This window comes from Lysinibacillus sp. NPDC097287, assembly GCF_044761695.1.
In the GTDB taxonomy this organism is placed as follows: domain Bacteria; phylum Bacillota; class Bacilli; order Bacillales_A; family Planococcaceae; genus Lysinibacillus.
Genome location: NZ_JBIWCX010000001.1, coordinates 230,687 through 461,372, shown reverse-complemented (window position 1 = coordinate 461,372; position 230,686 = coordinate 230,687). Strand labels below are relative to the sequence as shown.

Below are 230,686 nucleotides of genomic sequence, written 5' to 3'. Positions count from 1 at the left end.
TTCCAGACAAATATGCCGTCACGTTTCGAAGTGCCAAAAACTGGACGCGATGTGTTAAGTGGTTTCTTTGTGGAAATTGACGATAAAACAGGGAAAGCAATTCGCTGCGAACGTGTATACATTAATGAAGATTATCCGTTCCGAGGGTAATGAGACGAGCTACTTTGCAATATATATTGTAAGGTAGCTTTTTCTTTGTCAGGAGAAATTAAAGTGTATTTTTATGGATAATTATAGAATAATGATATAAAATTTTACTGTATAGATCTTTGTTGTTGATTATGATTATAGAGAACAATGAAGGCTATATAATAAGTGATTTGCAATGTGATTCAGGGTGTTTAATGTGATGGATGAGTAATGCCGCATCTCCATTTTTGTTTGAGTGTGATAATAGTTTAAAGAAAGATTTAATCCTTTCATTCTATTTCCAACATGCAAAGCATAAAATGACCTACGGACAATAACTTGACGTCCAATTAAGGCTCATACAGTTGTTGAGCGTAAAAACACTATTCGCGAAACGGGGAGGAATAATTGTGGATTCATTAAAAGTATCATCACGCTCTAATCCAAATTCAGTTGCAGGTGCATTAGTCGCGGTAATCAGGGAAAAAGGGCAAGCAGAAATGCAGGCAGTCGGGGCAGGTGCACTTAACCAAGCCGTGAAAGCAGTAGCCATCGCACGCGGATTTGTAGCGCCAAGTGGCACAGATTTAATTTGTGCACCGGCGTTTGCGGATATTATTATCGCTGGCGAGGAACGCACAGCCTTAAAGTTGCTGGTGGAAAAACGAGTTCGTTAATAAAATGTAAATGAAGTGAAATGCCTTGCACTCGTTGCAAGGCATTTTTTGTATGTTCGAAAGGGAACGCTCAGGTAGTGGGGATTCCGCTCAGGTAGGTGGAGATACCGTTCGGTTAGCGAGTAGGAAAGCTCAGGTAGGTGAAGATACCGCTCGGGTAGGGAGTAGGAAAGCTCAGGTAGGTGGAGATACCGCTCGGGTAGGGAGTAGGAACGCTCAGGTAGGTGGAGATACCGCTCGGGTAGAGAGGAGGAACGCTCAGGTAGAGAGGAGGAACGCTCAGGTAGGTGGAGATACCGCCGGGTAGAGAGTAGGAAAGCTCAGGTCGGTGGAGATAGCGCTCGGGTAGAGAGGAGGAAAGCTCAGGTAGGTGGAGATACCGCTCGGGTAGAGAGGAGGAAAGCTCAGGTAGGTGGAGATAGCGCTCGGGTAGGGAGGGGGAACGCTCAGGTAGGTGGAGATTCCGCTCAGGTAGAGAGGCGCCACGCTCAGGTCGGTGGAGATTCCGCTCGGGTAGGGAGGCGCCACGCTCAGGTCAGGTCAGGCGGATTAGTGCTTGATGTCCTAATAGAATGGCTCACTGGATTCAATGAAAATATTCTTTGGATCCAGTGAGTTAATTTTCTGTGCTTGATTGGTCTGAAAATTACAAAATATTGAACCTGATTTTCGGTCAAAGGTCTGAATTTCACTTAAATCTTGGAATAACAATAGTCCAGACTGTTTCTTCGTGTTAAACTGATGAAGGAAAAAATAATAGTACACATTGGATTTAAGGAGTTGTTGACATGTTACATCAGCTTTCATGGAAAGTCGGTGGGCAACAAGGTGAAGGGATTGAGAGTACAGGTGAAATCTTCTCAATGGCAATGAATCGTCTAGGGTATTTCCTATACGGTTATCGTCACTTCTCTTCTCGAATTAAGGGTGGCCATACGAATAATAAAATTACAGTTCGTCCAACAGAGGTACGTTCAATAGCGGATGATTTAGATATTTTAGTAGCATTTGATCAAGAAACGATCGATGTTAACTATAAAGAACTAACAGAAAACGGCATTATTTTAGCGGATGCTAAATTTGAGCCAGTAAAACCAGAAGATTCAAAGGCACCTTTATTTGCAGTGCCATTCACTGAAATTGCTGCAGAGTTAGGCACAACACTGATGAAGAACATGGTAGCGATTGGTGCAACAGCTGCGCTACTAAACTTAGAAAATGCTGTTTTCCAAAGCGTTGTTGATGAAATATTCGGCAAAAAAGGTGAGGAAGTCGTACAGAAAAACTTGGATGCGATTGCACGTGGACGTGAAATGATGCATGAGCTTCTAGGCGATCGTGTAGGCGAGTGGGAGTTAGCACCTGCTGACGGTAAACGTCGCATGTTCATGATTGGTAATGATGCCATCGCTCTTGGTGCTCTAGCAGCGGGTGTACGCTTCATGGCGGCATATCCAATTACACCAGCTTCAGAAATCATGGAATATCTAATTAAAAAATTACCGAAATTCGGTGGTGCGGTAATCCAAACTGAAGATGAAATTGCCGCTGCAACAATGGCAATTGGTGCAAACTTCGGTGGAGTTCGATCGTTCACAGCATCAGCTGGTCCTGGTCTATCACTAATGATGGAAGCAATCGGCCTTTCAGGAATGACAGAGCAACCACTAGTCGTAATCGATACACAACGTGGTGGCCCATCAACAGGTCTACCAACAAAACAAGAGCAATCAGATTTAATGGCGATGCTTTATGGTACGCACGGTGAAATTCCGAAAGTCGTGATTGCACCTTCTACAATGGATGAAGCATTCTTTGATACGATTCAAGCGTTTAATATTGCAGAAGAATTACAAGTACCGGTTATTTTAATTACAGACTTACAATTATCACTTGGTAAACAAACTGTTGAGGCATTTGATTATAGTAAAATTGATATTCGTCGCGGGAAAATTGTGACGGAAGATTTAGAAGAAGCGGCAGATAAAGCTTACTTCAAACGTTTCGAAAATACAGAAGACGGCGTTTCACCACGTGTATTACCTGGTCATTTAAATGGTATTCACCATGTAACAGGTGTTGAGCACGACGAAACTGGGAAGCCATCAGAAGCTACAGGTAACCGTCGCACGCAAATGGACAAACGTTTCCGTAAACTTGCAGCACTTAATTTCGATACACCAGTGTACAAAAACACGCCACATGAAGAAGCAGACGTTTTACTTGTCGGCTTTAACTCAACACGTGGTGCACTTGAAGAAGTACAAGAGCGATTAAATGAGCAGGGCGTAAAAGTTAACCATGCGCATATGCGTTTAATCCATCCATTCCCATCTGCGGAGATGGCACCACTTGTAGCGCAAGCGAAAAAAGTGATCGTAGTGGAAAATAACTACACAGGTCAATTAGCAAATATCATGAAAATGAATATTGGTGGCCACGATAAGATCGAGACAATCACGAAGTATGACGGTACGCCGTTTTTACCAGGTGAATTAGAAAATAAAGTGAAGGAGCTGCTTTCATAATGGCAACATTTAAGGATTTTCGTAACTCAGTGAAACCGAACTGGTGCCCAGGTTGTGGCGACTTCTCTGTACAAGCCGCTATTCAACGTGCAGCAGCAAACGTTGGTATCGAGCCAAATGAGCTAGCTGTTATTTCAGGGATTGGCTGTTCGGGTCGTATTTCAGGCTACATCAACTCATATGGTTTCCACGGGATTCATGGCCGTGCTTTACCAATTGCACAAGGTTTAAAAATGGCAAACCGTGATTTAAACGTTATCGCTTCAGGTGGTGACGGTGACGGCTTTGCGATCGGAATGGGTCATACGATTCATGCCATCCGTCGTAACATCGATATCACGTATGTTGTTATGGATAACCAAATTTACGGTCTAACAAAAGGGCAAACATCTCCACGTTCTGCAGCTGGTTTTATTACAAAATCAACGCCAGGTGGTGCGATTGAGCCGTCTTTAAAACCGTTAGAAGTAGCACTTACAAGTGGCGCTACATTTGTTGCGCAAGGTTTCTCAACAGATATTAAAGAATTAACGGCTATTATTGAAGCTGGCATTAACCATAAAGGCTTCTCTTTCATTAACGTTTTCTCACCTTGTGTGACATACAACAAAGTGAACACATACGATTGGTTCAAAGAGAACTTAACGAAGCTTTCTGATATTGAAGGCTATGATAATTCAGACCGTGGCATGGCGATGCGCACTGTAATGGAAAACGAAGGATTAGTTACAGGTATTATTTATCAAGATACAGAAACGACTTCTTATCAAGAAAAAGTACCAGACTACTCTGAACTACCACTTACGGATATCGACATTAAAATGAGTGAAACTGATTTTGATGCACTTGTAAAAGAATTTATGTAATAAGTAACAAAGAAAGCGACTATCTTTTAGTAGATAGTCGTTTTTCTTTTTTGCACTAATAGGTAGATTACGGGAAAAATGGATGACAAGTGTATTTACAGTTGCTAACATTAAGCTAATTTGAAAGGGGGATTTTGCTTGAAAAGGTTTTTTAGTGAGTGGACGATATTTGAAAAGATTTGGTTAATTGTGTTTACAGCTGTAAATATTTGGTTGTTCTTTGCGTGGGATGATACGACACTTGGACTGATTAGTTCAATAACTGGGATGCTTTGTGTAATTCTAGTGGCGAAAGGGAAAATATCAAACTTCTTCTTCGGGATGATTCAAACGTCTACTTATGCGTATATTTCGTATACATACGGCTTATACGGAGAAGCAATGCTAAACGGCTTGTTCTATTTCCCGATGCAATTTATTGGCTTGTATATGTGGAATAAAAACAAAGCGCAACAAAAGGTTAAAGACGAAGATATTATTATTAAACGTCTGACGAAAAAGGGTTGGGGTATTTTAGGCGTATCAGTCGTTATCGGTGCATTCGTTTATATGGAGCTACTATTTTATTTAAATGCCCAACAAGTACGTATCGATTCGTTTGCAGTTGTCATGAGCGTAGCGGCGCAAATTTTAATGACGTTACGTTTTGCCGAACAGTGGATTATGTGGGTGCTTGTGAATTTGTTGTCGATTGTCTTGTGGATTGTTACACTTACGCAAAGTGGCGGCAATGACTATACCATGCTTGTCATGTGGACAGCGTTCTTAGTGAACTCGATTTATGGTTGGTACAATTGGGAGAAGCTTGCCAAACAATCACAGACACTGGAGAAAGAGTAAGACTGCTATAATTGAAGGTACTGAAAAACTAATGTTTTTATTATCGTAAATCTTTTTTAGATAACAATAAGGTACTTCTTGATCAATTTTGAACAGGAAGTGCATTATTTCTTTTTTATACTCAATATTTTCCTTTTCAGAGTAAATTACGTATAATTTGCTTGTTTATTTTTTTCAATTAATACTTGTAGATGTATTAGTCAAAATAAACAGGCGAATTATGCGGCGATAAATCATCGAATAATTCACAATGTGAACCGATATGGACTTTTTTGAGTGCTCTCCTAAAGTTATCAGTCTTTTTTTGTGTAGAGAATTGAACAGAGTGCTACAATAAAAAGAAAAAAGAAGAGGCGATGCACGTGGATAACGTCATTGATTTTATTGCGAAAAAGAAGGAACGAGAAGCGCTTAAACGTGAGAAAGAGTTAGAGCATTACGTAGCGTTGCATTGTACGATGGACCAACCGGAAAATATCGATGCACTTGTTGCTAGTAAAGAACTAGAAGTAAAGGATCATACATTGTTTTTAGGTTTTTTATCGATTTTAAAGGACGAGCAAATTGAACCGGTCAATATTTTTCAAGATGTCTTTACGTTAGAGCCAGTGCATTTTGAAACTGCCTACAATATGAAGTGGTGGTCTGTCGTGCAGCTTGCCTTTACGTTTTTATCGATTTTAAAAGAGAATGAGCCTCATACATATCATGAATTTCTAGGGTTATAGCTCAGTCAATATGTCGAATAACGTACATTTCACGTTCTTTTGTTGTTCTTCTACATTGTCATTCGTTATAATAGTAAAATGGGAATTCGAATGCACGGATTTCGTTTGAAAGGAGTCACTTGATTGCAATGAATGAAGAACAACGATTAGCCAGTCAACAAGTCAATCAACCTAAAACTGAAAATAAACCTGATAAGGATTATAGTAAATATTTTGAGAAGGTGTTTACCGCGCCTTCATTAAAAGATGCGAAAAAACGTGGGAAAGAAGAAATCAAGTACCATAAAGATTTTGACATTGCTGAGGAATTTGCAGGAATGGGCGAAGGACGCACTTTCTATATCCGTACATACGGCTGCCAAATGAACGAACATGATACAGAAGTAATGGCTGGGATTTTCATGCAGCTTGGTTATACTTCTACGGATATCATTGAAGAAGCAGATATTGTACTATTAAATACTTGTGCGATTCGTGAAAATGCCGAAAATAAAGTATTTGGGGAGCTCGGCTTCCTTTTAAAATACAAACGTAAAAACCCAGAGATGCTAATTGGCGTTTGTGGTTGTATGTCACAAGAAGAATCTGTTGTGAACAAGATTTTAAAAACGTATCCACACGTCGATATGGTGTTTGGTACACATAATATTCACCGCTTGCCAAACATTTTAAAAGAGGCATATATGTCTAAAGAAATGGTTATTGAAGTTTGGTCGAAAGAGGGTGACGTGATTGAAAACTTACCAAAATCACGTAACGGTTCGATTAAAGCTTGGGTGAACATTATGTACGGTTGCGATAAGTTCTGCACGTACTGTATCGTTCCATATACACGTGGCAAAGAGCGTAGTCGACGTCCTGAGGAAATTATTCAAGAAGTACGTGAGCTAGCAGCAGCTGGCTATAAAGAAATTATGTTGCTAGGGCAAAATGTAAACGCCTACGGAAAAGATTTCGAGGATATAAACTACCGACTGGGCGACCTAATGGATGAATTGCGAAAAATTGATATTCCGCGTATTCGCTTTACAACAAGCCATCCACGTGACTTCGACGATCACTTAATCGAAGTACTTGCTAAAGGTGGCAACCTTGTTGAGCATATTCACTTGCCTGTACAATCCGGTTCAAATGAAGTGTTGAAAATTATGGCACGCAAATATACACGTGAGCATTTCTTAGGGCTTGTCGATAAAATCAAAGCGGCAATTCCAAATGTGACACTGACGACAGATATTATCGTCGGCTATCCAAATGAAACTGAAGAACAATTTGAAGAAACATTGTCTTTATACCGTGAAGTTGGCTTTGATATGGCATTCACTTATATTTATTCACCTCGTGAAGGTACACCGGCTGCAAAAATGGTCGATAATGTACCAGATGATGTGAAGAAAGAACGACTACATCGTTTGAATGCGGTCGTACAAGAGTATTCTAGAAAAGCTTTAGCAGGGCTTGAGGGTGAGATTGTGGAAGTGTTAGTCGAAGGGACAAGTAAGCGTCGTGATGACGTGCTTGCAGGCTACACACGTAAAAATCGTCTTGTGAACTTCCAAGCACCAAAAGAATTAATTGGTCAGCTAGTGAAAGTAAAAGTAGTAGAGGCCACTTCGTATTCATTACGTGGTGAATTCATAGAAGTAGTAAAAAATGAAAAGGTGGAAACAAAATGACACAAGTACTATTTACAAAAGACGATTTAATCAAGAAATCACATGAAATTGCACACATGATCGCCAACACACCAGAAGTAGAGTTTTTCAAAAAAGCAGAAGCTCAAATTAACGAAAATCAATTAGTACGTGAGCGTATTGCAAGCCTGAAGAGCTTACAAAAACAAGCAGTAAACTTCCAACACTTAGGTAAAGAAAAAGCACTTAAAATGATTGAAAGTAAGATTGAGAAAATTGAAGAAGAAATTAATTCAATTCCAGTCGTACAACAATTTAAAGAATCTCAAGTTGATGTAAACCACTTATTACAATTAGTATCAAATACAATTGCAAATAACGTAACAAACGAAATCGTACGCTCTACTGGTGGCGATTTACTACGTGGTGAAACTGGCTCACAAGTAGCAAACTCACAACCTGGAAGCTGCTCATAATATAAAACTGCTCGCACATTTGTGTGAGCAGTTTTCACTTTGTTGAATAACAATTACGTCAATCTATTCTTTGTGAACAAATATGAGAGTTTGTTCAAGGAACCAGTTGATTTCCGTTCCAGGCGGACGCGTTTCAGGTGGAGAACCTTGAGTCACTTGGGGCAACTGGGTGTTGGTCATGAAGGCGTGTGCTGCTGTCGCTTCGCTTTCGCGCAGATAAATTGTCACAGGACGTGACGTTTTTATCCTTCGTTCACCTTGCTCCTGCAGGGTCCCGGTTGCTCGCTGATCCCCTAGGAGTCGCCGCCTGTAACGAAGCTCAACTAGAATTTTCTTTTCAACAGTTTTTTCGCATTTCATTTAAAGTTCTCCAAAACTTTTACACATCTTAATTTAAAGCATTCTTTTACTGGAACTAAATACGTTCACCCAATAGGCGCCTCTTGCATATGATGGAATGAGACAAAGCGAAGGAGGAATTGCGCTGAAACGTTTACGACAGATCGTGACGAAAGCCGTAGTTGCCAAAGGGAAAAAACGGACAGAAGAGTCAGTAACTTTATGTCCAACAAATAAACCAACAAGTATTCTTGGATGCTGGGTGATCAATCATACTTGTTCTGCGAAAAAAGTTGGTAAGTTTGTAGAAGTGTCGGGGAAATTTGATGTCAATGTGTGGTATGCCTATAGTAATCATTCGAAAACAGCGGTGTTTTCGGAAACAGTGCACTATAAAGATAAAGTAAAATTACATTTTAGAGATGATGAAGTAACTGTAGGCGATGATGTGCATGTACGTGTACTACAAGAGCCGAACTGTATGGAAGCTGTCATCTCACCATGTGGTACGAAATTTGAGATTGTAGTAGAACGTGAAATCTTAGTTGAAGTAATGGGTGAAACAACAATTTGTATTAGCGTACATCCATTAGATTTTGAAGAGGAATGGCATTTTAATGATGAAAGTTCATCTTCATCAAGCTCAAGTTCAAGCTCTAGTTCAAGTTCAAGCTCAAGCTCTAGCTCGGATGGGAAATTCGTCCTAGAATCTTCGTCATTTCCAGATGGACGATCAAGATAATAAACAGAATATAATTTTTTGATACATGCGAAATGCTTGCATCTTTACGAAAGATGAAAAAGGCGTTTCGCATGTATCTTTTGTTATAATAAAATTAACTAAGGCAAGAGCGAGGGAATAAAGAATGACAACATACACACCAATGATGCAACAATATTTGCAGGTAAAAGAAGATTACAAGGATGCCTTTTTGTTTTTTAGACTAGGCGACTTTTATGAAATGTTTTTTGAGGATGCGATTAATGCCTCTCAAATCTTAGAAATTACGTTAACAAGCCGTGATGCTGGCGCGAAAGAACGCATTCCGATGTGTGGCGTACCGCATCATTCAGCGAAAAATTATATTGAAACACTTGTGCAAAAAGGCTACAAAGTCGCAATTTGTGAGCAAACGGAAGATCCGAAGCAAGCAAAAGGCGTAGTACGACGTGAAGTAGTACAACTTATTACACCAGGTACGATTATGGAGGGCAAGGCTCTTGACGGTAAAACAAATCACTTTATCGGAGCGGTGGAACAGCTAGATGGCAAAACATTTGGTTATGCCTACCTAGATTTGTCTACTGGTGAGGCGGTTGCTTCTTCGATTGATGGGGACGAGAAGGCGCTACTGATGCAAATGCAGGCTTATGGAATTCGCGAGCTTGTTGTAACGGAAGAATTACAACAGTTGTTAGCTGAACATGCAATGAATTTAGGCATTGTTTTGTCTGTAGAAGCGGATGTAATGGCAATGGACAAGGTAGCAGCGTATTTAGAAGCTGTGCCGTCAAACATACAAAATGCATGCCGTCGATTACTTGCGTATATTGACAGAACACAAATGCGTTCACTATCGCATATTCAGGCATTTTCGTTCAATGAAATGAAAAATTATTTACGCATTGATTCAAGTTCAAAACGAAATTTAGAGCTCATTCAATCGATTCGTGGTGGCGATCAAAAAGGAACGCTACTGTGGTTATTAGATGATACGGTAACTGCTATGGGTGGGCGTAAACTAAAGCAATGGCTTCATCAACCACTTGCATCGCGCAAGGCGATTGAAGAGAGACTTGAGATTGTAACGGATTTATTGGAAGAATATTTTGTTCGTACAGAATTACAAACTTCTCTTAAACAAGTATATGATTTAGAACGCTTAGCGGGTCGTGTGGCATTTGGGAATGTTGGTGGGCGAGATCTAGCGCAACTTCGTGATTCACTTCGTCAAGTACCGATTATTCAGCATCAATTAGTAAATTCCAGTAAAGAAACGTTACAAAAGCTAGGGACTGCACTCGATATTTGTGCAGATGTAGAGGCACTTTTAGCCAATGCAATTACAGACAATCCACCGATTACGATTAAAGAGGGTAATGTCATTCGTGACGGCTACAATGCACGTTTAGACGAGCTTCGTTATGCGTCTCGTAACGGCAAGGACTGGATTGCACAACTGGAGCAAGAGGAACGTGTGAAAACGGGCATTAAAAATCTAAAGATTGGCTATAACCGTATTTTTGGTTATTATATTGAAATTACAAAATCTAATATTCATTTAGCAGATTTAACGCGTTATGAACGCAAACAAACACTGGCTAATGCTGAGCGCTACATCACGCAGGAATTAAAGGAAAAAGAAGCACTCATTTTGAATGCTGAAGAAGAAAGCTTAACATTAGAGTATGACTTATTCGTAGAAATTCGTGAAGAGTTGAAGGCGTATATTCCACGTGTACAAGCACTGGCAGCAAGTATTAGTGAACTGGATGTATTACTCAGCTTTGCGAGTGTATCTGAGAAGTATCGCTTTACAAAACCGGAATTCCATACTGGCCGTGCACTAAAAATAACAGAAGGTCGTCACCCGGTTGTCGAAAAAATGCTCAATAAGCAAATGTACGTTCCGAATGACTGTGTCCTTGAAGAAGATCGTAATATGATGCTTATTACTGGACCTAACATGTCCGGTAAAAGTACGTATATGCGTCAAGTTGCACTTATTGTAGTGATGGCACAAATGGGTTGCTATGTACCGGCTGAAAAAGCGGTACTGCCAATCACAGACCAAATTTTCACACGTATCGGAGCTGCAGATGATTTAGCGGCAGGACAGTCGACATTTATGGTGGAGATGTTGGAATCACAGCATGCAATTGCCAATGCAACGCAAAATAGTTTATTATTGTTCGATGAAATTGGGCGTGGAACTTCTACGTATGATGGCATGAGCCTTGCACAATCAATGATGGAATATATTCATGATAAAATTGGCGCAAACACTCTTTTTTCAACGCACTATCATGAATTAACAGCGCTTGAAAATGATCTAACACGCCTACAAAATGTCCATGTCTCTGCAACAGAAAAAAATGGCGCAGTCGTATTTTTACACAAAGTGAAAAAAGGTGCGGCGGATAAATCTTACGGGATTCATGTGGCACAGCTTGCACAATTACCAGAGGAGATTTTAGAACGTGCACGTGTACTGCTAGCAAACTTCGAAGCAGGAAAAGAAGCACCGGCTATAGCTCCTGCACCACAAGTTGTAGAAGAACAACCATTACAGATGAGCTTCTTTGTAGAGGAAGAGCTGAAGCCAACTGTATCTGCTGCTGAACAAGATGTATTAGATAACTTGGAGAAAGTCAATATTATGGGCACATCTCCAATGCAGGCTATGAATATTTTATATGAGTTACAGCAGCAATTATTAAATACGAAAAAATAGAGGAGTGAAGCGCCATGGGAAAAATTCAAATTATGGACGAATGGCTGTCCAATAAAATTGCGGCAGGGGAAGTGGTTGAAAGACCAGCTTCTGTTGTTAAAGAACTTGTCGAAAATGCCATTGATGCAGGCAGTACGTCCATTGATGTTTTTCTGCTAGAAGCGGGGCTCACTTCGATTCAAGTCATTGATAATGGAAGTGGAATGGATGAGGAGGATGCACTCATTTCCTTCTCGCGCCATGCCACAAGTAAAATTCATCAGGAACATGATTTATTCCGTATTCGTACGCTTGGTTTCCGTGGTGAGGCACTAGCGTCGATTGCGTCCGTATCCAAAATGACGCTGATTACCTCAAATGGCGAGTCAGGGACTTATTTAGAGCTTGAAGGCGGGCACGTGGTCTCACAAAAGCCAGGACCACTTCGCAAAGGTACGGATATTACAATAGCACAATTATTTTTCAATACACCCGCACGTTTAAAATATATGAAAACAATTCAAACAGAGCTTGGACATACAATCGACCTTATGAATCGTCTTGCACTCGGTAATCCGCATATTGCATTTAGATTACTTCATAATGGGCAGCAACTATTGCATACGAATGGACGAGGAGATGTCCAGCAGGTGTTAGCAGCAATTTACGGTGTGCATAATGCGAAGAAGATGGTTCCATTTTCTGGTGAGTCACATGATTATAAAGTATCTGGTTACGTTTCGTTACCAGAAGTGACACGTGCTTCGAAAAACTATATGTCGTTGTTTGTTAATGGACGATGGGTTAAGCATTATCTAGTGCAAAAGGCGATTGTCGATGCGTATCATACGTATTTACCGATTGAGCGTTTCCCTGTGGTCGCGCTTTACATTGAAGGAGATCCGTATTTAACGGACGTCAATGTCCATCCAGCGAAGCACCAAATTCGACTGAGTAAAGAGCCAGAGTTATTGAAGCTAGTAGAGGAAACGATTCGAGAGACGATTCGTGGTGTCATACGAGTGCCACAAATGGAGAAGAAGGAAAAGGTTATCAAAGCCGAAACCGAGCAACTCAACATTTGGAAACCTGCACCAAAGCTCGATGTTGGTAAAATGAATGCCATCGTAGAGAAATTATATGATGTGCAAACTGTGCAGGAGTCGAACACGCTACAAGTAGAAACACCTAAAGCGACAGCAATTGAAGAGAATTGGCATACGGTGCCAGAAGTGTCGACTAATAGAATAGAAGAATCTCCTGTAAAACCTAAAGAGTTACTGCAAACTGAACCACATGAAGAAACACAAGAAGTACCGGAAAAAGAGCCGTTTCCTGCACTTGAAGTAGTCGGGCAAATTCATGGTACGTACATTGTGGCGCAAATGGAGGACGGCTTTTATTTAATCGACCAACACGCAGCGCAAGAGCGTATTAAATACGAGTTTTTCCGCGAAAAAGTTGGGCAAGTAGATCCAAATGAGCGTCAAGCATTACTATTGCCACTAACGTTCCATTATGCCGCAGATGAAGCCCTCATTTTAAGAGAGAATAAGCATGAGCTTGAAGCAGTAGGTGTTTTCTTAGAGGAGTTTGGACAGTCGTCGTTTGTTGTGCGCGAGCATCCCAGCTGGTTCCCAAAAGGTGAGGAACAAGAGATTATTGAGGATTTAATAGAGCAAGTGCTGACGACGAAAAAAGCTGATGTGAAAAAATTACGTGAAGATGCGGCTATTATGATGAGCTGTAAAAAGTCGATTAAGGCCAATCACTATTTAACAAAAGAGCAGATGGACGTGCTATTAAGTGACTTGCGTAAGGCAGATAATCCGTTTACCTGCCCGCATGGTCGTCCGGTATTAATCCATTTCACGACGTATGAAGTGGAAAAAATGTTTAAGCGAGTAATGTAGAGAGAAGCGCCCTCGAGCGTGAATATATAGATAGAAATATTGAAGGGGGTAACTGGATGGGTGAATTTATATTAGCACTCGATCAAGGAACGACGAGTTCACGTGCAATTTTGTTTAATAAAAAGGGTGAAATTGTCCATGAAGCACAAAAGGAATTTCAGCAGTTTTTCCCGAAGGCTGGCTGGGTTGAACATGATGCCACAGAAATTTGGGGTTCAATACTTGCGGTAATCGCTACGGTAATGACAGAAAGTGAACATGAAGCGAGCGAGGTACACGCCATTGGTATTACCAATCAGCGTGAAACAACGGTTGTGTGGGATAAAAATACTGGGCAACCTATTTACAATGCGATTGTTTGGCAGTCACGTCAAACGCAGGATATTGTCAATGATTTAAAGGAGCGAGGGCTTGAGAAAACATTCCAGCAAAAAACAGGTCTACGTCTTGATGCTTATTTCTCCGCAACAAAAATAAAATGGATTTTAGATAATGTTGAAGGTGCCCGTGAAAAGGCTGAAAATGGAGAATTATTATTTGGCACGATTGATTCGTGGATTGTGTGGCGATTATCTAAAGGAAAGGCTCACGTTACGGATTACTCCAATGCAGCTAGGACACTTATTTATAATATCCATGACTTGAAGTGGGACGAAGAGCTATGTGCTATTTTAGATATTCCAATGTCTTTGCTACCTGAGGTGAAAAACTCGTCGGAGATTTATACGACTACAGCGAAGAGTATTTTCTTTGGTGAAGAAATACCGATTGCTGGGATTGCCGGTGACCAACAAGCTGCGCTATTCGGTCAAACCTGCTTTGATAAAGGGATGGCAAAAAATACGTACGGCACTGGTTGCTTTATGCTCCTCAATACAGGTGAAGAGGCGGTTCAGTCTGAAAATGGCTTACTCACAACAATTGCATGGGGTCTAGATGGGAAGGTAACGTATGCATTAGAAGGTAGCGTTTTTGTCGCTGGTTCAGCCGTACAGTGGTTACGTGATGGACTTCGTATGATAAAGACTGCAGCTGACTCTGAAAGTTACGCGGAAAAGGTTGTAGATACAGACGGTGTCTATGTTGTGCCGGCGTTTGTTGGCTTAGGAACACCATATTGGGATACAGATGCGAGAGGGGCTATTTTTGGCTTAACACGCGGTACATCAAAAGAACATTTCATCCGTGCAACACTCGAATCATTAGCGTATCAAACGAAAGATGTACTTAATGCAATGGAAGAAGCAGTTGGTGCACCGATACATGTTTTACGAGTAGATGGTGGAGCAGTGGCTAACGGTCTTTTAATGCAATTTCAAAGTGATATGTTGCAACTGGAAGTGGAGCTTGCCAAACTGAACGAGTCCACTGCGCTTGGTGCAGCATTTTTAGCAGGGATAGCAACGGGCTTTTGGCAAGATGAAGATGAACTCTCTGGACTTTGGGAGAGCGGTAAAACATATTCACCAAAAATAGATATTAGTCGGGCACAGACACTTTACACAGGATGGCAAAAGGCAGTGGAAGCAACACGCATTTTCAAATCGTAATTTATGGGGGAAATCATATGTTTTCATTTAAGCATCGTCCTAAAATAATAGATTATCTTGAACAATATAGTTTTGATGTGTTAGTAATTGGAGGGGGCATTACGGGTGCTGGTATTGCACTCGATGCTGCTTCGCGTGGTCTTTCGGTAGCACTTGTCGAAATGCAAGATTTTGCTGCCGGTACTTCTAGTCGCTCAACAAAATTGATACATGGTGGTTTGCGATATTTAAAGCAGTTTGAAGTTGGGGTTGTAGCAGAGGTTGGTCGTGAACGAGAAATTGTGTTTGATAATGCTGTTCATGTGACGACACCTGAAAAAATGTTGTTGCCACTTTATAAAAAAGGCTCACTTAGCCCATTCACTACATCTTTAGCGTTAAAAGTTTACGATCGTTTGGCTGGTGTGAAGAAACAAGAACGCCGTACGATGCTGAGTGTGAAGGAAACGCTGGAACTTGAGCCATTGTTAGAGCAAGATGGGCTAGTAGGTGGCGGCTATTATGTAGAATATCGTACGGATGACGCACGCTTAACAATTGAGGTGCTCAAAAAAGCAGTAGAGTACGGTGCACTTTGCTTAAACTATGCTGAAGTAACAGAATTTCTGTACGACAAGAAAAAAGTAGTGGGCGCAAAAGTTGTAGACACGCTCACTGGTCAATCGATTGATGTACATGCCGCGCAAATTGTTAATGCCACAGGACCTTGGGTAGATGATGTGCGTCATAAAGATCAAGTGTCGAATAAGAAGCAACTTCGCCTAACAAAAGGTGTGCATATTGTCCTCGACCAAAAGCATTTCCCATTACAGCAGTCTGTGTATTTTGATATTCCAGATGGTCGGATGGCGTTTGCGATTCCACGAGAAGGTAAAGCCTATATCGGGACAACAGATACAGTGTATGAGGGTAATCCAAAGCATCCAGTTGCTACGAAGGAAGATGTCGAATATTTAATCGCAGCGGCAAAATCCGTGTTCCCAAGCGCGGATATTACAACTGAGACGATTGAATCTTCTTGGGCAGGAGTACGCCCCCTTATTTATGAAAAAGGTAAAGATCCTTCAGAAATTTCACGTAAAGATGAAGTGTGGATTGCACCAAGTGGACTGATGAGTATTGCAGGCGGTAAATTAACCGGCTATCGTCAAATGGCAGAAACAGTTGTCGATAAAATTTTGGCTACACATAAATTTAAACATGCAGCTAAGTGCTCGACACGTGAAATGTCACTATCTGGTGCGAGGGGCATTAACGCCCTCAATTTTCCAGACTATATTAGCTATAAAGCCAAAGAAGGTGTGCAGTATGGCTTGACTTATGATGAAGCCAAGCAACTTGTACAAAAGTACGGTACTAATGTGGATGCATTATTTGATCAAGTGAAATATTTGCATGCACATGGGAGCACGATGCCACTTGCTTTACATGCGATGTTGTTGTACGGCATGGAAGCAGAAATGGTGTATACGCCAAGTGATTTCTTCATTCGACGAACAGGATTATTGTATTTTGATATAGAAGCCGTGAAGTGTTATAAACAGCAAGTATTAAACGTGATGCAACAGCATCTTGGTTATACAGAAAAGCAACGAGTGGAATACTTGGCACAGCTAGATGAAGCCATTGAAGAAGCAACGAATTTTGCAAACTAGAGGAGGAAATCAGGTGGAGCAACTACTGCAAATGTCGGATGGACATGTGATATTTACAAATCAGTTTGATCCTGTCGGGATGTGTATTGGGCATATTCATATTTTACATGGCATGGCGGAGCATAGTGGGCGCTATGAGAAATTTGCTCGTGAGCTGAGTGCTGTCGGCTATGTTGTGACGATGCACGATCACAGGGGGCATGGTAAAACTGCACTGCGCAATGGCAAGCTAGGTTTTTTCGCAGAGCAGGATGGCTTTGCTCGTGTTGTAGAAGATGTGCATGAAATTGTGAGCAGGATGCATGCGCCATATACGGATGTACCGCTGATTTTGTTTGGTCATAGTATGGGATCATTCATTACGAGACGATATATTCAATTGTATGGTGAGACGGTGGATCGTGTTATTTTATGTGGCGCTGGGGCTGTTTCGACTTTACATAAAGTTGGTCATTATGTGGCACTTGCCTTAGCGAAGCAATATGGGAAAGATGTAGAGAGCCCGCTATTAAACGAATTAAGTTTCGGTAGCTTCAATAAGCAATTCCTTTCGCCTAAAACGGCATATGATTGGCTGTGTTCTGTAGATTCTGAGGTGCAAAAGTATATCGATGATCCATATTGCGGTTTTATACCGACAAATCAGTTTTTTGCCGACTTGACAGAAGGATTTATGGTGCTGAATCGAAAAAAAGAGATTGAAAAAATTAAGAAAAACTTACCGATTTTAATGATTAGTGGCAGTATGGACCCTGTTGGAGAGCAAGGTGCTGGTGTATACCGTGTGGCTAAGCAATATCATGCAGCTGGGTTAGAAGATGTTACAGTTTATTTGTTTGAAGACAAGAGACATGAAATTTTAAACGAAGATAATCGACAAGCGGTTTATCAAGTTATATTACGGTGGTTAAATAAATATGATACATGACAAAATAACACAAGCCGAAGTTGTAGCGATAGTTGGTCCTACAGCTTCCGGCAAAACTGCACTTAGCATTGAGTTAGCCAAACAGTATAATGGTGAAATTATTAATGGGGATTCAATGCAGATTTACAAAGGTTTGGATATTGGTACTGCCAAAATAACGGAAGAAGAGATGGAAGGTGTGCCGCACCATTTACTTAGTTTCCTAGAGCCGACAGATTCATTTTCTGTTGCAGACTATCAAAAACTAGTGCGGGCAAAAATAAAAGAAATTCAATCGCATGGGAAATTACCAATCCTTGTAGGTGGCACTGGTCTTTACGTACAAGCTGTTTTATATGATTTTCAATTTACGGATGAACAAGTAGACGAGGAGGCACGTAAAGCCTACTATGCAGAGCTTGAGAAATTGGGACCGGAGGCGATGCATGCAAAACTCGCATCACTTGATCCGAAAACAGCAGAGACGATACATCCAAATAATACGCGTCGTGTTATTCGAGCTTTAGAAATGATCGAATTGAGTGGAGTTTCAAAAGCATCTGAGGCTCAAAATCGTGGAGAGATTCCGCTTTATCAACATTTGATCATCGGACTTGGACAAAATATAGATCGCGAAGAATTATATGATCGCATTAACCGACGAGTAGATATTATGATGGAAAAAGGGCTATTGGAAGAGGTAAAGGGTTTATGGCAGCAAAATATCCGTGGAGTCCAGGCCATTCAGGCGATCGGCTACAAGGAATTGTACGAGTATTTAGATGGTAAATGTTCTCTTGAAGAGGCAATAGAAAACCTTAAGCAAAACTCACGTCGTTATGCTAAGCGTCAGCTTACCTATTTCCGCAATAAAATGGACGTACAATTTTTATAAAAATTTAATTGCTAATTTGGTAATTTATGCTAGTATAGGGTGGATATCTAGAAAGATAGGTCGAGGAGGAGCATTCAATGAAAACTATTAATTTGCAAGATACGTTTTTAAATCAGTTACGTAAAAACAATATTTTTGTTACAGTATTCCTTTTAAATGGATTCCAGCTAAAAGGGAATGTGAAATCCTATGATAACTTCACCGTACTGCTTGTAGATGCTGATGGTAAACAACATCTTATTTACAAACATGCCATTTCAACTTTTGCTCCAACAAAGCCAGTTGAGCTAACGGAATAAGTTACGCCTAAGCTTTAAATTTTACGGCTAGTGTTCTACACTAGCCGTTTTTTTTTGTTCACGTTATAATAGGGCGAGATGGAAATATTGGAGGAATATACACATGAAATCAATGGAAGTACCAGCACTATTAGATTTACTAGATACAAACGAAGATTTATACATTATTGACGTGCGCGAAGATGATGAAGTGGCACAGGGCATGATCCCAGGTGCTAAACATATCGCACTTGGCACAATCCCAGATCGCTTAGAAGAATTAGATGCATCAAAGCCATACATCGTAGTATGTAAAGCGGGCGGACGCTCTGCCAATGCATGTGCTATCTTAGAAGCTCAAGGCTTTGACGTAACAAACCTTGAAGGCGGCATGCTTGCTTATGATGGCGAGTTAGAATTTAAATAATTATTTTAGAGCCCTCGCGTTGTGCGGGGGCATTTTTGTTTGTAAGGAGATGCCTGTATATTTGCGAGTTTATAAGACGATGTATGATATTAGCTATCTTGATTTAATTTTCGTAAAGGTAAGCGCCATTTGTAAGTGAATGATAAGATACGTAGCGCTGTAATGATAGCAAATAATACATATAAAAAGATATCGCCTGATAATAATTCGAGTCCAATGACTAGTCCTGCAATGGCTGCCCAAACACCGTAAATTTCATCACGAAGGACAAGAGGCTTTCGTCCTGCTAATAAATCGCGTACAATTCCCCCGCCTGAGCCTGTCAATACTGCTGCTACGATAACTGCACTAAGCGGCATATCGAGCTTTACTGCATATAGTGCACCTTGTATTGCGAAAGCCGAAAGTCCAATAGCATCGGTAAAATTGCCCCACCGATGCCAATGCTGAATGAGTCGATGTGGGAATAAGAAAAACAGCGTAACGGCAGCAATAGCAATTTGGAACATCATATCCTGTCCCCACAACGTTGTCACGGGTAGTCCAATCAGCAAATTCCGAATGGCCCCTCCACCGAAAGCGGTTACAATACCAAGTATGTAAACACCAAATAAATCGTATTCTTCTTCCATCGCAATTATTGCCCCGGAAATAGCGAAGGCAATTGTACCAATGATGCTAAAAAACTCCCAAGCCATTACATCCACCCCTATTTGAGAATAATAATGCATAAGTATGCATTTAGATTAGCGCATCTAGCAAACAGAAACAATAGCAAGTTTTGCAGGCTCGCCAACAAATTGATAAGATAAGGAGGAACTAATCGAAACGGAGACGAACATAATGACTTTTACAACAAATTTAACAGAAGAAACGTTGGCTCTTGCCGCACAAATAGAAGAGAAGGTACGACTATTTCATGCGGAAGTGGAGGAAATGGCATTTTATAATCAACAAAAAGTACTAGCGGCTTTCAAAAAGCATCAGGTGAGTGATTATCATCTGCACCCATCAAATGGCTATGGCTACGATGACGAGGGGCGTGACAATCTAGAGCGCGTCTATGCAGAAGTTTTCGGAGCGGAGGCGGCAATTGTACGTCCGCAAATTATCTCTGGCACACATGCAATCACACTTAGTCTTTTCGGTGTTTTGCGCCCAGGAGATGAGCTACTGTACATTACAGGGAAGCCGTATGATACACTGCAATCTATTGTCGATGGTGGTGACAAGGATACAGGTTCATTAAAAGATTATAAAATCGGCTATAGTCATGTAGATTTAATCGATAATCAGGAGATTAACTGGGAAGGTGTAGAGGCTGCGATTACGCCGAACACAAAAATGATTGCGATTCAGCGTTCAAAAGGCTATGCAACTCGACCTTCATTCACAATTGCTCAGATAGAAGAAATGTGTGCAAAGATTCGAGCTCTTGCACCTGAGGCGATTATTTTTGTGGACAACTGCTATGGTGAATTTGTTGAGGCACAGGAACCGACAGAAGTTGGAGCTGATTTAATTGCGGGCTCACTTATAAAAAATCCAGGTGGTGGATTAGCGAAAATTGGTGGGTATATTGCAGGTCGTGCAGATTTAGTGGAAAAATGTGCGTATCGTATGACATCACCAGGTATCGGTGCTGAAGCAGGTGCAACCTTAAATACATTGGGCGATTTCTATCAAGGATTCTTCCTAGCACCACATGTTGTGTCACAGGCGTTAAAAGGTGCTATTTTTACATCAGCCATGCTAGAGGAAATTGGTATGAGTACGTCACCAAACTATGCTGCGCACCGGACAGATTTAATCCAATCGGTTTCATTCCAAACAGCGGATCAGATGATTGCATTTTGTCGTGAAATTCAGGCAAATTCTCCGATTAATGCGCACTATGCGCCGGAGCCTGCATACATGCCGGGTTATGAGGATGACGTTATTATGGCAGCGGGTACGTTTATCCAGGGCTCTAGCATTGAGTTAACAGCAGATGGTCCGATTCGTCCGCCATTTACAGCGTTTATTCAAGGCGGATTAACGTACGAACATGTTAAATTTGCAATTTGTAGTGCAGTACAAAAAATAAAAAAATAGGTATGAAAAAACTGTCCGAAGCGTAAATTTGGACAGTTTTTTTCATAGTATTGTCTAACATAAAAAAATTCTGGAAAAAGCATGTTAGGAAACCTTACATCTCCGTTGACAGTGAAATTATTTCGTTGTATGATAAGCGGGTATTGGAGGGGACTTAAATGAGTCGTGAAATTAGACGAAATATGCCGTTATTATCCATGAGTATCGTGATGCAATTGACCGAGCTTTCTGCGCGACAAATTCGTTATTATGAAGAACACCATTTAATTGAGCCGCACCGAACAGAAGGCAATCGTCGTATGTTTTCTTTAAATGACGTTGATATCCTTCTTGAAATTAAAGATTACTTGGAACAGGGAATGAATATAGCGAAAATTAAGAAGATTTTTGCGAAAAAGCAAGATCCTGTTGTAGTTGAAGAAACAAATTTAAGTGACACTGAACTACGTCGTGTTATGCGTGAAGAGATGCGTCAAGCACAGCGCATGCAAAAATCGTCCATCCGACAAGGTGATTTATCTCGATTCTATTAATGTCTAGGTAAAAGTGCCATACCCTCGAGGTCGCTTCAATTCTTTACTAAGTGTGCTAGCACACTTGTTAGGAATCTCCAGCGTTTGTCGGGTATGAACAGGCACCTCTTCGCTTTACTTAATAGATTCGGGTAATGATATAAGCTAGACAATTTATAGGAGTGTGGAAAACTGTGGGTAAATACACAAAAGAGGACATTAAGCGTCTAATCGAAGAAAAACATGTTAATTTTATTCGTCTACAATTTACAGATATTCTTGGCACAATTAAAAACGTTGAAATTCCTGTAAGCCAACTAGACAAAGCACTAGACAACAAAATGATGTTTGACGGCTCATCAATTGAAGGTTTCGTTCGTATCGAAGAATCAGATATGTATCTATTTCCAGATTTAGATTCTTTCGTAGTGTTCCCTTGGACTTCTGAAAAAGGGAAAGTAGCGCGTTTTATCTGTGACGTCTACACTGCAAAAGGCGAACCATTCGCAGGTGACCCACGTAATAACTTAAAACGTATCTTAAAGAAAATGGAAGATATGGGCTTCACAAGCTTCAACTTAGGGCCTGAGCCAGAGTTCTTCCTATTCAAATTAGATGAAAAAGGCGAGCCAACTTTAGAAGTTAACGATCACGGTGGTTACTTCGACTTAGCACCAACTGACCTTGGTGAAAACTGCCGTCGCGATATCGTGTTAGAGCTAGAAGAAATGGGCTTTGAAATTGAAGCATCTCACCATGAAGTAGCACCTGGCCAACATGAAATCGACTTTAAGTATGCAGATGCAATCACAGCTTGTGATAACATCCAAACATTCAAATTAGTTGTCAAAACTATTGCTCGTAAACATGGCTTACATGCAACGTTCATGCCAAAACCATTATTCGGCGAAGCTGGCTCTGGTATGCACTTCAACGTTTCTTTATTTAATGGCAAAGAAAATGCATTTTATGATGAATCAACAGAACTTGGCCTTTCTGAAACAGCTATGCAATTCATGGCGGGTGTACTTACACACGTTCAAGGCTTCACAGCTGTTACAAACCCAACAGTTAACTCTTATAAACGCTTAGTACCTGGTTATGAAGCTCCATGTTACGTGGCATGGTCGGCTCAAAACCGTTCACCACTTATCCGTATCCCATCTGCACGTGGTCTTTCAACTCGTGTTGAGGTACGTTCAGTGGACCCAGCAGCAAACCCATACCTAGCAATGGCTGTTATTTTAGAAGCGGGCCTTGAAGGGATCCGTAAAAGATTAACACCACCAGCTGCAATTAACCGCAATATCTATGTAATGTCTGAAGAAGAGCGCCAAGCAAATGGTATCGAAAATTTACCACCTGCACTTGATGACGCTTTAGCATTACTTGCAAAAGACAAAGTGGCGCAAGAAGCTCTAGGCGAGCACATCTACGCGAACTTCAAAGAAGCAAAAGAAATCGAGTTCGACATGTACCGTACAACAGTACACCAATGGGAACGCGACCAATATTTAAAAATGTATTAATCAAAAGCGTTGGGGCTATAGGCTCCAACGCTTTTCTTTTTTGAATTAATTTGTGTATGCCGTTAAATTGATAGAAGAGGAGAACCAATAATTTACTGCTTACATACTATAAGGATATGTATTTAGAGTGAGGAGGATATCTTTTTGGTCAATCAAATGCCTTCATATAGTCAACGAATTTCTCTCCAACAAGCAATGCAAATCGCACAACAAAGGGTACCAGGTCAAATCATACATTATGGAATGGATATGGAAAATGGTGTTTTAGTGTATGAAATCTTTATTTTGACATCCCAAAACAGGATATATGAAGTAGAGGTAAATGCGAAAACAGGAATGATTCGTAAAATTGAAGAGGAAAATGATTTTGATTGAAGCATGATTAAAACACCCTACAAGCAACTTTTGTCCTGACCTAAGTTTCTATTAAATATATAAGAATAGAAATCGTATAGCCGTACACCACTTGGAATGCGATAAATATTTAATAACGAATTAATCAAAAAAGGTTGTCTTAGAAAGTTATTACGGACTTTCAGAGACAACCCTTTTGTTCTATTTGTTCACTATACTTAAATGCCGAAATGTTTAATACGTAGTATATCAGAAAGATGTATAGCTATTATTATGCATACTTCATTTTTATTTTCACCGATTTTGAGAAACATTTCGTAATGGTTTTAATCTGCATATGCCTCTGAAGCATGAATATGAGAAGCGCTTCATTACCAAAAGGAATCGTATTCATATGGATAAAGGAGAGCGCTTTAACAAAATTCTTTTAATCGTTTCTTTTTGTTGCTTTATGCAGGAGGATAGAAAATCAAGGTAGCAACGACGTGTTTGCATGATGGCTGAAAACATGTAAAAGAGGAAATTCAGGTGTTTCGAGAAGCAAATAATGCTTTGTTAGATAGGGGCGTTCAAGGGAGTGCTCGATTCGGAACTATCCTCAAAATTTAACCAATTAACTATGAACGTATTGTTGAAAGTTAATAAGCTCGTTTTTGCACTAGACAAATATGATTATTTATTATATAATAAATGTAATAAGATCGTTTACAAGAAACAATGAATTCACATATTACAAAGAGTAATCATGTATTGTTCGATACTTTTTGTAATGTGTGAATTTTTTCTTTTGAAGAAATATGATATTATTTAATACAATTAATGGAGGTCATTTAAATGACACAACAAGGTACAGTAAAATGGTTTAACGCAGAAAAAGGTTTCGGTTTCATCGAAGTAGAAGGCGGAAACGACGTATTCGCTCACTTCTCAGCTATCCAAGGTGAAGGTTTCAAATCACTTGACGAAGGTCAAAAAGTTGAATTTTCAGTAGAAGATGGTCAACGTGGACCACAAGCTACAAACATCGTAAAACTTTAATTTTAATGATGTAACTATAAAAGAGGTATCCTTTCATTAGGATGCCTCTTTTTTGTATAAGAACAAAGTCGAATCTAAAAGAACATAGATTCAATTTTGTTTTTTATCTAAATTACCAATGTTAAAAAGTCTTTTTAACTAGTTAATGTTGTGAATAGATTTACGTTAATTTACGACCATTTGATTATTTTCACTCCACTTTTCCATTTCTCGCTCCACCGCTCGATTTTGCCACTCAAATCAAATGCCCGAACATTCACTGCAATGGATATCTACCCCACTATTTTTATATAAATTATTCTAAATTTTAAAGTATGGCTCACCTGATGTTAGAAATAAATTGTATCCCATTAAGTTAAGTTGAATTATTCACATACGATTAGCCGAAGTTCTCATTAAACCACTTATTCTTTAATGCTTTTCATCATCCTTAATGACATATTTTTCGCTGTGCTAGCTTTGCTTCTGTTTTACAATATTTCAACCTGTATATTATCTGTTTTGTTAATAAATCTAAAACCAATCCCTTGAAATACTATTCTGATATGTTCGATATTTCACAAGCGTTTTGTTTGAAACTCAGTTTTAACAACTATATACTGTCGTTAACTAGTGAAGTATAACTTTACTAAAATAATTAATAGAGGTGTTAACTTCATGAAAACAGATAAGGCAAATATTATAGATTCACAGTACAAATTATATATTAATGGAGAATGGACTGAAGGTTCTGAAGGGAAAACAATTGCTGCTTACAATCCAAGTAATGGTGAAAAGCTAGCTGATTTCATCGACGCGAGTTATGCAGATGTAGATGCAGCCGTTGAAGCTGCTCAAAATGCCTTTAAAACGTGGAAGCACGTGAGTATTGAAGAGCGTAGCAAGTTACTTATTAAAATTGCGGACTTAATCGATGAAAATCGTGAGCATCTTGCAATGGTTGAAACATTAGACAACGGAAAACCTCTACGTGAGACGATGAATGCCGACGTGCCACTAAGTGCAGATCACTTCCGTTACTTCGCTGGTGTTATCCGATCTGAAGAAGGTACTGCTCAACAATTAGACGACAATAACTTAACATTAACATTGAAAGAACCAATTGGTGTTGTTGGTCAAATTATTCCTTGGAATTTCCCACTACTTATGGCGGCGTGGAAAATTGCACCAGCTATTGCAGCAGGGAACACAGTTGTTATCTCTCCATCATCAACAACTTCACTGAGCATTTTAGAACTAGCGAAAATCTTAGACCAAGTTTTACCGGCAGGTGTTGTAAACGTTGTAACTGGTCGTGGATCACACTCTGGTGACTACATGCTACATCACGAAGGCTTTGCTAAATTAGCATTTACAGGCTCAACAGATATTGGTTACTTAGTTGCCAAAGCTGCAGCTGATCGCTTAATCCCTGCAACATTAGAGCTTGGTGGAAAATCAGCAAACATCTTCTTCAACGATGCAAACTGGGAACGTGCGGTTGAAGGGGCAACAAACGGTATTTTATTCAACCAAGGACAAGTATGTTCAGCAGGTTCTCGTATCTTCGTACAAGCTGGAATTTACGATAAATTTTTAACAGCATTAAAAGAGAAATTCGAAAGCGTAAAAGTTGGTTTACCATGGGAAGATGGCACACAAATGGGCGCACAAATTAACCAACGCCAATTAGAAAAGATTTTAGAATACGTGAAAATCGGTCAAGAAGAAGGGGCAACACTTGTAACTGGTGGTTACCAATTACAAGATCAAGGTCTTGAGAATGGTGTATTCATGGCGCCAACAATTTTAGCAGGTACAAATGATTTACGCATCGCACAAGAAGAAATCTTTGGACCTGTAGCAACAGTCATCAAATTTGAAACTGAGGAAGAAGTAATCGCAATGGCGAATGATTCTGAATTTGGTCTTGGTGGCGGAGTTTGGACAAGTAACATAAACACAGCTCTACGTGTAGCTCGTAGTGTTGAAACAGGTCGTATGTGGGTAAATCAATATTCAAATTTCTCTGCGGGTGCTCCATTTGGCGGTTATAAAAAATCAGGTATCGGTCGTGAAACTTACAAATCAATATTAGATGCATACACACAAACAAAAAACATCTTCATTAACACTAAAGAAGATGCAGATGGATTATACTAATAAATAGAATAGATATGTCCTATAGGTTCATAAATAATAGGGGTGTAGAAAAAACAACTCCTTATTCTTAGGCCGCCGAAAAAAACATTTCTTAAAATAAGCGCTCCTTCCATCGTTGATTACATCAATGATGAAAGGAGCGCTGTTATTATTTATCAGGTGGGGATTAGCTGCCATGAAATAACGATAGGAAATAAAAATCAAGAGACAAACTTTACTTTTTCGAAGTTGAAAAAGTAAAGTTTTTTCAATTCGTGAGAGTTGTTATAAAGAAGAAGTGGAGAGAAAAAAGCTATTAAGTCTCGATTAAATCGACAGAACTAAGGAAACTAGAAGCGTTATATTAAACAGAAGAAATGACCTACGCCAGCACCACTTCTACTTTTTCAATATTTTTTTAGAGATAATAAAGGTAAATGGAATCGCTGCAAAAGATGCAATTAAAGGTGAAATTGTTTCATTCAATTTTAATATATCAACTAGAACGTAAACTCCTAACGTTGTTACAGTAATGTTAACGACATATGTCATTGGGAATTGCATAAATTTTTTCCACGTTGGTTTCGTACGATAGGTAAAATATGAATTCAAAAAGAATGAACCTACCATGCTAATTAAAAACGCTAATATATGTGAAATCATATAATTGAAATGACATACATGTAAAAATAACAAATACAAAATGTAGTAATTAGCAGTATTCATAACCCCAACAACAATAAATCGTAGTATTTCTAAATTAAAAAACTTCTTCAACATACGTTTATTCCTCACTATCGTTCATTTCAGAAGTTTTTTTGACAATATAATGTGGTCGTTGCTTTACTTCGTAGTAGATACGACCAATATATTCACCGACAATGCCCATGAAAAATAATTGTAGTCCACCGATTAGTAAGATGGCAGCGATTGTCGTAAAGTAACCGGGTACATCTACCCCTAACATAATAATTCGCACTAGCATAAAAAGTACATATAAAATATCAAAAAAGGTTACGATTAATCCCAAATAAATTGCGATTCGTAGTGGTTTATTATTAAAAGAAATGACCCCATCAATACCGTAATTCAGTAGATGCGTAAAAGCCCATTTGCTGTCTCCATCTTCACGCACAACATTGTCATATTCAATAATATATTCATTAAAACCAATCCAAGAAAATAAGCCTTTTGAAAAACGATTAAATTCTTTTAGTTGTAGCAAGCTATCTACTGCTTTTCTGCTCAATAGCCTAAAATCTCCTATACCATCCGTCAGTTCCACATCAACAAGAGAATTGATAATTTTGTAATACATTCTCGTGAAAAGTGAGCGTGAAAAAGCTTCTCCGTGGCGATTCCTTTTGGCAATAACTTGATCGTAGCCAAGTTTGGCCTTTTCAACCATTTCAGGAATTAATGACGGTGGATGCTGTAAATCTGCATCCATGAGTATAACATTATCACCCTTTGCATAAGTCATACCTGCAAGCATAGCAGCCTCTTTGCCAAAATTTTTACTAAATGACACGAAACGAACTCGGCTATCTTTGCTTGCTAAGCTATCCATTATTTGTTGCGTCTTATCTTTACTACCATCATTAATGAGCAATAATTCGAAAGAAAAATCGCAATAACGTAGCGTTTCTTGAACTTTCATATAAAATTTTTCTAATGTTTTTTCCTCATTATAGCAAGGAACAACAATTGACAGCTTCATAACGCACCCACCTATATAAATAGATATCCATTTTTATCACAAATAGAGAACGTTTTATACTAGCAACTTTCTTAACCATACAAGAATAAAAATCACACTAGTACTACTACTGTGATTATCACCATCATACATTCAAAGAATTCAATTGTGTCTAATGTTTTCTGTGCAAGCTAGCTGTACATAAGTTACCAGCCGGAACGGAAATCAGCCCCAAGTTCTGGCGATGGACTAATTAAAAGGTACCTAAGTATTGCACTTAGGTACCTTTTCAAATCTGCTTAATGAAATTTAATCATCACAATATCATCAAAGACTCGTATCGAATCTTTTGCTGGCCATAAGCCCATTTCCTCAAACTCTTTCGTCTGATAAATCGCCTGCATCTCTTCTTCTGATGCCGCATCAATACGATAGCCAAGAAAATTTTCTAACATCGATTTGTAATGATATGGAGCCGTTAAAACGGTATCCCCCATTGCACCAGTCATAACAGGAATACTTTGAGGCAATATCTCAAAGGCAAGCTTGGTTTTCATCGGAACTCTTCCTGAAACAGCAATTTTTTTAATATCTCCATAATCATCTAATTGTTCAATGCGAGTTAATATTCGAGAACCTAGATTTAATGATTTTTCAAAACGTAACTCCATATTGAAATAAGAAATATTGGCAATTAAACTAAAATTAAAAATCGATAAACTTAATACGAGGACTATCATCCAAGCCATAGCTTTTTCAAACATAGCTGGTTTTAGCTCGTCTAATGCTTCGTAATAAAGAACTAAAAATATATAGGTTGTGCTGATGCTAAACACCATCAGCATATGATAACCAACATCAGGTGAGATGAAAAATAAAACATAATAGCTAATTGGCAAGGTACATGTGAGAATTACCAAAGCAACCATTTGACTTATTTTTTTATATAATTGTTTTTTTAATATCCATATAGGTAAAAAAATTGCGATTAAGATGAAAATGATGGCATTTAATATCTCAAAAAAATTAAATTGTTGGGATGTTGTATAACTATAGAAGAAGAAACCCTTTAGTTGTTGAAATATAATAGGGAGCTTACCTGGGAAATCGCTAAGAGAAACTGCTCCAACCTTATCTAAACCTTGGTAGTTTGTGATTGCACCCCCGAGCACATTTGTATAGAGTTTGTACACCACAAAATAAAAACCCATACCAACTGTACCCATCAGACCAAAACGACCAACTAGTTGCCACAAGTGCTTGTTTTGAATTGAGGTAAATAAAATACAATAAACGAGATATAAAGTGATGAATGCCATTGCAATCGACAAATTCGCTTGGTAAATACCAACCGCTAGTCCTAGTAGAATAGCCCCTACTAAAAATCCAAATTTATACGCTCGAGTTAATACAATAGCTAGCATCGTAAATAAAATACCAAGCATATAACCATCAGCTGTATATAAATATGCGAATGTCGAAGAAACACTAGGGAATGCTACTATTATCCCAGCCACAATAATGATTGAAAGCTTCTTTTTTAAGTTAAATAAAATGACCACACAAACAGCGGACAATGCTAAAAAAAGAATCGATAATAACCCGATCACCCAAGGTAAATCAAAAAATGTACTCATGCCACTTGCAGGGCCTAAGAAAAATCGACCCGAGACTAATTTTGCTTGTGTATTATAAATATTTATCATGCCATCATGATTGGGTAATCTATTTAAAAATACATAAGCATGTGTCAAAAATCCAATGATAATCGCGGAGAAAAACGCTAACCACCACTCTGGCTTAATGTTATTTTTCATTTTTGTTAAAAACTGTTCTGGCATTTTGTCCTCCCAAAAAAAATTCTCATTCATTTTATAAAAATATACAAAATTATATCAATAATGGCCCTAGACTAAGTTCAGTACTTGACAGCACATTCCACTACAGGCGGACGCTTTCCAGGGGGCGAGCCTTGAGCCGCTTCGTCGCTGTGCTCCTGCAGGGTCTCAAGCTGCTCGCTAATCCTCTAGGAGTCGCCGCCTTTCGTTCCATGTGCTTACTTATAGCAATGTTTACTCTAAATCAAGCACATATTATGACGATGATCCACAATAATATTACAAAAAATATTAAAAGGTGGGTAATTTGAATCTCAGTTGGCATTGTATCTTCTTTTAGTATAGACTTTGTAATTTACTACAAACCCATGTATTCAAAAATAACTTAGCGCTAGTAACTTAAGTCCGATTCGACTTTTCTACAATTTAGTTTGAATAACCTTTTTTTAGCTGATTACGCAAACATGCTGACTCTTCCATTTAATGGGGTATTTAGTTTTTGTAAAAAGTGAATTTACATAAAAACAGTTTGTTTGTATGTAAATTACGAATGGTGGTAATATTTTCATAAATCTTATGGTTAGGAAGGGCTGATTCAAATCGTGAAAAATTATATTGTATTTGGAGCTAGTAAAGGTCTAGGAGACGCATTTGTTAAAGGTTTACCGAATGTTGGAGATCAGGTGTGGATTGTCTCTAGAAGCAGACCTAATAGCTTAGACATAAATGATGGCGTTCAGCGGATATGGTTGGAAGCCGATTTATCACAACCAAGTAATAGATACATAATTACAGAAGCTCTTCAAAATGAAAGAATAGATGTACTCATTTATAATGTCGGGGTTTGGGAAAAGGAAGGGTTTGAAGACCATTACAATTTTGAACTAGACGAGCTAGAAGATATTGCTTCGATCATTAATATAAATCTTACATCTACAATAACTTATATCCAAGCCTTGTTGCCAAATCTAAGAAGGTCTAATAGTGGAAAGATCATCTTGATTGGATCAACTGCAGGGTTAGATCATACTAATAGTTCTCAAGTGTCTTTCGTAACTTCGAAATTTGGATTACGTGGGATTACAAATGCCCTGCGCGAACATGTTAGGAAAGATAAAATTGCTGTTACTTGCATTAATCCAGGTGAACTAGCAGCTGAAATACCGTTTGAAGAAGGTGCTGAAAAAGCCATTTCTGAATATAACGGTACGCGTATACCGGTCCAAGATATTGTCTCTCTCGTCAAATGTGTTGTAAATTTATCAAATGTTGCATGCGTCAAAGAAATTAATGTACCAGCCATTACAGACCTAAACGCATGATGATTTAAAAAGTGCTGAAAGTTAGGCAGAATCTCTGCTAACTGTCAGCACTTTTATTGCTATATAAGCACTTAAATAGTGGGTGGTGTCATCCTAAAAAAGTGCAATGATTTTATCAAGTATGCCTGTAATATCAAGGAATACGATGATAATAACTAGAGGTATAATATACTTCATAATGAAGAACCAAATATTAAAGGCAGTGGCTCCTAGACGAGAATGCTGTAAAAGTTCCTCTTGCAAAGTGCTTTTCTTAATCTTCAGTGTTACGAAAATAGAGATTAAGAATACACCAAGTGGCATTAAAATATTACTAACTAAATAATCGGCTGAGTCAAAAATATTCTTCGAGAAGATTAAAATATCAGCCAATACACTATAAGATAATGCAGAAGGAACGCCTACTGCGAAGATTAAAGCACCAACAATATAGGCATATTTTGTACGTTGTTCTTCTTTTCCTTTAACAAGAGATGCAACAATAATCTCTAACATCGAAAAGGCAGAAGTTAATGTGGCAAATAAAAATAATGCTAAAAATCCTAGTAAGAAAGCTTCGCCAAAAATAATTTGATCGAATACAGCAGGTAAGACAACAAACAGTAAACCAGGTCCTTCAGCTGGTTCTAAACCTAGAGAAAAGACAGCTGGGAAGATGGCTAATCCTGCTAATAAAGCAATGAATAAATTCATAGAAACGATCGAAATCGCTGGTTGAATTAGGCTTTCTTTTTTCGATAGATATGAACTATACGTTACCATTACTGATACACCGATACTTAATGAGAAGAAGGCTTGCCCCATCGCAAACAGAATACTTTGTGATGTGATGCTTGAGAAATCGGGTGCTAGAAAGAATTTCACACCTTCCATCGCGTTATCGAGTGTAAGTGAGCGAATGATTAGAACAAAAAATAGGATAAATAATGCAGGCATCAAAATTTTACTAGCTTTTTCAATACCATTTTGAATCCCTTTTGCTACAACTAAAACTGTAAAAGCTAAAAATGCAAATTGAGCTACAATAACCAAGGTAGGATTTCCAATCGTTGCGTTAAAGACCGAACCATAATCTGCACCTTCACTAATTATTCCACCAACCAATCCTTTAGCAAAATAAATAACGATCCAACCGCCGATTACGCTATAGAAAGATAGTAATAGGAAGCAAGTAAATACCCCTAACTTTCCAATCCAATGCCAATTCGTATTTGGAGCTAAAGTACGATAAGCACTAATGGCTTCTTTTTGCGTGCTTCTACCAATAATAAATTCTGCTAATAACAGCGGAAAACCAATAAATAGTGAGAATAAAATAAATAGCAGGAAGAATGCCCCGCCTCCACTTACGCCAGTTACATAGGGTAGTTTCCAAATTGCGCCTACTCCTATGGCTGATCCAGCAGCAGATAAAATAAAACCAATCTTCGATGACCATTGCTGTGATGTTTGAATGCTAATCAATCCAATCTATTTTTGTATTTCGTGTCTTCTAAAAAATTTAGGCATTTTTTCAAAATAAGTACTTGAACACACATTCCACTAAGGGCGGTCGCGTTTCGCGGGCGTGGGCTGAGCCTCCTCATCGCTCGTACCTCGCTCTTGCGGGGTCTCAGCGCTCACGCTTATCCCGCTGGAGTCGCCGCCCTCCGTTCCATGTGCTTTACCTCGATATAAAATGATTCAAGAACAGATTTTGGTGTTGAGCCAAAATTAAAAGACAAAAAACCACGTCTCTATCTGTAACGATAGGGACGTGGCTGTTCACGCGGTACCACCCTAATTGGAAACAAAATCTGTTTCCCACTTGTTAAAGTAACGGTTTAATCCGTTTTTATACCACTTGTTCTAAGATGTAGTATAAAAAAAGCTCGAAGAATGAAATTCACACAGATCTTTGTATCAGTTTCCACCAACCACTGATTCTCTGCCAACAGGGAGATCTGGCTTAATATGTTCTTGTCATCGCTCATTTGATATTTAGAATAATAATCGAAATTATAGTATGATAATACCTCGAGGTCAAGTCCTTTTTCAGAATTTATTATTATTTGACAGAGTTGCCACGATTAGTTTCCTGCATACGCCAGATTTTGAGCCGGTTTAAATCCATTGATTATGGATAAGGAAAACTGTCAAATAACTGAACATTATTTTACTTTATAATGCAGCTGTACAAACTGTCCATAACGTTTTGTATCGACTAATTCTAAATCTATTTGTGGATTCTTTTCTTTAAATAATGGAATTCCAGAACCTAATATATGGGGTGTGACTGTAATAATGTATTCATCAATTAAATTTTCTTTTACAAAAGCATCGAGTATACCAGAGCCACCAACCATCCATATTTTAGAGCCTTGTTGTCCTTTTAACTTTTTGGTAAATGCTACGACATCTTCATTCACAAAATCCACGTATTCTGTTGAGCCTTGTTCAGAAGTTGTAAAGACATAGTTTTTCTTATCAGGATAAGGAAAAGCATCAGCATGTTCCATAACGTAGTCATATGTTCTTTTCCCCATAATCGTGGTATCGATCGAGTCATACATCTCTGTATAGCCATTGTCACCTTCACCCTCAGTTTCTTCTAACCACTGCAGGCCATCGTCTTCTTTCGCAATAAATCCATCTAAACTAACGCCAATATATAAAATAACTCCACGTGACATAATAAGTCCTCCTCAATATTATGAATATGTCCCTTATTGATAAAATTATAAGGTATACACTATACTAACTCTAAAACATGACAAGTAATGGCATGTTTAAAAGGTAAGGTGAAAAAAGTTGTCAAAAGCAAAACGTTTGTTAGATATTCTGATGTTTGTAAATGCGAAAAAGAAGTTTACAGCACAGGAAATAGCGGATGAATTTAAAATATCGATCCGTACAGTTCATCGATATATTTTGGATTTAAGTGAGATGGGTTTACCAATATACGCGGAGCAAGGTCGAAACGGGGGATATACAGTATTACCTAACAGACTGCTGCCGCCTATTTTATTTACAGAAGAAGAAGCGGTCGCCATCTTTTTTGCATTCCAATCACTTGGTTTTTATCGAAACTTACCTTTTGATGCTGAAACTAGTTCAGTTGCCCAAAAATTATATAGTTCACTACCAAGTGACACCAAAATAAAAATTGATAAAATGCGTTCCTATGTTGCCTTTTGGAGCCCTAAAAGATCCATTGAGACACCGTTATTGAAAGAAGTTTTAGAAGCGGCTATTGAAACAACAAATTTACGCATTCAATATGAATCACAATCAGGGGTGACCACAAAACATATTCGACCAATTGGTGTCTATGCCCATGATGGATTATGGTATTTACCTGCATATGATTATCGTAAGCAAAAAATTTTACTGTATCGTGTAGATCGCATTCATTCCATTCTATCAAAGGAAACAAATGATGACGGATTCATAAATTTAGAGCAATGGTTTGATTCGAATGAAGCACAAAAGCCAATTCGGTTGCACGTTCAGCTGACAATGGAAGGGGTACGTCAATGTAAAAGTGTACCTAGTTTTGAGGGGCTTGTTGTGACAAATGAAGATGGAACTGGATACATCGATTCAGATATTGATGAAGGGGAGATTAGTTTTATCACGCCATTATTTTATAGATTGGGCATGCATGCACGCATTTTAGAACCACAGGCATTAATAGATGGTTTGCGTACACACGCAGAAGAAATTTTAGCAATGTATCAAGATGAGTAGATTTAACTGAAAGTTGACATGTCTATCGTGTTGAAGTAATCACAAAATAAAATGGGCTATCCTAAAAGAAAAGATAGTATGCTGAACTTTTAGTATGCTTTTTTTGATATACAGGTAAAAATCCGCGTAGACTCCTGCGGGAATAGCACAAGAAGTAAGACGCAACAAACCGCACATAGCGAGGGTTGCGACTTACGCTGTGCCCGCGGAAAGCGAAGCGGATTTTTACCATATAGAAAGGTAGTTGTTCTGCTTAAAGGGACTTATTGGACATCCCCTGGGAAATCTAAATCAATCTGTTCTTAAGCGTGAGTACATATTGATGTCGATAAAGTTTCCTTTAGCTTTTTCATATTGTCTAAGTGTGCCTTCAAATGTGAAATTTAATTTGTGTAAAACTTTAATTGAGTTCACGTTTTCAGGCTCGACTTTTGCTTCAATTCGATTGAGCTCTAAAGTCTGGAAAGCATAATCTAATAAGGCGTTGATGCTTTCAGGAGCATAGCCTTTGCCCCAATATGCTTTAGCAATGTCATAACCAATTTCAGCTTTTTCACTTTCAAAGTCAATTGAATTAAACCCGCAACTTCCAATGATTTCGTTCGATTGTCGTTCAATTATCGTAAAGCGAATAGCTTTTTGATCCTGCGCTAATTCATCAAGAATCTCAATGATCTCTATAGCTTGATCTTCATGGGTAAAGCTCTCGATATTCATGAATTTCGTAACATCAGGATCAGACCAAATTTTATACAAATTTGGAGAATCAGCTAAGTTCATTTTTCGTAAATGTAATCTTTCTGTGTGTAGTTCTGTAATCAATACTTTTCCCTCCAATTTTTATAGACAGTTGGATAAAAAATATTGCTATCTGCGCATAGTTCAGTCCCTTCAAGTGTATGTAATAAACGTGGACGTTTATAGGAAAAGAAAGTTTCAAACATAGTTTATCATAACTTTATCTTAACTGACTGTGAAAAACTTGGGGAAAATAACGTAGAAATTAACTCGATAATAGCAGTCATACAAAAAGGCCAGGCATTAGCCTGGCGTATCAATGTGGTTTTTTTAAAAAAAGAAGGTAGTTGTAGAACGAGTCTGATTAAGAGAATGCGGCTTATTCTCTTGGCTATTTATCACATTTATGGTGGTGTGGTGTTTCGCACAGCGTATGATTTTCACAGCATTCATTTACAACGGATTCTGTTACTGGGAAATGGTGCTGATGATCGATGATGTGTTTGTTAACTGTTGTAACATGTGCTGGATGAACATGTGGAACAACTGTGTGCATGACATTTGTGCGAACGAATTGCTCTTGCGGTGAAAACTGAGTTGGAGCGACCTGAGTTGGCATCATTTGCGTTGAAAGCGGAGTTGCGCCAAACTGACCTGGACCAAATTGACCTGGACCAAATTGACCAGGCATCATTTGCGGTGAAAGCTGAGATGGACCATACTGACCAGGCATCATTTGCGGTGAAAGTTGAGATGGACCATACTGACCAGGCATCATTTGTGGTGAAAACTGAGATGCACCATATGGAGTTGGCATCATGTGAGATGGACAGCATTGAGGATTTCTTCCGTGGCAACCATGTGATTGGTGACGATTGCGTTTATTCATTTTTATAACCTCCTGTTTTGATTAGTTATGATTCTTAGTTAATATATGAGGTGTATGACTAATTGAACTATTTGTATGCCTATTCATAGCTAGGTGAATCTCTCAGTTTCTGTACTTTTCTAAAAAAGAGCCTGGAAAAGTGGTTTTATGCAATAGCTAAATCTGAAAGTTTAATATTGAAAATAACGTTTGGAAAATGAATTGCATTGTATTAAAATGTAGGCATTTTCATTATCTAAGGAAGCAGATTGTTAGGTTAGGAAAAGGCATGTTGGGCAACAATGATTTGTTTTTATTCCCAATTAATGTACGATGATAGCTAGGAGATGAGGGGGTATAGCATGAAAAAAGTAAATGTATTTATTACGGTAGCTTTATTAATGGCAGTTGGCGTATTGTATTATCTTTTTTCTGATTCCCGGTATGAGTTGGCAGAGGAAATGTATGATTTTCCTGTTCCAATAGGGGCAAAGCTCATAGCCAAAGAGGAAACCGAGTTTAGAAAAACATACGATTGGTCACCGGCTTCAGGTGATAATGGTATTCCACTTAGTTATAAATTGATTATCAAGAAAAATGGATGGAAACAAGGGCAGATAGATGGTACAAACGTTATTTATTCAAAAGGCAGTCATCAAATTAACCTCAACACTTCAACAAATTATTTATGTATGATTAAGGTCGAGTAGGAGGTAGATATGTGTTGCAATTGAAAATCAGTTTGCTTATGTGACACAGAGGATGCAGGTCGAGGCCAGTTGAAAATTTTATTGAAAATGTAGTGACTGAAGGAGGGGCAGAATGTATTTACTATTATCAATATTTTTGAGTATGGTTTTAGCCGTTATTCTATTGATGATGGGACCGCTGATAGGTGGGGTTATTACTTTTGGAATTATAGCTGGCTGCATATTTAGAGGCTTATATTTATTGAATGATATACATAAAAAAGTGGTGCCTTTATCGACTAAAAAAGATAAGGTCAAGGAAGCATATGAAGATTATTTAAAAGAACGTGATCAATGATTAAAACGAGCGATTGATAGGAAGGAATATATGATATAAAGGAAAAAGCGTCGGCCTGTGTGGCTCCGGCGCTTTTTCTATGCTGAAAATTAGTTTAGTTTGATTCACATGCCCAAGCATCATTATCGCGATCCATCTTAGGTGTATAGGCTGGATGCCCTTTTTGAACACCATTCGGATAATACTCTTTTAGAGCTGTACAGTTTTCAAAGGATGTTGGTGCGCCTGGAATAACGTAAGTGCCTGAGTCCAAGTCGGGTTGAGGTGCAGGACTTGGTGTTGGCTTTGGAGCTGGTGTTGGTGCAGGTTTTGACGCAGGTGTAGGAATTGCCACACCTGTTTCTTGGTAACGAATCGCACGTGCTAGAAATGCTGAAATATGTGCGCGTGTTAAGTTGTTTTGTGGTTTGAATGTACCATCAGAATAGCCTGTTGTGATGTTCGCAGCGGCTAGTTGTTTAACTGCGTCAAATGCAGTGTGTTTACTTGGCACGTCAGTGAATGTTTTGCTACCTGCAGGTAAGTCAAATGCACGTGCAATAAATGCCGCCATATGCCCTCGTGTTACTTGATCAGTCGGTTTAAATAGCCCCTTATCATAGCCATTGATAATACCAGCTTCAGCAGCAGATTGAATGTAGCCACTATTTTTGTTGGAAGATGGGACATCGTTAAATTTCGTTTCACGTGGTTTACCGTCAAGTTGTAATGCCTTGGCGATCATAACAGCCACATCTTCACGCGTGACGATAGTTGTTACACCAAAAGTAGACGATTCCTCGATTACTCCTTTTTCAAGCAGATACATGATATCGTCATAGTTTGTATGGGTTGTGGGCACATCTGAAAATCCAGCAGCAATTGGACTTTTTGCTGGAAGTAATAGTGAAAATGAAAGCAGAAAAACTAAAAACATAGCAATTTTTTTATTCATATTATTATTCTCCTCTAATATTTTATGAGTTTTACCTACTAATTCTAGGTATAATGTATATAGTTGTCAATAAAGGGTTGTAGGTGGAAATCAATTAGAGTTAGTGAGTGAAGAATAAGATGAATATTTCAGAACTAATTCCTAAATAAAAATGGAACTATTTAGAAGATGATTTGTAGTGAATAGTAAGGGGAAATGATAGATGAAATTAATAAGGTATTCATCGCAGCAACGATGCATGGAGTTTCAGGTTAGAAGATCTATTGAATTATTTTAGCGAATATGTTGTCCGAGTTGTGATAGTTGTACGTTAAGGAATATATCTAACTTCTAAATTTGGAGGTGTCAATCATATCAGATAAATTTCTGCATCAAGAGCAGATTGAAAAATTGCTTGCTATGAAAAAAACAGCGTGCCGTGAAACGACAATGAATGATATAGACCTTATTAGACAGAACCTAAAGCTTTTGATTGAGCATCATCGTAACAATGGTTTGGAAGTGGCATTAAGAGAGAGCTTGATGTTGCAAGAGCGTTTAGATGAGATGGAGATTATTGTTGAAAAAGAAACGGAACAACAAATTTTTTATACATTTAAACTGCCTCTGATTGCTAGGAAGAACTTAATCATACAGGATTCAGGCTTTATGACTGTCTATAAAAATAGCGTTAAATAGGTGATAAATGGAGATATTATAGGCTAGCTAACAGAGATTTTGGATTCATTTTTTTTTAGTTACCATTATTCTTTCGAGCGTAAAGTAATTAAAGACAAAAGAATCCATCATTATCTTTATTACCACGCTAATCATTGCATTTTTGCTTCTGATTATGGACTTATATTCATTAATCCATTGGAGTTCACCTTAAATCCAAATTGATAAAAATCTTAAAGTAGGGGGTGGTTATTTGATGTATAAAGCAACTACGCAAAAGCTGCTATTTGTATTTTTACTAGGAGTGGATTTAATACTTTTCTTCGGAAGCTTGGGAGATACAGGTTTTATGGTACTTACAATATTTTTGTCCCTTATTTGTGTGCTGATGTTTTTTGTGAAGTATGAGTTTCAAATAAATGAACAGACGCTGCTCTATCGCATCCAACTTTTCACTTTTGCGATTTATGTGAAACAAGCGAATGCAAAGGATGTTCAGATGATCCATTTTAAACGAGTTAGTTGGAATACGAGGATAGCCATCGTGAAATTATATAAAGGCTGGAATATGCGCATTGCGTTGTTTAGTCCAGACGCTGTTTTTGAAGAATTGGAGCGGTATGCTGAAAGAAATAACATCGCGATTAATAAAACTAAAGATTATAAGATTCTAAAGAAAATGGCTTAGCAGTATTTAGATGTTCTATATTTGAAAGGATAGGAGGAGTAATTATGGAAAATTTAAGTTTATTTGGCGCGGCAAACTGGATGGGCATTCTTTCAACAATTTGTATCGTACTTTGCCTTTATTGTATATTAACTTTCTTTCAACATTTGAAAAACAATGATGAGCGATTAATTAAACAAGCTAAGTTAGCTGCTGTATTTTGTCTAGCAGTTGCGCTACTAGTGCCAGCTTTTTATAACTTATACATATACAGTGAAATGATGAGATAAATTTTACGTTGCTCAATGAGAAGTGTAGTGATTGGATAGAAAAGGCTGTAGCAATCTCAATTGTTATTACTTTTGATAATGACCTGAGAAGTGAATTATTTATTGGAGGATTTAGTAAGTTTTAATAGAGATAGCACTATACAACAGTTTGAAAAGCTTATTAATATATCAAAACAATTGTTTAGTGGAAAATATTGTTTATTTCATTGTGGTATCTAAGGTCTTCCACTGTTGTAATAAGATAATTTTATATTTATAGATGAAAACTGAAGGTGGTAATAAACGTTGAGAAAAGTACTTTGGTGCATGCTGCTTGTGACGGTATTAGTGGCTTGCAATCAAGAAGACGTAGAGGAAACTCGTGAGAATACAATTAGAAATGCTCAAATGGATGCGCGTGAAGAAAATTTGTTGAGAGCTGCCGCAGGCGAGACATTGTTTATCTATGATGTTTCAGTGGACGAACGAGGTGGAGAGCTGGAAGTATGGCTTGAAAAATATGAATATGGGCAACTGTCGGACGAAAAGATTGGTGGTATGAGGACTGGAATTTTCGATGCTGGGCAAATCCTTTTCACTGTTCGGGAAATTCTAGATACACCCAATGCACTTGTTAGAATGGTCATTGTCAGTGAATCAGGTTCTGATTCAACGGAAAGTCTTATTGAACTGCCAACTATCAGCAGATACGGAAAGAGCTCGCTTCTTGAAGATGTTACGCCGTTAACGGACAATATGGCAATCGGACAAATAATTTATTCTGAAGAAGAGTCACTTATCATTAAATCGAGCTGGGGGGAGATTGGCAACGATCCAACTGCAATAGCGACCGAATTAAAGGATAAGCCTGTTGTGTATTTGGTACGCTGCTCGTTTAAAGAAGGGTCGGCTAAAGTGGAGTGAAATTAATGGTATCTTGTTTTTCAAAGTGATTTATTAGGAGGACGGAAATTGTTTAAATATGTGTTACAACTAATCGTTGGATTCCTAGGTTTATTGGGATCAATGGCTGTTGCTTGGTATGAGGGAAGTGGCATTATTGATAACTCTTTGGAATGGAAGTACTCAACACCATTTTCGAAAATATTTAATATCGAGATAACGAATGGACGTGATATTAGTCAGCTTGATTACTTTGTCTACGCAGCTAAATATCAACCACTATTTCCAACGATCATGGTAATTAGTGGTCTTTATATTGTTATTGTAATGGCTTTTTTCATTCACAAACATAATCGTCAGTTTGCAATTTACTTATCTGGTATTACAAGTTGTTTACTCATGGTTACTAGCAGTTTATTAATTAATGCTTCAACAGTTGGTGGTAGGATTTTCTTTGTGATTACAGCAGGTAGTGCATTATTCTTTATCTGTATTGCAGTAAGTGCCTGGTTTAGAAGTAATAAACTGCAATTGGTGAATCAACAAACCTGAATAAAGATAGTTCATATGAATGATGTATTGGTAATGTTAAGTGCTGTTGCTGATTCAGAAAGAAGGACAACTATATTGTTTCGTGTTCAGTTGTTCTCAAACAGACAGATTTAACATTTGATGATGAATCAATAAATAATGTTGTTACGAGTACTATTTCTACATAAGACGACATCAAAGCAATGATCAGTAGCGAGGATATTATCATTACTAATGGTAATAATGATGTGCTTCACTAATATATAAGATTAATAACTATTATTGGTGGAAGAAAGATGTAAGCTAATTCGAAATGAAGTAGGTGTAGATAAAATGATGCGTGGTGAGGATTTAAATAAGAATCACTTAACTATACGAAGTAGTGCCCCATACTCTTTAAACTATTTAGTGTTTATACAAAATATTTTTGAAAACAGCCAAAATGTAGACAATCAACGACCGTTATTTCCATATGTGGACAGCTCGCAATGGGGGCTATTACAGGGTGTAGAATTTAAAATAACATTTAAAGAACTATGGAATGAAGCAGTAAATAAAAATATGAAAAATAGTTTATATGATCATAATGGCATTTTTGAACTTGAACCCGAGTTCTATCAACGACTGTTTGAAGACGATGACAATGGACGTTTTGGCTATTCCGAAAGTGTAAAATTATTTTTATCTTGGTGGGGTGGCATCTATGGACAGATGGCTGTTGAGAGAGTATGTGTGGATCATATTCAAAATATCTATTGGAAGCTTTCTGAATCCATTAAGCCGATAGATGATATGACACTCAACCGTCAATTGATTCTAAATATCGTTTATGAAAAGCCATTGTACGGTGGCACGATGTTTGGTTCGAGGTATGCGGTGCTACATACTGAGGAAGTTTTTATTAACTGGCGTGAAATAGCAACAAGGTTGTTGGATTGTTGTGAGGACCAATAACCGGATGTTGGTTATAAAGGGAATAAAAGTATTTATATATGTGGTGTAGTTCCGATATTTAATAAAGAGCCATAGTTTTTAAATACTTAAAATAGAAGGTGAAAACATGAAAATTAATTCTATTAGTCCATTTTAATCAGTTACTTACTCCCCTCAACTAGATACTACCAAAGATTTTGCTACAGCACTTTTATCATCGATTAGTCAATCGACAGATAATGCACAACAAGTAAATAACCAACCGAAAAATACTACTAATATTTATGAAAAACTTTCGAATAAGTATGATGTACGCAATGCTACTTTTGAAGATATCGTCGAAATATCAAAAGCACTGCACGCAACGGGGGAAATTTCTACAAAGGAAGTTATTACCTTAACGTTTGATTATGAGAGGGCGACGAGATACATAAAACAAAATGCGCCAAGTCCAATTGTAGAAAATTTTAGTATGTTTGAGACGGATGCAAATGATCAAGGTCAACGTGATTGGATTGCTGAGTTTGTGGCAAGAACAAAGAAAGATATTAATTATGGGGACATGATAGGTCATCAAAATAAACAAAAGATAGTTGATATTTTGAAGAAATTAGAACAGTAAGCCGTGTATATTAAACGATTGTTTCATTAAATAGCCAAAACGGAAATACTTGATGCTACTAGTATATAGAGCCAAGTATTTTTTTGTTTAGATAGCATTGTGTATCCAATAAATATTCTTTGCAGCGAGGGGAAATTGCTTGAAAATAATCAATAGTAATTAGTTTGATAAAATATTTTTGATCATATGTTAGTTACTATTATTATGGTTTATTTTATTACTTGAAACGATTAAGCTGTATGTAAGGGGTGATTTTATGAAGATTTTTGATGCGCATTTTCATATTATTGATTTTGATTTTCCGATACAGGAGAATCAGGGGTACATACCGCCGAGTTATGTGGTGGCGGATTATTTACGTGAAACAGCTAATTTCAATGTAGCGGGTGGAGCAATTGTTTCGGGTTCTTTTCAAGGCTTTGACCAAGGGTACTTAGTGCAGGCACTTGCACAAATGGGCCCGTCGTTTTATGGCGTAACGCAATTGCCTTACACTGTTACAGATGAAGAAATCTTGGCCCTGCATGACAAGGGTGTAAGGGCCTTACGTTTTAATATCAAGCGTGGTGGTTCAGAGGATATATCGAAGCTCGATTATTTTGCAAGACGTGTGTTTGATTTGGTTGGTTGGCATAGTGAGCTGTATATCGACGCGCAGGAATTGCCGGAAATTGCGCCTATTCTTCAGTGTTTACCGGCGATTTCAATTGATCATTTAGGATTATCGGAAGCGGGTTTACCGCATTTAGTTAAGCTCGTGGAGCGGGGGGTTCGTGTGAAAGCGACTGGCTTTGGACGTGTTGAGCTCAATGTCGAACAGGCCTTGAAGGAAATTTACAAAGCAAATCCCGATGCCTTACTATTTGGTACAGATTTACCGTCTACCCGTGCAAAGCGACCTTTCCAGGCTACTGACATCGCACTCATTCAAGAAGTATTCGATGCAAAAGTAGCTGAGAAAATACTATTTTCAAACGCTCACAATTGGTATACAAAAGCAAATAGCTAGGTAGGGGCATGTTTAAAAGATGAGAGAAGTACTTCTTTAATAGCCCATTAATTTTAGTTTGGCATTTTGTTACTTAATGTTTGTTGAACCTTATTGTCACTTCAATCTTTGCAATAGGAAAAATTCTTCAATGACTTTGTATAAGCTTATAATGTTTAGCTAAGTAAATCTTACAAATAAAAATAACAATGCCAAGTGCCTGATTGAACGGTCTTGGCATTATTTGATATTTACTATGTTAGCCTTAGAAGCTTCACTTTTTTCTTCACTCGTCTCCACAAGAAAATCGTGTATACAAATAATACGAAAATAATGATAGTTGCTGACATCATAGAACTTTCTTCATTGCCCATAAAGTTGAAAAAGTTATTGAAGCCGTGGAATAGAATTGTCATAATAATGGATTGACCATCTATTATTAGCAACGAAAGAACAAGACCTACAAGCAGCGCATATGCAATTTGTAAAACCGTGTCCTCAACCGATTGACCACCAAAAAGCTGTAAGGAATGTGTCACGCCGAAAAGTATACTAGTAATCCAAATGGCTGTAAATGTCCCTTTCGCTAACAGCATCCGAAGCATGATCCCCCTAAAAACTGTTTCCTCAATAAATGCTACGATGAACATCTGCATCAAAAACATGAATAGTAAATCCGTGAATGATTCAATATTCAAGCCTTTTGTGCTAAATAAAATGATACATAAAACAAGAAGAAGTGGTGAGATTATTAAAATACTACTATTATTGATATTTCTAAAGAAGTAATGGTCCCACTTCTTTTTGATAGCAATATATATAAAGAGTCCTATTGCTAGTGGTATTAGCATGGCAAACTGAAAGAATGGGCTAGAAGGCTGCACAATTGATACATAGGCTCCATTTAATACATAGAAAAACATCAGAAGTAATTCCAAACCAATGATTTTAAGGATGACCTTTTTGTTCATTCAGATGATTCCCTTCGTGACAAATTTTCTTATAACCATACATCTTATGGTTAGGATTCATGTCTTAGATGTTTTTATATATATTTTGTAAAGGGAAAATCACTATGCAGGAATTGCAGATGCGTTTCGTAATGCACCTGTAATCAATGTGTAGAGCAAAAGAATCATAAGTAGAAAACTGCTTAGTATAGCGATAAACGAAGCTTTTGACAGCATTTCAAATAGTGGCGTATACCATTGAAATGTAATCATGACGATTGGAATCAAAGCAAGAGCACCAATAAAGCTGTAGCCACCAATTGTCCCGAAGCGATAAAAGACTACATTTAGTAACAGCCCAGAGATTAGGCAGAACAGCAGTAATACAAAGTCAAAAGCAACTATTAGCAAAAATGGTTGGGTAGTATCGAAAAGTAAAATGGGGTGAATGATGATAATATCTTTTACATCTAACAGTTTGGAAAAGAATGTGATGATTTCATGCGTACAAGCAATAATGACAGCACCGGCAATGCTCCAAGTAAGAAAGAATAGTCCAATATGCAACACATACTGGATGCGGCTTAAGCCTAGCTTTAAAAAGTAAGGCATTGTTCTATTTAAAATCTTAGAAGCCATTGTGCTGTAAAAGATATAAACAGGAATGGAGATAGTTATAGCAAAAGAAATATACTTACCGAAAAATGAATCTAAGAAAAATGATAGAAAGACAATTGAAAACAAAATGATCCAGAATATAATATTTTGTTTTTTATAGCTTTGAAAAAAGACATATAAGCTACCTTTTAATAAATTCATCTACTTGACCCCGCCTTCTGTTGTTTGCTTAAATACACCAACATGTCTTGCAACGACACACTTCCAAGCGTAATATTTTCGGACGCAATTGTTTTGCCATTCGCATAAACTATTGCTGTCATTTCATTCATAAAGGACTGTTTGTAAATCATCTCAAGGCCATTAATTGCCTGTTCCACGTCATGTGGTAGACCCTTTACCGCAACGACATGTTGACGCCATTTATCACTATCCTTTTGTAGCAGCAATTTGCCTTCATGTAGAATTAGAATTTCTTCGAATAGCTCACTCGCTTCATCAATTAAATGCGTTGATAATATGAATAATCTTGGATTTTCAGTCTGTTGTTCAATCAATAAATTATAAAATGTATTTCTCCCAGCTACATCTAGCCCGATATAGGGTTCATCAAAAATCGTGATGGCGGTATTACTTGCGAAGCCTGTAATAATACCAAGTGCAGATACCATACCCTTTGATAGGCTTTTCACTTTATCTTTTGGATTGACGGCAAATACTTGAAGCAACTCCCTGGCAAGGTCATCATCCCATTTCGGATAGAAGAAGCTATTTGCCTTTAGGCTTTGGGAGATGGTCATTTCGTCTTGAAAGTTTCCACTTTCTGCAACAAAACAAATATTACTTAAAACGTGGGAAGCATTGAAGACATTTTCACCGTTGACGCAAATTTCTCCACCAGTTGTTGAAGTAAGCCCAGCTAACAGATTTAAAAAAGTTGTTTTGCCAGCACCATTATGACCTAAAAAACCAATGATTTTCGGACCTTCAATTTTGAAGGTTACATTTTCTAATGCCTGCTTATGTTTAAACGATTTACTAACATTTCTCGCCTCGATGATCATACGTTAACCCCTTTGTAACATATTTTGTAATTCTTCATCTGAAATGCCTAATCTAGTTGCTTCTTTTTTCAATGGTTCAATATGTTGCGTAAAAAAGTTATCCTTACGTTCCTCAATTAAAATCGTCCGCGCTTCGCTACTAACAAACATACCGACGCCACGTTTTTTATAAATAACCCCTTTATCCACTAATTCGTTCACGCCCTTTCCAGCAGTAGCTGGATTGATTTGATATTCCTTCGCAAATTCATTTGTTGATGGAATGCGATCTTCAGGCTGTAACATACCATCGAGAATAGCATCTTCAATGCGTTCGCGAATTTGTAGGAAAATAGGTTTTTCGTTATTTAATGATTGCTTCACAATCCACCTCCAGGTCAGTTGGTTAATTACTTGTGTAACCAACCATATAACAGAAAGAATATTCTGTCAATTTATTTTCGAAAAAGAAACAATTGTAGAGAACTAATAAAGTTGGAATCTATGGATAAGTTTCCAACTTATTTTCAAGTAATTATCAAAAGGTGTTTTAAATAAAATGAATTTCATAATTATAAATCCTTACGAGATATAAAGTTGTTTAACAAATATTATTAAAGTACAATTTGTAATATGTATAACTGAAAGCGAGTGATTAAAATGATAGATAGCTTCAAAGCATTGGTAGTAAATAAGAATGATAATTTTACTGTGAAAGTTAGTGAACTTACGCTGAAAGATCTACCAGAAGGCGATGTTTTAGTGAAAGTAACTTATTCATCGATTAATTATAAAGATAGTCTCGCTACTATTCCAAATGGTAACATCGTCAATAGCTATCCATTTGTACCAGGGATTGATTTAGCAGGAGTTGTCGTATCGTCAAGTGATGCTCGCTTTAAAGAAGGAGACGAAGTTATTGCGACTAGCTATGAAATTGGTGTTTCCCATTTCGGTGGCTATAGTGAGTATGCTCGTATTCCTGCACAATGGATTGTTCCCCTTCCAAAAGGTCTTACATTAAAAGAAGCAATGATTATCGGAACAGCTGGTTTTACTGCCGCATTGTCCGTTCAACGACTAGAAGAAAACGGTGTTTCTCCAGAAAAGGGCAAGGTGCTTGTCACAGGTGCAACTGGTGGCGTTGGTAGTTTTGCTGTCTCTATTCTCTCAACTCTCGGTTATCAAGTTGAAGCAAGTACGGGGAAAGAATCTGAACAAGCGTATTTGAAAAACCTTGGGGCTACTTCAATTGTTTCACGTGATGAGGTATTTGATGGGAAAATTAAAGCATTAGGAAAGCAAAAATGGGCGGCTGCAGTTGACTCAGTAGGCGGTGAACCACTAGCATCTCTACTAAGTCAAATTCAATATGGCGGTTCAGTTGCTATCAGTGGATTAACAGCGGGGACAAAACTTCCAACAACAGTCTTCCCATTTATTTTAAGAGGGGTAAATTTACTTGGAATTGATTCTGTTTATTGTCCAATGGATATTCGATTGAAAGTATGGGAACGTTTAGCGACAGACTTTAAACCAGCAGACCTAAATGAATTCATTCAGCAAGAAGTAACACTTGAGCAACTTCCAGAAGTTTTACCTATGTTACTAAAAGGTCAAGCAAGAGGAAGAACACTTGTGAAATTATAATGAAAAAGTGACGAGTTAAAAAAATACTCGTCACTTTTTTTATGTTAGCTAATTATAATTCTACCTCTAAGCCCTTAATACCAAGGACAAATTGTAAACAAAAAGCTTCTTATTCCACTAACGGAGGCGGTTGTTCATTAAGAGCTGTCGCTTCTTGTGCTAACGGACCAGATTAGTTCAATAAGCAAATGGGACTTTTGTTTACATGTGAAAATTCGTTTCATCTGTATTCAAGCAAAAGAAGCAGAACTTTATAGTGAACGGTAACGTCTATCTAGGTTAAACGGGGGGGAGAAATTATGGGCTTTTGGTATTTCTTAATATTATTTGTAGGTTTATTTTGGTAGTTAAGGGACTTATTAGGGACAGAAAGATTAGTTTGGTATTTGTTGGACTATTATGTATTTCGTTCTCAATATTTATGTTTTATCCAGGAAGTGTTGAAATCATTTCGAAATTATTCAATTTGAATTAAGGTGTAGAATAGATTTTAAACTGATCATTTATAGGTGTTTTCACTAACGGGTCAAGAGTTTAAGAACCAGCTGCCAAAGTCGAAGGCAGCTTTTCTTATTATGTAACGGGGCAGTTTATTCTAATAATATATTGGTTTTTTTGTGGTAATATGATAACGAGATGTTATCCAATAAGAGCAGTATAAAAGGAGAGGGAAAAAATTAAAGAGACCTTTAATCTTAAATTAAATGTTTATTTACTACTTTTAATTATACCGTTATCCGTTCTTGGCAATTATTTTGCAGTAAACAATGAATCATTGTTTTTCGTATACGAATGGCTGCTTGCTGCATTAGTTATAATTTTAATATTATTATCGATTAAAAATATAGTATTAATTAAAAATAATCTGAAGTGGGTCGCTATCTCTAACTTAGCTTTTTTAATTCAATTTTCGGTACTAGGATTATTTTTGGGACCACTAACATATTATCAAATGTTTTATCTTTATTATGTTTTCACAATAGTATCTTTTGTTATCTTTATAATAACAATAAGAAAAAATGAAGCTTTAAGAATTATCCCGATAATCTTTACTATAATAACAGCAATATTCACGTTATATATTGTGTTATTAAACGGTTTGTGGGGAACTGATTTAAGTTAATAAACCTATACCGTATAAATAATTTAAACAGTTTGAATTAAGAAGTAGGGAAATCACATTTTCTTATTTCACAAACGCGGACTTTGGTTGAAGAATATTGAGCTGCTTAGACGGCTCTTTTTTCTAATTGTGCTGACGGAGCAGGTTAATTCAATAAGGAGAAATATCCAATTTATGCTAATGTAATAAGTGAGGTGAAGAAATGAATATTGAGAAAGAAATCGGAAAATTAAAATATCAAATCAAACTACTTAAATCTATGGTTAATGACGATGATTTTCCCTTTTTTATGTATGCTTTAGACTTTGAATTCGAGGAAAATCAAGTCAAAGCTTTATTAAAGATAATATCAGCTTTTGATTACCGTCTAAACAATAACTACCATAATTATCACGGAATAAACAAAGATGACGAAGCATTAAAAACGTTGTTAAAAACCTATCATATTGACACCTACGAGATATACAAAACTGAATTACCAACTATCGCAGAGTTCAAATATTACTTGAACTGTATCTTTGCTGATAAAGAAATAAATGCAAAACACATTATCTCGAGTTTAAAAGGACAATCAATATATAAGGATCTATGTGATTATCTATTGAACCAATTAGAAGGACTTTAGTGGAATAGGGAGAATTAAAATAATCAATCTTTTTTATAAAAAACAGTTATTAAAAATAAAAGAAAGCTGTCATTTTGATCAACCTTTATTCAAAATGACAGCTTTTTATATACAGTTAAATCAAGGATTTAAAGTGATTTATAATCAAAATTTATTCTAAACGGGGTAGCATCAGAAAAATTCGGATTTACAACTTTAAGCTCTTAATGTTACCAAAGGACGCTTTGGTAACTTTGTTTAAGGGTTTCTATAAAAACACAGTTCCATAAAAAAAATCCCGTATCTGATTTACTTAATAATACGGGATTTTCGTTTTTATTTTTTTACACAGTAGTATCTTCTATTTCTGCCTTTAATTCTTTAAACCATTTTAAGTTCACTAAATGGTGAGAACGAGAATTTTCGTTCATGCGACGGAAATAATCTAATTTACCAGATAATTTATTTGTGAGTGCTAAATATTCATCAAGAAGTGCAATTCGTGCTTCAGTTTGGTCAATCTGAGATTGAATTAATTCTAATAGTTTGTTTTTATCGAATTCATTTGCAAAGAGTAATGCCCCATAAAATTGTAAGTTTACATACTCCGATTTAGTGCCATATTTGTACATTAATTTTTCGAATTCTTCCATTCCTGAGTCGGTGATTTTAAAAGAATTCACTTCTCGACCATTGCTAGGGCGTGTTTCATTTGTTTGTTCAATCAAACCTTTTTCTTCAAGTTGTTGCAAATTGTAATAAAAAGATCCCTTAGTAAAGTTAATGATATATTTATAATGTCGTTTTTCCATTAAACTTAATAGTTCATATCCATGAGCGCCAGGGTTTTGAATCAATAAACCAAGGATAAGTAAAGGAATCAAGGCTGCATCACCTTTGCCATTTGTGCTTCAAATTCAGCGTATGTGATTTTACCAAGAGCCAAATTCATACTGTGAATATAGATTAGTTCAGTTTTCGAATAGTTATTGTTTATTTTTAGTGATTGATCTTCATCCGCAAGAGGCTCTAATATATGACCCTTTTTCGAAAATGCTTCAAAGTAGCGATATCCGAATTTACGTTGAGAAACGGCATTTAAATGAATACCATCTGGATTGGCTGTTAACCCTTCCGCTGTTACAAAATAACAATTTTGCTGTTCATCAGCGAATTTTCGTAATTGTTCATTGATTTCTTGAAACTCGGTTGAATACTTTCCGAAGCCTGTTTTCCCTAAAAAGTCTCCAAGTCCACCAATGATTAATGGAACATCTTCCAGGTTTAATTCTTTTCTTAAAGTTTCAATGATAACAGATAATTTCTCATAATACGTTTCATGGAGAGCATTATTACTATCACTTTCCCCTTGATGCCAAAGGATGCCACAGATTTCGCTAGATTCAAGTGCAAAACGAGCTTGAGATATTGCATGTTGAAAAAGAGTACCTTGTGGATGCCAATCGTTTAAAGAACTACCACCTTCTGCACAAGGAATCAAACCAATTTCATCATCTGGATTGGCTTTCGACCATGCCTCAGCAAATGATGCTGCTAAACTAACTCCAGCAACAGGGCGGTCATAATTAATCGGCTCTGTCATCATTTGCCACTGACCATTACGAAGCATTTTTATTTTTTCATTATAAATTGGGTCTACTTCATGCAAGAAGCCACGACCTGCCATATTTGATTGCCCTAACATTAAAAAAGATTTTACCATATAAATTTCATTCCTTTACTCAATAGTCTAATTAGACTTATTTATTTTAGAGTCTAATTAGACTATTGTCAACTCGCTCACGTGATTGTAGAAGATGGACTTATAAAGTATCCAAACTAATTGTAAATAACGTTCCCAAATGAAAGTTTGGAAACAGACTTAAAGGCCACGAATGTTGTGGAAAATCAACGTTTCGTGGTTTTACTTATGAACATTATTTATGCGTTGTTTTATGCACTTTTGGCAAAAGTCAGTCATTGCAAAGGTTTTGAAGCATTTGAAGTAATGTTGCACCATCGTCTTTGATGAATAAAATCGTGTATAAAAAATGAAGTCTTATCGTTGTAAATCCGCATAAATCTGACTAGAGCCATTATTGTACTAACAGAGGCATTACTTGAAGTTCGTAGAGCTGCTTAAAGAGCTCTTGTTTCTTATTGAGCTAACGCAGTAGGTTAGTTTAATAAGCATTGCTATGGTATTTGTGTTATTTTTTTACACATACTATATAATTAAAATGAGAATATTTAACTTTGAGTATTTCTAAAGAATTATATAGGGAGGGGAAAATTTGTTATATTTAGCTTTATTTATTGGTATAGTTTCAATTGTAATTATGGATAAGCTTACTCAAACTTTTAAATTATCAATCATTTGGGGAATGCTTGGTCAAATCTGTGCGTCACTTGTAATAATATTGGTCGGCAAACTCGAGGTTAGTCATATTTATCTAGGTAATCACTTTGAATTAGGATATTTGACGATTCCATTTACTTTATTACTTCTTGTAGGTTTTACAAATGTAATGAATATAGAAAAAGTGCAAAATCCTTCAATATTGCTGTTGCCATTCGTTTCTTTAGTTTGTTTCTCAATAGCAGCTTTCTTTATAGGCCATTCATTTGTTTTAATAACGGGGATTTGTTCTAGTTTAACGATTATGTTTATTCTGCTATACGACTATTTTACTGGTAAAGTATTTGTAGGAAGAACGCTTACTACGTCAATAGGTTTCATAATAGCCGTGCTTTCAATATCTCTCATTGAAACATCTATTGTAACAATTTATATTCCGTTATTTACTTTAGCACTACCATTCACTTTATATTATTTAATTCAAGATAAAATTACGAATGTACAATCAATTACAGTTAGCTTTTTAACAGCTATTTTATTTGGTGTATTAATGTACATAGTTCCTTTTAATATAATATGGTATCTAGTTGTTGGGTTAACGAGTATTTTGGTTATCACGCAATTTTCACGTAAATACCGCTTTATCTAGAAATAAAAGTTCTTATTCAAATCCCATGAAAGAACGTGAAAATTTTTCATTTTCTGTGGTGTAGTGTTGGTTTTGCGCTACAGGGGTGGCTAACGGGGCAGTATAGTGCAATAAGGTATGGTTTTCGTTAAAGTTTAAATGGTAAGTAATATTATGGGAAATATACAAGGGGCTAACATAATGCACACTAATTTTGGAAAATGCAATATACCACCTACACTACAAAAGTTAATTGACTTACAAAATGTTCTTGTTGACCCTGAACAAATGTATCTTGGTCTTAATTTTTATCTTTCTCTTGAGGACTTTAGATATTTTAACACACCTAGTGATGTGATCGTATTTGGAAATATTGGTGTAGACGGTATTCATTATGGGTTCCTTACTGATTATGGTTCTGTAACTGATCTTGAGTTAGCACCAATTGTTTGCGTTTGTCCTATGGATTTTGACCGACCAACTCGTATAGTTGCAAAGAATCTACGAGAATTTTTAAGCGTAAATATGACTGACAGTGAATTGTTCTATAACCAGTTCGATAGTGAAGAAAATTATTTAGCAGTTAGAGAACGCTGGGGTGAAGAGGCTGCATATCAACCATCTGCAAACGACAAATTAGTACGGGAGAGAGTCATAAAGTTTCTCCAGATACCTATTATTGATAAACCGTATGTGTATGTTCAAAGGGTCGAACTGGATAGGCAAAGAAATGTAAGTATCCAAACACAGGATGGACTGGGCGTTACTACTCCACTTCTTCAAGGTGAAAAGCATATACTATTCCCGATTCAAAAGCACACAGATCCTGATTTGGAGCTGTTGCAGGAATACCTTTATTCCACACCTGTTGCCTCACGACTTGCATTATTTAGGGACATTCAGTTTAATTATGTCTTGCAAGATCACCAAGAATTGAATGAAATAGTAATTGAGGCAATGATTAATATGGAACTTATCGATGAAGCCAAACGATTATCTGAAGATGTTTAAAACAGCCGTCTTGCAATTGACGGTTTTTTTGTATCAATTTATTTTTTTAACTGAAAGAGCAACATTCCTGTAATAAATGAAATGTGAAAAAGAACAAGTTTATGAAGACGTGTACTTAAACAAACGGGGTACTTTAAAGAAGGATTGTTGAGCTGTTCAGTCGGCTCTTTTTTCTTATTCAACTAAGCAGCTCGGAGCTTGCCCAAGTAAAACGGGCATCCTGTAGCGGAAATCAACTTCCCACTCTAATAGATATGTAAAAAAATGCTTAATTAACTCACCTACTGTAGCATATATCTATTTATATGAAGATGTGGACTAAAATAAATCTCCTATATTCTATTGGAATATAAAATTTCACAAAAACTAAGGAAATTATTTGTGGAATTTAACCTAATTTTAACCTTCGTCTAGTAGAGTAAATTACTACAACTATAATTGTGAGAGATTATGAAAGAAGCAAATGATGATTAAAAAAAGAGCAGTTATTAAGCAATTGTAAGCTACATTTTCCGTCGATAACTTTTGGATAAAGTATGTAAAAAAGGAGAAATCATTGATGCTTATAAAAGACTTGTATAATTCACATGCCCCTGCCTTTTTTCAACAGTTAGAAGTTTCTTACCATAGCTTTAATTTAAACCGTTGTGATGAGAAAACATTTTATATTTCCGTTGAGCTCTGCTATAAAGCTAAAAAAGTATTATGTGATTTGATTTATATTATCGATCATCCCGATAAGTACGGAGCTATTTCCATCAATAAACATTATCTTCCGGCCAAACATTTTATCGAACAACATTTCCATCATTCTTTAATGTACTCTGATGAAATACAACTTGCATATAACTTCGCTAAAACTAATTCCTATCACCAGAACATCCAGCAATTCGCGAAAAAATACCCGAAATACATGAGAAATAACTTGATAGTATAGTAGAACTTACAGTGATTAAGTTTAACTTACAATATTTTTGTGAGAAGTGTGAGATGTAATACTGAAGATTTATTTTTATTAAAATATCGAGTTATACAGGCAGTCTCAATTCGTGAGGTTGCTTTTTTTGTTGCTCTTATTCTAGAAGAGAAATGCCGTTCCAATTACTTTTAACAGTTCCATCTTTGCATAAGCTCACCTCTCACCACCGCATATAATGTCATGAGGAGGGAGGAGGTGAGTTTGTATGAGAATTAACTGGAAAGTGCGTTTTATGCATAAGCCGTTTTTATTGGCGATATTTTCTTTAGTGTTTTTACTTGCACAACAAGTGGGAGCTGTTTTTGGCTATGATTTAACAAATATGATGGGTGAGCAACTAACATCCATTTTAAATACAGTTTTATCAATTCTCGTATTAATGGGTGTCGTTGTCGATCCCACAACAAGCGGTATGAGCGATAGTGAACGTGCACGGATGTACAGAAGACCGAGATAAATTTTATGGTTCATCATTAAAGTGGAGGCTGAATCGAAGGTCATAGAATATTTCAGCACCCACAGCGACAATTCAGCGTTCGGCGGAGAAATTCAGCACCCGGCAAAAAATTTAATTGTAAGTGTGTTGAGTAGATTGTGATTCCCGTCACCCTAAAATTATATGATAATATAGTTGGTAAGAAAATAAAGGTAAAAATAACAAATAATAAAAGTGTGATTTAATATTTTAAGTAACCATGGTACTTTGAGAGAAGAAGTAAAAAGTAAGGAGGATGGTCGAATGTCAGCGGAAATGGAGCAACGAATCGCGAAGTTAGAGCAAGAAGTTGTGGATTTGCGACAGGAAGTCAATGCATTGAAGCAACACCGGCAAAAAGAGCAAAGTCCTAAAAATATTATGAGTAAGCCTATCATCTTAGATCCATCGATAGCACAAAAACCAAAGGCAAAACCAAAGCCTGAGCCAGACATTGAAAAAGTAATGAAACCAACGCGCTCATTAGAGGAACGTATTATGTGGGCATTGCCGAAAGTGTTTATGGTTATTTTGGTACTTGGCGTATTATGGGGACTCAAATTAGTGAGCGATTACGGCTATTTATCCAACGAGGTAAAAATCATCCTCGCTTACGTATTGTCTGTGGCTTTAGCGGTTACAGCATACGTGTTAGAGAACAAGAAGCTCGGCTCAGAGGCCATTACGATTTCACTCTATGGTGGCGCATTTATCATCGGGATTTTAACGACAGCTGCAGGTGCAATTATGTATGAGGTCTTGGGATTGTATGTGGCACTTATGATTGCACTATTTTATATCGGATATGGCATAGCTATAAGCTTTTTCAAGAAAAACGAGGTTCTCACAACATTTGTTGCCTTTACATCACTGCTGTTACCGTACTTACTCGAATATATGGAATTTAGTCCAGTTATTATTTTAGGCTTTATCGTGGTGTTATTTGGCGCACTGCAATTTGTCATCATTCAACACCAGCAAAAGATTGCGCTATACGTAGCAACCTTTTTCTCAGTGTTCGCTATTAGCATTTTGTCGCTAATAAATGGTGATAATAAAACTGTTTTTGCTTTAACATTGCTAGGTGTATTAGCCATGTTTTTCATGAGCTGGTGTCGTATGGATATCGTAGAGCTAGTATGGAAGAGGGTACATGCTGGTCTGCTATTTAGTGTAAGTGGCATTAGTTTATTACTGATGAATTTACTTGTAAGTAGTCTTGCCTACAGTGAAGTGCTACTGCTAATTATGTTTGGTTTGTTTATAGGGATGACATTTTATGGACATCAACATAAGCTTCAAGAAGCGTTTGATGTTGCAGGAACGCTTGCGATTTTGACTTTACTTAATGTACTTCTTGTAATGAATTTACCGGACGATGTTGATCGATTGCTACTACCGTTTAGTGCGTTCGTCGGTGTGATGATTGCATTGCGACTAAGGGCAAGTGTGATGAAGGTTATTAATTCATTTATTTTTATGATTACAGTTCTTTTAAGCTACTTCATACATGAGCCAGTGCCGTTTTTTAGTATTGGACATATTAGTTTAGTGTTACCACTTGTGTACCTGATTGTGATTTATGTGTATGCGAAGCGTCCGAAAGAGACACTGAATTTATTCGAGAAATTAATGAAGGATATTTATGCAGTTGATTTTTTAGCCGTAATCACGTGTTCCTACTTCTTGGCTTATATCGGAAAAATTGATGCAGCCTATTTTGCGGGTGTTACTGATCTTCCACACTGGATGTGTATTGTGCTCGCTGTTCTTTTTGCTGGATCACTTATCGTGCCAGACAAGTATATAGGGCGAGTAGTAACGCCGATCCTAGGGGCGTTTTTCATGCTAATTACAATGTCGCTTACTTTGATTCCCTACAATATGCAAGGCATAGAATGGCTTAATATTGTAACAAGGCTCGTGTATATGGCTGTAATTGTGGCTATTATCGTGGATATTTATATGAATGGGCGCATTGCTCAAAAGTATCATAAGTTAATGGAGAAATTTACAGACCATTCTATAAGCACTGGAGTTGTGCTTGTGATGGTTAGCGTATGGGGTCTCCTTTATCAGCTAGCTTATAATCAGCTACTTGATTGGACGATTCGTATTGCATTGACGACAATTACGCTCTTTATGTTCGCAAGCATTTCGCTATGGCTTAGCTCAGTGAGAAGCTTGAGAATTCTAAGATTAACTGGCTTTACGATTTTAGCTTTCGCCATAGTGAAACTAGTATTCTTTGATTTATCAGCACTAGATTTACTGATTCGTGCATTACTATTTATGACAATTGGTGGGCTAGGCTTATTCTTATCGAATCGCTTATTAAAAAATTAATTTGTGGAGAGGTTCCAAAAGTCAAGTTGGAATCTCTTTTTTCATTTACTAAAAAACGACATTTTTCTACAAAAAAACAGTTATTTCGTTGTGTTTTTATTATTGTTACGGCTTGTTTGGAGTGTTATCATTATTAATATAGTGAAAATTCTGTGAACAAAGGGGTGTTTGAATGATAACGTTTTTAGTTTGTATTGTGTTATTGATTGTAGGTTATTTCACTTATGGAAAGTATGTAGAAAAGGTATTTGGAGAGAAAGAGGAACGACCAACACCAGCGTATGTGAATGCTGATGGGGTTGACTATGTACCAATGTCAACGCCGAAAAATTCACTTATTCAGCTACTAAACATTGCAGGGGTTGGACCAGTATTTGGACCGATTGCAGGGGCACTTTATGGGCCAGTAGCATTTATCTGGATTGTTGTAGGTTGTATCTTTGCTGGTGCAGTCCATGACTATTTAACAGGGATGATTTCGATCCGTAACCGTGGTGCTCATTTACCCGAGCTAGCTTCGAAGTTTTTAGGTAAATACATGCGCCATATTGTAAATGTTTTCGCGCTATTATTATTGATACTCGTAGGGACAGTATTTGTATCATCACCAGCAATGCTTTTATACAATTTAATGGATGCGAAATTTAGTATTGCCATTATCACATTTGTAATTTTTGCTTATTATATTTTAGCGACATTATTACCGGTAGATAAAATTATCGGTCGTTTTTATCCGTTCTTTGGTGCACTATTAGTGATTTCAGCGGTAGGTGTAGGTATTGGCCTTGTTGTAACAGGTTCACCAATTCCTGAATTATCTCTGAAAAATATGCACCCAGCTGCTTTACCGATTTTCCCACTGATTTTCTTTACGATTACATGTGGTGCATTATCAGGCTTCCATGCAACGCAATCACCAATCATTTCGCGTACGACGAAGAATGAAAAAGAAGGTCGTAAAATCTTCTACGGGATGATGATTACAGAAGGTATTATTGCTATGATTTGGGCAGCTGCAGCTATGAGTCTATTTGGTGGTTACGGTGGTCTAAATGAAATGATCGCTGCAGGCGGACCAGCGGCAGTTGTAAGTGAAGCTTCTATTCTAATGCTTGGATCAATTGGTGGTACGTTAGCAATTTTAGGCGTTATTATTTTACCGATAACATCAGGTGATACGGCGTTTCGTGCAGCACGTATGATTATTGCTGATTACTTCAAATTTGCACAAGTGAAGATGCTAAGCCGAATCTGGATTGCGATACCATTATTCGTTATTTCTTACGGCTTAACGAAGATTGATTTTAATATTTTATGGCGCTATTTCTCATGGGCAAACCAGGTAACAGCGGTTATAGCGTTATGGGTAGGGGCTATGTATCTATTCCTATCTTTCAAGAATCACTGGATTGCAACGGTACCAGCAATTTTCATGACAAGCATGGTATTTGTCTACATTCTATTTGAGCCAACAATGGGCTTCGGCTTGCCGTTAAGAGCTTCCTATGTAGGTGGTGCGGTAGGGGCGATGGTGATTACGGCATTATTCTTTACTCATGCTAACAAGCAACGAGGTACTGGGTTTGTGTTGGATGAGGATGTTTCGACTTATAAGATTAATGCTTAATCAGTCAGATAAGATGTCCACTTAAAAACAATAAAACGCCTACAATTTTGTTCATCCGAATTGTAGGCGTTTTTTGATGTTGTTAACATGGTTGATTTCTAAAGTGAGCCTAATTGCGAAGAAGAATAATATAGATTAATTCCGAAAGGAGAATTGTGCCAAAAGCCCCTCGTTCAACTTAACTATATGAAGTAAATAGTTCTGCATCAAAATATTTACTTGCTAGCACATTCTACTACAGGCTGACGCTTTTCCAAACAAAAACTTATTAACATAATTCTTTAATAAAGGGGCTGCTATTTAAGTGGTTTTCCCGATGATTTGGAACCTGGGAACACTTAAAGTAAGTCAGTTAATGATGTAGCAAATGAGGTATATGAATTTTTTATAGAAACAACAGAATAGTATTATTCATATGCAAATAATGCAATAATTCTAGGATTTGTAAAGTCAAATGAATATAAATAAATAGATGAGGTAGAAGTTCTATACGTCACGGTATCCGACCAAACGAAAAATTTCAAAGCGTTAGAAAATCAAGAATAGGAGACCAGATACACCCCCAATTTCTTTTGCTGATTAGACGACTATAGAAATGCAAAGGAATGACGATCGAGTGGATTTAAGAAGTTACCGTGAAGATAGATTTATTGGTAGATAGTTATTTATCTATCTATACAGTGATTAGAAATAAACCGCCTCTTATAGGATTTATTAACACTAAAAGGCGGTTATTTATATAGTAGTCAGGAAAGGTGGAGAGTTAAATTTCCTTTTGTGGTTGAGGGTCTAGGAAACCACCTTCTGATGAATAGCTTGGCTTTTTTGATGGTGCGAATAAATCTAAATTCAGTTTAGATTTATCATATTTATGAGTTGTATTCGAACCAACAGCGTCAACCTTATTTCCAATTATTGTTCCGTATATGCTAGAACTACCGGAGAATTTAAGAGTTGAATTAGGAACTAATATTACAATATGTTCTTTCTCGTCACCAAACTTTGTATTTCCAGATATATTAATTGTTTGATTGCCTCCAACTATTAAATTTCCAGAAACATGCCCATCTCCACTTATATTCACATTGCTATTATTTGTATATAAGCTACTTTCTAATTTCTTCTTAATTTCTACAGGAGTAGGGCCTTCGTAATAAATAGTTGTATCAAAAGGGCTTCTTTCATTACTTGAAAGGAAGTTAACAAAGGATAAACTATTTCGAACAAGAATATTTAATTTACCCGTCCCCTTAATTTGAATATGGCCATTACCAGCTGTTAATCTATCAACTACAAGTGTTTGATCTTGTTCTCCTACATCAATTGTTAGCGTAGCATTACTGTTAATGGAAATATTTTTAATATATCCATCATTCATGAGCGAAAGTGTATTATTTGAACCTATAGAGATATCGGACATCATTGTTAAAAGAGAATCATCAACAATGCTTAAAAATTTTGGTGCTGTTGGAATTTGAGCATTTACAAATGATTGAACGCCGCATTCACCGTTATTACCAGGTGTTTCATGTATATTTTTTAGTTTATTTAATGGTTCCAAGTAGTCGTTTAAATTTACGTTTTCATTGATTAAAAATTGATTAAATTCCGCTTCGTTTTTTGCTCGAATATTTGTTTTAGTATCCCCTTTACTATAAATAATATCCCCCATTGAATACCTTTTACTTCCTAAACCACTATTCCAATCTAATAATGATTTAATACTTTGTTTACCAAAAATGGATCCTTTAACATTGTTACTAACGTTAGTAGTAATGTTTCTGTTTGAGTAGATAAAATTGGGATTAATACTTTTTTCAATTAAAATATCATTCATAGCAAAAATATTGCCCGGAGAGGAAACACTACCATTTGTTGTTTTAAAGTAAATACCACCATTCGAAATAATATCTCTTTTATAAGATCCTCCACCATTAATGTAAATATCGGACAATGCAACTAGATTACCATTAACTTTAGGATCATTTGTAAATGTCATTGATCCCTTAGAGTAAATATTGTTATAGGTTGTTCCATTTGTAGATTTGAAATTTCCAAATGTAATAATGTCTCCTTTAACAGTAGCGGTATTAGTAATAGTAAGGGCACCTTTGGCATAAATATTCTTTTCAAAAGTACCTGTATTATTTATTGTTAAATCATTTAGTGAAACTACGTCAGAATCTGTATTATATGTGTTTGTTGTCGTAAATGAGTTGGCTAGAACACCGAAACAGAAATTATAGTCAGTTGGTGTTTCGTCACCTGGTTCTGTTAGAATATCAGGTAATTTAATTGAAAAAGTTTGCGATATTGTTCTTGTAATACCATCAATGTCTGCTGTCGATTCTAAAGTATAGGAATTGGATTCTGGACCTTCTAGTAGTTTTACTTGTGAAGAGGGCTCATGTCCGTTCTGATGTTCGTAACTTTTCACTTCTGCATATTCATATTCTTTTTTACTAGTTATAGGATTAAAATCGAGTTTGCTGTTTAAACGAGTGACTGCAGCAGTAAGGTAATCCTCGTTAATTTTTTCAAGATCCAGTACTTTGTCTTTATAACTATCTAAGATGGCTTGGAAAATACCTTCTAATTCAGAGTTGATGTCTGCTCGTTTGATATTTAGGTCAGCTTCTGCAATATAAAAAACAGCTTGGTCTGTTCGTTCATGTTTGGTTATTTGTAACGTGTTACCTGTCAACGTTATTAAAGCAATACTAATAATGGAAATGAATACAATGAGTAAAAGTGCAATGATAAAAACAGAGCCGCGTTCGTTCGCGTATACAGTATTTTTCCTCAATATGGACTCCCCTTTCTTAAATATAATTCAGTAGAGTATGTTCGTCCTTGTAAATTTGTTATTTGTATAGAAATTAAGTTAGAGTTTGGCGAACTAGCATTATTTTGAGTGTCAGCTAACTCTTCTAATGTGATGTTACTAACTAGAAAATCGTTAATACCTGTAGATAAAATCTGACCATTTCGTTCAATTATTTTCTGTTCTTTATTAAAGACAAAACGGATTTCTGGTTCAGTAGCAGGTTCTATCTTCAACTCAGTGTCAGAAGGTAGAGTTACATTTCCAGGATGTTTACGTATATCTTTTGTAATGACCTTGAGGGCATAAGCTGCATCCTTAATTTCTGTATTGGCTGTGGTTTGTTTTTGATGGGTATTGGAACTTTGGCTAATTATAGAATAAAGAAGTAGTAAGACAATGCTTGCGATAACTGTAACGGCTAATGTTTCGATAAGTGTTAAACCTGACTCTTTATTTAAATGCATTACCTTGCCCTCCATTCAAAGATGTTTTCCATTTGCGCTTTTGGAGTTGTTCGTTCGGTATCGTCTTTGTCATATACAAAAATCACAAAACGCGTTAAATTTTTACTGTGATCATAGAAGTTAAATTTGAGCTCATAATAAAATTTGTTATTCGGGTCTAAAGTTGTATCTCCTTCTTTAAAAAATATATGAGGGTTATTTACACTTTTTTTATAATTTTTTTTAGCCGAAATAGCTATGATAGCATCTTCGACAATTTGAATTTTGGTAGTATTATCGGCCTTTTTCGGAACCACGATATTTTGAGAAAGGCTATAGAGTTTCTCCATTTCTTGTTGTGCATAGTATGTTGCGTCGAGAATTTTACTGGATGTTTTTGTCGTTTTTGCTGTGCTTATAAAGAGTGAAAAAAAGCTTATAAGAATGATTGAAATAATGACAATTGCTGCGACAACTTCGACTAACGATAGTCCTGATTCGTTAAGTCGGTGTTTTAAAGTAGGTATTTCCATTTAGAACCTCCCTCTTTCTATGCAGGAATAAGTTACGAGAAATTTGTTGTTTTATAAGGAAATCAGTGGATCTGTATATTAGGAACAATATAAAACAAATTTACAAGAATCCAGAAAAATAGTTTTAGGATGCGACTTATCGGTAAATAAGCACAGAGAATGGATGTATGTAGCTTTTTTATTGAAATAGCGCTTATTTATTATTTATGTCGTATATCGATTTGGTGTATTTTCATTTTGAATAAATGAAAAGAAGCGTTTCCCGCAACAAACAGTAAATATACATAGGGTCTGAATATTCGATATTACTAAAAATAGGGTTAGTAAAGTAGTGAACCCTTTAAGAAAAAAATTAAATTTCCTTCCGTCTTTATGTCCCCCTGAATCTCCACTCTATCATGAATATATCTTCTTCCATCATTCATAGAAACGGCATATCTCAATTGGTTGGGAATTGTATCTGTTCGGATTTGAGATTTATCATGAAAAACACCTCCGTTTACAGAAAATAATACATTTATAATGGGTATATATGTACCATGATACGGCAAATTCACATATTTGTCGTTTATTTTTGGGAAAAAATGTGTTTAACTTGTAATATAAGAGGAATTTTTTTGTTAATTATATGAATCTTTTAATCTATATATATATGTTTGTGTTGTGTGTAATGACTTATAAATTTCGTTCTTTTTCTATCTGAAATTCATGTATTAGGTAAAATGTGGTGGTAGAACCATGCTTTTATATAGTATCCTATGTATGTGAGATTATTAAATTAAAAATAGTAGATTTTATATAAAAGTGTTAAGTGGGAAGGGGATGTGAGCATGGGAAGACGCTTAAAAATAATGACGTTACTAACAATAATCGCCATACTAACTGCGATGTGGATACCGAATATTGTGTTGAATTCTACTACGTTTGCGAAGGAAGTGTCGAAAGCTTCTACCATTGGTGGTGTGGAGGTAGCCGATTTGAAAGTAGAAGAGATCGAAGCAGCGGTACAAGCGGCAGTGACGGAGTGGTTGGCTACCCCTGTGATGGTTACTGGTGATGGTATGACATCGACAATTGACCCAAGTCAATTTGTTTTTGATGTAGCATCTTCAGTCGCGGAATACGAACGTATGACAGATAAGTCTTGGTATGCGTTTTGGGAAGGCGATCAAACTGTACATATTCCATTGAAAGTATTGCTGAATGAAGAAGTTCAAGCACAGCTGCAGGCAGTCGGCGATTGGGATGTAGAGAATACGTTAAATTCAGTTGTGGGACAAGCTTCTTATTTGAAAGAACATGAAGTGGAAGCGACTGTTGTAGATACGACTTTACTTGAAGCGGAAAGATTAGCATTAGCAATTGAAGAAATTCCTGTAAATACATTAGGCATTGTAGAGGTAGGAACCATTTTAAATGATTTCGTTATTGCGCCCGGCGAAAATATTTCTCTATTAACGATATTAGGTGAGAATACTGAACTTGCCAATCAAGATGGCTTAGATTTCGTTGCATCTATGCTTTATAACGCGGTGCTACAAACAGATTATGAGATTTTAGAGCGTCACGCGCAAAATGAAAAGCCATCTTACCTTCAACAAGGCACAGAGGCATCTATCAATCAGACGTTAGAAAAAGACCTGCAGTTTGTCAATCTTTCAGAACAGCCAGGTAAGATTAAAGTCACGACAGAAGGTAAATCTCTTAAAGTAGAAATCTTTTCACAGACAAAAGAAAAGGACATAAAGATACGAGTAGATAAAGATCGTATTGTGGATCCACGAATTATTTATCGTTACTCAGATGAGTTAGCAGTGGGACAAGAAAAGACGGTACAAGAGGGGAAAGAGGGCATTCGTGTCGAAGTGTATCGTTCGATTGTCGAAAATGGTGTTTCTTCCGAAGTGTTAGTAAGCCGTGATTATTACGCACCTGTCAATCGCATCGTCGTACGCTCTACAAAACAGCATGTTACGGCAACTGGCGGTAGTGAAACAAATCCACCTTCAACTAACTCAAAAGACCCTGATTTACAGCTAGATTTAGATGGCAATGGTTTAGCGGATACACCAAGTGAACCAGGCGAAACTTCTACAAATAATGCGAATAAAGAACAGTCAAATAATCCGGATATTGTTTATGGTTACTACGATAAGGGTGGGAATTTTGTACAGACAAGCCCTTAATGGAAGGAGTGTACTGAAATGGCGATAAACACTGGACGTAAACGTTTAGGAGACTTGCTTGTCAGTGCAGGCGTTATACAGCAAGAACAACTAGATTATGCACTTAAGACAAAATCACGGGATGAAAAACTTGGAGATTTTCTGATTAAAGAGAATATTTTAACAGAGCAACAATTGATTGAAGTATTAGAATTTCAGCTGGGAATCCCACATATTCATTTGAATCAATATTCGATTAGTCCTGAGCTACTTCAATTGATTCCAGTAGAATTGGCAAAACGCGCAAATATTATGCCGATTCGAAAGGAAAAAAATAAGCTTTTCATTGCCATGGCTGATCCAATGGACTACTTCGCTATTGAAGAGGTTCGTATGGCGACAGGCTGCCAAATTGAAACGAGTATTGCTGCGAAGGACGATTTATACCGAACAATTACAAAATATTACGATTTACAAGAGTCGATGGAAGCGGCACTTTCTGATTTGGGGGCAATTGGTAGTGAGGCACAAGAGGAAATTGAAAAAGAAGATTCGCCGATTGTACGTCTTGTGAACCAAATAATTGCCAATGGTGTAGCCCAAAGAGCAAGTGACATCCATTTTGACCCCCAGGAAACTGAATTACGCGTGCGTTACCGTGTAGATGGTGTGTTACGAACAGAGCGTTCACTGCCGAAGCATATGCAAAATATTGTAATAGCTCGTATCAAAATTATGGGGAATTTAAATATCACCGAAAATCGTATTCCACAGGACGGTCGTATTAAAACAAATGTGAACTTTAAACCTGTCGATATTCGTTTATCGACGTTACCAACTGTTTACGGTGAAAAAGTTGTAATGCGTATTTTGGATTTAAGTACTGCTGCAAACGATATTGACAAGCTTGGCTTTACCGAAAAAAATGAGGCACTTTTCCGTAAAATGATCGCGCATCCGAATGGTATCATGCTGATTACGGGCCCGACAGGTTCTGGTAAATCATCTACTTTATATGCAGCACTTAGTAATCTAAATGAAGAGGGCGTCAATATTATTACGGTAGAAGATCCTGTTGAGTATCAACTTGATGGCATTAACCAGATTCAAGTAAAGGACGAAGTAGGTCTTACATTTGCAGCTGGTTTACGTTCTATTTTACGTCAAGATCCGGATATTGTGATGATCGGGGAAATTCGTGACTTAGAAACAGCGCAAATCGCTGTGCGAGCTTCTCTAACTGGGCATTTAGTGTTAAGTACATTACACACAAATAGTGCAGTAGAATCGATTTCGCGCTTGCAGGATATGGGGATTGAACCCTTCTTATTATCCTCATCATTAGTGGGGATTATGGCACAGCGTTTAGTGCGTCGTGTTTGTCGAGACTGTACTGAGGTGTATGCATTTACAAATAGAGAACTAGAAATTCTGAAAGCAAATGGTATTGAAGGAGCGACGCACGGGAAACGTGGTCGTGGCTGCCCATCTTGCAATCAGACAGGCTATCGTGGTCGTTTAGCGATACATGAAATTTTACCGATTAATCGTAAAATAAAGGATTATATTTTAAGTCGTAGTGGCGATAATGTCATTCGCGATTACATGAAGCAAGAGGGCTACAATACTTTAGTAGTGGACGGTTTACTAAAAGTAATAGATGGGCAAACAACAACGTCCGAAGTACTTCGTGTAGCCAACGCAGATTAGGATGTGATGACTATGGGGCAAACAATATCGATTATCGATTTACTTGAAAGAGCCTATACAGAAAAAAACTCGGATTTACATTTAACAGTGGGCATTCCGCCGGTATATCGTATCCATGGGCAGCTCGAGCAATACGGTGATTTTACGTTAACTTCTGAAAATCTAAAAACAATGATTCATGAGATTTTGCCAGATTACAAGGTGAAAGAATTCGAAGAGAAGGGTGAAACCGACTTTAATTATTCATTAGAAGGGAAATGCCGTTTTCGTGTGAATGCGTATCATCAGCGAAACGAAGTAACGATTGCAGCCCGATTAATCGATTCGAAGATTCCTTCTATTGAATCACTGAATATGCCAGAAGTTCTTTACAAGCTTGCGGAAAAACCACAAGGGCTTATTTTAGTAACAGGTCCAACAGGCTCTGGTAAATCAACAACACTTGCGGCAATGATTGACTATATTAATGCGAATAAAGCGAAGCATATTATTACACTTGAAGATCCAATTGAATATTTACACACCCATAAAAAATCAGTGATTAATCAGCGCGAGGTTGGCGTTGATACGATGAGCTTTGCCAATGGTTTACGTGCAGCGCTCCGTCAAGACCCGGACATTATTCTCGTGGGAGAAATGCGTGATCTTGAAACGATTTCTACAGCGGTAACAGCGGCAGAAACAGGTCACTTAGTGATGGCGACATTACATACAAGTAGTGCTGCGACAACAATTGACCGAATTATTGATATCTTCCCACCGCATCAGCAAAGTCAAATTCGAGTACAGCTAGCAAATGTGCTTGTCGGTATCGTGTCACAGCGTTTATTCATTCGAAAGGATGCGAAGGGCCGTATCGCCGCAACTGAAATTTTAGTACAAGCACCTTCAATATCAAATCTTATTCGTAATGAAAAGATTCACCAAATTCCAAGTGTTATGCAAACGAGTAGGGCACTCGGCATGCACACATTAGAATCATCTATGCAGCAGCTCATTGCGTCAGGAAAAATTTCCTTAGAGGATGCAAGACCGTTCATGAATGCGGGTGATTATAGTTGACCGTTTTTCGTTACAGTGGACGCTCAAAAACTGGTGCGCTAAAAAAAGGAATTATCGACGCGACGAATAAGAAAGTAGCTATCGAGAAATTACGTGAACAGGGCATTAATGCACGTGAACTAGAAGAATCAAAAAGTATTTTGTACAAGGACTTATCGATTGGTGGAAAAGTCAAACACCAAGATTTCGTCATTTACTGTCGACAATACGCAACCCTTATTCGAGCAGGTGTCTCAATTGTTGAGGCGACGCGTATTTTAGGTACTCAATCAAAGAGTAAAGCGCTGAAAAAGTCACTTGGACAGGTGGAGGAAGACATTCGTGGAGGGCTATCCTTTTCTGACGCTGCTTCAAAGCATCCGAAAGTATTCCCACCTTTGTTCATCAATATGATGCGCTCGGGTGAAGCTACCGGCAATATTGACAATACATTAGAGCGTTTAGCGATGACGTTTGAAAAGTCCTATAACATTAAGAAAAAGGTACAGTCTACGCTGACTTACCCTGCAGTATTAATGGTTATTACCATTGCCGTAACATTATTCCTGATGATTTTTATCGTGCCAACGTTTGTTGGGATGTTTGAAGATCTTGGCGGTGAAATGCCAGCCTTGACGCTATTCATCTTAAAGATTAGTGACTTCTTAATAGCGTATTGGTGGCTACTATTAGCTGTCCTCATCGCTGCTATTGTTGGATTTAGAATGGCGTACAAAGGAAATAAACAATTTAACTACTCAGTAAATCTATTGTTACTGCGTATACCTGTATTTGGACCGTTGTTACAGAAGAACGTTATTGCCCGAATGACGCGGACATTATCTTCACTATTTAGTAGTGCTGTGCCGATTTTACAAGCATTGACGATTGTAGAAAAGGTAGTTGGGAATCCAGTAGTTGGAGAGGTTGTGCTTGAAGCGAGAGAGAGTTTAGAATCGGGTAGCACATTATCCGCACCACTTGAAAAAAGCTGGATATTCCCGCCGCTTGTCACGCAAATGACAGCAATTGGAGAACAAACAGGCTCGCTCGATTATATGTTGGAAAAAATTGCAGACTTTTATGAGGATGAAGTTGACCGAACAGTCGATACATTGAAATCACTTATAGAGCCTTTAATGATAGTCTTTCTTGCAGCAGTTGTTGGGACAATCGTTATGGCAATTATGATGCCAATGTTTGCAATGTATGAGAGTATGTAATGTTTTTACTATTTTGAAAGGGGGGATGCAAAAAAGAGTTGCTGAAAATTTGGGTGTTCGTGTTTTGCACTAATATATAATACTAAGGAGGAACAAACATGTTCAAAAAATTACTGAACAAAAAAATGTTAAAAAATGAAAAAGGTTTAACGCTTATTGAGTTACTAGCTGTAATTGTCATCTTAGCGATTGTAGCAGCAATTGCTATCCCAGCAATTGGTAATATTATTGATAATAGCCGTGGTAAAGCCTTAAAATCTGATGTAGTTAATGTAATGAACGCTGCAAATATCTACTTTACAGATAATCCAGCAACAGCAGCAGCGAACACTGTAAATTTAGATGGATTAAGTGATGGAGGTTATTTAGAATCTCCAGGAGGATTAACAGAAGCTACAATAACTTATGAAGCAGGTGGAAATACTGTGTCCGCAGAAGGAGTAAATGGTTCAGTATCAATAGTAGTTACAGCAGGTACAACGTTAGTACAAATTAATGCACATGATGGAAAACCAATAGATAAAGTAGTTACTATTCCAAACGTAACAACACCAGCTCCACAACCTTAACTCCCCCAACTCACTCAGAGGCGTAGATTAGTCTATGCTTCTGGTTGGGAAATGGATGGTTAATGATCCCGAAATTGATTAGTAAAAGGAGGCGTCTTTTCGCATGTTCAACAAAAAAAAGAAGTCACATATTTCAATAGAACTAAAGGATTATGTATTGCGTGCGATTGTAGCGAAGGGGCCTGATAGTTCGCTATGGAAAGGCTATGAGCTTCCGTTAGAGCGCGGCATCGTAGAGGGTGCTGTCATTACAGATGAGATGGCGCTATATGAAATTATAAAAGAGCATGTTACAAAATGGGCAGGTAAGAAGCAAAATGTGCGATTGTTCGTGCCAGATACATCGGTGCTATTAAAAAACTTTGACCATCCAAGTGATGTAGAGCCTCATCAGTTAAAGGGGTATGTGGAGATGGAGCTTGGACAGTCGATTCATTTACCGTTCCATGAACCATTAATTGATGTTTATGATCCAAAACCGGGTGACGGACAGGCAATGTTGTACGCGGCCCCTTCTGAAGAAGTCAACAAGATGATGGGGATGTTTTTAGATGCCTCCTTAGAACCGCAAGCTGCTGATATTCGGGGCTTATGTAATATTCGATTATTGGAACATATGCAGTTAATAGATGCGCATAAGACGTATTTAATTGCCGATTGGTCCATTAATGAGCTGTCGATTAGTATTTTTTCAAAAGGCAATGTAGAGTTTTTGCGCTACCAATCGATTGAGACGAATTTAGCAGATTGGAAGGCTGAGGAAATCGCTGAAAATAGCTATTCATTTGAGCATATAGGTGGAGAAGATGAGTATCGCATGGTTGTGACAGATCAGGTACTTGAAATCGACCGTATGATGAACTTCTTTAAATTCTCTTTACATAAAGGTGAAAAATCAGTCGATGAAATTATTATATTGGGAGATAATCCGATATTACAGACCATTGCCGATTCTTTAAGTAATAACTTTGATACCCCAATAAAAGTTTTAAACAATGCAATCATACAAAAGCAGTTCCCAGAGTTTTCGGAGTCATTTGCAACTTTACTTGGACTTGCGTTAAAGGAGGTTAACTGATGGTACCTGAGATTAACCTCTTACCCAATTTAGAGAAAAAGAAAGCTTCACCAACGTTACTTTATGCGGTGATAATAGCGATTACAGCAATTGCGTTAGCCTATATGATTTTCTTATACTTTGGGGCAAAAAGTGATATCAGCACTTTATCAAAGCAGGAGCAAAATTTAACAACGCAACGTGGGGAGCTTCAACAGAAGCTTGATGCAACGAATAATGTTAATGCAGGGTCACTTGCGCAATCTGTGAAGTTTGTAGAGAACGTATCCTATCCTGTCACTCCGTTAATAGCTGAAACGCAAGTACTACTACCTGAGCATACATATGTACGTGGGTATACTTTTGATGATGAAAGTGTAACCGTAACGATTGATTTTGAGACGATGAATGATATTTCAAAATATGTAGAAAAACTAGGAGCAAGTAATTATTTCAGAGATACCCAAGTAGACACGATTGAAAATTTTGATGTAGCACTTGGGGAACAAACGGACGACAAGAGGCTGGAAGATAAATTCAAAGAAATACCACGCTATACCGTAACAACTAAGTTGTTTATCGACTATTCTTATTTAGCTAGAGGGGGAGAAGGATGAATTCTATAACAAGTAATAAAAATTCAGCCATCCTTCTTTTGACCGCTCTCATTGCTGCCCTCTTGTTTGCGGTGTATTACTATGTGTTAACACCAAAGCTAGATGATGTGAAGGCGAAGGAAAGTACGGTCAGCACCATAAATCAAGAGATTACGAGTTTACAAGAGCAAATAGCTATAGTGGAGGAGACGCAACAATCTTCTACGAGCGAAAATTTAACACTCCGTAAAAAAGTACCACAAACGCGCGCAATTGAAAAAGTACTTTTGGATATAGCGGAAATTGAAGCCGTAACGGGTACGCTAGTGGAATCGATTAGCTTCAATAACTATGATTCACTTGTCTTAGATTCAACGATTACGGATCCGAACGCACCAGTAGTAGATGAGGGAGCAGTACAAGATGTACCTGCAACAGGCGGAGATGGAACAGATAATCAGCCAACAGAAGAAGAGACAGAGGGCACAACTGATGAGCTACCCGTTTCAACTATCGCGAAGGAATCTTTGCCAGCTGCATTAAAATTGGTCACGTTTAGTATCGATATTGCTGCACTTGATATGAAATCATTAAATAGTTACTTAGAAGAAATTGAAAAAATTGAACGTATCATGAAAATTGATGCGTTAGATATTTCTTTACCTGGGGAAGAAGATAAATTCCAAGAGGATGCAGATCCAACAGTGACAGCAACCATACAGGTGACGACGTTCTATTATGAAGGGGAAAAATAGTGGGTAGGCGCGCATACTTAATTGTATGGGCGTCTATTGGTTTAGGAGGATATACATAGTGGAAATCGCTTATACAATAACGGTTTTTGTCTTTGGGCTTGTCTTTGGTTCGTTTTTTAATGTGGTCGGTTTACGTGTGCCAATGAAGGAGTCGATTGTGTCACCACCTTCACATTGTACGACGTGTCAACGCCAGCTGACGGTGCTCGACTTAGTGCCAGTGTTGTCGTTTTTATTTTTAGGTGGGAAGTGTCGAGGTTGTGGGCAAAAAATATCGTGGATTTATCCGTTTATGGAACTTATAACAGGTACTTTATTTGCCTTTGCTTATTGGCAGCTCGGATTTAGTGCGGAGTTTGCTGTAGCGATTTTATTTATATCATTATTAGTGATCATCGTCGTGTCAGATTTTGCATATATGCTCATTCCTAATAAGGTACTCCTTTTCTTTTTGCCGTTACTCATCATAGGGCGCTTCATGTCGCCATTAACGCCTTGGTGGGATAGTTTACTAGGAGCGGTTGTTGGGTTTGGCATATTATATAGTATTGCTGTGTTGTCGAGGGGTGGCATGGGCGGCGGTGATATTAAATTATTCTTTTTAATTGGGCTTGTGCTCGGTACATTGGGTTCGTTATTGACATTGTTTTTAGCGGCGGTTATTGGAATGATCGTCGGCATTATGGTATTACGTGTACGAGGACAGGGAAGAAAAACGCCTGTACCATTTGGGCCGTCGATTGCACTAGCTGCGATCATTGTCTATTTTTATGGTGATGTCATGACAAATTGGTACTTAGGGCTATGGTAGAAAGTAAATAAAGTGGGGAATGTTGTTTTGATGCCGATAATTGCTGTACGGAAGATGATTAATCTTCGCTTTTAAATACGGCTTAGACTAGAAATCAGCGAAAACCTATGACTCTATCCTTTGATGTTGTTCAAGTAGTTAAGGGGAACTCAAGCATATCTTTCGTTGGATAATTCTGACCGAATTTTGGTGATGCCTCTGCACAAGATTTTCATAAAAAGTGCTTCTTCCGGTACTGAAAGAAGCACTTTTTTAGAATTGATTATTTGTTATTGTTCTACAATGGGGTCATTTTTTATAGGTGAAGATTGTTCGATCGAAATGGAGTCGTCGAAATCATTACTTCCTTTACCAATAATAGATGCACCGCCTTCTAAGTATAAATTATCACATATAATAAATCCCTTGACGGTTGAACCTCCTGCCATCTTAAAACTATAGTTTGGTACAATAAAGTTAACAGATTCATTAAATGTCCCACCAGTTAGCGTGATTTTTCCGACACCGTTTGAATAGAGTGAACCACTGAATCCGCCGCCGCCTTGATAGTGTATATCGGCTTGTTTCATATACATGTTGGTATTAAGAAAAGTATTATTCGTAATATTCAACTTTGAATTTCCTGCATAATAAATTTCTAATTTATTTGGGGAGGCATTTTGATTTAAATAGGTGTTATTAAATTCCATACTATCTTCTACAAATATAGTCAATTTCCCAGCCCCCCTAATATTTATATGCCCATTTAGTTTTAATTTATTTACATAAAGGATTTTATCAGAATCCCCGACATCAATATTAAATGTTATGCCGCCATTGTTTATAGAAAAAGTAGATAGTTTTAGATTGTTTGATAATAATAGAGTTTTATTGTTGAATTTCTCCCATTCACCATTTTCTATTAAACTATTGTTGGCGATTAAATCCGAATCATTTGGATAATAGCTAGCATTTTTAAAATCATCAATGGGAAAATCTAATTGTTCACGGTATTTAGTATTTAGTAAAGTGTCGAAATTGACTGGGTCGTGTATTAACGGGATTTGAGGTCCAGGCGAGATCACATGATCATAAGTTGCGGATGCAATATTTCCTACTACACTATCTTTTATACCGTGGTAGGCGTACTCAATTTTGTTTCTTGCATATACAGCATAATTTCCTTTAGAAGTATTACCATCAAAGGAAGCACTATTTAGATCAACGCTGACTTTTTGAGTAATTACCCGTGAGGCAGTATCTAAGTCACCTAGGATTCCTGTAGATGTTATCGTGTAAATCATTTTAGTATCTTGTTCTTCTTGCTCAATAGTGACTTCGGCTTTAGGTTCTTTGGAAAAATGTTTTTCGAAATTATTATAAGTAGCACCTGCTAAAGAAACATTTGCTAAGAGAATTGGTTTGAATATATTTTTGAAACTTATGACTTCTTGTTCAGAAGGGTCTTTCTTTGAGTTTTCAATTAATTGCTTTTTATATTCATCCACTGCTGCGGAATAGGCATTGTTAATTTCAATAGTTAGCGAAGCTTTTCTTTCTACTAAACCTGCTTCTGCAATGTAAAATACTGCTTGGTCAGTCCGTTCATTTGTAGATACCTTCAACGTGTTAGTGGTCATCGTTACCAGGCTCAACCCTAAAATTGTGATTAACACTAGTACAAATAAAGTAATTATTAATGTATTGCCGTTTTCATTTTTAGAATAAGATTTCTGCCAACTAGATTTTAGCATTTAAGTGCCACTCCTTATGACAATTTCGGTATTGATGCTTTCATTGGTACTCGTAATAGATATTTTATATTTTTTACTTGTAATCGGTTCAAACGTAAAGTCTGTTATAGGTTGTGCAAGTATTGTACTATTTCTAGTAATGCATTTAGCTAAAGCATCAAAAACGTATTCTTCAGAACCAATTGTAAAGGTATTTCCATTGATTACAGGGGCATTACCAGATTTTCTAATGTCCTTTGTAATCACTTTTAGCGTGTAAGAAATATCTGTGAGTTGGTTATTTTTTTCTGTCTGATTAATATATTGCTCTTTACTATTTAATTGGATACCGTAAATAATCATGAGAATAACTGAAGTAATTGCGATTACTGCTACTATTTCAATAAGTGTCAGACCATTTTGATTTAATAGTTTTCTCATGCCACTTCAATCCCCCCACGATAAAATTGTTTCCAGTTGTGATTTTAGTATACTCGTTTCTGCATCGTATACTTCGATAATAATTTTCGTTAAATGAACGTATTTGGTAGGTTCGTGCATTTTAATCTTTAATAAAACATCGACATTTTCTTCAATAATCGTTTTTTTGAAAATGGTATAGCCATTTTTCTCCTCTAAAAATGTATATCCTAAACTAGGAATATCATTTTTTATATCCTCCCATTTTTCAGAAGTAGATAAGGCGCTTTTTTCATAAGCATTTTCCATCTCTTTTTGTGCAAGATACGTATAATCAACAATTGATTCAGATGTTTTAGTTGTTTTTGCTGAGTTTATTAATAAAGTAAAAAAACTTAGCAAAATAATAGTTATAAGAATAATAGAAGCTATGACTTCTATTAAAGAGTAACCAGACTCGTTTAGTCGAATTTTATTAGTTGGTATTTTCAACATGGCACCGTCTTTCTTAATAAGGATTGATAGAAGAAGGATTCGTTATTTCTCCATTTAGAGATATATGATTTGTCGAATTTTTGATACGGATATAAGTGAAGAATTAATTGTTTTATAGTAATTTTCACTTAAAATAATAAATTACTAAAGGTCCTGGGGGTATATCTCACTATTGGTTACTTGTTTATATAGCTAGATTGCGGTGAGATAGCTATTACGGGATCATGTAGGTTATACAATGAATATATCATAAAAGTATTAAATATCTCTAAGTTTTTTGTATAAATGCAAAAAAATAATAAATAAATGGGTTAATAGTCTTGAATAATATTTTGGTTTTGTAGTATTCTATTTTGGATGTGAGCATGGTATTGATGTTTATGAAATATAGCAATATGGAATTAATTTGGAGGAGGACAGGCTGATGAAAAGAGCCTTTCAATTAGGATCATTGGTAGTAATCATCCTACTATGTATAGCGGTCTTTCTACCAAATGCATTGTTAAATGACACCGTTTTTGCAAAAGGTGATTCTGAGGGCTCTACAATCGGAGGTATCGAAGTCACGAAAGTGAAGAAGTCGGCATTAGAGTCGACTTTGCAAACAGCCATTAATGAATGGGTGAAGACTGCTGTTGTAGTTAGTGATGGTGAGAATACGATAACGATTGATGGGAGCGAGTTATCATTCGACATACAAACGGCGATTTCGCAATTTGAAACGATGACAAAAAAGCCTTGGTATGCGATTTGGCAGAAAAATAGTATCGTTCATATTCCGATTCCCGTAACTGTAAATGAGGCAGCTATTGAGCAAATCAAAGAATTAGCCACATGGGAATCTGATAAAACTTTAAGTAATGTAATGATGCAAGCGAGCTATTTAGATAATCATGAAGTTGAAGCGGTCGTAAACGATTTGGATATGCAAATGGAAGAGAGAATAGGATTTCAAGTTGAAGAAATTCCGACTGGAGCGCTTGGTATTACAGATGTCATTGCTTCATTAAATGATGTGGTTCTTGTGCCAAATAATCCAGTGTCATTGTTAACGTTATTAGGTGAGCAAGCAGAGGTAGTGAATACGATAGGTTTAGATTTTCTAGCATCGATGATTTATAGTACAGTTCTACAAACAGATTATGAGATTTTAGAGCGTCATTCGCAAAAAGAAACTCCGACTTACCTTCAGCAAGGTATCGAGGCGTCTATTAATAAATCATTAAATAAAGATTTGCAGTTTATTAATCTGTCGGAGCAACCAGGTAAATTAAAAGTTACGACTAAAGGAAAATCGCTAAAAGTAGAGATGTTTTCAACGTCAAAAGAAAAGGATATAAATATACGAGTGGAAAAAGATCGAATTGTCAATCCGAGAACCATTTATCGCTATTCAGATGAGATAGCTATAGGACAAGAAGAGGTTGTTCAAGAGGGTAAAGTAGGGGTTCGGGTTGAAGTGTATCGTTCGATTGTCGAAAATGGTGTTTCCTCTGAAGTGTTAGTGAGTCGTGACTACTATGCACCCATTAACCAGATTGTCGTTCGCTCATCAAAGCAACCTGCTACAGATGCTGGTGATAGTGAGACGACTAATTTGAATGATCCTGATTTACAACTAGATTTAGATGGCAATGGTTTAGCGGATCCACCAAAGCAACCTTCTACAAATACTGGAAATAAACAACCCTCAAATGATCCGGATATTGTATACGGCTATTACGATAAAGGTGGCAATTTTGTACAGACGAGCCCTTAATGGAAGGAGTGTACTGAAATGGCGATAAACACTGGACGTAAACGTTTAGGAGACTTGCTTGTCAGTGCAGGCGTTATACAGCAAGAACAATTAGATTATGCACTCGAGACAAAATCGAGGGATGATAAACTCGGAGATTTTCTTATTAAAGAAAATATTATAACGGAGCAACAATTGATTGAAGTGTTAGAGTTCCAGCTAGGAATCCCGCATATTCATTTGAATCAGTATGTGATTAGCCCAGAGCTCCTTCAATTGATTCCGGTCGAATTGGCAAAACGAGCAAATATTATGCCGATTCGAAAGGAAAAAAATAAGCTTTTTATCGCAATGGCCGATCCAATGGACTACTTTGCGATTGAAGAAGTCCGTATGGTAACAGGTTGCCAAATTGAAACGAGTATTGCCGCAAAGGACGATTTATATCGAACAATAACAAAATATTATGATTTGCAAGAGTCGGTGGAAGCGGCACTTTCTGATTTAGGTGCATCGGCTAATGAGGCTCAAGTAGAAATTGAAAAAGAAGATTCGTCAATCATGCGGTTGGTGAATCAAATTATTGCCAATGGTGTCGCCCAAAGAGCGAGTGATATACACTTTGACCCTCAGGAAACTGAATTACGCGTGCGCTATCGTGTAGATGGCGTGTTACGAACAGAGCGTTCACTACCGAAGCATATGCAGAATGTTGTGATAGCGCGTATTAAAATTATGGGGAATTTAAATATTACCGAAAATCGTATTCCACAAGATGGTCGTATTAAAACGAATATAAACTTTAAACCTGTTGATATTCGTTTATCGACGTTACCAACAGTTTATGGCGAAAAAGTCGTAATGCGTATTTTGGATTTAAGTACTGCTGCAAACGATATTGATAAGCTTGGTTTTAGTGAAAAAAATGAGGCGCTATTCCGCAAAATGATTGCGCAACCGAATGGCATCATGCTCATTACCGGGCCGACTGGTTCTGGTAAATCTTCTACCTTATATGCAGCACTTAGCCATCTAAATGAAGATGGCGTCAATATTATTACAGTAGAAGATCCGGTTGAGTATCAGCTCGATGGTATTAATCAGATTCAAGTAAAAGAAGAGGTTGGTCTTACATTTGCAGCTGGTTTACGTTCAATTTTACGTCAAGACCCGGATATTGTCATGATTGGGGAAATTCGCGACTTAGAAACAGCGCAAATCGCGGTGCGAGCGTCTTTAACGGGGCACTTAGTGTTAAGTACATTGCATACGAATAGCGCAGTAGAATCGATTTCGCGTTTGCAGGATATGGGGATTGAACCCTTCTTATTATCCTCCTCATTAGTGGGGATTATGGCACAGCGTTTAGTGCGTCGTGTCTGTCGAGACTGTACGGAAGTGTATGCATTTACCAATCGGGAACTTGAAATCCTACAAGAAAATGGCATTGAAGGAGCGACACACGGGAAACGTGGCCGTGGTTGCCCATCCTGCAATCAGACGGGCTATCGTGGTCGTTTAGCGATACATGAAATTTTACCGATAGATCGTAAAATAAAGGATTATATATTAAGTCGCAGTGGCGATAATGCCATTCGCGATTACATGAAGCAAGATGGCTACAATACATTATTAATGGACGGTTTACTAAAGGTAATTGATGGACAAACCACAACGTCGGAAGTACTTCGAGTAGCAAATGCAGATTAGGATGTGATGACGATGAGACCGATATTATCGATGATCGATTTACTCGAAAGAGCCTATACAGAAAAAAATTCAGAAACCATCGGCATTCCACCTGTAAATCGTATGCATGGACAGCTCGAGCAATATGGTGATGTGCCTATACTCTTTGAAAATTTTAAGAAAATGATTCATGAAATTTTGCCAGACTACAAGATGAAAGAATTCGAGGAGAAGGAGGAAACCGACTTTGATTTTTCGTTAGCCGAAAAATGTCGTTTCCGTGTGAATGTCTATCATCGACCTAATGAAGTAACAATCGCAGCACTCCGACAAGACTTGGACAGTATTCTTGTGGGGGAAATGCGTGACCTCGAAATAATTACTACAGCGGTAACAGCCGCAGAGACAGGGCATTTAGTGATGGCGACATTACCAACTAATAGTGCTGCCACAACAATTAACCGTATTATTGATATTCTCCCACCACCTTTGCAAAGCCAAATCCCAAGTGTCATGCAAACGAGTAGTGCGCTTGGCATGCACACGTTAGTATCGTCTATGCAGCAACTCATTGCTTCAGGAAAAATATCCGTAGAGTGTACAAGCCCATTCATGAATGCAGGTGATTATAGTTGACTGTATTTCGTTATAGTGGACGCACAAAAACAGGTGCGCTAAAAAAGGGCATTATCAATGCGAAGAATAAAAAAGCAGCCATCGATAAATTACGTGCACAAGGCATTAATGCACGTGAAATTGAGGAATCAAAAAGCATATTGCACAAGGATTTAGCGATTGGTGGTAAGGTCAAACACCAGGATTTCGTCATTTACTGTCGACAATATGCAACCCTTGTTCGAGCGGGTGTCTCGATTGTTGAGTCGACGAGTATTTTAGGGAGCCAAACAAAAAGTAAACCGCTGCGAAAAGCACTAGAGGAGGTAGAGGAAGACATTCGTGGTGGATTGTCATTTTCTGATGCAGCGGCGAAGCATCACAAAGTATTTCCTCCATTGTTCATCAATATGATGCGCTCAGGTGAAGCAACGGGCAATATTGACAACACATTAGAGCGTTTAGCGATGACGTTTGAAAAATCTTACAACATTAAGAAAAAGGTACAGTCGACCTTAACTTATCCAGCAGTATTAATGGTACTTACCATTGCCGTTACATTGTTCTTGATGATTTTCATTGTACCAACATTTGTGGAGATGTTTAAAGACCTTGGTAGCGAAATGCCTGCTTTGACACTATTCATCTTGAAGATTAGTAATTTCTTAATAGCGTATTGGTGGCTACTATTCGCCGTCCTCATCGCTGCTATTGTTGGGTTTAGAATGGCGTACAAAAGTAATAAACAATTTTACTACTCTGTCAATCTATTGATACTTCGATTACCTGTATTCGGACCACTATTACAGAAGAATGTTATTGCACGGATGATGCGGACATTATCTTCACTATTTAGTAGCGCTGTTCCGATTTTGCAGGCTTTGACGATTGTCGAAAAAGTTGTTGGAAATCCTGTAATAGGCAAGGTCGTGATAGAAGCGAGGGAGAGTTTAGAATCGGGAAGCACCTTATCAGCACCACTTGAAAAAAGTTGGATTTTCCCTCCGCTGGTCACGCAAATGACAGCGATCGGAGAACAAACGGGTTCACTTGAATATATGCTTGAAAAAATAGCAGACTTTTATGAAGACGAAGTTGATCGTGCAGTAGATACATTGAAATCACTTATTGAGCCGTTAATGATCGTTTTTTTAGCAGTCATTGTCGGAACAATAGTCATAGCAATTATGATGCCGATGTTCGCGATGTATGAAAATATGTAACGCTCTGACTTATTGAAAGGGGTGATGCAAAAAAAGAAAAACAAAAAAATTAGGGTGTTCGTGTTAGGCACAAATATAAAAAAAACTAAGGAGGAACATATATGTTCAAAAAATTACTGAACAAAAAAGTGTTAAAAAATGAAAAAGGTTTAACACTAATCGAACTACTAGCGGTAATCGTAATTTTAGCGATTATTGCAGCAATTGCTGTTCCAGCGATTGGGAATATTATTGAAAATTCACGTTATAATGCGGCGAAAGCTGATGCGATCAATGTCATTAATGCAGCTAATCTTTACTTTACTGATGAAGGCTCAGTAGATGGAGATGATGTTACTGTTGCAGAATTAAAAAGAGATGGTTATTTAGATAATGCTGGTTTATTTGAAGTGACAGCAGGCGGAGGCGCAAACCCAGGTGCTTTAGTTATTAAAGCAGAAGGTGGAAATGCATTAACTGGAGAGGTAATATACTCCGGAGAAAAGAAAGCTACCTTTACAGGAGCAACTATTGTTGGTATTAATGCTGATAAGCAAAAAGGTAGTGGAACACCAGAAGCAATTGCAAAATAATATTTGGCTCTTTTAAGAACATCCAATATATTATTGGATGTTCGACTAAGGAACTAAGTATCAATATATGATTCCAAGCGTGTTGATTAAAGAAGTATGGGATGGCTTTATCGTCTTTCATTAGGCTTCTCATAATAATTCACCGTATATATAGGGCTATTTTTATAGATTTCTGCTACGGGTTACTCGACCCTCACCCGATGCGGAAATTAACTTTTTCTATCAATAGGACTGAATAAAATTAGTTCACAACACGCCTGAAATTATTATCCTTTAAAAATAGCAAAGGAGGCGTCTTTTCGCATGTTCAACAAAAAGAAGAAGTCACATGTTTCAATAGAAATAAAAGATTATGTATTGCGTGCGATTGTGGCTAAAGGGCTTGATGCTTCGCTTTGGAAAGGTTATGAGGTTCCTTTAGCGCAAGGTATTGTAGAGAATGCAGTCATTATAGATGAGATGGCACTTTACGGGATTATTAAAGAACATGTCACAAAATGGGCGGGTAAAAAGCAAAATGTTCGCTTGTTTGTACCAGATACATTGGTGCTTCTAAAAAACTTTAGCCATCCAAGTGATGTTGAACCACAACAGTTAAAGGGATATGTGGAGATGGAGCTTGGCTTGTCTATTCATCTGCCGTTCAATGAGCCATTAATTGACGTTCATGATCCAAAATCAGGCGATGGACAGGCGATGTTGTTTGCTGTCCCTTCTGAAGAAGTTAATAAAATGTTGGGGATCTTTTTGGATGCCAGCTTTAAGCCGCAAGCTGCCGATATTCGGGCTTTATGTAATATTCGATTATTGGAACATATGCAGTTAATAGATTCGCATAAGACGTATTTAATTGCCGATTGGTCCATCAATGAACTGTCGATTTGTATTTTTTCACATGGCAATGTAGAGTTTTTGCGCTACCAATCGATTGAGACAAATTTAGCAGATTGGAAGGCAGAGCAAGTAGATGAAAATTGCTATTCATTTGAGCATGTAGTTGGAGAAGAGGAGTATCGCATGGTCGTGACAGATCAGGTACTGGAAATTGAACGTATGATGAATTTCTTTAAATTCTCTTTGCATAAAGGTGAAAAAGCAGTCGATGAAATAATTACATTAGGAGATAATCCTATTTTACAGTCGATTGCTGATTTATTAAGTAATAATTTTGATACGCCTTTAAAAGTTGTCAACAATGGGAGTATTCAAAAGCACTTCCCAGCATTTTCGGAGTCATTTGCGACATTACTTGGACTTGCGTTAAAGGAGGTTAACTGATGGTACCTGACATTAACCTTTTGCCCAATATAGAAAAGGAAAATGCTTCACCTACATTGCTATATGCTGTGTTAATAGCGATTACAGCGATTGTGCTAGCGTCTATGATTGTCATATATTTTGGGGCAAAAAGTGATATCACCACTTTATCAAAGCAGGAGTTAGAGCTAACAACGCAACGTAATGCACTTCAACAGGAGTTTGATACAAAGAATAATATTAACGCAGGGTCGCTTGCGCAATCAGTTAAATTTGTAGAGAATGTATCTTATCCCGTCACACCATTAATAAATGAAACGTTGGTATTTTTACCGGGGAATACATTTTTACGTGGGTATACGTTTGGGGAAGAAAATGTGACAGTAACAATTGATTTTGAGACGATGAATGCTATTTCAAGCTATATAGAAAAACTAGGAACAAGTGATTATTTTAGAGATATTCAAGTAGACACAATTGAAAACTTTAAAGTAGCACTTGGAGAACAAACGGAAGACAAGAAATTAGAAGATAAACTCAAAGAAATACCACGCTATTCGGTTACGATTAAGATGTTTATCGATTATGCATATTTAGCTAAAGGGGGAGAAGGATGAATTCAATAACAAGTAGTAAAAATTCAGCCATTCTTCTTTTGACAGCTTTAATTGCTGCGATTTTGTTCGCAGTGTATTCCTATGTGCTATCACCAAAGTTAGATGAAGTGAACGCAATGGAAAGTACGCTCAGTACCTTAAATCAAGAGATTAAAAGCTTGCAAGAGCAAATTACATTCATAGATGAGACACAACAAACTTCTCTATCAAATAGTTTAACATTACGACAAAAAGTACCACAAACGAGAGAAATAGAAAAAGTACTTTTAGCTATAGCGGAAATTGAAGCAGTAACGGGTACGTTGGTAGAATCGATTAGTTTCAATAACTATGATTCACTGGTTGTAGATTCCACAATTACGGATCCCAACGCACCTGTAATGGATGAGGAAGTAGCTCAGGGTGCATCTGCAACAGACGGAAATACAACTGATACTCAGCAAACAGGGGGAGAGACAGTGGCCACAACTGATGAGCTACCTGTTTCGACTATCGCAAAGGAATCTTTGCCAGAGCAATTAAAGCTTGTCACGTTTAGTATTGATATCGCAGCACTTGATCTGCAAGCTTTACAAGATTTCTTACAAGAAATAGAGCAAATTGAACGTATTATGAAAATTGATACGTTAAGTATCTCTTCACCAGGAGAAGAAGAGCAACTCCAAGAGGGTGCAGATCCTACAGTGAAGGCAAATGTACAAATAACGACCTTCTATTATGAAGGAGAAAAATGAAGAGTAGGCGCGCATACGTAAATGGTATGGGCGCCTCTTAGTTTAGGGGGAAGATATCGTGGAAATTGTTTATACAAGTATGGTTTTTGTGTTTGGGCTTGTGTTTGGGTCATTTTTTAACTTGGTGGGTTTACGTGTGCCTATGAAGGAGTCGATTGTGGCGCCAACTTCACATTGCATGACGTGTCAACGACAACTAAAAGTGCTCGATTTAGTCCCAGTGCTATCGTTTTTATGTTTAGCTGGGAAGTGTCGAGGTTGTGGGCAAAAGATTTCGTGGATTTATCCGTTTATGGAGCTTGTGACAGGCGTGTTGTTTGCGTTTGCTTATTGGCAGTTAGGGTTTAGTGCAGAGTTTGCTGTGGCCATTTTATTTATTTCATTATTAGTTATTATTGTTGTGTCGGATGTAGCATATATGCTGATTCCTGATAAGGTGCTGCTTTTCTTTTTACCATTGCTGGTAATTGGACGTATGGTGTCACCGTTAACGCCTTGGTGGGATAGTTTACTAGGGGCATTCGTATTGTTTGGCATATTATATAGTATTGCTGTGTTATCGCGAGGTGGCATGGGCGGTGGGGATATCAAGTTGTTCTTTTTAATCGGGCTCGTACTCGGCACACTCGGCTCGTTACTGACGTTGTTTTTAGCGGCAGTTATTGGTATGATTGTCGGCATCGTGGTCTTACGTTCACGAGGACAGGGGAGAAAAACGCCTGTGCCATTTGGGCCGTCGATTGCACTAGCGGCGATCATTGTTTATTTTTATGGTGATGTAATGACAAATTGGTACTTAGGGCTTTGGTAGAAATTAAACTTAATGGGGGAATGTTGTTTTGAAACCGATTATTGCAATTACTGCTTGTGCGGAGGATGATTTATCTTCGCGCTTAAATGCGGCATATAGTAAGAGTGTACTAGAAGCGGGCGGAATTCCGATGATACTACCTTTTGGTGTAGAGGCGGACGTCGCACAAATTTTATCTATATCTGACGGGTTATTACTATCTGGTGGTCACGATGTACATCCATTTCATTTTGGCGCAGAGCCGTCGCCAAAATTAGGGCAGATTTACCCGGAAAGAGATACAGTTGAGCTTACCCTGACAAACGCTGCGATTGCGAGACAAATGCCGATTTTCGGGATATGTCGTGGTATTCAATTGCTTAATGTCGCACTAGGTGGCACGCTTTATCAAGATATTGATTCGGAATATCATAGTAGTAAACTGCTAAAGCATACACAACAAGCAGCACGTGGTGTGGCAACGCATTATGTAAATATCGAGCAAGATAATGTATTAATGCAAATTGTTGAGCGAGAGCAAATTGCGGTCAATTCATATCATCACCAGGCGATTAATGTGGTGGGTGAGACATTAAAAGTTGTGGCGAAGTCGAATGATGGGATCATCGAAGCCGTATCACATCAATCATTGCCATTTTGTTTAGCTGTTCAGTGGCATCCAGAAGAACAAGCACTTGCTGGAGATGAAGTCGCAAAAAAACTATTTAACGCATTCGTAGAAGCTAGTTTGAAATATAAGAGAGAAGCATAACACAAATAAAGCTGTCCTATTCAGTCAAGTCCTGACTAATGGGACAGCTTTGTCTTTTATTAGTGTACGCGACGATATAGACCAACTACTTGTCCTAAAATCGAAACTTGGTTCACGATAATCGGTTCCATTGTTGCATTTTCAGGCTGAAGGCGGAAATGTGTTTTTTCTTTATAGAAGCGTTTGACTGTTGCTTCGTCTTCTTCTGTCATTGCTACAACAATATCCCCGTTATTCGCAGTTGATTTTTGCTTTACAATGACTAAATCTCCGTCCAAAATACCTGCTTCAATCATTGACTCACCCATAATTTCTAGCATGAATAACTGATCTTCACTAGTACCATATGTGTCTGGTAATGGGAAGTATTCCTCAATGTTTTCAATCGCTGTAATCGGTGAACCTGCTGTTACTTTACCAACTAATGGTACATGAATGACGCTTTGCTTTTGGATTGTATCTTCAGGCTCTAGGATCTCGATAGCGCGTGGTTTTGTCGGGTCACGGCGAATTAAGCCTTTTTGCTCTAAACGTGCTAAATGACCGTGCACAGTCGAGCTAGAAGCAAGTCCTACAGCTTCTCCAATCTCGCGTACAGATGGTGGATAACCTTTAGCGCGAACCTCTTCTTTGATGAATGCCAAAATGTCCTCTTGCCTTTTCGAAACTTTTTTCATAATGCTCACCTCTTTAACTTTTATGTACTCGTTTTCCTTATTAAATAGTATAGCAGAATGCGAACATGTATGCAAACATAGGTTCGAAAAGTGTTTGACAAAAACATTTGTTCGTTTTATTATGAGAACATACATTCCGAACAAACATTCGAAAAGGGGAAATTGGTAATGAGTTGGATGAAAAAGAACGTACATATTTCAATTTTACTAGGAGCTTGCGTGTTATTTGCGGGATATCTCCTAATAACCGATCCTGGAGATATTACATATACAGAGATTCATATCAAACACGGCGATAGCTTATGGTCGTTAGGCGAACAACATCGTGGTAAAATGTCTACAGATGAGTGGATACAAATCGTTAAGCTAAAAAATGAATTAACAGATGCAAAAATCGTGGCAGGAAAGTTATTAGTTATTCCAGTAGTTGGCGATCAAGCTAGGCCCATCAATACAATAGAAATTGCGAGAAATGAACAATGATGAATGAAAAACAATCGGCTGTCGTCTATTGCCGTGTTAGTACAGAAAAGGAGACGCAAAGCTCATCACTCGAGCGACAAGAAGATGAACTTGTGAGCTATGCAAAAAAGCAAGACTACAATGTAAAAGGTGTCTTCAAAGACAAGCATAGTGGCTATGATGTTGAGCGAGAAGGACTCCTTGAAATGTTAGATTTTATTAAAGAAGAAGGCGTGAATGCTCTGTTCGTTCAAGATGAAACACGTTTAGGTCGTGGTAATGCTCGTATGGCGGTTCTTCATTTATTGCAAAAAACGGAAACAGATGTTTTTTCGATGCAAGATTCAGGACCGGTACAGTTAAATGAAATGGATACGATGTTGTTAGAAATTTTAGCAATTGTAGAAGAGTATCAGCGCAAAATTCATAATGCAAAAATTCGTCGTGGTATGAGACGAGCTGTTGAAAACGGCTATCGCCCTGAGAAAAATCTAACGAACCGTGGGAACGTACAAGGGCAAGAGCGAAAAGAAGTCCCAATCGAAGAAATTATCCAGCTACGTAACAAAGGTTTTACTTTCCAAGAAATTGCTACAACACTTAGAGGCTTGGGCTTTAATGTTAGTAAAGCAACCGTACATCGTAGATATCAAGAACACCAAGAAAGATTAGAAGGCAAATAATTTGCGCTTCTAATCTTTTTTGCATATTTTTGTAGTAGTATAAGTACGAAAGAGGTGTGGAATAATGTTATCGAAAGAAAAAATTAATCGTATCAATGAATTATCTGCAAAGGCAAAAGCAGGAAAACTAACAGAAGCAGAAGCAAAGGAACGTACAGCACTTCGCCAAGAATACTTAGACACGTTCCGTGCAACTATGCGTGATACGATTGAAAATGTGAAAATTGTGGATACAGAAGGAAATGATGTAACGCCAGAAAAGGTAAAGCAAGCCAAAAAGAATAAATTCTTGAATTAATGTGACATTTTTTTGATCTAGTATTTCATAAATCTCACGTAGTATTACAAAAGCATTGTTTTCTTATGCAATCTTGACTAAACTGTAAAGGTACAATATCTAGGACGAGAAAGGATGTCACAATATCATGACTCAACATGCGGATCAACTAGCGATTAATGCTATCCGAACATTGTCAATCGATGCAATTGAAAAAGCAAATTCAGGTCACCCAGGTTTACCAATGGGGGCTGCACCAATGGCTTACACGCTTTGGACGAAACAACTTCGCCACAATCCAGCAAATCCAAAATGGACTAACCGCGACCGTTTCGTACTTTCAGCAGGTCATGGCTCAATGCTTTTATACAGCTTACTTCACCTTGGTGGCTATGGCTTACCAATGGAAGAAATTAAGAACTTCCGTCAATGGGATTCATTAACTCCAGGACATCCTGAGTACGGTCATACAGTTGGGGTTGAAGCCACTACTGGTCCTTTAGGTCAAGGGATTGCTATGTCAGTTGGTATGGCTATGGCTGAACGTCATTTAGCGGCAACTTATAACAAACCAGGATATGACATTGTAGATCACTACACATACGCACTTTGCGGTGACGGTGACTTAATGGAAGGTGTAGCAGCTGAGGCAATTTCTTTAGCTGGTCACTTAAAATTAGAAAAATTAATCGTTCTTTACGATTCAAATGATATCTCTTTAGATGGTGATTTAGAAAAGTCATTCTCTGAAAACATTCAAAAACGCTTCGAGTCTTACGGCTGGAACTACTTAAAAGTAGCAGATGGTAATGATACAGCTGCAATTAACGCTGCTATCGAAGAAGCGAAAAAATCTACAGGTAAACCAACTCTGATCGAAGTAAAAACAGTAATCGGTTTTGGTTCACCAAACAAATCTGGTAAATCGGATTCTCATGGTGCTCCACTTGGTTCAGACGAAGTATTATTAACAAAAGCAGCTTATGAGTGGCCACACGAGCCATTCCAAATTCCTGCAGAAGTGTATGACACATATAAAGCAGCAGCAGAAGAGCAAGGTGCTCAACCTGAAGCGGCGTGGAACGAATTATTCGCAGCATATAAAGCTGAATTCCCAGAATTAGCAGCACAATTCGAAAACGCAATGAACGGTAAATTACCAGAAGATTTCGCTTCAGAATTACCTGTATATGAAGTAGGTAAATCTGTTGCAACTCGTAATTCTTCAGGTGAAGCAATCAATGCAATCGCTAAGAAAACACCTTCATTCTTCGGTGGTAGTGCGGACCTTGCTGGTTCAAACAAAACAACAATGAAGGACGCTGGCGATTTCTCTGCAGACGACTATGCAGGTCGCAATATTTGGTTTGGTGTTCGTGAATTTGCAATGGGCGCAGCGATGAACGGTATGGCACTTCATGGTGGCGTAAACGTATTCGGTGGTACATTCTTCGTATTCTCTGACTATGTTCGTCCAGCTGTACGTCTTTCTGCATTAATGGGTCTACCTGTTACTTATGTATTCACACATGACTCAATCGCTGTTGGGGAAGATGGCCCTACACACGAACCAGTTGAACATTTAGCTTCATTACGTGCAATGCCTAACCTTTCTGTAATTCGTCCAGCTGATGCAAACGAATCTTCAGTAGCTTGGGAGCTAGCTGTATCTTCTGAAAAAACACCAACTGTTTTAGTATTATCTCGTCAAAACTTACCAGTACTTGACGCGCCAATCGAAACAGTACGTGAAGGTGTTAAAAAAGGAGCTTACACAGTATCACCTGCTTCTAAAGAAGTCGCTGATGCACTAATCATTGCAGCTGGTTCTGAAGTTTCACTAGCTGTAGAAGCACAAAAAGCATTAAAAGCTGAAGGTATCGACGTAGCAGTAGTATCTATGCCTGCAATGGATCGCTTCGAGCAACAAGACGTAGCTTATAAAGAATCAGTTCTTCCAAAAGCTGTAACAAAACGTCTTGCTATTGAAATGGGATCTTCATTCGGTTGGCATAAATACACTGGTTTCGAAGGTGATGTACTTGCGATCGACAAGTTCGGCGCATCTGCACCAGGCGAATTAGTAATGGAAAAATACGGCTTCACAGTTGAAAATGTTGTAGCAAAAGTGAAGGCTCTATAATTTTTAATATAAATACCGCAATGCTCTAATAAGGGCGTTGCGGTATTTTTTCGTTTTTTATTGATTTTAAAAAGGATATTGAAACATATAAGCATTGTGTAATGATAGTGCCTATGAAAAAATAAAAGCACTTACCGTTACCGTTAAGTGCTAGTTCATCGACAATAATGCCACCAAACTAAAATAATTGCCCAGAGACAATCACTGTATAACTGGTGTTTGCCCTTGAAAAAAATCTAGCAATGTAAAGAGGTTATTGAATAGAGTGCAGAAGATATTTCTATCTCGTATAACTTAATCGATGCAGAAACAGAAGATAGTAGCAAAAGGAGGTGTCTAAAATTTGGGACATCTCTTTTCTTATATTATAGACGTGCTAAAATCATTTGATTTTAATATAGTTAGTAGCTTTATATATATGATAGTTAAAATATGACCTCGTAAAGGAAACCATTTTTGGTAAATTGCGTTATATTTGATGGTGCGAAACCAAAGTTTGTTATATATTGATAAAAAGCACATGGAACGAAAGTCGCGACGACTCTAGCGGTCCTAGCTTATGCCCGAAATGGGATGATTGGTCAAATACATATTTTGAAAAAGAGCTAATTATATTAAGAAATACTCTAGGGGAGGGCTATTTATATGGATAATAATTTAACGCGAACCGCGAAGAGAAAAAAATCAATAAAGAAAAAAAGGATTTTATTGGGCGTATTATTTGTTGTATTTATCGGAATAGCATGGGCAGGTACAAATTATTATTCTTTTAAAAAGGCATTGGTAAAGATGAATGGGTCTGAAGTAATAAAGGGAGCAACTAATATGGCAACCTCAGATCAAACACTTCATTTGGAGCCGTTTTCTGTGTTACTTCTAGGGATTGATGAACGGGAAAATGATAATGGGAGAACCGATACAATGATAGTGGCGACAGTAAATCCTGATTTAGGTACCATTAAGATGCTAAGTATTCCGAGAGATTCACGTGTCGATATTATCGGTAATGATTCGGTAGAAAAAATTAACCATGCTTATACGCGTGGAGGTGTTTCTATGACCATTAATACAGTAGAGCATCTACTATCTATTCCTATTCATTACTATGTTGCGGTGAATATGGAGGGCTTTTTATCGATAATTGACGTCGTGAATGGCATTGAGATCAACAATGATTTGGATTTAGCTCACGGTAAATTTAGTTTTCCAAAAGGTGAAATTACGATAAACGGGGAAGAAGCGCTGGTGTTTTCAAGAATTCGATATGGAGATCCCCGAGGTGATTTTGGCAGACAGGTGAGACAAAAACAATTGCTAGAAGCCTTACTATCTGAAGCGAAAAACCCAAAAATATTATTGCAACTAAATGATATATTTAAGGTGTTTGGAGAAAACGTCAAAATGAATTTTACCGCGTCTCAACTGAGGGACTTACAAAAATTATATGGTAAGTTGGATGGTAAGATCGAACAATTGCAATTTGAGAATGGTGTTGGGCAAACAATAGGTAAGTATTGGTACTACATATTAGATGAAGAAGAAGTTAAGAAGGTTAGTGAAGAGCTAGGACAGCATTTAGGTGTTTAGCGAAAAGAGGACTGTATTCTTCTAGAATATGCAGTCCTCTTTTCGCTGATAGAATGATAAATATCGCCGATAACAACGTCAAAATAGCCGATAGATTCCGCATAATCGCTGATACACTTCCCGTTACTTAGCAAGGCCATTCTGAAACGCATAAACAACTGCTTGTGTACGGTCTTGAACTTCAAGTTTTGCTAAGATATTACTAACATGTGTTTTCACAGTTTTTAAGGCAATGTATAGATCATCGGCAATTTCCTGATTAGCCTTACCTTTCGCCATCAATAATAGTACTTCCATTTCACGATCTGTAAGCTGCTCATATAACGGTGTACTAGAGCCATAACGCATGCGGTGCATCATTTTGGATGTTACTTCGGGCTCTAATACTGTTTCGCCGCCAATTGTTTTACGAATGGCATCTGCAATTTGCTTAGCATTGGAAGTTTTTAAAATATAACTAATCGCACCTGCCTCTAAAGCAGGATATACTTTGTCGTCATCAAGAAAGCTTGTAACCATCATAATTTTCGCCTCAGGCCATTTCGCTAAAATTTCTACAGTGGCTTCTGGGCCTGTCATGATGGGCATGACATTGTCCATTAAAATAATATCTGGGCGAAGTGCAAGTGCAAGCTCTACCGCTTGTTTGCCGTTTTCAGCCTCGCCAACGACTGTGATATCAGATTGCGCTGATAAATAGGCAGAAACACCGATGCGCACCATTTCATGGTCATCCACGATCAGTACTTGAATCATCTAAATCGACCTCCTTTTGCAATGGAACTTTTACTTCAACAATCGTACCTTCGTCTGGTACAGAAACAATTTTATACGTACATCCGATTTCAACAGCACGTTCCGCAATATTTTGTAGCCCGTAAGATGTAGATTTATCGGCTTCAATGTTAAAGCCAAGACCATTATCTTGAATGCGTAAAATCGCTAAGCCATCACGTGCGACAAGGAGTAATTCGACTTCACTCGCTTTTGCGTGACGCAGCGTGTTTGATAATGCTTCTTGTGCGATTCGGAATAAATGATCTTCCTCGGCTTTTGTTAACGACATTTCCTCGAGTTCGTATTCTATATGGAAATATACTTTTTGTTGTAGTTCAATAATAAGTTCCTCTAAACCTTGTGCAAGGGTTTTATTGTGAAGCGCAACAGGACGTAAATGAAGGAGTAATGCACGCATTTCAAGCTGTGCCTGTTGGACAACTTTCTCCACTTGCTTTAATCCTTCTGGGTTTTCATTGCTTTCTGTTAGGGCCGACAATAGCATAGAAGCCGCAAATAATTGCTGAGAAACGGAGTCGTGCAGTTCGCGCGCTAGCCGCTGACGTTCTGCAATAATACGTTCTTGAATCACTTTGTCATGTGCTTCAGCACGTTCATTTGAGAGACGTTGTAAGCTTTTACGTTGTGTGTCAATCAGTTCGCTTGTTTGGGTTAGTGCTTTTTTTAGTGGTTTTGGCAATGCCTGTTTTTTCGGTATTACGAAATCGGGTTCTATTAACTGTTTGACAAAGCGAGTAGCCTGAGCTTCGCGGGTTCTAGCTGTGGTACCAATCCAACCTGCAATTACGATACTTAACACAAATAGGCTCATGACAATAACGCCACCGAGTGGAATAGTATCATAGGTTTGTTGCCATAATGGTTGCCATGCTTTTTCATTTGGTTGCCCCCATACTAAAAAGAGTAAACCAAAAGTAGCACCTACAAATAAGAAGAACAATGTAAATAATCTTGAAATGAAAGCAATCATTTACGCGTCACCTCCAAATCACCAAGCCATGTCGCCACGTGAATAATGAGCTTACGTTTTGCATCTTCAGGCTCGCCATCTGCAAACGTTACACTTTCATTGATTAAACGTTGCGGACCAAAATCTAAGCATTTAATGTCACCAAATAGCGTTGTATATTGAACGCGGAACGGAATTTCGTAAGGGACATGGATATGTACTTTACCAATCCCTTGGCGAATCGAAATTAGGCTAGTACCGGCAGGCAAAATAGTTTGCGTCGTATCAATGGTAATATCACCAGCGAGGCGCTGTATTTGGACGTCTTGCCATTTAAAAGCTTCAATAGGGGCAGGCGTCATACCGAATAGTTCATTTTTTGTCGCAGGTAGTTTTTCAAAAAGCGCATGACCAATAACTTTTGGCTCGTTTTCTTTTTGTAAGTAGTTATAAAGCATATATAAGAGCAGAAATACGATAAATAAGCGCAAACTCCACATTGTAAAGAGCGCAATGGCAAGAAAGAAAATACCGAGCCATTTAAAAGATGGACTGTTTTTTGAATAACTTAAATAAAGTAGTCCGGCACCAATTAATAATGAAAAAGCACCGCCAGTATTGAAAATCGTCAACTCAATAAAGAGAAGTAAAAAGAAGCAGATTACCCAAAAAGAGAGTTTATTCGTGTTAAAGTTTTGCAAAGGGGAGCACCTTCTTTCTACTAAAATATGTGAGAGAAGAAGATGCTTCTCTCGAACGAGATAAAAATGCGCCTCAGATGTGGCGCATTTTTTCTCTATTATAACATTTTATTTGTTTTCAATTAGTAGTGGTGATTCAGGAGTTGTTGCATTTTTTTCTAGCTCTGCAAGACGTGCTTCGAACGTAGTGACTTCATGATCTTTGTCGATTTGGTAAGCTAATTTATCGATATAAGATTCTAAGTCCTCGAAATTTGTTTGATTGTTTTTAGCAAGCATTCCATCCATTTGGTGATGAGCACGTGTTACGTTTTCTTTGCCCATTAACTGTAATTGACGCACTTTCATATCTTTAATTTTATGTTTCATTGTTTCAAACTTACGTTCAAGTTCGAAATATTCGCGTGTACTTGCTTCAATACTTGCTTGTAATGTATTGTTGCGTGATGAATAAGCTGCTACTTCATCCGTTGCAAAGTCGATTAAATCTTGTTCTCCGCTAGCAGAAGCAAGTTTTAATTGTGTTTCACGCTTAGCCAGTAACTCCGCGTTTTCTTTGAATTCAATTTCTAACTTTTCTTTTAGTTGACCTTGTCGCTCAAGTAATTTACCTGTTTGTTCTGTTTGTTTTTCTGCTTCGCGGATGTATTGATTTAACATTGCGATAGGATTTTTTTGTTCTTTTTTATCCAATACTTGATGTAAATCAGCCTCTAGCGTGTATTTAAAACGTTGTAATAAATTCATTTTGTTTCGCTCCTTTTTTTATCTAGGTTAAAGCGCCACACCTTTGATGGCGCTTTAGCATTATTATTTTGTTAAGTTTGACCATTCTTTTTCGAAGTTTGTGAATGGATCTGCTTCTTCTTTTGCTTTAATTGTAGGGATTTCTACGATTTCGCCATTCCATTTTTTATAGATGACATAGATGATAGCGATCGCTGCTAAACCTACCATTGCTGGAATGTTAGATACGGCTGATAATACACCGATTAAACCTACTGTGAACCAAATGATTTTAGAGAATGTAGATTGGCTTGCGATGTAGAAGTGCATACCTAGTGCTACAAGGACACCTGAAAATAGTAGACCTGCTATAGGTCCGACTAGGGCTAGTGCAACAAGTGCTGCGATAAAGCCTCCTGATAATAATAGAAATTTTCTCATGTTTGTTTGCTCCTTTCGTTTGTACTTTTATATTACCTGTCAGGAGAGTTTACTAAAACGGACTAGGAATTGATTTTCATCTAGGTCTTGAGGCTGAGGGGAGCCAGAAAGGAAGCAATATAGAAACTTTTCGACAAAAATAGATGATTAACGCTTCCTCCGTTTGACAAACAAACGAAAAGGAATTCGATATACTAACGGAAATGAAACTGAACGAAAGGGGATTTCTTATGAGAACCTATTCCATTTATAAAATAAAAGAAGAACACTTAACGTTTATTTTTGGTAGAGAGCGAAAGTTACTTGAAATGATGCAAGGTTGTGAAGATGCAAATGAGAAATCCTTGAAAGAATTATCATACATTTGCGATTCAGTCCGTTTTGAAGATGTTGCAGATATCTTAGCAGCTCAACTAGATTCAAAATACACACATTTAGAAAGAACGCGTAATGCGCTATTTTTGGAGCATCCTATTAAAGGCAAGATGGCGATTTATTTGGTGGAGCGTAAAATTTGTATATACTGTGAGGGTTCTCGCATGTTAGATTTAGATTTGTTTCAAATGTTGGCTAAAATGAGTGATCGTTTTATCGCTTTTAATAAGCAGGAGAACGAGTGTGGCTGGCTCAAACCGAGGAAGTATCATATGCACTAGGAAATTTCATTGCAATATATAGTAACACGCAAGCATTTCGTGTATAATCTAGCGTGGAGAGTTTATCTCGGTATATTGTAGTGGAGGAGGTTGGCAAGATGGCAACATGGATTTGGATTATTATCGTAATTATCGCATTAGCAGCAGGTACTGCGCTTGGTTTCTATTTCGCACGTCAAGCTATGATGAAACATTTAAAAGAAAACCCACCAATCAACGAACAAATGATTCGTATGATGATGGCACAAATGGGTCGTACTCCGTCTGAAAAGCAAGTACGTCAAATGATGGCACAAATGAATAAATTCCAAAAATAATTTGGATTTTTAAGAGCAACTCGTCGATAATGGACAAGTTGCTTTTTTTTATGGCTCTACACCAAAGTCTGTACTTGACAGCACATTCCACTACAGGCGGACGCTTTGCCGCTTTGCCGCTGACGCTTCGCTTTCGCGCAGAGCAAGAGCTTCCTGGGGGCGAACATTGAGCCTCCTCGTCGCTAATGCTCCTGCGGGGTCTCAAGTTGTTCGCTGATCCCCAAGGAGTCGCCGCCTTCCGTTCCATGTGCTTACACTGTTTTTAAGTCAAGAACATGTTTTGGTGTAGATCCTTTTTATATCCTAAAATTTTATATGTGAGGTTTTTATACGTATTCTATATTTGAACAGACTTAATGTTAGATGATTCTTAAAAGTTGCACTTTTCTAACAAAAACTCGTTATAATAGATTTAGATAGATAAAAGGAGTTGTTCGTGTTGGAAAAGGAAAAAACAAATGTCGAGAGTTTTGATTTGGATCATACGAAAGTAAAGGCACCTTACGTTCGTTTGGCTGGTGTGAAAACGGGTAAAAGCGGGGATGAAGTTTATAAATATGATATTCGCTTGAAACAACCAAACAAAGAGCATATGGACATGCCTGCACTACATTCATTAGAGCATTTATCGGCAGATATTATCCGCAATTACTCAGATAATATCGTGGATTTTAGTCCAATGGGTTGCCAAACAGGTTTTTATGTATCACTAATTAACCATAACGATTACGAGGATTTACTCGATATTTTAGAAAAAACATTTACAGATGTCACAAAAGCAACTGCAGTGCCTGCATGTAACGAAGTACAATGTGGGTGGGCAGCAAGCCATAGCCTAGAAGGTGCTCAAGAGTTGGCTAAGGAATTTTTAGCAAAACGCGATGAATGGCATATCGTTTTCGCGGAATAATAAATGAAACCTTGCATAGTTTTTAGCTATGCAAGGTTTTTCTATTTGATCGGCAGATTCGCCGGCAATAAAGTTTTATTTAGAGGCAAATGGAATGACATTGGATGAAGAGGAATCGTTGTGTATTTTTTTGTAAATAAAAGTTTCTAAAAATTCATGTATGAGATCCTCATATTCAGCCATATTTTCATTAAAGGACTGTGCATGTGCACCAGTTTCAAAAAGCTTTAATTTTTTTGGACCACTTTTTTTGTTGTATAAGTCCAACGACATCGAAGCTGGAATGAACGTGTCCGTTAAGCTATGGATAAATAATACAGGCTTTTCGATATGGGTTACTGCTTCTGCGGGAGTCACACTTTTAAACGAGTATCCATCACGCAAGCGAATGAAAAAATCTGCAAAACGGATTGGAATAATCGAGCCAAATCTTAGTTCGGTTTTCGCTAATTGCTTTAGGAGTATCGAGAAATCAGAAAACGCACAATCTGAAATATAAAAATCAGCACCATCATCAACAGTACCTGCATATAGGAGCATTGTTGCAGCGCCCATTGATTCACCGTGAATGCCAATAATTGCGCCGTCGCCAACCATTGCTTTCACCGTTTTGACAACTGCATCCAAGTCTAATTTTTCATAGTGTCCATAACTGGTCGTTTTTCCACCTGAATCGCCGTGACGTCGGTGGTCAAAGATTACTGAATTGTAGCCAAGTCGTTCAAAAAGTCGTGCATAGCGTACGGAGTTAATTTTATTTTCTGTCACACCATGGCAAATAATAATTGTATTATTCGTTTGTAGCGGTTGGAACAGGATGCCACGAATCGAGTAGCCGTTAGGAGAGTCGATATTTAATTCGCATTTGAAATGTTGGTTGTACCAAACTTCGTCGAAACGTTTGGCTGTTGTTTCACGTTCTCGCACAAATTCAGGATCCTTTTGCTGAATGTACATCAATTTATTCGAAAGTGCGAAGCCGAAAAAACCGGTTGCAGCTGCAGCGAGAGTCGTTGTAATACTAGAAAGTAAAAGCATTTTCTTCTTCATGTTGAGCACCTCCTCATAACTGTTTCTTTACATTGTAATGTTCCCAACTGAGATTGATTAAAACACGACAACATTTTACAATATCTAAACAACAAGCAAAGACGCTTTCTTTGTCGAAAATCGTCAAAATATTTGTTAAAATATAGATATCTGCTAGTAGTTTATGCAGGAAGTGTCGTTTTTTGAACGGGGAAAAGGGGAGAATGGTTTTGACAAAAGAGGTAGTGATTGTCAGTGCTGTGCGTACAGCAATTGGTGCATTTCAAGGGACTTTAAAAGATGTCCCTGCAACTGCACTTGGCGCCATCGTCATCAAAGAAGCATTAACGCGAGCTGGCATTACGGGGGGAAACGTAGATGAAGTAATTATGGGGAATGTATTGAGTGCAGGGTTAGGACAGAACCCTGCAAGACAAGCATCGATTGCGGCAGGTCTACCGTATGCTGTTTCAGCGTTAACAATCAATAAAGTATGTGGATCGGGCTTAAAAGCTGTGCATTTAGCAACACAAGCGATCATAGCAGGAGATGCAGATATCATTGTAGCAGGTGGCTTTGAAAATATGAGCCAAGCGCCGTATGTATTAAAAAATGCGCGTGAAGGGTTCCATATGGGTAACCAAAAGGTTGTCGATACGATGATTCATGACGGTTTATGGTGTGCATTTAATGATTATCATATGGGTGTTACGGCTGAAAATCTGTGTGATGCGTATGAAATTTCACGCGAGGAACAAGATGCTTTTGCTGCACGTTCCCAACAGCGAGCAGAAGCTGCGATGGTAGCAGGTAAATTTAATGACGAAATCGTATCTATCGAAATCCCGCAACGAAATGGGGAGTCATTTATTTTTGCTAACGATGAATTCCCGCGTGTTGGCGTAACGGAAGAGTCATTATCGAAGCTACGTCCAGCATTTAAAAAGGATGGTTCGGTAACAGCAGCGAATGCATCGGGCATTAATGACGGCGCAGCAGCGGTCGTTGTGATGTCAAAAGAAAAAGCTGTTGAGTTAGGTTTAACACCAATGGCGCAAATTACAGCCAATGCTAGCTCTGGTGTAGATCCAGCCATTATGGGAACTGGTCCTGTAAAAGCCGTGAAAAAAGTGCTAGCAAAAGCAAATGTAACGCTTGAAGATGTAGATTTAATTGAGGCAAATGAGGCGTTTGCGGCACAATCGATTGCTGTTGATCGCGAACTTGGCTTTAATCATGATAAACTAAATGTAAATGGGGGAGCAATTGCCCTTGGTCACCCAATTGGTGCAAGTGGTGCACGTATTCTAGTGACACTTTTACACGAGATGCAAAAGCGTGATGTGAAAACAGGTCTTGCAACTCTTTGCATTGGTGGTGGACAAGGCGTAGCAACAATTGTACAACGTCCCTAAAGTTAAAGTCTCTGACGAATATCGTAGATTTTGAATTGTGCTCGTACGACTCAAAATCTGGACGTAATTACACAGAGGCGTAATTGATATAGAGGGTGAAATGAATGGGAAAGAAAAGAAAACAACAACAGCGTGTAGAGAATAGTGCAACAGCGGGGATGCCAAAGCAAGAAGCAATGACACTTGCCGATCAGCTTGGTGGCGATGTCTTAGCGAAATTAAAAGCAGCTAAGCAAGATCTAACTGCAAAAGAACAAGCAGCAGAAGAAGAGCGCCAAGCCAAACTAGCTTTCGAACGTAAACAACGTGAGAAAAACAAATCATTTGAAGAATTATTGAATGAATATGGTGACAAAGGCTCGAAGTTTTAATGTTAGGCTTAGTCTAGAAAAAACAGTGAATCCATTTTTTGTGGGTTCACTGTTTTTATGTAATTTCCGATAGTAAAATCAAGTGAAAGTAACAAAAAGAAACTTAACGCTTTCTATAATTTGAAATATTTAGATGTCATTTTGACAAGGATTGTTGTCAAAATGGAAATTATTGTGTACAATACGGAAGAGGTGATGAAATGAGAAGTCGACTCAAGGAATTACGTGCAAGAAATGGTTTGAATCAAACAGAATTAGCTAAGCGTTCAAAAGTTTCTAGACAAACAATAAGTTTAATCGAGCGAGAGGAATATATGCCCTCATTACTTATTGCAGCACGTATAGCGAAAGTATTTAATGAATCAATTGAAGATGTATTTCTATTTTCTGAGGAGGAACTATCATGAAGAAAATTGCTTTGCCTTTCATTTTGTTGAGTATTTTCCTTTATTCACTTATTAATTGGATTGGAGAGATTTACGAACAAACAGTCACGTATAACCTACTAGTTTTGTCGAATTTTATTTGTTTACTTTGTTTAATCATAGCAAGTGCTTACGGTATGCTAGCACAAAGTATTGGAGAGAAAAAGGTTGATTTTGAAGAAGAAGATGAGCGACAGCTTTCAATAGAAAGAAAAGCCTATGATACTGTTTTGTGGACACAGGCAGCTTTAACTATTTCATTTGTATCTATCATCGCAGGTTTTATGCTTGTGCGTGATTCGCACCCCAAAATTGTTGGTTATGCTATATTATTATCTATTTTATCGTTCGTTGGATTGGGGATGGTCTATTATTTAAATCGCTACACAAATCCTGAGTTTAAGTTGCCAGATCCAAAATCACCTACATATCAGCAAGAACTTTTTGACAGCTATGATGATGGTGAAAAACATTTAATGTTAAAGGGGCTATATAAGCTCTATTACTGGATTATTGGATTAATGGTTTTCTTAAGTTTTGGATTAATGTTTTATTCTATTTTTACAAAACAATCACAATTAATAAGTATTGTTGGAATTGGATGTATCCTACTATTTATCCAAACTTACTATGCACTAAGTTTGAAACCTAAAAAATCGGTTATTTAAAGAGAATAGTTCCCATTTCACCGGTTCCATATCTATATTTTATTTTGGCATCTCATTTAGCAGCAAATTCTTCGTTTAGCTTGTCGTTCGGGTTATTGTTATTACTGTAGGTATCATCGTTATCTAAACTAAAGTTTGCTGAAAAAGACGCTAAGCTATGATTTGCTTAGCGTCTTTTCTTTTATCTCTTGTTAATCCATTCAAACAATGTGCTATCAAACAACTGAGGCTCTTCAAACATTGGGTTATGCCCACTTTGCTCGAAAATTACTTTCGTTACGTTTGTATATGTGTCGTCAACAGAATCCCACAGAGAAACGGGTGAAACCAAATAATCATATCGCCCTAAACCTAAAAATACTTGTTTGTTAACGTTTTTCAATGATTGTATTAGGTCCAGTTTTCCAAATGCTTCTCCCCATAGGTGATCAATGATGGGCAAATTTGTATAGACGCCATCCCACATATACGCAGCGTTAAATGTATAATCATAAAAACTATGAGCACCCATACGAATGCACATGTGAACAAACCGTCTTGTGGGATCTTTTTGGATATCACTTTCCAACAATGCAATATCTTTTTCGAACTGTTTTTTTCTTTCGAGCTCCGCAGTTTCATTAAAGAATGAAAAACTTTGTTGCTGTCTTTCTTCACTATTCGTAGGCGCAGAATTTAAAAGAATCACCTTCTGAACATGTCTAGGATATTTTCTTGCATATTCCAAAGCCATAAATGCATGTCCAGAATGTCCTAGTATGATAAAATCTTCAAGGTTGAGCGATTGTCGTGCGATTTCTATATCATCTAATACTTTATCTAGTGTATAGTCTTCTGGTGTTAAAGCACGAGGTGGCGCTACAAATCCTCTATGATCCAAAAATATAAACTGGAACTTTTTATATAAGTTTTCTGAGAACAATCGAGAGTAATAAACACTGCTGCCCACCACTAATATTGGTGTTCCTTGTCCTTTTATACAGTAATTTAACTCAAATCCATCACTAATTACACTTTGATTTTTGTTCATTTTAATAGTCCTCTTTTCTACTTTTTATTTAGAAGAGCTATTCAAAAATGAAGCTCTTCTTTAAACCACTCCCTTTCCTTTATTTAAATCCCATGTATTCTCCATTGAACGTTCTAACATTCAAATCACCTCTATTAATTTATCTTAGGTTCTTCGTATTTTCTTCACCAACACGACAACGCCAACAAACACAATAGCTCCAGCTGTATCCACTAACACATCCTGTCCATTCATCATGCGACCAGGTGTAAAGCTTTGACGAAACTCGTCGATTCCAGCGATAAGTGCTGTCCCGAAGATTGCAACGACAGCAGGATTTCGCCTCTTACCCCAGGCAAAGTAGAGTCCAAGTGCAATGCAGCCAAACCCTACAAAGTGCGTAAGTTTACGGATTAAAAACTCAACAAATTCAAAATAGCCACGTTCTTCTATGGAGACAACCGTATCCCAGTAAGGAATTTTTAATACGGATAACTGCTTTTCAAAAGGCTTACTCGCAAGCACATCCTCAAGTGCTGGAATAATCGTCTGTTCTTCATATGTCATGCTAGAAGAGATTGCCAGTACCACTAAAAATGCGAGTAAAACAAGCCATTTTTTCATCGATGGTCAGTATATTGTTCATTTTTTGTCAGCTCTTTAGCAATTTGCAAATCCGTAATCGATGCAGCTTTTTCATAGGCTACAAGTGTTTCTTCAAGTTGCTGGGGTGAGCTAGCACCAATTACAGTTGAAGCAATCGCAGACTCTTTTAAATTGAATGCTAACGCAAGAGCATGTAAATCGTCATAATGGTCGGCTAGCTTTGCTAGGGTTGTATGTAATTCCTCTGCTGTATATCCGTTATAGCCATTTGAACGACGCACTCGTTCTGCCCACTCGTTTGTAAGTAAGCCTTTCGCAACAGTACCACGTGTTACAACAGAAGCACCTTCACTTGCTACAAAATCAAGCCATTCCTCAGGACGACGATCGAGCGCACTATACTGCATCATGACATTTTTTGCCGAACTAGCTGGTAAGAAACGTTTCAACACATTTGGTCGAATTGAAGAAATACCATACTCTCGGATTAGTCCCTCTTTTTTCAAGCCTTCAAATGTATCGATAATTCCATCCCAATCATCTTCAATCGTACCACCGTGTAGTTGATAGACATCAATATAATCTGTTCCAAGTCGCTTTAAGCTAGCACGAACAGCCTCTTTTATATAAGAAGGCGAAGCGTCCCAATGCCAGCCATCCACGCCTTCTGTAAAGCGGTTACCTACTTTTGTCGCTAGCACAATATCCTGACGGCGTTTACCTAAAATCGATCCAATTATCTCTTCATTAACCCCAAAATCATATAAATCGGCTGTATCAATAGTATTTATACCTGCATCAAGTGCCATATCGACAATATTTGCTGCGTTGTCTTTATCTGTCGAAAGAGACATGCCCCCTAAACTTATTTCAGAAATGAACAAATCACTCGAGCCGAGCTGTCTTTTTTTCATTCTTTTATCCTCCTTCGAATTCGCTACTTGTAATGGTACAATGAACATATCCGAAGAACAAGCGAGGTCTTTGCAAATGAAAAAATTTGAAGAGAAAACAACGCACACAACACCCATTTTCGATGGGAAAATCGTGAAGCTACAAGTCGATGAGGTCATTTTGCCAAATGGCAAGACGGCAAAACGTGAAATTATTAAACATCCTGGTGCAGTTGCAGTCATTGCTGTTACGAATGAAGGTAAACTAGTTTTAGTAGAACAGTATCGAAAAGCTTTAGAGCGTTCCATTATTGAAATTCCAGCTGGGAAGCTAGAGCCGGGAGAAGAGCCAATTGTTACAGCTCGCCGTGAGTTAGAAGAGGAAACGGGCTATGGCGCACATAAATTGACGTTTTTACAAGCCTTTGCAACATCACCAGGCTTTGCAGATGAGATCATTCATATTTATGTGGCAAAAAATTTATATCAAATTGAAGAAAAGGCAGATTTAGATGAAGATGAATTTGTCGAATTACTAGAAGTTTCGTTGGAGGAAGCACAAGAGATGGTCGCAGATGAGCGTATTTATGACGCCAAAACAGCGTTTGCAGTCATTTGGTTCGCTATGCAACAAACAAAATAATCACAAGGACAACCTTGCATAATAGTAGAAGTCGAGCATAAGCTGTAACAACCTTTACAAGAAAAGGAGAATGCTAATGTCTCGTACGGTCTCTATTTTTTATCACGCGTCTATCTTAGCAGTGAGCTTTGTTTGTGGCGTTATCTGCTTTCATATTATTGGTAGTGCGAATGCGGAGTCTTTTATATTGTATATTGAACCACGGTTAGCAGGGGACAAGCAGTCAATTTTTCGCTTAGTGCTGCCCGTAATCGTATCTGTCGGTATTATCCTCTTATTAGCAACTCATAACTTTTTGAAAATATTTATCCGTGTAACTGTGGCGATGCGCGCAACTTTTTTTGGTTTTAGTTCGGTGTTTTTATTGCAAAAACTAGAAGCATTCTGGCTTTACACAATTTGGTGGTTCCCATTTCAACTTATCTATTGTATATTGTTGCTAGTTCTTTGTAATTTACTCGTACCAGCCTGGGCTAAGCGAAGAATGGGGAAACAAGTACCCACTCAATCAATTATGTTGAATTTTATCGCATTTTTTATCATAATGGTGGCAGAGTTTATTGTAATATCGTATATATTGCCTTGATTTAGCTCTATTAAATCAGTGTAATCCCTTTGGTGAATGTCATAGATTTTACTCGCAAATTTCAAAATCTAGACGTAATTCCGCCGTAGGGAATTGAAATTAAATCGCTATCTTGTAATAGGATTAACTCCTTTGGTATAATGGAATGAGTTTAGGGGGGCGTCACATGGAGGGCCGTATTGATCGTATTAAAAAGCAGTTGCATAGTGCTAGTTACAAGCTGACGCCGCAGCGAGAGGCAACAGTTGCTGTATTGCTTGAGCATGAAGAAGACCATTTAAGCGCAGAGGATGTTTATCTTTTAGTAAAAGATAAAGCACCTGAAATCGGTCTTGCTACTGTCTATAGAACATTAGAGTTACTAACAGAACTCAAAATTGTCGACAAAATCAACTTTGGCGATGGCGTATCACGCTATGATTTACGCCAAGAGGGAGCCGCGCATTTCCATCATCACCTTGTGTGTATCGAGTGTGGAGCAGTCGATGAAATCCAAGAAGACTTACTCGAAGATGTGGAAGCCGTTGTAGAAAAGCGTTGGAACTTTATCATTAAGGACCACCGACTTACATTCCACGGTATTTGCTGGCGTTGTCATGATAAGAACGACGAAACTGAAGAATAACAACATGAAGCTGTCTTATGAAATCTTTACTATAGATTTCGTAAGGCAGCTTTTTGTTTTATCCTCTGACAAGGAAAGAGCGACAATTTTTTAGGAATTAAGAACGGATTAACGAACAAACTATATAAAGGCGTTGTCAAATTCAAGGAAGAATATTAGTTCTTCACCAAATTATGAGGTTGACATTTAAAATGCAGCATTAGTTGATTGTAGTGGAGCCAGCGTAACTCCTTGGGGATTAGCGTCACAGGTAAGACCCTGGAGCGAGCGTAGCGAGTGAAGCGGCTTACCGAACGCCCCCAGGAAAGCACGCTGGCGGAACGGAAATCAACCCCTAGTTTTGGTGATGAGCCAGAATATTGTCAATTAGCGATAAAAGGGAGCTTTACCACTTTTCCTTGTGTACGTGCTAGAATAGAGAATAATTGACAGTAAGGGGGCGACTTCGCGATGAATGAATTCCAATATGCAATAGAAGATTATATTCATTTTATCCAAGTAGAGCGGCAGTTATCCGCAAATACACTAGCATCTTATCGCAGAGATTTAGAGAATTATGTACAGTTTTTGCAGGAAGCTGAAGGAATGGCCGATTTTCGCCGAGTGGAACGAACAACCATTTTACGCCATTTAGAGCAATTGCGTATGCAAGGGAAAACGAGTCGTACAATAGCTCGTCATATTTCTTCGATTCGTAGTTTTCATCAGTTCTTACTTCGTGAAAAGCGTGCAGAAACAGATCCTACTGTGCATTTAGAAATGCCAACAATTGAACAAAAATTACCGAATGTCTTATCAATTGAGGAAATTGAGGCAATACTTATAGCACCAAATCGTAGTAAGCCACAAGGTAAGCGTGATGTGGCAATGCTTGAATTACTATATGGCTCTGGAATGCGCATTAGTGAGCTAATTGCCCTTGATTTAGCAGATATCCATCTAACCATGGGATTTGTACGTGTTTTCGGAAAGGGCGGTAAGGAGCGCATAGTGCCATTAGGTAAAAGTGCATTAGCGGCGTTAAGTGCCTATTTAGATGGAGCGCGTGGACAACTTCAGGGGAAATACCCGAAAACAGAGGCTTTTTTTATAAATCAAAGAGGAAAACGTTTAACAAGGCAAGGTTGTTGGAAGTTAATGAAGGAACATGCATTGAAAGCGGGTATACAACACGAACTAACTCCACATACTTTACGTCATTCGTTTGCAACACATTTAGTCGAAAATGGAGCGGATTTACGTGCTGTTCAAGAAATGCTAGGTCATGCTGATATTTCTACAACGCAAATTTATACGCATATTAGTAAAACAAGACTTTCGGAAGTGTACAAGCAGTTCCATCCACGTGCATAAAAATTTCATAGAACTGTCAGATGTCTGACCTTTATTTTTTGATTTTTTTTGGGTAGAATAAAGAAGTTGAAAGAAATAGGAGGTTACATCTATGAATAAACAATTTAAAAAAATACATGTAGTTGTCTTAGACTCAGTTGGAATTGGTGAAGCACCAGACGCAGCAAACTTTGGAGATGTTGGAGCGCATACATTAGGCCACATCGCTGAAAAAATGAATGGGCTTACAATGCCACATATGGAGTCATTCGGCTTAGCTAACATCGAACCTCTAAAAGGTGTAAACGCTGTAGATAAGCCAAAAGCCTACTACGGAAAAATGCAAGAAGCTTCAGTTGGTAAAGATACAATGACAGGTCACTGGGAGATCATGGGGTTAAATATTGATAAACCATTTAAAGTATATCCAGATGGCTTCCCTGCTGAGTTGATTGCTGAGCTTGAAGCGCGTACAGGGCGTAAAGTACTTTGCAATAAACCAGCAAGTGGAACACAAGTTATTGATGACTTTGGGCCAGAGCATATGGAAACAGGCGCATTAATCGTATACACATCTGCTGACCCAGTATTACAAATTGCAGCACATGAAGAAATTATTCCTCTTGATGAGTTATATAAAATTTGCGAAATTGCACGTGAGTTAACGTTAGAGCCGGAGTATTTAGTTGGCCGTGTTATTGCACGTCCATTCATCGGTACACCAGGTAACTTTACACGTACTTCTAATCGCCATGACTATGCGTTAACGCCATTTGGACGTACAACGATGAATACAATGAAAGATGCAGGTCTAGATGTAATTGCTATTGGTAAAATCTCTGACATTTTCAATGGTTCAGGTGTAACAGATGCCGTACGTACGAAAAACAATATGGACGGTATGGACAAATTTGCAGAAGTTGTTCGTCGTGATTTCCACGGTATGAGCTTCTTAAACTTAGTTGATTTCGATGCAAACTTCGGTCATCGTCGTGATCCAATCGGTTATGGACATGCACTGCAAGAATTTGACGCTCGTTTACCAGAAATTTTAGAAGCGATTACTGAAGATGATTTACTAATTATTACGGCTGACCATGGTAATGATCCTACTTTCCCAGGAACAGATCATACGCGTGAATATGTACCACTTTTCGTATACTCACCACGTTTCAAAGAATGTGGCGAAATAGCGCTTCGTGAGACATTTGCAGATATCGCAGCAACAGTTGCTGAAAACTTTGGCGTAGAAGCACCACCATTCGGAAAAAGTTTCTTAAACGACCTAAAATAAGGGGGATCTTATCATGAATATGGCGCAGCTATTTGAAAAGAAAAAGCATGGCAAAGAGCTTTCACAAGAAGAAATAAATTACTTTGTAGAAGGCTACACGACCGGTTCAATTCCAGATTACCAAGCGAGTTCTTTACTTATGGCTATTCGTTTGATGGGCATGACGGATGAGGAAACATTCTATCTAACGAAAGCGATGATCGAATCCGGCGATGTCATTGATTTAACGGCGATTGAAGGCTTTAAAATCGACAAGCATTCAACAGGTGGTGTTGGTGATAAGGTGACATTAGTCGTGACACCTATTATCGCAGCTTTAGGTATCCCCGTTGCTAAATTCAGTGGTAAAGGTCTTGGCATTACAGGTGGTACCATTGACAAAATGGAATCAATTCGCGGAATGAGAACAGAGCTTTCATCTCAAGAATTTATCGATAATGTCAATAAACATAAAATCGCAGTAGCAGGGCAAACGGGCAATCTTGTACCGGCCGATAAAAAAATATATGCACTGCGTGACGTAACAGGCACAGTCGATTCAATTCCATTAATTGCGGCGTCGATTATGAGTAAAAAAATTGCCAGTGGAGCAGATGGCATCGTACTTGATGTAAAATGTGGTTCTGGAGCTTTCATGAAAACGGAAGAAGAAGCTAAAAAACTTGCTGATGCTATGACAGCTATCGGTGAAAAACTTGGTCGTAAAGTAGTTGCACATATTAGTGATATGGACAACCCACTGGGTAGAATGATTGGTAACAAGCTTGAAGTCGTAGAAGCGCATGCACTTTTAAGTGGGCGTATGGAAGAAACACACGCAGATTTACTAGATGAGTGTGTCATAATTTCTTCATTAATGTATCAAGTTGCGGCTGGTGCAGATGAACAAACGGCAACGGCGGCAGTTAAACGCGTACTAGAAGACGGTTCTGCACTTGCGAAGTTTGAAGAATTCATCGTAGCGCAAGGCGGAGACGTAGCAGATATCGTACAAAATGAAACAGCTCACAAAGTGGCAGTAAAAGCACAACATGATGGAACTGTTGGTACGATTAATGCGCTTTTAGTTGGTGAAGCGAGTGTAGCTTTAGGTGCGGGTCGCTTAACGAAGGAATCGGCACTCGATTATGATGCAGGTATTCAACTTGTCGCTAAAAAAGGTGACAAGGTAGCGACTGGCGATACGATTGCTTACTTATATTCAAATAGTGAAATTACTCCGGAAACGGTAAATAAAGTACAGTCAGCATATACAATCGCATAATTACATCCAATTAGCGGGAATTCTCTTACATTAAGAGGATTCCCGCTTTTTTTTATTGAAAAAGTATCTAACGTGGGGTTAATTTCCGTTCCGGCTGGGCGCTTTCCGGGGGGCGTCCGATGAGCCACTTCACTCGCTATGCTCGCTCCAGGGTCTCATCTGGGACGCTAATCCCCAGGAAGCTTTGCTCTGTAGCGAAAGGCGAATGCCGTCAGCTACACTCGCCCAGCCTCCACTCCAATCAACCAGCAATCTAAACTTAATATGTACTTTCATCGAATGCTATCCTTCGCTTGGGATGATGAATATAAATGATTTAAGTAATTCCATCAGCTCAACACAAGAGAACCATCTACACAGTAGTCTTATTATCTTCATGCAAAATTAGATTGGTCCACCTTCTTTTACTATTTCGACAAGAAAATTCTAGTTGATTGGAGTGTAAGGCGGCGACTCCTAGGGGAACAGCGAGTAACTTGAGACCCTGCAGGAGCAGTGTGTTTTGCGACGAAAGCAAAGCGACAGGAGCACTGCGACGAAGCGGCTCAAGGCTCGCCCCCCTGGAACGCGTCCGCCTGGAACGGAAATCAACGGGTCCCTTGAACAAACCCTCATAAACGTTCACAAAGATTTCTTTGCTTTAAATGGTTCTTCAACAATTTAAAGTAAGGGTTGTATTAATTTCAAGAGTATTCTCGCTTCTTTTCGCAAGTAATATACGCTCGTTTCGCGTGTATTTCACATCGCTTCACGGGGAAATTAACCTTTAGCGCGAGTATAGTACTTGGCATCATGGAAACTCATCTAAAAAGTTTGCATCAGGTTTAAAACATCATCGTTTTTCCTATACTGAAGCCATAAGTATGTCGAATTGACACTATTTCGGAAATATATGAACTAGTTTTGTCAGTTACAAGGAATCACCACATCGGATGTGGAATTGCACAGAAGGAGGCGATGTTCATGCAATTTCAAATGGAAATGGTTTCAAGAGATACAGTTGTTGTACGTTTATATGGAGAGTTAGATCACCATGCGGTGGAGCAAATTCGATCGAAAATTTCTGCAGCGATATTTCAAGGTGCAGTATCGACAGTTATATGGAATTTAGGAGGGCTCTCTTTTATGGATAGCTCAGGTGTAGGTTTAGTACTTGGTCGTATGCGAGAACTCGAGGCTGTGGCTGGCCGGACAATACTATTAAATCCGTCGCCGACGATGCGAAAAGTGTTCCAGTTTTCGGGGTTAGGTCCTTGGATGTTAGATGCTACAGAAGAAGAAGCGATTGAACGCGTAAGGGGGATTGTAAATGGATAACGAAATGACATTAACATTTTTAGCAATAAGTGAAAACGAGGGCTTGGCACGTGTAGCTGTGACAGGCTTTATCGCACAATTAGATCCGACGATTGATGAACTATCGGAATTTAAAACGGTTGTATCTGAGGCAGTATCGAACGCAATTATCCATGGCTATGAAGAAGATGGACGTGGCGTTATTACTGTTCGTGCACAACGCGTTGACGATGTTGTAACCGTATCTGTCATGGATAAGGGCGTAGGTATTGAAGATGTTAGTCAGGCTATGGAGCCGCTATTTACGACAAAGAGTGAGATGGAACGCTCTGGCATGGGCTTTACAATCATGGATAGTTTCTCTGATCAGTTAACAGTGATGTCCAAGTGGCAGGAAGGGACGACTGTCACATTCTCCAAGAAGTTTTATTCGGTTCGCACGGCGGTCATGTGAGGGTGCTATCGTGAAGCCACTAGAACAGTCGTCCGAAAAGCTATTGTCTCAGGCGGAAATGCGAGAGTTAATCGCACTTTCACAACAGGGCGATCAGGAAGCACGAAAGCGAATGATTGAAGGCAATACGCGACTTGTGTGGTCCATCGTCCAACGTTTTTCAACACGTGGAGTTGAGCTCGAAGATTTATTTCAAATTGGTTGTATCGGGCTGATGAAATCGGTCGATAAATTTGATTTATCTTATGAGGTGAAGTTTTCAACTTATGCTGTGCCAATGATTATTGGAGAAATTCAGCGCTTCCTTAGGGATGACGGTATGGTAAAGGTCAGTCGTTCAATTCGAGAGTTGAATTTTAAAATTCGCCATGCGACTGACGAATTTATCAAACAAAATGAGCACCCACCTACGATTCAAGAATTAGCTGAAGTGCTAGGTGTCACGGCGGAGGAAATTGTGACTGCGTCTGATGCATTAAGGGACCCAGCTTCTTTACATGAGCAATTGTTTGAAAGTGAAGGGGATTCCATTACATTAATGGATCAAATGAAGGATGAAAAATCCGAACAACCATTTGAGTATATTCCGTTGAAAGAAGTGCTAGCACGTTTAGATCAAAGAGAGCAGTCGATTATCTATTTGCGCTATTTTTCAGATTGTACGCAGTCTGAAATTGCCAATAGACTTGGGATTTCACAAGTTCAAGTGTCACGTTTAGAGAAGAAGATACTTGCACAGCTAAAAAGCTGGATGGCAACTAGCACGAAGGTAGATCAGGAAGTAAAAAACGACATCTAAGAAAATGGTGACACCATGACAAATAAGTTATTTAACAGCTTAGAAGAAGCGGAAAGTTTTTTAAAAGAACAATTCGGCGATGGTGAATCCTTTGATGTTTGCATAAAGCATATGTTTATCAAGGATTTACCTGTACTTTGTGCCTATATTAGTGGACTTGTGGATGGGGCAATCCTAACGCAAATGACGTCGAATGTATTACCGGATGAAGACATTGATATTGAAGATGAAAAGGAATACTTTGAGGCTTATTTCAATTTTTATGGTCGTTCCGAGGAGACAGAGCGGAAGGCTTACTTACTTGCTATTTTAAGTGGTCAAGTAACTTTCATAACAAAGAGTGGTTTCTGTTACGTTGCAGAGCTTCGTAATTATCCTGGACGTTCGCCGGAGGAACCGGATAACGAGAAGGTTATTCGTGGTTCACGGGACGGATTTACGGAAGGGATTATGTTTAATACAGCACTTATTCGTCGCCGTATTCGTAATAGTAATTTACGATTTGAGCTGCATAAAGTGTCAAAGGATGGTCAAACAGATGTGTCATTCGTTTATATGAAAGATCTCGTGAATGAAGAAATGCTCGATAAAATACGGCAACGACTTTCACAAATCAATCATGACGGATTGACAATGGCGGACAAGTCTTTAGAAGAATGGTTATTCAAGCAGAAATTTCATCCTGTTCCATTTGTACGATATACCGAACGTCCTGATATTGCAGCAGCACATTTGCTCGAAGGGCATATTGCCATTATTGTAGACACGTCACCATCAGTTATGTTAGTACCTGTGACAGTTTTCCATTTACTGCAACATGCTGAAGAATATAGGCAGGCTCCTGCAGTCGGGACTTTTATTCGATTTATGCGTTATTTTGGCACGGTGATGGGCTTAGTACTATTACCGATTTGGTATGTATTTGTGACGCAGGAATCTTTATTACCTGAGGGACTGTCATTTTTAGGTTCTGAGGAAAAATCCAATGTGCCGTTATTACTACAAATAATCATAGCTGATATCGGCATTGAATTCTTGCGGATGGCCGCCATTCATACCCCGACGCCTTTATCCACTGCGATGGGCTTAGTTGCTGGGGTTATTATTGGACAAATTGCGATTGATGTCGGACTATTTTCATCCGAGGTTGTATTGTATACAGCTGTGGCAGCGATTTTCTTATTTGTAGTTCCATCTTATGAGTTGAGTATTTCTATTAAGCTATTTAGATTTGGCTTGTTACTGATAACTGGGTTATGGGGAGTAAACGGACTATTCGTGGGTTTATTTTTATTATTCACGTATTTATGTTCACTGCGTCCTTTGCAGGCGCCATATTTATGGCCACTTGTACCATTCTTTCCAAAGGCAATGCTCCGTGTTTTAATACGATTCCCGATGACTGATGATGCACTACGGCCTTATATAGTCGCTTCCAAGCAGCGAAAAAGGTCATAGATGCCATTGCACTCATATTTTGCATGTGATAAAGTTCTCCTATAGTATTTTGTGATTTTTCTAAAAAATATCACAAGATTGAATGATGTGAAAAAGGGAGAGATGCACATGCATTTATATGGGACACAAGCAATTTCTGAAGACGGTCATTTAACAATCGGACAAGTAGATACGCTAGAGCTTGCAAAACAATACGGTACACCACTATTTGTTTACGATACAGCACTTATTCGTAAGCGTGCTCGCGGTTTTATTGATACATTTAACAAACTTGGTGTAAAAGCTGAAGTAGCATACGCTTCAAAAGCATTTGCATGTGTAGCGGTGTATCAATTGGCTGCGGAGGAAAACCTATCACTGGATGTTGTTTCTGGTGGAGAGTTGTTTACTGCATTGAAAGCGGGATTCCCAGCAGAGCGTATTCATTTCCATGGGAACAACAAAAGCATTGCAGAACTAGAGCAAGCTTTTGACGCTAAAGTTGGCTGTATTGTTGTTGATAATTTCTATGAAATTGAGCTGTTAAAAGAGATTTCAGAGCGTCGTAAGCAACAAATGCGAATTTTATTACGTGTAACACCAGGTGTGGAAGCACATACACATGATTTCATTACAACTGGACAAGCGGATTCTAAGTTTGGCTTTGATTTACATAATGGTCAAGCGGATGAAGCGTTCAAACAAACATTCAACCATGAATATTTAGAGCTATTAGGATTACACTGCCATATTGGCTCTCAAATTTTTGATACAGCCGGATTTGGTTTAGCAGGGGAAAAATTAATCGACAAAATTTCTGAGTGGAATAAGGCTCACGATTTTACATGTACTGTGTTAAACTTGGGTGGGGGCTTCGGTATTCGTTACACAGAAGAAGATGCGCCGCTTGAGCCACAAGTATATGTAGAAGATATGATTACAGTTGTGAAGAATAAAGCAACTGTACTTGGCCTTACAATGCCAGAAATTTGGATTGAACCAGGTCGTTCACTTGTTGGTGATGCAGGAACCTCACTTTATACAATCGGATCACAAAAAACAGTACCAGATGTACGCAAATATATTGCCGTTGATGGTGGGATGAGCGATAATATTCGCCCAGCGTTATACGATGCGAAATATGAAGCGGTCATTGCAAGTAAAGCAAATGCGCCGAAAGAAGAAACGTACACGGTAGCTGGTAAACTATGTGAATCAGGTGATAAATTGATCATTGATGCAAAACTTCAAGAAGCAGCTTCTGGTGATGTATTAGCCATCTTCTGTACAGGTGCTTATGGCTACTCAATGGCGAGCAACTATAACCGCGTACCACGTCCAGCTGTTGTGTTTGTAGAAAATGGCGAACATCAATTAGCTGTTAAACGTGAAAGTTATGAAGATCTTGTACAAAATGACCTCCCTCTAACGTTAAAAAAGGGTGAATAAATTTGAGAAAAAATAAATGGGTATTATTAGCATCTATGACGGCGTTTACTTTGTTGTGGGGCGTTGTCTACTGGGTATTAGCTTCTAAAGGAATTCTGGGTCCTGGTTCGTAAGGAAGAAACTCTACTTGCGGTAAAAGTACAAATCGTGTAGGATAGTCAAAGATTATGTACAGCTAGAAAAAGAGGGAATACAGCCTATGTTAATTCGATATAAAAAAGCTTTCGAGAAAATAGCGATGGGGCTACTCTCGTTTATGCCTAACGAAAAAGACATAAAAAAGCTAACAGAGACAATCCAATCCTATGAAACGGATGAAAATTGGATTTTATATTTATGGAAAAAGAATGATGAATATGTAGGTATTGTCGGTCTTGTGTTGGACAATGATACAGCCACAATTCAGCATGTTTCCGTTGTCCCTTCTTACAGAGGTGAGGGTGTGGCAACGGAGATGGTACAGGAAGTGGTTGAACTTGGTCAATATGACAACGTACTTGCTACCGATGAAACAAGAGGATTCGTTCAAAAGTGTATTGATTGCACAGATGAAAATGAAGAAAAAGCAGACGAACTTTAACGTCTGCTTTTTCTTTGTTTGCTTTCTAGCCGTTCAGCTAGAATATGTGAGCGGTCACGTAGCATATGTTTATGAAGAAGATATTCGCTACTGCTAGTTGGTAAAGTATTTATACGGGCTGTAACAAATTGTTCAAGGTCATGCGTAATGGGTAACTTGAAAGCATAAAATTCATTATTATGTTTAGTGCCTTTGATGGCTAATTTTGTTTGAACGAGTAATGTCTCGTAATCAAGAAACTCATAAAATACACTGCCGTTGTTGAATTCAAAGTTTTTGAGTGCCTTTAGTAAAATGCGTGAGGCACCGGTTTGGTTTCCTCGACGCCAGTGATAAAGTCCAGTTGCTAATTGTATCAAGCCGACAAGTGGATGATTTTTATCACCAGGTGCAATATCTTTCCAATATTCCTCTAGTACTTCATGACATTCGAAAAAATCTTCATTGCCGTTAAAATATGCACAGTAATCGATAAACAAAGTATGGTGCTGTGGATGCATTTTGGGCTCCTTTCCTCTATACTAAAACATGGACTTAACTTTATTCAGGAGAAATCCATCTCTATTATAGGTGGTGAGATAAACGTAGTATTTGCTTCTTTTACACGAGTTCTCGATGCTAGCCGAATAAAGTTTGAGCCTCTGAAGGATTTCATAGGTTTTGAAGGGAGTCAAGCCATTCGAAATCTAGACGTAATCGTGTCGAGGCATAATTGATTGATGTCAGGGTGGGTACAACATGTCTTACGAAGTTAAATTAGAAGCCTTTTCCGGGCCTCTCGATTTATTATTGCATTTAATTCACAGATTGGAAATCGATATATATGATATTCCAATGGCTGAAATTACACAACAATATATCGACCATATACATGCTATGCAAGTGCTTGAGTTAAATGAAGCAAGTGAGTACTTAGTGATGGCAGCCACACTACTTGCTATTAAAAGCCGTATGCTATTGCCTATCCATGAGGGAGAACTGGAGGAGACAGAATTCGAAGTCGATGGTCCTGACCCTCGTGACGAGCTTGTACAAAGATTAGTAGAATACAAAAAGTACAAAGAAGCGGCAAGTAATTTACAAGAACTTGAAGCGGAACGTGCGCAAGTATTTACACGCCCGCCGACAGATTTATCAGCATTAGCACCAGAAGAACAGATGGCGTTATTTGATTTAAATATCAATATTTACGATATGCTAGGGGCGTTTCAAAAACTTATGCGCCGCAAGAAATTGAAAAAACCATTGAAGACGACCATTGCGAGGCAAGAGCGATCAGTGAAAGATCAAATGCGCTCCGTTGTCGATTCTTTACGTCTGACTGGTGGACGTGCATCATTTTTCGAGCTGTTTCCCTACGAGGATAAGCCAACGCTTATTCTAACGTTTTTATCACTGCTGGAGCTTATGAAGCGCCAAGTAGTCGTAGTGGAGCAAGGAGGAAACTTTGAAGAACTAACCGTCACATTACAGAAGGAGGATTGGAATGATGACGAAACCATTGAATTTGCACAGTAGAATAGAAGCATTATTATTTGTCGTAGGTGATGATGGCTTAACGATTCAGCAATTAGCAAATTTACTGACCGAACGCGATGAACTTGTAGCAGAGGCTATTGAGGAGCTATCTACAGCATATCAGGACGATTTAACAAAAGGCATCATGCTCAAAGAAATTGCTGGTGTTTATCAGCTCACAACAAAGCCTGAGCTTGCAGAGACAATTCAAAGATTAGTAGAAAATCCTACCGCACAGTCATTATCACAGGCGTCGCTTGAGGTGCTAGCGATCGTTGCGTACAAACAGCCTATTACGCGTGTGGCGATAGAAGATTTACGTGGTGTGAAGTGCGAACGACCATTGCAAACACTAGCCTCTCGTGGACTTATTAAAGAAGTAGGCCGTTCAGAAGGAACAGGTCGTGCGATTTTATATGGCACAACAAAAGAGTTCTTAAACTATTTTGGATTAAATAGTATAGAAGAAATGCCATTATTACCAGAGAGTGAGCAAGGCGAGACAGAGCAAGAAACAGATTTATTTTTAACGAAGTTCCAAGAAACTTTTAGTGAGGCGAAGTAATTTAAATTTTCCTAAATAAGGAGTGGCTTGTTGCAACGGCAATTTAAGTGGGTTTTGTGTATTGTATTGTTCATATGTTTGGCATTCCCAAGTAGTGGTTTTGCAAGAGGTGGAAGCGGACATGTTGTTATTGACGGTGAAACAGGCCGGATACTATCAGGCGTTAATGAAGATAGTAGACTGCCGATTGCAAGCTTAACGAAAATTTGGACGGCACTTGTAGCAATTGAAAATAGCGCACTAGACGAAGAAGTTGTCATATCAGCGAAAGCTGCAACAGCAGAAGGCTCGTCGATTTATTTGCAAGCAGGTGAGACAGTGACGGTTGAAACGCTTTTGTATGGCCTAATGTTACGCTCCGGTAATGATGCAGCAACTGCTCTAGCCGAGCATGTAGGAGGGTCAGTAGACGGTTTCGTGCGTCTTATGAATGACCGAGCTGTCGTCGCTGGACTTACGAAGACTGTGTTTATGAATCCATCTGGCTTGCATCATGATGAGCATTTATCGTCGGCGAAAGATACAGCAGAAATGCTGCGAATAGCCCTACAGAATAAAAAATTCGAAAAAATCGCTTCAACAGTTTTATACCGTGCGGATACGACGAATGGTATGCTATGGGAAAACAAGCATCGTCTAGTACGAGAAAGCTCGGGGCCAGTTAGTGAATCAGAAGATGAGGATGAACAACCAGTCACATCATTAAAAACATCAACAGGCTCAGCTTATGCTGGCAAGACGGGCTATACGAAAGTGGCAGGTCGTACGCTTGCGACAGCTTTTCAAAAGGACGGGCAAACGTGCATTGTCGTGACCTTGAACGAGTCAGATGATTGGCAAGTACATCGCAGTCTGGCAAACGGAATTTGGCAAAATTATAACCTTGAGACAGTTGTGAAAAAAGGGAAGTACAAAGTGAATAAAAAGTTTTCCATTCGCTTAGAGGAACCGATTCAGTTACAGCTAAACAAGGAAGAGAAGTCAAAGGTGCGGCAAGTGCTGCATATTTCAAGAAAGCGCAAAGAAGCAGTATTGTCTATTTTTGTTGATGAGGAGCGTATTTACGCAAAGAGTGTAAACGTTGAATCAGTGGATCGCAAGTAGCGATCCACTGATTTATTCGTTCAATTGTCGAAAATAAAATTATTTAGAATTATCACGCTACTTATATATAATTAGTTTCCCTTTAATATTGTGCGAAAGTATGACATAATTTTCACAGATTAACGGGAAATATAACTTTATTCCGAAGGCATTCAAACGCTTATCAAATAAAGTTAAAGCCTCTGGCAAAAGCCAAGGCAAATTTGAACTAGAGGTGAAGTTATGGAAAGATTACAAAAGGTCATTGCGTACGCTGGAGTAGCATCAAGACGTAAGGCAGAGCAATTGATAGTAGAAGGTAAAGTAAAAGTGAATGGTGTTGTAGTGAAGGAGCTTGGTACAAAGGTTTCAAATTCTGACACAATAGAGGTAGAAGGCGTAAAACTTGAAAAAGAAAATAAAGTTTATTTCCTATTATATAAACCACGTGCCACGATTTCTGCGGTAACGGATGATAAAGGACGCAAAACTGTCACAGATTTATTTAAGCATATTCCGGAACGTATTTTCCCTGTAGGACGTCTTGATTATGATACATCTGGGTTATTACTTTTGACAAATGATGGTGAGTTTTCCTATATGCTGACACACCCGAAATTTAAAATCGATAAAACGTATATCGCTCGTGTGAAAGGTGTGCCAACGGTCGAAGGCTTAAAAAAACTTCAGCGTGGTATTAAGCTCGAAGATGGCAAAACAGCACCTGCAAAAGTGAGCATGACGTCTTATGACGAGGAAGCGGGCAAGGCGATTTGTGAAATTACGATCCACGAGGGCCGTAACCGTCAAGTACGTCGTATGTTCGAAGCAATTGGTACACCTGTTGTTAAACTAAAACGTGAACGCTTTGCTTTCTTAGATTTATACGGCTTAGCACCAGGTGAATACCGCCAATTATCGAAGCATGAAGTCAAACAACTTCGTGTGCTTGCAGAAACAGGACAAATCGGTAACTAAGTAGGTTGTGCAAAGAAAGTGGACATATCACTAAATGTATAGTGTTGTTTTCACTTTCTTTGTGATGAAAACGTTCATAAATCATTCATAATTAATAACTAAGAGAAATTGTATCATTTTGCTATAATAGGTGAGAATAGCACACCTTGGTATAAGGAGGGTTTATTAACTTGGAAAAAAAGAAAAAACGTCTTGTAACACGCACTATTATTTTAGTCATTTTAGCACTAGCGATTGGTTATACGGTATATGGCACAGCAACAAAGGATAAAGTAGAGTTAGTAAAAGTTGGCTCTGAAGCACCAGATTTCACGTTAGTAGATTTAAATGGAGAGAAACATAAACTTTCTGATTATAAAGGTCAAGGGGTATTTTTAAACTTCTGGGGTACTTGGTGTAAGCCTTGTGAAAAAGAAATGCCAGCAATGGACAGGCAATACCAATCTTTTAAAGACCAGGGAGTACAAACATTGGCGGTGAATATTGCACAAACAGATTTTGAAGTGCAAAGCTTTGTCGATAAATATGATTTGTCTTTCCCAGTAGTAATCGACAAAACAAAAAGTGTTATGACTGCTTATAACGTTGGGAACCTACCTGCTACCGTGATGATTGACCCTGACGGTAAAGTAGCAAAAATCATTACAGGTGAAATGTCAGAAGCGGACATCGCTTCGTATATGGAATTAGTTAAGCCTGAATAAGGAGATAATGACGATGGAAAATATCACTTGTGCTTGTGGTCATAGTAATCCATACGGTACGAAGCTATGTGAAAAATGTGGTCGTCCCTTAACAGAAGAAGAGAAACAAAATAAAGTTGTCGATATGCGCTATGACGGTACAGCAATCCGTTCAAAAACGTATAATAAATCTATTATCGATAAAATTTGGAATTTCTTCTCGAGTGTAAAGGTGGGAATATCACTAATCATTATTACGTTAGTTACAGCGTCAATCGGAACAATACTACCACAAGAAATTTATGTAAATGCTCCTGAGGTTAGTAAACCAGCTTATTATGAGCAAGTGTATGGTTGGTTTGGTAAAGTATATAACCAATTAGGACTGTCAGATTTATATAGCACTTGGTGGTTCCAAATTTTAGTTGGGATGCTGGCTGTATCAATTATCATTGCCAGTCTTGACCGAGGAATACCTCTTTATAAATCATTGAAAAATCAACGTGTCAAACGTCATGAAAGTTTCATGAAACGTCAACGCATCGTTGCAGAAGGACAAGTTAATGCAAGTCCAGAGGAAACACTCGATAAAGTCGAGAAGAAAATGAAAGAGATGAAATATAACGTACGTCGTGATGGTAGTGCGTTGCTAGCAGAACGTGGACGTTTCTCTAGATTTGGTCCGTACATAAATCATGTTGGTCTTATTATCTTTTTAGCAGGTGTTATGTTGCGGTTAGTGCCAGGTTTTTATATTGATGAATCAATATGGGTGCGTGAAGGTGATATACGTGCGATACCTGGTATGGATGGTTACTTCATTGAGAGTCGTGATTTTATTTTAGAAACTCATGATAATAAACCTCAAGGTGAGCAAATAAGACAAGATGTTAATGTTGTTGCTAAGAATTTCCAAACGGATATCACGTTATATAAACAGCCGGAAGACGCCATTGCGGGGGATACTTCAAACCTTGAAAAAGTAAAGGATTATTCGATCCGTGTAAACCATCCATTAAAAGAAGAAGGCTTTGCTCTTTATCAAATGGCTTATCGTCTAGATGAATTGAAGCAAATGAATTTCAGCTTAAAGAATAAAGCAACTGGCGAATCACTAGGTGAGGTAAAAATCGATTTAACAAACCCTGAAAAAGAATACGATTTAGGCAATGGTGTATCGGTAAAGCTACTTGTTTACACACCAGATTTCTCAGGTTTTGATGACAATGGTGCGCCTCAGACCGCAACATCAGCACCAAATAATCCAGCATTTCTATTTAAAATGACAACACCAGAGACACCAGATGGCGAAACAAGCTTCGTTGCGATACAACAAACATTAGAGCCACTTGGTGAAAACCAATATGCAATGAAATTTGCTGGTGTGGAAACACGCGATACGTCTAACTTTACAGTTCGTAAAGACCGTACAATTCCGATTTTATTTGTAGGTGGTATTATCTTCATGATTGGTGTAGCAATCGGTTCTTATTGGAATCACCGACGTCTATGGTTGCATGTAGAACCAGATGGTCGAGTTGTTATGGCTGCCCACGTCAATAAAAATATGTTTAGCATGAAAAAAGACTTAGATGCAGTCACAGCATATGCCGGTCTACCGCAATATACTGATCAGCTCGATACTATAGCGGAAGACGAAGAGTCTACAAACAGTGGCAATAAAGAAAAGGAAGGTAACACCTTATGAGTTTAATTGATTTAAGTGGGAATTTGCTATATGTAGCATTCGTAGCCTATTTAATCGCGACATTACTTTTCGGTGGTGCGATTAAACAATCTAATGCTACTGGCAAAAACACTGACAAATGGGGCAAGGTAGCCATTATTGTAACGATTATCGGTTTCATTGCTCAATTAGGTTATTTTATTACACGTTGGATTCATACGGGACATGCGCCTGTTAGTAATATGTTCGAATTTACGACCGCTTTTGGGATGTTCATCGTGGCATCATTCATATTAATATTCTTTATTTATCGTATGACGGCTCTTGGTTTGGTAGCATTGCCTGTAGCATTGTTAATCATTGCCTATGCAGCAATGTTCCCAACTGAAGTGAGCCCGTTAGTACCGTCACTACAAAGTCACTGGTTAACAATTCACGTTATTACAGCAGCGCTTGGTCAATCGATTTTAGCGATTAGTGCTGTAGCGGGGTTAATCTATTTATTAAAAGTTGTCGACGTATCAAAAAAATCGAAGCAACGTTTCTGGTTAGAAGCAATAATGTACTGTTTAGTAGTTGTTATCGGTTTCGTTGTCATCACATCGACATTCAATGCGATGGATTATGAATCAAAATACACGTATGTTGATAAAGAAGAAAATGTACGTCAAATCATTTACAATATGCCACCAATCTTTGGTATGAATCAATATGAAGTAGTAGAAGAACATGGCATGTCACCATTAGTAGAAATGCCTGGAATAATCAATGCGAAAAAATTAACTACAGTTGTTTGGTCATTATTAGTGGGTACAATTTTATACTGGGCAATTCGCTTAATTGCAAGACGTCGTATTAGTGCGATTTTCCAACCGCTTGTAAAACGCGTAAACTTACAATTGCTTGATGAAATTGGCTATCGTTCTGTCCTTATCGGTTTTCCGGTATTTACTTTAGGTGCGTTAATCTTTGCGATGATTTGGGCACAAATCGCGTGGAGTCGCTTCTGGGGCTGGGATCCCAAAGAAGTATGGGCACTTATTACATGGTTATTCTATGCTGCATTCCTTCACCTTCGTCTATCGAAAGGCTGGGAAGGTGAACGTTCAGCATGGTTAGCATTAATTGGTTTCGGTATTATCTTATTCAACCTTATTGCTGTTAATTTAATCCTTGCTGGTTTACACTCATACGCATAAGCGTAGATTGTTTGCAAGAGAAATTTCATCCAAGTTTCACAACAAACACCTATCTTGGAATTTTTGCGTTGTGAATGGAGAAAGAAAAGCCTTCTTGCTGTGGCAAGAAGGCTTTCTTTTCTTTTCAATATGACTTGTACAATGTACAATAGAGGTAGAGATAGATTGGAAAAGAGGGATCGTGAAAGTGTCAGAAAATATTTCAGTATTAGTTGTAGATGACGAGGATCGTATTCGCCGCCTATTAAAAATGTACCTTGAACGTGAAGGGTATCAAGTTGACGAAGCAGAGAATGGTAACGAAGCGATCGAGAAATCTTTAGAAAAAGAATATCACTGTATTTTACTTGATATTATGATGCCCGAAAAAGATGGGCTTGAAGTATGTGGAGAAATCCGCGAACGAACAGCAACACCAATTATTCTACTAACTGCTAAAGGCGAGGAAGCGAACCGTGTACAAGGGTTCGAGCTTGGCGCAGATGATTATATTGTTAAACCATTTAGTCCGCGTGAAGTAGTGCTACGTGTGAAGGCAATTTTACGTCGCTCACAAGCATTTTCACCAACGACAAATCCATCTACTTCAAAAGATTTAGTCGTGTTCCAACATTTAATGATTGACCATGATGCACACCGTGTAACAGCAGAAGGCATCGAAGTGAACTTAACGCCAAAAGAGTATGAGTTACTCTACTTCCTAGCGAAATCACCAGACAAAGTATTTGACCGTGAACAACTACTAAAAGAAGTTTGGCATTATGATTTCTTTGGAGATTTACGTACAGTGGATACACATGTAAAACGTTTACGTGAAAAGCTAAATCGTGTATCTGAAAACGCTGCGAAAATGATTGTCACTGTTTGGGGCGTTGGATACAAATTTGAGGTTGTTAATGAATAGAATATGGAATAGTGTTGTCGGGAAGCTATGGGTAACCATATTGCTTCTCGTTTCATTTGTATTGTTTGTTTTCACGGTTTTAATGCTTGAGTTTCTCCAAAACTATCATATGCAACAGGCAGAAAGCTCACTGCGTCAAACGGCTGCGACGGTCGCTAGTATACTTGATGACAACGAAACAGCCGAAAAAACTTCAGAATTATTATCAGATATTTTGCCTGAAAGCACGAATGCACTAATTGCGTTAAGTGATCAAGAAGTGTTGTTTGGCATGCAAGAGGGCGTTAATAAACGAGAAATACAAGATATGATACTAGCAAACAAAGCATTTCATGAGATTTTCAAATCTGATGAGCCAGTCATTAAAGAGATGATGATGCCGTCCTCAACAGATGAAGGGAAAATGGATTCATATGTAGTTCTAGGGTTCCCGTTGAATGTGGAAAATGAAGTACACGGAGCGGTGTTTATTTATCAAAGTCCAGATGCACTACATAAAACATCTAAGGAAACGACGAAAATTGTCTTTTTAGCAGCATTCATTGCTTTTGTGTTAACGACGTTTTTTGCATTCTTCTTATCTTCCCGAATTACATCGCCGTTGCGTAAAATGCGTGAATTGGCTTTTGAAATTGCCAAAGGGAACTTCGAGGCGAAATTGCCAACGACACAAAGTGATGAAATCGGACAACTAGCTGTCGCATTTAATCAAATGGGTCGTCAATTAAAGCATAATTTAGAAGTCATCAATCAGGAAAACGAACAGCTGTCGAATATATTAACGTCCATGACGGATGCGGTTATTACATTTAACCGTGATCGCACAATTTTACTGAGCAATCCGCCAGCAGAACGTTTAATGCAAAAATGGTTTGTCAATAAAGGCTCACAAAGTACAAAGCCGATTCCTCCAGAGCTGTATCATATGCTTGATCACGTCTTAATGTTTGAAGATAAGCTAGAAGAGGAAATTGAAATGGACGGCAATTATTATACATTTACGATAAGTCCTCTTTATAGCGGGGAATTAATTCGAGGTGCTGTTGCGGTTATTCGTGATATGACAGAGCAACATCGCTTAGAGAAGCTCCGTTCTGACTTTATCGCTAATGTATCTCATGAGCTTCGCACGCCAATTTCGATGCTACAAGGCTACTCTGAAGCACTTATGGATGACTTTATCCAAGATCCAGAGGAACGTAACGAAATTACAAAAATTATTTATGATGAGTCTAAACGTATGGGTCGTCTAGTGACAGACTTGCTTGATCTTGCGCGGATGGAAGCGGGTCATATGACGCTCTATAAAGATGAGTTACCGATTAATTCAACGTTCGAGCGTATTACACAAAAATTCGCACAAGTAGCTAAAGAAAAGCATGTACAGCTTGTGTTTGATAGTGAATTTGATGCAGATGCCGTCATTAGTATTGATGAGGACCGTATTGAGCAGGTATTAACGAATTTAGTAGATAATGCACTTCGTCATACCGATGCAGGCTCTGTTACAGTAAAAGTCGAGCAAGAGCCAACATTCGCAAAAATTTCGGTACAAGATACCGGACATGGTATTCCTCAAGAAGATTTGCCGTATGTTTTTGAACGTTTCTATAAGGCAGATAAGGCACGTACCCGCTCAAAAGGTGGTACAGGTCTTGGTCTTGCTATTGCTCGAAATATTGTTAAAGCGCACTCAGGCAATATTATGGTCGATAGTGTAGTTGAGGAAGGCACGACCTTTACGTTCTATTTACCTTTTGAATAAAGTATGTAACTTATATGGATGTTAGACGACAAATACTATGAGAACGGAGGTGGAGTGCTGTGAATGACTCCGTGTTCCATCGGTTATACGATGCTTACCACCAAGATGTATTCCAGTTCCTTATTTATCTAGTGAAAAACCGCTCGCTTGCCGAAGATTTATCGCATGAAGTATATGTCCGTGTGCTACGCTCTTACGATCAATTTACGGGAAAAAGTAGTGAGAAAACATGGCTTTTTGCCATCGCGAAAAACGTAGCCATAGACCATTTCAGAAAGCAAGCGGTACGACAAAAACATTCACTAGATTATTTTGACTGGGAAACAGAACAGTTACGTTCATCCACTCCATCACCAGAAGAAACCCTATTACTAAGTGATGAATTTCAACAATTGGAGGCAGCACTAGAAAATTGTACTGGGGATCAAAAAATGGTCATTGTGATGCGCTTTTTCCAAGAGTTATCGATTTCAGAAACTGCACAAATACTTGACTGGACCGAGGCGAAAGTGAAAACGACCCAATATCGTGCAATTAAGGTTTTACGAGAACAGCTACAACATGAAAAAATAAAGGAGGCGAAGTGGCAATGACTCAAAAAGATTTCGATGGTGACCAACTAGAAAATTTATTGAACAACGCCCCGAAGCTTCCCGATTACCGTTCTAAAGAAGATGTGCTAAACCGCTTGCTGGCAGATGCTCGTTTGCAAGATAACCCGCATTTACACGCAGCAATAGACGAATCAATAGATACTGTAGAAATACCATTAGAGCAACGTCAGCAGACTACTTCCAAACAAGAGGAGAGATCTGTTATGGCGAAAAGAAAGCGCAAGAATAGTAAAATACCTATTTTTATCAGTGTTGCTTCTGTTTTTGTGCTCACACTGCTTGTTGGTATGATGATGAATAATGATTCAGCAGGAGACAAGGCAAGTATTAAAGCAGAAAGTGCTTCAACAGTGCAAGCTGATGAAGCAGAAGGCGTAGAAAAAGCAAATGCTATGATGGACACTGGTGTTGTAGCTGGTCATACACGCATGATGTCACTGCGTACATCTGTTTACGAAGAAGATTTAACAGAAGCTACAGCCCTACGCATTGGTTTAGCCGGTAGTGCTGCTGAAAGTGTACCGATTACCTATGTTATCCCTAATGAGCGTGTCGCTGCTGATTTTGGTGACGAAAAGCCAACTACACTACAACTGTATGAAAAATACGCACCACAAATTGACGAAGAGGCAATGGGGTTTGCAGAGTATCATCCGTATAAGGGAGTGCTAAAAGAGCAGGGAGAGACGCTTGTACACGTATTACCGGAGAAAAATGAGTATGATGGAGCTTCAGCAACTGTGAGCATGTATACAGGCTCACTAAAAGATACATTCTCTGATTATAAAGAAGTTGCGATTCAAAATATTGAGGGTAAAGCATATGAGTTTTCGCAGGCAGGTGAGCCGAGTGAACCGATAAAAATGACAGGGACAGTCAATCACTACAATTATTATCTGTTCAGAGAAACGAACGGTGTAGAATATTTATCGCCAGATTTTCGTCAAACGTTTGAAACCGTGACAGAAGCGCTTCAGGCTATGCGACATAAAAATGATGATGTATATGTGTCGGTTGTACCAGAAGGTGTGACATATGCTGTAACGGAGGTAGAAGACTGTGTCGTCGTGACGTTTGATGCCCCTCTGGATTTAACGAAACTCGATGCAGTTCATGCGACACAACTTCTTGAAGCAATGATGCTGACAGCCGCAAGCTTTGATAAACAATTGCGTCTTGAAAATCTTGTGCAAGATAGCTGGGAAGGCTTTAATTTTAACGAATATTTGCCAATGCCAGTAGGCGCCAATAAACAATATTTGCCGTAGTATAGAGGTTGTTCTAAAATTAAAAATAGCATGCAGAAGAGTTTCTTCTAGCATGCTATTTTTTTGGTGTGCGAATAAAAATTCCGCAGTCTCCTGCGAATTGTATTTGGAAGGCACTGATAAACTCTAAACTAAGATTATTTTATAGTATTTTTTGCATGGGTATTATTTTACTATGCAAGGATTTTGCGCGGCAGCATGAGACTCCAGCAGGAACAGCACGAGACGTAAGACGCAACAAACCGCGCGTAGCGAGGGTTGCGGCTTACGCTGTGCCTGCGGAAAGCGAATGCTAGAGCGTAAAATCCTTTAGGTTATATTTTTATTAGAGAATTTATTAAAAAACACTTTTTCAGTGGCCTCTTGTATTTGGGACGAAACGTAGCTTATTTTTACAAAATAGAAAACTATACTTAATGCCAAGAAAACAAATCGGAATAATTCTTAAGCAGAAGTATTTACTTTTGTATCATATTTTATTATAGTAAGTTTGTAAGATAAAATAATATTGATTCATCTTCGGGGCAGGGTGAAAATCCCGACCGGCGGTAATAGAGTCGTAAATTGCTTGTGTAGTCTAAAACTACGCAAACTCGAAAATTTACAATACTACTCTTCAGCCCGCGACCTGTGCAATTTTTTTTGCATGGCTGACTTGGTGTGATTCCAAGGCCGACAGTTACAGTCTGGATGGGAGAAGATGGAGGTACGATCGTCATTCGTTGTTACGAATTATAGCTATGTGTGGACGTTTTTTTAAGTGTATCTTTTTACACAGTTTACGCAAAAAAAATAGCTATAAATGGCGTTTTTTAATCATGCCTATTCTCCCTTATGCTTTTAGCATAGGGGTTTTTTCGTTAACAGGAATCGATAGCGTCGTGGCCTCTCTTCTTGTGAGATCGAATCAGCAAAGAGGAGAGAGTTTTACAATGAAGAAAAATCTTAAACTACAATCGTTTATTACGATTGGCATGCTCAGCAGTATTTCATTTTTACTAATGCTTTTCAATTTCCCAATTCCACCGTTTCCAGCGTTTTTAGAAGTGGATTTCAGTGACATGCCTGCACTTATCGCGGCAATCACAATGGGACCTGTAGCAGGTATTTTAGTAGAATTATTTAAAAATGTGCTAGATTGGCTTTTCTCAGGCACACCAACAGGGGTACCGGTTGGCCATATCGCAAACTTCGCGACAGGGATTTTATTTATTTTACCAGTAACATTTGTTTTTAATCGTTTTAAAACAATGACGGGTCTTGTGAGTGGTTTAGTCTTAGGTACAGTAACGATGGCTATTGGTATGAGTTTCTTAAATTATGTTTTAATTTTACCGATGTATACGTACTTTTTAGGAATGGAGCCGGTTGTTGGAGATTCATTATCTACAATGATCGTCGCAGGTATTTTACCATTTAACCTTGTAAAAGGTGTGTTGATAACGTTCATTATGGCATTTCTATTTACAACAATGCGTAAGTGGGTTGACCAACAACGTGCGATGTATTTATCGAAATAACATGATAATCCCTGGGTACACTCGTACTCAGGGGTTTTTTTGTTGTATTTTTTCATGTAGAATGAAAGTGAGTATAGAGAGTTGAGGAGTTTGATTAGATGAGTGAGAAAAACGGACAGTGGTCCAGTAAATTAGGATTTATTTTAGCTTCAGCCGGAGCAGCGATTGGGCTTGGTGCGATTTGGAAGCTACCTTATGTCACGGGACAAAGTGGGGGCGGGGCATTTTTCCTGATCTTCGTATTGTTCACGCTATTAATAGGCTTGCCAATGTTGTTGTCTGAATATATTTTAGGGCGTGGTACACAGTCAGAGGCAGTGACGGCATATAAAAAAGCTGCGCCAGATAAACCGACGTGGGCTTGGATTGGCCGTATGGGTGTCTTAGGTTGTTTCCTGCTACTAACTTTTTATAGTGTTGTAGGCGGTTGGATTTTTATATATAGTGGTCTCGGTGTGGTGGGTAGTATTATTGACCCTGCTGTTGACCCGAGTGCGTTGTTCGGTAAAATAATTGGCACACCATCGATTACATTAGCTGGACTAGCAATATTCACGCTTGCGAATGTCATAGTGATTTCGCTTGGTGTACAGAATGGTATTGAAAAGGCAAGCAAGTGGATGATGCCATTATTATTTATCATTTTTATCGTGCTAGTTGTACGTGCGCTTACACTAGATGGTGCGATGGAAGGCGTAAAATTCTTTTTATGGCCTGACTTTACCCATATTACAGGTCGAGCAATACTAGAGGCGTTAGGGCAATCGTTTTTCGGTTTAGCGGTTGGATTCTCGTGTTTAGTAACGTATAGCTCATACTTAAAAAAAGATGTGAGTTTGGTGAATTCGGCGGGCTCTGTGGTGCTATTAACGGTACTAGTGTCGTTTTTAGCAGGACTAGCGATTTTCCCGGTTGTGTTTGCTTTTGAATTAGAACCAAGCGCTGGACCTGGTTTACTCTTTATGGTGTTACCGGCTGCATTTAGCCAGATGCCATTTGGGGAATTGTTCTTGGCTTTATTTTTACTACTATTTTTATTTGCGACACTAACATCGTCGTTTAGTTTGTATGAAATTATTGTGGCTGCATTTATTAAAAAGTGGAACATGTCACGTGCAAAGTTAACGATGCTGCTAGGTGTTGTGGTATTTATCGCGGCTATTCCGGCGGCATTATCATCGAGTGTGTTAGCGGATGTGTCGATTTTCGGAAGAACGATTTTTGATGCGACGGACTTCTTAGTGTCGAATCTAATGTTGCCGCTAGGTAATCTACTTATTTCGTTTTTCATCATTCATGTCGTGAATAAAGAATTTGTGAAAACAGAATTATTGATGGGTAGCAAAATGGGGCATGGTTATTATGTAACATATCGTGGACTCATGACATTCGTTGTGCCATTCGTAATTATAGCTGTGCTATTAAATATGGTATTACAATATTAAAAAAGCAGTGCGTATTAGATTTCTAATGCGCACTGCTTCTTTTAAAAGATTCATAGTCTATTCGGATTTTTATTTTTAAGACAGTTCCTACTTAATTAAAAGATTAGAATTCCAAAGGTAGAGCCATTCTATTAAAGAAAGTTGTTATAAATATAATTAATAATCACTTAATGATAATTCCCCAGACCAATCGCCTATTATGACTTGTTTTGCATCTTCCTCGTTTGTCATAATCGGAAATACTTTATCGCATTGCGAAATGGCAAATAAATTTCGAATGAAATCATCGACAACAATAATGACAATCTTTTTCCCTTTAACAGATACTTTTTTTGCGAAATTGACAATCATGCCAAAGCCGGTACTATCAATATTCGTTACTCTCTGCATATCGATAATAAACCCGTGCTCTGTTTCGAAACTTTGAGCTTGTAGTTCTTTTTTTACATCTTCAATAATTCCGTACTCTAAATCACCAGTAAAAGCTATTGAAATATAGTTTGATTTTGTTTCAATTTTTACCGCAATTTTCTTATGATCCATCTTATATTGTCCCCCCATTTTTCATTCGTAATATAAAATAACCTTTCGCTAACCGTTTAGAACTGGAATTTATTCACTTCAGTGCGCAAGTTATCGGCAATCATCGCCAATTCATCGGAACTTTCTGTAATTTCTGCAACCGTGGCATACTGTTCTTCAGAGGTTGCGGCTATTTCTTCGGTAGCAGCTGCAGAATCTTCGATAATGCGTGAAATGTCATGAATTGCCTGTTGAACATTCAATGAATTTACATTTACATTCGTGAATGCAGATTTCATTTGCTCAACACCTTCTTCTGTTTCAATTACTTTTGCTACAATTTCTTTTAATGCAGAGCCGCCTTTATTAATAATCGTAACCTGTTCTTCTACAGCAAGTAAGTTACTTTCCATCGTGCGAACAGTAACAGATGTTTCTGCTTGGATATCATTTATGAGATTCGTAATTTGTCCAGAAGCTAGGCTAGATTGCTCAGCCAATTGGCGTACCTCTGATGCTACAACTGCAAATCCTTTACCTTGATCGCCTGCTCTAGCTGCTTCGATTGCGGCATTTAGGGCGAGTAGATTAGTTTGGTCGGCGATGCCGGTAATAACTGTAATGATGCCGCCGATTTCTTCAGAGCGTTTTCCTAACTTTTGAATCGAGTCTGTAGCATAAGAGACCGTTTGTGTGACGGTACTTAAATGTTTAATTGCTTCATTAATTGCCTCTTCACCTTTGCGTGCAATGTGAGTTGAATCTACAGCGTTCTTTAAAGTTTCCTCTGCTTTTTTCAAACTATGAGTTACTTCTTCAATCGTTTGTTGCATCATTGTTACAATTCGTTCAGATTGATCGGATTGAGTCGTTGTACCAACAGCTACATCGTTCATCGTTAAAGCAATTTGGTTTGCTGATTCACTCGTTTGATGAGAGGACTCAGCTAACGATTTTGAAGAATTCGCGATTTGATTGGAGCTACCGGCTACCATTGTCATGGTCTCCGTCAAACGGTCTTTCATGTCTTTAAATGCATGGGCCAAATCAGCAATTTCGTCGCTTCCTTTGGCATTTAATAACTTTGTATTAAGGTTTAGATTGGCCAATTCTTTTGCGTTAGTTTTTAGAATATTGATAGGTGCAATAATTTGTCGTTGCAAGAAGATGCTTATGCAAACGATAATTAAAATGGCAATCCCTAATGAAATCGCGATATTTTCTATTGCGGACTTTGTAGCAATGTTTATGTAAGGTACTGTTGGAACCGCTGTGGCCCATACACCGATGACTTCGCCTTGGCTATTTAAAATAGGGTCATAGGCTGCTTGATGCAATTCTCCTAAAACATTTGCCGAACCAATAAAACGCTTTTTTTCCTCCAATACAACCTTGGCTACCTCATCTGATACTTTTGTATTCATTGCTCGGTCGCCGTTTTCGATTATATTCGTACTGATTCTTGTATCATTTTGAAAAATAGATACTGCATTGCCATTTGTTAGCTCACCGACCGTATCAGCAATGTCAAAATTCTCAACCATTCTAACTTCGCCTTTGAACAATTGATCATCAACGATTTTCCATTCACCAGGTATTTTTGAATCTAAATACTGGTAACTTAATTGTATGTCGGATAATAATTTAGTATCAGCACTTTCTAATAGATTCTTTTTAGCTACATAAAAATTAATGCCAGCTAGAAGAGAAGTTAGAAGCAAAATACAACTCAATATAAGAAGGTTCATCTTTTTGCGGATTGTCCACTTCATCATAATTCCTCCAATTCGAATATACATTACAAATCTATTTTTTTAGAAACACCAACTAAAAATTTATTGTCTGATACATTTTCAAACCAAATTTCATCGACCATACTTTTTACGAAAAATAAGCCCCGCCCACGATCTGAAAAAGTGGGGTCATCTAGATTAAATTGAAGTAATTTGTCCCAATCCTTCTCAGGTATACCTTCTGCTTGGTCAATCACAGTGACTTTGACTGCCTCAACGTCCTGAGAAACATGTACTTGGATTTTTGATTCTGCGTTTAATTTCGTATTTTTCATAGCTTCTATGGCATTGATGACTAATTCATGAACGACAAAGCATAATTCCCTTTTGCTAGGGAGATCATATAAATTTGTATAGCTAACCATTGTCTCGTCAACAAATGAGATGGCTTGCTGATTAGGGGATAAATTGAGCGTGAAATCCATAGCGTATCACCTACCTTATAATGTAATTGTAATTGAAACTACTGTTATATCATCGGTGTAATTGTTTTCATATAAATCATATTTTTGAGAAAATTTTTGCAATGCATAGGCATTGTCTTGAGATGCGTAAGAATGAAAATAGTTGATATCAATCGTTTTATTTTCAGTCAATGACAGCATACCGTCAGTATAAAGGATAATACGATGCCAGCCAGATAGTTGTATCGTTTTTTTGTTTATTTGAATAGTAGGAAATAATCCTAATATAGGTGTATTCGGTGGAAGTAACACCGTTTCTCCATATTTTCCATACAAAAGCCCGGCAGGATGTGATGCATTGACATAATGTAATGTTCCGTTTTTTGTATCGATTAGTATATAGATCGCCGTGACTAAAAAACGGTCTATATCTTCATCTGTAAACAACTCATAAATTCTACGATTAAGCTCATTTATAACGCATACGGGATCAATTAATCTCGTAATCAAGCCTCGTAATAAGGAACGTATCGACATAGTGACGAGTGACGCAGCTATCCCGTGCCCCATCACGTCGTACAATAAAACCGCTGTCAAATCGTCATTGATTTTAAACCAGCAATACATGTCGCCACCTAATGTATTAGAAGTCACATACACGCCATCAAATTCGATATGCTCTAGTCTTAGTGGAGGAGTAAATGCACTCTTTTGCACTTTTTTAGCAGTAGCTAAATCCTTTAGCCAGCTACTTTCCTGTTGCACCCTCAATTTTGCTTCTTTTCGATATTTTAAGGCTACATGAACCCGGGTCTTAAATTGGGTAAAATCAAATGGCTTTAGGATAAAATCGAATATGCCCGCCTCAAAAACTCTATCGATTATAATCGTTTTTTCGTAAGTGGTAGAAAGAAGAATGGGAACTTGAATCCAATTATTTAATAAATCGATTTGCTGACAGATTTCCTCGCAGTTTGTTAGTGTCAATTTCACATCAAATATAATTAAATCAAGGTCTTCTTTAAAATTTTCGGCTACATAATTCATCACCGTCTCGACTGTTGAAAAGCTATGAACATCCGTAATGCCTATTCGATTGAAATACTTTTGTGTTCGTAATACATCATTACTTACGTTACCAATAATCAACACTGACATGCTTTCTAAACCACCGCCTTATTTGTAACATAACAAAAGTTGCCTACAGGATGACTAATCAGCCTTTTCTAATCATCTGTTCTCTATTATTTTAGCTATATTTTACGTACGCTCTATATATTCAACTATCATGTCAAACTAACTAATTCTATTATATTGTAAAATGACATAAATTTGCCACTAAATATTTTTTGAGACAAGACTATTGTATGAGGTGTGAATACTAATACATTGGTGTTGCAATATTAGTGGGAAAAATATCCTTTAAATGAGATTGTTCATTTGAAAAAATTTTTTTGTTTTTTTTATGTATCTAAAATAAGGATAAAACCATTCGAAAAAAAGTATGTAATAAAACCTGACATACTTATTGTTTTTTTATTTTAATTTAGTGTATTTTATAATTAATACATCATATTATGTAAATAAAAATGACATATTGGAGTGGTGAAGAATGAAACATTATACAAAAGAAGATATTATCCGCCTAGTGGGGGAGCAGAATGTGAAATTTATTCGCCTTCAATTTACAGATATATTGGGAACGATTAAAAATGTGGAAGTGCCAGTAAGCCAATTACAAAAGGCTTTAGAAAATAAGGTGATGTTTGATGGTTCTTCGATTGAAGGGTTTGTCAGAATTGAAGAATCAGATATGTATTTACGCCCTGATATAGATACATTTGTAATTTTCCCTTGGACAGCTGAAAAGGGGAAGGTTGCTCGATTTATTTGTGATATTGCACGACCAGACGGTACACCATTTGAAGGGGATCCACGTTCGAACTTAAAGCGTGTGTTAAAGGACATGGAGGAGCTTGGCTTTACATCTTTTAACTTAGGTCCCGAGCCAGAATTTTTCCTATTCAAGCTTGACGACAAGGGGAAACCGACACTAGAGCTAAATGATAGTGGAGGATATTTTGATTTAGCTCCAACGGATTTAGGGGAAAACTGTCGTCGTGATATCGTACTAGAGTTAGAGGAAATGGGTTTTGAAATTGAAGCGTCACACCATGAGGTCGCACCTGGTCAACACGAAATCGATTTTAAATATGCAAACGCTATTGAAGCCTGCGATAACATCCAAACTTTTAAACTTGTCGTGAAAACTGTGGCAGCACAACATGGTCTGCACGCAACTTTCATGCCGAAGCCATTATTCGGTGTCAACGGCTCAGGGATGCACTTTAACTTATCGCTGTTTGAAGGTGACAAAAATGCCTTCTTCGATGAACATGCTGATTTACAATTAAGTCATACAGCGAGAAGTTTTATGGCAGGGATTATGAAGCATGTTCATGGCTTTACAGCTGTGACCAATCCGCTTGTGAACTCATACAAACGTTTAGTACCGGGATACGAGGCACCATGCTATGTCGCGTGGTCAGCACAAAATCGTTCGCCACTGATTCGAATCCCTGCAGCCCGAGGTCTCTCAACGCGTATTGAATTGCGGTCTGTAGATCCAGCGGCAAATCCATATCTAGCGATGGCTGTTATTTTAGCATCTGGACTTGACGGCATTCGAAAAGATTTAACACCGCCAGATGCAGTGGACCGTAATATTTACCAAATGACACGTACTGAACGTGAAGTAAGTGGCATCGATAGCCTTCCAGCATCCCTCGAATATGCACTGATAGAGTTGGAAATGGATAGCATTGTACGCGATGCACTAGGCGAGCATATTTTCGAGAAGTTTTCTGAAGCGAAGGAAATTGAATGGGATAAATATCGTACACGTGTCCACGACTGGGAACGTGATGAATATATGAAGATGTACTAGAAAAGAAGTGTTGGGGCTGTAAGGCTCCGACACTTCTTTGTTTTTTTGCCCACATGGCTTTATTTTATTATTGTTGTTCCACATATTTGTTGAAGCTGTCGATGGAATTTAGTTTATCTTAAGAACAATCCCAGTTATACCAAACATGTTCGAAGTTCATTCGTCTTAAATCATCTGGATGAATGAAGAAATTACCGATACCACAATCTCCCCACATAATTTCTATCCCTTCACCGTAGCTAGAATCCAGTTGGAACAGCAGTATATCTTGTTGTAAATCTTTATTGTGAATACGTGGATCTTCCTGAGTGAAACTTGGAAAACCACCTATTTTACCGTCGCCATCATTAGCTGACACAAAATCATAAATTTCATCCAAAATATCATCTGTAGCATCATTAAAATGCTCTTCGATTAATTCATAAATGTTCTTACCGTAATATTGCTCAAATTCAAAACAATCTTGAAGCAATAGGGTTTCTCGGATTTCACCCGTTAATTTGTACTCGCCTTCTACAACTACATATTCAGGTTCTTCGGTATAAAAATCAGCCTGCTCCTCTTTTGAATATGAATTTTCTGATGGGTTTTCAAAATAATGAACGGCATAACCTGATCGGTTTTTATAGTTTTCTAAATCCATTCCGATCAAATCATCGTATAAATCTACATAAAAAGCCAAAATACCAGATGTAGGATAACTCGGCAACGGTGGCAATTCTGAAAAATTTAGCTGCGCTAATAAATATAAAGGTTGGCCATCTGAATTTGTAGGAAATGCTTTGCTTTTAGGAAAGTAACCATAACCACCAGATTTAGATGCAGTTAAAGGTAATTCCCCGCTTTTTTCGACATTTAATGCAATAAATGACTTGGAGGATTTCATGATTTGCTTTCCTAAATGAGTAGGAAATTTTTCTAAAATCTGTAGAGACATTGTCAGCACCCCTTAAATAAGACTGTACTACCATTTTAGAGTAGTATTCAATAAAAATAAAGGAAGAATTTAACATCCGTATCCTATTCTCTTTTGTTTTACATTTATAGCGAAAAAGGAATATGGAGTGGATGCTCAGTCCATTGTTTTCTAAAGGTACCAAACATTCTATAAGATTGTTTTGACAATTTGTATACGTTTGTATACTATTAATAAATAAAGTGTGCATTTGTATACAAAGGAGGATTTTTAATGAGAAATGAGAGGTTAAAAGAATTTAGAAAAGATGGGCATCATCGTGGTGAAGGCTACAAAGGAAAAGATGGGTCAAAGCACCGTGGAGCAAAAACCTTTCGTCGAGGAAGAGCGATTGCTTTTTTAGAGATGATGAACCTTAAACGTGCAACGATTAAGCAACAGCTAGATCAACCAGAGTTTCAATCTATCCACCAACTTTTAGTCGGAGAATTAAAGGCAATTGATATGGTTATTAACGAATTTACGCAATTATTCGAGATACATGAAGATGAAACGAGTGACATTTCTGACAAACAAAATGAAGAAACAGTAACAACGGAGATGGCTAATGTAGAGTCTTTAGATAGTGAAGAGAAGGGGATTGAAGGAAATGATACAAATTAACAGTTATATTGATGCAGTGTTTCATAAGGATGATGTTCTTTTAGATGAAGTCATTGCGTCCATTGAAGAAAACGGCATGCCTTCGATCTCAGTATCTCCTTCTTCAGGAAAACTATTAACCATGCTTATCTCAATTTCGGGAGCTAAAAATGTTTTGGAGATTGGTGCTCTTGGAGGATATAGTGGCATTTGTCTTGCTAAAGGATTTGGCAAAGAGGGAAAATTAACTTCACTTGAATTAGAGGAGAAATATGCAAAATTAGCATACAGCAATCTATCTAAAGCTGGCTTTGGTGAACAAGTATCATATATTACTGGCTCTGCGTTGCAAAGCCTTGAAAAACTTGTTGAGGATAATAAGCGATTTGACTTTTTCTTTATCGATGCTGACAAAGAAAACTATGAAAACTATTTAAATTATTGCATTGAACTAGCGGATGAGGGTGCGTTAATCGTTACAGATAATGTACTTGCTAACGGTAGTGTTGCAGATCATAGTGTTAAACCAAAGCGATATACGGAACTAATGAAAAAATTTAATGAGACTGTAGCAAATCATCCTCAATTAGAATCTGTTCTTATGCCAATAGGAGATGGGATGACGATTTCAAAAGTGAAAAAATAAAGATTGTATGTACCTAAAATAGAAATATAGGGGCACTAGCAGACAGGGGAAACTTGTCTTGTTGGTGTCTTTTTATTTTTGTGGATGAGGTATAGGGGGGAAGTTAATTTTTTCGATGTACTATATACGACTCCAATTTAGTGAAATTTCAGCATATTAATTATCAGATAATTTGAAATAATACATTGACAACCGGAATACTATGTTTTAGAATTCTAGACAGAACACGTAAAACATATTGGTTTACTAAGTTTTAATTATGTAGATAAATGAAGGAGAGGTAAGTATATGAATTTTAAAAAATGGGGAATTCTTGTTTCGGTCTTATTGTTAACATTTGTACTTGCGGCATGTAGCAATAAGGATGGCGAAAAAGAAGAAGGTTCAAATGATAAGTCAGGTGGAACAGAACAAAAGCAATATAAAGATACGCTGAATATAGCAGTTACGGCACAGCCACCAGGATTAGATTCTTCGCTAACAGTATCAACAGTGGCACTAGGTATTTCACTGAATATTTTCGAACAATTATATACGTTGAACGCTAGTTATGAACCAACGCCAATGTTAGCTGAATCAGTTGAGCAAAGTGAGGACGGCTTAACTTATACATTTAAATTACGTGAAGGTGTAAAGTTCCATAATGGCAAAGAAATGACTGCCGAGGACGTTGAGGCATCTATGAATCGTTGGTTAGCTACGTCATCTCGTGCAAAAGTATTATTAGAAGGTGCGAAATTTGAAACGGTTGACAAGTATAATGTGAAATTGACTGTTGCAAAACCGACTTCTGATGTCATGATTTTAATCTCATCAAGAGCGCAATATGCATCAATTATGCCGAAAGAAATTGTTGAGGCTGCACCAGCAGATGGCATAAAAGAGTTTGTAGGAACAGGTCCTTATGAATTCAAAGAGTGGAAGCAAGATCAATATATCCACTTAGTGAAAAATGAAGATTATCAAGGTGTAGATGGCGAGCCAAGTGGATATGCAGGTCGCAAAGAAGCACCGACAGCTAACCTTTACTATCATTTTGTGACAGATCATTCAACTCGTATTGCGGGTATTCAAACAGGCAAATATGATATCGCTGATAGTATTCCTATAGAAAACTACGATCAATTAGATGCCGATAAAAACATACAGCTTAGTACGTTCCCAGGGGGCGCACTTACAGCGTTCTTAAACACAAATGAAGGTTTACTTGCTAATCAGAAATACCGTGAAGCGATTTTAGCTGCGTTAAACAATGAAGAAATTATGCTAGCAAGCTTCGCAAAACCTGAATTATATTCATTAGCGCCAAGTTACTTAAATGAAAACCAAGTGCAATGGTCTAATGATGCTGGTAAAGATTATTACAACCAAGCTAACCCTGAAAAAGCGAAAAAACTTTTAGAAGAAGCAGGTTATAAAGGCGAAGAAATTACATTATTAACAACAAAAGACTACGCAGAAATGTATGCTGCAACATTAGTTATTCAAGAACAACTACGCCAGATTGGTATGAATGTGAAAGTCGATAGCTATGATTTCCCAACATTCCTTGAAACGAAAAATGATTCAAGTAAATGGGATTTATTCGTCGCAAGTACAGGTTACCAATCGACGCCACCTCAGATTTTAGCTGTAACGCCTGATTGGGCCGGCTTAAACAATGATCAAGTAAAAAATTCTTTAACAGCAATTCGAAGTGCGGCTACACCAGAAGATGCGAAAAAAGAATGGGCAAAATTACAAGGATTCTTATATGAATTTGGCTCATCTACTGTTATTGGTCACTACAATGAGGTTGTAGCGACAACGAACAAAATTGAGGATTACGAGCAATTTGAAACATCCGTTGTTTGGAATGTAAAAGTAAGCGAATAATTGAAGCGAGCTGAGGGTTATGCTGTTGTTTTTATGTCAGCAATACCCTCGCTTTTTATCATTCTGGCTAAAAAAATGAGGGATTTTAGTGTTTGCATATATTATCAAAAGGTTGCTATCGCTCATACCGGTCCTACTTGTCGTAACCATTACCATATTTTTAATTATACATATTACACCGGGGGACCCAGCGGCAACGATATTAGGCTTAGAGGCGACAGAAGAACAAATTGAAGCATTGAATGAAGAGTTAGGGTTAAATCGCCCGCTTACTGAGCAATACATAAGCTGGGTGGGGGATTTACTAAAAGGTGATTTAGGTGACTCCATCTTCATGCATCAGGCAGTTACACAGGCGATAGCAGAGCATATGGGACCCACTATTTCACTGGCAATTTTGGCTCAAATTATTGCGCTTATTTTAGCAATTCCATTCGGCATTATCGCAGCATATAAACGAGGGAGTATTGTCGATGTTTCTTTAATGGGTATGTCACTATTTGGGATGGCGATTCCTAGTTTCTTACTAGGGTTGTTATTAATGCTAGTTGTGGGTGTGCAATTGCAATGGTTACCGGTAGCGGGATATGAACCACTTGAAAATGGAATTTGGGCGCATGTTCAATATTTAATATTACCGGGAATATCACTCGGTGCAATACAGGCAGCTTTAATTACACGTATGACACGTGCTTCCATGCTAGAAGTGTTGAATTTGAATTATGTAAAAACAGCACGGTCGAAAGGGCTGAAAGAGTTTTCTGTTCTGTTAAAACATGCTTTCCGTAATGCATTTTTACCGATTTTAACTGTCATTGGTCAAACGTTTGGTACGCTCATTACAGGGGCTGTTGTAGTAGAGTCGATTTTTAATATTCCGGGGCTTGGTCAGCTGATCATGAATTCAATTGAACGTCGTGATTTTGCTGTTATTCAAGGCGTTGTGTTTGTAGCAACACTTATGTATGTCAGCATCAATTTAATCATTGATTTATTGTATGGTGTCATTGATCCGCGAGTACGTTTAGATCGTAAATAAGGAGGGCTCGTATGGTTTCGTTACAGGAAAAAGAAGAGATTCGTAACATCAGTAAAAAACTAAAAAAAGAACAACGTGCATTACAGCGACAACGATTAAAATCCAATTACGGCCTACTAATTGGCGGTACTATTTTTATACTACTCGTGTTGTTGGCCCTTGTTGGACCGTATCTTACACCTTATGACCCGTATAAAATGGTTGTTGTCGATAGATTACTAGCACCTTCTTCTACACATTTACTAGGGACAGACGAATTTGGAAGAGATTTATTGACTCGTATTTTGTATGGGGCTCGTGTTTCGATTGGTGTGGGCTTAGCGGTAGCAGTACTATCATCAGTCCTTGGCTTGATCATTGGTTTATATGCGAGCGTTTATAAAGCATTAGACCATGTGCTAATGCGCATTTGTGATGGTCTAGTAGCGATTCCTGGTATTTTATTGGCCATTGCATTGATGGCAGCATTAGGTGCATCTGCGACAAATGTAATTATTTCATTAACAATTGTGTTTACGCCAAATATTGCACGTATTGTACGGTCATCTGCACTTGTTATCCGCGAGCAAACTTACATTGAGGCGATGCAGGCACAAGGAGCTAGTAAGACACGTATTATTTGGTTACATATTGCACCGAACACTTTATCGCCACTCCTCGTGCAAGCAACATTTATCTTTGCAGAGGCCATTATTTCTGAAGCGGCATTAAGTTTTCTAGGGGCAGGAATTCCAGCACCAGAGCCGAGTTGGGGTAATATATTGCAAGCTGGGAAGTTAGTCATTTATAAAGCTTGGTGGATGGTGATTTGTCCGGCAACCATGGTGGTACTAACTGTACTGAGTCTAAACTTGCTAGGTGATGGGTTACGTGATTTCTTAGATCCACGCACAAAACAAAAGCAGAAAAAGTAAATGGAGGTATCATCATGAAGAATACTCCTCTATTAGAAGTGAAAAATTTAAAAACACATTTTCAAACAGAGCGAGGCAGAGTTACTGCTGTGAATGGTGTTAGTTTTTCTATACAGCAAGGTGAAATTATCGGGATCGTTGGGGAGTCGGGCTGTGGGAAAAGTGTGATGTCACAATCGATTTTGAGATTGCTAGAACATACAGATGCAGTGAGCTATGATGGCGAGGTACTATTTGAAGATAGAAATTTACTGGATTTATCGTTAAAAGAATTGAGAACTGTTCGTGGTAATGATATCTCGATTATTTTCCAAGATCCATTAACTTCATTGAATCCAGTTTATACGATTGGCAATCAAATAACAGAAGTGCTACGTCTACACCAAAAGCTCTCCAAAAAAGAAGCCAAGCAAAAAGCTATTGAGCTCTTACGTTTAACAGGAATCTCTGCACCAGAACAACGTGTGAATGATTTCCCACACGAGCTATCAGGGGGCATGCAACAGCGTGCTAGTATTGCGATGGCACTTGCTTGTGAACCGAAGCTTTTAATTGCCGATGAACCAACAACTGCATTAGACGTTACGATCCAAGCACAAATCATTGAATTAATTACAGAACTAAATGAAAAATTAAATATGGCTGTACTTTTCATAACACATGACTTAGGTGTTGTTTCAGAAATTTGTACGGGTGTCAAAGTGATGTATTTAGGGCAAATCGTGGAGGAAGCAACAACAGACCAGCTATTTACCATGCCTCTTCATCCATATACACAAGGATTGATTGAATCGATTCCTCGAATGGACAGTAATCGTGAAGAAAAATTGCATGTTATTAATGGGGTGGTGCCACCACTTTCAAATGTCCCACAAGGCTGTGGTTTTTCAACGCGTTGCCCATATGCAGACGATCAATGCCGTCAGCAACCGCCTCCACTTGAAACATTTGAAGAAGGGCATAAAGTAAAGTGCTGGCATTTTAAAGAAATATCAAGAGAAAGAGAGGCGTTATAGAATGGAAAGAACCACGAAAACAGAACCGATTTTAACGGTTAAATCATTAGAAAAGAAATTTCCAGTCTATAGCGCATTCGGAAAGTTATTTGGCACAACAGCACATGTCCATGCAGTCAGAGATGTCTCCTTTCAATTGTATGAGGGAGAAACTTACGGACTCGTAGGAGAATCTGGTTCAGGGAAAAGTACAACTGGTCGTACAATTCTTGGCTTAACGCCTGCGACAAATGGGCAAGTGCTCTATCAATATCAAGATTTAACGAAGATGTCGGAAACGGAATTACGACATTTCCGTAAAGATTTACAAATGGTCTTCCAAGATCCTTTTTCTTCATTAAATCCACGAAAGAAAATCGGTACCATATTAGAGGAACCATTAATTATTCATAAACTTGGTAATCGTGAGGAACGAGAAGCGAAAGTATTTGAGGTGCTGAAATTAGTAGGTCTTCAAGCTGAACATTATTTTCGGTACCCACATGAGTTTTCTGGCGGTCAACGTCAACGTCTAGGGATTGCGCGTGCATTGATTATGAATCCGAAAGTGATCATTTGTGATGAGCCTGTTTCAGCACTCGATGTATCGATTCAATCACAAATATTAAATATTTTAAAAGAGTTACAAAAAAGTTTAGGGTTAACGCTGCTATTTATTACGCATGATATTAGTGTTGTGCGTTATATTTCAGACCGGATCGGCATTATGTATTTAGGGTCTATTGTGGAAGAAGCGCCAACAGAAGATTTATTTGCGGAGCCACTTCATCCGTATACAAAGGCTCTTTTTTCAGCGGTACCTGACTTTACAAGTAAACGGTTAAAGGACCGGGTTGTATTAAAGGGTGAAATACCTTCACCACTAGCGCCACCTTCGGGCTGTGCGTTTCATACACGTTGCCCATTTGCGACAGCCATCTGTAAACAAGAAACACCTATATTAAAAGAGATCAAGCCAGCACATTATGTCGCTTGTCATCTAGTAGAGGAGAAAAAATAATGACAACTATTCAAGTGGAAAATGGACAAAATAAAGTACGAAACGAAGCGGGCTTCCAAGTAGTCGGAAGCACAGCGCCAAATCAAGAAGGGCTATCGCCTAAAGAATTGCTAGAAGCGGCATTAGGGCTTTGTATTTCTATCTCACTACAAAAAGTATTAGCGCGTGATGAGGTGGAAGTGAATGTCGATGAAATTGAAATTCAAGTAACGACATCTAAAGATGAAGGTGTCACAAATCGCTTTGGACGTTTTGATGTTACTGTAAAATTCCCATCACAATTAGAGGATACATATAAAGAAAAACTAATTGCTGTTATTGAACGTGCTTGCACAATCGGCAACACGTTAAAAAATGATGTGGTAATCAATACGGTAGAAAAGGTTTAATCAATTCCAACGGGATCTTAAACTTCAACCGCTAATTGTTTGGAAATCCATCGAAAAATGAATAGAACTCCCATATATATAAGATAAAAGGTAAAAAGTATTTATCCAATCATTTGTCGGTATTGTACCGGGGAACGATAGGGTGAATGCTTTTTTTTAGGTCTTCCCTCCTGGTGGTAGTCTTGTAGGGCTTAGACACTTATTAATTTTCTTACCTTAGTGATATGTATTAATAAAGTACAACGCTCTTGAAATTCGGAATAAAAAAGTAAAGTATTGGCTGATTGAATAATCAAATATATAACAAAAATTACATATAAAGAATATTTATTTCCATATGGAAAATACACCTGTAATTTCTAGGTTTACAGGTAATATTTGAGTATGTTAGTATATCAATATTCAAATAAGAATTATTGTATTCTAATGATTTATCTGAATATTTAATTTTATCACGATATTAGTTTATAGATTCTAATTCTATTGCAATTAGAATCTTTTATGTATTCTTTCTTTAGGAGATGAATGGTTATGGATATCAAAAAAACATCAAATTCATTACAGTCTACTTATATAGTAGAGCAAACAATTGGGATATATGAAGAAGCTGTGAGATTAAGAAGAATGATTCATGAAAATCCTGAGCTTGGATTTGAAGAGCATAAAACGGCTGAAATTATTGCGAATTATTTACAGGATCTTGGCATTGAGGTAACTACAGGAGTCGCGAAGACAGGTGTTGTTGGTATTCTTCATGGTGAGACAGAGGGGCCAGTGCTAGCTTTTCGAGCTGATATTGATGCCTTACCTATTCAGGAAAATACCGATGTAAGTTACAAATCAAAAAATCCAGGGGTTATGCATGCTTGCGGACACGATATGCATACCGCCATGTTACTGTCTGCTGCTAAAGTTTTATCTCAAAATAAACAGCATATCTCAGGTACGATTAAATTCATTTTTCAGCCTGCTGAAGAGATGAAGGGCGGAGGAATCATGATGGTTGAAGAAGGCGTTTTAACTAACCCTACCGTTGACCACATTTTTGCTTTTCATGTTTGGCCTGAGTTAGCAACAGGCAAATATGGTTTTAGAAATGGTGCCATTATGGCAAGTATGGATACGTTTGATGTTGTTTTAAAAGGTAAGCAAGGTCATGGGGCTGCACCACATCAAGGTGTAGATGCAATTGTAGGTGCTGCTCATGTTGTCACAGCGCTCCAAACTATTGTTAGTAGAGAAACAGACCCATTAGATTCGGCCGTAATTACAATCGGCACAATTGAAGCGGGGGATGGTTATAATATCATTCCAGAGAAAGCTAGATTTAGAGGAACTGTACGTACATTAAATGCCAATACACGTAAAGAAGTGGCGATAAGTATTCAACGCATTATTGAAGGTGTAGCTTCTGCACTTAAATTAGAAGTTGAAATAAACTTTAACTACACTGCAGGATATCCTGTTACAATGAATGATCCAAAATTTAATGAACATGCAGCTACAATTGCTACTGATTTATTTGGAGAAGATTCAGTACAGTGGTTGAGTAAACCAAGTATGGCTAGCGAAGATTTTTCATTCTATTTAGATCAAGTTCCTGGCACATTTGTCTTCCTAGGTGTTGGAGAAAATCCAGAAGATCCAATGAAGTTACATAGTGATGTATTTTTACCAGATGAAAAAGCGATGATTCAAGGAATTTCACTAATCGTTGGTCTGGCAATAAATACTACAGGGAAAATTCAATAGGTAAAAAATGGATTTTTACCATAATCTGTACCTGACTCTAATAGAAGTATTGTTTGGAGCAGACGAATCCCGCGATACTCCTGCGGGAAAGCAAGTCTGGCAAGACCCCACAGCGAGGTGGCTTGCGACTTGCCCGCGGAAAGGAATTGGGATTCGTCTGCAAGGGCATATTTTGGTATAGAGGCAAAAAATATAAGATAGAATCGTGCAGTTTTCTTTTTAGTAACTGCATGATTTATAGAATAGGAGTAACAAAAGTGCAAGAAAAATCTTTGCGTAGTTGGAAAATTCATTTATTTGTGTTGGTATTAGTCTGTCTCACAGAATTTATCGGCATAAAAACATTTGACATAGGAATTGGAGCAATTGCATTATTTCCAATGTTATATGCATTAATTATCGGTGCAATTATTAGTTTACCGTCATTAAAAGTCTTAAAAATGAAAGAAATGAATGTTGCAGCCAATATTTTGGGCATTTCATTCATGCTGTTTGTAGCCAAATTAGCTATGTTAATGGGTCCATCTTTACCGCAAATTTTTGAAGCGGGACTTTCTTTAGGTTTACAAGAAGTAGGGCATTTCGCAGGAACAATTGTATTAGGATTACCAATCGCTTTGCTACTTGGGATGAAACGAGAAGCAATTGGTGCGACTTTTTCCATTGATAGAGAACCTAACTTAGCTATTATTGCTGAAAAATATGGCTCTGATTCACCTGAGGGACGAGGAGCACTAGGTGTATATGTTTGTGGTACGTTGTTTGGAGCTTTATATCTGTCGGTGTTAGCGAGTTTTATGGCTCAAACTGGTTGGTTCCATCCGATTTCACTAGCCATGGGTGCTGGTGTAGGTTCGGGTAGTATGATGGCGGCAATGGTTGGTGCATTATCAGTTATATTCCCGGATTCTGCAACGGATATCGCAGTGTTTGCTGGTGCCGCTAACTTAATTACAACTATTTTAGGAACGTATATTTGTGTATTCTTTTCTTTACCGGTTACAAATTACTTATACAACAAATTCGAGCCTATTTTGGGCAGAAGATCAAAAAAAGACCAAGCGAAAAATATTAGGGCATAGGATATAAAGAGGAGATTTTAAATGAAAGATAAAATATTAACGTTTGCAATTATTGGAATAATTGCCCTTATGGGAAACTGGATTGGATACGATGTTTCACCAATTGATGCCTTACCAGGTATGATGATTATTGTTGCGGTTACGGTATTAGGCTTTATTTTTGCCAAAATCATCCCTATTAAACTACCAGTTGTTATTTGGATATCTATATTAGCATTAGTAATTACAACTCCAATATTCCCTGGGAACGAAATAGTCATTAAATTAACAGAAAAAGTGAATTTTATGGCTCTAGCAACACCAATCTTGGCATATGCAGGTCTTTCTTTCGGGAAAGATTTGCAAGAGTTTAAAAAATTGGGTTGGCGAATTGTTGTAGTTTCACTTGTTGTATATACAGGAACATTTGTATTGTCAACACTAGTAGCGGAAATTGGTTTTAGAATTACTGGTAAATTCCATTAATTTTTTGTGAGCGTATTATTCTTTTATAAAAAAGCGAGAGAAATACATAGTTATTTCTCTCGCTACAGTCTTAAAGAACAACATTTTTTGTTGTTCTTTTTTAATTTTAAAATTGTCAGTCATTCCAACCCTTACATACATCTATCCATTCCTTGTAAGGTGTATAAGTTTCAAGCTCGTCTATCGTAAGCTCGATTGCGGAGTTACTACTACCACACGCAGGGAATACAGTTGTAAAGCGTTTAAGCGATTCGTCTAAGTAAATTGCCACGCCTTCGTTCACACCAAACGGGCAAACTCCACCGATATCGTGCCCAATAAGCTCATTCACATCTTCTTTTGCAATCATTTTTGCCTTTGTACCAAAAGTGGCTTTGTATTTAGCATTGTCGATTTTAGCATCACCTGCTGCAACGATTAAAATCGCTCCATCGTTGACTATAAAAGATAAGGTTTTTGCAATGCGTTCAGGCTCACAGCCAAGTGCCTGTGCCGCCATTTCAACAGTTGCAGAGCTTTCATTAAGTTCTTGTATTTTTTGTTGTAGATCCCATTTTGCGAAGTGTTCGCGTACTTTTTCAATTGCCATATGTAAGGCCTCCTTGCAGTTATGCCTCTATGTTAGCATAATTTTCAGAAAATGTTGTTGCTATTTGCTTAGGAGTGGTTTATTATGAAATAAATAGTGTAAAATTACACCTTTGTATAAGGGGGAAGAGCTATGAAAATTATTCAATCGATTTTTGTGTTTATGGGTCTGCTATTTTTAACAGGTATTATAGGATTTTTTGTTTTGCTAAGTGGTGGGATGCACTACATTAGTCTCCTTGTTGTCGTACCAATTTGCTTATTTTTATTATACGTGGGTCATTCATTTGGTTGGCTAACGACTAGGAAGCGGAAAGGATGGTTTGCAGGGATAGTTGGTACAGCGCTCATTTTTGCTTCGATTGCACCGATTCAGTACCATTATAAAATGAGTATACCAACTGTTGATGCAGAGGTAGCAATCTATGAATATGAGCCGTTTGCTGTTGATAATAAAGTAATAACACCTGATACAGAAGTGTCCTTGAAAATGACTGAACCGTTGCCACGCTTGGACGGAGCAACAGCCATGTATCCATTGTACTCGGCGTTTGTACAAGCGACCTATCCTAAAAAAACATATTTTCCATATGATAGCGAAGTCATGGTGAACAAAACACCAGAAGCTTACTATAATTTAATTGGTGGAAAGGCAGATCTAATTTTTGCAGCAGCTCCGTCTCATTCCCAGGAAAAAAGTGCAGAGATCAAGGGGCTGACGTTGGATATGACACCAATTGGACGCGAAGCATTTGTATTTTTCGTGCACCATAAAAATAGCGTGGATAATTTAACACTTGAGCAGGTGAAGCAAATTTACGCGGGCAAGATTACGAATTGGCGCGAAGTTGGTGGCGATAATGATGCGATTCGTGCATTCCAGCGACCGGCTGATAGTGGTAGTCAGTCAACGTTAGAGAAAATTATGAGCGATACCCCGATTATGGAGGCACCTGCAGAGGATATAGCAACAGGCATGGGCGGTATTATTCATGAAGTATCGCAGTATCGTAATTATAAAAATGCGATTGGCTATACATTCCGATATTATTCGACCGAAATGGTGGGCAATGAGGAAATCAAATTGCTGTCCATAGACGGTGTAGCACCGACAAAAGAAAATATCCGCAATGGTACATATCCACTAACATCGGAATTTTATGCAGTTACAGCTGGAACAGAAAATCCGAACGTGCAAGCATTCATCGATTGGATCGTTTCACCCGAAGGACAGGCTTTAGTTGAAAAAGTCGGATATGTACCGGTGGAAAATAACTGAGTTGTTTGCTATACTAAAATGACAATTAGATATGCAAGTTTTCTAGGGTTCCGTAGCTATTGCTAGTCTGGACCGAGAGAAAACCACAAACTTGTTTTGTGACACGGAAGGATAAAAGCCTGGGAGATACTGTTTTTACAGTGTTTCGGCAGGCTTTTTTTGTTTGCCTGTGTGGAACAGAGGTCCGATTTACCGGGGGTGATCGGTTGTGAGGAAAAGTGGTCCGTTGTGCTGAGGAAAGCTCCGTTGTTGTGAGAAGTGATCCGTTGTGCTAAGGTATGCTCCGTTGGTGAGAGAAGTGATCCGTTATGCTGAGGAATGCTCTGTTGATGTGAGAAGTGATCCGTTATGCGAAGGAATGCTCCGAAGGCTGTGAGAAGTAATACACACTAGCAAGATGGAAATCCGAAATTGTAAAAGCGTAATATTAGGAGGAGATTTAGATGAATAAACAATGGTTAAGTATTTTTGTTGCTGCATTTTTTGAGGTTGGCTGGGTAATTGGTTTGAAACATGCTAATAGTGTGCTGGAATGGCTTGGCACAGTAATTGCAATTATTATTAGCTTTTATTTATTAATTAAAGCTGGTGAAAGTTTACCTGTTGGGACTGTGTATGCAGTGTTCGTTGGTTTAGGGACAGCTGGGACGGTATTGGCTGATAGTCTATTATTTGGAGAGCCTTGGAAGTTGGCGAAAATTGCAAGTATCGCCGTTTTATTAGCGGGTGTTATTGGGTTGAAACTTCTCACTGGTGAACCAGTAGATAAAGAGGTGAAAGAATAATGGCATGGATTGCTTTAGTTGTTGCGGGTCTTTGTGAAATGATGGGTGTTTTTATGATTAGTAAATATAATGACAAGAAAAATGCACAAAATTTAGTGCTATTGATTGTAGCATTTGCCTCGAGCTTTGCAGGATTAGCCTACGCAATGTTAACTTTACCAATGGGCACAGCGTATGCTATTTGGACAGGAATCGGAGCTGCTGGTGGTGCATTACTTGGTATGCTATTTTTCAATGAATCGAAGGACTGGCGCCGAGTAGTTTGCATCGTACTTGTACTTGGGTCGGCAGTTTGTTTAAAACTAATATCGTGATGAATAAGGTGTAATTTAAAAAATGGAGCAGTAGATTGTTTTAATAACAGTCTGCTGCTATTGGTTTTTAAACGATAAGAAAAGCTAACTAAAATGTTTTAGTAGCTTTTCTTTTTATATAATAATATGATACTTTAATAGAACGAATTATTTGTTAATTCTGATTAAAACAAAATGGAAGGAATAAGTTTGGTAGATATAGTAAATGTACATAAAGGGTCCCTTATGAATCCAAATTAGACAATCTGTAGATAGAAGCATAATAAAATATTATAAAACGGAGGATACAACGATGTTAGACATAAAAAAAGAGTTAACAACGAACCCAAAAGAAAAACCAGCAGTAGATGAACTAGGTTTTGGACAATTTTTTACAGATCATATGTTTATGGTCGACTACACAGAAGGAAAGGGGTGGCATGATCCACGTATTATTCCGTATCAGCCATTATCTTTAGATCCTTCGGCAATGGTTTTCCACTATAGTCAAACTGTATTTGAAGGTTTAAAAGCATATGTAACAGTGGATAACGAGGTACTATTATTCCGTCCTGACCGTAATTTCAAGCGTTTAAATAACTCAAATGAGCGAATCGTCATTCCTGCGATTGATGAAGAGCTTGCATTAGAAGCGTTAAAGCAATTAGTGACAGTGGATCGTGAGTGGATTCCGAATACACCAGGGACATCGCTCTATATCCGTCCATTTATTATTGCAACGGACCAAAGCTTAGGTGTGCATCCTTCGAAGACTTATAAGTTTATCATCATTATGTCTCCTTCTGGTTCTTACTATAAAGAAGGAATTAATCCAGTGAAAATTATGGTGGAACAACAATATGTCAGAGCAGTTGCAGGTGGTACAGGAGAAGCTAAAACGGGTGGTAACTATGCGAGTAGTTTAAAAAGTCAAGAAATTGCGCATCAGGAAGGCTATTCTCAAACTTTATGGTTAGACGGGAAAGAAAATCGTTATATAGAAGAGGTAGGTAGCATGAATATCTTCTTCAAAATTAACGGAACAGTTATAACACCAGCGTTGAATGGTAGTATCTTACCTGGTATTACACGTGATTCAATGCTTCAAGTATTAAAAATGAAAAATATTCCAGTACAGGAGCGTCGAATTTCAATCGATGAAGTGGTAGAAGCATATCATAACGGAACATTAGAAGAGGCATTTGGTACGGGAACGGCAGCGGTAATTTCACCTGTTGGGGAATTAAAATGGCGAGATGAAAAAATAATCATTAATAACGGCGAGATTGGTGAAATTTCGCAAATGCTATATGATACATTAACAGGTATTCAAAATGGTACTCTTGAAGATTTATTTGGGTGGACTATTAAACTATAACAGAAGAAATAGGAGGAGCGTTTCGGAAATAATAGAAACGCTCCTATTAAAGCATGCAAACATGGGGCTGTTCTAAAAGTAAAAATAGTATGCCGAGAGTATTTTAATATGATGTTTTCTTTGATATACAGGTAAAAATCCACGTAGACTCCTGCGGGAACAGCACAAGACGTAAGACGCAACAAACCGCGCGGAGCGAGGGTTGCGACTTACGCTGTGCCCGCGGAAAGCGAAGTGAATTTTTACCATATAGAAAGCGGTTGTTGTGCTTAAAGGGACTTATTGGACATCCCCATGTTTATTTAAATATATGAGAGCGATTAATAGTACTCAAATAATAAATGAAAGAATGGCTTAGTCAAGTACATGTTTTAGTCACGCCCCGCTATTTAAGATGACATGAAAGCAAGTTCCGTTACTTTCATTGTCGGAAACGGTAATCGTACCGTTATGCTTTTTGATAATGCTGTCAACAGTGGAAAGACCTAAGCCTGTACCGCCCAGTTGACGGGAGCGTGATTTGTCCACACGATAAAAAGGTTCGAATATTTTCTTTTTGTATTCGTCTGCAATACCGATGCCTGTATCTATAATTTTGATTGAAACCTGTTCCTTATTTAATCTGTTTACAAGTACTTCAACTTTGCCACCTTCAATATTGTACTTAATGCCGTTTTCCACAAGGTTGTAAAAAGCACGATACAATAGGTCGGTGTTTCCAAAAACAACGCTACTATCACAATCTAAGGTCATGGTCACATTCTTGTCTTTAGTGATATGTGAAAGCTCGGAAATAATATCCTCAAAAATATCCTTTACGAAAAAGCTGCTTTGCTCAACACTATCGTCCATATTCGTCATATCTAAAAGGCTAGCGACGAGTCCTCTCAAGCGTTTTGTCTGCTTTTCAATAACGTTAATAAGCGCATCATATTCCTCGGTTGTATGTATTTTTTTCTTTTTAAATACATCAACTTTTGTTTGTAACACAGCAAGAGGTGTTCTAAGCTCGTGGGCGGCACTTGCAGAAAATCGTCGTTGCATCATAAAAGAATCATTCAATTTATCCGTCATTTCATTAAATGTACCAGTAAGCTCTGCAATTTCATCTTTTGTAGGTGGCACGGATAATGTTTCAGATAAATTATGCACATTTATGTTTTTTACTTGATCATTTAGCGTATCAAGAGGCTTTAATGCCTTTCCCGAAAGATAGTAGGTTAAAAACCCTCCGCTAATAATAACTAAAAACATATAAATAATACTTTCAATTCTAAAATCTATTTTTGCTTTATGAGAAGCCTCTGATGAAACGGGAGGGGCCATGCCGCTCGATGCTGCTGGAGTGCTTTCCTCCATCCATCTTTCTTCGCCGACCTCTTGTGCTGGTATTATAACAGTCGCATCAATCCTTGTAGCCATTCTATTAGCAGAAAAATTTAGTATTAAGGTAAGTCCTACACAACAGACAGTTAAAAGAGCAACAGTCATAACAGTAAGGCGTAATCGAATTGGCATATTTTTAAGCATTTTCATTACCACTCTTTTCTGATAAAAAGTAACCTTCCCCAATTTTCGTTCCAATAGGGTCATAGTTTAAAACTGCTTTTAGCTTCTTTCGGAGAGTTGCAATATGAACCCGAATAGCACCACTAAAGCTATCTGCATGCTGATCCCAAACATGTTCAATTAGTTCTTCTTGGCTAACAACTCTGTCTTTGTGAAGTAAAAGATATTCTAACAATGCAAATTCTTTTTTTGTAAGTGCAATTTCATTGTCGTTAACAACTGCAATACGTTTTGATAAATCCACCTTAATTTCATCGAATGAAAGCATACTACTTTCTTGTACAAACTTTCGCCTTAACAAATTTCGTATTCTTGCCTCTAACTCGGCAAAATCAAATGGCTTCGCCAAATAATCATTTGCTCCTATATCTAAGCCCATCACTTTGTCATGAACACTACTTCTTGCACTGAGAATAAGTACCTTTAATTCAGGCTTTTCACCTCGTATCTTTTCTAAAACCTCTAGCCCATCCATTTTCGGAAGGTTTAAGTCAAGTACAACCAAATCGTAATTTACTTCATATAAAAGCTCGTAAGCAACTTCGCCGTTGTCACAAGTATCAACTGCATAACCATCTATTCTAAGCCCATCTGCAATCGCTTCCTGCAAATCAAGCTCGTCTTCTACAACCAGTATTCTCATTTCAGAATCACCTCTTTATCTATTGTACTGTAAGTATGCGTTAAATCTCTGTTAAGCATTTAATTCAATACAAAGAAATTTACTTAACAGAGGTTTAACATCGTTTTTTATACAATAGTGACACAAGTTAAGGAGGAACAAAAATGTATATTCTTAAAAACGCAATTAAAAACATAAAAAGAAACAAAGGAAGAAACATTTTAGTTGGTATTGTATCAGTCATTATCGCTATCACTTGTGTCATTTCATTGGTCATTAACAGTGCTACAAGTAGTATCATAACCGATTATAAAAATCAATTTGGTAGTGAAATAAATGTCGAGCTTGATTTTGCAAAACTTTATGAAGATGGAATGACAACCGATTTTCCCGAAGTAACCATTGATCAGCTTAAAAATTACGCAGATTCCGAATATGTAAAAGACTACTACTTTTATTTAGAAGCTCCTGCAGTATCAAAAATCAATGCGATAAATCAACAGGAGGATATAGCACTGCAAGGTACCGTAAGTGCTGAAGGTGGTGGTCCTGATATTGGCCCTCCAAATTTAAAAGTAATTGGAAGCTCGTCTTATGAGTTGTTTGAAGAATTCAAAAAAGGCGAACGCAAAATAATAGACGGAAAAATATTTGAAAAAGAAGATGAAATTGTTATCAGTGAAAATTTGGCACAGCAAAATGGCTTAAAAGTGGGCGATGCCATTACCGTTCGTTCTATGGCGGATGCGAATAAAGACGTTAGCCTTACGATAACAGGTATTTATAAAGATCTAACAAAGGACAATATGGGCGACTATGCTTACAAAGATCCTTATATGACAAGAGAAAATGAAGTTTTAACTACTTACGAAACAGCTACAGAGCTTGTAGGAAAAGAAGCAAGTACAATGTCACGTATTAAGTATTTCTTAAACTCTCCCGATGATTTAGATGCTTTTATTAAGGAAGCTCAAGGAAAAGGTCTTAGTGAGTACTACTCGTTGACAAATAATGCATATCTGTACAAACAGATTGCAGGGCCAGTTGAAAGTGTGCAAAAGATAAGCACGGTTTTCTTAATCGTAGTACTTATTCTAGGTGGTATTATTCTTATTCTACTTAATCTTATTGCTCTTAGAGAACGTAAATATGAAATTGGTGTTTTAAGAGCTATAGGAATGAAAAAATTCCAGGTTATTAAAACCTTATTATATGAATCAATTCTTGTAACAATGGTTGCGGTTACTATTGGACTTGGAGTAGGGAGTCTTACAGCACAGCCTATCTCAGATCAACTTCTTGCCGACCAAATTGAGCAAAGACAAGAACAATTGGAAAATATGGGTGGTAATTTAGGCGGCTCCGCTGCAGCTATGCCTAATACAGATGAAATCATTAACTCATTAAATGTTCAATTAGATGCGAGCGTTATTTTAGGGATGCTCCTTATTGGCGGATTACTTGTCATCATCTCAAGCTCAATGTCACTTGTGTATATCACGAAATATGAGCCTATAAAAATTCTGTCGGAAAGAAATTAAGGAGGAAATGAAGATGAGTGTATTAGCAGTAAATAACCTGTCTTATGTTTATGACGGAACTAAAAAGAAAGTTCTCAATAATATTAATATCGAATTTGAGTCTAAAAGAACATATGCAATCGTCGGCAAGTCGGGCTCTGGTAAAACGACACTTTTAGCTTTGCTTTCGGGGCTTGACCTTTGTAAAGATGGGGAAATTCTTTATAACGGTGAGAATATAAAAACGATTGACCGTGATAACTACCGTTCAAATAAAATCGGTGTTATTTTTCAAAGCTATAATTTGCTCACCAATGCCACAGCCATTGAAAATATTATGCTTTCAATGGACATTAGTGGCATCAAAGTAGCTAATAAAAAAGAATATGCTTATTCCTTATTGCAAAGTGTGGGTATTGATAAGGAAACTGCTGATCGAAAGGTCTTAAAGTTAAGCGGTGGTGAACAACAGCGAGTTGGTATTGCAAGAGCTTTATCTCACAATCCTGACATCATTATTGCAGACGAGCCAACGGGAAACTTAGATACCGAAACCGAAGAAAGTATTATGAAAATACTTACTAGACTTTCCCAAGAGGAAAATAAATGTGTAATCATTGTCACACACTCTAAAAAGGTTGCAAATTATGCAAATGAAATTTGGGCTATCTCAGACGGAAAAATTTCGATAGTGAAAAAAGACTAAAATAGGAGGTAGGAGAAAACAAATGTTTGAACTTAAGAATATATCTAAACAATATAACGGCGAATTCGCTTTGAATAATATTTCCTTCACAATGGGGAAAGGAATGAATTTTATAGTTGGTGCTTCGGGTAGTGGTAAAACGACTCTACTAAAAATCATCAGCGGTATGGAACAAGATTTTGATGGCGAGGTTACCTATTGCGGAAAGAATATTAAAAAATTAACCTCTAATGAAAAAAGCTATTTTTACAACAATACCTTTGGATTTGTTTGGCAGGATTTTAATTTGCTCGAAGATTTATCGGTTTTAGACAACGTGTTGTTACCACAGTATTTAAAAAATAAACAAAATCATAAGAACGCGGAAAAGGTTTTAAAAGAACTCAAAATATTTGACCTTGCACAGCGAAAAGTGAACTCTCTTTCGGGCGGTCAAAAACAGCGTGTTGCCATCGCAAGAGAGCTCATGAAAAACCCACAGGTTATTATCGCTGACGAGCCAACAAGTGCATTAGATGAAAAAAACTCAGAAACAACAATGGATATTCTGAAAGCTATTTCTAAAAACAGGACAGTTATCGTTGTAACCCACGATGTCAACTTAATTGACAGTAACTCAAACGTTATAGATTTAGATGAGGGGGAATTTGTTGCATTACCACAAAAAAATGCAACGAAAACAGAAAACCTCACATATGGTGAAAGTCATCGTTTATCGCTTAAAAGCGCTTTTGCAATGACCAAATCGAATGTTAAAAGTAAAATTGGCCGATTTTTAGTATCCGCCCTTTCTCTAATGATTGCAGGTATTCTTTTGCTCACAACTACAAGTGGGACAATCGAGAGCAGTAGTCAAGGTGATTTTGACAAACTAATTGATACTTATGGCGAAGGACTAAAAGATATTAGTATAGTTGGCAGCTTTATCAGTGCAGGAGGTACAGGCGATAATCAGGAAGAAGAACCGAACGCTGATGTAACACAGGATATTGGTGGCTTATATGATCAATATGTAGGTGATGAGCGCGTTGATTTTACTGCTTTTATACAAGCATTTGATAATATAAAAGTAACTGTTAGCGGGAAAGAATATCAAATACAAGGAACAGGTACTGTTCCGTCAATCAATAAGTTGGTAGCAGGAAAAATGCCGATAGGTAAAGACAATGAGATTGTTGTTCCAGAAAGTTTTGTTAAAACATTGGGCATATCAAACGAGCAAGCAATAGGCAAAGAAATTGATTTTAGCAGCGCTATTTACAATTGGGACACGGGTGAGCCTGTATTAAAAGACGCATTCATTACTGCAACAATAGTAGGTGTTGCAGATAATACTGTCTATTATGAATATGAAGGGGAAATGACAGAGTTTACCGTTGACGACTCTTTCTTCTTCAGCAAAACTGCACTTGATGATTTGAGAAGACAAGCAGGAATTGAAAATAAGGAAACGAATTTTCTTATTCGAGCAAAGACGCCAGCTGATATGATTGCCATTAAAGATGAGCTTAATGAAAAAGGCATTGTACCTCTTGGCAGGTTTGAACTTGTCGAGGACATTGTTAGATTAAATGAGCAAACAACCGAACAATCAGGCTCAGCAAGTATGTTCATAGGAATTTTGGCTGTCGTTATGGTTATGGCTATTTCCCTGATCACAGGTTTTATGAGAAAAAGAGAATTTGCAATTTACAAAGTCAGCGGCTTTAATAATGCTCATTTTAGTCTGCTTAACTTGACGGAAAAGCTAACAGAAATCATGGCAGCAATTCTGTTAATGCTTGTTACATCACCCCTTATCAATATAGTTACTAAAGACTTGTTCAGCGCAAGTATTTTAAATTCTAAGATGTTGATTTTGGGCGTGCTATTCATTGCTTTAGTAGGTGTTGCGGCTTACGTCACAACGGCTATTGCCTTCATAATGACCAAGATAACAACAGCTTTAAAGACAGGTGACCGATAGTGATACAGATAAATAACCTTACAAAACGCTATGATCATTCACTTATTTTGGATGATACAAGTTTTCACTTTCCAAGCCAAGGACTTGTTTGCCTTCTAGGTGCATCGGGTTCCGGTAAAAGTACTTTGCTTAATATGGTTGCAGGTTTCGACAGTGAATACAGTGGTGATATTACGGTTTGTGGTACTTCTATCAGCAAGATGCATGCCGATGAATTGTGTGCGTATCGCAGAGAAAATATCGGGTTTATTTTTCAAAACTATCATCTTTTAAGTGGATATACCGTTCTTGAAAACATCTTGCTTGCTTGTGAGCTAAATACTGCAAGTGAAGAAGAAAATAGAGAAAATGCCAAAGAGCTGCTAACTAAACTAGGATTATCACAAAAGACTGATGAAAAAATCGAAAATCTTTCGGGCGGTCAAAAGCAACGAGTTGCTATTGCAAGGGCGTTGATTAGTAATCCTCGTATTATTTTGGCGGATGAGCCGACAGGAGCATTAGACCGTAAGAACTCTAATGAAATTATGGAGCTTTTAAAAGAAATTTCAAAAGACCGTTTGGTGATTGTGATTACGCATGACCAAAAGATTTGTAGCTTTGCAGATGAAGTCGTTCATATTGAGAAAGGAAAGATTGTTGCAAAAGATACCGAGACCCATACAGAAATTGCTAGTGATTATAAGCTCAGTTTAAATAACGCGATCAAAATATCTGCGTTCAAGCGAGGGCTTAAGAACTTCAAAGTAAATATTACACGCTATATGGCTGTCAGTTTGGCAATTTCCATCGGTATTCTTGTATTTATGTTGTCTTTATCTTCTGGGAATATAATGGACAAGAATATTTCGGATTTTCAAGATAAAAACACTGCCTTTAACAACGGTTATATTAAAGATGAGGATGATGGAACAGTTATTGAAGTGTTGAAATCCGATAAGCGTATCGAACATGTGTATTATCAATACAAAATAACGGATGTTACTTTAAAGATGGGCGATAAAACTGAAGCTTTAGCAGAAAAATACCCAATGGCAAAGGCTACTGAAAATATGTCATATGGTGCTATGCCTAAAACAGGTGAAAAGGAAATAGCACTTAGTCCGAGCCTCGCTAAAAAATTTGAAAATGATATTAGTAGTTTAATTGGTAAAGAAGTTACCTTGAATTTTGGAGATACAGAATACACGCTTACGATTAGCGGCATCTTTAACGTAGGCTACGACGATTTCTTTGTAAGCTCCGATATTGAACAGGAATTTTATCAAAATGTGAAAAACGAAAAAAACTACTCAATTAGTTATGATGTAAAGAACTTTGAAGATATTGTGCCAGTCAGTCAAATGCTAGCTGACAAAAAAATCGACAGTAAAACTGCGGCCAAAGAAGTAGAAGTTTTGCAAAATACATTTAACAATCTTAGCCGTTTATTCTTAATCGTTTCTATTTTAATTTTAGCAATTGGTTTGTTTATCAGTACCGTATTACTGATAAAACTACAAAATTCAAGATACAAGGAAATAGGGTTGCTGTCCGCTTTAGGCTATACTAAAGGAACAATACGGAAAATGGTTGTCAGCGAAAATTTACTTTTAGCAACAATGTCAGCTATTTCTCAAGCTGTCCTTATTGGCTGTACGTATTTAGTCGGAATGATTTTCAATGTAGAAATGATTATCACCCCAGTACAAATCTTGCTATCAATACTTTCCACAGGTGTTGCTGTAATTGTAATTAGCATAATAGCCAGCCACAAGTTAATTTCTACAGAACCTGCTGTCGCGTTGAGAAAGTAATACATCTAATTACTTAGTGTCCACGAATTTTTTTCGTGGGCACTATTTGCATTTTTCTTATTTAATTTAAATTACGGATCATCACCATAATATGTGCTTGCTTTAGAGTAAACATTGCTATTAAGTAAGCACATGGAACGAAAGGCGGCGACTCCTAGGGGATTTGCGAGCAGCTTGAGACCCTGCAGGAGCGAAGCGACGAAGCGGCTCAAGGCTCGCCCCCTGGAAAGCGCCCGCCTGTAGTGGAATGTGCTGTCAAGTACTGATTTTAGTGTAAATCCAAAATTACTTGTCAAAATTTAAAACAAATAGTTTTCTTTCAAATCGAAATTTTATAATTGTTACAATGCTGTTTCAAATGTAATGATTAGTTCATCTTCAGTTCATGTAGGCGAAGTATGCTTAGCTTATTAAAAGATTGGAGGAGTTAGTTATGAACCTTGCCTTGAAAGAAATTAAGAAAAATAAAGTAAGATTTTTAATATTAGGTTCAATTGTGTTTCTCGTTAGTTTACTAACTTTTATCATTTCTGGTTTGGCGAATGGATTATCACAAGACAATGCCGCCCTTATTAAAGATTTACCAGATGGACAATTTTATATGAATGAAGATGCAGATGAAAAATATAATCTGTCCAAAATCGATAGCGAAATCCAAAATGACATATTGAACAAACAAAAGGATGCAGTAGCGTTTTCAATTCAAATGGGCTTCTTAAATGATGAAGCTGATAAGCAACAAAGCGTCGCTTTTGTGACATCTACTGATTCAAAGTTATTTGAAAATGTGAAACCAGGGGAAATAATATTAGACAGCTCCTTGAAGGAAGCCGGTATAAAAGTAGGCGATACTTTAACGAACAATCAATTTAGTGGAGAGTTTGTTGTAAAGGGCTTTGTGGATCAAAAGAAATACAGTCATGCGCCTGTTGCTTTTATCAACATGGTGAATTATCAAGAAATCTACCGAGTTATGGAAATGCAAATGATTTTTGTACCAGATGCGGATTCTTCACTTGAAATCGCTGGATTACAATCATTTTCGAATAAAGAATTTCTAGGTACGATTTCTAGTTATAGCGCAGAGCAGATGTCTTTAAATATGATTATTTGGTTTTTAGTAGTCATTAGTGGCATGTTGTTTGCGATCTTCTTCTACATGATGAACGTACAAAAAATAGGGTTATACGGAATTTTAAAAGCAATTGGAATAAAAACGAGTAAGTTATTCAAAATGATATGGACGCAAATGTTTGTAATTACAATAATTTCACTTGCTTTGTCTATTACACTTAGTCAGATATTTAATATGATTGCACCGGAAGGTATGCCATTTAGTTTAACTTTTGAAACAACGTTGCAATTGTCTTTAGTATTCTTAGTTATCGGATTTATCGGAGCTACACTCTCAGGACTACAAATTAAAAAGATCGAACCATTACAAGCGATACAGCAAGGAGAGGCTTAATATGACGTTATTTACAATTGATAATGTTAGAAAAACGTTTACTAATGGGGAAATAAAAGAAGAAATACTAAAAGGAATCAATCTTTCCCTTAGAGAAGGTGAGATAACAGCATTAGTGGGCGCATCAGGTTCTGGTAAAAGTACACTTCTTACAATAGCTGCGGGACTTCAACCCACAACAGAGGGTCAAGTAATATTCGAAGGAAATAATATGACTGCTATGAGTGCAGAGCAAGTGCGACAAGTGCGCGCAAGTAAATTTGGCTTTGTCTTTCAATTTGCGCACCTGGTTCCTTTCCTTACAGTAGAAGAACAACTCATGTTAATGTTAGATGTTTCTGAAACAAAATTAAAGAAACAAGAACAAACAAAAGAAGTTGATCGAATTCTAAAATTAGTAGGGATGGACCATAGAAAAAATGCTTATCCTTCTTCATTGTCAGGTGGGGAGAAACAGCGAGTTGCCATTGCTCGTGCCATCATTCATAAACCTAAAGTTCTCTTTGCAGATGAACCAACGGCAAGTTTAGATTCAAAAAGATCTAAAGATGTTATGGCGTTAATTAGAGATTTAACGAAAACACTAAACATTACTACGTTAATGGTTACACATGATGAAGAAATGCTTTCCTATGCTGATCATGTAGTTAAAATGAGCGATGGGCTAATTTTGCAAAATCCTTAAACTTAGAGATGAAATTTTGGAACAGCACAGCCTTTCGGGGAAACACTGAAAAAGTCATAAAATAAATTTTAGCCATGGTGAAGGAATAATTGATTCCACCATGGCTTTTTCTTCGATGCCGTTGATTTCCGTTCCGGCTGACGCTTTGCCGCTGACGCTTTGCCGCTGACGCTTCGCTTTCGCGCAGAGCAAGAGCTTCCTGGGGGCGAACCTTGAGCCTCCTCGTCGCTAACGCTCCTGCGGGATCTCAAGCTGTTTGCTAGTCCCCAAGGAGTCGCCGCCTGCACTCCAATCAACTAGTTTTATCGTTTTTTCGAAGTTGTTCTTTCTTTTCGATTCACACCTAACCGTTAACAATGAAAAGACTAATCCAAACTTGCCAACTGTTCTTTTTTCGGATACCCCCGGTTATGATTTTACTCATATAGAGATAAAAAACGGCCCCTTCGTTTTCACTTAACGAGGGGCCATGTTTATTGTTTATTTCTTAATATCTTTTGTCCATTCGGCAACAGTAGCTTCATTGTCTTTAATCCAATTTTCCGCTGCTTCTTTTGGATCAGTACCGTTCATAATCTCAAGCATGACTTCTTCTAAATCCTCTGAAGTCCAGTGGAAATTATCAAGGACTGAATAAACATCTGGATTATCTTCTTTTAAGCCTTTACGAACAAATGTATTAATCGTTTCTTCACCGCCGTATATACCCTTTGGATCTTCTAAGTACTTTAAATCATAAGAAGCGAATTTCCAGTGTGGTGACCAGCCAGTGATGATAATGTCTTCTTTTTTGTCGATTGCTTGTGATAGTGCTGTTGTCATCGCACCAGAAGAAGAGGTTAATAGATTCCAATCTGCTAAATTATCATATTCCTCTAATGCTTTTTCAGTAGCCGCCGTAATACCAGCACCAGGTTCAATACCTGTAATCGTATGATCTGCTTCATTTGATAAATCTTCGATAGAATTTACCTTCATATAGCTTGGTACGACTAAGCCGATTTTAGCGCCTGCAAGGTTTTCACCGAGCTCATCTAAATCATCTTTATATTTTTCATACTGAGAAGCATGTGTATGTGGTAACCAAGCAGCAACCATGCCGTCTGCCTCACCTTTTGAAAGAGCCTCCCACATGATGCCGTTATCTAGTGGTGTTAATGATACATCATATCCTAAATCTTCTAGTACTTGACCAACGACATGTGTAGAAGCAATTTCAGTATCCCACTCAACATAAGCAAGATTTACTTCTTTCGCATCGTTACCTTTACCAGAATCATCGTCACTGCTACATGCAGCAAGTAAGAATCCAAGTCCTAAAGCCATACCTAATTTTGATAATGTTTTAAATTTCATCGAATCTTCCTTTCTTATTGCAATGTCTAGGTATTCGCGCCGCATGCATACGGGCGCGAATACACTTTTCTTATTGCGTCTTCTTTTTGTTAAAGCTTTGAGTTAAGCGATCGATAATAATCGCGAAAATCACGAGTGCTAAGCCAGCAACGAAGCCGTTTCCGACCTGTGTACGTTGAAGAGCCGTTAAAACTTCACGACCGAGTCCTGGTGCACCGATCATAGATGCAATTACAACCATTGAAAGTGATAGCATGACAGTTTGGTTGATACCTGCCATGATTGTTGATTTGGCCAACGGAATTTCAACTTTGAATAGTTTTTGACTAGCGGTACTGCCGTATGAATCAGCGGCTTCAACCAATTCTTTTGGTACTTGGCGAATACCTAAATTCGTCATACGTACAGTAGGGGGCAATGCGAAAATTACAGATGCGAATACCCCTGGGACAATCCCGATACCGAAAAATGCAACGGCAGGAATTAAGTAAACGAAGCCAGGCATCGTTTGCATAAAATCGAGAAGCGGTTTTATGATGCTTTCAGCGACGCTAGATTTTGACATTAATATGCCAAGTGGAATACCTATAATAATGGAAATTACACTCGAAAATAGTACGAGAGTTGTAGTTTCCATGAGTTGTGTCCATAAGCCCTGGTTATAAATGAATAACAGGCCAAGTAGGGAGAAAATAGCGAGACCGAATTTTTTTCCGGTTGCAAAGAAAGCTAGGAGAACAACAAATAAAATTAAAATAATGGCAGGTATGCCAATTAATAAATCAGTGACCTGACTCATGAGTAGTTTCCCGGATTTTTGAATAGTGCCGAAGAACGCTGAAAAATTACTCGTCAACCAGTCCATAGCTGATTCTACCCAAGGGGCAAGTGGTAATGATGGAATATTATCTAAAAAGTTATTCATGTGATTCATTCTCCTCGCTGTATGCTGAGAGCGCTTCGATGACAACGCCTCTTATGAGTACGCCTAGTAAGCGTTCATCTTTTACGACTGCAATTGGTGTAGGTGAGTTATGAATCATCCCTAAAATATCTTGTAAGAGCATATCTGGAGGTACTGTGGAAATTTCTGATTGAACAATAGAATGAACCGTTTGTTCATGTTTTTTTGCAGCAGCAAGTGCATCATCTGCAGTAATAAAGCCTTTCAAGCGACGATTTTTATCAACAGCCATTAATAAACTAACTGCCTCTTCACGCATTCTTTTTAGCGCTACATTAGGCCCATCAAGATCCACATTGACATACACAGGTCGAACCATCGCATTTTCAGCAGTTAATACTCTTGAGCGATCTACGTCTTCTACGAATGTTCGAACATAGTCATTTGCGGGATTCGTTAATATTTCTTCACCTGTACCAATTTGAATAATCGAACCGTCTTTCATAATCGCGATTCGATCGCCAATACGAAGTGCCTCATTCAAATCATGTGTAATGAAAATGATTGTTTTTTTCATAGTTTGTTGTAAATCTAGTAGTTCATCTTGCATTTCTTTACGTATAAGAGGGTCGAGTGCAGAAAATGCCTCATCCATTAGTAAAATTTCAGGGTCGTTTGCTAGTGCTCTCGCTAAGCCGACACGTTGTTGCATACCACCAGATAATTGGTTTGGATATTGATCTTTGTATGCAAGTAATCCTGCATTTTCAAGTGCTTGCTCTGCTTTTGCTGTACGCTCTTCTTTTGAGACACCTCGGATTTCAAGACCGTATTCGGTGTTTTGAAGCAGTGTACGATGGGGGAATAAACCGAAGTTCTGGAATACCATACTCATCTTGTTGCGTCGAACTGTCTTTAAAGCATCCTTACCCATCTTAGAAATGTTTTCTCCATCGATAAGGATATTTCCATTTGTAGGTTCAATTAAGCGATTCAGAAGTCTGATAAGTGTAGATTTACCACTTCCTGATAAGCCCATAATGACGAAGATTTCTCCTTCGTTAACAGCAAAGCTAGCGTTGTAAACACCAACTGTTGCACCTGTTTCTTTTAAAATATCTGTTTTGCTTTTTTGTTGCTTGACGAGTTCTAGTGCTTGGGGGATATGTTTGCCAAAAACTTTGGAAACATGCTCCACTTTTATTTTTTCCATAGAACCGCTCCTTTCGTAGATTAATACTATTTACAGGATTGTCGTATCCATAAATAAGCAAGTAACAACCTAACCGTAACAGAAGGTTGTTACTTTTGTCAAACTAGCGAAAAAGAAAAAATCCGCTTAAACGCTGGTATAGCAGCGCTTAAGCGGATTTTAATTTGGATATAAAAAATTTTGAACACGCGCTAAACTTTCATCATTGCCAATGAAATAGATGATGTCACCTTCTTCAAGCGACGCATAAGGTCCAGGCGATAGTAATAATTCGTTGTTTCGGCGAATGCCAACGATCGTACCGGAAGTATTTTGCCAAAAGTTCAAGGTTTGTAGTGTTTGCTGAATACATGGGCTTTCGTTCGTCATTTCGATTTGATAAGGAATGAACGGATTGACAGAGCGGAAGTGTTCAGTTCGGCTAATGAGTTGTTTTGTTTTTTCTTGCAAATTAAGCAATTCATTCTGTTGAGCATGGATGCTTTTGAGAAGTTCATTTTGTAGTTCATGGACCGATTGAACATCCTGAAATTGTCGGACAAAATGAGCTGCTTTTTCATATGATTTAATGAATACACCACTCCCTTTTGAAGCTTCAACAATTTCTAAATCCTGTAATACTGCAATAGCTCTTCTTGCAGTCTCAGCAGATACATTATATTGGCTTGCAAGTGAAGATCGTGCATATATTTTATCGCCTATTTGATATCTTTTTTCTACTATTTTCGAGGCAAGATCAACGGCAATTTGCTGATATTTTGGCTGTTTCACTTGAACACTTTTTTCTAAGTTCATTCATAAACTTCCTTTCATCTTTAACAACATATCTTCGCTTATTATAGACCAGCGTGCTAGGAAAAAATAGCATTAGAAAAATCTTTAAGTATTCCTCTGAATAATAGTCAATTTAGGTACTCTTATTAGTGAAAAGAGTAATTGAAATTTTAGTAAAATAAGAGAAGTTGTTTGACAGACCTTAGTTATCAATATAAACTTAGTTACGTTATGTAAGTAATGAACTTATACAAGCTCGCAGCTAGTTATTTAAGTTAGCTGTTTACGAAAGAAAGTTGGAGAGAATTATGACAATTACAACTAAAATAATGGATATAGTTAAAGATAAAATGGTTATTATGAAGCAATCTGAAACAGAAAATATCTGTATCGTTGGACCTGTGAAATTGCCTGTAAAACAGGGTGACTTCTCAGCGACATTCCAATGGTATAACTGGCTAAAGGTTGATGCAAATCTATCAAAAGAAGAAATTATTGATTCACTTGCAGCAGCGAATTTAGCTTTTCAACAGCAATCATCTGTCCTTGTATATGGTGATTTTGCCAATGGAGAGGATGCAATCATTCGTATGCACAGCATTTGTCATACTGGAGATATTTTTGGTAGTCAGCGTTGTGATTGTGGCTATCAACTACATGAGTCTATGAAAATGATTACTGAACATGGTTGTGGTGCTATTTTCTATTTAGCTGATCATGAAGGCCGAGGCATTGGGTTATTTTCAAAATCAGTTGCTTATTTATTACAAGAAGAGGGCTTAGACACAGTTGAAGCCAATCATGCACTTGGTTTCCCTGATGATACACGTTCTTACGAAGAGGCCTTAACTGTATTAGAAGCACTTCGTACAAAACCTGTGACATTGATTACTAACAACCCGAAAAAGTTAGAAGCATTAGAAGCACATGGTTTAGCTGCAGAAGGGCATGTACCGTTATGGGGTGGCTTAACCGAGACAAATCAATTTTACTTGAATACAAAGGTTGAAAAATCTGGACATATGCGTGAATCGAAGTAAGTGAGGAGGACATTGTGATGACGACGGATGAAAAGTATATGCAATTAGCGCTCGATTTAGCAGCGAGTGCAAAGGGAAATACAAACCCGAATCCATTAGTAGGGGCAGTCATAGTAAAAGATGGCGTCATTGTGGGTACCGGCTTACACAGAAAAGCTGGGGAGCCTCATGCAGAAGTCCATGCTTTTCGTATGGCAGGAGAGCATGCAAAAGGTGCGACTCTATATGTGACACTTGAACCATGTTCACACTATGGGAAAACGCCTCCTTGTGCGAACTTAGTGAAGGACTGTGAAGTAAATCGTGTTGTTGTCGCGATGCAAGACCCGAATCCGGATGTGGCAGGCCGGGGTATTCAACTACTTCGTGATGCAGGGATTGAAGTAGAGGTGGGTGTATTAGAAGCGCAGTCACGACGTTTAAACGAACGCTTCATTCACAATATGCTGACAAGTCGTCCATTTATCATTTCAAAGTATGCAATGACATTAGACGGGAAAATTGCCGCACACACAGGGCATTCCAAATGGGTGACTGGAGAGGCGGCACGCGAGGATGTCCATCATATTCGCCACGAGGTCGACGGTATTTTAGTTGGTGTTAGTACGGTGATTGCAGATAATCCATCACTTACTACTCGATTAAATAAGGGATATGATAAGAATCCTGTTCGAATAATTATGGACAGTTCACTACGAACGCCGGAAAAAGCGAATGTTCTCAATGTCGAAGAAGCAAAAACAATCATCGTTTGTAGTGATGAGGTAGGCCAAGAGAAAATCGCTTTATTTGAGGGGAAAGGTGTTGTAGTTTTACGGGTTCGTCGTGAACATAATGGACTTGATATTGATGATATGCTGGCAAAGCTTTATCAACTAGGTATAACAGATATTTTAGTTGAGGGTGGTAGTACAGTGAATGCTTCCTTTTTACAAAGTGGTGCTATTAATAAGTACATTGTATATGTGGCTCCGAAAGTATTAGGAGGCCGCCTGTCTTTAACACCGATTGGTGGTCATAGCCCTGCATTGATGGAAGAAGCTTTTGATTTGGAATTTGATTCGTTTGAAAAGGTTGGTCAAGATTTACGCATTATCGCTTACCCAAAGAAAGGTGACGAAAAGTGAGTTATGAAGCGGATGTTTGTATAGTAGGAGCAGGTCCAGCTGGAACACTTCTTGGGTATTTACTTGCGAAAAAAGGCTTTTCTGTGATGCTACTTGAACAAAACAAAGAGCTTGGTAAAGCATTTCGTGGCGAGCATTTAAACGAAGAGGGGGAAGCGGTTTTAAAGAGTCATAATCTTTTTGAAGCAGTCGAAGCACTTGGTTTATTGCGCATGGAGAAACTGGAATATTGCTATAATGGCCATACCATTAAAACGATACTCCCGGATCCAGCAGTTGGTCACCTTGGTATCCACGTGCCACAAAAAAATTTACTAAAAGCCATTTTAAGCAAAGCTCAGAAAATTTCACACTTCAATTGCATGTTAAATACGAAAGTGACACGACTTATGACAGATGACGCTGGCCGTTATGTTGGAGTGGTTGCCTTAAAAGACGGTGAACCAATTGAAATTACCAGTCAGCTTATTATTGGTGCTGATGGCCGTTATTCCACAATTCGTAGGCAGTCGCAAATTGATATGGCAAAACGAAAACATGGATTTGATCTATTATGGGCGAAAATTCCTGCACCTCAAGGGTGGGAGCCAACCATAAAAATGGCGCTAATTGATAATAAGCAATTGTCATTATTTACACAGACCAATGGCTTTATCCAAATTGGTTGGAATATTGAGCAAGGTAGCTTCCCAACACTCCGAAAACAAGAATTCATACCATTTATTCAACAGCTGACAAAAGCTTTTCCAGAATTGACTGAGACAGTGGCGCAGCATATTCAATCTTGGCGAGATTTTGTGTTATTAGATGTATTTAGTAGCCATTGTGAGAGTTGGGGAGCAGATGGACTCGTACTTTTAGGTGATGCAGTCCATACAATGACGCCAACAGGAGCATTTGGATTAAACAGTGCGCTAAAGGACGCAGAATGTCTAGCAATGTTATTAACAAAAGAATCAATTGCACAATTTAAGGTACACATTTTCCAACAAATGCGGGAGCCAGCAATTGAAGAAGTACAGATAAAGCAGATTGAAAAAGAACAATCTTTTGCCGCAAACTTCTTAGAAACAGCTTCTTGAAAGGAACGAAAAAAGATGAAATTTGGCTTTGATATTGACGACACACTAATCGATTTACGCGCTCATGCTTTTGAGCTATATAATAAAAAACTAGGCAAAAATGTAGAAATTGAAGCCTTTCATGCACTGCAAAGAGTGGAAATTCACGAGCCGTTTGGCTTAAGTGATACAGAAGGTTCTGCTATGTGGAATAGCTCCTTAGAAGATATTTATTTTACGGATTGTCCGATTTTTGAAGGGGCGCTTGAAACATTACAAGCATTACAACAAGAGGGACATGACATTTACTATATTACGTCACGTCCAAAACAGTATTGCAAGAAAACACGGGAATGGATGATCTCAAAAGGCTTTCCTGTAGCAGAAGGGCACTTCTTCTGTGGGATGCAAGATCATGAAAAAGTAGCAACTATTAAATCACTAGCGCTAGATGTTTATGTGGATGATAAACCAGCCGTACTTGAAACGTTACAAGCAGTGGAGACGGAAGTTATCTTAAAAAATCAATCATACAATCAGCATGTGGCATTACCACGTTTGTATCATTGGTATGGGTTCGAATCACTAGTGTTCGCGTAATTCAGCTGTGTTGATTAGGAGAATAATGTGTTATATTTACATTGGAAATTGGTTATTCCACACACCTGTAAATAATTTTATTTTAAGTTAATCTACCATTTATCTGCACACTTTCTTCATATTTATCGTTTATAATATAAGCATTCAGCGTTATAAGACGTAGAAAGAAACAAACTAGAGGTGGATACAGAATGAAATTAAAAATGTTTGCTGCAACTTTGTTTGCTACTGTTTTACTAGGTGCTTGTAATGGAGAGAGTTCGGATGTCGATAACTCTGTAAAAGAAATGGATACGGAAGACATTAAGGAATTGGTAAGTGAGTATAGCGGGAATAAAATTAAAGAAGAAACTGCTTCAATCACATCTAGACAACTGATTGTGACAGATAAAGAAGGAAAAGAGTTAGCGTATGCTTTACCAGAAGACGAATTTTTTGTTTCTATTGCTCCTTATGTAAATCAAACTCACCCTTGCACAAACCATAGCTTGACTGGTTGCCAAGGCGAGATGGTAGATAAAGAGATTGATGTTTACATTGAGGACTCGAAAGGTAATGTGATAGTGGATGAAACCATGAAAACTCCAGCTAATGGATTTATTGATTTATGGCTGCCACGTGATGAAACGTATAACATTAAGATGGAGCACGAAGGGAAAATGGTAGAGTCAACGTTTTCTACTTCTGAAAAAGATGGTACTTGCATTACAACTATGCAATTAAAATAAAGCAAAAAAAGGATTGATATAACGAATGTCGTTATATCAATCTTTTTTTGTTAATATAGTTGCTTTTCAATTTCCAAAGCGACTTGTTGAATAGTTTCAATTAAATGTTGTTCATCATAATCACTGTAGCGTACTTCTGGAATGATAATCGTCACGGAAGCGATGATTTGATGAGAAGCATTTAATATCGGTGCTGTAACAGAGCATGCCCCACGTACACGCTCGCCATTACTTTTTGCATAACGTTGGGAACGGATTTGCTGTAAATCCTTCATCAGTTGCTCTTTTGAAAGAATCGTCTGATCGGTAATCGGTTTAAAATGTATATTCTCCACATATTCTTCAACATTCGGCAAAAATGCTAGCAATGTTTTAGAAGAAGCACCTGCATAAAGAGGGGAGGTGTCTCCAACATACATTTTCGTTGATAGTGGATAAGTTGAATCGTAGTTTAAAATACAACGTCTTTCCAAACCGTCGATTATATTCATGGAAACACTTTCGCCCATTTCCTGGTTCAGCTTTTTTAAAAGGGGCTCTGCTACAATAATTAGACTAGACTCTTGCTTGACTAAGTTTCCTAAGTAAAGCAGCGAATGTCCTAGTTGGTAGCGTTTCGTACGTTCATCTTTATGCAGAAAACCTTCGTACACAAAGGTAGAGACAAAGCGTTGTAAACTGGAGATGCTAATCTCTGTTTTTTTACTTAATTCTGTTAAAGAAAGGCTTGGTTCATCTTTCGTAAAAGCTTTTAACACTTTAATCGCTTTGTGTAGCGACGACATTGTGTAGTTTTTTTCAAAAGTCTCTTGATTCATCTCGTCACCTACTCAAATAAAATTACTTTTATTATGAATCTACACCAAAACATGTTCTTGACTTAAAAACTATGTAAGCACATGGAACGGAAGGCGGCGACTCCTTGGGGATCAGCGAACAACTTGAGACCCCACAGGAGCGTTAGCGACGAGGAGGCTCAAGGTTCGCCCCCAGGAAAGCGTCCGCCTGTAGTGGAATGTGCTGTCAAGTACAGACTTTGGTGTAGAACCTTTATTATAACGCACTTTTATTTCGGGAGAGAGGACTTTTGGAATTCTTTTGAATGTTCGCCAAGTGTAGGAGGTGCTGATTTATATTCAATATTTAAGCTAGAGAACTTTAAAGGATTTTTAACGAACTTCATTTTACCATATTGTTCATGCTCTATTTCACCAATCATGTCACGTGCAATTATTTGTGGCTGTTCAAGTGCTTCAGCGATCGTATTCACACGGCCACCAGGAATCTTGTATTGCTGTAATAATTCAATCCATTCATCGCGGGTTTTCGTCAACGTAACTTCAGTAATCAACTTAACAAGCTCATCTTCATTTTTTTTGCGTTGCGTATTTGTAATAAATCGTGCATCTTTAGCCCAATCCTCACGTCCTATCATGACGCAAAACTTTTGATACTGTGCATCAGTGCCAGCGCAAATCATTAAAGGACCATCCGAACAGTTGAATACTTGGTAAGGTGCGACATTATTATGACGGTTACCTAGACGTGCTGAAGTAAAGCCTGTATTTAGATAAGCACTTGCTACATTCGCTAGACTACTCATTTGAACATCTAATAGAGCTAAATCAATAAATTGCCCCTCATTCGTTTGATCGCGCATCCGTAGTGCAGCTAAAATGCTAATGACGACATAATTAGACGTTAAAATATCTGCAATAGGGACACCAACTCTTGTCGCTTCTCCATCAGGAGATCCTGTCACATCCATTAAACCACTCATTGCTTGAATGACCGGATCAAATCCTGGTTCAAAAGCTAGGGGACCTGTTTGACCGAAGCCGGTTACCGCACAATGAATAATGCGCGGATTCACTTTTTTCAGTTCTTCATAACTTAGTCCCATTCGCGCCATATCACCTGTTTTAAAGTTTTCAAGTACGATATCTGCATCTTTGACAAGCTCTTTAAATTGCTCTCGGGCTTCAGCAGTTTTTAAATCTAACGTAATCGATTTTTTATTGCGATTGGCACATAAATAATAAGTGCTTTGATCATTCAAAAACGGGCCCCAGTCACGCATACTATCAGAGCCATTAGGATGTTCTATACGAATCACTTCGGCACCTAAATCCGCAAGCATCATCGAGCCTGCTGGAGCAGCATAGACACGTGATAAATCTAGCACTCGAATATTTTCAAGAGGTTGCATCTTTTTTCCTCCTACTCACATCATTTATAAACAGGTTTGCGTTTTTCTACGACCGCACTAACGCCTTCTTTAAAGTCATTAAGTTCTGTCACAATGGCCATTTGAGAGGATATATAGTCGAGGGCAGAGCGTAAATCCATTCGTTGGCTTTGATAGACTGCACGCTTAATGAATTGTAATGTCGTTGTTGGACGACTTGCTAATTCTTTTGCGTAATTGTATGTGTATTCGTCTAGTTCATGGTCATCTACTACAAAGGTTACGACACCTTTTTCTTTCGCTTCATCAGCAGTTAATACACGAGCAGTCCAGAACATGTCCAACGCTTGATCGATACCTATTAATTTCGGTAAATAATATGCCCCGCCGTCACCTGGTACGATGGCTACGTTAATGTAGCTTTCAGAAATCTTTGTGGATCTCGCGGTAATGCGAATATCACACATTAATGCCATATCAAGACCTGCCCCCATTGCAAAGCCATGAACTTGCGCGATAACGGGCTTATCAATTTCCTCAAGAAGAAGGGGGATCCGCTGAATCTTTTTCCACAGCGAATTTTTACGTGCCAAACCTGTAGAAGAGATGTCTTCTTCACTTTTGAAGAACCCTTCACCGGCTTGCATGGCTTTAATGTCGCCACCTGCACAAAATGATTTGCCGTTCCCTTTCACAATCACTACACGAATATCCTCTGAATCACGGACCGTTTCAAGTGCATGAATCCACTCCGTAATCATTTCTTCACTGAAGGCGTTATACGCTTCAGGTCGGTTTAACGAAATCGTTGCAATATGATCTTTCACTTCAAATAGTAAATCAGCCATTAAAAACCACTCCTTATTGTGTTATTGGAATTTTTGTATCAGTTAAATACGCCCATAGGTTGTCACCGCTATTTTCTAGCAGTTGTGTTGCCAATATCTCTGTCCAATGGGAGATGTTCGCTCCTTCATCACGCCATGACCAAAGTCTACGCGTATATTGGTGCAAGCTATGTTCGTGTGTCGTACCGATTGCGGCATGAACTTGATGAGAAATTGTCGCTACGGCTTGAATAGCTTCTTCAAAACGAATGCGTGCATAGGCCACTTTACTATTTCCACTTTGTGTTAGAAGGGCGTTTGTGACGTTATTAAATGCAGCTAAGGCAACAGCTGTTTCACCTGCTAAGTTCACAATATGTTGTTGAACGAGCTGGAAACGATGAATTGGACGACCAAATTGTTCACGCTCTTTTGTATATTGAACCGTTAAGTCGTTTATTTTATCGATGGCACCTGTCATCTGTGCTAATTGAAAGGCTGTTTCAAATGTTATGAGTATTTGAATTTCATCAGATGATAGGGCTGCGGAGACTTGTGAAACTTCGGCATTAGAAAACTTTACAGCATCCCTCGGTTCGCCAGCTAAGTTTACCCCTTGCGTAATTTCTGCTTTGCCTAAATCTATTTCTACTAAATGCGTGCCGTGTTCGCTTTTTGCAAGTGTCACTAAGTGTTTTGTATGACGCGCCCAATGAATATGAATGGCTTCGCCTGTTAATTTATTGTCTTCTAGCGTATAGGCTTGATCATTAGACAACATGTATGTCGCCAAATCACTGATTACCTGTAAGTTCGTATATTCTAATAAATAGTTAGCTAGTGTTGTTTCAGCAAACGGAATAGGGGCAGCATACTTCCCGGTTAAACGAACAATATTTAGTAGATCCTCTAAATCGCCACCTGCACCTCCGTTTTCCTCAGAAATGGCTACAATTGGAATGCCATTTTCTTCGAACAATTCCCATACTTTTGGTGCCCAAAGACCTTGTTCTACTGTATCGACTAAATCTTTATCAACATTTTCCTTTAACATACGTTCTACAACGTCTAAAATCATATCTTTCATTTCGCTCATTGTGCTACAACTCCTTTCGCTACCACGCCGTATAGAACTTCGGAAGTTCCTCCGCGAATTGTAAAGCCTGGTGCATGTAAGATGGACTCCGCCATTAAGCGATCTATTTTTCGCTTAGCATCAAGTGTTGGGTAGGTTTGTACTAATAAGCGTGTAATTTCAGGAATACTTTGTTCAAATTTTGTCCCAAGCGCTTTGACTAGGGCAGCAGGAATGGACACGTCATCACCTTCACCGGATTCCAATAGTTGAGCTACGCCAATTGATAGATTACGTAAGCTCCACAGACGTGCGACAATTTTAGATGCCTGTTTTAATCCTTCTGTATTTTTTTGTTGTTTTAGTTCTTGAATGAGTTCGTCAAGTAAAGGGAATGTACTTAAAATACGCTCAGGACCACTGCGTTCAAAGGCAAGTTCTGCTAAACCTTGAGACCAGCCATTGCCGATTTCTCCAACAACCATATTGTCAGGTACAAAAACATTTTCAAAAAATACTTCATTGTAATGATGTTCACCCGTTAAGAACTTAATCGGTACAACAGTTATGCCATCTGCTTGGAAATCAACAATGAGTTGGCTTAGCCCTGCGTGTTTATTTTTTCCATCGAATGGGCTTGTACGTACTAAAGTCACCATGTAGTGACAAAGGTGAGCGTTGCTAGTCCATATTTTTTGGCCATTTACAATCCAGCCACCCTCAACTTTTTCGGCACGTGTACTTACGGATGCTAAGTCTGAGCCACTATTAGGTTCACTTAGACCAATCCCGAAGTAGCATTCGCCTTTCACAATTTTAGGTAAGAAAAGGTTACGTTGTTCTTCGGTCCCATAGCGTAAAAGAAGTGGTCCTGTTTGGCGATCGGCAAACCAATGTGCTGCAACGGGCGCACCGATAGCTAGAAACTCTTCCGTTAAAATGTAACGATCTATTGTATTTCGCTCTTGTCCACCATATTTTTTTGGCCAAGTCATGCCAATCCAGCCTTTTTGCCCGATTATTTTTGAAAACTCAGGATCATCTCCACTTAACCACGAGTCACATTTTGAGATGAAAGTACCTTTTGCTAGTTCCTCTTTTAGAAAGGCTCGAACTTCTAAACGAAATTGTTCCTGCTCTTCTGTAAATTTAACAACTGGTAATTGAAACATTAAACAACCTCTCCTTTTACCGCATTATAATAACTATTACGTTATATGTGTATTTTATTCTGGATAATAGTACCAAGTCAAATATTTTTTGTAATAATTTAAAAATTTAAATAATTAATAATTGGTTTATTTAGAGAATATATAGATTGAAGTAGAAGATAAGGTGCGTTTAGTTTGTAGCACAAAAGGGAAGGTGATTTCTTAAAGCGGAGTAATAGAATTTCTATAAAGAGGAAAAGACTGAAAATTGAAGAATAATAGTGTTGTTATATAGAAATTTTCGTTTCGGAGGTGTCGAAGTATGCAAATGACTCTTAAAAATTCGCAAAAGGTAACACAAGTACTATCAGCACAACTTGTGCAACATTTAGAAATACTTCAATATTCAACGAATGAGCTAGAGCAATATATTTATGAGAAAGCTAATGAAAATCCCTTGTTAGTCGTGACTGACGCAAAAGCGAAAAGTCATTATGAGGAAATTACGAAATTAGCAAATTGTTCCTTCAGCACTTTTTCATCGCATCATAATGCATCAAAAAATGATCAGTTCAACGTAATCGAGATGAAGCTCGCTGAGAGGGCAAGCTATGAACAGTTCTTATTCGAACAAGTGCCAATACATCAAAATTTATCTGCTTTAGACTTGGGAATTTTAACATTCTTAATTCGTTCTTTGGATGATCGCCTATTTTTAGATGTAGCGTTAGAAATCGTAGTCGATAAGTTTAAAACGACCTTTTCACATGTAGAGGAAATGCTAGATTTACTTCAAACTTTTGAACCTGTTGGGGTAGGTGCACGCAGTTTTAAAGAATATTTACTCATACAAATGGATCGCGACCCGTTTGCACCTAAAATGGCATCACAATTTATCAGCTTGGATTTAGAATTAGTAGCAGCGCAAGCGGTCAAACAGTTGAGTAAGAAATACAACATGCCTCTACAAGAAGTGAAAAAAATCGTTCACTATATAAAAAACTTAAAGCCGAAAATTACAGGTGATAAATTCGAAACAATACCATATGTCATTCCTGATATAGAAATAATGGCAATAGAAGGAGAATGGATTATCAAATTAAATCGAAGTTATTTACCGTCCGTTTCCATTGATGAAAGATACGTCGCCTTACTCAAAAACGACCCAAGCTATAAAACTTACTACCAGAACTCAATGAAAGATGCACTTGCGTTACTACAAGGAATTGAACAGCGAGATAAAACACTTTACGAATTTGCCAGGTGTCTACTACAGTTGCAGGCGGAATTTTGTTCAATCGGAGTAGATGCATTAAAACCCATGCGTTTAAAAGATATGGCGAATGTATTAGGTGTTCATGAATCAACGATTAGTCGAGCAATTCGTGGAAAGTATATACAAGCTCCGCATGGGATATATCCTTTACAATCGTTGTTTGCAAAAGGTCTTGTGAATAGTTCTGGAAAAATTAATTCTATTGCGTATATAAAAAATCAACTAAAACAGCTAATCGAGGCCGAAGATAAACAAAAACCATTAGCTGATCAACAAATTACAGAGATTTTATGTGCAGAGGGCATTCAAATTTCAAGACGCACAGTTGCGAAGTATAGAGAAGAAATGAATATTGTGAGTTCCTTCAATCGAGCTTATGGATAACAAGATGCAAAAAATATATGAATGATGTTATTTTGCATCAATTATTCGAATGTGCAATCGATTTTATTAATGGAATAAGGAATTTTAAAGTACATCCAAATTTTTTTATTCATAAATAATTGCAGATGTAGAGTGGTATTTTCTAAATGAAAAAGCACAGTTTTTTTGAATAATTCATTTATTTTTTGCGTGTATGGAGATTTTGGCATCAGAATTGCTCATTGAACAGTAGGCATTGAATTAGAAGGAAGGTGCTAGTAAATGTCTACTTAAAAACACTAAGGGGTGGTTTAATGGGAGCTTTGCAAAAATCACTGAAGACACGACACATTACTATGATTTCTATTGGAGGAGTAATTGGTACAGGACTATTCGTAGGTACGGGGAAAAACATCTTAAGTACGGGTCCTGCGGCTGTTGTGTCGTATGCAATTGCGTGTTTACTCATAGTCTTGATCATGCAAATGGTTGGGGAAATGGCATCGGGAGAAATGGCTTTAGGGGAAAAGTCTGGTGGCTCGGCTGAGCTAGGTTCATTTGCTTCATATGCAGGGAAATATATTGGACCGTGGGCAGGTTTTACAGTGGGCTGGTTATATTGGGCAAGTTGGGTGTTTATTGTCGGGTTAGAAGCTGCACTAATTGGGGGAATGCTAAATAATTGGTTTTCATTTATTCCAGTTTGGGTCGGTGGGGTAGGCATTACGTTATTAATGACAATCATTAATATTTACTCCGTAAAATCATTCGGCGAATTTGAATACTGGATATCATTTATTAAAGTTACCGCAATAATCGTATTCCTAGTTGTTGGTACAGCGATGATTTTAGGTATTTGGCCAAACTATGAGCCAAAAGGGATTGGCATTCTAACAGAGTTTGGTGGCTTTGCACCAAATGGTATTGTACCGATTCTCACAGCGATTGTATTTGTTATCTTCTCAATTTGTGGTGCTGAAGTCGCTGCTATTGCAGCAGCAGAGTCTGAAAACCCAGCGAAAAATATCGTGCGTGCCATTCGAAATGTTGTATTCCGGCTAGGGTTATTTTTCGTTGGTTCAGTAGCGATTATGATCTTGATTTTGCCGTGGAATGATTCAAAAATGCTTGCAGCTCCTTATGCAAATATTTTAACGATGGCTGGGTTACCAATAGCTGCTCAAATTATTCAAATAGTAATTTTTATTTCACTTATCTCTGTGTTAAACTCGGCACTTTACACGAGCTCACGTATGTTACTTGAAATGTCACGCCAAGGCAATGCACCAAAAATCTTCTCGCAAATTAAAAACCGGCGTGGTGCACCTGTGCCTGCTATTCTTGGTAGTACAGTGGTAGCGTATATTTGCGCATTATTATACTTCGTCTCACCTGAAGTCATTTTCTACTTTTTAGGTAACTGTGTTGGGGGTCTAATGATTGCTGTTTATATTTTTATAGCGATTTCACAAATTCGATTCCGACGTTCTTATGATAAAATCTCGGGCGAGCCATTAGCGATTAAAATGTGGTTATTCCCAGGCTTATCGTATGTAACAATCGGCATATTAGCAGTCGTTTATTTATGCCAAGTACTAATTGAATCTTTACGCCCTCAGTTCTACTTAAGTTCAATAGTAGTAGTGGGTTCGATTGTGCTGTTCTTTACTATGAGGAAATTATCTTCAAAATCACCTGAGCAAATATCAAATGAGCAAATAGAGGAAAAGTTAGCATCAGAGTAGAATGTTAATTTAAAGATGAATACCCTTAGATAGCATGCTATCTAAGGGTATTCAAGTTTTGGGAGGATGTGACCTACATGTTGACAAAAGGACTAAATAAAGAGGAACATTTTTTTATTGTGAATAATCATGAAGTAATTGTAAAAAGCGATATCCAAATCGAACTTCTTGAAAAAATAGTAAACCACTATTGTAAAGGTAAAGAAACCTTTAAGGTAGAAGGGTATTTTGTACATGTATTAGTAACGTCGCAAGGTAACTTATTTTATGTAAGACCATTGAAGCAGTTTAGCGATATTGATTTTATGAACCCATTATCAAATAAAGTATTAAATTCCATTTCAGATGGTATTACAATTTGTGATCGTAAGGGTAAAATATTATTCCAAAATGATATAGATATTGAAATTGTCGGCCTAGATTTAATGGGAAGATACGCAAAAGACGTAATAGCTGAAGGGTTAATGAGTGATTCAATATCGATGAAAGTGATTGAATCAAAAGAAAAAGTAACGATCTTGCAAACATTCATTAACGGAAAATGCTTTTTAGTGTCAGGAAAGCCGATTTTTGATGAAGACAATGAGTTGCAATATGTAGTAGCAATTACACGTGATATGACACAGCTAAAATTGTTAGAACAAGAAGTGGAAAAATTAGAAGTTCAAAATGAAAATTTTAAAAGTAAACTCCAAACGTTACATAATGAAGAGTCTTTAAAAAGTAGTTTAATCGCCGTGTCACCGGCCATGATGCAAGTAGTCAAGCGTGTCATGAGAGTTGCAGAAGTAGACTCTACTGTGTTAATTGGTGGCGAATCGGGAGTCGGTAAAGAGGAAATTACAAAGCTTATTCATGCGTATAGCAGACGCAGCCAAAAGCAAATATTAACGATTAACTGTAGTGCAATACCTGAAACATTACTAGAATCAGAGCTTTTTGGCTATGAAGCGGGGTCATTTACAGGGGCAGTCAAAGGCGGAAAAGCAGGGCTATTTGAAATTGCATCTGGGGGAACGGTGTTTTTAGATGAAATTGGTGAAATGCCCTTGCTGCTACAGGCGAAATTATTGCGCGTGCTACAAGAGTCTGAAGTACAGCGCATAGGTAGTGGAAAGCCTATTCCAATTGATGTGCGTATTATTGCAGCGACGAATCGCAACTTAGCGGAAATGGTTAGGCAAGGTAGTTTTCGGGAGGATTTATATTATCGATTAAATATTATCCCGATTGAAATCCCATCATTAAGGCAGCGGCGCGAAGATATTATTCCAATGGTTAATCATTTTTTAGCTTTAATTGAAGAGAAGTATGGTATCCATCGGACGATTGAATCGTCTGCCATAAAAATATTAGAGGCGTACGATTGGCCAGGTAACGTCCGCCAGCTAAAAAATATGGTGGAGCGCATTTGCTTATTAGCGACACAACCAGAAATAACTGTAAATACTGTGCAACAAGAGCTGGATAGCAATCCTATACTAGTTCGTCATACGGAAAATCCAATTCAAAAAAAATACGAGCAAGAGCACGAACCGGCTACGATGTATAATGGTACATTAAAGGAGAAGGTAGCCTTGTTTGAAAAGCAAATGATTAAGCAGGCGTTATCTGAACATTCGAGTATACGCCAAGCTGCAAAATCACTTGGCTGCGATCAATCTACATTAGTTCGAAAAATACAAAAATACCAACTAACACGTCACGTTTCATATAAAGATTAATGATGCGTTTTCACATCATATTTGCAACTATGCAATTTATATGGCAATACAGCAATGAATATAATGTCAAATTGCAATGATAATGAAAAAATACATTATTTATTTTGGCTCTACATCAAAATCTGTACTTGACGGCACATTTCACTACAGGCGGACGCTTTCCTGGGGGCGAACCTTGAGCCTCCTCGTCACATACGTTCCTGCGGGGTCTCAAGCTGTTCGCTAATCCCCAAGGAGTCGCCGCCTTCCGTTCCATGTGCTTACATTTGTAATTTTCTTTTAAGTCAAGTACATGTTTTGACAAAGAGCCTTTATTTTAAATTATATTTTTATACAATCATCTATTAAAGCATCTAGAACCTAGTATGAAAAACAATTACGTCAATGAATTCTTGTGTAGATTCTATAAGAGTTTGTTCAAGGCCCTTTGATTTCCGTTACAGGCGGCGCTTGAGCCGCTTCGTCGCAAAACACACTGCTCCTGCAGGGTCTCAAGTTGCTCGCTAATCCCCTAGGAGCGCCGCCTTCCACTCCAATCAACTAGAATTTTCTTATCGGGATAGTAAAAGAATGTGAACCATTCTAATTTTGAGTGGAGATAAAAGGACTACTGTACAGACCGGCAGCTGGAGTTGATCTGATGATATTACTTATATCATTGGTATTCATCATCCAAAGTGAAGGATACGTTTGATGAAAGTGCATATTGATTTTTGATTGTTAGTTGATTGGAGTGGAGGCTAGGCGACTCCTGGGGGATTAGCGTCCCAGATGAGACCCTGCAGCGAACGTAGTGAGTGAAGCGGCTCATCGGACGCCCCCCGGAAAGCGCCTAGCCGGAACGGAAATCAACATCACGTTACTATAGTTAAAGGAGTCTTTATGTACCAATTTTGGTGTAGAGACCATTTTAAAGATAGAATAATTCACAATTTTTATGAACATGATACTTTATCAACAGTATGAAAGCGCATTTTCAAAAAGAAAATGCGTTTTTTTTTGTAGTTGGCACGGAAATTGCTTTTATAAAAGTGTATGAAATTTTAATCGGAAAGAGGATGGTATTTATGACAATTCAACTAAAAGAAGAGTTAAAGGCATTAGATCAAAAGCATTTTCTTCATCCAACTACGTCTATTGAACAACAACAAACTCAAGGACCAGCTGCCATTTTCACAGAAGGGAAAGGCATTTATTTAAAAGATGTAGAAGGCAATGTCTATATTGATGGAATGTCTTCATTATGGAATGTGAATGTCGGCCATGGCCGTGAAGAAATTGCTGAAGTTGCAAAAGAACAAATGACTAAACTTGCATTCAGTTCATGCTTTTCTTCGTTTAGTAATGAGCCAGCAATTCGATTAGCGACTAAAATTGCTTCAGTAACTCCGGGAGATTTAAATACAGTATTTTTCACTTCAGGTGGTTCAGAATCGAATGATACAGCAATAAAATTAGCACGTCATTACTGGTTACTAAAAGGGCAGCCAGAGCGTCAAAAAATTATTTCACGTACGCAGTCCTACCACGGGGTAGCGATGGGTGCTACAAGTGCGACAGGTTTACAAGCGTTTCGTGATTTTACGAACTCACCTGCACCTGATTTCCACTATGTATACAATCAATCTGCACGTAATTTACGCGAAACGATTGAAGAGCTAGGACCTGAAACTGTTGCAGCGTTTATTTCAGAGCCTGTACAAGGTGCTGGAGGCGTCAATATTCCGCAAAAAGACTATTTTAAAGAAGTACGAGCTATTTGTGATGAGTACGGTATTTTATTCATTGCAGATGAAGTCATTACGGGCTTTGGTCGTACGGGGAAATATTTTGGCATGGAGCATTATGGCGTAGTACCAGATATGATGTCATTTGCTAAAGGCGTATCTAGCGGTTATGCGCAACTTGGTGGCGTCGCAATTTCAGAAAAAATCCATAAAGATTACTGTGAACTTTCAAAAGGTACATTAATGCACGGTTATACTTACAGCGGTCATGCACTTGCTTGCCAAGTTGGGCTGAAAAATATAGAAATTCTTGAGCATGAAAAGCTTGTAGATAATGCAGCAAAAATGGGTGAAGCGATGTTAGAAGGCTTCAAAGCACTTCAAGCAAAATATAGCTTTATCGGATGCGTTCGTACAATTGGATTACTTGGAGCGATTGAATTAGTAAAAAGCCGTGAAACTGGCGAGCTTTTCGAGACGCCGCTAAGCCCAATTTTCGTACAAGAAACGATGAAACGCGGCTTAATCTTACGTACGGTTACCTACGATCAAGATACAGTTGTTTTCTCTCCACCTTTGATTTTATCTAAAGCAGAGTTGGATGAAATGCTCCGTATTTTAGATGAGACATTTGAATATGTCCGCAAAACAATTGATGAGAAAGAAGGGTGAGCAATGATTATTGGCATTCCAAAAGAAATAAAAAATAATGAAAATCGTGTAGGTATGACACCTGGAGGTATTTTTGACCTTTTGAAAAATGGTCACTTCGTAAAGGTAGAAACAGGCGCCGGATTAGGTAGTGGATTTACAGACGATGCGTATATAGAAGTAGGGGCGGAAATCGTCCCTACAGCTGTTGAAGCATGGGATGTAGACATGGTCATAAAAGTGAAAGAGCCATTACCACAAGAATACGGATATTTTAAGAAAGATCTAATTCTGTTTACGTATCTCCATTTAGCACCTGAACCTGAATTAACGAAACAGCTCATTGAAAAAGAAGTCGTGGCGATTGCTTACGAAACGGTTCAGCTACAAAACGGTGCGTTACCATTATTGACGCCTATGAGTGAAGTGGCAGGACGTATGGCTGTACAGTTAGGTGCGCATTTTTTAGAAAAGCATGAAGGCGGAAAAGGTGTATTACTTGGAGGTGTTCCAGGGGTATCACCAGCCAAAGTGGTCATTATTGGTGGAGGAATTGTCGGGACAAATGCCGCAAAAATGGCTGTCGGTGCAGGCGCGGATGTCACAATTTTAGATACGAATGTTGATCGTTTGCGTCAATTGGATGATCAATTTGCTGGACGTTTAAGAACGCGCATTTCCAATACTTTTAATATTTCAGAGGAAATCAAGACAGCTGATTTATTAATTGGTGCTGTATTAATTCCTGGAGCTCGTGCACCACGTTTAGTGACGGAAGACATGGTGAAGGAAATGCCAAAAGGTTCCGTTATTATCGATGTTGCCGTTGACCAAGGTGGCTCCATTGAAACAATAGACCGTATTACAACACATAGTGAGCCAGTCTATGAAAAACATGGCGTTTTACATTATGCCGTTGCGAATATTCCAGGGGCAGTAGCGAGAACATCGACGATCGCTTTAACGAATGTTACTTTACCATATGCCTTGCAAATAGCTAATAAAGGCTACGAAAAGGCTGTGCTAGAAAATGAGGCGTTAGCAAAAGGTGTGAATACAGTATACGGAAAAATGACGTATGAAGCTGTAGCAAATGCTCATAACATTCCCTATACACCATTAAAAGACGTGCTACAAACAGTCGCAATTTAAGGAGGGGTTTTATGACAACTATCATTCGAGAAATTCGAGAACAATTTAATCCTGCAAAACCATCTGAATGTATCGGCCAAGTTGAGCTATTAACACTAGATGAAACGAAAGCAGTCGTTACAGCAGCACAAGAAGCATTTGAAGGGTGGAAAAAGACATCATCAGTAGCACGTGGTGAAATTTTACGCGTGACGGCAGACCTATTCGAAAAAAATATCGATAAAGTGGCAGAAACTGCTTCGCGTGAAATGGGTAAAACGAAAAACGAGATGATAGGCGAAGTGAAACGTGGTGCTTCCATCTTGCGATATTTCGCTCAAGAAGGTATGCGAGCAACAGGTGAGGTATTGCCATCTGCAAGTGAAGGGAAAATATTGTATACGAAGCGTGTGCCACTAGGTGTTGTGGCCGCTATTACACCATGGAATTTCCCTGTGGCTATTCCTTTGTGGAAAATTGCGCCTGCATTAGTGTACGGCAATACAGTCGTTTGGAAGCCTTCTATTGAAACAGCGTTAACAGGAAAATTAATTGGTGAGCTATTTGAACAAGCTGGCATGCCAAAAAACGTTCTGAACGTTGTGCAGGGGCGTGGCTCGAAAGTAGGGCAAGTTTTGTTAGAAGCTCCTGAAGTTAAGGCTATTACGTTTACGGGTTCTAATAGTGTTGGGCAAAGTATTTTGAATACTGCTGGCCCTACAAAAAAGAAAATCCAACTTGAGCTTGGTGGGAAAAATGCTGCCATTATTTTAGCGGATGCTGATATCCATTTAGCTGCCAAGTTGACTATCGAAGGCGCGATGAAGCAGACTGGCCAACGTTGTACGGCAACTAGTCGAGTGTACATCGAGGAAGCTGTTTATGATGAAGTCTTAGAACATTTAATCCTAGAGGCGCAAAAAATAGAAGTTGGTGTTACCATGGGCCCTGTTGCATCTAAAGGGCAATATGATGGTATTTTAGCAGCGATTGAACAAGCAAAATCTGAGGGGGCTGAACTTGTATTTGGCGGTGGGCCTACACAAGGTAAATCGGAAGGATATTATATAGATCCAACGATTTTTACAAATGTGACACATGAGATGGCAATTGCTCACGAAGAAATATTTGGACCAGTACTTGCAGTGATGAAGGTGAAAGATTATGAAGATGCCATTCGTTTATCAAATGATTCAGAGTTCGGATTAAGTGCTTCCATCTATACAACTAATATTCAAAAAGCCTTTGATTTTATTGAGCGTAGTGAGGTTGGACTTGTTCAAGTAAACGATGAAACGGGAGGTGCAGAACCTCAAGCACCGTTTGGAGGCATGAAAAACTCAAGTACAGGAGCCCGTGAGCAAGGACAAGCTGCAAAAGAATTCTTTTCAGTGACTAAAACAATAACAATAGGCACAAAAAGTTTGTAATTTGCATAAAGATTCATAGCTAAATGCCCCTTCCGTATAACGGAGGGGGGTTTTCTCTTATATTTATTACTCTATGAATTTCATAAAAGTAGTTAAAATAGAAGGTGTATGTTGTTCGTTTTTTCTTGTACATAGATAAATCGGGCGTTGAATATCAATGTTTTTCACAAAAACACGTGCCACCTGTTTACGATGGATAAAATCAGAAACTGCAATGGACGGTGCTAGCATAGCCCCATATCCTGCGGCAATAGCATGGATGGATTCGTTGATGCCATTAAATTGCAGACCAACTTTTGGTGGGGGCGTTTTATGTATTTTACATAAAGAGATTAATAATTCTTTTGTGGAGCTTCCATCCTCGCGTAAAATAAATGGTTCATTCATTAATGTTGATAGGGAAACCTCCTGTCCTGCAATTCTGTGTTCAAAAGGGACGATAAACCAATAGTCTAAATTCATGAGAAATGTGTAATCAATATCAGGGTGATGCCCATCTTCTTTTACAATAAAGCCCAAATCAGCTTTGTAGTGTAAAAGTTGTTCGATTACTTGCTTTGAGTTTTCCGTTTTTAAATGGATGTTTGTTGTTGGATAGGCTTGTTTATATTTCGCCATCCAATTCGGCAATAGAAAATGAGCAGGTACATGTGTAGCGGCAATATGTAATTCTTCGATGCCTGTGAATTTCAGCTGTTCAACTTTGTTTTCAATATCCAACTCTAAATCAAAAAGACGTTGTGCCTGTTTAAATAAAAATTCCCCATTACTTGTCAGTGTTATGCCTCTCCCTTTCGATTCAACAAGGGTTAAACCAAGTTCTTTTTCTAAATTTCGAATTTGTATCGTGACGGCTGGTTGACTAATCATTAGTGTTTGAGCGGCTTTCGAAACACTTTGTAATTCTGCTACTTTCGTGAACAAGCGAAGTGCATGTAAATTCATCCTATACCCCTTTGTATAAATGTAATTTATAGATTTATATAAATTATATATTAGATTTATTAATTTTCACCAAGTATCCTTTTATTAACAGAAAAAATAGTAGGGGGTAGGGATATGAATCGTCAACAGGGTGGCATTTTGTTTGGGGGAGTTTTATTACTTGTTGTCGCAATGGGCATCAGTCGATTTGCGTTTACGCCAATTCTCCCATTTATGCGTCATGATGCAGGCTTTTCATTTGAAGTGGCAGGATTTTTAGCATCTAGTAATTATATTGGCTATTTTATCGGGGCACTGTGGGCTGGGTTTATTTATCGTAAGAGAAAAGCCTTTTTACTTATAAGCGTAGTGATCAATGTTCTTTCGGTAGTGTTGATGGGACTCATTGAACTATACAGTGTCTGGCTTGCGCTTCGTCTCATTGCTGGTATAACGGGTGGACTAATTTTTGTTTTAACATCAAGTATAATTATGGATTATTTAGCAAAGCAAACATTAACACGTTGGTCTGGCTATTTGTTTAGTGGGATAGGTCTTGGTATTGCTATTTCAGGTCTTTTTGTACCTTATATGGAGGCACGTTTTGCATGGCAAGGAGCGTGGATCGGATTAGGCGTTTTATCAGCATTATTTTTACTGATTACAGTTGTGTTATGGAGAGGTTTACAAGTTCACGATGGCATGAAAGCGACTAAATCCACTGAATCAAAATTGACGCAAGGCTTTATGCCATGGCTTATCGCAGCATACGGCTTTGAAGGGCTAGGCTATATCATCACAGGTACTTTTTTAGTAGACATCATTCATAATATTCCCTCGCTTCAAGCGTATTCATCGTATAGTTGGGTGATTGTTGGTGTGGCTGCGATTCCTTCAGCCCCTGTTTGGACGGTATTAATGGAGAAGTTTTCAGCTATTAAGATTTTGTTTGTGGCTTACATACTGCAAGTTATCGGTATTCTGTTACCGGTATTTTCACAAACAGTATGGAGCGTGTTATTGTCTTCGTTTTTATTTGGCCTAACGTTTGTTGGAATCGTCACGTTAACGACCTCTTATGCTCGTCAACAGTTTCCGAAGCAAAGTGGAGCGGTTGTATCGATCTTAACAACGTTTTACGCATTTGGACAAATCATCGGTCCAATCATCGCTGGAAAGCTGGTAGGAGTTTATAGTAGCTATAAAGCTGCACTTATTTTTGCAGGGGTAATCGTATTTTTTGCACTCGTGATCATGATGTTTGGTAGGTGGAAAACGGCTAAGCGACAAGCTGAAATAGAAAATATGGCAGTAGCCGGGGCACAAACAACGCCATAGTTATGCTGAGGATAACTATAAAATGAATAAAGCAATGGGCATGTTTAAGGCAACTGTGTATACAGTTGTCATTTTTTATATCATGGTATTTGAATATAGAAATTCGATTTTGGCAGAGAATAAAATTTAATTATGGAAAATAATTCCGATATTAAATGAAGTAACCTCTATTTTAGAAGGCATATTTAACAGTATTTTAATAGATAAATAAAACTTTATGAGAGAAAGGAAGTTTAGTAAATGAATATTCAATCAAGCGTCGGAACTGTAAGAGAGAACGAAATGAAAAGTTTGTCTTCGGATTTATTTTTAGATGAAGGGAAAAAGAAAAAGAAGAAAGCAAAATTTGAAATTAGAAGTGAAGATGGCTACATCCGACATTATATTATTAAAGCAGATGGCGAAAAGATTCTTGTGAAAGAAGTGAAGCAACAACAAGAAATCCTTTGTGAAACTGGTGGAAGAGAACTTTCAGCTTCACTCGATAAAATGTTAATGGAGCAGCTTACTTTCAAACAACAAACAAATCAGCGAGATAAAGAAGTAAATGAAAAAATTTATGGACAAAAAGAATCTCGCATTAATAAGTATAAAGCGGGTATATAATTTTATTCTAAAGAATAACCAGGGTTTTGTTGATTAATTTATTAATGGATAGATTTGTATGTTTGCGTAAATGAAGAATAAGGTAACTATATATTATGCATGCACAATAAAAATTGGAGGGAACAAAATGCAAGATTTACTTTTAATTTTATTGTTACAACTTTTATATGTTCCTTTACTAACATTGCGTACAATCTTTTTAGTAAAAAACATCACAACATTAGCTGCTATAATTGGCGTCTTAGAAATGAGTATTTATGTATTTGGTTTATCTCTAGTTTTTAATGGAGACCAAAGTGTTTTAGCGATGATAATTTATGCAGTTGGTTTTGGAATAGGAATATTTGCGGGTACAGCTATTGAAAAGAAATTAGCAATAGGTTATGTCTATACAACCGTTAATACAAAGATAAAAAATGAAGAAATGGTCGAATTCCTTCGTTTAGAAGGTTTCGCCGTAACGACTTATATTGGTGAAGGACGTGATAGTAATCGTTATAAATATGAAATATTGACAAGACGTAATCGTGAAGCAGAGCTATTTCATCTAATTGAAAAATTTGAACCTAACGCATTCATTATTTCGTATGAACCAAAATCGTTTAAAGGTGGATTTTTACTGAATCGCATACGTTCAAAAGAAGAAAAGTAGGATGATGTTAATGTGATCTGTGAATCTTTCATAGTGTAGTAGAAGGGAACAAATTGTTGTATAAAGGTACTTTTTCTTGTGAGAACAATAAAACAGCAACATCCAATTCAATTGAAGAGGATGTTGCTATTTTTATTTTTTATTGAATATAAGCTGGTACGGGAAAAACTAGTGGTTCGAAGTCTAACTTATTACCATTGCTATCTTTTATACCATTTGTTGCTGATTTTAGAATCGTCACAATACTACCAGCTCTTAGCCAGTTACTATTTTGAATGGTAACTTCCACCGTTTTTGAATCTTTTGAGATTTGCGTTGCTGTTGCAACAGAGGCGCCATCTATATTTACGTCAAAATCCTTTGTAGAAATAGTAGAAACATCTTCTGAAAAGACAAGCTCGATTGTTCTGTTACTTGTTACATAGGCTGACACTACTTTTGGTGCTAGGTTTTCTTTTAAGTTAATCGTTGTTCTTAGTTCAGTAAACATTTCTGTTGAATTCGTTGCTTTTATGCCTTTAATTGTAATATTGCGCATATTTGTAAATATGTTTGAATCTTTTTTTAGTGTCAGTTTTATACTATTTAAGTCTGTTGACTCAATAATAGCACTTTCAACTTGTGCATCGTCAATTACATAGTTCGCAATATTTTTTGCGAGGGCTGGATCAACTGGATAATTAAATTGCAGATATACAACATTATTATCTAACCTCGGATCATTAATAGCTGTACGAATGCCTACTAGTGCTAACTTATTATTATTTAGGTTTAAGTCACTTGCACGGGTAAATTTCACGTTCGCAACTTGCTTTAAGTCCACACCATATGTACTCGCAACACCAGAAAGTGTCAGTGTACCTTCATAGGAAGCATCTTTCATATCAAATTTATTTAATAGGGAAGATAGCTTTATGCGAACCTTCGTCGGCGCATCTTTCACAGCTAACACTTCACTTGGTGGAACATTCGCCATATTATATAAGATATTTTGGTGAATATAGCTGCCAGTAAATAATGCAATTGGATAACCACTTAATTTCATGGCTTTATCAAATGTTAATTGTAAATATTCTATATTTTGATCTAGGACTACTTCAGAATTAACAAGTGTAGGTACTCTCTCATCTTTCACAAAATTAATAACTGTAGAGAAAGTTGCTGCTTCTCCAGAAAGGTCTGTTATAACACGTTGACGATCTGTTGCGATTGTTACTGTGCCTAGTATTGGCGAGTTTCCATACAGCGTCACATTAAATAAACGACCATTTGTTACATCTTTTTCGACTTTTGTCACCATAATAGGTGTTGAACCAAGCGATACAGCTAAATCTGTTGGTGTAATGGCTAGTAATTCCTCTGAGAATAGTAGTTGGAAAGTAGTTGGTCCTGTTTGTTGTGCACTTGTTAATGTAGGTGCAATTCCGTCTTTATCACCTTTTTTCACAGTTACCGTCGCTGGGTTTGGTGAAATTAAATTGCCCGCCACATCACGTGCTGCGTTAAAAGTCAATTGTACCTCAGCTCCTGGTGATAAAAACTGTCCATTTGCAGTTGCGCTAGATAAATCAAAAGTTGCTTCTGTAGCATTGGCAGCTAATGCGCCTTTAATGCCGACAACTCTCACACCATTTGGTAAAGTTGCTTGGATTTGCTCATTTGCAAAGGCTAACATTGGTTCAGAGAATTGAACAGTGACCGTCGATGCATTGCCTTGTTTCGTATCTTTAATGATTGGCGCTGTTGTATCTTCTACAATCACCATCGTACTATCTAATTTATTTACATTCATACCTTTTACTGATTTTACATTTTGCAACACATAACGATGTGTTCCTTTTAAGGCTTCTTTAAATGTAAACGTAATCTCTTTTTTATCTTCGCTAATCTCTGTTTTGAAAACAGGCAGTGCTTTTAATGTATCAAGATTAGAGAAAACAAATACATTGTCAGCTACTGTACTATCCGCTTTTAGCACCGACGATGTATCAATTGCTTGGTTAAATGCCACCTTCACCTGTGTCCCATTTATTGCATCAATGGATTTCACTTTTAGCTCTGCTACCTCATATGTCACGACAGCTGAATAAGGTTTTTCGTTAATAACAAAATCCACTTTTGTTTCTTCATTTTCTGGTAATGGAGTTGGTAATGTCACCGTATGCTGCGTTCCATCTGTTAATGTAACTTGTAGTGTTGTTTCATTCGTAACCGTCACGGTTTGAATGAGTAAAGGTACTTCTGGCTCTTGTGCACTTTGTTCAATATTTGTCATTGTACGATGTAAAAATGATGCGAACTGTCCGCGTGTTAATGTATTTTTCGGATTGAAATTCTTTACGTTTGTGATTTTTGCGTATTCTAATGCAATAATCGCTTCACGGTTTTCATTAGCAGATGCTTTAACTAAATCTGTCATCGCAGTTTCATATTTTTCTTCTCTATATTTCGCTACTAGATCGACATTATAAACCGTTTTAATTGCACGAACTAACACGACAGCCATTTCCTCACGTGTCATATTATTCGTATGCATTAATTTATTATCGGAGTCTTTAAATACACCCTCGTCCTTCAAAAGTGCGGCATATTGTAATAATTCCTTATCTTTTGAAGTCGTTGGCAAATCCGTAAAGCGTGCTTTCTTATCAAAGTTTTCTGGAATACTGAAGTTTTCAGCTACAAGCCATTTCCCTAAAAACTTCGTTACATTTCCACGTGTCAAAACAGTATTCGGTTTAAACGTGCCATCTGTAAAACCACCTACGATTTTTGCTTCCGCTAAAGCTAGAATTGCTTCTTTATGGTCACTCTTGCTAATATCTGAAAAGCTTGCAGCATTCGCTACAGGTACTATTGTTGAAGCTACTAATGCCGCTGATGCAACACTTACAACCCATTTACTATATCTATTATTCAAGTTAAATTCCCCCTATAAAGGTAGTATAGTACCTATTATAAAAGAAAACTGTATACTTTCCAAATAATTATCGAATTGTTGAATAGAGGTAAAAAAGACTCTGCACAGGAATTCTCCATGTAGAGCCTCTTTAATATCAATCTTTCATTCAATAATCAAATTATTAATAGCGAATGGACACGAAACAATCATTAATGAAAAAGAAACATCGTTGAAAGAAGTAGAATTCAAACTATTCATAAAGATAATTGATTAAAAAGAACAATAACAAACCCAGAATAGGAGCGCTATTCTATAAGTCTCTTATGCTGGGTTTGTATTATGTTTTGATTTTTTAGAGGTATATATAATTTTAATTAAGATACTTGTTTCAAATACATATTCAGTAAGGCGTCTAATTCTTGACTACAATTTATTACCTTTGGATGTGAGTAGCCTAAATTCTTGGCTTTTCTATACATAACTTGTCTTTTATATTCAATGACAAGTTTCAGAATTTTTATATTCAATATACGTTTCACAAAATATCTCCTATCAATCTATTTAATTTATATTATGTCCTGTAATTTAGTTTAACACCATACTATTATTGTATAATATTTGAAACAAAAAATGTAAAATCATGAGTGAAATATAAAAATTTAATCAAATTGTAATATATAGAGTGATAGCTTGTTGATAAAATCGCAAGCTTTTTTTATTTATGAGAGAAATAAAAAGATTTTACGTTGTATAGAGTGTAGAGGCCTTTACGAGAAAAGGTAAGAAGGAGAATTGGTGCCATGAAGTCAAATGAACGAAATTTTATAAAGCGATTAAAAAGACAAGAAGAGGATGCGCTTGAATATGTCGTCGATCATTATTTACCCCTTGTTAAAGGTGTTGTATATAAAGTGCTGATGCCACTGCAACAAGAACATTTATTGGAAGAATGTATGAATGACGTATTTTTAAGTGTTTGGGATAACATTGTCCAATTTAAAGGGGATGCGATTGATTTTAGAAAATGGGTGTGTGCGATTGCTAAATTTAAGGCAATCGATTATTACAGGAAGGCAGGACAGAGCAAGGAAGTTTCCTCTGAGCATACAGACTTGCTTGTTGAAGACTCTGTGGAGGAAGCGTTAATTCAAATCGAAAATCATGAAGAATTACTACAGTTGATAAATGGACTTGATGCAATGGATCGTGAAATTTTCCTGATGAAGTTTTTCCTAGGTGTGAAAACAGAGGAAATTGCAGCACGATTTGGCGTAACACGTGCGGCCATCGATAATCGCATTTATAGAGGGAAAAAGAAACTCCAGCAACAAGCCATAGATTTGAAGTTAGGGGGTAGCCTTGTATGAAAGACATTTATAAATTATTAAATGATGTGCAATTAGATGATACAGAGTTTGTTGAACTTGAGGCTAGCGATATTGAAAAAGCACAAATGAAGAGTCAATTGAAACAAAGAATGACAAAGAAGAAAAAACGAGGTAGCTGGTGGCGACAAATTGCTGTAGCCTTTTTTTTCTTGGGGTTATCGGGTACTATATTAGGTTTTACTTTCCCAGCGCAGGCAGGTAGTATTCCAATTGTTAGAGATATTTTCAAGTTTATAGATGGGGACCGGGCTGCACTTTATGAAAATTATAAAGAATTTTCGACAGCGATTGGATTATCTGATGAGAGTAAAGGGATTAAAATTACTCTAAATGATGCCATTTATGATGGTGAAACGATTACTGTCACAATGGACATTAAAAGCGAAAAAGCATTAGGAGACCAGCCGGAATTTCGTCATACGGCTTCTTTTAACGATATCAACGGAGGGACGTTTGGTTTACAAATAAAAAAAGTGGATGATTTTAATTATGTGGGTATATTGACGGCAGGAAGTTTTGGTCAAGCTGCAAAGGATATGGCAAATTTTATATGGAAAGTAGATAAAATATTTATCGAAGAAACAAATACAGTCATTAATGGTAAATGGCGTTTTGCTTTTTCCGTTGATGCGACAGAACAACACACACAACTAGTTAATCAATCCACAGAGCAAGATGGTGTCAAAGTAACAGTAAAGCAAATCACGAAAACACCAATGTCAGTCATTGTTTCCATAAGAGAGCAACTAGCACAACAAGTTTCAGAACAATGGGATCATATAAGTCTTGAGTATTCAATGATGGATGATGTGGGGAATGTCTATGAAGGTCAGGGCATGGGTGGGCATGGCGAAATAGACGACCCAGGCATTATGAATACAGGAAAAATATTTGAGAAAATAGATGAACGTGCGACAAAGTTAACAATTATTCCGCAGCTACTCATGTTGAAGTCTTCGGGGAATCCAAGTGAGCAAATTGAAAGCGTCGATGCATATGGTGATCCTGTAGTAAGTAGTGCTACATCAGAAGTTGCGGATTATAAGGAAATAACGCTTGAGCCGATTGTAATTGATTTAGAGAAATAAACTTCATGAATTGAAGGTAGTAAATAATACGAATGCTGAAAAAAGCCTATGAGTGCTGATAAAGGTAAAAGGAACGCTGAAAAACTCCCTATGAATAAAAAAATCAATGAAAAGCCTAGGATCCTTTCCTTCTATAGTTATTGTGAAGTTTCTTCTTCACTGCTGATTTGTTTTCGTTTTTCAGCGAGTTGTTTGCTGAAAAACGAAGACCCAGCTAAATAATAATAATTCATCGTATAAAATTTTCTTTCAATTCAAAAAGTATATGCTACAATAAAAGAAACCAAACGGTATCTTTTATGGAGGGTAAACATGAAAAAAGGCGAGGCAACAAGGCGGAATATTATTCAGAAATCAGCCGTGATTTTTAATCAAAAAGGCTATATCACAACAACGATGAATGACATTATTCAAGAAACAAATATCCAAAAAGGGGGGATTTACAGGCACTTTAAAGATAAAGAGCAATTGATGCATGAGGCTTTTCAATTTTCTGCAGAAACGATGCGTCATCATCTCATGGCGAGTGTATCGCAGCATGAAAAAGCGGAAAAGAAATTACTCGCTTTAGTGGAGACCTTTTTACAATTGAGTGAAGGTAAGCCAATGATTGGGGGATGTCCGATTTTTAATGCAGCGGTTGAAATGGATGACCTGGAGGGCAGTACATTGCTTCCGTTAATTGATGAAGCAATGGAGATGTTAATTCATTGGGTAGAGAAAATAATAGCAGAAGGAATCAGCCAGCGGGATTTGAAGCAATCTGTTCAGCCGTATGATACGGCGGTATATATTGTCTCGACGCTTGAAGGGGGACTTGTGCTAGGCAAATTGAAGCAAGACGGGCAAGTAACGAACATCATTAAAAATCAATTGATTCACTATATTTCAATGATGAATGAGCGGCAATAAAGCCGTCTTTTTTATAGTAAAAAAGAGACTGATTAGTATCTTTTTTAGGAGGGGTAGAATGAAATATTTTTTGTTAATTGTTTTGATTATGGTTGTCTTTTTTATGAGGCACTATATGGTGCACTCGGTGTTTACACCGCAAAAGAGAGTAAATAAAAAATCACCTTCCTTACCATATGAAAATATTGAAATGGAGGGAGCAAAAGGGACGATTCGAGGCTGGTTAAAGAAAAGTGAAAAAGCAGATGGCTGTTTTATATTGGTACATGGATGGGGTTCGAATCGCTCTGTTATGTTAAGGTATGCAGATTCTCTAATAGAGAAAGGGTACGACGTCTTGTTGATAGACGTTCTTGGTCATGGAGAAAGTGATTCAGTACAGAAGCAGGTGAGTATTGAAACTTTTGTGATGAGTATTCAAGCGGCGATTGATTTTGTGGAGGCTAGATCAGAAGTAAATAGTCATGCCATCTATGTTTTAGGTCATTCGATGGGAGGGCTAGCTGCTAGTATTGTGAATGCAACGGATCCAAGGCTGAATGGGTTGATTACGGATTCAATGCCGACTTCATTAGAAAGTATTAGTAAATCGATGGCTGGCAAAGTAACGCTGCCATATAGACCTTTTGGGTGGCTCATTGTTAGTTGGTTTTTAGTACGAGGGGGTGTATTTTTCAAGGCTAGAGGCGAATGGCATTTAGAGAAGATTTTCAATCAGCAACTAGCCCCGGCATTCAGTATTCACTCCGATCTCGATCAAAAAGTGCCGATTTCAAGTGTGGATGTGTTGATGAACAATAGTAATTTTAAAGAAGTCATCAAAGTAAAAACAAAAGGTCATCATAACTGCGTGCAGGATGAGCATTTTTGGCAGCATGTTTTTCACTTTATAGAAAGTACTAAGGGGGGAGAAGGGCTATGAAACAACTTGAAACACTTGTAATTGGAGCAGGTCCAGGAGGTTATGTAGCAGCAATTCGTGCGGCACAACTCGGTCAAAATGTAACGATTGTTGAACGGGAGTACTTAGGAGGGGTTTGTTCAAATGTTGGTTGTATTCCATCAAAAGCATTAATCTCAGTCGGTCATCGTTTTATGGAGGTACAACAAGCGGAATCGATGGGGGTTACTACATCTAAGGTGACACTAAATTTTTCGAAAGTACAGTCGTTTAAAGATGGCATTGTAAAGAAGCTAGTGAATGGTGTTGAAGGATTGCTAAAGGCGAACAATGTGGAAATTATAAAGGGGGAAGCATACTTCGTTAATGGAAACACAGTAAGTATTCAAAATGGAGAGCAAACTCAACGCTACACATTCAAAAACGTAATTCTTGCCACAGGCTCTCGCCCAGTTGAGATTCCAACATTTAAATTCACCAATCGGGTACTAAATTCAACGGGCGCACTCAACTTAACTGAGTTGCCGAAAAAATTGGTTGTGATTGGTGGAGGTTACATCGGTACTGAGTTAGGGAGCGCTTATGCTAATTTGGGTGCTGAAGTAAGCATCATCGAAGGCGGTAAAGACATTTTAGCTGGTTTCGAAAAACAAATGACACAAATCGTGAAAAGGGTTCTGAAGAAAAAGGGAGTAAATATTGCATTAAATGCTTTTGCTAAAGGTGTTGAAGAACACGAATCAGGAGTTATTGTTACTTTTGAAGTAGGAGGAGAAGCGAAAAAAATCGAAGCCGACTATGTATGTGTCACTGTGGGACGCCGTCCAAATACAGATGAGCTTGGGCTTGAAAAAATCGGTATCGAATTCGCTGAACACGGATTAATCAATGTAGATAAGCAATGCCGAACAAACATCCCGAATATTTATGCAATCGGTGATATCGTCGCTGGTCCACAACTTGCACATAAGGCATCCTACGAAGGGAAAGTAGCGGCAGAAGTCATTGCTGGTGAAGAATCCATCGTAGACTATCTAGCAATTCCAGCAGTATGTTTTACAGATCCCGAATTAGCAACAGTGGGTCTTTCTGAAGATCAAGCAATAGCTGAAGGTTTTGAAGTAAAAGTAGCGAAGTTTCCATTTGCAGCAAATGGTCGTGCATTAGCTTTAAATGAACCAGAAGGCTTTGTGAAGCTCATTGCGCGTAAAGCAGACGGCTTATTACTAGGGGCAGGAATTGTTGGTGCTGGCGCATCAAATATGATCGCTGAATTGAGCCTAGCAATTGAAGCAGGGATGACTGCTGAAGATATCGCGTTAACAATTCATGCTCACCCAACATTAGGAGAACTTGTGATGGATGCAGCAGAAGTAGCGACAGGGAGAGCTATACATGTTGTAAGTAAATAATTGTCTTTAAATAAAATGCGAAATTGGTCTCTATAAAGATGATGCAGGTTAACTCAAAAAAATGTACGAGTTTTGGAACAACTAATCGACAGGTTGTTTTTATAGCAGGAACTTTTGAGAAGGAAGCAGAAGTTAATGTTTAAGTTTGTATTATGCAATTAACTTGTAGGTTATTGTGATAACGAATAATTATTGATATTACGTAATAATATTGTACTTACGCTTTATTCTTTCAACCTTCTTGTGTAAGCAAACCGATTCTCTGACAGCAACAAAACTCATTATGAAGGAGACCAAAGTTATGGAAATTGCAAAGGGAATAGAAATGCTGCAGCTTGATTTTCATGGGAGTTTTATTCACCCAATTCTGTTATGGGATCATGAGACAGCTGTTTTAATAGACGCTGGATATCTTGGACAAATTGAAGATTTACGCGTGGCAATAGAAAAGGTAGGAGTGTCGTTTGATAAACTAAAAGTTGTGATTCTGACACATCAGGATATAGATCATATAGGTAGTCTTCCTGAGATAGTCCAAGAGTGTGGGAGTAATATAAAAGTATATGCCCATGATTTAGATAAGCCTTATATTCAAGGAGATCTACCTCTTTTGAAAGATGGTCACCTAGAGAATCCTCCGAAGGGCAAAGTAGATGAAACTTTAAACGACGGTCAAGAATTGCCGTATTGCGGTGGTATTCGTATTATCCATACTCCTGGCCATACGCCAGGTCATATCAGCCTTTATTTGAAACAATGTAAAACACTGATCGCCGGGGATTCGATGTACAGTGTAAACGGAATAATTGAGGGGATTCATGACCCGACAGTATTGGACATAAAAGAAGCTCGACTCTCTTTGAAGAAATACCTAGACCTCGACATTGAATCTGTGGTTTGTTACCACGGGGGATTAAGTAGAGAAAATATTAATGTTCAGATTCAAAAAGTAATTTCAGATTTAAATCATCTAACCTAAATATATTTATCCGTTAAATGTAATAAAAGTCCTCCTAAGTGTTTTAGGTCACTGAAAAACTCTAAACTAGGATTTTTTTATAGCAAATTTTCTGCATAGCATTATTTTACTATGTAAGGATTTAGCGCGGCGGCGTGAGACTCCTGCAGGAACAGCACAAGACGTAAGACGCAACAAACCGCGCGAAGCGAGGGTTGCGGCTTACGCTGTGCCTGCGGAAAGCGAACGCTAGAGCGCTAAATCCCTAAGGTCATATTTTTATTGAAAAAACACTTTGTCTGTAGCCCTAAGTGTTTTTAGCAGGACTTTTAGAAGTTTAGAATGAAACCATTAAAGTGAACGATATTTTTTCAGACTAATAATATTTAAGCTAATAAACACAACAGCAAAGCAGGCAAGTATCACTAGATCTGTTGAAATGTCACTAAACGTATATCCCTTGTACATCACGCCATTTAATGCGTCTGATGCGTAATAGATAGGCATGATACGACCTATATTTTGTAGCCACTCGACCATATTATCAAGTGGGAAAATACCTGAAAAGAACACTTGTGGCACAATCACAAGCGGAATAAACTGCAGCATTTGAAACTCTGAAGCAGCAAAGCTAGACAACAGGGCTCCTAATGATAAAGATACAAGTGCCAACAAAATATTCGTGAGCAGAACAAGCCAGATGGAGCCTGCATGCACAATATCAAGTACATAAATACTAAAGAATACAATAATAATTGTTTGGATAAACGCAAATAATCCATAACCAATCATATAGCCTGCGACAATTTCAGAGCGCTTAATGGGTGTAGCTAGTAAACGTTCTAAAGTGCCGGAAGTCCGTTCTTTTAAAAGCGCAATACCGGTAATTAAAAAAACAAAGAAGAATACGAAATAGCCAACGAGCATCGGACTAAAAATATCAAAAATTACTGTCTCTTCATTGCCAAATACATAGTCGGTCGAAAACGCCACCGTTGATGGACTGTCAGGTTGTATCGCTTGTGCAAGTTTCATTCGTACAGCTTGAGCTGTGGATGGGCTGTCATTAAGTAACGTTAGCTCGAATTGGTTTTGCTGGCTGTTTAACCAACCATCATAATCCTCTGTTTTTAAATCTTGTTTTGAAAAATCATCTATTTCTATGATATGAAAATCTACAGCTTGGAGTTTTTCGATTAATTGCGTATTACCATTCGATACAACAAGGGTTAATTCAGGTTCATCACTATCAAAAATAAAGTACATCAAAGAAAGTATGAGAAGCGGTGCTAAAAACAGTAAGGCAAGTGTGCGTTTATCGCGTCTCATTTGCTGAAAAATCCTTGTGACAAGTGCGAAAACTCTCATACTACCTCACCGCCAGCCTTTAAAAATACCTCATCAAAGTCCTGAGCATTATAGCTTGATTTCAGCTCTTGAGGCGTCCCGTATGCGATAATTTGACCATCCCTTAGCATCGCCAATTGATCACAACGCTCTGCCTCATCCATGGCATGAGTTGTCACTAAAATGGTTTTATGTTGTTCTTCCTTCAAGCGAATGAGTTCCTGCCATATTTCTCTTTTTAGGACAGGATCAATTCCTCCCGTAGGTTCATCTAGAATAAGAAGCTTTGGATTTTGAATTAAGGCAATGGCTAATGACAATCTTCGTTTCATACCACCAGAGTAATTGATTACCTTTTCATTTAAATCTTCCTTTAAATGGACGAGATTAGCAGCGTATTGCACGCGGTTCTCTCTTTCCTGTTTGGATAATCCATAAAGTTTTGCGAATAAATTTAGATTTTCTGCCCCAGTTAAGTCTGTATACAGGGCATCAGATTGTGCCATATAACCAATGTCCATTAAAAGTTGTTTATGTGGCACAGTATAGTTGAATACGTGAATGCTCCCCTGATCTGGCTTTAACATTCCCATTATCAGTTTAATTAATGTTGTCTTCCCGCAACCAGAAGGACCGAGTAAGCCAATTAGCTGACCGGATGGCACTTCTAAGGAAAGCGGTGCAATGACTTGTTTATGTTTAAATCGTTTTTCAACTGCAGATAGAGTGATTGCTTTTACTTCCATACTTCATCTCTCCTTTACTGAACACTGTGTTGAACATACTGAAAGTTTACGTTAGCATAATTGCAAATACAACGAACCAATCAAGAAAAAGTGTAAACGTATTAAAATTTTCCGAATAAGTAAAAAAATCTTAAAAGTTTTTTGAGAATAAATTGTAAGGCTGTTCGTTGTACTTTATGAAAAAGCTTTTTCAATCACATAAGGAGCGAAGTAAATGAAAAGTTCATCGACAAACTTTATCACGAGATTAAAAAAACAAAAAGAAGATGCGCTCGAGTATATTATTGATGCCTATATGCCACTCGTGAAAACGATTGCTACAAAAATTTTACACAATATGAAGCGCCCAGATATTGATGAATGTATTAATGATGTTTTTTTAACCGTTTGGCAAAATGCTCATCAGTTTCAAGGTGATACACAGGACTTTAAAAAATGGATTGGCATTATTACAAAATACAAAGCAATCGATCGCTATCGGCAAGCTGAAAAACAAATTGCTCATGAACAATCTGATGCACCACTCGAACAAAAAGCGAGCTCTTTAAAAACAGATCTATCCGTCTTACAACGAGAAGAAAAAAATGAATTATTACTGGCAATCAGTCAACTAGAGGAAATTGACCGCGATATTTTTATGATGAAATTTTATTTAGAGTTATCAAACAGTGAAATTGCTGATGTACTTGGGCTAACGAAAGCTGCTGTCGATAATCGTCTATATCGAGGGAAGAAAATATTAGCCACAAATACCAAGTTAAAGGAGCGTTTTGTATGAGTATGAAGGAATGGGTGGATTTAGATATTGATAATCTTGAGTTACAAGAGGTTACAGATTTCGAAAAGGCTCGTGTCAAACAACATGTACTGAAGAAGCATAATAAAGCACCAATTTGGCGTCATTTTGCAGTCGCTGCAATTCTAATAGTTGGTGTCACTACAGCAACTGGCTTTGCATTTCCATCCATTGCGGCGCAAATTCCGTTTATGCAAAATGTTATTAGCTACTTTGAGGACGAGGAACAGCGCTACAAAAATTTTGAAGCTTTCTCTACTGATATTGGTCTTGCACAGACGAGTAATGGCATTACCGTGATGATTGACAATGCGGTATATGACGGAACAAATATCACTGTATCCTATGCAATTGAGACTTCGCACCCATTTGGTGAAAATCTCACTTGGAGTGCGGGGCACTGGTTTGATGTAAAGGGGGCGTCTGGAATGGGTGGTTCAGATACAATTACGCAAATTAATGATTCGCGTTACGTTGGTATCGCGTCATTTACACCACATTTCGAAAATGATGTATTTCCAGAAGCAGTACAAGTTATATGGGAACCGAAAGCTTTCAAAAATTATGATGGCTTTGAGGTCGAGGGGGATTGGTCGTTCGCCTTTTCACTGGATCGTGTAGAGGGGGATCTGCAAATTATTAATGAAACCCTACAAGAAAGAAATGTGAACTTTACGCTACAATCTATTGAATTCACAGATGTTTCGACTGTTATTGCCTATGAGCAAATTGTGACAGACGAACTTCTTGAACAATGGCCAGAAGTGACACCTGTATTCCGAGTTTCAGACGATCTTGGTCATGTGTACGTGAATGGAACGGGTGGTGGTGGCGTTTCTAAGGATAACGGGAAAACCTTTAAAGGAACAACAGCATTCGGTGCTATCCAAGAAGGTGCCAGTCAGCTTATCATACAGCCTGTTGCAATTGCGAGTCTTATGTACGGTAAAGGTCATATCGAAATTGAACTTGATCCGATTATCATTGAACTGAAAAAATAATAGCATAAGCCTCTGTATAAGTTAGTTGCTTGTATAATTTTTACAGAGGCTTTATTTAACGAATGTATCGCAATGACATCAAATTATGCACGAATAGTTGTGGGGATTTTTGAGTTAAATTGGTTTTGTAGTTTACGCGTCCATTCACCAGGTTTTCCAGTACCAACTACTTGGTCATCAATTTCAATAACAGGTGTAATTTCAGATGTTGTTGATGTAATGATTACTTCGTTCATTGTTGATAGTTGTTCTAATGTAAATGCTTCTTCTTTTACTAGTAGACTAATTTCTTTTGCGCATTCTAGCATTACGCTGCGTGTAATTCCATTTAATGTCATATTTTCCACTGAATGTGTATAGAGCACACCATCCTTAATGGCGTGAACATTAGAAGAAGAACCCTCTGTCACGACCCCGTCCCGATGTGAAATTGCCTCGTAACAGCCTTTTTTATATGCTTCTTGCTTTGCTAATACGGGACTAAGTAAATTTAATGTTTTAATATCGCAACGTAGCCAACGAATATCATCTAGAACCGTTGCTTTTACTCCATGTTCAAAGTTTGCTAATGGACGAGGTTTTATAAGGGGAGGGAATTTTTATTGTAATCTTTTATTCATTGTCCATATTTTTGAAACCTTTTTACATTTCATTCGTATTATAACTATACAATTCGAATTGATAGAATTAAAAAAGGGAGAAATTATATTTTGAACCATTGAACAAAACTGATTATTTTTTTGACTTACTTTATTGCAATTGGGGAAGCGTATTATTCTACGCTGTTTATCGAACCAAAGACACCACCACAACACCAGACGATTCAAGTGTCTGCGATTACGGTGGCACAACTGCGGTAGCAAGCCTAATAAAAAGAAGCGTAAAACACGCCGTTTGAAATCTTCTATGTTGCAATCGATTAAACGATTTCTTCAGAGCACTAATTGTTCTAAAGAAAATGTGATGTTAAGCTACCTGTTAGAGAATAGATTGGATGTAGGCAGACCAATGCGAGAGCCGCCATTCATCTTTTTACGATATCAAACTTTACGTTGCTGATGATATATATATAAATAGTTAAACTAAAAGCTGCAGATTTATTTGCAGCTTTTTTTGTTTGGTAGATTAATATATCAATTCAAATCGTGAATATTTGAAATCTGAATGTTATGAAAATGGTGCGTTTGTTAAATAGTAAAACCAGAATAACCTTTAATAAAAGGTTTCATTGACGGCAACTCTATTAGTTAGAACGCAAGCACACATCTCTTTTTCTCGATAGAATAATCTAAATTAATATAATGTTACTTTAAAATAATTTTGACAAAATTATCCTTACGGAATAAGATTGTTTTAAATTGACTGATTAATCAATCAAAAAAGAGGTGTAGTAGTGCCAAGAAATGAAGAACAAAATCAAGAACTTCGAGATGCGAGAAAAGAACAAATTCTTCAAGCAGCTTTACTCGTATTTGCTCGTAGAGGGATGGTTGCTGCAAAAATTAGTGATATTGCCAAGGAGGCTGGATTAAGTCATGGACTTGTATATCATTATTTCACTTCAAAAGAAGAAATTTTTTCAACGTTAGTAAGGAGAGCAGCAAATAGTTCGGTAGCAGTAATTCAGCAAGCAAGTGAGCAAATAGGCACGCCGCTTGAGAAATTACATTGGATGTCAGAACAAATTTTAAGCGGCCTATCGGATGAGGGAAATACGCTGTTATTTTTAATCATGATCCAAGCGAGTACTTCAGATGCTATACCAGATGAAGTTAAAGAGATTTTAACAGGGGTGGAAGCAGTTTCACCGGTTACTTGTATACTACCTTTGATTATTAAGGGACAGGAATCTGGGGAAATTATTTTAGCTAATCCAATATCTCTGGCGATTACTTACTATGCGTTTGTACAAGGACTCGCTATAAATAAAATTCAATGGTCAGATTGTCCAATACCTGATGCGAAATTGATTATGAAGATTTTTGAAAAGGAAAAATAATCATTTGAAAGGCGAGGGGGGAGGACAGCTATGGTTAGGAATAACAAGCAACACTTATTTCTTTTGATATCACCATTCATTATCATATTTTTAGGTTTTTCAACAGCAACTATTTTCAAACAATATATACAAGGATGGGCTTGGATACCATTAGCGCTTGTTTACTGGAGTTCCCTAGGTTTTTGTATATATCATTTCAAAGGCGATCAATCAATAAAAAATTGGCTAAGAAAGTCGAAACCATCGAAGTCATGGATTACTCTTTCTTTACTTATTGGGATGTTTCCACTAACAATTTTAATGATGAATTTTCATTTATTTGATTCTATATCACTTGTCCTACTTTGGTTATTATTTGCGTTCATTAATCCTTGGTTTGAGGAACTTTATTGGCGGGGGGTATTACTGGATGGCCTACTTTCCTGGTTCCCAAAATGGATGAGCATATTGTATACAACAGTTTTATTTGTACTGAGTCATCCGTTGATGTGGGGTGTATTCTCGATTGCAAGTAAGTCTTATCACCTATACATTTATTTAAGTGTAGCTGGTATTGTTTGGGCGATTACATATTTCAAAACGAAAAGCTTAAGGTGGATTATTTTTTCTCATTTTATTGTGGATATCGGGAATTTGACCGTTTTAACCTTTTTGAACATCTATTTACCACCGACGATGTAATAGAGATGGATTCACATCTTGAATAAAGTATTTGGATTTCAGAATAGAAAAGGGCATAACAAATATGCCTTTTTGTGTATGTTTAGAATAAAAAATGAATGAAACAGTTAGGAGGAAGATGATGGAAGACAGAGATTGGGTGATACTGCAAACTTTACACAAGCATAAAAATATAACTAAAGCAGCAGAAGAATTATTTATTTCCCAGCCTTCACTCACTAAACGCTTACGAGATATAGAAAATGAATTCGGAGTAACAATCGTAAAACGCGGGCGAAGGGGGGTAGATTTTACCCCTGGGGGTGAGTTTCTGGCAAAGAGTGCTGATCAAATACTACTTAACATGCGTAAAATAAAAGAACAGTTGTCTAATATGAGCATAGATGAAGTCGCTGGTACGTTAAGATTGGGGGTTTCAAATTATTTCACAAAATATCACTTGCCTCGGATATTAAAATCTTTCAAGGAGCAATATCCGAAAGTAGAGTTTCAAGTTATAACGGGATGGAGCAGAGAAATCTTAAACCTAGTGTATAAGCAGGAGGTACATATTGGGTTTCTTCGAGGGGATTATCAATGGGCTGATAAAAAGTATCAATTGTTCGAAGAAAGTTTTTGTATCGCATCCAAAAATGACATCCTATTAGAGGATCTTCCTCGATTATCAAGAATTGATTACCGAACCGAATCCCTGTTCAAAGGAATTATAGATAATTGGTGGAATGAAAATTTCGAACAGCCTCCATTAATCGGAATGGTGGTGGACAAGGTTGATACGGCCAAGGAAATGGTTATGAACGGACTAGGGTATGCCATCATGCCTCGACGTATTCTTAATGATGTACATAATGTAAATATTATAGATACTAAGGACTGTAACGGAAAACCAATATTAAGAAAAACGTGGATGTTTTACCACGAGGAATCGTTAGATTTGAAAATGGTTAAGCGATTTGTGGAACTGGTAGAAAGTTTGGATCTGTCAGGGACCCATAAGTAAATTAAAGGTGTATTAGACTTCAGCTCTAGTACACTTTTTTTTGTTATAGATTCAGTCATTCCATTTCTTGATGGCTAACCATCCGATATATGTATTTTAATGTTTTGAAATACCCTTCTATAATTAATTTAAAGCGTTTCTAAAACGAATATAGGAGGTTGTTGTTAATGTCCCAGTTATCCATACCTTGTTCGGTCTATCGGGGTGGAACAAGCCGAGGTGTGTTTTTTAACAAAAGAGATTTACCTGAGAATATTGAATTACAGAAGAAACTATTCATGGCAGGAATCGATGCCTACAATCCGTCCCAGATTGATGGATTAGGAAGCGGGACTTCTCATACTAGCAAGGTGTGCGTGATTTCCAAATCAGAAGTGAACGGAGCCGATGTGGACTATACGTTCTACCAGGTTGGAATCGGCAAAGAAATTGTCGACGATAAAGGTACATGCGGCAATTTAATGGCGGCTGTCGGAGCATTCGCTGTGGACGAAGGATATATAGCCGTCGATTCTTCTGTCGATAATGTCGAAGTATCAGTTTTTAATACCAACATTAAGAAAATGCTCAAGATAAAAGTTCCTGTTATAAATGGAAATGCAAAAGTGTCTGGAGATTACCTTATGCCAGGGATTAACAAGCCTGGAGCTAAGTTTTCCGTCAGTATCCTAACGCCTGGGGGAGGAAAGACAGGAAGTACACAACCATTAGGTGATCGATATACTTTGAATACAAAAACCAAGGTTTATGAGGTTTCCTTTGTTGATATCGTAAATCCTTTCGTGTTTGTCTCCAGTCATGATTTGGGTATTGAAGGCACGGAACTAAACGCGGAATTATCTCTCAAAAAGAGTCTTTTAGAAGAATTAGAGGAGATACGAACTGAAATGGCTGTGAAATCTGGCTTGTGTAGGACGATTGAAGAAGCAAGGCAGTTTCCATCTGTTCCTAAAATAGCAATTGTATCTGAACCGATGGATTATATCACTTCATCCGGCAAATTGATTAAACAAGATGAAGTGGATGTGGTGGCTAGGATGCTTTCTATGGGGAAATTCCATCGTACGTTTGCGGGGAGTGGGTTGTACAACATTGCTGGGGCAGCTATATTATCTGGCACCATTCCTAATCAATATGCAAAACAAATGTACGGAAACGAGGAGCGTGTAATACGCATTGGGCATCCAGAAGGAATTGCTAAGGTACGCATAGCATTGACGGAAGATGGTCGGGATGTAAGGTATGTAGGCATCGATAGGACTGCGAGAAGAATTATGAAAGGCGACTTATTTATCCCTGAGTGAGGAAGAACTGATGTGAAAAGAGAATATAGGAGATGAGATGAAACCGTGATAAAGGAAAAAGATATTTTCAAAGCACAAGCCTTTTTTGAATTAATGGGGAAAAAGTACAAGTTTTTTAACTTACAGGCGTTAGAAGATTTGGGGATAGGAAAGGTTTCAAAGCTTCCATATTCTATTAAAATTCTGCTAGAGTCCATCCTTCGCCAGTATGATGGAGTAACCATTAACAAAGAACATGTTGAAAACCTTGCCAGATGGGGAAGCAATCAATGTGAAGATCACGTGGATGTTCCGCTCAAGCCTGCTCGGATAATCTTGCAGGATTTTACCGGTGTTCCTGTGGTTGTCGACCTCGCGTCCTTACGAACAGCCATGGCGGAAATGGGTGGAGATCCGGCACTGATTAATCCTGAGATTCCAGTTGATCTTGTGATTGATCATGCTGAACAAGTAGATAGATTCGGTACGCCAAATGCACTTCAATATAATGTGAATAGAGGTTTTGAACTTAACTACGAACGCTATGAATTCTTCAAATGGGCCACTAACTCAATCAATAAGTTCCGAGCTATACCGCCATCTACTGCAATTATCCACCAGGCAAACTTAGAATACTTAGCGCCCGTGGTTCATGGAATCATCGAAGAAAACGGAGAATATTTGGCATTTCCAGATACTTGTTTTGGAACAGATTCCCATACTCCGATGATTAACGGTGTTGGGGTAGTTGGATGGGGAGTCGGAGGTATTGAGGCAGAAGCGGCGATGCTTGGCGAGCCTTCCAGTTTTCCAGCTCCTGAAGTTATTGGAATAAGGTTGAATGGTAAGCTGCCCACTGGTTCCACAGCAATGGATTTAGCCCTGCACGTCACACATCTTCTTCGACAGAAAAAGGTGGTTGGGAAATTTGTTGAATTTTTTGGGGAAGGTGTTGCGAATCTGTCAGTGGCAGATAGGGCGACAGTCTCGAATATGTCTCCTGAAAATGGAGCTACAATTAGCCTCTTCCCAGTGGATAATGAGACTTTGCGTTACTTACGATTGTCAGGTCGTTCAGAAGAACAAGTTCAGCTGGTAGAGGCTTACTGCAAGGCAAACGGTCTGTTCTATACAACAGATATGGAAGAACCTCATTACACCGAAGTTATACAGTTGGACCTTTCTACTATTCTAACAAGTATCGCAGGTCCGAAACGCCCTCAGGATATCATGCCGTTATCTAAAGTGAAAGATACGTTTAGAAACGCCTTAACTTATGAGTTAGGGAACCACGGATACGGCCTTAGTGACAATGCAATCCATCAAGAAGTTCAGGTTACTGATCGTGATGGCCACAGATCCACATTAAAAACCGGATCAATCGTACTTGCAGCGATTACAAGCTGTACGAATACATCTAACTCACATGTCATGATTGGAGCTGGTCTGCTTGCAAAAAAAGCTGTTGAAAAGGGATTATCAGTTCCTCCTTTTATAAAAACAAGTCTTTCTCCGGGTTCCAAAGTCGTTACTGACTATTTGAGAAAAGCCGACTTACTTTCATATTTAGAAAAGCTTGGATTTTATCTTGTTGGTTATGGCTGTACGACATGCGTAGGAAACTCTGGTCCCTTGCCTGACGAAGTTGCAGAGGCAATCATAGGGAATGACTTGGTCGTCTCCGGAGTATTGTCAGGAAACCGTAATTTTGAAGGGCGTATTCACCCATTGATTAAAGCAAATTTCCTTGCATCTCCTCCATTAGTAGTTGCCTTTGCAATTGCAGGAACTATGGATATCAATCTTCACGAAGAACCATTAGGAAAGGATATGGACGGAAAGGATGTCTATTTACAAGACATCTGGCCAAGTGATTCAGAGATTGAGGAAGTTATTTCTAAGATTATTACTCCAGATTTATTTGAGTATCAAAATAGTAGGATCTTTACGGGGAACGATGATTGGAATCTACTTGAGACGACTAGTGACTTGTTATATAGCTGGAACGATGAATCTACCTTTCTTCAGAATCCACCGTTCTTTCAGAGCATGTCAAGGACGATTAAAGAAATTCAGCCGCTAGTTGGTTTACGGGTGCTTGTCAAATTGGGAAATTCCATTACGACTGATCATATTTCCCCCGCTGGCGGCACTATTCCGATTAAGAGTGTGGCAGGTCAGTACTTGTTGGATAAGGGAATACAACCTGAGGAGTTAAGCTCCTATGGTTCTCGGCGGGGCAATCATGAAGTCATGATACGTGGAGGCTTCTCAAATATTCGTCTTAGAAACCAGGTGGCTCCGGGAACAGAAGGAGGTGTAACAACCTATTTTCCAACTGGTCAAGTAATGTCGATATATGATGCAGCCATTAATTATCGTAATGATGAAACCGGATTACTCGTTATTGCCGGAATTGATTATGGTATGGGAAGTTCACGTGATTGGGCAGCAAAAGCAACCAGCCTCCTTGGAGTGAAAGCGGTTCTGGCACAAAGTTTTGAACGTATTCACCGCAGTAACCTTGCGTTAATGGGAATTCTTCCTCTTCAGTTCAAAGAGGGGGAAAATGCAGAAACTTTGGGGCTAACGGGATGGGAGCAATACCAAATTAATATCAATGAGGATGTAAAGCCTCGTCAAACCATAAAAGTGACGGCTATAGATGAAAGCGGGGGAAAAAAGGATTTTGAAGCTATCCTCCGTTTTGATAGCATAGTTGAAATAGAATATTACCGTCATGGAGGGGTTTTACAAATGGTTCTCCGCAAGAAATTAGAGCAGGGAAAAATGGAGACTAAAATGTAAAGGAGATGTTTGGATGGACAGCATTATCAATCGTTTTAAAGGAATCCCTACAACTTGCATTTCGGATGCGATGCAAGGTCTTAACAATTTGGATTTTTCTATTAAGCCTGTTAAAGAATCCTTTAAAGTGGTAGGTAGAGCACTCACTGTAAAATTATCTGCAGGGGATAATCTTGTTGTTTTAAAGGCGATTCGGGAGGCAAAGCCCGGAGATATACTTGTGGTAGATGCTAAAGGAGATACGTATAGGGCTATTGCGGGTGATTTTGTTGTTGGAATGGCCAAGATAGTTGGAATTGTAGGAATCGTGGTGGATGGGGTAATTCGGGATTGTGCGGGAATCAAGCAACTGGATATTCCTGTTTTCTGTAGAGGTACTACAGTGGCTGCTAGTGGCAAAGGAGGGTTAGGAGAATTTAAAGTGCCAATCTCGTGTGGTGGAGTGACCATTCATCCTGGTGATTTAGTAATAGGGGATATTGATGGGGTTGTTGTCATTCCACAAAATGATGAAGAGGAAATTTTAAGGAAATCATTGGACAAATTTAAGAAAGATGAAGAACGTGCAGAACGTGTTTTAAGTAGTCCAGAAGACGTAAGAAATTATATAGGTGAATTATTAAAATAAAGAAATCCCGTTTCTTTTGTTGTTTCTAATTGCCTGGTGTCCTTTGAAAAAATGAGCGTCTGCCTGGCGATGATTTATGAGGCAAAGCCTAAAGCGAAATAGCTTTGGGTAGAGGATACAAAGTAAGTGTTAAACGGCTTAAATGTTTAAGTAAGGATTACAAAAACAGACCATTATGTTGGTCTGTTTTTAGGTTAAACATTTGTAAAACAGGTTCTTATCGTTCTTAAGGTTTGGTTGAACCAAGTAGAAGGTGAAGAAATATACATAAATAAATGCCGTAGCCGAATTTAACAGCATATGAAGAGTACCGAGTGAAAATGGCATTGGATGAAGAATGTCAAGCGGCATATAAATTTGCAGAAGAAACTAAATGTATTTAGTTTTAAGCGTCCTGTATTTAAGAGAGTATACGTTAAAGCTGTTCAATATGTGTTATCTTATCCTTTTGTTTTTCTAATGCAGCAATGATTTCACTATCTGATAAATTCCCCATAAACGTTAAAGTTGTATAGAGAGGAACTGGAAAAACCTCGAATGGACTAGCAAATGAATCTAACAGTATATGATTTATTTCTAGCTCTCCATCTTCAGTGATTTTAAAAATTGATCTAAAGCTAATATATTGATTTCATTTGTTAATTCTAAAAATAGTAAATAAAAAACCAGCAATTTTCCAATCCATTCGATTGAGAAGTTGCTGGTTGTTTCTCTATTCGTAATACTCAATTAATGCCACTTCTAAACGTTCGGCTAGATGCTTTGTGATATAGCCGTCAATAAATTGTTCTTTCTCCATTTCAATTTGCGTGGAGTGGAAAAGTTTTGCGAAAAATCCGGGCTTTTTTTCAGTTGAAAATTGTTGTAATGCTTCTGTTCGCAAAGTAGAAACAATTTCATTCTCAATAAAACGCTCACGGATTTTCATGACGACATCCTTCGCGTTATCTTCTCTAAGCTCCGCTATTTGTTTTTGCAGTCTTTCGTTTTCATATTTTAGTTTCTGTGTTTCTTGTTGAATCTCTATGATTTGATTGGTAGATTCGGTTGCTTGTACAAGCATGTTTTGTGTGAGGAAATCTTTGTTCACTGCAATTTGCAACGCGCCGCTCTCATCTTCTTGTTGCAGGTTAAATAGCCCTGTCTGCATCATTTGCTGCAAAACATTACCTAAAACCTCGACTTTATTTACTAACTCATCAGGAGATGTAAAATCAGTTGTAGCCGTTAGTTGTTGGTTGATGTATTGGCCATTCTCGTCCATCCCTAGAACCAATCTTAGGCCCCTCACACGGTACTCATCCTTAAGTAGTAAAATCATACGAAGCTTTAGGATTGCGGGTATATTGAAACGGATAGCAGCCGTGGTTTTTAGATTGTCCTTCATGTCATCAAAAATATAATGTTCGAATGGTTTGCTGTAATAACGTACCTTCTTCTCTGTAATATCAAACCAACTTGCAACCTCTGCTGTTGAGTAAAACTTTTTTTCATTAATGTCGTTTAAGTAGGCATCACTATAAAGTATTTCTTCGAGAGGTGTGCCTTGTAAAACAGCAAACAATGGATCATGCTGGATTATTCCGAATACCATTTCTTTTGCGTTATGTGTTTCAATCATATTCTTCACACTCCATTTGACATTATTTTAGCTCACACGAATTTTCGGAATACTTCTCTATTAGATTCCTATTCAAATATGGGCAAATGTATGCTTAATTTTGTGAAGTAAATAATTTTTGGAGGCGATATACTTTAGTAAGATTAGGAGTTATTGAGATTTTGTAATGAAGAAAGGGGGAGTAATTTCTTTGTTTACTGTCACATAACGTAATGTGAAAGGGAATTAGGAAATGACCAAAAACAAGCTGATCTGCCTCATCAGGTTCAACCTAAAGGCTTACGTGGATACATAAGAAATTCTTTAGCATTCGTGGTAAGATAATAGCCATAAGGATAGCTTTTTCGAACGAAAAAAAGGTCTATTCCAACATGGTAATCCACGTAATATATAGTGTGTTTATCATAGCAGGCATCATTCTAAAAAGGAAAGATGCCTATTTATGTTAAAATTGAGGGAGTGTTGCACATGAATCAACGAGTAGTTGAGTATTATGAAAGTCTGCTTAAAAATGAAATCATGCAAAAGCAACTAGATGGTGCTACAAAAACATTAAAAGAACTAGTTGCAGAGTTTGCTCAAAGAGATGAAGCACATAAAACTGATATTTATGCAGCCTATTCAAATGTAAAAAAAGAATTAATCGGATAAACATAGATAAAAACCAGCAATCCTTTGCATAAAAGGGTTGCTGGTTTTCATATGTCGATCACTAATTTGCAAGAGTGACAAAGTACAATGAGTATTGTAACTGTGCGTAGGTAAAATTGCGAGTAATAGCTAAAGAACTCTGTGTTACAGCTCTTAGTGAATATCGCGTTTTTTGAAGTTACCGCCACGTACTTCTGATACGTCAGAAATAACGACGAAAGCACCAGGGTCTATATCTTTAATAATCGAAACTAGCTTATTTTCTTCCATTCTGTTAATAACACAGTCTAAAATTTCAGTGGATTCGTTAGAAAAGCCGCCACGACCTTGAGAGTACGTAACACCACGACCTAAACGTGATTGGATGGCTGAACCAATTTCCTCTGACTTAGGACTAACAACACGAACAGATTTGGATTTTTCCAAACCAACTTGAATAATATCGATTACATTTTTAGCAATGTAATAGGTTAAAGCTGAGTATAATGCGCTTTCTAGTCCGAAAATAAAGCTCGCACCGATAAAAATAAAGGCATTAATAAATAGGATAATATCGCCGACTGAAAATGGTATCTTACGGGAAAGTAAGACCGCTAGAACTTCAGAGCCATCTAAAGCACCACCGTTACGTAACACGATTCCAATACCTACCCCTAGCATAATACCACCAGATAACACGATTAATAAGGGATCTTCAGGCCCTAAAATTGTTTCAACATTGTGTAAAAGTACTGTTGAAATCGATAAAGCTGCAATCCCTACAACACTCATAAATGCAAACGTTTTTCCGACTTGTTTGTAGCCTAAATAAACAAACGGAATATTTAACACAAACAAGAATACACCTAATGGAATATCATTAAGTAAATGTGCCCCCATAATACTAATCCCTGTAACGCCACCGTCAATGACAGCGTTTGGAATCAATACAGCTTCAAGTCCGTATGCAGTAATCACTGCACCAATAATAATCATGATGGCTTTACGGATGTTTTGTAATAACTTTTGATTCTTCATTAATCTTCTCCATTTCTTCTTGTATAGCAAGTTATCCTCAAAAAGAGTACTTTTCTATTGTAAACTTTTTTTAATAGAACCTCTAGGATTCTTCACCATGGATTTATTATCATCAAGCTAGAGGACGCCACACTTTAAGAAATGCTTAATTAAAGTCTTGGAATAATGTTTATAGCAATTGTTTTCGATGCAATTTCTTCATTTTTGTTGCTCATTAAAATATATTTAGAAAATAAATTACTTAACTCGTCCTGAAAATGTATGAATTGCTCGTTGGATAAAGATAACTCTACAAATGAAAAAGTTGCGATATCTTCTGGGTATTTTTTCTCCTCAATTGAAGTTAAATAGTTTTCGTATTGGGATAATAATGCTAATTGATAGTAGGAAATAAAGTTTAGCTTTTGTTCTTTGGAAAGACGCTGCCATTCTTCCTGACCTAATAGTGCTGCGTCCCCATCTACCGCATAAAACTTCTCAGTAACTGAACGTACTTTACGTTCTCTGACGATTTTAATGATATTTTCATCCATTAAAATTTGAATATGTCGATACAATGTTGCTTGTGGAACGTCCTTGATGATTGAATTCATCTCCAATGTACTTAAGCCATCTTCTTTTTTTTGCATAAGCGCCTGTAAAATTTTCATTCTCACAGGATGCATTAAAACTTCTGCTTTGTTGCGCATAATTAGTTCCTCCAATATGTTTGATCGTTGAGTCATCAATGGTAAATGGTATTTGTTATTTAAATTGAGAACATTATCAAAAAATATAATATAAATTTAAACAAATGTATAGTGTGGAAAATGGTGGAATTATATTATTCTTTTTGTTATCGTTATTGATAATGATAACGAAAGAGGGATGAGTACCTATGAAATTGCATTATGGCTTTGATAATATCAGTAAAATTGATTGGAGTAGTATTTTGCCCATAATTATTCCTTTTCTACTTGTTGGATTTTTATTAATATTGGTTGCTTTAGTGGATCTATATCGTCATCGAACAACAAGGGAAAACGTACTTATTTGGACAATTGTTATTGTTTTTTTCAATACAATTGGGCCAATCTTATACTTTGTGATTGGTAGAAAGGATGTAAACAAACATGCGACTAGAAATCAATAATATTACTAAAAAGTTTAAGCATAAAACTGCGGTGAAGAATTTTTCAATGGTGATTGAGACGAGTGAGTGTGTTGGTTTAATCGGTCCGAATGGGGCTGGGAAATCTACATTAATTCAAATCATTGCAGATATTCTTAGTGCGGATGAAGGTCACATTCTTTTAGATGGACAAAAAATTTCTAATAAGAAAGATCAAATCGGTTATTTACCTCAATATCCAAACTTTTTCTCGTGGATGTCAGCATTTGAAACCTTATTGTTCATGGGAGAACTCTCGGGAATTTCTAAAACCCAGTTGCAAAAAGATATTCCTCTTATCTTAGAAAAAGTAGGGCTAGCGAAAGAAGCACAGACCAAGGTCGGCACATTTTCAGGGGGCATGAAGCAGCGCCTCGGCATTGCACAAGCCTTACTACATAAACCAACTTTAATAATTATGGATGAACCAGTATCTGCACTAGATCCAATCGGAAGGAGAGAGGTATTAAATCTACTAAAAGAAATTAAAAAAGAAACGACGATTTTAATATCTACTCATATACTTAGCGATGCGGAAGAAATCTGTGAACGTTTTGTTGTCATTAAAGACGGTCAGAAAATTGAAGACGCAACAAAAACGCAGCTACTTAATCGTAGTCAAGAATCCGCTATTTACTTAACGATTCGAAAAGAAGATTTTGAATGGCTAAAACAAGTAGAGCTTTTGCCATTTGTAAAGGGAATTGAAAACGTTGGAGATGGTTTTAAAATACATGTGAATCAAGTGGAAGAAGATGCGTATCAATTATTACAACATGGGATGGATCGAAAAATCGGCTTTAAAAAGTTTGAGTTAGGGGTTAAGGAAAGTCTTGAAGAGATATTCTTAGCATTGGTGGTGGAGGTATGAATAATTTTGCGGTTTTGAGTAAAAAAGAATTTAATCAAATGATTCGTGAATTGAAAATAATATGGCTGCCTGTTGTTTTTATGCTGTTAGGGCTTATGCAACCAATCACGATGTATCATTTACCTGTCATTTTAAAGGAGCTTGGGGGCGTAGAAGGAATACTTATTGATCCGACGGTGGCGAGACCTGAGGGGAGTGAAGTACTGGCATCGACGCTTAGCTCACAGTTTGACCAGTTAGGTATTATCATTCTTGTTGTTGCTGTCATGAGTATAATTCAAGCTGAAAAAGCAAATGGGATGTTGGCATTTATTTTAACGAGGCCGGTATCTATTTCTTCTTATATCGGGAGTAAAATTATAAGTCATTATTTGTTGGCGATTTTTTCTATAGCGCTTGGTTATGCCGTGTCATATGGCTATACAGCGTATTTATTTACATCCGTACCGATTGCTCAAGTGATGTTGGCGTTTGTCTTGTACTGTATTTGGTTACTATTCGTGATTACTTTAGTAACAATGTTGAGTACGTTTTTTAATAGTCCTGCTTTTATTGCGTTAGTAGGGATTATGGTACTTTTCCTATGCCGAATGATTGCCGGTTTACATCCGCTAATAGGCGCCTTAAATCCTGCAGGTGTTAGTCTACGTGCCACAAGTGTTTTAGCCACAGGTAGTATGGGAGATTGGTGGGAAGTCAATATTGTAGCGACACTTTTAATAATATTTGGAATGGCACTTATAATCCATTATTGGATTGCGAAGAAGAAAATTTAAATTCAAAATGAGTAAATTCACTTCAAATATCTGCTACGAGAAAAACCACTAGTCATTTTCATGCGCATGTAATCGTCCTTAGGCATTAGTCCAGCACTTGACTCCTGACCCGAGCGAATATGTGGGGTGACCTGGGCGATCCGTTCGCTTACCCGAGCGAATATGTGGGTGACCTGAGCGATCCGTTCGCTTACCCGAGCGAATATGTGGGTGACCTGAGCGATCCGTTCGCTTACCCGAGCGAATATGTGGGTGACCTGAGCGTTCCTTTCGCTTACCCTAGCGAATTGCTAAAGTATTGATCCATTCATAATACAGATACGCACTGCAAAAGTATTCAGCTTAATCAGAAAAGCAGATTCTGTCTATATATTTCGCTTTGTGGTAATTATTAGAATCGAATTTGCTCATTTAGAGTTTAAATTAAAAATACGAGGGGATGGGCGAAAAAAATTGAAAATATCTTTAAATATGAAAAGCCCAATTCCCCTTTATCAGCAGCTAGTTCAACAAATTATTTTAGAAATAGCAAATGGGAATTTGCGAAGTGGCGACCAATTGCCTTCTATTCGTGAGATGGCTAGACAAACAAATATACATTTACATACGGTCCACAAAAGCTACAAGGAACTTCAAAAAAAAGGCCTTATAAAAATGAAACCTAACAGCGGAGCATTTATTTTAGCGAAACAATCAGGATCTATAGACGATATCGATCTACAACAAATTTCGTGTAATTTGGAACAAATAATTGTAGAGGCATATGTTAAGGGGATCAGTGAGGAACAACTGCAACAGATCCTTAATCAGATATCTCAAAAAATCATTTCATTAAGGGCATTGCAATTTAAAGGAGAAGGGGCTGTCCTAAAAGAATAATAATATGCTGAGAGTAGTTGTTTTTTTGATATACAGGTAAAAATCAGCGTAGACTCCTGCGGCTTACGCTGTGCCCGCGGAAAGCGAAGTGGATTTTTACCATATAGAAAGCCTGTTGTTCTGCTAAAAGGGACTTATTGGACAGCCCCTTCTCACTGAAACAAAATATTTAATTTACCTTACGGAAAGAAAGATAAATTGACTCAAAAAGAGAATATATTGTTATGGTGAATTTATTTCTTTTCCCGGTAGTCATTTCTTTATAAATAAATTATTACAACGACCAGACAGATTAAAACGTAAACTTCTTACTATTGAAAATAAAAAATATGTAGGGGAGTGAAAAATCTCCTTACAAAATATTTGGGGGAGTAAACATGTTAAAAGTAACGAATTTAAAGAAAATCTACAAAGGATCTTCTAAAGGCATACAAAACTTATCTATAGATGTGAATCCTGGTGATATTTGTGCTTTTATTGGGTCAAATGGGGCTGGAAAGACTACTACGTTAAAATCAATAGTTGGAATACATTCATATGATTCTGGGGAAATAACCCTTAACAATGTGGATTTAAAAAATAATCCTAAAAAATTCAAAGAAATGATTGGTTATTCTCCAGATAATCCAGATATCTATGAAAACATGAGAGGTTACGAATATTTAGAGTTTATAGGATCTATTTTCGGTGTTAGTAGCGGAGAATTTGTTAATCAGATGGAGCGATTAGTCAAGGAATTATCAATGGAAGAAGCACTAAATAGACTTATTTCCAGCTATTCACACGGTATGAAACAGCGTTTAGTTTTAATTTCAATATTTCTTCATAATCCTGATTTAATTATTCTAGATGAACCTTTTGTGGGCCTAGATCCAAATGCCTCATTCTTTTTAACTAACGAGCTCCAAAGAAGGGCGAAAAGTGGAGCTATGATCATTTATTCAACACATGTACTTGAAGTGGCAGAAAAAATTTGTAATAGGGTCGTTTTAATTGATCAAGGAGAAGTGAAAATTAATGGTCTCATGAAGGATCTTGTCAAAAATGAATCACTAGGCGAAATTTTTAGGAGGGTTACTGCTCGTGACTAATATGATTACGTTGATCAAATTTAGAATGAGACATCAATTTCAATTATCCAAACTTTTTGATAAAGATTCAGCAGTAAAATCACATGCGTTTATAACTTTTTTAGGATATGGAATTTTATTTCTCTTTGCAGTCGGATATGTAGTCAGTGTTCCTCTACAAATGAACTTATCTAATCAATTGGATTTTGCAAACCCGTATATACTCTCTCTATTATTTTGGGCATTGTCTATCTGGTCACTTTTTTCGGGCGTAAAAAGTCTATTATTTGGGTATGATCATGATCAGGTATTTGTTTTGCCATTGGATAAGTGGCAAGCAATATTAATTAACTTTATATCCAAATATATTATTCAAGTAATATTGTGCTTTTTTGTTTTGTTTGTTTATGAAGCTGTTTTATTCTTCATAAGTCCTTTTCCTTTAGAAAATCTGATAATAGTGTTTCTTTTTATGCTTATTACTCCATTAATGGCGATAATTCTTAGTAGCTGTTTAGCACTAATAATAAGAGGCGTATTGTATTTTCTACGAATCGAAAATACAATGTTTGAAGCAATCGTAATAATGTTCATTTATATTTTACCACTAGCTATTTCTTATCTAGGCAGTAAATCAGTTGATCTTAAATCTGGAATAATAGATACTTCATTTCTTAGATACTCACTATTGAATAAAATAGAAGGTTCAGAATGGTTGTCACTATTAATGTTAATAGGACTTTCAATTGTATTAGCTTCAGCTTTTCTATATATATTAGTAATAAATTATGACAATATAATTACTGTTTTTAATAAAAATAAAACTATTGCGAAAAAAATTAATATAAAAACTACAACTAAAATGCAAGCTTTAGTAAAAAAAGAATTCGGTAAGTATTTTTCATCATTTTCATATGTTAGTAACACAATTTTAGGTCCCTTAGCTTTATTAATCGTTGGTTTTGGATTGTTGTTTGGATTTCTCCCCGAATTCAATATTCTCGAAATTAGCGCCTTAAATTTGCCAATTGCAAGTCAAACTCTTTATTTCTTAATATTTTTAGTATGCACTACTTTAACCACAACTACATCATGTAGTTTTTCTTTTGAGGGTAAAACGGTTTGGGTGGTGCAAAGCTTACCAATCTCGATAAAAGATTTATGTATATCAAAGGGAATAATTAATATTAGCTTATTGACTCCTGGATTAATTATTGCAATAATCGATTGCTGGTTTGTTTTAAATCAACGAGGGCTAGAGTTTCTCAGCCATATAATTTTGTTAGTATGCAGCATGGTCCTGATAACATTAGCTGGTTTAATTCTCAACTTGAAACATCTATCGTTCAATTGGAGTAGTGAAATGGTTGTTGTAAAACAGAGCATGTCTACAATATTGACTGCTGTAGTAAGTATGATACTAATTAGTATCACAGCTTTATTGATTTTATTCTTTGGAACGTTAGGCGTATGGTTTGCCACTCTAATAGAGTTATTGGGAATTCTAGTTTGTTTATGGGGAATACGAAAAATTCACTATTTACAGGAGAGATAATGTGGTGATTTAGATAGTATATGTGTAAAACCCCTTAAATTACTGTTTAAGGGGTTTTTAGTATTGTTCTTGGAAGAATACTTGGCTGTGTTGTTAGCTCTTCATTTCCCTTTAATAATTTTCAACATTGAATTAGCATTTTTCTGGAACTCATATGGTACGTTGATTTCCTCCACATCACAGCCAATATCAGTAAGGAAATTTGTTAATTTATCTAAATGTTCGTATCGATTTCCTTCCAAATCAACTAAAGGGAAAATACGAATTTCTTCTTTGGAAACACGCAGTAATTCTTTTATTGTTTCAACATGAAAACTATAATCCAATCGATCGGCATACGAAAATAGGAAATGTGCTGAAAGAATAAGGTCAAATTCTCCATCCTCAAACAGTAAAGAAGGGAGTGTCACGGGCACATAACGTCCATTCGACGTTGCCATATCCTTTGTACATTCTTCTAGAGCACTTTGACGATGTTTTCGTAAATCCTCTACATCATTAAAATAATCCCATACAAAAATATTCTTTGCTTTTTCCATATGTTCCATTGTATGTGTAATGTCTTGAAGTCCTTTGTGTTTCAAATCTTCCACAGCATGATAATAGGCAATGTCACACGCTGTTATATCTATGCCCATAGTGTTACCGATAGCTGTAAAAGAACATGCCCCGGCAGGACAATCAAGAATTTTCTTACCCTCCAAGTATTCTTTCGAAAGGGAAAATAAATCTAGATACTCCTCAAATGTTCTCCCGATAAATACAATTCTCTCTAAATCTAATTTTGTGCTCTGCTCTACTATACTCAACTAAGCTCACCTCATTAATTATAAATTAGATGTATTTTATCACATTATTATCAATATCAACCTTTTGTGGTGGTGATAAAACTGTGAATTATGTAGATTTTCAGAAGTAAATACATTCCGCAACGAGTTCTGTTCTAAAAAATATTTAGAGTGATAACGACTTGTATGTAATGGATAAGTTGTTTTTAATTTTCTAGATAGTAATATATATATGACAAAAGTAAAATATATGTTACAATTAAATCGAACTTTGAGTGAGCTAATTACAACATAAGTTCAATCACTCCGTATAGATTTATAAATAGTTAGAGATTTGAAATTTCATGGGAAAGGGGCATTTTTATTGAAGGATGTTCAGGTGAAAAACTGTGTCAAGCTCATTAGAGTTGAGCGAGGAAATATGACGCAAGGCGATTTAGCCAAAATGATCGGTGTGACGAGACAAACGATGAATTTAATTGAAGCGCAAAAATACAATCCAACAATCAAAGTATGTTTATTAATCGCAGCAGCATTGAATACATCAATTGACAAATTATTTTGGATGGAGGATGAGGAATGAATAAGCTCTTTACTTATATCCCAATTGGTTTATTAGTTCTTGTTTTATTTGGTTTAGAAAGCTCTTTATTAAAGTGGCTACTATTAGGTATAGCGGCGGTTATGATAGTTTTTGCTAAATACTTTCGGGTTCAAATGCAAGACGAAGATATTGAGTTTGATGAAAGAGTAAATGCCAATATTTCGAAATGGTCCTTACGTACAATGATAGTATTGAACGCTTTGTTAATACTCGTTTTATTTACAGTCTATAAAGGGCTATTGCCGATGGAGTTAGATATTCAATTGCTATTGATGTATTTATTACTATCATTATTTCTTCCTTTCTATGTAGTACCAGCGATTATAAAAAAACTTTAAGGGGATGGATTTTATGGATACGAACTTACTAATATTTGGCGTGATTTTGCTAATTATAGGTTATCTAGTTGGCGTAAAAAAGCAAACTTGGTTACTCTCGGGCTTTAATGAAAAAAGAGTAAAAGACAAAGGAAAGCTTGCACGATTAGTGGGTGGTATAACCGTAGTATTAGGTGCTTTTATAGTTATTAGTGGAGTAGTAGGGGTTAAGCCGGTTGAATATATAGTTATGTTTGTAGTAGTTGTCATGTTGAGTCTTGTGATTTTTGTGAATGTCAAAATGGTCGAATAATTTGCGATTAATAAAATGATTTTGAAACCCAGCGTAATTTATGCTGGGTTTTTGTGTGCCCTAAAGTATGGTCAAATTAATAACATCGCAACAATGGAAGTAAGCATATGCTCAGTGCCAATATTACCTAGTGCTATAGGAAGAGCAGTGCCCATGGAATCGGTGTTACATTACAACCCCAAATCGCATGAATCTGTTTTTCAATTAAAAGAGATGCAGATAAAAATATGTTAATTACATTGGGCGTTTCATCAATAAGTTATTAATTGCAGGGCAATATATGAAGGGCAGGTTTACATTGTGAAAATTTAGTAGGCATTCGATGATAGGTTCCATTAGATTTTTATAAAAGTAGGTACTAAGCCAAGCGAGGTTTAACCCAGGTACATATAAATATTGTAAGGCAAAATCATTAAGATAGCTGGGAGAGGTGATACGGGTAGTTCTTTAAAAGAGGGAACAAATCTATGTAAATAGATAGTTTGAAAATAAGGCGGAAAGGAGGGAAAAATATGCAACCAATGGCTTGGATAACCATTTTAGCATTTCTTGTTACACTTGTATTTATTCTATGGAGACCTAGAGGCATCAATGAAGCTATTCCTGCGACGATAGGTGCTATCGTTGTATTATTAAGCGGCAGTGTTTCACTGTCTGAACTTGGAACTATTGCTGAAACAATCAGTGGAGCAGCGATAACCATTATGGCAACAATTGTAATGGCCATCGTTTTGGAAAGCTTCGGTTTCTTTAACTGGGTCGCAGAAAAACTGGCAGAAAAAGCTAAAGGATCTGGTATTCGATTATTTTGGTATGTCAATCTTCTATGTTTTCTTATGACACTCTTTTTTAATAACGATGGTAGTATTTTAATAACAACGCCGATTTTGGTCATGCTATTAAATAATATGGATTTGAAAAACCATCAAAAAATTCCGTATCTACTCTCAGGTGGTTTAATCGCAACAGCATCAAGCGCACCAATTGGCGTAAGTAATATTGTAAATTTAATTGCTCTAAAGATTGTGAATATGAGTTTGTATTCACATACGGCGATGATGTTTGTACCTGCAACACTAGGATTATTACTTTTAGTCGGATTTCTGTTTTTAAGGTTTAGGAAAGATTTACCTAAAGTTATCCCCACTAAAGTAACCGGATTAACGCTCCCTTCGTATCACCCACTTAAACATAATTCAATCTATACTCCTGGAAAAAATCGCACAAAATTTATGCGCAATATCCTCCTTTTCGTCTTTGCTGTACGTATAAGTCTCTTTTTCGCATCATTTGTAAATATTCCGGTCTCTGTAATGGCAGTATTGGGCTCCTTAATACTTTTAGGATGGAGATGGATGTATTTAAAAGTACCACCAGGAGATATGTTGAAAAAGACGCCATGGTATATTCTCATCTTTGCCTTTAGTATGTACGTAATTATTTATGGTTTGAACAACATCGGTTTGACAGACTGGTTGATTGGATTTATGCGTCCTATGGTAACGGGAAGCTTACTCCATACAAGTGTGCTGATGGGCGTATTATTATCAGTACTCTCAAATATTTTTAATAATCACCCAGCGCTAATGGTCGGAACAATGACGCTTATGAATATGGATTTAGATCTACTTTCCTTGAAGGTTGCTTATCTGGCAAATGTAATCGGAAGTGATATTGGTTCATTACTTCTTCCGATGGGTACGCTTGCTACACTCATGTGGATGCACATCGTCAGAAAAGGAAATGTGAAAATTACTTGGTGGCAATATATAAAAGTGACAATTGTAGTAATACCACCCACACTGATTTTTACGTTAGTACTGTTATATTACTGGGTTACTTGGCTATTTTAAGAAATATTTAATAGGTTATATACTTTTTTAAATAGTGCTAACAATTGATAATAATATTTATTCAATAGTATCTCGTCAATCAATAAGGGGATTGACGAGATTTTTTTGTATACATTATTAAATCAAAAACCATGCAACAATGGTTGTGGCAAGTAGCCCGACGAGTACTGGTACTAAATTGCGTCGTGCGAGTTCGAAGGGGCTGACGTTACAAATTGCAGCAGCGGGGATTAGTGCCCAAGGAATCAAAGTTCCTCCGCCAACCCAAATTCCTGTAATTTGTCCGAGCGCAGTGAGTGTGGCTGTGCCTTCTCCTATGGCATTGCCAAACAGACTACCGATAGAACCAGCTAAAGATATGCCAGAAAAACCAGAACCGTCTAGTCCAGTGATAGCACCAACGATTGCTAAAGTAATAACTGCTATTTCTTTTGTTAAAGGCACGAGTGCCGCTAGACCAACACCGAGGTCATTGACAATACCATGGGAGGCTTTCGGTAAATAGTCACCAAGGATTTGATTGAAACCAGAATCGCCTAAGTAAAAGAATGCAGCAATCGGAATGACTGGTCCAAATACTTTAAAGCCAAATTGGAAGCCTTGAATCAAGTAGCTCGTTGTCTTCTCAAGCCCCTGTTTTTTGTGGGCCACAACAGAAAGTATCAGTAAAATAAAGACGGCAGTACCACCAATCAATGCTGTCGCGTCTCCACCTTGTAATTTTAAAATGGACATCGCCACTACGTCTGCTAAAAAAGCAATAGGAATAAGTATGGCAAAAAATCGTTTTTGACCTTGTGTGAGCAAATTCTCGGGCGTCTCTTGCTCATTTTCTTCTTCGTTTGTTCCGGTAGTTAATTCGAGCGTGCCTCGCTTCATATCACGTCTTAGTAATATATAGGCAACCACCGTAGTGACAAGCCCCATCGTAATAACGAGAGGAATACTTGCAGATATGACATCTCCCACTGGAATCCCCGCGGCATCCGCTGTTAGCTTAGGAGCCCCTTGAATAACAAAATCACTGGATAGGGCAATACCGTGACCGAATAAGTTCATTGCCATTGCCACACCTAGCGCAGGTAGTCCAGCACGTATTGCCACGGGTAACAGCACTGCACCTAAAAGTGCGACTGCTGGTGATGGCCAAAAGAACCAAGAAATAATCATCATTAAAATACCAATCGTCCAATAGGCAAGTGTTGGCGTTTTAATAATTTTCGTAAAAGGTGCAACCATGACTTCATTTATACCTGATTTCATCAGTACGCGGCTCATCGCCACAATAATAGATATGATTAAGATGGTTGATAACAGCTCAGTGATCGCATAAATAAAGCTATTAAAAACGCCACTAATCGAAGCAGTTAAATCCCCGGTAGCGGCAATGGCTATCAGAAATATTCCGACAATACAAATGAGGGTGGTATCTCGACGTCTAACCATGAATCCAATAATTAATACTATGAACACGACATAAATCCAATGGAGAGCAGTTAATTCAATCCCCATAATTTTTCCCCCTCAAAATAGGTCTGATTATAGGGTATGAAGATATTTCTAGAGTGTGAGTAATTTCAAAATAAAAGGAAGCTTTCTTAAATTTTATTGCTATTCCACTAACAGTGCATTTTAATTCATTAAAGAAATTATTGTATCTGTTGGAGAGTATAAAATATTTTGTGTAAATGAATAAGACTATAAAAAAGGTCACCACAACTCATCCAAAGAAAAGAGGTCTTCCCTATGAGTCAGTTTAAAACAGAAATCGTCGAGGCTCTAGTAAAAAAACAAGAGATTACCGAGTTTTTTCGTACACACTTAGAAACAGTATGTCTGTCTGCTTAGAAAGGGTTTCTCCCCTTAAGTGAAGCATAAAGCGTTTAATTAAAGCAATGAAGATTAATGCCTCTTATTCTTCCATTTTAATTGTTTCAGGTGCATTGCATGCTTTGCAAATTTTTAAAAAATACAAGTCATTGTTTTATTAGGGTGGGGGAGCTTTTATAGGGGGTACCATTGCTATAACAATTCCAATGCATCATTGGATTTTTAGAAATTCATTTTAAGGATTATATTTTTGCCGAGGGGAATAGATCTGGAGAAATATTAAGAGAGTAAAGCAATACGCAACGTGCAACCTTAGATAATATGGTTGCAGAAAGACTCTTGCAGGAATAGTAAGAGGGCATATAGTCTTTTTCACAGTATAAATTATTAGTAATTGTTCATTAAAGTTTGGCAACTGGTTGATAGATTGGATTGGGTAAAATAAAGCAGTTAAATTATTTAATAAGGATGCCTTAGCAATACAGTTATTTAAAAATATTAATTTTCAATTAGCTGTTTTAATTCAAGAAGACTATTTTATTCTGTTTAAATGCTTTAAGCGACAAAACGATAAATTAAGCCTTCTCGAAGTATTCAATGATATAGTCTTTAAACTGTTGTGCTTCGATTGAAAAATAATTCTTATTAGACCACGAAAGTCCCATCGTTCGTTTCCAATTAGATTCGTTAATTTCAATTTTTTCCGGCAGAAGATGAGAAGCTCTTTTCCAATCTCTTTCAGAAATAAAAGTAACACCTATTCCCCGTCTTATCAGTCCAATAAGTGCTTCTGGATCGTTTACTTCTAAACTAGTATTTGGTGTAAATCCAGCTTCTTTACATAGTTTATCCGTTAGTTCTCTAAAGCTATTCTCGGTATTCATAAGGATAAAGGATTCATTTTTAATCTCGCTAATACTTATACTTTTTCTTCCAGCTAAGTAGTGATTAGTTGGGACAATCAAATAAATATCCTCTGTAAATAGTGGTTTCCATTCAATGTTAGGACTATTAAATGGAAAAGGTGATATGAAAAAGTCTAATTCTCCAGCTTCAAGTTTACTTTTCAAGACTGAAGAAGACCCATTTATTTGTTGAAAGTGTAAATGAGGAAATCGATTTAAAAAAGGACTTACTAATTTAGGTAAAACATTTTTAAGTGTCACTGCAATTTTTATGCTTACTTTTTTTGTTCCTTCAAAATTTTGCACTTTACGTTTTCCGATATCTAATTCCATAAAAGCTTTATTTACATGTTCAAGAAATACTTTTCCATTAGCATTCAATTTGATATTACGCCCTTGACGATCAAATAATGATACGCCAATATCCTCCTCTAGCCGAGCAATTGTTTTACTTAGGGAGGGTTGAGCAATTTTAAGTTCCTCTGCTGCTTTTGTAATATGTTCGTACCGAGCTACGGTTTGAAAATATTTTAGTTGGAGTATTTCCATGTAATTTCCTCTCTTTCCAATAGATTTGAAGGAATTAGCTGATAATGAATTATGTATTATACACAAAAACAATTTTTCTTCATAATAGCTATATATACAGTTAGGAATTTTCAGAAAATATTTTTTAGGAGGGTCTGTAAATGTCCAAAAAATCCAAAGAGTTTTTAAAGAAAATTTCCAAAGTAGTACCCTTATCAGTAGCTTTCTGTTTATGTGCAAGTTCGGTAAGTACAGCTTATGCTACCAAAAAGCCTAAGCCAATTCAACCGAAAGATGCAACTTCTTTTACAAAGGAAGCAAATGCTTCTGTTTATAACGAGTTAAATTTTGCTGATAAACAAGATTATGAAGATGTACATCGAGGGTTTATTGCTCCGTTAGATCCATCTATAAAAACAGACAAAGGGGAGGTACCTTTGGATCTAACCAGATTTAGTCGGATTACTAACGGGGGAGAAGCACCGGATACAGTAAACCCTAGTTTGTGGCGTAATTCTCAGCTTCAAAATGCAGGCGGATTATACAAAATTCGTGATGGAGTATATCAAGTTAGAGGGCTAGAAATAGCAAATATGATTATTATGGAAGGCAAAAATGGAATTGTTGTTCTTGATACGATGACGTATAAAGAAAATGCAAAAACAGCATTAGAACTATATTTTAAATATAGAGGGAAGAAACCAGTAACGGGTATTGTAATCAGTCATAGTCATATGGATCACTTTGGGGGCATTGCTGGTGTAATGCAATATGCGGAAAATCCTAATATTCCGATTGTTGTACCTGATGGATTTATGGAAGAAGCTATTAGTGAAAATGTATTATTAGGAAATATAATGGCAAGAAGAGCACAATATCAATTTGGTAATATACTTCCTGTAGGATCAAAAGGAATGGTCTCTAATGGTGTTGCGGCAGTTGGTAACGGATTCAACGGCGTCTCTACAATTTTAAAACCGACAAATATTATTCAAGAAGACGGTGAAAAGTTGGATATTGATGGGTTGAACTTTGAATTTTTAATGGCTCAAGATACAGAAGCTCCGGCTGAGATGAACGCTTATGTTTCTACTAACAAGACATTGTGGATCGGTGAGATTGTTAATCAGACTCTCCATAATGTGTACACTTTAAGAGGTACGAAAGCTCGTGATGCACTGGCATGGTCGACTGCAATTGATAAAGTAGATAATTATATTCAAGATAAAGAGATTGATGTTTTAGTAGGTTCACATAATTGGC

Annotated in this window: 223 protein-coding genes, 2 riboswitches and 1 other annotated feature (2 of these 226 cut by a window edge); of the genes, 161 read left to right on the top strand and 62 right to left on the bottom strand. The window is 37.7% G+C overall.

What is annotated here, in order from left to right; all coding sequences use genetic code 11:
- The 8 genes from ACIQ2D_RS02160 to ACIQ2D_RS02125 form a co-directional block, all read left to right on the top strand.
- Positions 1-150, top strand: partial view of a TIGR00282 family metallophosphoesterase gene (locus ACIQ2D_RS02160; protein WP_402858676.1) — the final stretch only. Its footprint begins 648 nt before the window's first position; 150 of the gene's 798 nt are visible here — the last part of the coding sequence; the start codon falls outside the window, past its left edge; it ends in the stop codon at positions 148-150.
- Positions 151-539: 389 nt separating this feature from the next.
- On the top strand, positions 540-806 hold the full coding sequence (locus tag ACIQ2D_RS02155; protein ID WP_402858673.1) for a stage V sporulation protein S: 267 nt from the start codon (positions 540-542) through the stop codon (positions 804-806).
- A gap of 788 nt (positions 807-1,594) precedes the next feature.
- Positions 1,595-3,334 carry a 2-oxoacid:acceptor oxidoreductase subunit alpha gene (locus ACIQ2D_RS02150; RefSeq protein WP_402858670.1) on the top strand — a complete coding sequence of 580 codons (1,740 nt, stop codon included), beginning with the start codon at positions 1,595-1,597 and terminating at the stop codon, positions 3,332-3,334.
- Complete coding sequence (locus ACIQ2D_RS02145) at positions 3,334-4,200, top strand: 2-oxoacid:ferredoxin oxidoreductase subunit beta (RefSeq protein WP_402858667.1); 867 nt, start codon at positions 3,334-3,336, stop codon at positions 4,198-4,200. Before ACIQ2D_RS02150 ends, ACIQ2D_RS02145 begins: the two co-directional genes overlap by 1 nt.
- Before the next feature lie 138 nt (positions 4,201-4,338).
- Positions 4,339-5,040: a nicotinamide riboside transporter PnuC gene (gene pnuC, locus ACIQ2D_RS02140; protein WP_402858664.1), complete on the top strand. Its 702-nt coding sequence runs from the start codon at positions 4,339-4,341 to the stop codon at positions 5,038-5,040.
- Between the two features lie 356 nt (positions 5,041-5,396).
- Positions 5,397-5,768, top strand: coding sequence for a 2-oxoglutarate ferredoxin oxidoreductase subunit beta (locus ACIQ2D_RS02135; RefSeq protein ID WP_402858661.1), 372 nt, complete (start codon positions 5,397-5,399; stop codon positions 5,766-5,768).
- A 128-nt stretch (positions 5,769-5,896) separates the two neighbouring features.
- Positions 5,897-7,444: a tRNA (N6-isopentenyl adenosine(37)-C2)-methylthiotransferase MiaB gene (gene miaB / locus ACIQ2D_RS02130; RefSeq protein ID WP_402858658.1), complete on the top strand. Its 1,548-nt coding sequence runs from the start codon at positions 5,897-5,899 to the stop codon at positions 7,442-7,444.
- Entirely contained in the window at positions 7,441-7,878 is a 438-nt protein-coding gene (locus ACIQ2D_RS02125) for a YlbF/YmcA family competence regulator (RefSeq protein WP_402858655.1), read from the top strand. The genes miaB and ACIQ2D_RS02125 overlap by 4 nt, the downstream gene beginning before the upstream one ends.
- 63 nt (positions 7,879-7,941) lie before the next feature.
- On the opposite strand, the gene ACIQ2D_RS02120 is transcribed toward ACIQ2D_RS02125, so the two are convergent.
- Positions 7,942-8,238, bottom strand: a complete 297-nt coding sequence (locus ACIQ2D_RS02120) for a hypothetical protein (RefSeq protein ID WP_402858652.1) — start codon at positions 8,236-8,238, stop codon at positions 7,942-7,944.
- Between the two features lie 97 nt (positions 8,239-8,335).
- On the opposite strand from ACIQ2D_RS02120, the gene cotE reads away from it, so the two are divergent.
- From cotE to ACIQ2D_RS02075, 9 genes are all read left to right on the top strand, one after another.
- Positions 8,336-8,959 carry an outer spore coat protein CotE gene (gene cotE, locus ACIQ2D_RS02115; RefSeq protein ID WP_402858649.1) on the top strand — a complete coding sequence of 208 codons (624 nt, stop codon included), beginning with the start codon at positions 8,336-8,338 and terminating at the stop codon, positions 8,957-8,959.
- Positions 8,960-9,083: 124 nt separating this feature from the next.
- Positions 9,084-11,672, top strand: a complete 2,589-nt coding sequence (mutS, locus tag ACIQ2D_RS02110; RefSeq protein ID WP_402858646.1) for a DNA mismatch repair protein MutS — start codon at positions 9,084-9,086, stop codon at positions 11,670-11,672.
- Positions 11,673-11,686: 14 nt separating this feature from the next.
- Positions 11,687-13,564 (top strand): DNA mismatch repair endonuclease MutL, encoded by a 1,878-nt coding sequence (gene mutL / locus ACIQ2D_RS02105; protein WP_402858643.1) that lies wholly within the window; start codon positions 11,687-11,689, stop codon positions 13,562-13,564.
- Positions 13,565-13,620: 56 nt separating this feature from the next.
- Positions 13,621-15,114 carry a glycerol kinase GlpK gene (gene glpK, locus ACIQ2D_RS02100; RefSeq protein ID WP_402858640.1) on the top strand — a complete coding sequence of 498 codons (1,494 nt, stop codon included), beginning with the start codon at positions 13,621-13,623 and terminating at the stop codon, positions 15,112-15,114.
- A 17-nt stretch (positions 15,115-15,131) separates the two neighbouring features.
- Positions 15,132-16,769: a glycerol-3-phosphate dehydrogenase/oxidase gene (locus ACIQ2D_RS02095; RefSeq protein WP_402858637.1), complete on the top strand. Its 1,638-nt coding sequence runs from the start codon at positions 15,132-15,134 to the stop codon at positions 16,767-16,769.
- A 13-nt stretch (positions 16,770-16,782) separates the two neighbouring features.
- Complete coding sequence (locus tag ACIQ2D_RS02090) at positions 16,783-17,697, top strand: alpha/beta fold hydrolase (protein ID WP_402858634.1); 915 nt, start codon at positions 16,783-16,785, stop codon at positions 17,695-17,697.
- Entirely contained in the window at positions 17,687-18,571 is an 885-nt protein-coding gene (gene miaA / locus ACIQ2D_RS02085; protein WP_402858631.1) for a tRNA (adenosine(37)-N6)-dimethylallyltransferase MiaA, read from the top strand. The genes ACIQ2D_RS02090 and miaA overlap by 11 nt, the downstream gene beginning before the upstream one ends.
- Positions 18,572-18,648: 77 nt before the next feature.
- The gene (gene hfq, locus ACIQ2D_RS02080; protein WP_402858628.1) at positions 18,649-18,870 is read left to right on the top strand and encodes an RNA chaperone Hfq; all 222 of its coding nucleotides are present in this window, start codon (positions 18,649-18,651) and stop codon (positions 18,868-18,870) included.
- A gap of 103 nt (positions 18,871-18,973) precedes the next feature.
- The gene (locus tag ACIQ2D_RS02075) at positions 18,974-19,276 is read left to right on the top strand and encodes a rhodanese-like domain-containing protein (protein ID WP_402858625.1); all 303 of its coding nucleotides are present in this window, start codon (positions 18,974-18,976) and stop codon (positions 19,274-19,276) included.
- Positions 19,277-19,365: 89 nt separating this feature from the next.
- On the opposite strand, the gene ACIQ2D_RS02070 is transcribed toward ACIQ2D_RS02075, so the two are convergent.
- Positions 19,366-19,974 carry a trimeric intracellular cation channel family protein gene (locus ACIQ2D_RS02070; protein ID WP_402858622.1) on the bottom strand — a complete coding sequence of 203 codons (609 nt, stop codon included), beginning with the start codon at positions 19,972-19,974 and terminating at the stop codon, positions 19,366-19,368.
- A gap of 145 nt (positions 19,975-20,119) precedes the next feature.
- On the opposite strand from ACIQ2D_RS02070, the gene ACIQ2D_RS02065 reads away from it, so the two are divergent.
- The 6 genes from ACIQ2D_RS02065 to ACIQ2D_RS02040 all read left to right on the top strand — a co-directional run bounded on the left by ACIQ2D_RS02065 (position 20,120) and on the right by ACIQ2D_RS02040 (position 26,945).
- The gene (locus tag ACIQ2D_RS02065; protein ID WP_402858620.1) at positions 20,120-21,370 is read left to right on the top strand and encodes a methionine gamma-lyase family protein; all 1,251 of its coding nucleotides are present in this window, start codon (positions 20,120-20,122) and stop codon (positions 21,368-21,370) included.
- A 158-nt stretch (positions 21,371-21,528) separates the two neighbouring features.
- Positions 21,529-21,903, top strand: coding sequence for a MerR family transcriptional regulator (locus ACIQ2D_RS02060; RefSeq protein ID WP_402858617.1), 375 nt, complete (start codon positions 21,529-21,531; stop codon positions 21,901-21,903).
- 173 nt (positions 21,904-22,076) lie between these two features.
- Positions 22,077-23,411, top strand: a complete 1,335-nt coding sequence (glnA, locus tag ACIQ2D_RS02055; protein ID WP_402858614.1) for a type I glutamate--ammonia ligase — start codon at positions 22,077-22,079, stop codon at positions 23,409-23,411.
- Between the two features lie 144 nt (positions 23,412-23,555).
- Positions 23,556-23,786, top strand: coding sequence for a PepSY domain-containing protein (locus tag ACIQ2D_RS02050; protein WP_402858611.1), 231 nt, complete (start codon positions 23,556-23,558; stop codon positions 23,784-23,786).
- 813 nt (positions 23,787-24,599) lie between these two features.
- Complete coding sequence (locus ACIQ2D_RS02045) at positions 24,600-24,803, top strand: cold-shock protein (RefSeq protein ID WP_038187584.1); 204 nt, start codon at positions 24,600-24,602, stop codon at positions 24,801-24,803.
- Positions 24,804-25,460: 657 nt separating this feature from the next.
- Positions 25,461-26,945: an aldehyde dehydrogenase family protein gene (locus tag ACIQ2D_RS02040; RefSeq protein WP_402858608.1), complete on the top strand. Its 1,485-nt coding sequence runs from the start codon at positions 25,461-25,463 to the stop codon at positions 26,943-26,945.
- A 378-nt stretch (positions 26,946-27,323) separates the two neighbouring features.
- Here the strand turns inward: ACIQ2D_RS02040 and ACIQ2D_RS02035 are convergent, their stop codons facing one another.
- The 3 genes from ACIQ2D_RS02035 to ACIQ2D_RS02025 all read right to left on the bottom strand — a co-directional run bounded on the left by ACIQ2D_RS02035 (position 27,324) and on the right by ACIQ2D_RS02025 (position 30,464).
- Positions 27,324-27,704 (bottom strand): GtrA family protein, encoded by a 381-nt coding sequence (locus tag ACIQ2D_RS02035; protein WP_402858605.1) that lies wholly within the window; start codon positions 27,702-27,704, stop codon positions 27,324-27,326.
- Between the two features lie 4 nt (positions 27,705-27,708).
- Complete coding sequence (locus tag ACIQ2D_RS02030; protein WP_402858603.1) at positions 27,709-28,644, bottom strand: glycosyltransferase family 2 protein; 936 nt, start codon at positions 28,642-28,644, stop codon at positions 27,709-27,711.
- 278 nt (positions 28,645-28,922) lie between these two features.
- The gene (locus ACIQ2D_RS02025) at positions 28,923-30,464 is read right to left on the bottom strand and encodes a glucosyltransferase domain-containing protein (RefSeq protein WP_402858600.1); all 1,542 of its coding nucleotides are present in this window, start codon (positions 30,462-30,464) and stop codon (positions 28,923-28,925) included.
- Between the two features lie 596 nt (positions 30,465-31,060).
- On the opposite strand from ACIQ2D_RS02025, the gene ACIQ2D_RS02020 reads away from it, so the two are divergent.
- A complete protein-coding gene (locus ACIQ2D_RS02020; protein WP_402859204.1) occupies positions 31,061-31,783 on the top strand; it encodes an SDR family NAD(P)-dependent oxidoreductase in 723 nt (240 codons plus the stop codon).
- Between the two features lie 93 nt (positions 31,784-31,876).
- Here ACIQ2D_RS02020 and ACIQ2D_RS02015 read toward each other — a convergent pair whose 3' ends face one another.
- Together ACIQ2D_RS02015 and ACIQ2D_RS02010 are read right to left on the bottom strand one after the other, a co-directional pair.
- Positions 31,877-33,238: a sodium-dependent transporter gene (locus ACIQ2D_RS02015; RefSeq protein ID WP_402859201.1), complete on the bottom strand. Its 1,362-nt coding sequence runs from the start codon at positions 33,236-33,238 to the stop codon at positions 31,877-31,879.
- Between the two features lie 292 nt (positions 33,239-33,530).
- Positions 33,531-33,758, bottom strand: a binding site (T-box leader).
- Between the two features lie 175 nt (positions 33,759-33,933).
- Positions 33,934-34,455, bottom strand: a complete 522-nt coding sequence (locus ACIQ2D_RS02010) for a dihydrofolate reductase family protein (RefSeq protein WP_402858597.1) — start codon at positions 34,453-34,455, stop codon at positions 33,934-33,936.
- Between the two features lie 118 nt (positions 34,456-34,573).
- Here ACIQ2D_RS02010 and ACIQ2D_RS02005 point away from each other — a divergent pair, with 118 nt between their 5' ends.
- Entirely contained in the window at positions 34,574-35,512 is a 939-nt protein-coding gene (locus ACIQ2D_RS02005; protein WP_402858594.1) for a helix-turn-helix transcriptional regulator, read from the top strand.
- A gap of 291 nt (positions 35,513-35,803) precedes the next feature.
- Here the strand turns inward: ACIQ2D_RS02005 and ACIQ2D_RS02000 are convergent, their stop codons facing one another.
- Positions 35,804-36,334, bottom strand: coding sequence for a GNAT family N-acetyltransferase (locus ACIQ2D_RS02000; protein ID WP_402858591.1), 531 nt, complete (start codon positions 36,332-36,334; stop codon positions 35,804-35,806).
- 307 nt (positions 36,335-36,641) lie between these two features.
- Positions 36,642-37,139 (bottom strand): CotD family spore coat protein, encoded by a 498-nt coding sequence (locus ACIQ2D_RS01995; RefSeq protein WP_402858588.1) that lies wholly within the window; start codon positions 37,137-37,139, stop codon positions 36,642-36,644.
- Between the two features lie 341 nt (positions 37,140-37,480).
- Here ACIQ2D_RS01995 and ACIQ2D_RS01990 point away from each other — a divergent pair, with 341 nt between their 5' ends.
- On the top strand, positions 37,481-37,828 hold the full coding sequence (locus ACIQ2D_RS01990) for a hypothetical protein (protein WP_402858585.1): 348 nt from the start codon (positions 37,481-37,483) through the stop codon (positions 37,826-37,828).
- A 112-nt stretch (positions 37,829-37,940) separates the two neighbouring features.
- Positions 37,941-38,165, top strand: coding sequence for a hypothetical protein (locus ACIQ2D_RS01985; protein ID WP_402858582.1), 225 nt, complete (start codon positions 37,941-37,943; stop codon positions 38,163-38,165).
- Between the two features lie 94 nt (positions 38,166-38,259).
- On the opposite strand, the gene ACIQ2D_RS01980 is transcribed toward ACIQ2D_RS01985, so the two are convergent.
- Positions 38,260-39,099, bottom strand: a complete 840-nt coding sequence (locus ACIQ2D_RS01980) for an S-layer homology domain-containing protein (RefSeq protein ID WP_402858579.1) — start codon at positions 39,097-39,099, stop codon at positions 38,260-38,262.
- Positions 39,100-39,489: 390 nt separating this feature from the next.
- On the opposite strand from ACIQ2D_RS01980, the gene ACIQ2D_RS01975 reads away from it, so the two are divergent.
- The 8 genes from ACIQ2D_RS01975 (at position 39,490) to ACIQ2D_RS01940 (ending at position 44,690) form a co-directional block, all read left to right on the top strand.
- Entirely contained in the window at positions 39,490-39,777 is a 288-nt protein-coding gene (locus tag ACIQ2D_RS01975) for a hypothetical protein (RefSeq protein ID WP_402858576.1), read from the top strand.
- A gap of 235 nt (positions 39,778-40,012) precedes the next feature.
- Entirely contained in the window at positions 40,013-40,444 is a 432-nt protein-coding gene (locus ACIQ2D_RS01970; RefSeq protein ID WP_402858573.1) for a diguanylate cyclase, read from the top strand.
- Between the two features lie 44 nt (positions 40,445-40,488).
- A complete protein-coding gene (locus ACIQ2D_RS01965) occupies positions 40,489-40,713 on the top strand; it encodes a hypothetical protein (protein ID WP_402858570.1) in 225 nt (74 codons plus the stop codon).
- 285 nt (positions 40,714-40,998) lie between these two features.
- The gene (locus tag ACIQ2D_RS01960; RefSeq protein WP_402858567.1) at positions 40,999-41,616 is read left to right on the top strand and encodes a hypothetical protein; all 618 of its coding nucleotides are present in this window, start codon (positions 40,999-41,001) and stop codon (positions 41,614-41,616) included.
- 48 nt (positions 41,617-41,664) lie between these two features.
- Positions 41,665-42,147 (top strand): YjdJ family protein, encoded by a 483-nt coding sequence (locus tag ACIQ2D_RS01955; protein ID WP_402858564.1) that lies wholly within the window; start codon positions 41,665-41,667, stop codon positions 42,145-42,147.
- A 312-nt stretch (positions 42,148-42,459) separates the two neighbouring features.
- Positions 42,460-43,080: a group-specific protein gene (locus ACIQ2D_RS01950; protein WP_402858561.1), complete on the top strand. Its 621-nt coding sequence runs from the start codon at positions 42,460-42,462 to the stop codon at positions 43,078-43,080.
- Positions 43,081-43,531: 451 nt separating this feature from the next.
- Positions 43,532-43,681: a hypothetical protein gene (locus ACIQ2D_RS01945; protein ID WP_402858558.1), complete on the top strand. Its 150-nt coding sequence runs from the start codon at positions 43,532-43,534 to the stop codon at positions 43,679-43,681.
- Positions 43,682-43,937: 256 nt separating this feature from the next.
- Positions 43,938-44,690: an amidohydrolase family protein gene (locus ACIQ2D_RS01940; RefSeq protein ID WP_402858555.1), complete on the top strand. Its 753-nt coding sequence runs from the start codon at positions 43,938-43,940 to the stop codon at positions 44,688-44,690.
- 233 nt (positions 44,691-44,923) lie between these two features.
- On the opposite strand, the gene ACIQ2D_RS01935 is transcribed toward ACIQ2D_RS01940, so the two are convergent.
- The 4 genes from ACIQ2D_RS01935 to ACIQ2D_RS01920 all read right to left on the bottom strand — a co-directional run bounded on the left by ACIQ2D_RS01935 (position 44,924) and on the right by ACIQ2D_RS01920 (position 47,664).
- Positions 44,924-45,640, bottom strand: a complete 717-nt coding sequence (locus ACIQ2D_RS01935; protein WP_402858552.1) for a CPBP family intramembrane glutamic endopeptidase — start codon at positions 45,638-45,640, stop codon at positions 44,924-44,926.
- A gap of 102 nt (positions 45,641-45,742) precedes the next feature.
- Entirely contained in the window at positions 45,743-46,438 is a 696-nt protein-coding gene (locus ACIQ2D_RS01930) for a hypothetical protein (protein ID WP_402858549.1), read from the bottom strand.
- Positions 46,435-47,301, bottom strand: a complete 867-nt coding sequence (locus ACIQ2D_RS01925) for an ABC transporter ATP-binding protein (protein WP_402858546.1) — start codon at positions 47,299-47,301, stop codon at positions 46,435-46,437. Before ACIQ2D_RS01925 ends, ACIQ2D_RS01930 begins: the two co-directional genes overlap by 4 nt.
- 3 nt (positions 47,302-47,304) lie before the next feature.
- Positions 47,305-47,664 carry a GntR family transcriptional regulator gene (locus ACIQ2D_RS01920; RefSeq protein WP_402858543.1) on the bottom strand — a complete coding sequence of 120 codons (360 nt, stop codon included), beginning with the start codon at positions 47,662-47,664 and terminating at the stop codon, positions 47,305-47,307.
- A gap of 276 nt (positions 47,665-47,940) precedes the next feature.
- On the opposite strand from ACIQ2D_RS01920, the gene ACIQ2D_RS01915 reads away from it, so the two are divergent.
- Together ACIQ2D_RS01915 and ACIQ2D_RS01910 are read left to right on the top strand one after the other, a co-directional pair.
- Positions 47,941-48,930, top strand: a complete 990-nt coding sequence (locus ACIQ2D_RS01915) for an NADPH:quinone oxidoreductase family protein (protein WP_402858540.1) — start codon at positions 47,941-47,943, stop codon at positions 48,928-48,930.
- Between the two features lie 1,325 nt (positions 48,931-50,255).
- Positions 50,256-50,678, top strand: coding sequence for a DUF1878 family protein (locus ACIQ2D_RS01910; RefSeq protein ID WP_402858537.1), 423 nt, complete (start codon positions 50,256-50,258; stop codon positions 50,676-50,678).
- Between the two features lie 323 nt (positions 50,679-51,001).
- On the opposite strand, the gene ACIQ2D_RS01905 is transcribed toward ACIQ2D_RS01910, so the two are convergent.
- Complete coding sequence (locus tag ACIQ2D_RS01905; RefSeq protein ID WP_402858534.1) at positions 51,002-51,541, bottom strand: PadR family transcriptional regulator; 540 nt, start codon at positions 51,539-51,541, stop codon at positions 51,002-51,004.
- On the bottom strand, positions 51,538-52,380 hold the full coding sequence (locus ACIQ2D_RS01900) for a sialate O-acetylesterase (protein ID WP_402858531.1): 843 nt from the start codon (positions 52,378-52,380) through the stop codon (positions 51,538-51,540). Before ACIQ2D_RS01900 ends, ACIQ2D_RS01905 begins: the two co-directional genes overlap by 4 nt.
- Before the next feature lie 571 nt (positions 52,381-52,951).
- Here ACIQ2D_RS01900 and ACIQ2D_RS01895 point away from each other — a divergent pair.
- From ACIQ2D_RS01895 to ACIQ2D_RS01870, 6 genes are all read left to right on the top strand, one after another.
- On the top strand, positions 52,952-53,665 hold the full coding sequence (locus ACIQ2D_RS01895) for an MraY family glycosyltransferase (protein ID WP_402858528.1): 714 nt from the start codon (positions 52,952-52,954) through the stop codon (positions 53,663-53,665).
- 180 nt (positions 53,666-53,845) lie between these two features.
- The gene (locus ACIQ2D_RS01890; RefSeq protein WP_402858525.1) at positions 53,846-54,655 is read left to right on the top strand and encodes a hypothetical protein; all 810 of its coding nucleotides are present in this window, start codon (positions 53,846-53,848) and stop codon (positions 54,653-54,655) included.
- 559 nt (positions 54,656-55,214) lie between these two features.
- Positions 55,215-55,592 carry a hypothetical protein gene (locus ACIQ2D_RS01885; RefSeq protein WP_402858522.1) on the top strand — a complete coding sequence of 126 codons (378 nt, stop codon included), beginning with the start codon at positions 55,215-55,217 and terminating at the stop codon, positions 55,590-55,592.
- 247 nt (positions 55,593-55,839) lie between these two features.
- Positions 55,840-56,091 (top strand): phage holin, encoded by a 252-nt coding sequence (locus tag ACIQ2D_RS01880; RefSeq protein ID WP_402858519.1) that lies wholly within the window; start codon positions 55,840-55,842, stop codon positions 56,089-56,091.
- Between the two features lie 282 nt (positions 56,092-56,373).
- Positions 56,374-58,455 carry a DUF2339 domain-containing protein gene (locus tag ACIQ2D_RS01875; protein WP_402858517.1) on the top strand — a complete coding sequence of 694 codons (2,082 nt, stop codon included), beginning with the start codon at positions 56,374-56,376 and terminating at the stop codon, positions 58,453-58,455.
- Between the two features lie 172 nt (positions 58,456-58,627).
- Positions 58,628-60,082, top strand: coding sequence for a carbon starvation CstA family protein (locus ACIQ2D_RS01870; protein WP_402858514.1), 1,455 nt, complete (start codon positions 58,628-58,630; stop codon positions 60,080-60,082).
- Positions 60,083-60,845: 763 nt separating this feature from the next.
- Here ACIQ2D_RS01870 and ACIQ2D_RS01865 read toward each other — a convergent pair.
- Genes ACIQ2D_RS01865 through ACIQ2D_RS01855 form a run of 3 tightly spaced genes read right to left on the bottom strand, consistent with a single transcriptional unit; the run spans position 60,846 to position 63,885 of the window.
- Complete coding sequence (locus tag ACIQ2D_RS01865; protein WP_402858511.1) at positions 60,846-62,888, bottom strand: hypothetical protein; 2,043 nt, start codon at positions 62,886-62,888, stop codon at positions 60,846-60,848.
- Complete coding sequence (locus tag ACIQ2D_RS01860; RefSeq protein ID WP_402858508.1) at positions 62,885-63,373, bottom strand: PilW family protein; 489 nt, start codon at positions 63,371-63,373, stop codon at positions 62,885-62,887. The genes ACIQ2D_RS01865 and ACIQ2D_RS01860 overlap by 4 nt, the downstream gene beginning before the upstream one ends.
- Positions 63,373-63,885 (bottom strand): prepilin-type N-terminal cleavage/methylation domain-containing protein, encoded by a 513-nt coding sequence (locus ACIQ2D_RS01855; RefSeq protein WP_402858505.1) that lies wholly within the window; start codon positions 63,883-63,885, stop codon positions 63,373-63,375. The genes ACIQ2D_RS01860 and ACIQ2D_RS01855 overlap by 1 nt, the downstream gene beginning before the upstream one ends.
- Positions 63,886-64,715: 830 nt before the next feature.
- Between ACIQ2D_RS01855 and ACIQ2D_RS01850 the strand changes: the two genes are divergently transcribed.
- From ACIQ2D_RS01850 to ACIQ2D_RS01810, 9 genes are all read left to right on the top strand, one after another.
- On the top strand, positions 64,716-66,071 hold the full coding sequence (locus tag ACIQ2D_RS01850; protein WP_402858502.1) for a VanW family protein: 1,356 nt from the start codon (positions 64,716-64,718) through the stop codon (positions 66,069-66,071).
- A gap of 18 nt (positions 66,072-66,089) precedes the next feature.
- Entirely contained in the window at positions 66,090-67,760 is a 1,671-nt protein-coding gene (locus tag ACIQ2D_RS01845) for a GspE/PulE family protein (protein ID WP_402858499.1), read from the top strand.
- Positions 67,761-67,772: 12 nt separating this feature from the next.
- Positions 67,773-68,822: a type IV pilus twitching motility protein PilT gene (locus ACIQ2D_RS01840; protein WP_402858496.1), complete on the top strand. Its 1,050-nt coding sequence runs from the start codon at positions 67,773-67,775 to the stop codon at positions 68,820-68,822.
- Positions 68,819-70,024 carry a type II secretion system F family protein gene (locus ACIQ2D_RS01835; protein ID WP_402858493.1) on the top strand — a complete coding sequence of 402 codons (1,206 nt, stop codon included), beginning with the start codon at positions 68,819-68,821 and terminating at the stop codon, positions 70,022-70,024. The genes ACIQ2D_RS01840 and ACIQ2D_RS01835 overlap by 4 nt, the downstream gene beginning before the upstream one ends.
- Before the next feature lie 98 nt (positions 70,025-70,122).
- A complete protein-coding gene (locus ACIQ2D_RS01830; RefSeq protein ID WP_402858490.1) occupies positions 70,123-70,593 on the top strand; it encodes a prepilin-type N-terminal cleavage/methylation domain-containing protein in 471 nt (156 codons plus the stop codon).
- A gap of 103 nt (positions 70,594-70,696) precedes the next feature.
- The gene (gene pilM, locus ACIQ2D_RS01825; RefSeq protein ID WP_402858487.1) at positions 70,697-71,671 is read left to right on the top strand and encodes a type IV pilus biogenesis protein PilM; all 975 of its coding nucleotides are present in this window, start codon (positions 70,697-70,699) and stop codon (positions 71,669-71,671) included.
- Positions 71,671-72,267 carry a PilN domain-containing protein gene (locus ACIQ2D_RS01820; RefSeq protein ID WP_402858484.1) on the top strand — a complete coding sequence of 199 codons (597 nt, stop codon included), beginning with the start codon at positions 71,671-71,673 and terminating at the stop codon, positions 72,265-72,267. Before pilM (ACIQ2D_RS01825) ends, ACIQ2D_RS01820 begins: the two co-directional genes overlap by 1 nt.
- Complete coding sequence (locus tag ACIQ2D_RS01815) at positions 72,264-73,001, top strand: potassium transporter (RefSeq protein ID WP_402858481.1); 738 nt, start codon at positions 72,264-72,266, stop codon at positions 72,999-73,001. The genes ACIQ2D_RS01820 and ACIQ2D_RS01815 overlap by 4 nt, the downstream gene beginning before the upstream one ends.
- Before the next feature lie 58 nt (positions 73,002-73,059).
- A complete protein-coding gene (locus ACIQ2D_RS01810) occupies positions 73,060-73,812 on the top strand; it encodes a prepilin peptidase (protein WP_402858478.1) in 753 nt (250 codons plus the stop codon).
- A 269-nt stretch (positions 73,813-74,081) separates the two neighbouring features.
- Here ACIQ2D_RS01810 and ACIQ2D_RS01805 read toward each other — a convergent pair whose 3' ends face one another.
- From ACIQ2D_RS01805 to ACIQ2D_RS01795, 3 genes are read right to left on the bottom strand one after another with little or no spacing between them, the layout of a single operon-like run.
- On the bottom strand, positions 74,082-75,545 hold the full coding sequence (locus tag ACIQ2D_RS01805) for a pilus assembly PilX N-terminal domain-containing protein (RefSeq protein WP_402858476.1): 1,464 nt from the start codon (positions 75,543-75,545) through the stop codon (positions 74,082-74,084).
- Positions 75,546-75,965 (bottom strand): PilW family protein, encoded by a 420-nt coding sequence (locus tag ACIQ2D_RS01800; RefSeq protein WP_402858473.1) that lies wholly within the window; start codon positions 75,963-75,965, stop codon positions 75,546-75,548. It lies immediately after the preceding gene.
- 6 nt (positions 75,966-75,971) lie between these two features.
- A complete protein-coding gene (locus ACIQ2D_RS01795; RefSeq protein WP_402858470.1) occupies positions 75,972-76,439 on the bottom strand; it encodes a hypothetical protein in 468 nt (155 codons plus the stop codon).
- A 424-nt stretch (positions 76,440-76,863) separates the two neighbouring features.
- Between ACIQ2D_RS01795 and ACIQ2D_RS01790 the strand changes: the two genes are divergently transcribed.
- The 10 genes from ACIQ2D_RS01790 (at position 76,864) to ACIQ2D_RS01745 (ending at position 86,446) form a co-directional block, all read left to right on the top strand.
- On the top strand, positions 76,864-78,198 hold the full coding sequence (locus ACIQ2D_RS01790) for a G5 domain-containing protein (protein ID WP_402858467.1): 1,335 nt from the start codon (positions 76,864-76,866) through the stop codon (positions 78,196-78,198).
- An 18-nt stretch (positions 78,199-78,216) separates the two neighbouring features.
- Positions 78,217-79,887: a GspE/PulE family protein gene (locus ACIQ2D_RS01785; RefSeq protein ID WP_402858464.1), complete on the top strand. Its 1,671-nt coding sequence runs from the start codon at positions 78,217-78,219 to the stop codon at positions 79,885-79,887.
- Between the two features lie 12 nt (positions 79,888-79,899).
- Positions 79,900-80,502, top strand: a complete 603-nt coding sequence (locus ACIQ2D_RS01780) for an ATPase, T2SS/T4P/T4SS family (RefSeq protein ID WP_402858461.1) — start codon at positions 79,900-79,902, stop codon at positions 80,500-80,502.
- Entirely contained in the window at positions 80,499-81,704 is a 1,206-nt protein-coding gene (locus tag ACIQ2D_RS01775) for a type II secretion system F family protein (RefSeq protein WP_402858458.1), read from the top strand. Before ACIQ2D_RS01780 ends, ACIQ2D_RS01775 begins: the two co-directional genes overlap by 4 nt.
- A 101-nt stretch (positions 81,705-81,805) precedes the next feature.
- Positions 81,806-82,276, top strand: coding sequence for a prepilin-type N-terminal cleavage/methylation domain-containing protein (locus ACIQ2D_RS01770; RefSeq protein WP_402858455.1), 471 nt, complete (start codon positions 81,806-81,808; stop codon positions 82,274-82,276).
- Between the two features lie 303 nt (positions 82,277-82,579).
- Positions 82,580-83,554, top strand: a complete 975-nt coding sequence (gene pilM, locus ACIQ2D_RS01765; RefSeq protein ID WP_402858452.1) for a type IV pilus biogenesis protein PilM — start codon at positions 82,580-82,582, stop codon at positions 83,552-83,554.
- Positions 83,554-84,150 carry a hypothetical protein gene (locus tag ACIQ2D_RS01760; RefSeq protein WP_402858449.1) on the top strand — a complete coding sequence of 199 codons (597 nt, stop codon included), beginning with the start codon at positions 83,554-83,556 and terminating at the stop codon, positions 84,148-84,150. The genes pilM (ACIQ2D_RS01765) and ACIQ2D_RS01760 overlap by 1 nt, the downstream gene beginning before the upstream one ends.
- Complete coding sequence (locus tag ACIQ2D_RS01755) at positions 84,147-84,884, top strand: potassium transporter (protein WP_402858446.1); 738 nt, start codon at positions 84,147-84,149, stop codon at positions 84,882-84,884. Before ACIQ2D_RS01760 ends, ACIQ2D_RS01755 begins: the two co-directional genes overlap by 4 nt.
- Before the next feature lie 58 nt (positions 84,885-84,942).
- Positions 84,943-85,695 (top strand): prepilin peptidase, encoded by a 753-nt coding sequence (locus ACIQ2D_RS01750; protein ID WP_402858443.1) that lies wholly within the window; start codon positions 84,943-84,945, stop codon positions 85,693-85,695.
- 28 nt (positions 85,696-85,723) lie between these two features.
- Positions 85,724-86,446: a gamma-glutamyl-gamma-aminobutyrate hydrolase family protein gene (locus tag ACIQ2D_RS01745; RefSeq protein ID WP_402858441.1), complete on the top strand. Its 723-nt coding sequence runs from the start codon at positions 85,724-85,726 to the stop codon at positions 86,444-86,446.
- A 59-nt stretch (positions 86,447-86,505) separates the two neighbouring features.
- On the opposite strand, the gene lexA is transcribed toward ACIQ2D_RS01745, so the two are convergent.
- Positions 86,506-87,123: a transcriptional repressor LexA gene (gene lexA, locus ACIQ2D_RS01740; RefSeq protein ID WP_402858438.1), complete on the bottom strand. Its 618-nt coding sequence runs from the start codon at positions 87,121-87,123 to the stop codon at positions 86,506-86,508.
- A gap of 168 nt (positions 87,124-87,291) precedes the next feature.
- On the opposite strand from lexA, the gene yneA reads away from it, so the two are divergent.
- The 5 genes from yneA to ACIQ2D_RS01715 all read left to right on the top strand — a co-directional run bounded on the left by yneA (position 87,292) and on the right by ACIQ2D_RS01715 (position 92,275).
- On the top strand, positions 87,292-87,606 hold the full coding sequence (gene yneA / locus ACIQ2D_RS01735; RefSeq protein ID WP_402858435.1) for a cell division suppressor protein YneA: 315 nt from the start codon (positions 87,292-87,294) through the stop codon (positions 87,604-87,606).
- Entirely contained in the window at positions 87,603-88,268 is a 666-nt protein-coding gene (locus ACIQ2D_RS01730; protein ID WP_402858432.1) for a YneB family resolvase-like protein, read from the top strand. The genes yneA and ACIQ2D_RS01730 overlap by 4 nt, the downstream gene beginning before the upstream one ends.
- Before the next feature lie 64 nt (positions 88,269-88,332).
- Complete coding sequence (locus ACIQ2D_RS01725; protein WP_402858430.1) at positions 88,333-88,566, top strand: DUF896 domain-containing protein; 234 nt, start codon at positions 88,333-88,335, stop codon at positions 88,564-88,566.
- Positions 88,567-88,693: 127 nt separating this feature from the next.
- Positions 88,694-90,688 (top strand): transketolase, encoded by a 1,995-nt coding sequence (tkt, locus tag ACIQ2D_RS01720; RefSeq protein ID WP_402858427.1) that lies wholly within the window; start codon positions 88,694-88,696, stop codon positions 90,686-90,688.
- 645 nt (positions 90,689-91,333) lie between these two features.
- Positions 91,334-92,275, top strand: coding sequence for an LCP family glycopolymer transferase (locus ACIQ2D_RS01715; RefSeq protein WP_402858424.1), 942 nt, complete (start codon positions 91,334-91,336; stop codon positions 92,273-92,275).
- Between the two features lie 123 nt (positions 92,276-92,398).
- Here the strand turns inward: ACIQ2D_RS01715 and ACIQ2D_RS01710 are convergent, their stop codons facing one another.
- The 5 genes from ACIQ2D_RS01710 to ACIQ2D_RS01690 form a co-directional block, all read right to left on the bottom strand.
- Complete coding sequence (locus ACIQ2D_RS01710) at positions 92,399-93,031, bottom strand: response regulator transcription factor (RefSeq protein ID WP_402858421.1); 633 nt, start codon at positions 93,029-93,031, stop codon at positions 92,399-92,401.
- The gene (locus tag ACIQ2D_RS01705) at positions 93,006-94,043 is read right to left on the bottom strand and encodes a sensor histidine kinase (protein WP_402858418.1); all 1,038 of its coding nucleotides are present in this window, start codon (positions 94,041-94,043) and stop codon (positions 93,006-93,008) included. The genes ACIQ2D_RS01710 and ACIQ2D_RS01705 overlap by 26 nt, the downstream gene beginning before the upstream one ends.
- Positions 94,040-94,723, bottom strand: a complete 684-nt coding sequence (gene liaF / locus ACIQ2D_RS01700) for a cell wall-active antibiotics response protein LiaF (RefSeq protein WP_402858415.1) — start codon at positions 94,721-94,723, stop codon at positions 94,040-94,042. The genes ACIQ2D_RS01705 and liaF overlap by 4 nt, the downstream gene beginning before the upstream one ends.
- A 108-nt stretch (positions 94,724-94,831) precedes the next feature.
- Positions 94,832-95,470, bottom strand: coding sequence for a PspA/IM30 family protein (locus ACIQ2D_RS01695; RefSeq protein ID WP_402858412.1), 639 nt, complete (start codon positions 95,468-95,470; stop codon positions 94,832-94,834).
- Positions 95,471-95,533: 63 nt separating this feature from the next.
- Positions 95,534-95,890 carry a lmo0954 family membrane protein gene (locus ACIQ2D_RS01690; protein WP_402858409.1) on the bottom strand — a complete coding sequence of 119 codons (357 nt, stop codon included), beginning with the start codon at positions 95,888-95,890 and terminating at the stop codon, positions 95,534-95,536.
- A gap of 230 nt (positions 95,891-96,120) precedes the next feature.
- Here ACIQ2D_RS01690 and sirA point away from each other — a divergent pair, with 230 nt between their 5' ends.
- From sirA to ACIQ2D_RS01675, 3 genes are all read left to right on the top strand, one after another.
- Positions 96,121-96,546 carry a sporulation inhibitor of replication protein SirA gene (gene sirA / locus ACIQ2D_RS01685; protein WP_402858406.1) on the top strand — a complete coding sequence of 142 codons (426 nt, stop codon included), beginning with the start codon at positions 96,121-96,123 and terminating at the stop codon, positions 96,544-96,546.
- Positions 96,547-96,644: 98 nt separating this feature from the next.
- A complete protein-coding gene (locus tag ACIQ2D_RS01680) occupies positions 96,645-96,863 on the top strand; it encodes a YneF family protein (RefSeq protein WP_402858403.1) in 219 nt (72 codons plus the stop codon).
- A 439-nt stretch (positions 96,864-97,302) separates the two neighbouring features.
- Complete coding sequence (locus ACIQ2D_RS01675) at positions 97,303-97,773, top strand: S-ribosylhomocysteine lyase (protein WP_402858400.1); 471 nt, start codon at positions 97,303-97,305, stop codon at positions 97,771-97,773.
- Positions 97,774-97,848: 75 nt separating this feature from the next.
- Here the strand turns inward: ACIQ2D_RS01675 and ACIQ2D_RS01670 are convergent, their stop codons facing one another.
- Positions 97,849-98,823, bottom strand: a complete 975-nt coding sequence (locus tag ACIQ2D_RS01670) for an alpha/beta hydrolase (RefSeq protein ID WP_402858397.1) — start codon at positions 98,821-98,823, stop codon at positions 97,849-97,851.
- Positions 98,824-99,026: 203 nt separating this feature from the next.
- Here ACIQ2D_RS01670 and ACIQ2D_RS01665 point away from each other — a divergent pair, with 203 nt between their 5' ends.
- The 4 genes from ACIQ2D_RS01665 (at position 99,027) to ACIQ2D_RS01650 (ending at position 101,681) form a co-directional block, all read left to right on the top strand.
- The gene (locus ACIQ2D_RS01665; RefSeq protein WP_402859198.1) at positions 99,027-100,217 is read left to right on the top strand and encodes an acetyl-CoA C-acetyltransferase; all 1,191 of its coding nucleotides are present in this window, start codon (positions 99,027-99,029) and stop codon (positions 100,215-100,217) included.
- 104 nt (positions 100,218-100,321) lie between these two features.
- On the top strand, positions 100,322-100,588 hold the full coding sequence (locus ACIQ2D_RS01660; RefSeq protein ID WP_402858394.1) for a YqkE family protein: 267 nt from the start codon (positions 100,322-100,324) through the stop codon (positions 100,586-100,588).
- A 200-nt stretch (positions 100,589-100,788) separates the two neighbouring features.
- On the top strand, positions 100,789-100,995 hold the full coding sequence (locus tag ACIQ2D_RS01655; RefSeq protein WP_402858391.1) for a helix-turn-helix transcriptional regulator: 207 nt from the start codon (positions 100,789-100,791) through the stop codon (positions 100,993-100,995).
- Complete coding sequence (locus ACIQ2D_RS01650; RefSeq protein ID WP_402858388.1) at positions 100,992-101,681, top strand: DUF3169 family protein; 690 nt, start codon at positions 100,992-100,994, stop codon at positions 101,679-101,681. Before ACIQ2D_RS01655 ends, ACIQ2D_RS01650 begins: the two co-directional genes overlap by 4 nt.
- 181 nt (positions 101,682-101,862) lie before the next feature.
- Here the strand turns inward: ACIQ2D_RS01650 and ACIQ2D_RS01645 are convergent, their stop codons facing one another.
- From ACIQ2D_RS01645 to ACIQ2D_RS01635, 3 genes are all read right to left on the bottom strand, one after another.
- A complete protein-coding gene (locus tag ACIQ2D_RS01645; protein WP_402858385.1) occupies positions 101,863-102,711 on the bottom strand; it encodes an alpha/beta fold hydrolase in 849 nt (282 codons plus the stop codon).
- A 144-nt stretch (positions 102,712-102,855) separates the two neighbouring features.
- On the bottom strand, positions 102,856-103,314 hold the full coding sequence (locus ACIQ2D_RS01640; protein WP_402858382.1) for a VanZ family protein: 459 nt from the start codon (positions 103,312-103,314) through the stop codon (positions 102,856-102,858).
- Positions 103,311-104,210 (bottom strand): aldo/keto reductase, encoded by a 900-nt coding sequence (locus ACIQ2D_RS01635; protein ID WP_402858380.1) that lies wholly within the window; start codon positions 104,208-104,210, stop codon positions 103,311-103,313. Before ACIQ2D_RS01635 ends, ACIQ2D_RS01640 begins: the two co-directional genes overlap by 4 nt.
- Positions 104,211-104,286: 76 nt before the next feature.
- On the opposite strand from ACIQ2D_RS01635, the gene ACIQ2D_RS01630 reads away from it, so the two are divergent.
- From ACIQ2D_RS01630 to ACIQ2D_RS01575, 12 genes are all read left to right on the top strand, one after another.
- The gene (locus tag ACIQ2D_RS01630) at positions 104,287-104,832 is read left to right on the top strand and encodes an NUDIX domain-containing protein (RefSeq protein ID WP_402858377.1); all 546 of its coding nucleotides are present in this window, start codon (positions 104,287-104,289) and stop codon (positions 104,830-104,832) included.
- Between the two features lie 76 nt (positions 104,833-104,908).
- Positions 104,909-105,418, top strand: coding sequence for a hypothetical protein (locus ACIQ2D_RS01625; protein ID WP_402858375.1), 510 nt, complete (start codon positions 104,909-104,911; stop codon positions 105,416-105,418).
- A 166-nt stretch (positions 105,419-105,584) separates the two neighbouring features.
- On the top strand, positions 105,585-106,043 hold the full coding sequence (fur, locus tag ACIQ2D_RS01620) for a ferric iron uptake transcriptional regulator (RefSeq protein ID WP_402858372.1): 459 nt from the start codon (positions 105,585-105,587) through the stop codon (positions 106,041-106,043).
- A gap of 450 nt (positions 106,044-106,493) precedes the next feature.
- Entirely contained in the window at positions 106,494-107,396 is a 903-nt protein-coding gene (gene xerD, locus ACIQ2D_RS01615; RefSeq protein ID WP_402858369.1) for a site-specific tyrosine recombinase XerD, read from the top strand.
- A gap of 91 nt (positions 107,397-107,487) precedes the next feature.
- Positions 107,488-108,669: a phosphopentomutase gene (deoB, locus tag ACIQ2D_RS01610; protein ID WP_402858366.1), complete on the top strand. Its 1,182-nt coding sequence runs from the start codon at positions 107,488-107,490 to the stop codon at positions 108,667-108,669.
- Positions 108,670-108,682: 13 nt separating this feature from the next.
- On the top strand, positions 108,683-109,933 hold the full coding sequence (locus ACIQ2D_RS01605) for a thymidine phosphorylase (RefSeq protein ID WP_402858363.1): 1,251 nt from the start codon (positions 108,683-108,685) through the stop codon (positions 109,931-109,933).
- Positions 109,934-110,896: 963 nt separating this feature from the next.
- The gene (gene spoIIAA / locus ACIQ2D_RS01600; protein WP_053584148.1) at positions 110,897-111,250 is read left to right on the top strand and encodes an anti-sigma F factor antagonist; all 354 of its coding nucleotides are present in this window, start codon (positions 110,897-110,899) and stop codon (positions 111,248-111,250) included.
- A complete protein-coding gene (gene spoIIAB / locus ACIQ2D_RS01595; protein WP_402858360.1) occupies positions 111,243-111,683 on the top strand; it encodes an anti-sigma F factor in 441 nt (146 codons plus the stop codon). The genes spoIIAA and spoIIAB overlap by 8 nt, the downstream gene beginning before the upstream one ends.
- A 10-nt stretch (positions 111,684-111,693) precedes the next feature.
- Entirely contained in the window at positions 111,694-112,482 is a 789-nt protein-coding gene (gene sigF / locus ACIQ2D_RS01590) for an RNA polymerase sporulation sigma factor SigF (protein WP_402858357.1), read from the top strand.
- Between the two features lie 15 nt (positions 112,483-112,497).
- A complete protein-coding gene (locus ACIQ2D_RS01585) occupies positions 112,498-113,940 on the top strand; it encodes a spore germination protein (protein ID WP_402858354.1) in 1,443 nt (480 codons plus the stop codon).
- A 108-nt stretch (positions 113,941-114,048) separates the two neighbouring features.
- Positions 114,049-115,368 carry a diaminopimelate decarboxylase gene (gene lysA / locus ACIQ2D_RS01580; RefSeq protein WP_402858351.1) on the top strand — a complete coding sequence of 440 codons (1,320 nt, stop codon included), beginning with the start codon at positions 114,049-114,051 and terminating at the stop codon, positions 115,366-115,368.
- Positions 115,369-115,567: 199 nt separating this feature from the next.
- Positions 115,568-115,948 (top strand): GNAT family N-acetyltransferase, encoded by a 381-nt coding sequence (locus tag ACIQ2D_RS01575; protein ID WP_402858348.1) that lies wholly within the window; start codon positions 115,568-115,570, stop codon positions 115,946-115,948.
- Here ACIQ2D_RS01575 and ACIQ2D_RS01570 read toward each other — a convergent pair.
- A complete protein-coding gene (locus ACIQ2D_RS01570; RefSeq protein WP_402858345.1) occupies positions 115,945-116,448 on the bottom strand; it encodes a DUF309 domain-containing protein in 504 nt (167 codons plus the stop codon). The genes ACIQ2D_RS01575 and ACIQ2D_RS01570 overlap by 4 nt on opposite strands.
- Before the next feature lie 238 nt (positions 116,449-116,686).
- Between ACIQ2D_RS01570 and ACIQ2D_RS01565 the strand changes: the two genes are divergently transcribed.
- From ACIQ2D_RS01565 to ACIQ2D_RS01505, 13 genes are all read left to right on the top strand, one after another.
- A complete protein-coding gene (locus tag ACIQ2D_RS01565; RefSeq protein WP_402858342.1) occupies positions 116,687-117,466 on the top strand; it encodes a segregation/condensation protein A in 780 nt (259 codons plus the stop codon).
- The gene (gene scpB / locus ACIQ2D_RS01560) at positions 117,438-118,031 is read left to right on the top strand and encodes an SMC-Scp complex subunit ScpB (protein ID WP_402859195.1); all 594 of its coding nucleotides are present in this window, start codon (positions 117,438-117,440) and stop codon (positions 118,029-118,031) included. Before ACIQ2D_RS01565 ends, scpB begins: the two co-directional genes overlap by 29 nt.
- A gap of 54 nt (positions 118,032-118,085) precedes the next feature.
- Positions 118,086-119,135, top strand: coding sequence for a D-alanyl-D-alanine carboxypeptidase family protein (locus ACIQ2D_RS01555; RefSeq protein WP_402859192.1), 1,050 nt, complete (start codon positions 118,086-118,088; stop codon positions 119,133-119,135).
- 222 nt (positions 119,136-119,357) lie between these two features.
- Positions 119,358-120,092 carry a pseudouridine synthase gene (locus ACIQ2D_RS01550; RefSeq protein WP_402858339.1) on the top strand — a complete coding sequence of 245 codons (735 nt, stop codon included), beginning with the start codon at positions 119,358-119,360 and terminating at the stop codon, positions 120,090-120,092.
- 170 nt (positions 120,093-120,262) lie between these two features.
- Complete coding sequence (gene resA / locus ACIQ2D_RS01545; RefSeq protein ID WP_402858336.1) at positions 120,263-120,796, top strand: thiol-disulfide oxidoreductase ResA; 534 nt, start codon at positions 120,263-120,265, stop codon at positions 120,794-120,796.
- 13 nt (positions 120,797-120,809) lie between these two features.
- Positions 120,810-122,483: a cytochrome c biogenesis protein ResB gene (gene resB / locus ACIQ2D_RS01540; RefSeq protein ID WP_402858334.1), complete on the top strand. Its 1,674-nt coding sequence runs from the start codon at positions 120,810-120,812 to the stop codon at positions 122,481-122,483.
- Positions 122,480-123,661 (top strand): c-type cytochrome biogenesis protein CcsB, encoded by a 1,182-nt coding sequence (ccsB, locus tag ACIQ2D_RS01535; RefSeq protein ID WP_402858331.1) that lies wholly within the window; start codon positions 122,480-122,482, stop codon positions 123,659-123,661. The genes resB and ccsB overlap by 4 nt, the downstream gene beginning before the upstream one ends.
- Positions 123,662-123,848: 187 nt before the next feature.
- Positions 123,849-124,565 carry a response regulator transcription factor gene (locus ACIQ2D_RS01530; protein WP_402858328.1) on the top strand — a complete coding sequence of 239 codons (717 nt, stop codon included), beginning with the start codon at positions 123,849-123,851 and terminating at the stop codon, positions 124,563-124,565.
- Positions 124,558-126,330, top strand: a complete 1,773-nt coding sequence (locus tag ACIQ2D_RS01525) for an ATP-binding protein (RefSeq protein WP_402858325.1) — start codon at positions 124,558-124,560, stop codon at positions 126,328-126,330. Before ACIQ2D_RS01530 ends, ACIQ2D_RS01525 begins: the two co-directional genes overlap by 8 nt.
- A gap of 59 nt (positions 126,331-126,389) precedes the next feature.
- Entirely contained in the window at positions 126,390-126,923 is a 534-nt protein-coding gene (sigX, locus tag ACIQ2D_RS01520; protein WP_402858322.1) for an RNA polymerase sigma factor SigX, read from the top strand.
- The gene (locus tag ACIQ2D_RS01515) at positions 126,920-128,212 is read left to right on the top strand and encodes an RNA polymerase subunit sigma (protein ID WP_402858319.1); all 1,293 of its coding nucleotides are present in this window, start codon (positions 126,920-126,922) and stop codon (positions 128,210-128,212) included. The genes sigX and ACIQ2D_RS01515 overlap by 4 nt, the downstream gene beginning before the upstream one ends.
- Positions 128,213-128,723: 511 nt before the next feature.
- A riboswitch (FMN riboswitch) is annotated at positions 128,724-128,918 on the top strand.
- Between the two features lie 226 nt (positions 128,919-129,144).
- Entirely contained in the window at positions 129,145-129,732 is a 588-nt protein-coding gene (locus tag ACIQ2D_RS01510) for an ECF transporter S component (protein ID WP_402858316.1), read from the top strand.
- A gap of 98 nt (positions 129,733-129,830) precedes the next feature.
- Positions 129,831-131,177, top strand: a complete 1,347-nt coding sequence (locus ACIQ2D_RS01505) for a sodium-dependent transporter (RefSeq protein WP_402858313.1) — start codon at positions 129,831-129,833, stop codon at positions 131,175-131,177.
- 156 nt (positions 131,178-131,333) lie between these two features.
- Here ACIQ2D_RS01505 and ACIQ2D_RS01500 read toward each other — a convergent pair whose 3' ends face one another.
- From ACIQ2D_RS01500 to ACIQ2D_RS01485, 4 genes are read right to left on the bottom strand one after another with little or no spacing between them, the layout of a single operon-like run.
- Positions 131,334-131,720 (bottom strand): STAS domain-containing protein, encoded by a 387-nt coding sequence (locus ACIQ2D_RS01500; RefSeq protein ID WP_402858310.1) that lies wholly within the window; start codon positions 131,718-131,720, stop codon positions 131,334-131,336.
- A 56-nt stretch (positions 131,721-131,776) separates the two neighbouring features.
- Positions 131,777-133,471 (bottom strand): methyl-accepting chemotaxis protein, encoded by a 1,695-nt coding sequence (locus tag ACIQ2D_RS01495; protein ID WP_402858307.1) that lies wholly within the window; start codon positions 133,469-133,471, stop codon positions 131,777-131,779.
- 26 nt (positions 133,472-133,497) lie between these two features.
- On the bottom strand, positions 133,498-133,917 hold the full coding sequence (locus tag ACIQ2D_RS01490; protein WP_402858304.1) for an ATP-binding protein: 420 nt from the start codon (positions 133,915-133,917) through the stop codon (positions 133,498-133,500).
- A gap of 15 nt (positions 133,918-133,932) precedes the next feature.
- Complete coding sequence (locus ACIQ2D_RS01485) at positions 133,933-135,054, bottom strand: PP2C family protein-serine/threonine phosphatase (RefSeq protein WP_402858301.1); 1,122 nt, start codon at positions 135,052-135,054, stop codon at positions 133,933-133,935.
- 454 nt (positions 135,055-135,508) lie between these two features.
- Between ACIQ2D_RS01485 and glnA (ACIQ2D_RS01480) the strand changes: the two genes are divergently transcribed.
- Positions 135,509-136,843 carry a type I glutamate--ammonia ligase gene (gene glnA, locus ACIQ2D_RS01480; protein WP_402858299.1) on the top strand — a complete coding sequence of 445 codons (1,335 nt, stop codon included), beginning with the start codon at positions 135,509-135,511 and terminating at the stop codon, positions 136,841-136,843.
- Between the two features lie 118 nt (positions 136,844-136,961).
- Here glnA (ACIQ2D_RS01480) and ACIQ2D_RS01475 read toward each other — a convergent pair whose 3' ends face one another.
- A complete protein-coding gene (locus tag ACIQ2D_RS01475) occupies positions 136,962-137,780 on the bottom strand; it encodes a YwqG family protein (protein ID WP_402858296.1) in 819 nt (272 codons plus the stop codon).
- A 252-nt stretch (positions 137,781-138,032) separates the two neighbouring features.
- On the opposite strand from ACIQ2D_RS01475, the gene ACIQ2D_RS01470 reads away from it, so the two are divergent.
- From ACIQ2D_RS01470 to ACIQ2D_RS01420, 11 genes are all read left to right on the top strand, one after another.
- Complete coding sequence (locus ACIQ2D_RS01470) at positions 138,033-138,422, top strand: hypothetical protein (RefSeq protein ID WP_402858294.1); 390 nt, start codon at positions 138,033-138,035, stop codon at positions 138,420-138,422.
- Positions 138,409-139,047 carry an O-methyltransferase gene (locus tag ACIQ2D_RS01465; RefSeq protein WP_402858291.1) on the top strand — a complete coding sequence of 213 codons (639 nt, stop codon included), beginning with the start codon at positions 138,409-138,411 and terminating at the stop codon, positions 139,045-139,047. The genes ACIQ2D_RS01470 and ACIQ2D_RS01465 overlap by 14 nt, the downstream gene beginning before the upstream one ends.
- 288 nt (positions 139,048-139,335) lie before the next feature.
- The gene (locus tag ACIQ2D_RS01460) at positions 139,336-140,922 is read left to right on the top strand and encodes an ABC transporter substrate-binding protein (RefSeq protein ID WP_402858288.1); all 1,587 of its coding nucleotides are present in this window, start codon (positions 139,336-139,338) and stop codon (positions 140,920-140,922) included.
- A gap of 88 nt (positions 140,923-141,010) precedes the next feature.
- Positions 141,011-141,961: an ABC transporter permease gene (locus ACIQ2D_RS01455; protein WP_402858285.1), complete on the top strand. Its 951-nt coding sequence runs from the start codon at positions 141,011-141,013 to the stop codon at positions 141,959-141,961.
- Between the two features lie 11 nt (positions 141,962-141,972).
- Positions 141,973-142,875, top strand: coding sequence for an ABC transporter permease (locus ACIQ2D_RS01450; RefSeq protein ID WP_402858282.1), 903 nt, complete (start codon positions 141,973-141,975; stop codon positions 142,873-142,875).
- 14 nt (positions 142,876-142,889) lie between these two features.
- The gene (locus ACIQ2D_RS01445) at positions 142,890-143,891 is read left to right on the top strand and encodes an ABC transporter ATP-binding protein (RefSeq protein WP_402858279.1); all 1,002 of its coding nucleotides are present in this window, start codon (positions 142,890-142,892) and stop codon (positions 143,889-143,891) included.
- A gap of 1 nt (position 143,892) precedes the next feature.
- Positions 143,893-144,891, top strand: coding sequence for an ABC transporter ATP-binding protein (locus tag ACIQ2D_RS01440; protein WP_402858276.1), 999 nt, complete (start codon positions 143,893-143,895; stop codon positions 144,889-144,891).
- Entirely contained in the window at positions 144,891-145,280 is a 390-nt protein-coding gene (locus ACIQ2D_RS01435; RefSeq protein ID WP_402858273.1) for an OsmC family protein, read from the top strand. The genes ACIQ2D_RS01440 and ACIQ2D_RS01435 overlap by 1 nt, the downstream gene beginning before the upstream one ends.
- Before the next feature lie 531 nt (positions 145,281-145,811).
- A complete protein-coding gene (locus tag ACIQ2D_RS01430) occupies positions 145,812-147,032 on the top strand; it encodes a M20 metallopeptidase family protein (RefSeq protein ID WP_402858270.1) in 1,221 nt (406 codons plus the stop codon).
- A 257-nt stretch (positions 147,033-147,289) separates the two neighbouring features.
- Positions 147,290-148,114, top strand: a complete 825-nt coding sequence (locus ACIQ2D_RS01425; RefSeq protein WP_402858268.1) for a DUF3100 domain-containing protein — start codon at positions 147,290-147,292, stop codon at positions 148,112-148,114.
- A 21-nt stretch (positions 148,115-148,135) separates the two neighbouring features.
- Positions 148,136-148,579, top strand: a complete 444-nt coding sequence (locus tag ACIQ2D_RS01420; protein ID WP_402858265.1) for a hypothetical protein — start codon at positions 148,136-148,138, stop codon at positions 148,577-148,579.
- A gap of 115 nt (positions 148,580-148,694) precedes the next feature.
- On the opposite strand, the gene ACIQ2D_RS01415 is transcribed toward ACIQ2D_RS01420, so the two are convergent.
- The gene (locus ACIQ2D_RS01415; RefSeq protein ID WP_402858262.1) at positions 148,695-149,168 is read right to left on the bottom strand and encodes a YbaK/EbsC family protein; all 474 of its coding nucleotides are present in this window, start codon (positions 149,166-149,168) and stop codon (positions 148,695-148,697) included.
- Positions 149,169-149,300: 132 nt separating this feature from the next.
- Between ACIQ2D_RS01415 and ACIQ2D_RS01410 the strand changes: the two genes are divergently transcribed.
- The 4 genes from ACIQ2D_RS01410 (at position 149,301) to ACIQ2D_RS01395 (ending at position 152,902) form a co-directional block, all read left to right on the top strand.
- The gene (locus ACIQ2D_RS01410; RefSeq protein ID WP_402858259.1) at positions 149,301-150,446 is read left to right on the top strand and encodes a PstS family phosphate ABC transporter substrate-binding protein; all 1,146 of its coding nucleotides are present in this window, start codon (positions 149,301-149,303) and stop codon (positions 150,444-150,446) included.
- Positions 150,447-150,477: 31 nt separating this feature from the next.
- Positions 150,478-150,574, top strand: a riboswitch (guanidine-I (ykkC/yxkD leader).
- Positions 150,575-150,889: 315 nt separating this feature from the next.
- Positions 150,890-151,231 (top strand): DMT family transporter, encoded by a 342-nt coding sequence (locus tag ACIQ2D_RS01405; protein ID WP_402858256.1) that lies wholly within the window; start codon positions 150,890-150,892, stop codon positions 151,229-151,231.
- Positions 151,231-151,545 carry a DMT family transporter gene (locus ACIQ2D_RS01400; RefSeq protein ID WP_402858253.1) on the top strand — a complete coding sequence of 105 codons (315 nt, stop codon included), beginning with the start codon at positions 151,231-151,233 and terminating at the stop codon, positions 151,543-151,545. Before ACIQ2D_RS01405 ends, ACIQ2D_RS01400 begins: the two co-directional genes overlap by 1 nt.
- A 292-nt stretch (positions 151,546-151,837) precedes the next feature.
- Positions 151,838-152,902, top strand: a complete 1,065-nt coding sequence (locus ACIQ2D_RS01395) for a branched-chain amino acid aminotransferase (RefSeq protein ID WP_402858250.1) — start codon at positions 151,838-151,840, stop codon at positions 152,900-152,902.
- Between the two features lie 375 nt (positions 152,903-153,277).
- Here ACIQ2D_RS01395 and ACIQ2D_RS01390 read toward each other — a convergent pair whose 3' ends face one another.
- Complete coding sequence (locus ACIQ2D_RS01390; protein WP_402858247.1) at positions 153,278-154,438, bottom strand: sensor histidine kinase; 1,161 nt, start codon at positions 154,436-154,438, stop codon at positions 153,278-153,280.
- Complete coding sequence (locus ACIQ2D_RS01385) at positions 154,425-155,114, bottom strand: response regulator transcription factor (RefSeq protein ID WP_402858244.1); 690 nt, start codon at positions 155,112-155,114, stop codon at positions 154,425-154,427. Before ACIQ2D_RS01385 ends, ACIQ2D_RS01390 begins: the two co-directional genes overlap by 14 nt.
- A gap of 143 nt (positions 155,115-155,257) precedes the next feature.
- Here ACIQ2D_RS01385 and ACIQ2D_RS01380 point away from each other — a divergent pair, with 143 nt between their 5' ends.
- From ACIQ2D_RS01380 to ACIQ2D_RS01355, 6 genes are all read left to right on the top strand, one after another.
- A complete protein-coding gene (locus ACIQ2D_RS01380; RefSeq protein ID WP_402858241.1) occupies positions 155,258-156,634 on the top strand; it encodes an ABC transporter permease in 1,377 nt (458 codons plus the stop codon).
- Positions 156,635-156,647: 13 nt separating this feature from the next.
- Positions 156,648-157,319 (top strand): ABC transporter ATP-binding protein, encoded by a 672-nt coding sequence (locus ACIQ2D_RS01375; protein WP_402858238.1) that lies wholly within the window; start codon positions 156,648-156,650, stop codon positions 157,317-157,319.
- Between the two features lie 22 nt (positions 157,320-157,341).
- On the top strand, positions 157,342-159,285 hold the full coding sequence (locus ACIQ2D_RS01370; protein WP_402858235.1) for an ATP-binding cassette domain-containing protein: 1,944 nt from the start codon (positions 157,342-157,344) through the stop codon (positions 159,283-159,285).
- Positions 159,285-161,081, top strand: a complete 1,797-nt coding sequence (locus tag ACIQ2D_RS01365) for an ABC transporter ATP-binding protein/permease (protein WP_402858232.1) — start codon at positions 159,285-159,287, stop codon at positions 161,079-161,081. The genes ACIQ2D_RS01370 and ACIQ2D_RS01365 overlap by 1 nt, the downstream gene beginning before the upstream one ends.
- Positions 161,082-161,514: 433 nt before the next feature.
- Positions 161,515-162,549 carry an ABC transporter permease gene (locus ACIQ2D_RS01360; protein ID WP_402858229.1) on the top strand — a complete coding sequence of 345 codons (1,035 nt, stop codon included), beginning with the start codon at positions 161,515-161,517 and terminating at the stop codon, positions 162,547-162,549.
- A gap of 1 nt (position 162,550) precedes the next feature.
- A complete protein-coding gene (locus ACIQ2D_RS01355) occupies positions 162,551-163,234 on the top strand; it encodes an ABC transporter ATP-binding protein (RefSeq protein WP_402858226.1) in 684 nt (227 codons plus the stop codon).
- A gap of 480 nt (positions 163,235-163,714) precedes the next feature.
- Here ACIQ2D_RS01355 and ACIQ2D_RS01350 read toward each other — a convergent pair whose 3' ends face one another.
- The 4 genes from ACIQ2D_RS01350 to ACIQ2D_RS01335 form a co-directional block, all read right to left on the bottom strand.
- Positions 163,715-164,590 (bottom strand): glycine betaine ABC transporter substrate-binding protein, encoded by an 876-nt coding sequence (locus tag ACIQ2D_RS01350; RefSeq protein ID WP_402858224.1) that lies wholly within the window; start codon positions 164,588-164,590, stop codon positions 163,715-163,717.
- A gap of 70 nt (positions 164,591-164,660) precedes the next feature.
- Positions 164,661-165,515, bottom strand: coding sequence for an ABC transporter permease (locus ACIQ2D_RS01345; protein WP_402858222.1), 855 nt, complete (start codon positions 165,513-165,515; stop codon positions 164,661-164,663).
- On the bottom strand, positions 165,508-166,707 hold the full coding sequence (locus ACIQ2D_RS01340) for a quaternary amine ABC transporter ATP-binding protein (protein ID WP_402858220.1): 1,200 nt from the start codon (positions 166,705-166,707) through the stop codon (positions 165,508-165,510). The genes ACIQ2D_RS01345 and ACIQ2D_RS01340 overlap by 8 nt, the downstream gene beginning before the upstream one ends.
- 159 nt (positions 166,708-166,866) lie before the next feature.
- Complete coding sequence (locus tag ACIQ2D_RS01335; protein ID WP_402858218.1) at positions 166,867-167,502, bottom strand: GntR family transcriptional regulator; 636 nt, start codon at positions 167,500-167,502, stop codon at positions 166,867-166,869.
- A 287-nt stretch (positions 167,503-167,789) separates the two neighbouring features.
- Between ACIQ2D_RS01335 and ACIQ2D_RS01330 the strand changes: the two genes are divergently transcribed.
- The 5 genes from ACIQ2D_RS01330 (at position 167,790) to ACIQ2D_RS01310 (ending at position 172,037) form a co-directional block, all read left to right on the top strand.
- Entirely contained in the window at positions 167,790-168,521 is a 732-nt protein-coding gene (locus ACIQ2D_RS01330) for a GTP cyclohydrolase II (RefSeq protein ID WP_402858216.1), read from the top strand.
- Between the two features lie 17 nt (positions 168,522-168,538).
- On the top strand, positions 168,539-169,648 hold the full coding sequence (ribD, locus tag ACIQ2D_RS01325; RefSeq protein WP_402858214.1) for a bifunctional diaminohydroxyphosphoribosylaminopyrimidine deaminase/5-amino-6-(5-phosphoribosylamino)uracil reductase RibD: 1,110 nt from the start codon (positions 168,539-168,541) through the stop codon (positions 169,646-169,648).
- A complete protein-coding gene (locus ACIQ2D_RS01320) occupies positions 169,645-170,730 on the top strand; it encodes an FAD-dependent monooxygenase (protein ID WP_402858212.1) in 1,086 nt (361 codons plus the stop codon). The genes ribD and ACIQ2D_RS01320 overlap by 4 nt, the downstream gene beginning before the upstream one ends.
- Before the next feature lie 15 nt (positions 170,731-170,745).
- Entirely contained in the window at positions 170,746-171,309 is a 564-nt protein-coding gene (locus tag ACIQ2D_RS01315) for a 5' nucleotidase, NT5C type (RefSeq protein ID WP_402858209.1), read from the top strand.
- A 191-nt stretch (positions 171,310-171,500) separates the two neighbouring features.
- On the top strand, positions 171,501-172,037 hold the full coding sequence (locus ACIQ2D_RS01310; protein ID WP_402858206.1) for a CueP family metal-binding protein: 537 nt from the start codon (positions 171,501-171,503) through the stop codon (positions 172,035-172,037).
- 50 nt (positions 172,038-172,087) lie between these two features.
- Here ACIQ2D_RS01310 and ACIQ2D_RS01305 read toward each other — a convergent pair whose 3' ends face one another.
- The 5 genes from ACIQ2D_RS01305 to ACIQ2D_RS01285 all read right to left on the bottom strand — a co-directional run bounded on the left by ACIQ2D_RS01305 (position 172,088) and on the right by ACIQ2D_RS01285 (position 177,299).
- Entirely contained in the window at positions 172,088-172,855 is a 768-nt protein-coding gene (locus tag ACIQ2D_RS01305; RefSeq protein ID WP_402858203.1) for an IclR family transcriptional regulator, read from the bottom strand.
- A 248-nt stretch (positions 172,856-173,103) separates the two neighbouring features.
- Positions 173,104-174,246 (bottom strand): CaiB/BaiF CoA transferase family protein, encoded by a 1,143-nt coding sequence (locus tag ACIQ2D_RS01300; protein ID WP_402858200.1) that lies wholly within the window; start codon positions 174,244-174,246, stop codon positions 173,104-173,106.
- Between the two features lie 20 nt (positions 174,247-174,266).
- On the bottom strand, positions 174,267-175,073 hold the full coding sequence (locus ACIQ2D_RS01295; protein ID WP_402858197.1) for an enoyl-CoA hydratase/isomerase family protein: 807 nt from the start codon (positions 175,071-175,073) through the stop codon (positions 174,267-174,269).
- Between the two features lie 13 nt (positions 175,074-175,086).
- The gene (locus tag ACIQ2D_RS01290; protein ID WP_402858194.1) at positions 175,087-176,148 is read right to left on the bottom strand and encodes an acyl-CoA dehydrogenase family protein; all 1,062 of its coding nucleotides are present in this window, start codon (positions 176,146-176,148) and stop codon (positions 175,087-175,089) included.
- Positions 176,145-177,299, bottom strand: coding sequence for an acyl-CoA dehydrogenase family protein (locus ACIQ2D_RS01285; protein WP_402858191.1), 1,155 nt, complete (start codon positions 177,297-177,299; stop codon positions 176,145-176,147). Before ACIQ2D_RS01285 ends, ACIQ2D_RS01290 begins: the two co-directional genes overlap by 4 nt.
- A 301-nt stretch (positions 177,300-177,600) precedes the next feature.
- On the opposite strand from ACIQ2D_RS01285, the gene rpoN reads away from it, so the two are divergent.
- The 6 genes from rpoN to ACIQ2D_RS01255 all read left to right on the top strand — a co-directional run bounded on the left by rpoN (position 177,601) and on the right by ACIQ2D_RS01255 (position 187,325).
- Entirely contained in the window at positions 177,601-178,938 is a 1,338-nt protein-coding gene (gene rpoN, locus ACIQ2D_RS01280; protein WP_402858188.1) for an RNA polymerase factor sigma-54, read from the top strand.
- A 293-nt stretch (positions 178,939-179,231) separates the two neighbouring features.
- Entirely contained in the window at positions 179,232-180,662 is a 1,431-nt protein-coding gene (locus tag ACIQ2D_RS01275) for an amino acid permease (protein WP_402858185.1), read from the top strand.
- 77 nt (positions 180,663-180,739) lie between these two features.
- Positions 180,740-182,386, top strand: a complete 1,647-nt coding sequence (locus ACIQ2D_RS01270; RefSeq protein WP_402858182.1) for a sigma-54 interaction domain-containing protein — start codon at positions 180,740-180,742, stop codon at positions 182,384-182,386.
- A gap of 1,067 nt (positions 182,387-183,453) precedes the next feature.
- A complete protein-coding gene (locus ACIQ2D_RS01265) occupies positions 183,454-184,785 on the top strand; it encodes an aminotransferase family protein (RefSeq protein ID WP_402858179.1) in 1,332 nt (443 codons plus the stop codon).
- A 3-nt stretch (positions 184,786-184,788) separates the two neighbouring features.
- Positions 184,789-185,916, top strand: a complete 1,128-nt coding sequence (ald, locus tag ACIQ2D_RS01260; RefSeq protein WP_402858176.1) for an alanine dehydrogenase — start codon at positions 184,789-184,791, stop codon at positions 185,914-185,916.
- A gap of 11 nt (positions 185,917-185,927) precedes the next feature.
- On the top strand, positions 185,928-187,325 hold the full coding sequence (locus ACIQ2D_RS01255; protein WP_402858173.1) for an aldehyde dehydrogenase family protein: 1,398 nt from the start codon (positions 185,928-185,930) through the stop codon (positions 187,323-187,325).
- A 66-nt stretch (positions 187,326-187,391) separates the two neighbouring features.
- Here the strand turns inward: ACIQ2D_RS01255 and ACIQ2D_RS01250 are convergent, their stop codons facing one another.
- Positions 187,392-188,270 (bottom strand): LysR family transcriptional regulator, encoded by an 879-nt coding sequence (locus tag ACIQ2D_RS01250; RefSeq protein ID WP_402858170.1) that lies wholly within the window; start codon positions 188,268-188,270, stop codon positions 187,392-187,394.
- 114 nt (positions 188,271-188,384) lie between these two features.
- On the opposite strand from ACIQ2D_RS01250, the gene ACIQ2D_RS01245 reads away from it, so the two are divergent.
- From ACIQ2D_RS01245 to ACIQ2D_RS01235, 3 genes are all read left to right on the top strand, one after another.
- Positions 188,385-189,587 carry a YbfB/YjiJ family MFS transporter gene (locus ACIQ2D_RS01245; protein ID WP_402858167.1) on the top strand — a complete coding sequence of 401 codons (1,203 nt, stop codon included), beginning with the start codon at positions 188,385-188,387 and terminating at the stop codon, positions 189,585-189,587.
- Between the two features lie 240 nt (positions 189,588-189,827).
- Complete coding sequence (locus tag ACIQ2D_RS01240; protein WP_402858164.1) at positions 189,828-190,193, top strand: hypothetical protein; 366 nt, start codon at positions 189,828-189,830, stop codon at positions 190,191-190,193.
- Positions 190,194-190,320: 127 nt separating this feature from the next.
- Positions 190,321-190,845 carry a DUF2179 domain-containing protein gene (locus ACIQ2D_RS01235; protein ID WP_402858161.1) on the top strand — a complete coding sequence of 175 codons (525 nt, stop codon included), beginning with the start codon at positions 190,321-190,323 and terminating at the stop codon, positions 190,843-190,845.
- Positions 190,846-190,984: 139 nt separating this feature from the next.
- On the opposite strand, the gene ACIQ2D_RS01230 is transcribed toward ACIQ2D_RS01235, so the two are convergent.
- Together ACIQ2D_RS01230 and ACIQ2D_RS01225 are read right to left on the bottom strand one after the other, a co-directional pair.
- Positions 190,985-193,765, bottom strand: coding sequence for an S-layer homology domain-containing protein (locus ACIQ2D_RS01230; RefSeq protein ID WP_402858158.1), 2,781 nt, complete (start codon positions 193,763-193,765; stop codon positions 190,985-190,987).
- A 356-nt stretch (positions 193,766-194,121) separates the two neighbouring features.
- Positions 194,122-194,286, bottom strand: coding sequence for a Spo0E family sporulation regulatory protein-aspartic acid phosphatase (locus ACIQ2D_RS01225; RefSeq protein WP_402858155.1), 165 nt, complete (start codon positions 194,284-194,286; stop codon positions 194,122-194,124).
- A 261-nt stretch (positions 194,287-194,547) separates the two neighbouring features.
- Between ACIQ2D_RS01225 and ACIQ2D_RS01220 the strand changes: the two genes are divergently transcribed.
- The 6 genes from ACIQ2D_RS01220 to ACIQ2D_RS01195 all read left to right on the top strand — a co-directional run bounded on the left by ACIQ2D_RS01220 (position 194,548) and on the right by ACIQ2D_RS01195 (position 200,427).
- Entirely contained in the window at positions 194,548-195,114 is a 567-nt protein-coding gene (locus ACIQ2D_RS01220) for a sigma-70 family RNA polymerase sigma factor (RefSeq protein ID WP_402858152.1), read from the top strand.
- Positions 195,111-196,223: a DUF4179 domain-containing protein gene (locus ACIQ2D_RS01215; RefSeq protein ID WP_402858149.1), complete on the top strand. Its 1,113-nt coding sequence runs from the start codon at positions 195,111-195,113 to the stop codon at positions 196,221-196,223. Before ACIQ2D_RS01220 ends, ACIQ2D_RS01215 begins: the two co-directional genes overlap by 4 nt.
- A 312-nt stretch (positions 196,224-196,535) precedes the next feature.
- Positions 196,536-197,135, top strand: coding sequence for a TetR/AcrR family transcriptional regulator (locus tag ACIQ2D_RS01210; RefSeq protein ID WP_402858146.1), 600 nt, complete (start codon positions 196,536-196,538; stop codon positions 197,133-197,135).
- Positions 197,136-197,193: 58 nt separating this feature from the next.
- On the top strand, positions 197,194-198,057 hold the full coding sequence (locus ACIQ2D_RS01205; protein ID WP_402858143.1) for an alpha/beta hydrolase: 864 nt from the start codon (positions 197,194-197,196) through the stop codon (positions 198,055-198,057).
- Positions 198,054-199,448 (top strand): dihydrolipoyl dehydrogenase, encoded by a 1,395-nt coding sequence (gene lpdA / locus ACIQ2D_RS01200; protein ID WP_402858140.1) that lies wholly within the window; start codon positions 198,054-198,056, stop codon positions 199,446-199,448. The genes ACIQ2D_RS01205 and lpdA overlap by 4 nt, the downstream gene beginning before the upstream one ends.
- A 301-nt stretch (positions 199,449-199,749) precedes the next feature.
- Positions 199,750-200,427 (top strand): MBL fold metallo-hydrolase, encoded by a 678-nt coding sequence (locus tag ACIQ2D_RS01195; RefSeq protein ID WP_402858137.1) that lies wholly within the window; start codon positions 199,750-199,752, stop codon positions 200,425-200,427.
- Between the two features lie 330 nt (positions 200,428-200,757).
- Here the strand turns inward: ACIQ2D_RS01195 and ACIQ2D_RS01190 are convergent, their stop codons facing one another.
- Both ACIQ2D_RS01190 and ACIQ2D_RS01185 read right to left on the bottom strand, forming a co-directional pair.
- The gene (locus tag ACIQ2D_RS01190) at positions 200,758-201,774 is read right to left on the bottom strand and encodes an ABC transporter permease (RefSeq protein ID WP_402858134.1); all 1,017 of its coding nucleotides are present in this window, start codon (positions 201,772-201,774) and stop codon (positions 200,758-200,760) included.
- A complete protein-coding gene (locus ACIQ2D_RS01185) occupies positions 201,771-202,499 on the bottom strand; it encodes an ABC transporter ATP-binding protein (RefSeq protein ID WP_402858131.1) in 729 nt (242 codons plus the stop codon). Before ACIQ2D_RS01185 ends, ACIQ2D_RS01190 begins: the two co-directional genes overlap by 4 nt.
- 214 nt (positions 202,500-202,713) lie before the next feature.
- Here ACIQ2D_RS01185 and ACIQ2D_RS01180 point away from each other — a divergent pair, with 214 nt between their 5' ends.
- Entirely contained in the window at positions 202,714-203,277 is a 564-nt protein-coding gene (locus ACIQ2D_RS01180) for a sigma-70 family RNA polymerase sigma factor (RefSeq protein ID WP_402858128.1), read from the top strand.
- Positions 203,274-204,296, top strand: coding sequence for a DUF4179 domain-containing protein (locus ACIQ2D_RS01175; RefSeq protein ID WP_402858125.1), 1,023 nt, complete (start codon positions 203,274-203,276; stop codon positions 204,294-204,296). Before ACIQ2D_RS01180 ends, ACIQ2D_RS01175 begins: the two co-directional genes overlap by 4 nt.
- A gap of 83 nt (positions 204,297-204,379) precedes the next feature.
- Here the strand turns inward: ACIQ2D_RS01175 and ACIQ2D_RS01170 are convergent, their stop codons facing one another.
- Positions 204,380-204,880, bottom strand: a complete 501-nt coding sequence (locus ACIQ2D_RS01170) for an aminotransferase class IV (RefSeq protein WP_402859189.1) — start codon at positions 204,878-204,880, stop codon at positions 204,380-204,382.
- Positions 204,881-205,689: 809 nt separating this feature from the next.
- On the opposite strand from ACIQ2D_RS01170, the gene ACIQ2D_RS01165 reads away from it, so the two are divergent.
- From ACIQ2D_RS01165 to ACIQ2D_RS01140, 6 genes are all read left to right on the top strand, one after another.
- Positions 205,690-206,295 (top strand): TetR/AcrR family transcriptional regulator, encoded by a 606-nt coding sequence (locus ACIQ2D_RS01165; RefSeq protein WP_402858122.1) that lies wholly within the window; start codon positions 205,690-205,692, stop codon positions 206,293-206,295.
- Positions 206,296-206,325: 30 nt separating this feature from the next.
- The gene (locus ACIQ2D_RS01160) at positions 206,326-206,976 is read left to right on the top strand and encodes a CPBP family intramembrane glutamic endopeptidase (protein ID WP_402858119.1); all 651 of its coding nucleotides are present in this window, start codon (positions 206,326-206,328) and stop codon (positions 206,974-206,976) included.
- A gap of 121 nt (positions 206,977-207,097) precedes the next feature.
- Positions 207,098-207,976 (top strand): LysR family transcriptional regulator, encoded by an 879-nt coding sequence (locus ACIQ2D_RS01155; protein WP_402858116.1) that lies wholly within the window; start codon positions 207,098-207,100, stop codon positions 207,974-207,976.
- Between the two features lie 167 nt (positions 207,977-208,143).
- Entirely contained in the window at positions 208,144-209,280 is a 1,137-nt protein-coding gene (locus tag ACIQ2D_RS01150) for a PrpF domain-containing protein (protein WP_402858113.1), read from the top strand.
- 48 nt (positions 209,281-209,328) lie between these two features.
- The gene (gene acnA / locus ACIQ2D_RS01145) at positions 209,329-212,067 is read left to right on the top strand and encodes an aconitate hydratase AcnA (protein WP_402859186.1); all 2,739 of its coding nucleotides are present in this window, start codon (positions 209,329-209,331) and stop codon (positions 212,065-212,067) included.
- Positions 212,068-212,080: 13 nt separating this feature from the next.
- Positions 212,081-212,695 (top strand): RraA family protein, encoded by a 615-nt coding sequence (locus ACIQ2D_RS01140; RefSeq protein ID WP_402858110.1) that lies wholly within the window; start codon positions 212,081-212,083, stop codon positions 212,693-212,695.
- 712 nt (positions 212,696-213,407) lie between these two features.
- Here the strand turns inward: ACIQ2D_RS01140 and ACIQ2D_RS01135 are convergent.
- On the bottom strand, positions 213,408-214,316 hold the full coding sequence (locus ACIQ2D_RS01135; protein ID WP_402858107.1) for a hypothetical protein: 909 nt from the start codon (positions 214,314-214,316) through the stop codon (positions 213,408-213,410).
- Positions 214,317-214,784: 468 nt separating this feature from the next.
- Here ACIQ2D_RS01135 and ACIQ2D_RS01130 point away from each other — a divergent pair, with 468 nt between their 5' ends.
- Positions 214,785-214,967, top strand: a complete 183-nt coding sequence (locus ACIQ2D_RS01130) for a hypothetical protein (protein WP_402858104.1) — start codon at positions 214,785-214,787, stop codon at positions 214,965-214,967.
- A 153-nt stretch (positions 214,968-215,120) separates the two neighbouring features.
- Here ACIQ2D_RS01130 and ACIQ2D_RS01125 read toward each other — a convergent pair whose 3' ends face one another.
- Together ACIQ2D_RS01125 and ACIQ2D_RS01120 are read right to left on the bottom strand one after the other, a co-directional pair.
- Complete coding sequence (locus ACIQ2D_RS01125; RefSeq protein ID WP_402858101.1) at positions 215,121-215,984, bottom strand: YitT family protein; 864 nt, start codon at positions 215,982-215,984, stop codon at positions 215,121-215,123.
- A gap of 149 nt (positions 215,985-216,133) precedes the next feature.
- Positions 216,134-216,673, bottom strand: a complete 540-nt coding sequence (locus ACIQ2D_RS01120; protein WP_402858098.1) for a helix-turn-helix domain-containing protein — start codon at positions 216,671-216,673, stop codon at positions 216,134-216,136.
- A gap of 188 nt (positions 216,674-216,861) precedes the next feature.
- Between ACIQ2D_RS01120 and ACIQ2D_RS01115 the strand changes: the two genes are divergently transcribed.
- From ACIQ2D_RS01115 to ACIQ2D_RS01090, 6 genes are all read left to right on the top strand, one after another.
- Positions 216,862-217,116 (top strand): PLD nuclease N-terminal domain-containing protein, encoded by a 255-nt coding sequence (locus ACIQ2D_RS01115; protein WP_402858095.1) that lies wholly within the window; start codon positions 216,862-216,864, stop codon positions 217,114-217,116.
- Positions 217,097-218,005 carry an ABC transporter ATP-binding protein gene (locus tag ACIQ2D_RS01110; RefSeq protein ID WP_402858092.1) on the top strand — a complete coding sequence of 303 codons (909 nt, stop codon included), beginning with the start codon at positions 217,097-217,099 and terminating at the stop codon, positions 218,003-218,005. The genes ACIQ2D_RS01115 and ACIQ2D_RS01110 overlap by 20 nt, the downstream gene beginning before the upstream one ends.
- Positions 218,002-218,781: an ABC transporter permease gene (locus tag ACIQ2D_RS01105; protein WP_402858089.1), complete on the top strand. Its 780-nt coding sequence runs from the start codon at positions 218,002-218,004 to the stop codon at positions 218,779-218,781. The genes ACIQ2D_RS01110 and ACIQ2D_RS01105 overlap by 4 nt, the downstream gene beginning before the upstream one ends.
- Positions 218,782-219,234: 453 nt before the next feature.
- Entirely contained in the window at positions 219,235-219,660 is a 426-nt protein-coding gene (locus tag ACIQ2D_RS01100) for a GntR family transcriptional regulator (RefSeq protein WP_402858086.1), read from the top strand.
- Positions 219,661-220,037: 377 nt separating this feature from the next.
- Positions 220,038-220,751: an ABC transporter ATP-binding protein gene (locus ACIQ2D_RS01095; RefSeq protein WP_402858083.1), complete on the top strand. Its 714-nt coding sequence runs from the start codon at positions 220,038-220,040 to the stop codon at positions 220,749-220,751.
- Positions 220,744-222,285, top strand: coding sequence for a hypothetical protein (locus tag ACIQ2D_RS01090; RefSeq protein WP_402858080.1), 1,542 nt, complete (start codon positions 220,744-220,746; stop codon positions 222,283-222,285). Before ACIQ2D_RS01095 ends, ACIQ2D_RS01090 begins: the two co-directional genes overlap by 8 nt.
- A gap of 101 nt (positions 222,286-222,386) precedes the next feature.
- Here ACIQ2D_RS01090 and ACIQ2D_RS01085 read toward each other — a convergent pair whose 3' ends face one another.
- Positions 222,387-223,094 carry an SAM-dependent methyltransferase gene (locus ACIQ2D_RS01085; RefSeq protein WP_402858077.1) on the bottom strand — a complete coding sequence of 236 codons (708 nt, stop codon included), beginning with the start codon at positions 223,092-223,094 and terminating at the stop codon, positions 222,387-222,389.
- Between the two features lie 343 nt (positions 223,095-223,437).
- Between ACIQ2D_RS01085 and ACIQ2D_RS01080 the strand changes: the two genes are divergently transcribed.
- The 4 genes from ACIQ2D_RS01080 (at position 223,438) to ACIQ2D_RS01065 (ending at position 226,160) form a co-directional block, all read left to right on the top strand.
- Positions 223,438-223,656, top strand: coding sequence for a helix-turn-helix transcriptional regulator (locus ACIQ2D_RS01080; protein ID WP_402858074.1), 219 nt, complete (start codon positions 223,438-223,440; stop codon positions 223,654-223,656).
- The gene (locus tag ACIQ2D_RS01075; protein ID WP_402858071.1) at positions 223,653-224,015 is read left to right on the top strand and encodes a DUF2178 domain-containing protein; all 363 of its coding nucleotides are present in this window, start codon (positions 223,653-223,655) and stop codon (positions 224,013-224,015) included. The genes ACIQ2D_RS01080 and ACIQ2D_RS01075 overlap by 4 nt, the downstream gene beginning before the upstream one ends.
- A gap of 13 nt (positions 224,016-224,028) precedes the next feature.
- The gene (locus ACIQ2D_RS01070) at positions 224,029-224,307 is read left to right on the top strand and encodes a DUF3784 domain-containing protein (RefSeq protein WP_402858068.1); all 279 of its coding nucleotides are present in this window, start codon (positions 224,029-224,031) and stop codon (positions 224,305-224,307) included.
- Between the two features lie 521 nt (positions 224,308-224,828).
- Positions 224,829-226,160 (top strand): arsenic transporter, encoded by a 1,332-nt coding sequence (locus ACIQ2D_RS01065; protein WP_402859184.1) that lies wholly within the window; start codon positions 224,829-224,831, stop codon positions 226,158-226,160.
- Between the two features lie 117 nt (positions 226,161-226,277).
- Here the strand turns inward: ACIQ2D_RS01065 and ACIQ2D_RS01060 are convergent, their stop codons facing one another.
- Both ACIQ2D_RS01060 and ACIQ2D_RS01055 read right to left on the bottom strand, forming a co-directional pair.
- On the bottom strand, positions 226,278-227,672 hold the full coding sequence (locus tag ACIQ2D_RS01060; RefSeq protein WP_402858065.1) for a hypothetical protein: 1,395 nt from the start codon (positions 227,670-227,672) through the stop codon (positions 226,278-226,280).
- Between the two features lie 893 nt (positions 227,673-228,565).
- On the bottom strand, positions 228,566-229,444 hold the full coding sequence (locus tag ACIQ2D_RS01055) for a LysR family transcriptional regulator (protein ID WP_402858063.1): 879 nt from the start codon (positions 229,442-229,444) through the stop codon (positions 228,566-228,568).
- Positions 229,445-229,584: 140 nt separating this feature from the next.
- Here ACIQ2D_RS01055 and ACIQ2D_RS01050 point away from each other — a divergent pair, with 140 nt between their 5' ends.
- A protein-coding gene (locus ACIQ2D_RS01050; RefSeq protein WP_402858061.1) for an alkyl/aryl-sulfatase crosses the window boundary here: on the top strand, positions 229,585-230,686 show its 5' portion. The gene runs 923 nt beyond the window's last position; 1,102 of the gene's 2,025 nt are visible here — the first part of the coding sequence; its start codon is at positions 229,585-229,587; its stop codon lies off the right edge, out of view.

Bases quoted from the DNA above. Each gene is read 5' to 3' on its own strand.
- ACIQ2D_RS02150 (WP_402858670.1), top strand. From the start codon at position 1,595: ATGTTACATCAGCTTTCATGGAAAGTCGGTGGGCAACAAGGTGAAGGG.
- ACIQ2D_RS02145 (WP_402858667.1), top strand. From the start codon at position 3,334: ATGGCAACATTTAAGGATTTTCGTAACTCAGTGAAACCGAACTGGTGC.
- ACIQ2D_RS02135 (WP_402858661.1), top strand. From the start codon at position 5,397: ATGCACGTGGATAACGTCATTGATTTTATTGCGAAAAAGAAGGAACGA.
- miaB (WP_402858658.1), top strand. From the start codon at position 5,897: ATGAATGAAGAACAACGATTAGCCAGTCAACAAGTCAATCAACCTAAA.
- ACIQ2D_RS02125 (WP_402858655.1), top strand. From the start codon at position 7,441: ATGACACAAGTACTATTTACAAAAGACGATTTAATCAAGAAATCACAT.
- ACIQ2D_RS02120 (WP_402858652.1), bottom strand. From the start codon at position 8,238: ATGAAATGCGAAAAAACTGTTGAAAAGAAAATTCTAGTTGAGCTTCGT.
- cotE (WP_402858649.1), top strand. From the start codon at position 8,336: ATGAGACAAAGCGAAGGAGGAATTGCGCTGAAACGTTTACGACAGATC.
- mutS (WP_402858646.1), top strand. From the start codon at position 9,084: ATGACAACATACACACCAATGATGCAACAATATTTGCAGGTAAAAGAA.
- mutL (WP_402858643.1), top strand. From the start codon at position 11,687: ATGGGAAAAATTCAAATTATGGACGAATGGCTGTCCAATAAAATTGCG.
- glpK (WP_402858640.1), top strand. From the start codon at position 13,621: ATGGGTGAATTTATATTAGCACTCGATCAAGGAACGACGAGTTCACGT.
- ACIQ2D_RS02095 (WP_402858637.1), top strand. From the start codon at position 15,132: ATGTTTTCATTTAAGCATCGTCCTAAAATAATAGATTATCTTGAACAA.
- miaA (WP_402858631.1), top strand. From the start codon at position 17,687: ATGATACATGACAAAATAACACAAGCCGAAGTTGTAGCGATAGTTGGT.
- hfq (WP_402858628.1), top strand. From the start codon at position 18,649: ATGAAAACTATTAATTTGCAAGATACGTTTTTAAATCAGTTACGTAAA.
- ACIQ2D_RS02075 (WP_402858625.1), top strand. From the start codon at position 18,974: ATGAAATCAATGGAAGTACCAGCACTATTAGATTTACTAGATACAAAC.
- ACIQ2D_RS02070 (WP_402858622.1), bottom strand. From the start codon at position 19,974: ATGGCTTGGGAGTTTTTTAGCATCATTGGTACAATTGCCTTCGCTATT.
- ACIQ2D_RS02065 (WP_402858620.1), top strand. From the start codon at position 20,120: ATGACTTTTACAACAAATTTAACAGAAGAAACGTTGGCTCTTGCCGCA.
- ACIQ2D_RS02060 (WP_402858617.1), top strand. From the start codon at position 21,529: ATGAGTCGTGAAATTAGACGAAATATGCCGTTATTATCCATGAGTATC.
- ACIQ2D_RS02045 (WP_038187584.1), top strand. From the start codon at position 24,600: ATGACACAACAAGGTACAGTAAAATGGTTTAACGCAGAAAAAGGTTTC.
- ACIQ2D_RS02040 (WP_402858608.1), top strand. From the start codon at position 25,461: ATGAAAACAGATAAGGCAAATATTATAGATTCACAGTACAAATTATAT.
- ACIQ2D_RS02035 (WP_402858605.1), bottom strand. From the start codon at position 27,704: ATGTTGAAGAAGTTTTTTAATTTAGAAATACTACGATTTATTGTTGTT.
- ACIQ2D_RS02030 (WP_402858603.1), bottom strand. From the start codon at position 28,644: ATGAAGCTGTCAATTGTTGTTCCTTGCTATAATGAGGAAAAAACATTA.
- ACIQ2D_RS02025 (WP_402858600.1), bottom strand. From the start codon at position 30,464: ATGCCAGAACAGTTTTTAACAAAAATGAAAAATAACATTAAGCCAGAG.
- ACIQ2D_RS02010 (WP_402858597.1), bottom strand. From the start codon at position 34,455: ATGTCACGTGGAGTTATTTTATATATTGGCGTTAGTTTAGATGGATTT.
- ACIQ2D_RS01995 (WP_402858588.1), bottom strand. From the start codon at position 37,139: ATGAATAAACGCAATCGTCACCAATCACATGGTTGCCACGGAAGAAAT.
- ACIQ2D_RS01990 (WP_402858585.1), top strand. From the start codon at position 37,481: ATGAAAAAAGTAAATGTATTTATTACGGTAGCTTTATTAATGGCAGTT.
- ACIQ2D_RS01985 (WP_402858582.1), top strand. From the start codon at position 37,941: ATGTATTTACTATTATCAATATTTTTGAGTATGGTTTTAGCCGTTATT.
- ACIQ2D_RS01980 (WP_402858579.1), bottom strand. From the start codon at position 39,099: ATGAATAAAAAAATTGCTATGTTTTTAGTTTTTCTGCTTTCATTTTCA.
- ACIQ2D_RS01970 (WP_402858573.1), top strand. From the start codon at position 40,013: ATGTATAAAGCAACTACGCAAAAGCTGCTATTTGTATTTTTACTAGGA.
- ACIQ2D_RS01965 (WP_402858570.1), top strand. From the start codon at position 40,489: ATGGAAAATTTAAGTTTATTTGGCGCGGCAAACTGGATGGGCATTCTT.
- ACIQ2D_RS01950 (WP_402858561.1), top strand. From the start codon at position 42,460: ATGATGCGTGGTGAGGATTTAAATAAGAATCACTTAACTATACGAAGT.
- ACIQ2D_RS01945 (WP_402858558.1), top strand. From the start codon at position 43,532: ATGTTTGAGACGGATGCAAATGATCAAGGTCAACGTGATTGGATTGCT.
- ACIQ2D_RS01940 (WP_402858555.1), top strand. From the start codon at position 43,938: ATGAAGATTTTTGATGCGCATTTTCATATTATTGATTTTGATTTTCCG.
- ACIQ2D_RS01935 (WP_402858552.1), bottom strand. From the start codon at position 45,640: ATGAACAAAAAGGTCATCCTTAAAATCATTGGTTTGGAATTACTTCTG.
- ACIQ2D_RS01930 (WP_402858549.1), bottom strand. From the start codon at position 46,438: ATGAATTTATTAAAAGGTAGCTTATATGTCTTTTTTCAAAGCTATAAA.
- ACIQ2D_RS01925 (WP_402858546.1), bottom strand. From the start codon at position 47,301: ATGATCATCGAGGCGAGAAATGTTAGTAAATCGTTTAAACATAAGCAG.
- ACIQ2D_RS01915 (WP_402858540.1), top strand. From the start codon at position 47,941: ATGATAGATAGCTTCAAAGCATTGGTAGTAAATAAGAATGATAATTTT.
- ACIQ2D_RS01910 (WP_402858537.1), top strand. From the start codon at position 50,256: ATGAATATTGAGAAAGAAATCGGAAAATTAAAATATCAAATCAAACTA.
- ACIQ2D_RS01900 (WP_402858531.1), bottom strand. From the start codon at position 52,380: ATGGTAAAATCTTTTTTAATGTTAGGGCAATCAAATATGGCAGGTCGT.
- ACIQ2D_RS01890 (WP_402858525.1), top strand. From the start codon at position 53,846: ATGCACACTAATTTTGGAAAATGCAATATACCACCTACACTACAAAAG.
- ACIQ2D_RS01885 (WP_402858522.1), top strand. From the start codon at position 55,215: ATGCTTATAAAAGACTTGTATAATTCACATGCCCCTGCCTTTTTTCAA.
- ACIQ2D_RS01880 (WP_402858519.1), top strand. From the start codon at position 55,840: ATGAGAATTAACTGGAAAGTGCGTTTTATGCATAAGCCGTTTTTATTG.
- ACIQ2D_RS01875 (WP_402858517.1), top strand. From the start codon at position 56,374: ATGTCAGCGGAAATGGAGCAACGAATCGCGAAGTTAGAGCAAGAAGTT.
- ACIQ2D_RS01870 (WP_402858514.1), top strand. From the start codon at position 58,628: ATGATAACGTTTTTAGTTTGTATTGTGTTATTGATTGTAGGTTATTTC.
- ACIQ2D_RS01860 (WP_402858508.1), bottom strand. From the start codon at position 63,373: ATGCATTTAAATAAAGAGTCAGGTTTAACACTTATCGAAACATTAGCC.
- ACIQ2D_RS01855 (WP_402858505.1), bottom strand. From the start codon at position 63,885: ATGGAAATACCTACTTTAAAACACCGACTTAACGAATCAGGACTATCG.
- ACIQ2D_RS01850 (WP_402858502.1), top strand. From the start codon at position 64,716: ATGGGAAGACGCTTAAAAATAATGACGTTACTAACAATAATCGCCATA.
- ACIQ2D_RS01845 (WP_402858499.1), top strand. From the start codon at position 66,090: ATGGCGATAAACACTGGACGTAAACGTTTAGGAGACTTGCTTGTCAGT.
- ACIQ2D_RS01840 (WP_402858496.1), top strand. From the start codon at position 67,773: ATGGGGCAAACAATATCGATTATCGATTTACTTGAAAGAGCCTATACA.
- ACIQ2D_RS01830 (WP_402858490.1), top strand. From the start codon at position 70,123: ATGTTCAAAAAATTACTGAACAAAAAAATGTTAAAAAATGAAAAAGGT.
- pilM (WP_402858487.1), top strand. From the start codon at position 70,697: ATGTTCAACAAAAAAAAGAAGTCACATATTTCAATAGAACTAAAGGAT.
- ACIQ2D_RS01820 (WP_402858484.1), top strand. From the start codon at position 71,671: ATGGTACCTGAGATTAACCTCTTACCCAATTTAGAGAAAAAGAAAGCT.
- ACIQ2D_RS01815 (WP_402858481.1), top strand. From the start codon at position 72,264: ATGAATTCTATAACAAGTAATAAAAATTCAGCCATCCTTCTTTTGACC.
- ACIQ2D_RS01805 (WP_402858476.1), bottom strand. From the start codon at position 75,545: ATGCTAAAATCTAGTTGGCAGAAATCTTATTCTAAAAATGAAAACGGC.
- ACIQ2D_RS01800 (WP_402858473.1), bottom strand. From the start codon at position 75,965: ATGAGAAAACTATTAAATCAAAATGGTCTGACACTTATTGAAATAGTA.
- ACIQ2D_RS01795 (WP_402858470.1), bottom strand. From the start codon at position 76,439: ATGTTGAAAATACCAACTAATAAAATTCGACTAAACGAGTCTGGTTAC.
- ACIQ2D_RS01790 (WP_402858467.1), top strand. From the start codon at position 76,864: ATGAAAAGAGCCTTTCAATTAGGATCATTGGTAGTAATCATCCTACTA.
- ACIQ2D_RS01785 (WP_402858464.1), top strand. From the start codon at position 78,217: ATGGCGATAAACACTGGACGTAAACGTTTAGGAGACTTGCTTGTCAGT.
- ACIQ2D_RS01780 (WP_402858461.1), top strand. From the start codon at position 79,900: ATGAGACCGATATTATCGATGATCGATTTACTCGAAAGAGCCTATACA.
- ACIQ2D_RS01770 (WP_402858455.1), top strand. From the start codon at position 81,806: ATGTTCAAAAAATTACTGAACAAAAAAGTGTTAAAAAATGAAAAAGGT.
- pilM (WP_402858452.1), top strand. From the start codon at position 82,580: ATGTTCAACAAAAAGAAGAAGTCACATGTTTCAATAGAAATAAAAGAT.
- ACIQ2D_RS01760 (WP_402858449.1), top strand. From the start codon at position 83,554: ATGGTACCTGACATTAACCTTTTGCCCAATATAGAAAAGGAAAATGCT.
- ACIQ2D_RS01755 (WP_402858446.1), top strand. From the start codon at position 84,147: ATGAATTCAATAACAAGTAGTAAAAATTCAGCCATTCTTCTTTTGACA.
- lexA (WP_402858438.1), bottom strand. From the start codon at position 87,123: ATGAAAAAAGTTTCGAAAAGGCAAGAGGACATTTTGGCATTCATCAAA.
- yneA (WP_402858435.1), top strand. From the start codon at position 87,292: ATGAGTTGGATGAAAAAGAACGTACATATTTCAATTTTACTAGGAGCT.
- ACIQ2D_RS01730 (WP_402858432.1), top strand. From the start codon at position 87,603: ATGATGAATGAAAAACAATCGGCTGTCGTCTATTGCCGTGTTAGTACA.
- ACIQ2D_RS01725 (WP_402858430.1), top strand. From the start codon at position 88,333: ATGTTATCGAAAGAAAAAATTAATCGTATCAATGAATTATCTGCAAAG.
- tkt (WP_402858427.1), top strand. From the start codon at position 88,694: ATGACTCAACATGCGGATCAACTAGCGATTAATGCTATCCGAACATTG.
- ACIQ2D_RS01715 (WP_402858424.1), top strand. From the start codon at position 91,334: ATGGATAATAATTTAACGCGAACCGCGAAGAGAAAAAAATCAATAAAG.
- ACIQ2D_RS01710 (WP_402858421.1), bottom strand. From the start codon at position 93,031: ATGATTCAAGTACTGATCGTGGATGACCATGAAATGGTGCGCATCGGT.
- ACIQ2D_RS01705 (WP_402858418.1), bottom strand. From the start codon at position 94,043: ATGATTGCTTTCATTTCAAGATTATTTACATTGTTCTTCTTATTTGTA.
- ACIQ2D_RS01695 (WP_402858412.1), bottom strand. From the start codon at position 95,470: ATGAATTTATTACAACGTTTTAAATACACGCTAGAGGCTGATTTACAT.
- ACIQ2D_RS01690 (WP_402858409.1), bottom strand. From the start codon at position 95,890: ATGAGAAAATTTCTATTATTATCAGGAGGCTTTATCGCAGCACTTGTT.
- sirA (WP_402858406.1), top strand. From the start codon at position 96,121: ATGAGAACCTATTCCATTTATAAAATAAAAGAAGAACACTTAACGTTT.
- ACIQ2D_RS01680 (WP_402858403.1), top strand. From the start codon at position 96,645: ATGGCAACATGGATTTGGATTATTATCGTAATTATCGCATTAGCAGCA.
- ACIQ2D_RS01670 (WP_402858397.1), bottom strand. From the start codon at position 98,823: ATGAAGAAGAAAATGCTTTTACTTTCTAGTATTACAACGACTCTCGCT.
- ACIQ2D_RS01665 (WP_402859198.1), top strand. From the start codon at position 99,027: ATGGTTTTGACAAAAGAGGTAGTGATTGTCAGTGCTGTGCGTACAGCA.
- ACIQ2D_RS01660 (WP_402858394.1), top strand. From the start codon at position 100,322: ATGGGAAAGAAAAGAAAACAACAACAGCGTGTAGAGAATAGTGCAACA.
- ACIQ2D_RS01655 (WP_402858391.1), top strand. From the start codon at position 100,789: ATGAGAAGTCGACTCAAGGAATTACGTGCAAGAAATGGTTTGAATCAA.
- ACIQ2D_RS01650 (WP_402858388.1), top strand. From the start codon at position 100,992: ATGAAGAAAATTGCTTTGCCTTTCATTTTGTTGAGTATTTTCCTTTAT.
- ACIQ2D_RS01645 (WP_402858385.1), bottom strand. From the start codon at position 102,711: ATGAACAAAAATCAAAGTGTAATTAGTGATGGATTTGAGTTAAATTAC.
- ACIQ2D_RS01640 (WP_402858382.1), bottom strand. From the start codon at position 103,314: ATGAAAAAATGGCTTGTTTTACTCGCATTTTTAGTGGTACTGGCAATC.
- ACIQ2D_RS01635 (WP_402858380.1), bottom strand. From the start codon at position 104,210: ATGAAAAAAAGACAGCTCGGCTCGAGTGATTTGTTCATTTCTGAAATA.
- ACIQ2D_RS01630 (WP_402858377.1), top strand. From the start codon at position 104,287: ATGAAAAAATTTGAAGAGAAAACAACGCACACAACACCCATTTTCGAT.
- ACIQ2D_RS01625 (WP_402858375.1), top strand. From the start codon at position 104,909: ATGTCTCGTACGGTCTCTATTTTTTATCACGCGTCTATCTTAGCAGTG.
- fur (WP_402858372.1), top strand. From the start codon at position 105,585: ATGGAGGGCCGTATTGATCGTATTAAAAAGCAGTTGCATAGTGCTAGT.
- xerD (WP_402858369.1), top strand. From the start codon at position 106,494: ATGAATGAATTCCAATATGCAATAGAAGATTATATTCATTTTATCCAA.
- deoB (WP_402858366.1), top strand. From the start codon at position 107,488: ATGAATAAACAATTTAAAAAAATACATGTAGTTGTCTTAGACTCAGTT.
- ACIQ2D_RS01605 (WP_402858363.1), top strand. From the start codon at position 108,683: ATGAATATGGCGCAGCTATTTGAAAAGAAAAAGCATGGCAAAGAGCTT.
- spoIIAA (WP_053584148.1), top strand. From the start codon at position 110,897: ATGCAATTTCAAATGGAAATGGTTTCAAGAGATACAGTTGTTGTACGT.
- spoIIAB (WP_402858360.1), top strand. From the start codon at position 111,243: ATGGATAACGAAATGACATTAACATTTTTAGCAATAAGTGAAAACGAG.
- ACIQ2D_RS01585 (WP_402858354.1), top strand. From the start codon at position 112,498: ATGACAAATAAGTTATTTAACAGCTTAGAAGAAGCGGAAAGTTTTTTA.
- lysA (WP_402858351.1), top strand. From the start codon at position 114,049: ATGCATTTATATGGGACACAAGCAATTTCTGAAGACGGTCATTTAACA.
- ACIQ2D_RS01575 (WP_402858348.1), top strand. From the start codon at position 115,568: ATGTTAATTCGATATAAAAAAGCTTTCGAGAAAATAGCGATGGGGCTA.
- ACIQ2D_RS01570 (WP_402858345.1), bottom strand. From the start codon at position 116,448: ATGCATCCACAGCACCATACTTTGTTTATCGATTACTGTGCATATTTT.
- ACIQ2D_RS01565 (WP_402858342.1), top strand. From the start codon at position 116,687: ATGTCTTACGAAGTTAAATTAGAAGCCTTTTCCGGGCCTCTCGATTTA.
- scpB (WP_402859195.1), top strand. From the start codon at position 117,438: ATGACGAAACCATTGAATTTGCACAGTAGAATAGAAGCATTATTATTT.
- ACIQ2D_RS01550 (WP_402858339.1), top strand. From the start codon at position 119,358: ATGGAAAGATTACAAAAGGTCATTGCGTACGCTGGAGTAGCATCAAGA.
- resB (WP_402858334.1), top strand. From the start codon at position 120,810: ATGGAAAATATCACTTGTGCTTGTGGTCATAGTAATCCATACGGTACG.
- ccsB (WP_402858331.1), top strand. From the start codon at position 122,480: ATGAGTTTAATTGATTTAAGTGGGAATTTGCTATATGTAGCATTCGTA.
- ACIQ2D_RS01525 (WP_402858325.1), top strand. From the start codon at position 124,558: ATGAATAGAATATGGAATAGTGTTGTCGGGAAGCTATGGGTAACCATA.
- ACIQ2D_RS01515 (WP_402858319.1), top strand. From the start codon at position 126,920: ATGACTCAAAAAGATTTCGATGGTGACCAACTAGAAAATTTATTGAAC.
- ACIQ2D_RS01510 (WP_402858316.1), top strand. From the start codon at position 129,145: ATGAAGAAAAATCTTAAACTACAATCGTTTATTACGATTGGCATGCTC.
- ACIQ2D_RS01505 (WP_402858313.1), top strand. From the start codon at position 129,831: ATGAGTGAGAAAAACGGACAGTGGTCCAGTAAATTAGGATTTATTTTA.
- ACIQ2D_RS01500 (WP_402858310.1), bottom strand. From the start codon at position 131,720: ATGGATCATAAGAAAATTGCGGTAAAAATTGAAACAAAATCAAACTAT.
- ACIQ2D_RS01495 (WP_402858307.1), bottom strand. From the start codon at position 133,471: ATGAAGTGGACAATCCGCAAAAAGATGAACCTTCTTATATTGAGTTGT.
- ACIQ2D_RS01490 (WP_402858304.1), bottom strand. From the start codon at position 133,917: ATGGATTTCACGCTCAATTTATCCCCTAATCAGCAAGCCATCTCATTT.
- ACIQ2D_RS01485 (WP_402858301.1), bottom strand. From the start codon at position 135,054: ATGTCAGTGTTGATTATTGGTAACGTAAGTAATGATGTATTACGAACA.
- glnA (WP_402858299.1), top strand. From the start codon at position 135,509: ATGAAACATTATACAAAAGAAGATATTATCCGCCTAGTGGGGGAGCAG.
- ACIQ2D_RS01475 (WP_402858296.1), bottom strand. From the start codon at position 137,780: ATGTCTCTACAGATTTTAGAAAAATTTCCTACTCATTTAGGAAAGCAA.
- ACIQ2D_RS01470 (WP_402858294.1), top strand. From the start codon at position 138,033: ATGAGAAATGAGAGGTTAAAAGAATTTAGAAAAGATGGGCATCATCGT.
- ACIQ2D_RS01465 (WP_402858291.1), top strand. From the start codon at position 138,409: ATGATACAAATTAACAGTTATATTGATGCAGTGTTTCATAAGGATGAT.
- ACIQ2D_RS01460 (WP_402858288.1), top strand. From the start codon at position 139,336: ATGAATTTTAAAAAATGGGGAATTCTTGTTTCGGTCTTATTGTTAACA.
- ACIQ2D_RS01450 (WP_402858282.1), top strand. From the start codon at position 141,973: ATGGTTTCGTTACAGGAAAAAGAAGAGATTCGTAACATCAGTAAAAAA.
- ACIQ2D_RS01445 (WP_402858279.1), top strand. From the start codon at position 142,890: ATGAAGAATACTCCTCTATTAGAAGTGAAAAATTTAAAAACACATTTT.
- ACIQ2D_RS01440 (WP_402858276.1), top strand. From the start codon at position 143,893: ATGGAAAGAACCACGAAAACAGAACCGATTTTAACGGTTAAATCATTA.
- ACIQ2D_RS01435 (WP_402858273.1), top strand. From the start codon at position 144,891: ATGACAACTATTCAAGTGGAAAATGGACAAAATAAAGTACGAAACGAA.
- ACIQ2D_RS01430 (WP_402858270.1), top strand. From the start codon at position 145,812: ATGGATATCAAAAAAACATCAAATTCATTACAGTCTACTTATATAGTA.
- ACIQ2D_RS01420 (WP_402858265.1), top strand. From the start codon at position 148,136: ATGAAAGATAAAATATTAACGTTTGCAATTATTGGAATAATTGCCCTT.
- ACIQ2D_RS01415 (WP_402858262.1), bottom strand. From the start codon at position 149,168: ATGGCAATTGAAAAAGTACGCGAACACTTCGCAAAATGGGATCTACAA.
- ACIQ2D_RS01410 (WP_402858259.1), top strand. From the start codon at position 149,301: ATGAAAATTATTCAATCGATTTTTGTGTTTATGGGTCTGCTATTTTTA.
- ACIQ2D_RS01405 (WP_402858256.1), top strand. From the start codon at position 150,890: ATGAATAAACAATGGTTAAGTATTTTTGTTGCTGCATTTTTTGAGGTT.
- ACIQ2D_RS01400 (WP_402858253.1), top strand. From the start codon at position 151,231: ATGGCATGGATTGCTTTAGTTGTTGCGGGTCTTTGTGAAATGATGGGT.
- ACIQ2D_RS01395 (WP_402858250.1), top strand. From the start codon at position 151,838: ATGTTAGACATAAAAAAAGAGTTAACAACGAACCCAAAAGAAAAACCA.
- ACIQ2D_RS01390 (WP_402858247.1), bottom strand. From the start codon at position 154,438: ATGAAAATGCTTAAAAATATGCCAATTCGATTACGCCTTACTGTTATG.
- ACIQ2D_RS01385 (WP_402858244.1), bottom strand. From the start codon at position 155,114: ATGAGAATACTGGTTGTAGAAGACGAGCTTGATTTGCAGGAAGCGATT.
- ACIQ2D_RS01380 (WP_402858241.1), top strand. From the start codon at position 155,258: ATGTATATTCTTAAAAACGCAATTAAAAACATAAAAAGAAACAAAGGA.
- ACIQ2D_RS01375 (WP_402858238.1), top strand. From the start codon at position 156,648: ATGAGTGTATTAGCAGTAAATAACCTGTCTTATGTTTATGACGGAACT.
- ACIQ2D_RS01370 (WP_402858235.1), top strand. From the start codon at position 157,342: ATGTTTGAACTTAAGAATATATCTAAACAATATAACGGCGAATTCGCT.
- ACIQ2D_RS01360 (WP_402858229.1), top strand. From the start codon at position 161,515: ATGAACCTTGCCTTGAAAGAAATTAAGAAAAATAAAGTAAGATTTTTA.
- ACIQ2D_RS01355 (WP_402858226.1), top strand. From the start codon at position 162,551: ATGACGTTATTTACAATTGATAATGTTAGAAAAACGTTTACTAATGGG.
- ACIQ2D_RS01350 (WP_402858224.1), bottom strand. From the start codon at position 164,590: ATGAAATTTAAAACATTATCAAAATTAGGTATGGCTTTAGGACTTGGA.
- ACIQ2D_RS01345 (WP_402858222.1), bottom strand. From the start codon at position 165,515: ATGAATAACTTTTTAGATAATATTCCATCATTACCACTTGCCCCTTGG.
- ACIQ2D_RS01340 (WP_402858220.1), bottom strand. From the start codon at position 166,707: ATGGAAAAAATAAAAGTGGAGCATGTTTCCAAAGTTTTTGGCAAACAT.
- ACIQ2D_RS01335 (WP_402858218.1), bottom strand. From the start codon at position 167,502: ATGAACTTAGAAAAAAGTGTTCAAGTGAAACAGCCAAAATATCAGCAA.
- ACIQ2D_RS01330 (WP_402858216.1), top strand. From the start codon at position 167,790: ATGACAATTACAACTAAAATAATGGATATAGTTAAAGATAAAATGGTT.
- ribD (WP_402858214.1), top strand. From the start codon at position 168,539: ATGACGACGGATGAAAAGTATATGCAATTAGCGCTCGATTTAGCAGCG.
- ACIQ2D_RS01315 (WP_402858209.1), top strand. From the start codon at position 170,746: ATGAAATTTGGCTTTGATATTGACGACACACTAATCGATTTACGCGCT.
- ACIQ2D_RS01310 (WP_402858206.1), top strand. From the start codon at position 171,501: ATGAAATTAAAAATGTTTGCTGCAACTTTGTTTGCTACTGTTTTACTA.
- ACIQ2D_RS01305 (WP_402858203.1), bottom strand. From the start codon at position 172,855: ATGAATCAAGAGACTTTTGAAAAAAACTACACAATGTCGTCGCTACAC.
- ACIQ2D_RS01300 (WP_402858200.1), bottom strand. From the start codon at position 174,246: ATGCAACCTCTTGAAAATATTCGAGTGCTAGATTTATCACGTGTCTAT.
- ACIQ2D_RS01295 (WP_402858197.1), bottom strand. From the start codon at position 175,073: ATGGCTGATTTACTATTTGAAGTGAAAGATCATATTGCAACGATTTCG.
- ACIQ2D_RS01290 (WP_402858194.1), bottom strand. From the start codon at position 176,148: ATGAGCGAAATGAAAGATATGATTTTAGACGTTGTAGAACGTATGTTA.
- ACIQ2D_RS01285 (WP_402858191.1), bottom strand. From the start codon at position 177,299: ATGTTTCAATTACCAGTTGTTAAATTTACAGAAGAGCAGGAACAATTT.
- rpoN (WP_402858188.1), top strand. From the start codon at position 177,601: ATGCAAATGACTCTTAAAAATTCGCAAAAGGTAACACAAGTACTATCA.
- ACIQ2D_RS01275 (WP_402858185.1), top strand. From the start codon at position 179,232: ATGGGAGCTTTGCAAAAATCACTGAAGACACGACACATTACTATGATT.
- ACIQ2D_RS01270 (WP_402858182.1), top strand. From the start codon at position 180,740: ATGTTGACAAAAGGACTAAATAAAGAGGAACATTTTTTTATTGTGAAT.
- ACIQ2D_RS01265 (WP_402858179.1), top strand. From the start codon at position 183,454: ATGACAATTCAACTAAAAGAAGAGTTAAAGGCATTAGATCAAAAGCAT.
- ald (WP_402858176.1), top strand. From the start codon at position 184,789: ATGATTATTGGCATTCCAAAAGAAATAAAAAATAATGAAAATCGTGTA.
- ACIQ2D_RS01255 (WP_402858173.1), top strand. From the start codon at position 185,928: ATGACAACTATCATTCGAGAAATTCGAGAACAATTTAATCCTGCAAAA.
- ACIQ2D_RS01250 (WP_402858170.1), bottom strand. From the start codon at position 188,270: ATGAATTTACATGCACTTCGCTTGTTCACGAAAGTAGCAGAATTACAA.
- ACIQ2D_RS01245 (WP_402858167.1), top strand. From the start codon at position 188,385: ATGAATCGTCAACAGGGTGGCATTTTGTTTGGGGGAGTTTTATTACTT.
- ACIQ2D_RS01240 (WP_402858164.1), top strand. From the start codon at position 189,828: ATGAATATTCAATCAAGCGTCGGAACTGTAAGAGAGAACGAAATGAAA.
- ACIQ2D_RS01235 (WP_402858161.1), top strand. From the start codon at position 190,321: ATGCAAGATTTACTTTTAATTTTATTGTTACAACTTTTATATGTTCCT.
- ACIQ2D_RS01220 (WP_402858152.1), top strand. From the start codon at position 194,548: ATGAAGTCAAATGAACGAAATTTTATAAAGCGATTAAAAAGACAAGAA.
- ACIQ2D_RS01215 (WP_402858149.1), top strand. From the start codon at position 195,111: ATGAAAGACATTTATAAATTATTAAATGATGTGCAATTAGATGATACA.
- ACIQ2D_RS01210 (WP_402858146.1), top strand. From the start codon at position 196,536: ATGAAAAAAGGCGAGGCAACAAGGCGGAATATTATTCAGAAATCAGCC.
- ACIQ2D_RS01205 (WP_402858143.1), top strand. From the start codon at position 197,194: ATGAAATATTTTTTGTTAATTGTTTTGATTATGGTTGTCTTTTTTATG.
- lpdA (WP_402858140.1), top strand. From the start codon at position 198,054: ATGAAACAACTTGAAACACTTGTAATTGGAGCAGGTCCAGGAGGTTAT.
- ACIQ2D_RS01195 (WP_402858137.1), top strand. From the start codon at position 199,750: ATGGAAATTGCAAAGGGAATAGAAATGCTGCAGCTTGATTTTCATGGG.
- ACIQ2D_RS01190 (WP_402858134.1), bottom strand. From the start codon at position 201,774: ATGAGAGTTTTCGCACTTGTCACAAGGATTTTTCAGCAAATGAGACGC.
- ACIQ2D_RS01185 (WP_402858131.1), bottom strand. From the start codon at position 202,499: ATGGAAGTAAAAGCAATCACTCTATCTGCAGTTGAAAAACGATTTAAA.
- ACIQ2D_RS01180 (WP_402858128.1), top strand. From the start codon at position 202,714: ATGAAAAGTTCATCGACAAACTTTATCACGAGATTAAAAAAACAAAAA.
- ACIQ2D_RS01175 (WP_402858125.1), top strand. From the start codon at position 203,274: ATGAGTATGAAGGAATGGGTGGATTTAGATATTGATAATCTTGAGTTA.
- ACIQ2D_RS01160 (WP_402858119.1), top strand. From the start codon at position 206,326: ATGGTTAGGAATAACAAGCAACACTTATTTCTTTTGATATCACCATTC.
- ACIQ2D_RS01155 (WP_402858116.1), top strand. From the start codon at position 207,098: ATGGAAGACAGAGATTGGGTGATACTGCAAACTTTACACAAGCATAAA.
- ACIQ2D_RS01150 (WP_402858113.1), top strand. From the start codon at position 208,144: ATGTCCCAGTTATCCATACCTTGTTCGGTCTATCGGGGTGGAACAAGC.
- ACIQ2D_RS01140 (WP_402858110.1), top strand. From the start codon at position 212,081: ATGGACAGCATTATCAATCGTTTTAAAGGAATCCCTACAACTTGCATT.
- ACIQ2D_RS01135 (WP_402858107.1), bottom strand. From the start codon at position 214,316: ATGATTGAAACACATAACGCAAAAGAAATGGTATTCGGAATAATCCAG.
- ACIQ2D_RS01130 (WP_402858104.1), top strand. From the start codon at position 214,785: ATGAATCAACGAGTAGTTGAGTATTATGAAAGTCTGCTTAAAAATGAA.
- ACIQ2D_RS01125 (WP_402858101.1), bottom strand. From the start codon at position 215,984: ATGAAGAATCAAAAGTTATTACAAAACATCCGTAAAGCCATCATGATT.
- ACIQ2D_RS01120 (WP_402858098.1), bottom strand. From the start codon at position 216,673: ATGCGCAACAAAGCAGAAGTTTTAATGCATCCTGTGAGAATGAAAATT.
- ACIQ2D_RS01115 (WP_402858095.1), top strand. From the start codon at position 216,862: ATGAAATTGCATTATGGCTTTGATAATATCAGTAAAATTGATTGGAGT.
- ACIQ2D_RS01110 (WP_402858092.1), top strand. From the start codon at position 217,097: ATGCGACTAGAAATCAATAATATTACTAAAAAGTTTAAGCATAAAACT.
- ACIQ2D_RS01105 (WP_402858089.1), top strand. From the start codon at position 218,002: ATGAATAATTTTGCGGTTTTGAGTAAAAAAGAATTTAATCAAATGATT.
- ACIQ2D_RS01095 (WP_402858083.1), top strand. From the start codon at position 220,038: ATGTTAAAAGTAACGAATTTAAAGAAAATCTACAAAGGATCTTCTAAA.
- ACIQ2D_RS01075 (WP_402858071.1), top strand. From the start codon at position 223,653: ATGAATAAGCTCTTTACTTATATCCCAATTGGTTTATTAGTTCTTGTT.
- ACIQ2D_RS01070 (WP_402858068.1), top strand. From the start codon at position 224,029: ATGGATACGAACTTACTAATATTTGGCGTGATTTTGCTAATTATAGGT.
- ACIQ2D_RS01065 (WP_402859184.1), top strand. From the start codon at position 224,829: ATGGCTTGGATAACCATTTTAGCATTTCTTGTTACACTTGTATTTATT.
- ACIQ2D_RS01060 (WP_402858065.1), bottom strand. From the start codon at position 227,672: ATGGGGATTGAATTAACTGCTCTCCATTGGATTTATGTCGTGTTCATA.
- ACIQ2D_RS01055 (WP_402858063.1), bottom strand. From the start codon at position 229,444: ATGGAAATACTCCAACTAAAATATTTTCAAACCGTAGCTCGGTACGAA.